The 223,700-nt window shown below is 34.3% G+C and carries 212 protein-coding genes; 82 read left to right on the top strand and 130 right to left on the bottom strand.

Translation table 11 applies throughout. From position 1 onward, the window contains the following. The 6 genes from ACFFLS_RS05185 to ACFFLS_RS05160 form a co-directional block, all read left to right on the top strand. Window positions 1-5,140 (top strand): T9SS type B sorting domain-containing protein (locus ACFFLS_RS05185; RefSeq protein WP_379689207.1); only part of this gene is annotated, 5,140 nt, incomplete at its 5' end. 42 nt (window positions 5,141-5,182) lie between these two features. Next, a complete protein-coding gene (locus ACFFLS_RS05180) occupies window positions 5,183-6,157 on the top strand; it encodes a PorP/SprF family type IX secretion system membrane protein (RefSeq protein WP_379684136.1) in 975 nt (324 codons plus the stop codon). Between the two features lie 158 nt (window positions 6,158-6,315). Continuing rightward, entirely contained in the window at window positions 6,316-7,503 is a 1,188-nt protein-coding gene (locus ACFFLS_RS05175) for a phosphoglycerate kinase (RefSeq protein WP_379684135.1), read from the top strand. A 119-nt stretch (window positions 7,504-7,622) separates the two neighbouring features. Further along, a complete protein-coding gene (locus tag ACFFLS_RS05170; RefSeq protein ID WP_379689205.1) occupies window positions 7,623-9,437 on the top strand; it encodes a lytic transglycosylase in 1,815 nt (604 codons plus the stop codon). A gap of 46 nt (window positions 9,438-9,483) precedes the next feature. Next, window positions 9,484-10,452: a DUF4837 family protein gene (locus tag ACFFLS_RS05165; protein ID WP_379684133.1), complete on the top strand. Its 969-nt coding sequence runs from the start codon at window positions 9,484-9,486 to the stop codon at window positions 10,450-10,452. A gap of 825 nt (window positions 10,453-11,277) precedes the next feature. Then, entirely contained in the window at window positions 11,278-11,916 is a 639-nt protein-coding gene (locus tag ACFFLS_RS05160) for a DUF1579 domain-containing protein (protein WP_379684132.1), read from the top strand. Window positions 11,917-12,153: 237 nt separating this feature from the next. On the opposite strand, the gene ACFFLS_RS05155 is transcribed toward ACFFLS_RS05160, so the two are convergent. Next, a complete protein-coding gene (locus ACFFLS_RS05155) occupies window positions 12,154-12,495 on the bottom strand; it encodes a helix-turn-helix domain-containing protein (protein WP_379684131.1) in 342 nt (113 codons plus the stop codon). A 166-nt stretch (window positions 12,496-12,661) separates the two neighbouring features. After that, window positions 12,662-14,209 (bottom strand): tail fiber domain-containing protein, encoded by a 1,548-nt coding sequence (locus ACFFLS_RS05150; protein ID WP_379684130.1) that lies wholly within the window; start codon window positions 14,207-14,209, stop codon window positions 12,662-12,664. Between the two features lie 334 nt (window positions 14,210-14,543). On the opposite strand from ACFFLS_RS05150, the gene ACFFLS_RS05145 reads away from it, so the two are divergent. Then, complete coding sequence (locus ACFFLS_RS05145) at window positions 14,544-14,909, top strand: hypothetical protein (protein ID WP_379684128.1); 366 nt, start codon at window positions 14,544-14,546, stop codon at window positions 14,907-14,909. A gap of 379 nt (window positions 14,910-15,288) precedes the next feature. Here ACFFLS_RS05145 and ACFFLS_RS05140 read toward each other — a convergent pair whose 3' ends face one another. From ACFFLS_RS05140 to rnpA, 4 genes are all read right to left on the bottom strand, one after another. Then, window positions 15,289-16,092 carry an OmpA family protein gene (locus ACFFLS_RS05140; RefSeq protein ID WP_379684127.1) on the bottom strand — a complete coding sequence of 268 codons (804 nt, stop codon included), beginning with the start codon at window positions 16,090-16,092 and terminating at the stop codon, window positions 15,289-15,291. Between the two features lie 3 nt (window positions 16,093-16,095). Next, window positions 16,096-17,733, bottom strand: a complete 1,638-nt coding sequence (locus ACFFLS_RS05135; RefSeq protein ID WP_379684126.1) for a S41 family peptidase — start codon at window positions 17,731-17,733, stop codon at window positions 16,096-16,098. Window positions 17,734-17,735: 2 nt separating this feature from the next. Continuing rightward, on the bottom strand, window positions 17,736-18,569 hold the full coding sequence (locus ACFFLS_RS05130) for a DUF4349 domain-containing protein (RefSeq protein WP_379684125.1): 834 nt from the start codon (window positions 18,567-18,569) through the stop codon (window positions 17,736-17,738). 70 nt (window positions 18,570-18,639) lie between these two features. After that, entirely contained in the window at window positions 18,640-19,044 is a 405-nt protein-coding gene (gene rnpA, locus ACFFLS_RS05125; protein WP_379684124.1) for a ribonuclease P protein component, read from the bottom strand. 2,097 nt (window positions 19,045-21,141) lie between these two features. Between rnpA and ACFFLS_RS05120 the strand changes: the two genes are divergently transcribed. From ACFFLS_RS05120 to ACFFLS_RS05110, 3 genes are all read left to right on the top strand, one after another. Beyond that, window positions 21,142-21,888 (top strand): lysophospholipid acyltransferase family protein, encoded by a 747-nt coding sequence (locus ACFFLS_RS05120; protein ID WP_379684123.1) that lies wholly within the window; start codon window positions 21,142-21,144, stop codon window positions 21,886-21,888. 45 nt (window positions 21,889-21,933) lie between these two features. Beyond that, window positions 21,934-22,926, top strand: coding sequence for an acyl-ACP desaturase (locus tag ACFFLS_RS05115; protein ID WP_379684122.1), 993 nt, complete (start codon window positions 21,934-21,936; stop codon window positions 22,924-22,926). A gap of 266 nt (window positions 22,927-23,192) precedes the next feature. Then, window positions 23,193-23,846 (top strand): HD domain-containing protein, encoded by a 654-nt coding sequence (locus ACFFLS_RS05110; RefSeq protein WP_379684121.1) that lies wholly within the window; start codon window positions 23,193-23,195, stop codon window positions 23,844-23,846. A 77-nt stretch (window positions 23,847-23,923) separates the two neighbouring features. On the opposite strand, the gene ACFFLS_RS05105 is transcribed toward ACFFLS_RS05110, so the two are convergent. From ACFFLS_RS05105 to ACFFLS_RS05080, 6 genes are all read right to left on the bottom strand, one after another. Next, window positions 23,924-24,805: a DUF4349 domain-containing protein gene (locus tag ACFFLS_RS05105; RefSeq protein WP_379684120.1), complete on the bottom strand. Its 882-nt coding sequence runs from the start codon at window positions 24,803-24,805 to the stop codon at window positions 23,924-23,926. 438 nt (window positions 24,806-25,243) lie between these two features. Then, a complete protein-coding gene (locus ACFFLS_RS05100; RefSeq protein WP_379684119.1) occupies window positions 25,244-25,369 on the bottom strand; it encodes a FeoB-associated Cys-rich membrane protein in 126 nt (41 codons plus the stop codon). 6 nt (window positions 25,370-25,375) lie between these two features. Beyond that, the gene (gene feoB / locus ACFFLS_RS05095; RefSeq protein ID WP_379684118.1) at window positions 25,376-27,475 is read right to left on the bottom strand and encodes a ferrous iron transport protein B; all 2,100 of its coding nucleotides are present in this window, start codon (window positions 27,473-27,475) and stop codon (window positions 25,376-25,378) included. Then, window positions 27,475-27,714, bottom strand: a complete 240-nt coding sequence (locus tag ACFFLS_RS05090; RefSeq protein ID WP_179003838.1) for a FeoA family protein — start codon at window positions 27,712-27,714, stop codon at window positions 27,475-27,477. Before ACFFLS_RS05090 ends, feoB begins: the two co-directional genes overlap by 1 nt. Before the next feature lie 214 nt (window positions 27,715-27,928). Next, window positions 27,929-28,471, bottom strand: a complete 543-nt coding sequence (locus ACFFLS_RS05085; protein ID WP_379684117.1) for a hypothetical protein — start codon at window positions 28,469-28,471, stop codon at window positions 27,929-27,931. Between the two features lies 1 nt (window position 28,472). Continuing rightward, window positions 28,473-29,393 carry a hypothetical protein gene (locus tag ACFFLS_RS05080; RefSeq protein ID WP_379684116.1) on the bottom strand — a complete coding sequence of 307 codons (921 nt, stop codon included), beginning with the start codon at window positions 29,391-29,393 and terminating at the stop codon, window positions 28,473-28,475. A gap of 163 nt (window positions 29,394-29,556) precedes the next feature. Here ACFFLS_RS05080 and ACFFLS_RS05075 point away from each other — a divergent pair, with 163 nt between their 5' ends. Beyond that, on the top strand, window positions 29,557-30,918 hold the full coding sequence (locus ACFFLS_RS05075) for a vWA domain-containing protein (RefSeq protein ID WP_379684115.1): 1,362 nt from the start codon (window positions 29,557-29,559) through the stop codon (window positions 30,916-30,918). A 78-nt stretch (window positions 30,919-30,996) separates the two neighbouring features. On the opposite strand, the gene ACFFLS_RS05070 is transcribed toward ACFFLS_RS05075, so the two are convergent. Then, a complete protein-coding gene (locus ACFFLS_RS05070) occupies window positions 30,997-31,674 on the bottom strand; it encodes an SCO family protein (RefSeq protein WP_379684114.1) in 678 nt (225 codons plus the stop codon). Window positions 31,675-31,950: 276 nt separating this feature from the next. Here ACFFLS_RS05070 and ACFFLS_RS05065 point away from each other — a divergent pair, with 276 nt between their 5' ends. Next, window positions 31,951-34,011 (top strand): M13 family metallopeptidase, encoded by a 2,061-nt coding sequence (locus tag ACFFLS_RS05065; RefSeq protein ID WP_379684113.1) that lies wholly within the window; start codon window positions 31,951-31,953, stop codon window positions 34,009-34,011. A gap of 278 nt (window positions 34,012-34,289) precedes the next feature. Here the strand turns inward: ACFFLS_RS05065 and ACFFLS_RS05060 are convergent, their stop codons facing one another. The 13 genes from ACFFLS_RS05060 to hemA form a co-directional block, all read right to left on the bottom strand. Continuing rightward, window positions 34,290-34,688: a c-type cytochrome gene (locus ACFFLS_RS05060; protein ID WP_379684112.1), complete on the bottom strand. Its 399-nt coding sequence runs from the start codon at window positions 34,686-34,688 to the stop codon at window positions 34,290-34,292. A 2-nt stretch (window positions 34,689-34,690) separates the two neighbouring features. Beyond that, entirely contained in the window at window positions 34,691-35,686 is a 996-nt protein-coding gene (gene hemB, locus ACFFLS_RS05055; RefSeq protein ID WP_379684111.1) for a porphobilinogen synthase, read from the bottom strand. Window positions 35,687-35,975: 289 nt separating this feature from the next. Continuing rightward, complete coding sequence (locus tag ACFFLS_RS05050; protein ID WP_379686341.1) at window positions 35,976-36,863, bottom strand: fructose bisphosphate aldolase; 888 nt, start codon at window positions 36,861-36,863, stop codon at window positions 35,976-35,978. A gap of 87 nt (window positions 36,864-36,950) precedes the next feature. Continuing rightward, on the bottom strand, window positions 36,951-37,889 hold the full coding sequence (locus ACFFLS_RS05045; RefSeq protein WP_379684110.1) for a DUF4421 family protein: 939 nt from the start codon (window positions 37,887-37,889) through the stop codon (window positions 36,951-36,953). Window positions 37,890-38,139: 250 nt separating this feature from the next. After that, a complete protein-coding gene (gene hemF, locus ACFFLS_RS05040) occupies window positions 38,140-39,042 on the bottom strand; it encodes an oxygen-dependent coproporphyrinogen oxidase (protein ID WP_379686339.1) in 903 nt (300 codons plus the stop codon). 4 nt (window positions 39,043-39,046) lie between these two features. Then, entirely contained in the window at window positions 39,047-39,472 is a 426-nt protein-coding gene (locus ACFFLS_RS05035) for a hypothetical protein (protein ID WP_379684109.1), read from the bottom strand. 19 nt (window positions 39,473-39,491) lie between these two features. Further along, window positions 39,492-40,043, bottom strand: a complete 552-nt coding sequence (locus ACFFLS_RS05030) for a GNAT family N-acetyltransferase (RefSeq protein ID WP_379684108.1) — start codon at window positions 40,041-40,043, stop codon at window positions 39,492-39,494. A gap of 2 nt (window positions 40,044-40,045) precedes the next feature. Further along, window positions 40,046-40,423 (bottom strand): hypothetical protein, encoded by a 378-nt coding sequence (locus ACFFLS_RS05025; RefSeq protein ID WP_379684107.1) that lies wholly within the window; start codon window positions 40,421-40,423, stop codon window positions 40,046-40,048. Window positions 40,424-40,910: 487 nt separating this feature from the next. Continuing rightward, window positions 40,911-41,273, bottom strand: coding sequence for a hypothetical protein (locus ACFFLS_RS05020; RefSeq protein ID WP_379684106.1), 363 nt, complete (start codon window positions 41,271-41,273; stop codon window positions 40,911-40,913). A gap of 71 nt (window positions 41,274-41,344) precedes the next feature. Beyond that, window positions 41,345-42,370 (bottom strand): uroporphyrinogen decarboxylase, encoded by a 1,026-nt coding sequence (gene hemE / locus ACFFLS_RS05015; RefSeq protein WP_308097297.1) that lies wholly within the window; start codon window positions 42,368-42,370, stop codon window positions 41,345-41,347. 50 nt (window positions 42,371-42,420) lie between these two features. After that, complete coding sequence (locus tag ACFFLS_RS05010; protein WP_379684105.1) at window positions 42,421-43,086, bottom strand: uroporphyrinogen-III synthase; 666 nt, start codon at window positions 43,084-43,086, stop codon at window positions 42,421-42,423. After that, complete coding sequence (gene hemC, locus ACFFLS_RS05005) at window positions 43,086-44,009, bottom strand: hydroxymethylbilane synthase (RefSeq protein WP_379686338.1); 924 nt, start codon at window positions 44,007-44,009, stop codon at window positions 43,086-43,088. The genes ACFFLS_RS05010 and hemC overlap by 1 nt, the downstream gene beginning before the upstream one ends. A 106-nt stretch (window positions 44,010-44,115) precedes the next feature. Beyond that, window positions 44,116-45,366 carry a glutamyl-tRNA reductase gene (gene hemA, locus ACFFLS_RS05000; protein WP_379684104.1) on the bottom strand — a complete coding sequence of 417 codons (1,251 nt, stop codon included), beginning with the start codon at window positions 45,364-45,366 and terminating at the stop codon, window positions 44,116-44,118. 227 nt (window positions 45,367-45,593) lie between these two features. Here hemA and ACFFLS_RS04995 point away from each other — a divergent pair, with 227 nt between their 5' ends. From ACFFLS_RS04995 to ACFFLS_RS04970, 6 genes are all read left to right on the top strand, one after another. Continuing rightward, window positions 45,594-46,469, top strand: a complete 876-nt coding sequence (locus tag ACFFLS_RS04995; RefSeq protein ID WP_379684103.1) for an AraC family transcriptional regulator — start codon at window positions 45,594-45,596, stop codon at window positions 46,467-46,469. A 205-nt stretch (window positions 46,470-46,674) separates the two neighbouring features. Then, entirely contained in the window at window positions 46,675-47,688 is a 1,014-nt protein-coding gene (gene hemH / locus ACFFLS_RS04990; RefSeq protein WP_379684102.1) for a ferrochelatase, read from the top strand. A gap of 82 nt (window positions 47,689-47,770) precedes the next feature. Then, window positions 47,771-48,313, top strand: a complete 543-nt coding sequence (locus ACFFLS_RS04985; protein WP_379684101.1) for a CopD family protein — start codon at window positions 47,771-47,773, stop codon at window positions 48,311-48,313. 317 nt (window positions 48,314-48,630) lie between these two features. Then, window positions 48,631-50,046: an ATP-binding protein gene (locus ACFFLS_RS04980; RefSeq protein WP_379686336.1), complete on the top strand. Its 1,416-nt coding sequence runs from the start codon at window positions 48,631-48,633 to the stop codon at window positions 50,044-50,046. Window positions 50,047-50,056: 10 nt separating this feature from the next. Beyond that, entirely contained in the window at window positions 50,057-50,839 is a 783-nt protein-coding gene (locus ACFFLS_RS04975; protein ID WP_379684100.1) for an enoyl-CoA hydratase/isomerase family protein, read from the top strand. A 219-nt stretch (window positions 50,840-51,058) separates the two neighbouring features. Next, window positions 51,059-51,457, top strand: a complete 399-nt coding sequence (locus tag ACFFLS_RS04970; protein WP_149205903.1) for a hypothetical protein — start codon at window positions 51,059-51,061, stop codon at window positions 51,455-51,457. Window positions 51,458-51,912: 455 nt separating this feature from the next. Here the strand turns inward: ACFFLS_RS04970 and ACFFLS_RS04965 are convergent, their stop codons facing one another. The 3 genes from ACFFLS_RS04965 to ACFFLS_RS04955 all read right to left on the bottom strand — a co-directional run bounded on the left by ACFFLS_RS04965 (window position 51,913) and on the right by ACFFLS_RS04955 (window position 54,985). Beyond that, complete coding sequence (locus ACFFLS_RS04965; protein ID WP_379684099.1) at window positions 51,913-52,566, bottom strand: metal-dependent transcriptional regulator; 654 nt, start codon at window positions 52,564-52,566, stop codon at window positions 51,913-51,915. An 83-nt stretch (window positions 52,567-52,649) separates the two neighbouring features. Then, entirely contained in the window at window positions 52,650-54,518 is a 1,869-nt protein-coding gene (locus ACFFLS_RS04960) for an Nramp family divalent metal transporter (RefSeq protein ID WP_379684098.1), read from the bottom strand. Window positions 54,519-54,592: 74 nt separating this feature from the next. Beyond that, a complete protein-coding gene (locus ACFFLS_RS04955) occupies window positions 54,593-54,985 on the bottom strand; it encodes a Fur family transcriptional regulator (RefSeq protein WP_379684097.1) in 393 nt (130 codons plus the stop codon). A gap of 92 nt (window positions 54,986-55,077) precedes the next feature. On the opposite strand from ACFFLS_RS04955, the gene ACFFLS_RS04950 reads away from it, so the two are divergent. The 12 genes from ACFFLS_RS04950 (at window position 55,078) to ACFFLS_RS04895 (ending at window position 67,391) form a co-directional block, all read left to right on the top strand. Further along, a complete protein-coding gene (locus tag ACFFLS_RS04950; protein WP_379684096.1) occupies window positions 55,078-55,431 on the top strand; it encodes a MerC domain-containing protein in 354 nt (117 codons plus the stop codon). 10 nt (window positions 55,432-55,441) lie between these two features. After that, complete coding sequence (locus tag ACFFLS_RS04945; RefSeq protein WP_379684095.1) at window positions 55,442-56,347, top strand: NAD(P)/FAD-dependent oxidoreductase; 906 nt, start codon at window positions 55,442-55,444, stop codon at window positions 56,345-56,347. A 315-nt stretch (window positions 56,348-56,662) separates the two neighbouring features. Then, window positions 56,663-58,915: a TonB-dependent receptor gene (locus ACFFLS_RS04940; protein WP_379684094.1), complete on the top strand. Its 2,253-nt coding sequence runs from the start codon at window positions 56,663-56,665 to the stop codon at window positions 58,913-58,915. Window positions 58,916-59,147: 232 nt separating this feature from the next. Next, the gene (locus tag ACFFLS_RS04935; RefSeq protein ID WP_379684093.1) at window positions 59,148-59,612 is read left to right on the top strand and encodes a thioredoxin family protein; all 465 of its coding nucleotides are present in this window, start codon (window positions 59,148-59,150) and stop codon (window positions 59,610-59,612) included. Window positions 59,613-59,629: 17 nt separating this feature from the next. Beyond that, window positions 59,630-60,796, top strand: a complete 1,167-nt coding sequence (locus ACFFLS_RS04930; RefSeq protein WP_379684092.1) for a lycopene cyclase family protein — start codon at window positions 59,630-59,632, stop codon at window positions 60,794-60,796. A 151-nt stretch (window positions 60,797-60,947) separates the two neighbouring features. Next, window positions 60,948-61,328: an ArsR/SmtB family transcription factor gene (locus ACFFLS_RS04925; protein WP_379689202.1), complete on the top strand. Its 381-nt coding sequence runs from the start codon at window positions 60,948-60,950 to the stop codon at window positions 61,326-61,328. Between the two features lie 231 nt (window positions 61,329-61,559). After that, the gene (locus ACFFLS_RS04920) at window positions 61,560-62,360 is read left to right on the top strand and encodes a tetratricopeptide repeat protein (protein ID WP_379684090.1); all 801 of its coding nucleotides are present in this window, start codon (window positions 61,560-61,562) and stop codon (window positions 62,358-62,360) included. A gap of 253 nt (window positions 62,361-62,613) precedes the next feature. Beyond that, complete coding sequence (locus ACFFLS_RS04915; RefSeq protein ID WP_379684089.1) at window positions 62,614-63,024, top strand: BrxA/BrxB family bacilliredoxin; 411 nt, start codon at window positions 62,614-62,616, stop codon at window positions 63,022-63,024. A 282-nt stretch (window positions 63,025-63,306) separates the two neighbouring features. Further along, entirely contained in the window at window positions 63,307-64,665 is a 1,359-nt protein-coding gene (gene trhO / locus ACFFLS_RS04910; protein ID WP_379684088.1) for an oxygen-dependent tRNA uridine(34) hydroxylase TrhO, read from the top strand. A gap of 25 nt (window positions 64,666-64,690) precedes the next feature. Further along, window positions 64,691-65,125: an IS200/IS605 family transposase gene (gene tnpA / locus ACFFLS_RS04905; RefSeq protein WP_379684087.1), complete on the top strand. Its 435-nt coding sequence runs from the start codon at window positions 64,691-64,693 to the stop codon at window positions 65,123-65,125. A gap of 794 nt (window positions 65,126-65,919) precedes the next feature. Further along, window positions 65,920-67,161 carry a peptidase U32 family protein gene (locus ACFFLS_RS04900; protein WP_379684086.1) on the top strand — a complete coding sequence of 414 codons (1,242 nt, stop codon included), beginning with the start codon at window positions 65,920-65,922 and terminating at the stop codon, window positions 67,159-67,161. Continuing rightward, complete coding sequence (locus ACFFLS_RS04895) at window positions 67,161-67,391, top strand: ferredoxin (protein WP_379684085.1); 231 nt, start codon at window positions 67,161-67,163, stop codon at window positions 67,389-67,391. Before ACFFLS_RS04900 ends, ACFFLS_RS04895 begins: the two co-directional genes overlap by 1 nt. Window positions 67,392-67,448: 57 nt before the next feature. On the opposite strand, the gene ACFFLS_RS04890 is transcribed toward ACFFLS_RS04895, so the two are convergent. The 52 genes from ACFFLS_RS04890 to ACFFLS_RS04635 form a co-directional block, all read right to left on the bottom strand. After that, a complete protein-coding gene (locus ACFFLS_RS04890; RefSeq protein ID WP_379684084.1) occupies window positions 67,449-68,498 on the bottom strand; it encodes an XAC2610-related protein in 1,050 nt (349 codons plus the stop codon). Window positions 68,499-68,511: 13 nt separating this feature from the next. Continuing rightward, the gene (locus ACFFLS_RS04885) at window positions 68,512-69,732 is read right to left on the bottom strand and encodes a hypothetical protein (RefSeq protein ID WP_379684083.1); all 1,221 of its coding nucleotides are present in this window, start codon (window positions 69,730-69,732) and stop codon (window positions 68,512-68,514) included. Between the two features lie 205 nt (window positions 69,733-69,937). Continuing rightward, window positions 69,938-70,519, bottom strand: a complete 582-nt coding sequence (locus tag ACFFLS_RS04880; protein ID WP_379684082.1) for a hypothetical protein — start codon at window positions 70,517-70,519, stop codon at window positions 69,938-69,940. A gap of 26 nt (window positions 70,520-70,545) precedes the next feature. Beyond that, entirely contained in the window at window positions 70,546-71,208 is a 663-nt protein-coding gene (locus tag ACFFLS_RS04875; protein WP_379684081.1) for a hypothetical protein, read from the bottom strand. A 133-nt stretch (window positions 71,209-71,341) separates the two neighbouring features. Continuing rightward, the gene (locus ACFFLS_RS04870) at window positions 71,342-71,941 is read right to left on the bottom strand and encodes a hypothetical protein (RefSeq protein WP_379684080.1); all 600 of its coding nucleotides are present in this window, start codon (window positions 71,939-71,941) and stop codon (window positions 71,342-71,344) included. A 143-nt stretch (window positions 71,942-72,084) separates the two neighbouring features. Beyond that, window positions 72,085-72,666 carry a hypothetical protein gene (locus ACFFLS_RS04865; RefSeq protein ID WP_379684079.1) on the bottom strand — a complete coding sequence of 194 codons (582 nt, stop codon included), beginning with the start codon at window positions 72,664-72,666 and terminating at the stop codon, window positions 72,085-72,087. A gap of 93 nt (window positions 72,667-72,759) precedes the next feature. Beyond that, window positions 72,760-73,200, bottom strand: a complete 441-nt coding sequence (locus ACFFLS_RS04860) for a hypothetical protein (protein WP_379684078.1) — start codon at window positions 73,198-73,200, stop codon at window positions 72,760-72,762. Further along, window positions 73,201-73,812 (bottom strand): SMI1/KNR4 family protein, encoded by a 612-nt coding sequence (locus tag ACFFLS_RS04855; protein WP_379684077.1) that lies wholly within the window; start codon window positions 73,810-73,812, stop codon window positions 73,201-73,203. Between the two features lie 88 nt (window positions 73,813-73,900). Next, complete coding sequence (locus tag ACFFLS_RS04850) at window positions 73,901-74,539, bottom strand: hypothetical protein (protein WP_379684076.1); 639 nt, start codon at window positions 74,537-74,539, stop codon at window positions 73,901-73,903. A gap of 113 nt (window positions 74,540-74,652) precedes the next feature. Further along, entirely contained in the window at window positions 74,653-75,381 is a 729-nt protein-coding gene (locus ACFFLS_RS04845; protein ID WP_379684075.1) for a hypothetical protein, read from the bottom strand. Window positions 75,382-75,507: 126 nt separating this feature from the next. Continuing rightward, the gene (locus ACFFLS_RS04840; protein WP_379684074.1) at window positions 75,508-75,897 is read right to left on the bottom strand and encodes a hypothetical protein; all 390 of its coding nucleotides are present in this window, start codon (window positions 75,895-75,897) and stop codon (window positions 75,508-75,510) included. Between the two features lie 375 nt (window positions 75,898-76,272). Further along, window positions 76,273-76,635, bottom strand: a complete 363-nt coding sequence (locus ACFFLS_RS04835) for a hypothetical protein (protein ID WP_379684073.1) — start codon at window positions 76,633-76,635, stop codon at window positions 76,273-76,275. Window positions 76,636-76,658: 23 nt separating this feature from the next. After that, window positions 76,659-77,165, bottom strand: coding sequence for a hypothetical protein (locus ACFFLS_RS04830; protein WP_379684072.1), 507 nt, complete (start codon window positions 77,163-77,165; stop codon window positions 76,659-76,661). A 232-nt stretch (window positions 77,166-77,397) separates the two neighbouring features. Beyond that, the gene (locus tag ACFFLS_RS04825) at window positions 77,398-78,012 is read right to left on the bottom strand and encodes a hypothetical protein (RefSeq protein WP_379684071.1); all 615 of its coding nucleotides are present in this window, start codon (window positions 78,010-78,012) and stop codon (window positions 77,398-77,400) included. 83 nt (window positions 78,013-78,095) lie between these two features. Beyond that, window positions 78,096-78,587, bottom strand: a complete 492-nt coding sequence (locus ACFFLS_RS04820; RefSeq protein WP_379684070.1) for an imm68 putative immunity domain-containing protein — start codon at window positions 78,585-78,587, stop codon at window positions 78,096-78,098. A 46-nt stretch (window positions 78,588-78,633) separates the two neighbouring features. Next, window positions 78,634-79,230: a leucine-rich repeat domain-containing protein gene (locus tag ACFFLS_RS04815; RefSeq protein WP_379684069.1), complete on the bottom strand. Its 597-nt coding sequence runs from the start codon at window positions 79,228-79,230 to the stop codon at window positions 78,634-78,636. Between the two features lie 199 nt (window positions 79,231-79,429). Then, window positions 79,430-80,086 (bottom strand): hypothetical protein, encoded by a 657-nt coding sequence (locus tag ACFFLS_RS04810; RefSeq protein WP_379684068.1) that lies wholly within the window; start codon window positions 80,084-80,086, stop codon window positions 79,430-79,432. 281 nt (window positions 80,087-80,367) lie between these two features. Next, entirely contained in the window at window positions 80,368-81,426 is a 1,059-nt protein-coding gene (locus tag ACFFLS_RS04805) for an energy transducer TonB (RefSeq protein WP_379684067.1), read from the bottom strand. A gap of 372 nt (window positions 81,427-81,798) precedes the next feature. Next, complete coding sequence (locus tag ACFFLS_RS04800) at window positions 81,799-82,125, bottom strand: hypothetical protein (protein ID WP_379684066.1); 327 nt, start codon at window positions 82,123-82,125, stop codon at window positions 81,799-81,801. Window positions 82,126-82,194: 69 nt separating this feature from the next. Continuing rightward, a complete protein-coding gene (locus ACFFLS_RS04795; RefSeq protein WP_379684065.1) occupies window positions 82,195-83,193 on the bottom strand; it encodes a hypothetical protein in 999 nt (332 codons plus the stop codon). A gap of 377 nt (window positions 83,194-83,570) precedes the next feature. Next, a complete protein-coding gene (locus tag ACFFLS_RS04790; protein ID WP_379684064.1) occupies window positions 83,571-84,695 on the bottom strand; it encodes a hypothetical protein in 1,125 nt (374 codons plus the stop codon). 104 nt (window positions 84,696-84,799) lie between these two features. Continuing rightward, window positions 84,800-85,384: a hypothetical protein gene (locus ACFFLS_RS04785; RefSeq protein ID WP_379684063.1), complete on the bottom strand. Its 585-nt coding sequence runs from the start codon at window positions 85,382-85,384 to the stop codon at window positions 84,800-84,802. Window positions 85,385-85,397: 13 nt separating this feature from the next. Continuing rightward, on the bottom strand, window positions 85,398-85,532 hold the full coding sequence (locus ACFFLS_RS04780) for a hypothetical protein (RefSeq protein ID WP_379684062.1): 135 nt from the start codon (window positions 85,530-85,532) through the stop codon (window positions 85,398-85,400). Window positions 85,533-85,568: 36 nt separating this feature from the next. After that, window positions 85,569-86,327, bottom strand: a complete 759-nt coding sequence (locus tag ACFFLS_RS04775) for a hypothetical protein (protein ID WP_379684061.1) — start codon at window positions 86,325-86,327, stop codon at window positions 85,569-85,571. Between the two features lie 96 nt (window positions 86,328-86,423). Further along, window positions 86,424-87,257 carry a hypothetical protein gene (locus tag ACFFLS_RS04770; RefSeq protein ID WP_379684060.1) on the bottom strand — a complete coding sequence of 278 codons (834 nt, stop codon included), beginning with the start codon at window positions 87,255-87,257 and terminating at the stop codon, window positions 86,424-86,426. Window positions 87,258-87,349: 92 nt separating this feature from the next. Then, on the bottom strand, window positions 87,350-88,156 hold the full coding sequence (locus tag ACFFLS_RS04765) for a hypothetical protein (RefSeq protein WP_379684059.1): 807 nt from the start codon (window positions 88,154-88,156) through the stop codon (window positions 87,350-87,352). A 258-nt stretch (window positions 88,157-88,414) separates the two neighbouring features. Continuing rightward, the gene (locus tag ACFFLS_RS04760; protein WP_379689200.1) at window positions 88,415-89,242 is read right to left on the bottom strand and encodes a hypothetical protein; all 828 of its coding nucleotides are present in this window, start codon (window positions 89,240-89,242) and stop codon (window positions 88,415-88,417) included. Window positions 89,243-89,388: 146 nt separating this feature from the next. Next, a complete protein-coding gene (locus ACFFLS_RS04755) occupies window positions 89,389-89,949 on the bottom strand; it encodes a hypothetical protein (RefSeq protein WP_379684057.1) in 561 nt (186 codons plus the stop codon). Window positions 89,950-90,139: 190 nt separating this feature from the next. After that, a complete protein-coding gene (locus ACFFLS_RS04750; RefSeq protein WP_379684056.1) occupies window positions 90,140-90,778 on the bottom strand; it encodes a hypothetical protein in 639 nt (212 codons plus the stop codon). 196 nt (window positions 90,779-90,974) lie between these two features. Then, complete coding sequence (locus tag ACFFLS_RS04745) at window positions 90,975-91,433, bottom strand: DUF4262 domain-containing protein (protein WP_379689198.1); 459 nt, start codon at window positions 91,431-91,433, stop codon at window positions 90,975-90,977. 233 nt (window positions 91,434-91,666) lie between these two features. Continuing rightward, window positions 91,667-91,963 carry an immunity 17 family protein gene (locus ACFFLS_RS04740; RefSeq protein ID WP_379684054.1) on the bottom strand — a complete coding sequence of 99 codons (297 nt, stop codon included), beginning with the start codon at window positions 91,961-91,963 and terminating at the stop codon, window positions 91,667-91,669. A 372-nt stretch (window positions 91,964-92,335) separates the two neighbouring features. Beyond that, the gene (locus tag ACFFLS_RS04735; RefSeq protein ID WP_379684053.1) at window positions 92,336-92,878 is read right to left on the bottom strand and encodes a hypothetical protein; all 543 of its coding nucleotides are present in this window, start codon (window positions 92,876-92,878) and stop codon (window positions 92,336-92,338) included. Between the two features lie 61 nt (window positions 92,879-92,939). After that, complete coding sequence (locus ACFFLS_RS04730) at window positions 92,940-93,380, bottom strand: hypothetical protein (RefSeq protein WP_379684052.1); 441 nt, start codon at window positions 93,378-93,380, stop codon at window positions 92,940-92,942. A 216-nt stretch (window positions 93,381-93,596) separates the two neighbouring features. Next, window positions 93,597-94,940: an ankyrin repeat domain-containing protein gene (locus ACFFLS_RS04725; protein ID WP_379684051.1), complete on the bottom strand. Its 1,344-nt coding sequence runs from the start codon at window positions 94,938-94,940 to the stop codon at window positions 93,597-93,599. Between the two features lie 543 nt (window positions 94,941-95,483). Then, window positions 95,484-96,665: an ankyrin repeat domain-containing protein gene (locus tag ACFFLS_RS04720; RefSeq protein WP_379684050.1), complete on the bottom strand. Its 1,182-nt coding sequence runs from the start codon at window positions 96,663-96,665 to the stop codon at window positions 95,484-95,486. Between the two features lie 219 nt (window positions 96,666-96,884). Further along, window positions 96,885-97,676 carry a hypothetical protein gene (locus ACFFLS_RS04715; protein WP_379684049.1) on the bottom strand — a complete coding sequence of 264 codons (792 nt, stop codon included), beginning with the start codon at window positions 97,674-97,676 and terminating at the stop codon, window positions 96,885-96,887. 434 nt (window positions 97,677-98,110) lie between these two features. Next, window positions 98,111-98,449: a DUF6678 family protein gene (locus ACFFLS_RS04710; protein ID WP_379684048.1), complete on the bottom strand. Its 339-nt coding sequence runs from the start codon at window positions 98,447-98,449 to the stop codon at window positions 98,111-98,113. A 242-nt stretch (window positions 98,450-98,691) separates the two neighbouring features. Beyond that, the gene (locus ACFFLS_RS04705) at window positions 98,692-99,336 is read right to left on the bottom strand and encodes a hypothetical protein (protein WP_379684047.1); all 645 of its coding nucleotides are present in this window, start codon (window positions 99,334-99,336) and stop codon (window positions 98,692-98,694) included. Between the two features lie 561 nt (window positions 99,337-99,897). Further along, window positions 99,898-100,353 carry a hypothetical protein gene (locus ACFFLS_RS04700; RefSeq protein WP_379684046.1) on the bottom strand — a complete coding sequence of 152 codons (456 nt, stop codon included), beginning with the start codon at window positions 100,351-100,353 and terminating at the stop codon, window positions 99,898-99,900. Window positions 100,354-100,550: 197 nt separating this feature from the next. Beyond that, window positions 100,551-100,778, bottom strand: a complete 228-nt coding sequence (locus tag ACFFLS_RS04695; RefSeq protein WP_379684045.1) for a hypothetical protein — start codon at window positions 100,776-100,778, stop codon at window positions 100,551-100,553. Window positions 100,779-100,802: 24 nt separating this feature from the next. After that, complete coding sequence (locus tag ACFFLS_RS04690) at window positions 100,803-101,321, bottom strand: DUF6678 family protein (protein ID WP_379684044.1); 519 nt, start codon at window positions 101,319-101,321, stop codon at window positions 100,803-100,805. Between the two features lie 74 nt (window positions 101,322-101,395). Further along, window positions 101,396-101,899 carry a DUF2004 domain-containing protein gene (locus ACFFLS_RS04685; protein ID WP_379684043.1) on the bottom strand — a complete coding sequence of 168 codons (504 nt, stop codon included), beginning with the start codon at window positions 101,897-101,899 and terminating at the stop codon, window positions 101,396-101,398. A 35-nt stretch (window positions 101,900-101,934) separates the two neighbouring features. Beyond that, window positions 101,935-102,648, bottom strand: coding sequence for a hypothetical protein (locus ACFFLS_RS04680; protein WP_379684042.1), 714 nt, complete (start codon window positions 102,646-102,648; stop codon window positions 101,935-101,937). A 33-nt stretch (window positions 102,649-102,681) separates the two neighbouring features. After that, a complete protein-coding gene (locus ACFFLS_RS04675; RefSeq protein WP_379684041.1) occupies window positions 102,682-102,831 on the bottom strand; it encodes a hypothetical protein in 150 nt (49 codons plus the stop codon). 154 nt (window positions 102,832-102,985) lie between these two features. Further along, a complete protein-coding gene (locus tag ACFFLS_RS04670; protein WP_379684040.1) occupies window positions 102,986-103,513 on the bottom strand; it encodes a hypothetical protein in 528 nt (175 codons plus the stop codon). A gap of 154 nt (window positions 103,514-103,667) precedes the next feature. Beyond that, the gene (locus tag ACFFLS_RS04665) at window positions 103,668-104,078 is read right to left on the bottom strand and encodes a DUF695 domain-containing protein (protein WP_379684039.1); all 411 of its coding nucleotides are present in this window, start codon (window positions 104,076-104,078) and stop codon (window positions 103,668-103,670) included. A gap of 135 nt (window positions 104,079-104,213) precedes the next feature. Further along, window positions 104,214-104,921 (bottom strand): leucine-rich repeat domain-containing protein, encoded by a 708-nt coding sequence (locus ACFFLS_RS04660; RefSeq protein WP_379684038.1) that lies wholly within the window; start codon window positions 104,919-104,921, stop codon window positions 104,214-104,216. A gap of 195 nt (window positions 104,922-105,116) precedes the next feature. Next, the gene (locus tag ACFFLS_RS04655; RefSeq protein WP_379684037.1) at window positions 105,117-105,341 is read right to left on the bottom strand and encodes a calponin homology domain-containing protein; all 225 of its coding nucleotides are present in this window, start codon (window positions 105,339-105,341) and stop codon (window positions 105,117-105,119) included. Window positions 105,342-105,637: 296 nt separating this feature from the next. Next, window positions 105,638-106,594 (bottom strand): hypothetical protein, encoded by a 957-nt coding sequence (locus ACFFLS_RS04650; RefSeq protein ID WP_379684036.1) that lies wholly within the window; start codon window positions 106,592-106,594, stop codon window positions 105,638-105,640. 18 nt (window positions 106,595-106,612) lie between these two features. Further along, a complete protein-coding gene (locus ACFFLS_RS04645) occupies window positions 106,613-107,557 on the bottom strand; it encodes a DUF6175 family protein (protein ID WP_379684035.1) in 945 nt (314 codons plus the stop codon). A gap of 26 nt (window positions 107,558-107,583) precedes the next feature. Continuing rightward, window positions 107,584-108,096 carry a hypothetical protein gene (locus tag ACFFLS_RS04640; protein WP_379684034.1) on the bottom strand — a complete coding sequence of 171 codons (513 nt, stop codon included), beginning with the start codon at window positions 108,094-108,096 and terminating at the stop codon, window positions 107,584-107,586. An 11-nt stretch (window positions 108,097-108,107) separates the two neighbouring features. Continuing rightward, entirely contained in the window at window positions 108,108-109,358 is a 1,251-nt protein-coding gene (locus tag ACFFLS_RS04635; protein ID WP_379684033.1) for a hypothetical protein, read from the bottom strand. A 376-nt stretch (window positions 109,359-109,734) separates the two neighbouring features. On the opposite strand from ACFFLS_RS04635, the gene ACFFLS_RS04630 reads away from it, so the two are divergent. The 7 genes from ACFFLS_RS04630 (at window position 109,735) to ACFFLS_RS04600 (ending at window position 117,059) form a co-directional block, all read left to right on the top strand. Then, entirely contained in the window at window positions 109,735-111,081 is a 1,347-nt protein-coding gene (locus ACFFLS_RS04630; RefSeq protein WP_379684032.1) for a PSP1 domain-containing protein, read from the top strand. Next, the gene (locus tag ACFFLS_RS04625) at window positions 111,065-111,544 is read left to right on the top strand and encodes a gliding motility lipoprotein GldH (RefSeq protein WP_379684031.1); all 480 of its coding nucleotides are present in this window, start codon (window positions 111,065-111,067) and stop codon (window positions 111,542-111,544) included. Before ACFFLS_RS04630 ends, ACFFLS_RS04625 begins: the two co-directional genes overlap by 17 nt. 9 nt (window positions 111,545-111,553) lie before the next feature. Beyond that, window positions 111,554-113,860 (top strand): penicillin-binding protein 1A, encoded by a 2,307-nt coding sequence (locus tag ACFFLS_RS04620; RefSeq protein WP_379684030.1) that lies wholly within the window; start codon window positions 111,554-111,556, stop codon window positions 113,858-113,860. 166 nt (window positions 113,861-114,026) lie between these two features. Then, complete coding sequence (locus tag ACFFLS_RS04615; protein WP_379684029.1) at window positions 114,027-114,728, top strand: CoA transferase subunit A; 702 nt, start codon at window positions 114,027-114,029, stop codon at window positions 114,726-114,728. Window positions 114,729-114,807: 79 nt separating this feature from the next. Then, window positions 114,808-115,704: a class A beta-lactamase, subclass A2 gene (bla, locus tag ACFFLS_RS04610; protein WP_379684028.1), complete on the top strand. Its 897-nt coding sequence runs from the start codon at window positions 114,808-114,810 to the stop codon at window positions 115,702-115,704. A gap of 87 nt (window positions 115,705-115,791) precedes the next feature. Continuing rightward, on the top strand, window positions 115,792-116,445 hold the full coding sequence (locus ACFFLS_RS04605) for a CoA transferase subunit B (RefSeq protein ID WP_379684027.1): 654 nt from the start codon (window positions 115,792-115,794) through the stop codon (window positions 116,443-116,445). 167 nt (window positions 116,446-116,612) lie between these two features. Beyond that, window positions 116,613-117,059: a hypothetical protein gene (locus tag ACFFLS_RS04600; protein ID WP_379684025.1), complete on the top strand. Its 447-nt coding sequence runs from the start codon at window positions 116,613-116,615 to the stop codon at window positions 117,057-117,059. A gap of 103 nt (window positions 117,060-117,162) precedes the next feature. Here ACFFLS_RS04600 and ACFFLS_RS04595 read toward each other — a convergent pair whose 3' ends face one another. Continuing rightward, window positions 117,163-117,687, bottom strand: a complete 525-nt coding sequence (locus ACFFLS_RS04595; protein ID WP_379684023.1) for a DUF6646 family protein — start codon at window positions 117,685-117,687, stop codon at window positions 117,163-117,165. Window positions 117,688-117,736: 49 nt separating this feature from the next. Then, on the bottom strand, window positions 117,737-118,471 hold the full coding sequence (locus tag ACFFLS_RS04590; protein WP_379684022.1) for a metallophosphoesterase family protein: 735 nt from the start codon (window positions 118,469-118,471) through the stop codon (window positions 117,737-117,739). Between the two features lie 139 nt (window positions 118,472-118,610). Here ACFFLS_RS04590 and dinB point away from each other — a divergent pair, with 139 nt between their 5' ends. Together dinB and ACFFLS_RS04580 are read left to right on the top strand one after the other, a co-directional pair. Continuing rightward, window positions 118,611-119,693 carry a DNA polymerase IV gene (gene dinB, locus ACFFLS_RS04585; RefSeq protein ID WP_379684021.1) on the top strand — a complete coding sequence of 361 codons (1,083 nt, stop codon included), beginning with the start codon at window positions 118,611-118,613 and terminating at the stop codon, window positions 119,691-119,693. A gap of 99 nt (window positions 119,694-119,792) precedes the next feature. Continuing rightward, complete coding sequence (locus ACFFLS_RS04580; RefSeq protein WP_379684020.1) at window positions 119,793-120,293, top strand: PAS domain-containing protein; 501 nt, start codon at window positions 119,793-119,795, stop codon at window positions 120,291-120,293. Window positions 120,294-120,411: 118 nt separating this feature from the next. On the opposite strand, the gene ACFFLS_RS04575 is transcribed toward ACFFLS_RS04580, so the two are convergent. The 12 genes from ACFFLS_RS04575 to ACFFLS_RS04520 form a co-directional block, all read right to left on the bottom strand. Then, window positions 120,412-122,016, bottom strand: coding sequence for a fumarate hydratase (locus tag ACFFLS_RS04575; RefSeq protein WP_379684019.1), 1,605 nt, complete (start codon window positions 122,014-122,016; stop codon window positions 120,412-120,414). 69 nt (window positions 122,017-122,085) lie between these two features. After that, window positions 122,086-122,817, bottom strand: coding sequence for a hypothetical protein (locus tag ACFFLS_RS04570; protein WP_379684018.1), 732 nt, complete (start codon window positions 122,815-122,817; stop codon window positions 122,086-122,088). 44 nt (window positions 122,818-122,861) lie between these two features. Continuing rightward, window positions 122,862-123,476 (bottom strand): hypothetical protein, encoded by a 615-nt coding sequence (locus ACFFLS_RS04565; RefSeq protein WP_379684017.1) that lies wholly within the window; start codon window positions 123,474-123,476, stop codon window positions 122,862-122,864. 43 nt (window positions 123,477-123,519) lie between these two features. Continuing rightward, window positions 123,520-124,959, bottom strand: a complete 1,440-nt coding sequence (locus ACFFLS_RS04560; RefSeq protein WP_379684016.1) for a spore maturation protein — start codon at window positions 124,957-124,959, stop codon at window positions 123,520-123,522. A 284-nt stretch (window positions 124,960-125,243) separates the two neighbouring features. Next, entirely contained in the window at window positions 125,244-126,314 is a 1,071-nt protein-coding gene (locus tag ACFFLS_RS04555; protein ID WP_379684015.1) for a winged helix DNA-binding domain-containing protein, read from the bottom strand. Window positions 126,315-126,483: 169 nt separating this feature from the next. Further along, entirely contained in the window at window positions 126,484-127,197 is a 714-nt protein-coding gene (locus ACFFLS_RS04550) for a 3'-5' exonuclease (protein ID WP_379684014.1), read from the bottom strand. A 133-nt stretch (window positions 127,198-127,330) separates the two neighbouring features. Further along, complete coding sequence (locus tag ACFFLS_RS04545; RefSeq protein WP_379684013.1) at window positions 127,331-127,807, bottom strand: methylated-DNA--[protein]-cysteine S-methyltransferase; 477 nt, start codon at window positions 127,805-127,807, stop codon at window positions 127,331-127,333. A 54-nt stretch (window positions 127,808-127,861) separates the two neighbouring features. Next, on the bottom strand, window positions 127,862-128,677 hold the full coding sequence (locus ACFFLS_RS04540) for an NAD-dependent epimerase/dehydratase family protein (protein WP_379684012.1): 816 nt from the start codon (window positions 128,675-128,677) through the stop codon (window positions 127,862-127,864). Window positions 128,678-128,894: 217 nt separating this feature from the next. Next, window positions 128,895-131,288 carry a M28 family peptidase gene (locus ACFFLS_RS04535; protein WP_379684011.1) on the bottom strand — a complete coding sequence of 798 codons (2,394 nt, stop codon included), beginning with the start codon at window positions 131,286-131,288 and terminating at the stop codon, window positions 128,895-128,897. A 13-nt stretch (window positions 131,289-131,301) separates the two neighbouring features. Continuing rightward, window positions 131,302-131,649 carry a hypothetical protein gene (locus ACFFLS_RS04530; RefSeq protein ID WP_379684010.1) on the bottom strand — a complete coding sequence of 116 codons (348 nt, stop codon included), beginning with the start codon at window positions 131,647-131,649 and terminating at the stop codon, window positions 131,302-131,304. Continuing rightward, a complete protein-coding gene (locus ACFFLS_RS04525; protein ID WP_379684009.1) occupies window positions 131,646-133,175 on the bottom strand; it encodes a GNAT family N-acetyltransferase in 1,530 nt (509 codons plus the stop codon). The genes ACFFLS_RS04530 and ACFFLS_RS04525 overlap by 4 nt, the downstream gene beginning before the upstream one ends. Before the next feature lie 80 nt (window positions 133,176-133,255). Continuing rightward, on the bottom strand, window positions 133,256-133,738 hold the full coding sequence (locus ACFFLS_RS04520; protein ID WP_379684008.1) for a hypothetical protein: 483 nt from the start codon (window positions 133,736-133,738) through the stop codon (window positions 133,256-133,258). A 185-nt stretch (window positions 133,739-133,923) separates the two neighbouring features. Here ACFFLS_RS04520 and ACFFLS_RS04515 point away from each other — a divergent pair, with 185 nt between their 5' ends. Further along, window positions 133,924-134,250 (top strand): single-stranded DNA-binding protein, encoded by a 327-nt coding sequence (locus tag ACFFLS_RS04515; protein ID WP_379684007.1) that lies wholly within the window; start codon window positions 133,924-133,926, stop codon window positions 134,248-134,250. Between the two features lie 83 nt (window positions 134,251-134,333). On the opposite strand, the gene ACFFLS_RS04510 is transcribed toward ACFFLS_RS04515, so the two are convergent. The 16 genes from ACFFLS_RS04510 to metG form a co-directional block, all read right to left on the bottom strand. Next, a complete protein-coding gene (locus tag ACFFLS_RS04510; RefSeq protein WP_379684006.1) occupies window positions 134,334-135,026 on the bottom strand; it encodes a DUF2461 domain-containing protein in 693 nt (230 codons plus the stop codon). 373 nt (window positions 135,027-135,399) lie between these two features. Continuing rightward, window positions 135,400-135,585, bottom strand: coding sequence for a hypothetical protein (locus ACFFLS_RS04505; protein WP_379684005.1), 186 nt, complete (start codon window positions 135,583-135,585; stop codon window positions 135,400-135,402). Window positions 135,586-135,666: 81 nt separating this feature from the next. Then, complete coding sequence (locus ACFFLS_RS04500) at window positions 135,667-136,185, bottom strand: ferritin (protein ID WP_179003006.1); 519 nt, start codon at window positions 136,183-136,185, stop codon at window positions 135,667-135,669. 94 nt (window positions 136,186-136,279) lie between these two features. Next, window positions 136,280-137,737 (bottom strand): hypothetical protein, encoded by a 1,458-nt coding sequence (locus tag ACFFLS_RS04495; RefSeq protein ID WP_379684004.1) that lies wholly within the window; start codon window positions 137,735-137,737, stop codon window positions 136,280-136,282. A 149-nt stretch (window positions 137,738-137,886) separates the two neighbouring features. Further along, on the bottom strand, window positions 137,887-139,023 hold the full coding sequence (locus ACFFLS_RS04490) for an OmpA family protein (protein ID WP_379684002.1): 1,137 nt from the start codon (window positions 139,021-139,023) through the stop codon (window positions 137,887-137,889). A 186-nt stretch (window positions 139,024-139,209) separates the two neighbouring features. Next, window positions 139,210-139,839 carry a CatA-like O-acetyltransferase gene (locus ACFFLS_RS04485; protein ID WP_379684001.1) on the bottom strand — a complete coding sequence of 210 codons (630 nt, stop codon included), beginning with the start codon at window positions 139,837-139,839 and terminating at the stop codon, window positions 139,210-139,212. Further along, window positions 139,839-140,546 (bottom strand): HAD family hydrolase, encoded by a 708-nt coding sequence (locus tag ACFFLS_RS04480; protein ID WP_379684000.1) that lies wholly within the window; start codon window positions 140,544-140,546, stop codon window positions 139,839-139,841. The genes ACFFLS_RS04485 and ACFFLS_RS04480 overlap by 1 nt, the downstream gene beginning before the upstream one ends. Before the next feature lie 462 nt (window positions 140,547-141,008). After that, the gene (locus tag ACFFLS_RS04475) at window positions 141,009-142,097 is read right to left on the bottom strand and encodes an acyltransferase family protein (RefSeq protein ID WP_379683999.1); all 1,089 of its coding nucleotides are present in this window, start codon (window positions 142,095-142,097) and stop codon (window positions 141,009-141,011) included. A gap of 4 nt (window positions 142,098-142,101) precedes the next feature. Next, window positions 142,102-142,992 (bottom strand): DMT family transporter, encoded by an 891-nt coding sequence (locus tag ACFFLS_RS04470; RefSeq protein WP_379683998.1) that lies wholly within the window; start codon window positions 142,990-142,992, stop codon window positions 142,102-142,104. 13 nt (window positions 142,993-143,005) lie between these two features. Then, window positions 143,006-143,695, bottom strand: coding sequence for an RloB family protein (locus tag ACFFLS_RS04465; protein WP_379683997.1), 690 nt, complete (start codon window positions 143,693-143,695; stop codon window positions 143,006-143,008). Next, on the bottom strand, window positions 143,696-145,054 hold the full coding sequence (locus ACFFLS_RS04460) for an AAA family ATPase (RefSeq protein ID WP_379683996.1): 1,359 nt from the start codon (window positions 145,052-145,054) through the stop codon (window positions 143,696-143,698). It abuts the gene before it with no gap. Between the two features lie 189 nt (window positions 145,055-145,243). Further along, window positions 145,244-146,764 carry a flotillin family protein gene (locus ACFFLS_RS04455; RefSeq protein WP_379683995.1) on the bottom strand — a complete coding sequence of 507 codons (1,521 nt, stop codon included), beginning with the start codon at window positions 146,762-146,764 and terminating at the stop codon, window positions 145,244-145,246. Between the two features lie 11 nt (window positions 146,765-146,775). Then, window positions 146,776-147,342, bottom strand: coding sequence for an NfeD family protein (locus ACFFLS_RS04450; RefSeq protein WP_379683994.1), 567 nt, complete (start codon window positions 147,340-147,342; stop codon window positions 146,776-146,778). 183 nt (window positions 147,343-147,525) lie between these two features. Further along, a complete protein-coding gene (locus ACFFLS_RS04445) occupies window positions 147,526-147,825 on the bottom strand; it encodes a type II toxin-antitoxin system RelE/ParE family toxin (protein WP_379683993.1) in 300 nt (99 codons plus the stop codon). Beyond that, the gene (locus ACFFLS_RS04440) at window positions 147,807-148,043 is read right to left on the bottom strand and encodes a hypothetical protein (RefSeq protein ID WP_091489723.1); all 237 of its coding nucleotides are present in this window, start codon (window positions 148,041-148,043) and stop codon (window positions 147,807-147,809) included. The genes ACFFLS_RS04445 and ACFFLS_RS04440 overlap by 19 nt, the downstream gene beginning before the upstream one ends. Window positions 148,044-148,197: 154 nt before the next feature. Further along, on the bottom strand, window positions 148,198-150,255 hold the full coding sequence (gene metG / locus ACFFLS_RS04435) for a methionine--tRNA ligase (RefSeq protein ID WP_379683992.1): 2,058 nt from the start codon (window positions 150,253-150,255) through the stop codon (window positions 148,198-148,200). 380 nt (window positions 150,256-150,635) lie between these two features. Between metG and ACFFLS_RS04430 the strand changes: the two genes are divergently transcribed. The 3 genes from ACFFLS_RS04430 (at window position 150,636) to ACFFLS_RS04420 (ending at window position 154,045) form a co-directional block, all read left to right on the top strand. After that, window positions 150,636-152,135: a family 43 glycosylhydrolase gene (locus ACFFLS_RS04430; protein WP_379683991.1), complete on the top strand. Its 1,500-nt coding sequence runs from the start codon at window positions 150,636-150,638 to the stop codon at window positions 152,133-152,135. Window positions 152,136-152,553: 418 nt separating this feature from the next. Then, a complete protein-coding gene (locus ACFFLS_RS04425) occupies window positions 152,554-152,781 on the top strand; it encodes a CDGSH iron-sulfur domain-containing protein (protein WP_012022943.1) in 228 nt (75 codons plus the stop codon). Between the two features lie 133 nt (window positions 152,782-152,914). Next, entirely contained in the window at window positions 152,915-154,045 is a 1,131-nt protein-coding gene (locus ACFFLS_RS04420) for a DinB family protein (RefSeq protein WP_379683990.1), read from the top strand. An 87-nt stretch (window positions 154,046-154,132) separates the two neighbouring features. On the opposite strand, the gene ACFFLS_RS04415 is transcribed toward ACFFLS_RS04420, so the two are convergent. Both ACFFLS_RS04415 and ACFFLS_RS04410 read right to left on the bottom strand, forming a co-directional pair. Then, window positions 154,133-154,576, bottom strand: coding sequence for a protease complex subunit PrcB family protein (locus ACFFLS_RS04415; RefSeq protein WP_379683989.1), 444 nt, complete (start codon window positions 154,574-154,576; stop codon window positions 154,133-154,135). Between the two features lie 200 nt (window positions 154,577-154,776). Further along, window positions 154,777-155,283 (bottom strand): hypothetical protein, encoded by a 507-nt coding sequence (locus ACFFLS_RS04410; RefSeq protein ID WP_379683988.1) that lies wholly within the window; start codon window positions 155,281-155,283, stop codon window positions 154,777-154,779. 317 nt (window positions 155,284-155,600) lie between these two features. Here ACFFLS_RS04410 and ACFFLS_RS04405 point away from each other — a divergent pair, with 317 nt between their 5' ends. Continuing rightward, window positions 155,601-156,140: a DMP19 family protein gene (locus ACFFLS_RS04405; RefSeq protein ID WP_379683987.1), complete on the top strand. Its 540-nt coding sequence runs from the start codon at window positions 155,601-155,603 to the stop codon at window positions 156,138-156,140. Window positions 156,141-156,201: 61 nt separating this feature from the next. Here ACFFLS_RS04405 and ACFFLS_RS04400 read toward each other — a convergent pair whose 3' ends face one another. Then, a complete protein-coding gene (locus tag ACFFLS_RS04400) occupies window positions 156,202-156,678 on the bottom strand; it encodes a hypothetical protein (RefSeq protein WP_379683986.1) in 477 nt (158 codons plus the stop codon). Window positions 156,679-157,065: 387 nt separating this feature from the next. Between ACFFLS_RS04400 and ACFFLS_RS04395 the strand changes: the two genes are divergently transcribed. The 8 genes from ACFFLS_RS04395 to proC all read left to right on the top strand — a co-directional run bounded on the left by ACFFLS_RS04395 (window position 157,066) and on the right by proC (window position 165,889). Continuing rightward, complete coding sequence (locus ACFFLS_RS04395) at window positions 157,066-157,974, top strand: hypothetical protein (RefSeq protein ID WP_379683985.1); 909 nt, start codon at window positions 157,066-157,068, stop codon at window positions 157,972-157,974. Window positions 157,975-158,131: 157 nt separating this feature from the next. Beyond that, on the top strand, window positions 158,132-159,403 hold the full coding sequence (gene serS, locus ACFFLS_RS04390; RefSeq protein ID WP_379683984.1) for a serine--tRNA ligase: 1,272 nt from the start codon (window positions 158,132-158,134) through the stop codon (window positions 159,401-159,403). A 69-nt stretch (window positions 159,404-159,472) separates the two neighbouring features. Next, on the top strand, window positions 159,473-160,426 hold the full coding sequence (locus ACFFLS_RS04385; protein WP_379683983.1) for a TonB family protein: 954 nt from the start codon (window positions 159,473-159,475) through the stop codon (window positions 160,424-160,426). Window positions 160,427-160,457: 31 nt separating this feature from the next. Further along, complete coding sequence (locus ACFFLS_RS04380) at window positions 160,458-162,239, top strand: tetratricopeptide repeat protein (protein ID WP_379683982.1); 1,782 nt, start codon at window positions 160,458-160,460, stop codon at window positions 162,237-162,239. A 123-nt stretch (window positions 162,240-162,362) separates the two neighbouring features. Continuing rightward, a complete protein-coding gene (locus tag ACFFLS_RS04375; protein WP_194140638.1) occupies window positions 162,363-162,674 on the top strand; it encodes a DUF4286 family protein in 312 nt (103 codons plus the stop codon). 124 nt (window positions 162,675-162,798) lie between these two features. Continuing rightward, window positions 162,799-163,584, top strand: a complete 786-nt coding sequence (gene rsmA, locus ACFFLS_RS04370; protein WP_379683981.1) for a 16S rRNA (adenine(1518)-N(6)/adenine(1519)-N(6))-dimethyltransferase RsmA — start codon at window positions 162,799-162,801, stop codon at window positions 163,582-163,584. Then, on the top strand, window positions 163,568-164,917 hold the full coding sequence (gene mgtE, locus ACFFLS_RS04365; protein ID WP_379683980.1) for a magnesium transporter: 1,350 nt from the start codon (window positions 163,568-163,570) through the stop codon (window positions 164,915-164,917). Before rsmA ends, mgtE begins: the two co-directional genes overlap by 17 nt. A 195-nt stretch (window positions 164,918-165,112) precedes the next feature. Continuing rightward, on the top strand, window positions 165,113-165,889 hold the full coding sequence (gene proC / locus ACFFLS_RS04360; RefSeq protein ID WP_379683979.1) for a pyrroline-5-carboxylate reductase: 777 nt from the start codon (window positions 165,113-165,115) through the stop codon (window positions 165,887-165,889). 72 nt (window positions 165,890-165,961) lie between these two features. Here the strand turns inward: proC and ACFFLS_RS04355 are convergent, their stop codons facing one another. Further along, window positions 165,962-166,387, bottom strand: a complete 426-nt coding sequence (locus ACFFLS_RS04355; protein ID WP_379683978.1) for a c-type cytochrome — start codon at window positions 166,385-166,387, stop codon at window positions 165,962-165,964. A 71-nt stretch (window positions 166,388-166,458) separates the two neighbouring features. Further along, window positions 166,459-167,607 (bottom strand): Na+/H+ antiporter NhaA, encoded by a 1,149-nt coding sequence (gene nhaA / locus ACFFLS_RS04350; protein WP_379683977.1) that lies wholly within the window; start codon window positions 167,605-167,607, stop codon window positions 166,459-166,461. A 257-nt stretch (window positions 167,608-167,864) separates the two neighbouring features. Here nhaA and ACFFLS_RS04345 point away from each other — a divergent pair, with 257 nt between their 5' ends. The 8 genes from ACFFLS_RS04345 to ACFFLS_RS04310 all read left to right on the top strand — a co-directional run bounded on the left by ACFFLS_RS04345 (window position 167,865) and on the right by ACFFLS_RS04310 (window position 174,080). Then, a complete protein-coding gene (locus ACFFLS_RS04345) occupies window positions 167,865-169,409 on the top strand; it encodes a hypothetical protein (RefSeq protein WP_379683976.1) in 1,545 nt (514 codons plus the stop codon). Between the two features lie 49 nt (window positions 169,410-169,458). After that, window positions 169,459-170,406 (top strand): 2-hydroxyacid dehydrogenase, encoded by a 948-nt coding sequence (locus tag ACFFLS_RS04340; RefSeq protein ID WP_379683975.1) that lies wholly within the window; start codon window positions 169,459-169,461, stop codon window positions 170,404-170,406. A gap of 204 nt (window positions 170,407-170,610) precedes the next feature. Next, window positions 170,611-171,036: a DUF805 domain-containing protein gene (locus tag ACFFLS_RS04335; protein ID WP_379683974.1), complete on the top strand. Its 426-nt coding sequence runs from the start codon at window positions 170,611-170,613 to the stop codon at window positions 171,034-171,036. Between the two features lie 18 nt (window positions 171,037-171,054). Then, complete coding sequence (locus ACFFLS_RS04330; protein ID WP_379683973.1) at window positions 171,055-171,330, top strand: TM2 domain-containing protein; 276 nt, start codon at window positions 171,055-171,057, stop codon at window positions 171,328-171,330. Between the two features lie 84 nt (window positions 171,331-171,414). Next, window positions 171,415-171,783 carry a DUF4234 domain-containing protein gene (locus ACFFLS_RS04325; RefSeq protein ID WP_379683972.1) on the top strand — a complete coding sequence of 123 codons (369 nt, stop codon included), beginning with the start codon at window positions 171,415-171,417 and terminating at the stop codon, window positions 171,781-171,783. After that, window positions 171,758-172,222 carry a DUF2752 domain-containing protein gene (locus tag ACFFLS_RS04320; protein WP_379683971.1) on the top strand — a complete coding sequence of 155 codons (465 nt, stop codon included), beginning with the start codon at window positions 171,758-171,760 and terminating at the stop codon, window positions 172,220-172,222. The genes ACFFLS_RS04325 and ACFFLS_RS04320 overlap by 26 nt, the downstream gene beginning before the upstream one ends. Before the next feature lie 220 nt (window positions 172,223-172,442). After that, complete coding sequence (locus tag ACFFLS_RS04315) at window positions 172,443-172,775, top strand: DUF805 domain-containing protein (protein WP_379683970.1); 333 nt, start codon at window positions 172,443-172,445, stop codon at window positions 172,773-172,775. Window positions 172,776-172,982: 207 nt separating this feature from the next. Further along, a complete protein-coding gene (locus ACFFLS_RS04310) occupies window positions 172,983-174,080 on the top strand; it encodes a suppressor of fused domain protein (RefSeq protein WP_379683969.1) in 1,098 nt (365 codons plus the stop codon). Window positions 174,081-174,147: 67 nt separating this feature from the next. Here ACFFLS_RS04310 and ACFFLS_RS04305 read toward each other — a convergent pair whose 3' ends face one another. After that, complete coding sequence (locus ACFFLS_RS04305) at window positions 174,148-175,950, bottom strand: lysophospholipid acyltransferase family protein (RefSeq protein ID WP_379683968.1); 1,803 nt, start codon at window positions 175,948-175,950, stop codon at window positions 174,148-174,150. Between the two features lie 118 nt (window positions 175,951-176,068). On the opposite strand from ACFFLS_RS04305, the gene ACFFLS_RS04300 reads away from it, so the two are divergent. The 5 genes from ACFFLS_RS04300 to ACFFLS_RS04280 all read left to right on the top strand — a co-directional run bounded on the left by ACFFLS_RS04300 (window position 176,069) and on the right by ACFFLS_RS04280 (window position 179,899). Then, entirely contained in the window at window positions 176,069-176,830 is a 762-nt protein-coding gene (locus tag ACFFLS_RS04300) for an exodeoxyribonuclease III (RefSeq protein ID WP_379683967.1), read from the top strand. A gap of 130 nt (window positions 176,831-176,960) precedes the next feature. After that, complete coding sequence (locus tag ACFFLS_RS04295) at window positions 176,961-177,905, top strand: OmpA family protein (RefSeq protein ID WP_379683966.1); 945 nt, start codon at window positions 176,961-176,963, stop codon at window positions 177,903-177,905. A gap of 169 nt (window positions 177,906-178,074) precedes the next feature. Then, window positions 178,075-178,326: a hypothetical protein gene (locus ACFFLS_RS04290; RefSeq protein ID WP_379683965.1), complete on the top strand. Its 252-nt coding sequence runs from the start codon at window positions 178,075-178,077 to the stop codon at window positions 178,324-178,326. Then, window positions 178,319-178,612 carry a type II toxin-antitoxin system RelE/ParE family toxin gene (locus ACFFLS_RS04285; RefSeq protein ID WP_379683964.1) on the top strand — a complete coding sequence of 98 codons (294 nt, stop codon included), beginning with the start codon at window positions 178,319-178,321 and terminating at the stop codon, window positions 178,610-178,612. Before ACFFLS_RS04290 ends, ACFFLS_RS04285 begins: the two co-directional genes overlap by 8 nt. A 249-nt stretch (window positions 178,613-178,861) precedes the next feature. Beyond that, entirely contained in the window at window positions 178,862-179,899 is a 1,038-nt protein-coding gene (locus ACFFLS_RS04280) for an aldo/keto reductase (protein WP_379683963.1), read from the top strand. A 108-nt stretch (window positions 179,900-180,007) separates the two neighbouring features. Here the strand turns inward: ACFFLS_RS04280 and ACFFLS_RS04275 are convergent, their stop codons facing one another. The 3 genes from ACFFLS_RS04275 to ACFFLS_RS04265 form a co-directional block, all read right to left on the bottom strand. Next, entirely contained in the window at window positions 180,008-181,633 is a 1,626-nt protein-coding gene (locus ACFFLS_RS04275; protein ID WP_379683962.1) for a DUF4139 domain-containing protein, read from the bottom strand. 38 nt (window positions 181,634-181,671) lie between these two features. Further along, window positions 181,672-182,295 (bottom strand): murein L,D-transpeptidase catalytic domain-containing protein, encoded by a 624-nt coding sequence (locus ACFFLS_RS04270; RefSeq protein ID WP_379683961.1) that lies wholly within the window; start codon window positions 182,293-182,295, stop codon window positions 181,672-181,674. Between the two features lie 109 nt (window positions 182,296-182,404). Further along, entirely contained in the window at window positions 182,405-183,568 is a 1,164-nt protein-coding gene (locus ACFFLS_RS04265) for a vWA domain-containing protein (RefSeq protein ID WP_379683960.1), read from the bottom strand. A gap of 275 nt (window positions 183,569-183,843) precedes the next feature. On the opposite strand from ACFFLS_RS04265, the gene ACFFLS_RS04260 reads away from it, so the two are divergent. Beyond that, entirely contained in the window at window positions 183,844-185,568 is a 1,725-nt protein-coding gene (locus ACFFLS_RS04260; RefSeq protein WP_379689196.1) for a tetratricopeptide repeat-containing sensor histidine kinase, read from the top strand. After that, window positions 185,565-186,311 carry a LytR/AlgR family response regulator transcription factor gene (locus tag ACFFLS_RS04255; protein WP_379683958.1) on the top strand — a complete coding sequence of 249 codons (747 nt, stop codon included), beginning with the start codon at window positions 185,565-185,567 and terminating at the stop codon, window positions 186,309-186,311. The genes ACFFLS_RS04260 and ACFFLS_RS04255 overlap by 4 nt, the downstream gene beginning before the upstream one ends. A gap of 268 nt (window positions 186,312-186,579) precedes the next feature. Here ACFFLS_RS04255 and ACFFLS_RS04250 read toward each other — a convergent pair whose 3' ends face one another. From ACFFLS_RS04250 to panC, 5 genes are all read right to left on the bottom strand, one after another. Then, window positions 186,580-188,544: a transglycosylase domain-containing protein gene (locus ACFFLS_RS04250; protein ID WP_379683957.1), complete on the bottom strand. Its 1,965-nt coding sequence runs from the start codon at window positions 188,542-188,544 to the stop codon at window positions 186,580-186,582. Window positions 188,545-188,641: 97 nt separating this feature from the next. Beyond that, on the bottom strand, window positions 188,642-190,003 hold the full coding sequence (radA, locus tag ACFFLS_RS04245) for a DNA repair protein RadA (RefSeq protein WP_379683956.1): 1,362 nt from the start codon (window positions 190,001-190,003) through the stop codon (window positions 188,642-188,644). Further along, a complete protein-coding gene (locus ACFFLS_RS04240; RefSeq protein ID WP_379683955.1) occupies window positions 190,003-191,157 on the bottom strand; it encodes an alpha/beta hydrolase in 1,155 nt (384 codons plus the stop codon). Before ACFFLS_RS04240 ends, radA begins: the two co-directional genes overlap by 1 nt. A 195-nt stretch (window positions 191,158-191,352) precedes the next feature. After that, the gene (gene panD, locus ACFFLS_RS04235) at window positions 191,353-191,703 is read right to left on the bottom strand and encodes an aspartate 1-decarboxylase (RefSeq protein WP_008465481.1); all 351 of its coding nucleotides are present in this window, start codon (window positions 191,701-191,703) and stop codon (window positions 191,353-191,355) included. A gap of 14 nt (window positions 191,704-191,717) precedes the next feature. Then, complete coding sequence (gene panC / locus ACFFLS_RS04230; RefSeq protein WP_379683954.1) at window positions 191,718-192,596, bottom strand: pantoate--beta-alanine ligase; 879 nt, start codon at window positions 192,594-192,596, stop codon at window positions 191,718-191,720. 78 nt (window positions 192,597-192,674) lie between these two features. Here panC and ACFFLS_RS04225 point away from each other — a divergent pair, with 78 nt between their 5' ends. The 7 genes from ACFFLS_RS04225 to ACFFLS_RS04195 all read left to right on the top strand — a co-directional run bounded on the left by ACFFLS_RS04225 (window position 192,675) and on the right by ACFFLS_RS04195 (window position 203,872). Further along, window positions 192,675-193,481: a glycogen/starch synthase gene (locus ACFFLS_RS04225; protein ID WP_379683953.1), complete on the top strand. Its 807-nt coding sequence runs from the start codon at window positions 192,675-192,677 to the stop codon at window positions 193,479-193,481. A 21-nt stretch (window positions 193,482-193,502) separates the two neighbouring features. Next, the gene (gene bamH / locus ACFFLS_RS04220) at window positions 193,503-195,167 is read left to right on the top strand and encodes a BamH family beta-barrel-assembly machinery protein (protein ID WP_379683952.1); all 1,665 of its coding nucleotides are present in this window, start codon (window positions 193,503-193,505) and stop codon (window positions 195,165-195,167) included. A gap of 9 nt (window positions 195,168-195,176) precedes the next feature. Then, window positions 195,177-197,027, top strand: a complete 1,851-nt coding sequence (glmS, locus tag ACFFLS_RS04215) for a glutamine--fructose-6-phosphate transaminase (isomerizing) (protein WP_379683951.1) — start codon at window positions 195,177-195,179, stop codon at window positions 197,025-197,027. A gap of 305 nt (window positions 197,028-197,332) precedes the next feature. Continuing rightward, window positions 197,333-200,125, top strand: a complete 2,793-nt coding sequence (locus ACFFLS_RS04210; protein ID WP_379683950.1) for a TonB-dependent receptor domain-containing protein — start codon at window positions 197,333-197,335, stop codon at window positions 200,123-200,125. A 50-nt stretch (window positions 200,126-200,175) separates the two neighbouring features. After that, complete coding sequence (locus ACFFLS_RS04205; RefSeq protein ID WP_379683949.1) at window positions 200,176-201,750, top strand: SGNH/GDSL hydrolase family protein; 1,575 nt, start codon at window positions 200,176-200,178, stop codon at window positions 201,748-201,750. A gap of 236 nt (window positions 201,751-201,986) precedes the next feature. Beyond that, window positions 201,987-203,498 (top strand): F0F1 ATP synthase subunit beta, encoded by a 1,512-nt coding sequence (gene atpD / locus ACFFLS_RS04200; protein ID WP_379683948.1) that lies wholly within the window; start codon window positions 201,987-201,989, stop codon window positions 203,496-203,498. Window positions 203,499-203,590: 92 nt separating this feature from the next. Further along, complete coding sequence (locus tag ACFFLS_RS04195; protein ID WP_379683947.1) at window positions 203,591-203,872, top strand: F0F1 ATP synthase subunit delta/epsilon; 282 nt, start codon at window positions 203,591-203,593, stop codon at window positions 203,870-203,872. Window positions 203,873-203,941: 69 nt separating this feature from the next. On the opposite strand, the gene ACFFLS_RS04190 is transcribed toward ACFFLS_RS04195, so the two are convergent. After that, window positions 203,942-204,148, bottom strand: a complete 207-nt coding sequence (locus tag ACFFLS_RS04190) for a helix-turn-helix domain-containing protein (protein WP_135222187.1) — start codon at window positions 204,146-204,148, stop codon at window positions 203,942-203,944. A 3-nt stretch (window positions 204,149-204,151) separates the two neighbouring features. After that, window positions 204,152-205,024: a hypothetical protein gene (locus ACFFLS_RS04185; protein WP_379683946.1), complete on the bottom strand. Its 873-nt coding sequence runs from the start codon at window positions 205,022-205,024 to the stop codon at window positions 204,152-204,154. A gap of 189 nt (window positions 205,025-205,213) precedes the next feature. On the opposite strand from ACFFLS_RS04185, the gene ACFFLS_RS04180 reads away from it, so the two are divergent. The 7 genes from ACFFLS_RS04180 to ACFFLS_RS04150 all read left to right on the top strand — a co-directional run bounded on the left by ACFFLS_RS04180 (window position 205,214) and on the right by ACFFLS_RS04150 (window position 212,127). Next, on the top strand, window positions 205,214-206,350 hold the full coding sequence (locus tag ACFFLS_RS04180) for an aminotransferase class I/II-fold pyridoxal phosphate-dependent enzyme (protein ID WP_379689194.1): 1,137 nt from the start codon (window positions 205,214-205,216) through the stop codon (window positions 206,348-206,350). 442 nt (window positions 206,351-206,792) lie between these two features. Beyond that, window positions 206,793-207,656, top strand: a complete 864-nt coding sequence (locus tag ACFFLS_RS04175) for a TraB/GumN family protein (RefSeq protein WP_379683945.1) — start codon at window positions 206,793-206,795, stop codon at window positions 207,654-207,656. Window positions 207,657-207,663: 7 nt separating this feature from the next. Continuing rightward, the gene (locus tag ACFFLS_RS04170) at window positions 207,664-208,167 is read left to right on the top strand and encodes an RNA polymerase sigma factor (protein ID WP_379683944.1); all 504 of its coding nucleotides are present in this window, start codon (window positions 207,664-207,666) and stop codon (window positions 208,165-208,167) included. Next, on the top strand, window positions 208,157-208,771 hold the full coding sequence (locus ACFFLS_RS04165) for a hypothetical protein (RefSeq protein WP_379683943.1): 615 nt from the start codon (window positions 208,157-208,159) through the stop codon (window positions 208,769-208,771). Before ACFFLS_RS04170 ends, ACFFLS_RS04165 begins: the two co-directional genes overlap by 11 nt. A gap of 172 nt (window positions 208,772-208,943) precedes the next feature. Further along, on the top strand, window positions 208,944-209,576 hold the full coding sequence (gene bioD / locus ACFFLS_RS04160; protein WP_379683942.1) for a dethiobiotin synthase: 633 nt from the start codon (window positions 208,944-208,946) through the stop codon (window positions 209,574-209,576). A gap of 22 nt (window positions 209,577-209,598) precedes the next feature. Further along, window positions 209,599-210,870 (top strand): adenosylmethionine--8-amino-7-oxononanoate transaminase, encoded by a 1,272-nt coding sequence (gene bioA, locus ACFFLS_RS04155; protein WP_379683941.1) that lies wholly within the window; start codon window positions 209,599-209,601, stop codon window positions 210,868-210,870. A gap of 90 nt (window positions 210,871-210,960) precedes the next feature. Continuing rightward, on the top strand, window positions 210,961-212,127 hold the full coding sequence (locus tag ACFFLS_RS04150) for a beta-ketoacyl synthase N-terminal-like domain-containing protein (protein WP_379683940.1): 1,167 nt from the start codon (window positions 210,961-210,963) through the stop codon (window positions 212,125-212,127). A 73-nt stretch (window positions 212,128-212,200) separates the two neighbouring features. Here ACFFLS_RS04150 and ACFFLS_RS04145 read toward each other — a convergent pair whose 3' ends face one another. The 3 genes from ACFFLS_RS04145 to ACFFLS_RS04135 form a co-directional block, all read right to left on the bottom strand. Next, the gene (locus ACFFLS_RS04145) at window positions 212,201-215,272 is read right to left on the bottom strand and encodes a RemA C-terminal-like gliding motility protein (protein ID WP_379683939.1); all 3,072 of its coding nucleotides are present in this window, start codon (window positions 215,270-215,272) and stop codon (window positions 212,201-212,203) included. Between the two features lie 145 nt (window positions 215,273-215,417). Further along, window positions 215,418-219,950 carry a RemA C-terminal-like gliding motility protein gene (locus tag ACFFLS_RS04140; RefSeq protein ID WP_379683938.1) on the bottom strand — a complete coding sequence of 1,511 codons (4,533 nt, stop codon included), beginning with the start codon at window positions 219,948-219,950 and terminating at the stop codon, window positions 215,418-215,420. A gap of 404 nt (window positions 219,951-220,354) precedes the next feature. Then, window positions 220,355-220,831, bottom strand: a complete 477-nt coding sequence (locus ACFFLS_RS04135) for a regulatory protein RecX (RefSeq protein ID WP_379683937.1) — start codon at window positions 220,829-220,831, stop codon at window positions 220,355-220,357. A 268-nt stretch (window positions 220,832-221,099) separates the two neighbouring features. Between ACFFLS_RS04135 and ACFFLS_RS04130 the strand changes: the two genes are divergently transcribed. Next, on the top strand, window positions 221,100-223,700 hold a 2,601-nt coding region (locus ACFFLS_RS04130), incomplete at its 3' end, for a PKD-like domain-containing protein (protein ID WP_379689191.1).

Here is a 223,700-nt window from a genome sequence, read left to right as displayed (position 1 = left end):
CAGCCAGGGATGCCAGGCGGTTTCTATTCCGGTTGTGGTTACGCCGACAACGACTCCAACAGCTACGTTTGCTCAGACAAATGTTAGATGTATAGGAGGAAACGACGGAAGCATCATCGTTACTGCCTCAAACGGCATTCTGCCTTATGAGTACAGCAACGACGGAGGAGCGACGTTCCATCAGTCTAACATCTTTGCAGGATTGACGGCAGGAACTTACAATATGGTTGTAAGAGATGCTAAGAACTGTGATTTTACAACAGGAACGGTTACGATCACCGAGCCATCTGCTCTTGCCGCTACAGCGGTATTGACTCAGGGCTTGACATGCGGAGCAGGAAATGCTTCTCAGGCTGCAGTTGTAACAGTAAACGTTACGGCAGGTACAGGAACATTCCCTTACTATTACAGCTTCAACGGAGGAACGGATTACACTTCGACAAATACGTACACGACTTTGACAGCAGGAACAGTTACTGCTTATGTTAGAGATTCGAACGGATGTGTGATTGCAGTACCGGTGTCTGTAACGATACCAGCATTAGATGCACCAGTAATCGATACCATCACAGGTACTCCAATTTACTGTGCACCTTCAGCAAGCACAACAAGTACAGTAACAGTAGCAGTTTCTCATGGAGTTGGAACATTGAATTATGAAATCCTTTCTCCTTCTACTGCAACAGGAAATGTTACAGGTGCTTCTAATGGAATATTCACAGGCCTTACAGCAGGCACTTACATATTCCAAGTGACAGATGCGAACGGATGTAAAGACGAAGCATCATATACAGTTGAACCATTAGTAAATATTACTATCGCTGGTCAGTTGGTAAATGATGTAAGTTGTAACGGAGGTTCTAACGGATCTGTGAAATTTGATGTGGACAACTTTGGTACTACTTATACAGCAACACTAATAGGAGGACCAACAACAGGAACACTTACTCAGACAGGAAAAGTAGTTACTTTAACTAATTTACCTATAGGAAATTATACAATAGAAGTTGTTGACAATACAACTCAATGTAGAGCTTCGGCTTCAGTAGCTGTAACCCAGCCAACGGTATTAACATTAACGCAAACAACAAATGTTAATGCAAATTGCAACTCTGGTGCAAAAGTTACTGTTACAGCTGCAGGCGGAACACCAAATTACCAATATGCATTTGTTGCAGGTACAGGTACTCCGGCAACTGGAAGTTATACAAACAGTAATAATGCAGTTTTAGATCCTGCGGTAAGTACAACATGGAGAGCTTATGTGATAGATTCTAAAGGTTGTGAAACTTTTATACCTATTACAATTGCAACAGATCCAGTACCAACTGCGGTAACTGCAAACGTAGCGAGCCAATGTCCATCAGCAACAGGTGAATATACATTTACTGTAAGCGTTGGTTCAGGTGTAGCACCTTACGAATACAGCATCGGAAATGGTTTCCAAACTAGTCCGACATTTACTGTAAACGCTTCGGGAACTTACGATGTAACAGTTAGAGATGCTAATGCATGTACGGTAACAGTACCAGCTTTAGTAAACATTTCTCCTGCATTACAAGTACAAACAGTGATTACTGCTTTACCAAGCTGTACACTTAATAACGGTGTTATTACTGCAACGGCAAGCGGAGGTTCTGGAACGGCTAATTACAGATATACATTAGACGGTGGTGTTATTGTAACAACAACTCCTGCGGTATTCAACAATGTAACACCGGGAACACATGTTATCCGTGTACGTGATGTGGCTACTAATTGTATTGTTAATGTTACTATCGAAGTAGCTCCAGCAACAGTTATTACAGGATTTGCTTTACAACCAACACACGTATCTTGTAGAGGCGGTTCAGACGGATCAATCACAGCTTCTTTAGCAGCTAATGCTCCTGGAGTAAATGATAATCCAGTTTACACTTACACATTAACAGGAACGTCAGTTTCTGGTGCAGCTGTAAGCAGACCAGCTCAAACAAACAATGTGTTTACTAACCTTGAAGCTGGAGATTATACTGTAACAGTTACATCAGGAAGAGGATGTGTTGACTCTGAAGATGTCAGAATTACGCAACCAGCAGTAATTACAATTGCTGCTCCAGTAATTGCTCAGTACGGATGTACTTCAGGTTCTAACACTTCTAGTTATGCAACAATTACTGTTAATACAGTAACAGGTGGTTCTGGAAACTATACTATTTACGAATTCTTCAAAAATGGTGTATCAGTACAGAGAGGTGCTCAAAATGTTTATACAGAATCTGACTATACAGGAGGAAATTATACTGTAAACGTTTATGACGATAAAGGTTGTATGGGATCAAGTACAGGAATTATTAGAGTGAACCCATTCATCAGTTTAGATGCTGTGAATGTTACTGTAAATGCACCGGTTACTTGTTTATCTAATGAAGATATTACAGTAACTGTGACAAGTACAGGTGGTACACCAGTTCTTTTAAACTATAACGTTTCTGGAACTGATGGTAATACATACAGCCAATCAAATACAAATGGAGTATTTACTGGATTAACAATTGGAAATTATTTAATTACAGTTACAAATCCAGCTACAGGATGTTCTATTCAAAAAGTACATTATGTAAACAATGCTAATACTTTTGAAATTAGAGCTGTTGCAACAAATGGTAAAATCTGTTACGGAACATCAGTTGGTTCTGTTGAGCTTACTTTTGTTGATACTCAATTAGATTCAACAGATGATGCAGGTATATTTAACTATGTCATTACAGGTCCAGTTCCAAGTTCAGGAACTTCAACAAATGCTGGTCCAGTTACAATTTCAAATTTAACTGCAGGTCAGTACACGGTACAGGCAACATTAGTAGGAAGACCATATTGTACAGTAACAACTGTGTTCTCTATCGAACAACCTAATGCACCGTTAAACGTAACGCTTAACAAATCTGATATCACTTGCGTATCTGGAAACAGTGACGGTGAGATTTTAGCTTCTGCAACAGGTGGATGGGATACAGCTTACCAGTATCAATTATTGAATGGCTCTACTATAGTGGTAGATTACTCTACTCAGTCTGCATTTACAGGTTTACCAGCAGGTAATTACACAGTAAATGTTAAAGATAGTCAAGGTTGTATTGCAAGCGCGACAGAAATTCTTGTAGTTCCTGCTCCAATTGCCTTTACTGCTGCTGCAAATGTTACGGTATTGCCTTGTTACGGAGATGACAGCGGTGTAATTACTGTTGCACAACCTACAGGTGGACAAGGAAGCAACTACTTATATACTTTAAGTGTAGTTTCTGATGACCCAGTTAGTATTGTAGGACCACAGATTGATCCAGTATTCAGCGGATTAACAGCTGGAAGATACGTAGTGACTGTTACAGACGGATTTAATTGTCAGGCTGCTTATGCTGAAATAACAATCAGCAACCCGACAAGAGTTGAAGGAGCGATTGTATTATCAAGAACTCAAACATGTTTAACATTGTCTCAACTTACATTGAGCGCTGTTGGAGGAACGGGTTCTTATACTTACAGTTTAGACGGAACTACATCTCTAGGTTCGTTTACATCTGCAGCTCCAATTACATTTGATGTACCAGTAGGTATCTACAAATATTATATTACAGATACAAACGGATGTACGTCATTCGTGACAAATGAAATTGAAATTAATCCATTAACGCCTCTAAACCTTAACATTAACACTTCTAGTGCGGTTATCAAATGTAAAGGTGAAGCAACTGCATCTATTCTTGCAGATGCGATTGGTGGAGTTGGTAACTATGTTTACTCATTACTTGATACAGCTGGCGCTATCGTTAGACCAGATCAAGCTGATGGAAGATTTGACGACTTGTTAGTAGGAAGCTACAGAGTACGTGTTGTAAGTGGTGATTGTAATTACACTAGTGATGTGGTTACTATTGCTGAACCTGCAACGCCAATACAAGCAGAGTTTAATACACGCAACGTAACTTGTTTCGGTGCAAACAACGGTAGTATAGAAATTATTGCTACTGGAGGAACTGGAAAAATTCAGTACGCAATTTCTCCTGATCTTGACAAATTTGATTCAATCCATGTGTTCACGAAATTAGAACCAGGTGACTATCAAATTGTTGTAAAAGACGATAACGGATGTAGTATTGTTGAAACAATTACAATTACGCAACCTCAATTATTAAGAGCTTCTGAAATTGCAGGTTCTATTGTTCCTGAAATTTGCTCTGGTGAAAGAAATGGTGCATTTGCAATTGAGATTAGAGGTGGAACTGCTCCTTACAGTGTAAGTCTTGATAATTCAAATGGTCCGTTTACGGCTGGTACAGCAACTCAAACAGAATTTGATTTCACAGGATTAACAGGAGGTAAACATACAGTGTACTTTAGAGATGCTGCAGGTTGTGAAAACTTGATTGATGTTACCCTTCCAGATTCTGTAACGTTAGATCCTTCTAACGAAGTAAGCTATGACTGTGTTAACAATCTAGCATCTAACAGAGTTGAAGTTGATCCAGGTTATGCAGATCATAATGAAATTGACTACAGCCTTGACGGTGTAGGTGCATACCAACAAAGTAACATCTTTATAGATGTAGCTCCAGGTCAGCATTTCATTAGAGTGAGACATACAAATGGATGTACTGCAGATACAGCGTTTGAAATCAAAGCGGTAGCTCCATTGCAATTATCAGTAATTGAAGAGCCAGGTGTTTGGAATACGCTTATAGCGAAAGCTGTTGGCGGAGGCGGAGATTATCAGTACAGTATTGATGGTGTAAACTTTAGTTCAGACAACAAGTTTATAATCTACAAAACTGGAACGTACACAATCACAGTTAGAGATAAAAATGGCTGTACAGCTAGTGTACAACATTATATCGAATATGTGGATGTCTGCATACCAAACTATTTCACGCCGAATGGAGCAAATAGTACATGGGCTCCAGGTTGTACAAATATTTACACTCAGTTGATCTTCTCTATCTTTGACAGATACGGTCGTGAAGTTGCGAAGTATCGTTACGGTCAAAGTTGGGATGGACGTTATAAAGGTGAAGAATTACCATCAGGTGATTACTGGTATGTTCTGAAACTAAATGACACGAAAGATGCAAGAGAATTTGTTGGACATTTCACTTTATACAGATAACATCATATTGCCCCTATTATGTTGTCTAAAAAAATTATTACAATGAAAAAGTTTATTTTATCCTTAGTACTCATGGCTGTAACATCAGGTTACAGCCAAGAGTTAAACCTACCAGTGTTTACCCAATATTTGGCAGACAACCCTTTTATTCTTTCTCCTGCCTATGCCGGTATTGGTGATAACCTTAGAATTAGAGCTAACGGTCTTACACAGTGGGTCGGAATAAAGGATGCGCCAGACAACCAATCGGTATATGCTGATTTTAGAGTTTTGGATCGTTCCGGAGTCGGAATTTCCTTGTACAATGATAAGAATGGTTATACAAGACAAACCGGTGCTAAAGTTTCTTTTGCACACCACTTGATTTTAGATTATTATTCTAAGCAATATTTGTCATTTGGTATTTCGTATAACTTCAATAGTTTTAGAATTGATATCGATGAATTCAACAATACAATCGAACGTCCTATTCTAGATCCTTCGGTGACGGATAATCGTTATACAAGCAACAACAACTTTGATATTAGTGCGCTTTATCGTAATAAGGGGTTTTATGTAAGTTTTAATGCCAATAACGTATTGAAGAAAAACACCAATAGATACCGTGGTATAGAACCAGACTTGCTTTCAAATTATCAAGTGTATACTGGTTTTACTTTTAGAGACGGAGAAAACAGCCGTATCGAATACGAGCCATCTGTATTCTATCAGTACTTTGCGAGTGATAAGCGTTCTACTACCGATTTTAACTTTAAGTACAGACGTTACAACCGTTACGAAGATTATTACTGGATTGGGGTTTCATACCGTTTCTTAAACGACCAGTTTCCTAAGCCTTTATCACTTGGGCCAATGGCTGGTTTTATGAAATCTAAATTCTATTTTGCTTACTCGTATCAGCTAATGTTTAACGGGCTTGCCGGATATAATACGGGTACGCATTCTATCACAATTGGTTTCGATTTCCTTCAGGCTATCAGTAACTGTCCTTGTACACAAAGTCCGGTTCGCGATTAAGCAGGTAATTTTGTCATTTTTAAAACTTAATTTGTTTATTTTCACAAATTACAACGTTTTCGCTTTTATTGATTGATTTTTTTTGCTTTTTTGAAATTTAGACTACTTTAAAAGTTCTATATTTGTTATTCTTTCAAAAAATTATAAAAAAATAACAGATGAAAACTTTAAACGATTTCGATTTTAAAAATAAAAAAGCAATTATTCGTGTTGATTTCAACGTTCCGTTGGATGAAAATTTCAAGGTAACCGATACAACACGTATTGAAGCAGCAAAGCCAACGATTGATGCTATTTTAGCGCAAGGCGGAAGCGTAATCTTAATGTCGCATTTAGGAAGACCAAAAGGGGCTGAAGAAAAGTACTCTTTAAAACATATTTTAAAAACAGCTTCTGATATTTTAGGAGTTCAGGTAAAATTTGCTGAGAACTGTGTTGGAGAACCAGCTCAGAGCGCAGCAAAGGATTTAAAACCTGGAGAAGTTTTATTATTAGAAAACCTTCGTTTTCATGCTGAAGAAGAGGCTGGAGATGTAGCTTTTGCTAAAGAATTAGCTTCTCTTGGAGACATCTACGTAAACGATGCATTCGGAACAGCTCACAGAGCACACGCATCGACGACTATTATTGCACAATTCTTTCCAAACGATAAAAGTTTTGGAACTTTATTGGCAAAAGAAATTGACAGTTTAAACAAAGTTCTTAATAACAGCGAAAAACCTGTTACAGCAGTTCTTGGAGGTTCTAAAGTTTCGTCAAAAATCACGGTTATAGAAAATATCCTTGATAAAGTAGACCACATGATTATTGGAGGTGGAATGACGTTTACTTTTATTAAAGCACAAGGCGGAAAAATCGGAGAATCTATCTGTGAAGATGATAAATTGGATTTAGCTCTTGAAATTTTAAGATTGGCAAAAGAGAAAAACGTTCAGGTTCACATTCCAGTTGATGTTGTGGCTGCAGACGATTTTTCTAACACAGCAAATACACAAGTAGTAGATGTTACTGCAATTCCTGACGGATGGCAAGGATTAGACGCAGGACCAAAATCTTTAGAGAACTTCAAAAAGGTAATTTTAGAATCAAAAACGATTCTTTGGAATGGTCCATTGGGAGTTTTTGAAATGGAAACTTTCTCTAAAGGAACGATTGCATTAGGAGATTATATTGCTGAAGCTACTGCAAATGGAGCATTCTCTTTAGTAGGAGGAGGCGATTCTGTAGCAGCTGTTAAACAATTCGGTTTTGAAGAAAAAATGAGCTATGTTTCTACCGGAGGTGGCGCAATGCTTGAAATGTTAGAAGGAAAAGTTTTACCTGGAATCGCTGCGATTTTAGACTAAAATATCACAATTAACATTTTTTTGCATAGTTTTTTTCAACAAACGCCTTATGTTTGCAAAAATAACAATTCTATAATGGTTTGATTTATAGAATTTTAAATAAAAGTTATATGATTGTAATGAAAAGATTATCATTAGTGGTTTCGGCTTTATTTTCAATAACGATGTTTGCGCAGGAAACTGCAAAGGCGGAATTTGAAAGTAAGCCAGTTGTTAAACTTTCTTATCTTGATTCTATTAAAAGTACATTCAAAAAAGACGATTTAGCTACTAAAGTTGACAGTCTTTGGATGAACGAATTAGTAAGTCTGGATATTTACGACGACCTGACAAAAGACATCCAAACTATAAATAAGGATGTAACTGTTGATCAGGAACTGCCGACAGAATTGCTGAAACAGCGTCTGGCAGCGATGAACGGGAAATCACCTTTCGAAATCGAATACAATCAAGGTTTAGAAAATGTAATTAAGTCATTTCTCAAGAATCGTAAAAAATCGTTCTCTCGATTAATGGCCTTATCAGAATATTATTTCCCAATCTTCGAGGAAACTTTTGCAAGACAAAACATTCCTTTGGAAATAAAATATTTAGCCGTTGTAGAATCTGCTTTAAATCCTAAAGCAGTTTCTAAAATGGGCGCCACAGGACTGTGGCAGTTTATGTACGGAACGGGTAAACAGTACGCTCTAAAAATCGATTCTTACATCGACGAAAGAAGCGATCCTCTTAAAGCTACAGCTGCGTGTTCGGACTACATGAACAAAATGTTCAATATTTTTGGCGACTGGGAACTAGTTTTAGCCTCTTATAATTCTGGTCCAGGAAACGTAACCAAAGCAATTCGTCGTTCTGGCGGAAAAACCAGCTACTGGGACATCAGAAATTATCTTCCAAAAGAAACTCAAGGATATGTTCCTGCTTTCTTAGCAACAATGTATCTTTTTGAATACCATAAAGAACACGGAATTAATCCGCAGAGAGCTGTAGTTAAGAATTTTGAAACCGATACTGTTTGTGTCAAAAATCAAATCTCTTTTAAACAGTTGGCAGATTTGCTAGATATGCCACAATCTCAGATTCAGCTTTTAAATCCTTCTTATAAAATGAATGTTGTTCCGTTTTATCAGAATGAACAACATTTTATCCGTCTTCCAAAAGACAAAATTGCCACTTTTGTTTCCAACGAAAGTCAGATTTATGCTTATGCGAAGTATGATTCGGAAATGAAATCGACTAGCTCTAGACTGGCTGTAAAATATGCACCAAAAGCTAAACCAGCTGCAATAAAACCAGCTAATACAGATGCAGGAGATTTTGAGTTCTATAAAGTTAGAAAAGGAGATAATCTGGGAGCCATTGCAGATAAGTACAATGTTTCGGTTTCCGAGATCAAGAAATGGAATAATTTAAAAACAAATGCAGTTGCTGTTGGAAGAAGTTTGAAAATTAAACCAGAAGATGAAACTCCTGCTAAAACGACTCCAATTGCTGATAAGAGAGAAGAAGCCATTGCTTCTGCTGACGATAAAAATAAGCCGACAGCTGTAGATATGGATTATGTTGTGGTAGCTGGCGACAATTTAGGCAGTATTGCTAAGAAGTTCGGTACGACTATTGCGGAGTTAAAAGAACTTAACAATTTAACTTCAAATAATATTGGTTTAGGAAAAACGCTTATTATTTCGAAAGCGACTATAGTTATAGAAGAGCCTGCGGCTCCAACAACAGCAATAGCGGCAAACTCGATTGATGCATTCAAGAAAAAAGCGACTTCTAAGAATGTTAGCGAAGATTATTACGTTAAGAAAGGAGATTCTTTATACAGCATTTCTAAAAAATATCCTGGGGTAACAATCTCAGATATTAAAAAATGGAATGGTATTAAAGATGAAGATATTAAACCGGGAATGAAACTTAAAATAAACGGATAATTCAAAATCTTATTTAAATTTGGGTTTTGTTTCATAAATTAAAAAAATGAATAAAACCCATTTTTTATTTCTACTACTTTCGTTTCTGCTAGTTTCTTGTTTTAAAAGTGAGAAGCAGAATCAGCACGTTTCTGGAAAAACAAACACTATTTCTATCATTATAGACGACCAGCTTTGGTATGGTGAAGTAGGAGACAGCATTAGAAATAAATTTGCCTCGCCGGCTCTCGGCCTTACACAGGAAGAACCTCTTTTTACCATCAATCAATATCCTGCCAGATTACTGGAAGGTTTCGTAACCGATAGTAGAAGCATAATTGTTGTTAAAAAAACGGCAACCGAAAAGTTCGAAGTCATCCGAAGCAAAAATTTACCTCACAACACGTTTAGGATTTACGCCAAATCTGTAGATGATCTTATCTGTAGCATCGAATTAAATTCGGCAGAAATCATCAGGATGATTCGCAATGAAGAAATCCGCAAGATTCAAGACGACAACAGGAAATCGCTTTTGAACCAAGCTGTTATTAAGAATAAATTCCATATAGGTCTCGAAATTCCGACAGGTTACGAATACATGTTGCACAAAAAGAACTTTATTTGGCTCAAGAAAGACATCATCAGCGGTAATACCAGTCTGCTTATTTATCAGATTCCGCTTCGGAATTTTAAGACGAAAAACAATGTTGTAAACAGTGTAATCCGTATGAGGGATTCTATTGGCCGTAATATCAAAGGCCGTGAACCCAATACCAGAATGATTACAGGAGAGGCCTACGCACCTTATTTTTCTACTACAATCCTTGACGGTAAAAAAGCTTTTGAAACCAAAGGTACATGGGAATTAAAAAACGATTTTATGACCGGTCCATTTATCAATTATGCGATTGTTGATCCTGTTTATAACCGTATTTTGGTCATAGAGGGATTTTGTTACTCGCCTTCAAACCAAGAACGCGATCTTATGCTCGACTTAGAAGCAATCATAAAATCGGTTACGATTGATAAAAGATAAAAATTTTTTGTTTTAGGTTTCAAGTTTCAGGTTTCAGGTTTGCTATGCGAACGTATTAGTTGGAAATATCTACGATTCTATTCACATTTATTAAAACATAGCCCAAGGTTTCAACCTTGGAAAACGCATTGTATTTAACACGATGTAAAACATTGCGTGCCAATGGTTGAAACCATTGGCTATATTTTGAAAAATGCTTTTCATAAATGGAATTTTTAACCGCAGCTTATCTATAATCTTCCCAATTCTATTCATCTGTAATTTTAAACATAGCCCAAGGTTTCAACCTTGGGAAACGCATTGTATTTAAAGCGATGTAAAGACATTGCGTACCAATGGTTGAAACCATTGGCTATATTTTGAAAATGCTTTCCATAAATGGAATTTTTAACCGCAGCTTATCTACAATCTTCCCAATTCTATTCATCTGTAATTTTAAACATAGCCCAAGGTTTCAACCTTGGGAAACGCATTATATTCAACACGATGTAAAACATTGCGTACCAATGGTTTCAACCTTGGGAAACGCATTGTATTTAACGCGATGTAAAGACATTGCGTACCAATGGTTGAAACCATTGGCTATATTTTGAAAAATGCTTTTCATAAATGGAATTTTTTAACCGCAGCTTATCTATAATCTTCCCAATTCTATTCATCTGTAATTTTAAACATAGCCCAAGGTTTCAACCTTGGGGAACGTTAGATATTTCCAACTAATGCGTTCGCATAGCAAACCTGAAACTTGAAACCTAAAACTTGAAACCAGAAACAAAATCTTTTTTTTCGTAATTTTATTTGCAACAAACATAAAAACAAAATATTATGAAAAAAATAACCACAACCTTAGCATTCGTAATGCTCTGTTTTATTTCATGCAAAAAAGACGTAAAAACTGAAGACACAGCAGCAGAAACAGACAGCATAAAAACCGAAGAGCCAGTAGTTGAAGAACCAGTTGATTCGGCTGCACAGGCAAAAGCATGGCAAGAATATGCAACACCTGGAAACGAGCACAAGCTTATGGCTGCCGAAACCGGAACATGGAATTGCGATATGACTTTTTGGTACGAACCCAATGCAAAACCAGAAAAAGCATCCTCAGTAGCTAATGTCAAAATGATTCTGGGAGGACGTTATCAAGAAGCAAACTATTCTGGAACAATTATGGGAGCGCCGTTTGAAGGCAAAAGCACTCTGGGCTATAACAATGCCAGCAAAGAATTTACCACTACTTTTATCGATAATATGGGAACTGGAATAATGGTGGCTATCGGAAAATATGATGAAAATGCCAAAAAGATAGAATTCAAAGGAGAAGCCGTAAATCCGGTAAATGGTAAAAAAACGCCTTATAGAGAAATCTATACAATCGTTGACGATAACACCCGTAAAGCAGAAATGTTTGACGTAAAAAACGGTACAGAATACAAAAGCATGGAAATTGTAATGAAACGTAAGTAATACAATTGTAAATAAGAAAACCGATTGCAAAAGCAATCGGTTTTTTCATTTTAAGAACCGTCGCGCAGCAACTTAATTCCTTGAAATAAGCTACTGTGTTATCGGCAAAACTTTTAAGGTTTAGAATTACTTAGGAGAAGCATAATATGTATAGAAAAACCGCACTCAAAATACAATTAAGCTCCAGCGGAGGAATCTATTTTATTTTGTCCCGCCGGAATTTTACCATGGAAATAATTACGGATTCACATTTTGATTCTTAAACTGTTTGAGCTTTTCCTTCAAGATTTTGTTTTCTTTTTTCAATAGTTCGATATGCTCCAGTACAAAGTTGGGAATGCTAAATTGAAGCATTTTTACAGCTGTGAGTTTCGGTGTTGTTTCTTCATCGGGTTCGTAGATTGTATCTTTTTCAACGCCCAGTTCTTTGGCAATTCTAACCCATTCGACTTCGGAAATTTTTTTATGACCGTTTTCTCTTCTGCTGTAGTTCGATTGCGTCATGCCAATTAAATCTGCCAGTTCTTCTTGCGAAATGCCTTTTGCCTGTCTCGTTTGGGTTAGTTTTACTTTACTCATCGTTCTTTCTTTTAATACATTAGAGTTTAAAGTTTAAGCAGTAAAACGTGCAACAGTTTAGTGCTTCAAAGGATAACAGAACTAGAAAAAAGCAGCGCAGATTCTTAAAGAAGTGTAATTTAAGTGGCATCTTTAAGAATGAGCGCCTGCGCTGCACAGAAAAAAATTACATTTTTGATATTTTAGCCATTGCCTTTTCTAGAATAGCAACTCTGTCGTTTAAGTTTTTAATGTCGTTATCTTTTGCTGCAAGTTCGTTTTGCTGTTTCTCTATTTGTGCTTGCTGTTCCTGAACCGCTTTTACCAACGGCACTACAAACTCAGCATAGCGAAGACTGTAGTAATCGTTTTCTGCATTGGTTTGTGGTTTTACAACGGCGTTAAAATCATAGTTTAAAGAGTTGGTCGCTTTTTCTACTTCTTGAGCAATAAAACCAGTTTGCAAATCTGTGGTGCCCGTTTTCATATGATAAACTACAGGACGTAGCTTGGTAATAAAGTTTAAACCAAATGGACTATCCTGAATGTCTTTCTTCAAACGAACGTCTGACGGAAAAGACCATCCAACCTGACCTCCAATACTGGTCATGGTTGAATTCCCAATTTGTACGGTATTGGAACCTCGGCCTACACTATTATAACCTATAACTATTTGGTTCGTTTGCGCATTAGCTTGAGGATTTGCGACATAGCCAATAAATACTGAAGTATCGGCGGTTGTTAAGTTATTAGTTGTTCCAGTTCCATAAAAAGCTCCAGATCTTGATCCTAGAGCTACATTGTTTATCCCACCAGTCAAATATCCCAGTGATCTACTCCCTAATGCTACATTATACGTAGCTCCCGTACCACCTGCATATGCATTTAGAGCATTAGAACCAACAGCCGTATTAAACGAACTAGAAATGTTGCTTACCATAGAATTTGAACCAACTGCTACGTTTTCAGCGCTATCAATATTATTTGAAAGTGCTACATATCCAATTGCAGTATTAAAATTGGCTGTCGTATTTGCGTTAAGAGAATTGTATCCTATTGCTGTATTACTCGTACCAGTAGTATTTTTTGCAAGCGCTCCCCTAGCAATACCAGTATTAGTATAACCTGATGTGTTATCGCTTAACGCTGCATATCCAATTGCGGTATTACTGGATCCTGTAGAATTCATCAAAGTTTGATTGCCTATTGCAACAGAATAGTTACCTGTTGCATTTTTCATTGCATTTGCCCCTATAGCAACAGCATTTGAAATAGTTGCATTTGAAAAAGTATTTGCACCAAATGTGGTGTTGTTAATTCCTAATCTACCGGATGGAATAGTATTTCTTTTAAAAACCAAATCGACATCATCTGTAGTTCCTAAAAAATTGGTTGCAGCATCTGTATTTCCGTTTCCTGTTATGAACCACATTGGCAAAGCAGCAGCTTTAATGTTTTTTACAATACCATCATCATCTGTTAGTATTAGATTGTCAGTTGCTTGTCCGGTGTCCAGTCCTTTTATAGAAAGCGTATTGTTAGCCGAAGCCGTTATTGTGGTATTCGGCTCTGTAAGCGTTCCGCCCAGCTGTATATTGCCATTGTTTGGTGTTAAACCATTATTGGCATTAGGATGTATCGTTATTTTTTCACCATAAGGTGAAACTACGGTTTTGGTTTGTGCCATTAATAATCCGCTTTGGATTAAAATCAGCCATAATGTAATTTTTCTCATTGTTAATCATTTTTTCTTAAACATTATAATAGCTTGCAAAACTATATCAATAGTAAGTTTTTTCTCATGCAATATTATGCGAATATAGATTGCATAAGACCTTATGACTTTTTGAGATTAATCTTTGCTTTTGAAATAAATTACCGAAGTAGTGGTGACTTAGTTGTGATAAAAAAATATTCTTTTTTCTAAAGGAATATTATTAGTACATCTGTATAGTTAGTTTAAAACAGTACCTTTGTTTGTTTTGTAGGTAAAATTTTATACAAACATATTGATTTATTTCTATAATAGAAATAAAATATGTAGCTTTTTTTCAATACCATGTCAATTTATGAATAAATCAACAACAGAAAGACTAGCAGAATTCATGTCTTTGATGGAGATTAATAATAATATGCTTACGGTGGCGGCAGGGCTTTCGGTTGGGCAGATTGGAAAAGCAATAGCTAATAATTCTGGTATAAACAGTACTTCAATTGAAAAAATTCTATTTGCTTATCCCAACATTAACCCTGAGTGGTTGCTTACTGGAAAAGGAGAAATGCTCAAAACGGCGACTGTAGTGAAAATTGAGGATGACAATTCAACTTCGGTTCAAGAACCAGATTATAAGATTTTGTACGAAGAGGCAAAATATACTATTGCGCTTCAGAAAAAATATATCGAAAATCTTGAAGCAAGATTAGATGATCAATAAGTTTAAATTGTTTTCAAGAAATAAGATTTTAAAAATGTCTTATTCTGATACTTTTTAAACTTTTAGTGGATATAAAATAGTTGGTTTTTTTGTTGTTTTGGGATAGTAATTGATTTCATGATAATTTTGTTTACTAACCAACCATTCTTTTTTTAAAACCGTCTGGATTTTTTCAGGCGGTTTTTATTTTGCAGTAAAAAAGAATAAATTGCAATGACAATAGTATTGCAACTTTGTTTCATTAATGATTTAGCTCTTCCTTTTTGAAATGTGTTTTTTAAAGTATAAATGCTTAATAAATAACCAACTACCTACATTCTTTTGAAGAAAAACTTAAGGCTATTTTTTTCGAATAAGAATCATAAATACACATTTGCCTCTAGACTTTTGTTATGATAAACTCAACTCGGCGGTCAAAATTATCGCCGCGACCAAGCGGGTATTTATTGCCGCATCCTTGATAAGTCATTCTGTTTTTAGAAACTTTTTTAGAGCTCAAATAATTAAAAACCATTTTTGCTCTGTTCCAAGAAAGCCTTCTGTCTTTTGTTTCTTTGTCAATTCCGTCGCTGTACATTTCGGGAGTGCAGCAAACATGACCTCTAATTTCAAATCGAATGTTTTTGTTTTTTAAAAGAATTACCGCCATTTTGTCGAGTTCTTTTTTTGCGTTCAGCGTTAGTTTGGCGCTTCCAAGATCAAAAAGAATACTTTCTATACAGATTTTGTCGCCAACCTTGAGTTTGTCTTTAAAAGAAGAATAAACCTCTTTTCCGAAACTGTTTTTCTTTACGACAATCAAATCAACCCGCCGGTTTTTAAGACGGGTTTCACGTAAATTCTCTACAGTATCGCGTCTAATGATAACACGTCCTTTTCCTTCGAGAATAACAATTTTGCTGTGGTTAAAACCATTTTCGATCAGGAGATCCTGAATCGTTGTCGCCCGGTTGTTAGACAGCCGTAAGTTATAGTCGTCATTACCGCGGTCGTCGCAGTAACCGTATATCTGAATAGATTCTACTTTGGCAGTATCTATATTTTTTATAAAATCAACAACAGCTTTTTTCTGTGAACTTGTCAAATCAAATCTATCAAACTCAAAATAAAGAGTCTGAACAGGTTTTTGCTGTGCCGATACTGTACAAAAAAATAAAGAAAGTAAGGCCAAAGTTATCTTCATTCACTACATTTTTAAAATCGTTTTATATTCTGTCTGATTATTTAATACACTCACTGCTCTCTTAATTTCTGAATTGTTTTTGATCAAGTACTGATACAAACCTTCTTGGTATTGGTATCTTTTGATCAACTCTTCCAAAATCATGTTTTTGATCTCTTTTTGGTTTTTATCCAGTAAAGTCGTTTCGCTTTTTTCCAAAGCGTTTAAAAGTTGTTGGTATTCGGCAGTAATCGTCTCGTCTATCTTTTCTTTTTTAGCAGCAGCTAAAGTGTTTTTCAGAGCCACTTCAGTTTCTGTGTCAAAAGTGATTTTATTGGTTTTTAAGTATTGTTTGAAAGCCGTATAATCGGCATCAGTCAAGGTTGGAATTTTATCTCCTAAATTCGGGTTTTTATAAAAGTAGGTTGTTGCATAATCAAAAACACCATCATTTTTAATCAAGGCATTTGCAATTGCGCTTGTTTTAGCTTCTTCCAATTCGATATCTGGCAAAACACCGCCGCCATCGTAAACTGTTCTTCCTTTTCTGGTCTTAAAAGCGTTGTAGTTTTTAGAATCGGTTTTGAGTGCAACACCGTTTTTGTCTTTATGTGCATAATCTAAAGCCTGGATACATCTTCCCGAAGGCGTATAATATCTCGAAATAGTAACTTTTAGCTGTGTTCCGTAGGTCAAATCAACAGAACGCTGTACGAGACCTTTTCCGAAACTTCTGCTTCCAAGAACAACCGCACGATCCAGATCCTGCAAAGCTCCCGAAACAATCTCAGAGGCAGAGGCACTTCGCCCGTTAACTAAAATAGCAAGCGGAATTTCGGTGTCAATTGGTTCTTTCTGCGTTTTATAAGTGTTGTTGTGTTTTTCGATTCTAGATTTTGTCGTTACGATCACTTCATTTTTTGGAACAAACAAGTTGCAGATATCAATCGCTTCGTTTAGTAAACCTCCCGGATTTCCTCTTAAATCTAAAACGATTTGTTTAGCGCCGTCTGCTTTCAGTTTTTCCAAAGCTTCTTTTACTTCTGCGGAAGCTTTTCTGCTAAAATGCGCCAAAACGATATAGCCTGTTTTATCGTCGATTTTTCCGTAAAAAGGCACCGATTTGATATCAACTTCATCCAATGTCAAAACAGTAGTATTCGGTTTTCCTTGGCGTAAGTATTTGATAGTGATTTTGGTGTTTTTGGTTCCTTTCAATAATTGAGACGCATCGTCTTTAAAATCGGCAATCAATACATCTCCAATCTGAATGATTTCGTCACCAGCTTTTAGTCCCGCTTTATCAGCAGGATAATTTTTATAAGGTTCGCGAACAATCAGACGGTCTTTTTTTCTAGAAATCAAAGCGCCAATTCCGGTATATTCTCCCGTATTATTGATTTTGAAATTAACAACGTCCTGTTCGTTAAAATAAACCGTGTAAGGATCTAGGCTTCCCAACATGCTTTTGATGGCTTTGTCCATCAAATCTCCGGGATTCGTTTCGTCTACATAATTGGTGTTTACAGCTTTGAACAAGGTTGTGAAAATCTCGATCTGTTTGGCAATTTCAAAGAAATCTTCTTTAAAACTGGTTCCAACAAACAACATTCCCGCCGCAGCGACTGGTATAATAAATTTCTTTTTGAAATACGGATACATGATTATTCTTTTTTTCTTCTTTTAAATCTTTTTCTAATAAAATAGGCTAATACAAAAAATATAACGACAAACGGCCAAATGCTGATCAATGAAATTAAAAAATCAGACAAACTGAAAAATCCCGACTTAACGGCATTCCAAAGTTTAGAACCATATGATATTTTAATGCCTTCTTTTTCGGCAACTGTTTTATAAAATTCTATTGTGATTGTACTTTCAGAAACGCGGCTTTCCAAATATTTAAGCTGTCCTTCTTTTGCTTCTATTTCTTCGCGAATGGCTGAAATCTGTTTTTCAATTTCTAAAATCTCGCTGACTTTGTTTGCTTTCTTTAAAATTTCAAGATAACGTTCTTCGAGTTTTTTCTTTGTTTTTAGTCTTGACGTCAGATCAATAAATTGTTCTGTAACGTCTTCAGCAGAAATGTTTTTTACTTCAAAATAAGAAACACCTTTGGAAATATCATTGATAAAACGGTCAAAATTCTGACTTGGTATTTTTACAGTAAGGTTTCTGTAAATAGTACCATAATCTTTTCCTTCAGAATCGTTTATGATTCTTGCTTTGTTGTTTGAAACTGCATTTTGAATTTGAGTGAAAGTGTTTTCAAGATCATCAGTTTCGAATCTTAAGGTCGCTTCTTTAATAATTTTCTGCTCCACTTGTTCATTGGCCTCTGGAGGAGGAGGTGGCGCATCTTTTTTATCATAAACTTCCGACTTACTTTTTGGAGGAAGTTTAACCGTGGCGATAGCCATGTCTGATACCGATTCTGGAGATTGATTGCAACCCGAAAGAATTAAAAGAAAAAGAAATAAAGAAAAAATAGACCTCATAAAATTTCGATTTAGAGCTAAAACTACGATTTTTTTGTCTAATCTGATTAAATATCTTACGTTTTGAAATTTATGCTTCGGTTTTCTGTTCAGAATTTGGTGTTTTGTTTATCTGAGCTGCAAATTTCTCAAACAATTGAATCGTTTTGGTATTGATTTCTTCGTAAGACAAACGGTCTTTGCTTTGGTAAAAAAGCATAATCGAATACGGCTGATCCAGATTGTCCCAAAGCAGTTGTTTGTTCAAACGATACGTTTCTCTTAAAACTCTTTTAAAGTAATTGCGGTCAACGGCTTTTTTGAAATATTTCTTCGAAACCGAAACACCAATTTTGGTCTGTTCTTCTGAATTCGCTTCCACTTGACGGTAAACCAAACGAAGCGGATATTTTGATACCGATTTTCCTTCAGAAAACAGTAATCCAATCTCCGTTCTGCTTTTTAAGCGCTCGTTTTTAGGGTATGTAAAGTTCATTTCGTTCAGAAAAGATTTGCAAATTGAGGGACAAAGGTACAATTGAGATTTTAAAACAAAATGATTTAAAACATATTCTTTTTGAACCAATCCAGAAAATTTCATTTAAGTATAAATCTATTCAGCTGTTTTTGCCGATATAATTTGAAAAATATTTTTAGCTTTTAGGAAGTTGTTGACCGCAAATTACACAAATTAGCGCAAATTATGTTGTAGCTATATATTCTCTCTAGACAGCAATACTTCAATTATCAGAACGTAGTGTTAAAGTACATTCTTATAGATCATTAGGATTAAAAGCATTTTAATAATTTGTGAAAATTTGTGCAATTTGTGGTTAAAATTTTTCTAGAGAAAATCAAGATATCATAAAAAAACATAGCCAATGTTTTCAACCATTGGAACGCAATGATTGTCGTCAATCTTTGTCTCCCGAGGTTAAAACCTCGGTTTAATTTGCGAAAATTTGTGCAATTTGTGGTTAAAATTTTTCTAGAGATAATTCAGAATCTCATAAAAAAAACATAGCCAATGGTTTCAACCATTGGAACGCAATGATTGTCGTCAATCTGTGTCTCCCGAGGTTGAAACCTCTGGTTATGTTTTAATAAATGCGATTATTGTTGAATCAGATCTGATTTCTTCAAAAAATAGTTTGCGAAAATTTGTGCAATTTGCGGTTAAAATTTTTCTAGAGAAAATCAAGATCTGATAAAAAAACATAGCCAATGGTTACAACCATTGGAACGCAATCATTGTTGTCAATCTGTGCCTCCCGAGGTTGAAACCTCGGGTTATGTTTAATAAAATGCGATTATTGTAGAATCAGATTTGATTTCTTCAAAAAATAGTTTGCGAAAATTTGTGCAATTTGCGGTTAAAATTTTTCTAGCGAAAATCAAGATCTCATAAAAAAAACATAGCCAATGGTTTCAACCATTGGAACGCAATGATTGTCGACAATCTGTGTCTCCAAAGATTGAAACTTCGGGTTAATTTGTGCTAATTTGTGCAATTTGCGGTTAAAATTTTTCTAGAGATAATTCAGAATTTCATAAAAAAACATAGCCAATGGTTTCAACCATTGGAACGCAATTATTGTCGTCAATCTTTGTCTCCCGAGGTTGAAACCTCGGGTTATGTTTTAATAAATGCGATTATTGTAGAATCAGATCTGATTTCTTCAAAAAATAATTTGCGAAAATTTGTGCAATTTGCGGTTAAAATTTTTCTAGAGAAAATCAAGATCTGATAAAAAAACATAGCCAATGGTTTCAACCATTGGAACGCAATCATTGTCGACAATCTTTGTCTCCCGAGGTTGAAACCTCGGGTTATGTTTGATAAAATGCGATTATTGTAGAATCAGATTTGATTTCTTCGAAAAATAGTTTGCGAAAATTTGTGCAATTTGCGGTTAAAATTTTTCTAGCGAAAATCAAGATTCCATAAAAAAACATAGCCAATGGTTTCAACCATTGGAACGCAATGATTGTCGTCAATCTGTGTCTCCCGAGGTTGAAACCTCGGGTTATGTTTAATAAAATGCGATTATTGTTGAATCAGATCTGATTTCTTCAAAAAATAATTTGTGCTAATTTGTGCAATTTGCGGTTAAAATTTTTCTAGAGATAATTCAGAATCTCATAAAAAAAACATAGCCAATGGTTTCGACCATTGGAACGCAATGATTGTCGACAATCTGTGCCTCCAAAGATTGAAACCTCGGTTTAGTTTGCGAAAATTTGTGCAATTTGCGGTTAAAATTTTTCTAGCGAAAATCAAGATCTCATAAAAAAACATAGCCAATGTTTTCAACCATTGGAACGCAATCATTGTCGACAATCTGTGTCTCCCGAATTTAAAACCTCGGGTTATGTTTTAATAAATGCGATTATTGTAGAATCAGATCTGATTTCTTCAAAAAATAATTTGCGAAAATTTCATTCTCTGCAGAAGTAGTTAAGCCGATTTAACTCAGAAAAGATTTGCAATTTCTGATGCAAAGGAACAATTAAACCATAAAAACAGTGTTTGTTCCCAATTTTAATAAGTCTAAAAATATATTTACTACTTTTGCGCATTAATTTTTTAAGCATGGAAAAAATAATTTCGTATCCAATATCCGTAATTTATTATTTGTTATTTGGTTTGTGTCTGGCGGTTTTTCATCCGATACAATGGATATGCTTAAATTTGTTTGGTTATCAAGCACACAAGAAGAGTGTTGACTATCTAAATTTCTGTCTTTTGAAATGCACCAACCTTATTGGAACCACTTATAAAGTTAGCGGTGTTGACGGAATTCCGAAAGGCGCTCCCATCATTTTTGTTGCCAATCACCAAAGTATGTACGATATCGTGGCAATGATTTGGTATTTTAGACGTTTTCATTGTAAATTTGTAAGTAAGAAGGAATTAGGCAAAGGTATACCGAGTGTTTCGTTTAATTTACGCCACGGTGGCTCTGTGCTAATTGACCGAAAAGACCCTAAACAAGCGATTCCAGTAATCAAAGGCTTGTCTGAATATATAGAAAAAAATACTAGATCTGCAGTAATTTTTCCGGAAGGAACCCGAAGCAAAACAGGTAAACCAAAAGAGTTCGCACAAAGCGGCTTGAAAATCTTATGCAAATATGCGCCTTCAGCGTATGTTGTGCCGGTAAGCATCAATAATTCATGGAAGATTGTGCGTTTTGGAATGTTTCCGGTTGGTTTAGGAAACAGCTTAACTTTTACCGCCCACAAAGCGTTGGCTGTAAAAGATTATAAGTTTGAAGAACTGATGGAAATTACAGAAAAAACAGTGAAAGAAGGAATAAATGAGTATAAACAGGTTTAAGTTTTAGTCCGAGCTGAAACGTAAGACCCAAATTTAAAATAAGTAATGTCTATAAAAAACATTAGATTAGAAGTAATGCAGTTTTTGGAAAAAAACGTGGATAGCTTCGTTGAACAGTATTTAATCCCGGTGGAAAAGATTTGGCAGCCGTCTGATTTTTTACCAAATTCTGAAGGAGAGAATTTCTTTGAAGAGGTAAAAGAATTGCGCGAAATAGCTAAAGAATTGCCATATGATTTCTGGGTTACGCTTGTGGGCGATACCATTACAGAAGAAGCTTTGCCGACATATGAGTCTTGGTTGATGGATGTTGAAGGAGTAAATCAGGTTGATAATGGTGGTAACGGTTGGTCAAAATGGATCCGCCAATGGACTGGTGAAGAAAACCGACATGGAGATCTTTTGAATAAATACTTGTATTTGTCTGGTCGTGTGAATATGCGTGAAATCGAAATGACTACACAGCATTTGATCAACGACGGTTTTGATATTGGAACTGGAAGTGACCCATACAAAAACTTTGTATATACTAGTTTTCAGGAATTAGCAACTTATGTTTCTCACAATAGAGTATCGCAGATTGCAAAGAAATTTGGCGATAACAAGTTGTCTAAAATGTGTAAAATGATTGCAGGTGACGAAATGCGTCATCACCATGCATACAGCGAATTCGTTACAAGAATTTTCCAAGTTGATCCAAGCGAAATGATGTTGGCTTTTCAATACATGATGAAGCAGAAAATCGTTATGCCGGCTCACTTTTTAAGAGAATCGGGTCAAAAAATAAGTACGGCGTTTGAGCAGTTCTCAGATTCTGCACAACGTATCGGAGTGTATACCGCAACGGATTATGTCGATATCATGCAGAAATTAATAAACAAATGGGAGATTGACAAAGTCTCTAATTTGACCGATGAAGCAGAAAAGGCACGTGATTATTTAATGAAATTGCCAGCAAGAATGGCTAAAATCTCCGAGAGAATTGTAATTCCAAAAGAATCGCATATCTTTAAATGGGTAGAACCAGCTAGATTGTAAAATTTTAGAATTTAGATCTTAGATTTTGGAATTTGGATTTTGGAATTTGAATCTTGGAATTTGAATCTTGGAATTTGAATCTTGGAATTTAGATTTTGGAATTTAGATTTTGGAATTTGGAATTTGGGATTTGGGATTTTAGATTTTTTAGAATTTACCACACAGCAACAATGTTGCATTAATAAAAATAAAAATACACCTGTTGATTGTTGAAGATTTTGAAATCTTTGACAATCAACTTTTTTTTAAATTGTAAAAACTTCTGTATGAGTGCTTCAGAACTGATTATTAAAACTATTGCTTTTGTAAAAGAAAAGCTAAATGATGCCGAAGGCGGACATGATTGGTTTCATATTGAACGTGTTTACAAAAACGCATTGCTGATTGCAGACGGAACAGAATGTGATCTTACAGTTGTACAATTGGGAGCTTTATTGCACGACATTGCAGACAGTAAATTTCATAATGGCGATGAAACTATCGGTCCAAAGACAGCTCGCTTGTTTTTAGAGGCTGAAAACGTTTCTGAGGAGATTATCCTTCATGTTGTCAATATCATTGAAAATATCTCTTATAAAGGCGGAAATTTTGAGAAGAAGTTTTCATCTGTCGAATTGGATATTGTTCAGGATGCTGACCGCTTGGATGCAATTGGTGCGATTGGTGTTGCAAGAGCTTTCAATTATGGCGGATTTAAGAACCGAGCGCTTTACAATCCAGAGATTGCTCCGGTAACCAATATGACAAAAGAGGAGTATAAAAAGAACAATGCTCCGACCATCAATCATTTCTACGAAAAGCTGTTGCTTCTAAAAGATAAAATGAACACTGAAAAAGGAAAAGAAATTGCGGCTCAAAGACATCAGTTTATGGAATTATTTCTGTCTCAGTTTTATGCTGAATGGGATGGATTGAAGTAACGTCACGTAAAAATCTTTCTAAGAATAAAAAACGACTCAAATTTGAGTCGTTTTTTGTTTTAAGAATAGTTAAAATTTTAGTTGTTTAATTTTTTAGCAATTGCGTTGATGATTTGTAATTTGTCTACAATTAAAAGCAATATAAACAATGTCAACGACAAGAAGAGAGAAGTAATTACGATTATAGCGAAATATTTTATGCTCCACTCCAATGCAACTTTAGTTCTGTGGATAAAGCTGATGCTTTTTTCTGTTGCTCCTTCATACATTGAAAATCGTATGGTACAGAATTCATTTTCAGTGTTGAAATTACCTAATTCAACTCCCAATCCTTGTAATTGTTCTTCGACTTCTAAGATTTTATTGTTTAAAGAAATGAAGTCTTCAATCTGACCGCCTTTCGATTTCAGTTCATTTAATGACGCGAGCATCTTTTCAATCGAAATCTTTTTTGCATTCAATTGACGATATTCGTTTGTTTTATCGACTTTGGTAACTTCTGTGGCTTTTAGAACCCCAATTTTTTGCAGTTCTAGATAAAATTGGTCAAATTTTGCAGGATTTATTCCAATAAGTAAATGAATTTGCCTGTTGCCTTTTTGTCCAAGATTTTGTTCATACTGAATAATGGCATTATAAGATTTTGTCTTCTGTTTGATTATATTTTCATCCTTTTCAAATTCAGAAGTTTTGGATTTTATAGAGGCTGTTTTTTCAAATTTTTGACTAGACGCTATATTGGATGCCGCTTGGACATCGCCTTTCATCACAACTTTTTCTGAGGCGTAATTTTTTCGTAGGTTATCTATGCTTCCAAAAAAATTGTCGCTGTAGTCGTTGCTAGAAGTTGAATCTTGTGCAACGTAGCCGTATAAAAGTCTAAAAGCAAAAAGCAGTATAAAAATACCCAAAGACCATTTGCCTAGTTTCCAAAATCTTGTTTTAAAATTACTTGCCATAAATTCAGTTTGTTTTATTATTAAGAGAGAAATTTGAAGTGAAAATAGAAAAATTTTAATACAGATTTAAAAAAATACGTATTAAAATTTGTTTCTTTCCTTATTGCTTTCATTGCAATTAATAATGACTGTTTATGAGCTTAGTCTATTTCTTCATCATAAAATAAACCACAACTACAGCAGACAAGAAGCCAATTGTAAACCACAAAAGGCGCGTTACTCTATTATCTCTGACAATCTCCATTTTTTTTAAGTCTGACATGATTACAATTTTTAAAATTTGTCAAAAATAGGAGGGGTTTAAGTAAAAAAAAGCCACTAAAAATTTTTTAAGTATCAACATAAGATTTTTTGTTTCCGCGAAAGCGAAAAGAAAATGCTTCTTAGAAATTTCAAATTTCCAAGAAGCATTTGTAGCTATAACTGTTTCAGAACAAATTAACTGCATCCGCAATCAGTACCGCCACCGCAGTCTTTTTTCTTTTTAGATTTCCAAAAGAATTTTTTGACTAAAAAAGCGACTGCAAATCCTAATATGGCAAAAGCTATAATCTGCTGAAACATAATTTATTATTTTAAAAGTTGATAGGCAATTAATGCGGTAAAATAAGCCAATGCACTCATTAGGCCCAATTGCATTGCTGGCCATTTCCAAGTATTGGTTTCTTTTTTGGTAATCGCCAATGTACTGGCGCACTGCATGGCAAAAGCATAAAATAGCAGTAATGAAATTCCTGTCGGAAAATCAAATACTTTTCCACCTGTATCTGAACGAACTTCTGCTTGCATTTTGCTTTTTATGGTCGATTCGTTATCAGTGTCTCCAACGCTGTAAATGGTGGCTAATGTTCCAACGAAAACTTCACGGGCAGCAAACGAACTGATCAAAGCGATTCCGATTTTCCAATCATAACCCAAAGGTCGAATTGCTGGTTCGATGGCTCTTCCCATTAAACCAATATAGGAGTTTTCCAGTTTTTGAGAGTTCACTTCGTTTTCAAACTGAGTTTCATCCAAAGTAGTATTGGCAAATCTTTCTTTTACGATGTTTTCGGCATCGTTAAATTCTTTGCCAGGTCCGTAAGAAGCTAAGAACCATAAGATAACCGATATTGCTAAGATAATTTTTCCCGCACCAACAATAAATGCTTTTGTCTTTTCAACAACATTGATTCCAACGTTTTTGAAAAGAGGCATTTTATAACTTGGCATTTCCACAACGAAGTACGTTTTTGATTCCAGTTTTAAAACTTTATTCAAAATATAAGCAGAAAGAATTGCGGCAAAGAATCCTAAAACATAAAGTGACATTAAGGTTAATCCTTGAAGATTTAAAACGCCGAAAACACGTTTACTCGGAATTACGAGCGAAATGATAATGGCATAAACCGGTAATCTTGCAGAACAAGTTGTGAATGGTGTTACCAAAATTGTAATAAGGCGTTCTTTCCAGTTTTCGATATTTCGAGTTGCCATAATTGCCGGAATCGCACATGCAGTTCCCGAAATCAGAGGCACAACGCTTTTTCCAGAAAGTCCGAAACGGCGCATGATTTTATCCATCAAGAAAACAACACGGCTCATATAACCGCTTTCTTCCAGAATGGAAATGAAAAGGAACAAAAAGGCAATCTGCGGAATGAAAATAATTACCCCGCCAATTCCCGGAATAATTCCTTGCGAAAGTAAATCGGTAAGAATTCCGCTTGGAAGTTTTTCTGCTGCCCAACTGCTTAACGAAGCAAAAGTGCTATCGATAAAATCCATCGGAATGGCAGACCAGCTGAAAATTGACTGGAATATCAGAAATAAAATAGCAAAGAAAATAGCGTAACCCCAGATTTTGTGCGTCAAGATACGGTCTAGTTTGGCACGCATATCTTTTGCCATCGAAGCATCCACTTTTAATCCTTCTTTCAAAACATCATTGATAAACTGATATCTTTTGATGGTTTCTTTTTGCTGCAGACGTTTTAATTCTGAATTTGATTTGGTAAAAGTGTTTCTGATTTCATTTCGGTCCAAATTTGAAAAATTGACATCCTGCGTGATAACCAACCACAATTTGTACATTAATTGGTTTGGAAAAGCGTGCTGTAACTTTTCAAAATATTCAGGATCAATTACAGAAGCATTCAGACAAGGCTCATGCGTTATGGTTTTATAAGAAACAATAAGCTCTTTCAACTCTTCGATTCCATGACCTTTGCGAGAACTGACCAATGCAATTTTGGTTTTCAGCTTTTCTTCCAAATAAGGAATATCTAAACTAATTCCTTTTCTTTCCATTTGGTCAGACATGTTGATGACCAATATGGTTGGAATTTCAAGATCTTTGATTTGAGTGTAAATCAGTAAATTTCTTTTCAGGTTTTCAACATCAGTTACCACAACGGCAACATCTGGATATAGTTTGTCGTTTTTGTTCAGCAAAAGTTCAATAACCACACTTTCGTCCATCGAACTGGCATTTAAACTGTATGTTCCAGGTAAGTCTAGAATATTAGCTTTGATATTTTGGGGCAGTTTGCAAAACCCCATTTTTTTCTCCACCGTTATTCCGGGATAATTTCCAACTTGTTGATTTAAACCTGTAAGCTGATTGAAGACAGAAGTTTTTCCGGTATTCGGATTTCCGATAAGGGCGACATTTATATTTTGAACACTCATTATAAATTGTTTTGAATAAGTTCAACTTCAATTTCGCGAGCCGTTTCAATACGTATCGCAACATGCGAACCGTTTATGTCCAAATACAATGGATCTCCGAAAGGAGCAATCTGCAGTAATTCAACTACGCTGCCAGGGAGACAACCCATTTCTAATAATTTCAGTGGAATAAGATCGATATCAAAATCTTTGATAATGGCTTTCTCGCCTTTTTTCAGAGTGTGGATTGTATTTTGCAAGCTTATTTAGATTGAATTTAGATTGCAAAAATACTATATATAATTAATAATACGAGTAAGAATAGCTGTTTTTGTACTTACTTTAACGAAAATGAAGTGAATATAAAACTTTAATGTGGGAACCGTTTTTACTAATGATTTTTAGTTAAAAACGTGATTAATAATTGATTTGGATTCAAGCCGTTTAGAGTAAATCGCATTCGCTAACAATATTTCATTCCATTTCGCCCAAATGCGTTTCATAAACGAATTTGTTATTTGAGCCGAAATTTTTATTCTTTTCATCAAAATAAACCTTTTGAATAACTTTTTGTCGTGCTGTAGTTCCGGCTTTGGTTATGGAAATTGTATAGTTTGTTTTCCAAAAGTTGTATGCAACAGAATTGTATTGGGCTTCATCTGAAACTTTAAAAAAGATAGAATGAGAATTCGATAGTTTTTGGATGAATTGTTTTAAAGGGATTTTTTCAAAATTATTGGAAGTAAAATCTATAACCAGTTCATTTTCATTTTTATATAGTGAATAAATATTTTTAGCAATTTGAGATTTTAATTGATTGTCTAGATTTACGTCAGTCAGCATTTGAAAATAAGAAAACAAATCTTCAATTTTTGATTTTGAATTTTCCTGATAAGCATTCAAAACGTCAATAGAAAATTGTTTGTCAAGAGTTACTCTTCTTTCACCCATAGAACTTTGAGCCTCAATTGTGAAGCTAAAAAAAAGTAGACCAAAACATAAGAGTTGCTTAATCATTTTATTCCTGTTTAATTCTGATAAATTGAATTTTATCATCATCACTTTTTTTAATTTCAATAATTTTCATTTTCTTGATGGATGCCGTTGGAATAATCAACTTCTGCGAAAATTCCTCTTTATCAAAATATTCAGCACCCAAATCATTTTTTAACATTACAATGACTTCCAAATTATCAGATAAGATACTATTCAATTGTTCTTTTCGGGTTTGCCAGTCTTTAATATCCGAAAGCATAAACGCTTTAAGCATCATAGCGTAATCATCTGGTTTTAATTCTATTTTTTTAGTTTGAGTTGAGGTGGCTTCTTGAGAATTTAAATCAATTGTTTTGGATTTGTAAAATGGACTTTGAATAATCAGTTTTGATTTTTTTTTGGAATCATTATCAATTTCAATGTTGCCTTCTTTTACAGGAAGTTCTTCTTTTACATCATTTTTTACCTGAAAAACTTTGACTTCATCGCTTTTGACTTTTTCATTTGTAAATTCATTTTTCAATTCTATTGTTTTGGTAGTCTCATGATTTTTGTAAAACACAAACAATGCAATCAAGAGCAAAACAAATAAGGCGATTGATAATAATTTATATTTTTTGAATTTATTCGGTTTTTCAATCTCATTTGAGTCAGTATTTTTTCTTATAAAAACAAACTCATCCCAACTCGAAAATCCCACAAATTCACATAGAATATTTAGCATATCCCGTCGCGGAATTTTAGTATTTGTTTCGGGTTTTAAATGCGTGTAAACCCATTTTTCGCTAATGCTTTGTTTGCAGTTTTTTTCGATTAAATCAATCAGATTTAAGATATCCTGAGAACTAAAACTCTTCCAATTTCCATTAAAAAAAGGATAATGCTCTTGATATTTCAAAAGCACTTTCTCTTTCAATCGAAGGAAATGTTCTAATTCTGTCATTTATGATTTTTCGTTTCAAAATTAGTTTTTCAAGTCATTTTCTGTACTGAAAAACGACTGTAAATGTACTAAAAAACTTTGCAGTAAGTAGAAAGCTGCTTTGCCAGACCTATTTTAAGCGTCGATTGTAGTATTGCACCATTAATTTTAAAAATATAAGGCCATGAAAAAAACAATTAAAATCAGTTTAGTTAGTATCGCGCTTTCTTGTCAATTCATTTATGCTCAAGTGGGTGTTTCCTCAGGTTCGGTTTCTTTAGTAAGAAGTAATGGTTTTGGCTCTACCAATGAAAAAGGAAATTTGAATGAAAGAAGTGTTATCGTTGAAGATTTTATGAATTTTCACAAACATAATATCTTAATTCCAACCCAAGCTGATGTTGCATTAAGTGTTGATTATGATAATAAAATAGCTGCTAATTCTAAAGAATTTATACTTCAAATAGGTTTAGCGACTAAAAATGCTAAAATTCAAGACCGACAAAATCAAGTCAATGTTTCTCTAGTTTTGGATTGCAGCGGTTCGATGGATGGATTTAAAATCGAGAAAGTAAAAAGCGCTATGAAGAAATTTGTAGAAGGATTGGATGATAATGATATTTTGTCCATAATTTCTTTTGACGATAGAGCAAAAGTTGTTTTAGGAGCAAAAAAAATTGGAAACGACAAAACGCAGCTATACAAAATGATTGACGGAATTTACGGTGGTGGCAGCACAAACATTAACGACGGAATGATGTTTGGTTATCAAGAAGCGTTAAAAAATCACAGTAAAAACATAAACTCAAGGGTGATTTTGCTAACAGATGGAATGACTAATTCGGGCGAAACAAATCCTGAAAAAATCATTTTAAATTCAAAAACATACAATGATAAAGGAATTGAAATCTCGACTATTGGAGTTGGCGACCAACTTGATTTTGATTTATTAAGACAACTTTCGGATGCAGGAAATGGTTCCAATTATTTTATTGGCGAAAATGAAGAAGATATTCAGAAAACATTTGTTGATGAATTGCAAAGTTTATTGTTTCAAATAGGAAAGCGACCAAAAGTAATCATCGAACTTCCTAAAAATTTCAAAATAAAAGAGTTTTATGGATATCAGCCACAATTTCTAAGCGACAATAAAGTGAGCGTGAACATTGAAAACCTAAACTCGGGCGTAACCCAGATTTTTCTTTTGAAAGTAGAAAAAGTATCTGATGCAAATACCGAAATTAAGGTGCAATTGAGTTATTCTAAAAATGATAAAAATATAATTATTGAAGAAAATAAAAGATATAACCCAAAGATAGAATCTACAAATAACGAGTTGAAAAAGAATTATCAAATTGCTTTGATGGCTAGTAATTTAAAGAAAGCTTCTGCAGAATATTCGAAAAATAATCTAGGAAACGCTGATTCGTTAATTAAAGAAACGATTGATTATATACAGCTTAATTCTGATTTAAAAGATAAAGACATTAATCGGTTGTTTTCTATTCTAAAAAGATTGGATACAAAAAGACCAGTGAATTACTGAAAATTAAGACCTCAATAAGTAGTTTGAAATCCTAATCCCAGGAGGTTTTAAAAATCTCTTGGGATTTCTAGTTATCGATTATTTTTCAGAATCTTCCTGAGACAAGAATTCTATATCTTCTAAAAGACGTTTGATGTCTTCTTTATTCGTTCCGTCATAAAATCCGCGAACACGTCTTTTCTGGTCTACTAAAACAAAATTCTCCGTATGCACCATATCATAAAGCTGATCCGGTCTTCCGAGTTTTACCGCCAGATATGATTTTCGGGCCATTTTGTAAATTTCTTTTTTATCGCCAGTTACCAAATTCCATTTGCTGTCTACAACGCCATATTTTATGGCATATGCTTTTAAAACTGAAACGCTGTCAACCTCTGGGAAAACAGTATGCGAAAGCAACATCACTTTCGGATTGTTTAAAACTGCTTTTTGAACTTCAGAAAGGTTGGTTGACATTTTTGGACATATTGATCCGCAAGTTGTAAAGAAAAAATCGGCTACATAAATTTTTCCTTCGTAATTTTTTTGAGTGATAGTATCTCCGTTTTGGTTTACAAACGAAAAATCTCCAATAGTGTGGTATTTGCTTTTGTACTGAATCGTGCTGTCTACCAATTCTGGATTGACATCTGCTGGACTGTAAATCGGAAGCGTTTTTTTAGGTTTTAAAGCAGTATAAAAAAGAGATATCGTAACAACCGAAAAGACAATCAAAACAATAAAGAATTTGCGGTATTTGTAAAGAAGCGATTTCATAAAGATAATTTGGCGCAAAAATACAAAAACAGCATTTTAAAGTCTTAATTATAACGGCTTTTTAACAGAATGAAAAACGTAATGGAATTCTATTTTTTCGGCTCGAATTATTTATGAAATTTTTTTGTAACAAAATGACAGTTATATAGACAAATGTTTAACTGAAGGCATTCAAAAGATATCTTCAAAAAGAATCTGTTATTTATTAATGAATTTTAACATAACATTCAAAATAATAACAATATGTTTGTATATATACTAAAACATTAAATAAAAATGATTAAACAGCTTACCAAACCAATGTTTTGTGTTGTATCTGCAATGTTTACCTTAACTGCAGTTCAAGCTCAAACGACAAAAGCAAAGGAGCCGGGTATCAATATTTCGAATATGGATACCAAGGTGAGTCCAAGCCAGGATTTTTTCCGTTACGTAAATGGAGCATGGCTTGACAAAACTGAAATCCCAAGCGATAGAAATTCATGGGGAAGTTTCAATGAACTTCGTCAGAAAACAGATGAAAATTCACTTGCTATCTTAAAAGAAGCTTCTAAAGATCCAAAGTATAAATCAAACACCGATCAAGGAAAAGCGATTGCTTTGTTTAATACGATTCTGGATACAGTTGGAAGAAACAAAAAAGGCGTTACTCCATTACAGCCTTATCTGAAAAAAATCGACGCCATTAAAAGTGTTGCCGATTTGCAGAACTTCTTAACCGAAATGCAGCTTCAAGGCGGAATTGGTTTTTTTGGTGTGTACGTAAGTGCAGATGCAAAAAACAGTAACAAAAATACCGTAACCTTAACTCCTGGAGGTTTAGGTTTGTCTGATAAAGATTACTACAACTCTGACGATAAAGATTCTAAGGAAAAACGTGAGAAATATGAAGTTCACGTAGCAAGAATGCTTCAGTTTATCGGAGAGTCTCCTGCGAAAGCTAAAGAAAGCGCAAAACAAATTCTGGCTTTGGAGGTTGAAATGTCTGCTCCAAGATTGGACCGCGTTGAAAGAAGAGACAGAAGAAAACAATACAATCCAACAGCTGTTGCCGATTTAAAGAAAAACACGCCTTCTATTCAGTGGGAAAAATATTTCGCTGGAATCGGAATGACAAAAGTGGATACTGTAAATGTTGCTCAGCCACGTTACATGATTGCTCTTGAAAAAATCTTTACTGAGAAAAAAGTAGAAGCTTGGAAAGAGTATTTAAAATGGTCTGCATTAAACAGAACAGCATCAGCTTTAAGTACGGATGTAGAAAATGCGAATTTTGATTTCTACGGAAAAACATTAACAGGAGCTTTAAAACAGCGTCCGCGCGAAGAGGTTGCTTTACAAGTTATCAATACATCAACAGGTGAAGCTTTAGGAAAATTATATGTAGAGAAATTATTCCCTGCTGAAGCAAAAGCAAAAGCAAAAGACATGATTGCGAATGTAATGTTGGCTTACGAAAACAGAATCAACGCATTGCCTTGGATGTCTCCTGAAACTAAAGTTAAAGCAGTTGAAAAATTGAAAAAGCTAACGGTGAAAATCGGTTATCCTGATAAATGGAAAGACTATTCTAAACTAGAACTTAAAAATGTTTCTGAAGGCGGAACTTATTTTGGTAACTCTGTTAACCTTGCTAAATGGGCTTATGCTGAAAACTTAGCGAAGTTAGCAAAACCAGTTGACAAAACAGAGTGGGGAATGTCGCCTCAGACTGTTAACGCTTATTTTAATCCTTCTTATAACGAAATTGTATTCCCTGCAGCAATCTTACAACCACCTTTCTACAATTACCAAGCTGATGAAGCTGTAAATTATGGTGGAATCGGAGCGGTAATCGGACACGAAATCTCTCACGGATTTGATGATTCTGGTGCTCGTTACAATGCAGACGGAAACTTAGTTGACTGGTGGACTCCAGAAGATTTAAAACAATTTACTGCTCTTGGAGGTGAACTTGCTGCTCAATACAGTGCTTTGGAACCGCTTCCTGGAATTTTTGTAGACGGTAAATTTACTTTAGGTGAAAACATCGGAGATTTAGGAGGTACTAACGCAGCTTACGACGGATTACAGTTATACTTGAAGAAACACGGAAATCCAGGTTTAATCGACGGATTTACTCCAGAACAAAGATTCTTTATTTCTTGGGCTACGGTTTGGAGAACAAAATCTCGTGACGAAGCAATCAAAAGTCAGGTGAAAACAGACCCGCATTCTCCTGGAATGTACAGAGCTGTTGTGCCAATTAAAAACTTAGATTCTTTCTATGAGGCATTCGGAATTAAAAAAGGAGATGCTATGTATTTAGAACCTGAAAAAAGGGTTAAAATCTGGTAATCTTAATTTATAGGATATAAAAAGGGCTGTCTCGATTTTCGTGACGGCCCTTTTACTTATTATAGTATTGTTTTCAAAAACTTGACAGTTATCATTCCGTAGGAATGTCTTATCGGTAGAAATAATGTTATTCATCCATTTATTCACGTTCCGTAGGAACGTTTCATGTTTTGGATTGTTAAAAAATGATACAAATTAAACGTTCCTACGGAACGAAAACAATGATTGAACATAAATTTTTCTACCGATGAAATGTTCCTATGGAACATAATTTGTAATTATTTCACATGACTGTTTATGTATGTTTCGATTGCTTTTAATTCTTCATCAGACATCTCTTTGGTTATCGCAAAATTGGTTTCCATAACCGAGAACTGGCTCGGATCTACAATTGGTTTTGCATTTCCTTTCAAAAAAGAAACCATATCGCCGTTTTTGTCTTTGTAGATTTTGGCAATTTCTTTAATGCTTGGCCCGATTATCTTTTGATCCGCCTGATGGCACGCCGTGCAGTTTCCTCTTCCTTCAAAAATTTCCTTTCCTAAATCTTCAGGAGTTTTAGCTTTTGCCGATTCTCCCTCCGAATAATTTTCGGTTGAGGTTACATTATTTTCGGCAGTTTCTTTTTTGCAGGCTGTAAAAGCCAAAACCGCAGCTAAGAACAATACTTTTTTCATTGTTATTTATTTAAAAGAATTGCAGCTTCTTTTGCAAAATAAGTAGAAATCAGACTTGCACCTGCACGTTTTATGCACATTAGCTGTTCCATCATAATCTTATCATTGTCCAGCCATCCTCTTTCTGCTGCTGCCTTAATCATGGCGTATTCTCCAGAAACATGATAAACCGTTACCGGAACGTTTACCGCATTTTTGACTTCGCGAACAATATCCAAATAAGCGATTCCGGGTTTAACCATAACCATATCTGCGCCTTCTTCTACATCGTACAAAGCTTCTTTAATAGCTTCTATACGATTGGCATAATCCATTTGATAGGTTTTTTTGTCTTTCGGCACCACAACATCAGCTTCTCTTGGAGCCGAATCTAAAGCATCTCTAAACGGACCATAAAATGCCGAGGCATATTTGGCAGCATAACTCATAATGCCAACATTCTGAAATCCGGCAGCATCCAAACCTTCGCGAAGGCGTAAAACTCTTCCGTCCATCATATCGCTTGGCGCTACAAAATCGGCACCCGCTTCTGCGTGTGAAACGGCCATTTTTACCAAAGCTTCAACTGTGCTGTCATTTTCGACATCGCCATTTTTGATGATTCCGTCATGACCGTAAATAGAATATGGATCTAATGCAACATCTGGCATTACAATCATTTCTGGACAAGCTTGTTTAATGGCGCGAATAGCCTGCTGCATTAAACCATCTTTGTTCCAAGCTTCTTTTCCAGTATTGTCTTTTAGGTTTTCACTAACTTTTACGTAAATATTTACGGCACGTATTCCCAAAGCGAAGATTTCTTTTACCTCTTCTACCGTTAAGTCAATCGATCTGCGGAATATTCCTGGCATCGATGGGATTTCTGCCTTATAATTTTCGCCTTCTGCAATAAACATTGGGAACATAAAATCGGACGGACTTAAAGTGGTTTCGCGAACTAATGAACGGATTGATTCGTTTACTCTTAATCTTCTGCCTCTGTGTAGTGGGAACATATCATTTTAGATTTTAGATTTTAGAATGTAGATTATTTCAAAACAGATTCATAATCCTTTTCTAAAACCGTTGTTGTTTTTTTATTTTTTTTGAAGTTGCGTTGCTTTTTTGAGCGTTGCAAAGTTAAAGAAAAATCAACAGAATAAGGCTTTTAGCACGAACTGGAATCCGTTAATATTATCTAAAATTTTGAGTATTTAAATTTAAATATTTTCAAGTAAAAGCTTTTTAAAACACAAATCCCCGAAACATTGGTTTCAGGGATTTTATTTGTTTTTAATTCTAGGTTTATGTAATCGAAGCTTCATAAATTTCTTTAATTGAATTCCCTAACTGATTATTAAATTGAGCATCAGATTGGCCTGCTGTAAGTCCTTCAGATAATGCTCTTGAGAAACTGGCAATCAAACCGTGATTTTGCGCTAGTTTAGTATTGGCTTCTTCTCGAGAATAACCTCCGGACAACGCCACAACCCGAACTACGTGCGGATCTGTTATCAATTCGCCGTAGAAATTATTTACTGTCGGAATAGATAATTTCAACATCACTTTCACATTTTTATCAAGGGCATTCAGCTGTTTTATGATTTCATCTTTAAGAATCTGCTCTGATTTTTCTTTGTCAGGACTGTAAATGTCAATTTCAGGTTCAATAATCGGAATCAGTCCTTTTTCGAAAATTTGTAAACCGACTCTGAACTGCTGTTCTATTACATCACGAATTCCTTCAGGATTTGCTTCTTTAATTACAGAACGCATTTTGGTGCCAAAAATATTTCGTTCTACAGCTCTTGTCAATAATTCATCCAAATTCGGAATAGGTTTCATAAGTTGTACGCCACTTGCAAGATCAGTAAGTCCTTTATCAACCTTTAAAAAGGGAACGATTTTTTTCTTATCCCATAAATAATCTGCAGTCCATAAACCGTCAATTTTACGATCCATGGTGTTTTCGAACAAAATGGCACCAAGAATATATTCGCTATCAAAAGACTGACTTTTGATGATTCTGGTTCTCATTTCATGTACAAGAGTGTACATTTCTTCGTCGTTAGAATAGCTGTTTTCTTCAACGCCATATTGCGATAATGCCTTTGGTGTGCTTCCGCCGCTTTGATCTAATGCTGCGATAAATCCTTTTCCAGTGTGCATGAGATTCAACTGTTCGGTATTTATACTTTTCATAACTGTAAATTTATATCTATAATTCCAGTTAATTTACGCAATTTTTTTATTACTACTTATAAATCAGTGATTAACATTCTAAAGTCCGATTTTCTCATTTACTTTGTCATAGACTTCTTTTACTTTTTTTGGAGGATCAAATCGATAACCCGCAGAAAGTTTTAAGGTTATGATATTATCATTTAATCTTGGGTCGACTTTTTCATCTTGAGCAAAACTGATGGTGTTTAGAGTTGCAAAAGCAAAGAAACGATCTTTATTGTAGGCAAGTTTTAAATTGAAATCGGCTTGATATAAAGCTGAGGTATCTTTATCAATCACATTTAGTCCAGCGCCCAAAGCAAGTCCCGCGCCAATTAAAACTCGATCGCTGATCACAAAATTGTAGAAATAGGAGGGAGCCAGCGTAACTACATAAATGTCTCCAGGTGATGAATCGGGAGTGTTTAAATCTAAATTGGTGTAATAAAAAGAGAAGGTTGGAATAAAACTTCCGGAACTTTTGGTCTGCCATTCGTTTTGACTTACCAATGTTTTAAACGAAAATTTATCATTGAAAACATAAGCCGTTGTTCCGCCTATTTTTGTTGTGCGCATATCCGGCAATTGCGCCGTAATGTTGCCGTCTTTGAAGTAAAACCCTTTTTGATTGATGAAGGTGAAAGACTGCATCCATTTTTTTAAATAAAAACGGGTATTGAAATTAAAATGTTTGGAATGTGAATCGCCTTTATTCTGACTCAGAAATTTAGGAGCAAAACCAAAACCAACATCAATAATTTTATAGTTTAAGTTAAAACCAATCTGTTCTCTTCGATTCGGAATAAGATTGACATACATTTTGGTTTCCGGATTATCAGATGCAATCTGAAAACTATTGGAAGTATCTAGATAATAAACACTGGCTGTAATTTTATCGTTGTAGGATTTGAAATAGGGATTTCGTAGGGAATCGTTTTGGGCGAAACATCCAAAAATGCTGGTAAAGAATGTGGTGTAAATGAATTTTAAACACATAGAAACATAGTTTTTGGATGGTTTTAAAAAAGACATTTCATTCAAAATAAATCACATAGCGTTATGTGAAAAAATGCAATTTTCTAAAATTACCTCTAAGATAGATCTTTAAATCTATGTTTCTATGGGTTAGATGAATTTAAAATTTAAAAAAAAGAGCTTCGGAGAAGCTCAATATTTATAGCAAAATTTTATAGAGATGTTTGAAAAGCTCCAGCGGAGCGACATATTTATTTTCGTAAATAATAATTTAAACCCAATCAACCGGATTTTGCAACACATTAATCAATTTCTCCTCTTCGCTTCCCGCTTCTGGATGATGGTCGTAAACCCATTGCACATGCGGAGGCAAACTCATCAAAATACTCTCGATTCTTCCGTTGGTTTTTAGTCCGAATAAAGTTCCTTTGTCATGAACTAAATTAAATTCAACATAACGGCCTCGACGGATTTCCTGCCAAGTTCTATTCGTTTCGTTATAAGGAAGATTCTTTCTTCTTTCCGCAATCGGAACGTATGCTTCAAGAAAACTGTTTCCGACTTCGGTTACAAAATTGTACCAGTTTTCCATTGACATTTGTTCATTTGCTTTGCAATAATCAAAGAATAAACCGCCAAGACCGCGAGCTTCGTTTCTATGTGTATTCCAGAAATATTCGTCACATTTCTTTTTATAAAGCGGATAAAATTCTGGATTGTGTTTATCACAAGCCATTTTACAAGTTTGATGAAAGTGTTTTGCATCTTCTTCAAACAAATAATAAGGCGTTAAATCCTGTCCGCCACCAAACCATTGATTGATTACTTTTCCAGATTCATCATACATTTCGAAATATCGCCAATTGGCGTGCACCGTAGGAACCATCGGGTTTTTCGGGTGAATTACTAAACTTAATCCGCAGGCAAAGAAATCGGCTTCGCCAACGCCAAACATTTTTTGCATGGTATCAGGAAGTTTTCCGTGAACAGCAGAAATGTTGACACCACCTTTTTCGAAAACCGCGCCGTTTTCAATAACGCGTGTTCTTCCGCCACCGCCTTCGGGACGTTTCCATAAGTCTTCACGGAATTTTGCAGTTCCCTCAACAGTTTCTAATCCAGCACAGATTTGGTCTTGTAAATTTTGTATGTAGGCGTAAAATTGGTCTTTCATGTTTTTATTTTTCATTTTCTGGAAAAGTATCATGATATTTAAATGCGGTATTCATATCAATTACTAGTGTTGTATCTTTTTTTAAAATCTTAACAAATCTTGAATTCGCTTTTTTTATTAATGAATCTCCTGTCTTAGCTTTTTCCCAAAGAATAGCGTAACCATATACTTCACTTGAATTGTTTAGCTGAAACATGGGAGACATACGGTTATCTTTATCTAAATATTTTTTTACAATTAATCCGGAAAAACTCTTATCAAACATTTGTATATATGCATCTCTGCTAATTTTTGCATCGTTTGAATAATAAGAGCATGTACTAACAAATATTGCAAAAAATAACATCGCAAAAAAACCTTGATATATTGGATTCAACTTCATAAAATCAAAATCTAAGATTTCTGTTAAAGTTTTTTCGAAAGAAGGCATGTTTTGACGTTTGCTAAATTTATCTTTTCAATTGATTGTATTCTGATTTAAGAAGTCCGAAATAAACAGAATTTTCCAATTCGCCATCGCCATTTCTAAATTCGTCTCGTAATATTCCTTCTTGTTTAAAATTATGTTTTAATGCAATTCGTTGGCTTGCCAAATTTACTTCTGATGTACAAATGAAAACTTTATTAAGGTTTAATTCTTTAAATGAAAATTCAAGTGCATCAGAAACCATTTTTGAAGTGATTCCTTTTCCTTGGAAATCTTCATCTATAAAATAACCTAGTTCACATTTTGAAATACGAAAATCAATGCTTTTGATACATAAATAGCCAATTAAAACATTGGTTTTAATGTCTCGAGCATAAAAATAATATCCTTCGTTATTTTTTTCTCTGGCTTTATTTACCGCTATAAAATTTTCTGCTTTTTCTGGTGAATCAGAATTAGCAAGTGTTACCGGAAAAGTATGTCCAATGTGGTTTCTATTCTTATCAATTAGTTCATAAAACTCTTTGGAAAGAATGTTTTCAATTCGATCTATTTTCAAATCTGTAAAACTCATTTTTATTTGTTTTTTAACGAAGTGATTTTAGCATTTATTCCAAAAGAAAATACTTTGCTTTCCTGATGAATGTATTGGTAAAGTGACAAAGCTTTATTTATAAAGTTATAATTTTCGTCTTTTGAAAATTCTACCAATAAATCTCCAAATTGCTCTAATTGCTCCCAATCAAAATGAAGATGATTTAGTAACGTTATTAAATCTTCATTCGAATAATTGACTAAACTTTCAATGTTTAAACCAAATTCTTTTAATTGAATTTCAATTTCTGTTTCTTCTAAATGGTCTAAAGGATAGGGCACAAAAATAAGAGTCCGCAACGTTTTCAGCACATTGTCGATCCTGATTTTTTCTTCATCTCTTAAACCTTTGTTGAGCATAATTTACCTTTTATTTGATTTGAATGTTGTTTGGCTGAAAACTAACCTACCTTTTTGAGAAGTTTCTTCTTTGCCAAAGTTCTTAATTATTCGGTAAACAAAACACAAAACAGGCAGCTAATAATAAATAAATCCCATACAAATTGGCACAAAAGGCTTTTCTATAAATAAACCGCTCGACTTAACCATTTGGAAATAATGTGATTTTTCTAAAAATTTTGCTGTTAATCCAAAAGGTGAAATTATTGCATTTCCGAGACAAACCGCTACAAATAAGAAAAAACAGAAAATGGCTTTTGACACCGATTTTCCAATTTCTATTCCTCCTTATTTCTGGAGAAACATTCGAAAAAGCAAATCGCATTCTGTTTAAAACTGTAAACATAATAAGCTTGAAAGCCATATTCTAAAAAAGAAAATGGTGAGTTTCTATGTAAATTTATATTTGCGAACATAGGAGCATTTTATTGAAAATGGTCAATAGAATTTATTCAAAATAAACCTGATTATCCAATGTCATTAAGTTGTATCCTATAATCAAAAAAAGAATTATCGATGGGAGCCATGCAATTCCGATAAGTCTAAAATACAAAGACTGTTTTTTGATTTTAGTAGCTTGAATATGAGCCAAAATATAAATAGTATATAGTAAAGGCAGAAAAAAAGAACCAATGTTGTAAACAACGATTTCAAACAGCTGCTTTTCGCCCGAAAGGGAATAATTACCAAAAACAAAAGTGCTGATTACATTATACCACCAAATTATAAAAACAAAAAGAACAATCATATTGAATGAAATAAAATTGACACTCGTTTTTTCTGTTTGTGAAATAACCTCTCTTTGTTCCATATTTTATTTTTTAACAACTTTTAGTGCTCAGTCTAGATTGAAACGGAACACTAAAAACTGAAAACTGAACACTAATTCCCGTATTCCTTCACAGCGTCAATAAATGCCTTTGCGTGATCTACAGGGATATTTGGTAAAATTCCGTGACCTAAATTTACGATATATTTGTCTTTTCCGAACTCGTCGATCATTTCATGAACCATTTTCTTGATAGTCGGAATTGGAGAAAGCAATCTTGACGGATCAAAATTTCCTTGTAACGTAATGTTTCCACCAGATAAATAACGAGCATTTCTTGCAGAACAAGTCCAGTCTACTCCAAGAGCAGAAGCTTTACTTTTACCCATTTCGCCAAGAGCAAACCAGCATCCTTTTCCGAAAACAATAACCGGAGTAATATCCGCTAAAGCGTCAACAATCTGGTTGATGTATTTCCATGAAAATTCTTGATAATCAACCGGAGAAAGCATTCCTCCCCAAGAATCAAAAATCTGAACAGCATTTACACCCGATTTTACTTTTTCTTTTAAATATAAAATAGTCGTATCTGTGATTTTTTGCAATAAAGTGTGCGCTGCGGCTGGATTAGAAAAACAGAATCCTTTTGCAGTATCAAAACTTTTAGAACCTTTTCCTTCAACAGCGTAGCAGAAAATTGTCCAAGGAGAACCTGCAAAACCAATTAAAGGTACTTCGTCGTTCAGCATTTCTTTAGTCAATTTCACAGCATCAAAAACGTAACCTAAAGTTTCATTTACATCTGGAACAAAAACTTTATGAACATCGGCCAAAGAACGAATTGGATTTGGAATAATCGGACCTAAATTGTCTTTCAATTCTACGTGAATTCCCATTGCACGAGGTACTACCAAAATATCTGAGAATAAAATAGCAGCATCTGGAGCGATTCTTCGGATAGGCTGCACTGTGATTTCAGCAGCTAATTCAGGAGTTTCACAACGTGTAAAGAAATCATATTTATCACGCAGTTCTCTAAATTCTGGTAAATATCTTCCTGCCTGACGCATCATCCATACCGGTGGTCGTTGCACAGTTTCTCCTTTTAAAGCTCTTAAGAATAAGTCGTTTTTTAACATGTTTTTTATTTTAGGTGCAAAGTCACAAAGTGACAAAGTTGCAAAGGTTTTTATTTATATTCTTGAATTACATCTTCAATCACATTTTCAATTGTAGGCTGATCTGCGATGATGATGTTTTTCGTGATTTTTGACAAAGCTTCTGCAGTAGTGTCGCCAATGCAGAAACAGATTTGTTTGTTTATGGTATTGTGTTTCAGATAACTTTTAACTCCAGACGGACTAAAAAACAAAATTGCTTCTGGATTTGCTTTTATTTTCTGAGGCTGTAGCGTAGTTTCGTAAACCTGAATTTCATTGAATTTAATTCCGTTTTCTTTCAAAGCTTCCGGCAAAGTATCTCTTCTAAGGTTTCCGCTGAAAAAAGTATAACTTTCATTTCCATAAATCAAGGTGATGATTTCTGCTAAATCGGATGCGTAACCTGTGTAAGCCACAACATTAAATCCGTTTTCCTCAAGAAGAGTTTTGGTTTTAAGTCCAACGCAATACACGTTTTTCTTTTTTAATTCTTCTGATTTTGAATCAGATAAAACACTGCGAACAGCATTTTGACTCGTAAAGATTAAACTTTCGTTGAGGTTTTTTAATTCGAAAGGTTTGTTTTCGGTTTTGATAAAATCGGCTTCGATTAATTCAACGCCATATTTCATCAGCTCTTGTTTATGAAGTGGAGATAATATTTTAGTAGATACTATTTGAACAGAGTTTGCCATTATTTTTTCAGGGATTCTTTAATCTGCTTCATTAATTCCGTTCCACCATTATTCAAGATTTCCTGAGCTGCGTTGAAACCTAGTTTTTTCCACTCCGAAATATCAACCGTTTTATTGATTTCCAGTTTTTGTTTTCCATCAATAGAAAGTAAAACACCTTGAAAATGTAAAGTGTCTTCATCTTCGTTATACGTAACTAAAGATCCAATTGGTGCTGTACAGCCGCCTTCAAGCGTTCTCAAAAACTGACGTTCAATATGCGTACAGATTTCGGTTTCGATATCATTTAACTGTGAAAGTGCATCCAATGTATAATTGTCATTTTCCATTGCCACCACAAGCATTGCGCCTTGCGCCGGTGCCGGAATCATCCAATCTAAATTGATGTAGTTTTCAGGCTTTAAGTTGATGCGCTCCAAACCTGCGGCTGCAAAAACAGCTCCATCCCAATTATTGTCTTGGAGTTTTTGCATGCGAGTATTTACGTTTCCGCGTAAATCTACTACAGTATGATTCGGGTATTTATTAAACCATTGTGCCTGACGACGAAGGCTTCCCGTTGCAATCGTACTTGGATTTGTAAAATCAGGGTTTCCTTTATGAACTAAAATATCCAAAACATTTGCTCTTTCTAAAACTGCAGCTTGAACAATTCCTTTTGGCAAGGCAGTCGGAACATCTTTCATAGAATGCACAGCGATATCGCAATCACCATTGATCATCGCTATGTCAAGCGTTTTGGTAAAAATTCCGGTAATTCCTAATTCGTAAAGTGGCTTATCCAGAATAATATCACCTTGAGATTTAACAGCAACAATCGAGGTTTTGTAACCTAAATCGTTTAGTTTTTTCTCTACAGTGTGTGCTTGCCAAAGTGCTAATTCGCTGTCACGCGTTCCTATTCTGATTGTCTTTTCTGCCATTTTGTTGAATTTCACCATATAAGTCATATAAGTAAATTTAAGCAGTTTGTGTAAAACAGCAGTTTATTAAATGAACTTATATGACTTATATGGTTTAAAAATTTATTTAAGATGCTTTTATTTTGAAGACCTTTTCAATCCATTCGATGCTTTCATCGACCATGGTGTTGTCGTCTTTTAAATGATTTGCAAAATGAGTAGTGATTTTCTGGATAATTCTGTTACTGATGATTTCAGCTTGTTCTTCGTTGAAATCAGCAATTTTTTTGCTTTGAAAATCCAATTCTGAAGCTTTAATGGCATTCAGTTTTTCTTTTAAGGCATTAATCGTCGGAGCGAACTTTCGTCCTTTCATCCAAGTAACAAATTCTTCTTTGATTTCTTCGATAATAGCTTCAGCAGCCGGAATGTGTAATTTTCTGTTTTCCAAAGTTTCATCTGTCAATTGAGACAAATAATCCATGTGAATTAAAGTTACACCTTCTAAATCTTCGACATTTTCGTTAACGTTTTTTGGAATCGATAAATCCAGAATCAACAACGGTTTTTTAAGATTTAGAATTGCTTTGTCAACCGTCGGGTTCTGCGCGCCGGTTGCTACAACGACAACATCGGCTTTTTGTAGTTCTAAATGTAATTCAGAATAATCTTTAACAATCAGATTTAACTTTCCAGCCAATTTCTCGGCTTTGTCTTTAGTTCGGTTGATTAAAGTGATGTGCTCATTTTTAGTATGTTTTACTAAATTCTCGCAAGTATTTCTTCCTATTTTTCCAGTTCCGAAAAGTAAAATGTTTTTGTTGCTGATATCCTCAACGTTTTTAAGGATGTATTGTACAGAAGCAAAAGAAACCGAAGTAGCACCAGAACTGATTTCAGTTTCAGTCTTGATTCTTTTGCTCGCCTGAATAACAGCGTTTACCAGTCTTTCCATAAAAGCATTCGCTAAACCTAAAGATTTTGAATGAATGAAACTGGTTTTAATTTGAGATATAATTTCGAAGTCGCCCAAAATCTGACTGTCTAAGCCAGTTCCGACGCGAAATAAGTGATTGATTGCTTCTTGATTTTTGTAAACGAAACCCACTTTTTGAAAAGCATCGACAGAACCGTTGCTGTTGTCACAAATCAATTTGATTAATTGAAAAGGGTGCTCTGCAAAACCATAAATTTCGGTTCTGTTGCAGGTTGAAGTAACTATTAAACTTTCTATTCCTTCGTTTTTAGCTTGTTCCAGCAAACGCGTTTTCGCAACTGCATCCAAACTAAATTGACCTCTTACCTCGGCATCCGCTTTTTTATAACTCAGACCAACTGAGTAAAAATAAAGATGTTTCGGTACGTTATTGTTTTCCATAAATTCACTTTCATAAAAGTGCAACAAAATTATTACTATAGCATTGATAAAAATAACGCTAAAAGTACTTTTTGTGTCGCTGTATGTTTTTTTGAACCTAAATGGGTGTTTTTGAGTAAAAAGGACTACTTTTGTAGCAAAATCAACTCATTAGAAAGGATTAGTTTAGAGTCGTTCTAAATAAGATTCGAACTTTGTTTTGATTTTCGTTTCAAAAAAATATCGCTATGGGTTCTCAAGAAATTATAAAAATTGAAGACGACTTTACGCTGATCCGTTTTCAAAACGACGGTGCCGAACCATTTTTTGCACAGCATGAAATCGTAGGTACAGGCTTGATACAGTTTCACTTCGGGATAAAAGGCAATGCCAAATTTTTGTTCAATCAGGGCACTTATGCTTTAGAACTAAAAGAAGAAAAATCATTGCTTTTGTATAATCCGCAAAAAGAATTACCGCTTCATTTAGAATTGGCTCCAAACTCGTGGGCAATTTCGGTTATTGTTTCAATAAAGAAATTTCACGCACTATTTTCTGCCGAAGCCGACTATATTACTTTCTTGAGTGCAGATAATAAGGATAAGAAGTATTATAACGAAGGAAACATCAGTCCGTCAATGGCAATTGTTTTGAGTCAGTTGTTTCATTACAATCTTCATCCATCGATAAAAAATCTTTATTATAAAGGAAAAGGATACGAATTATTGAGTCTGTATTTTAACAGAACCGAAGATCCAAATGCAGAACAATGTCCGTTTTTGATTGACGAAGACAATGTTTTGAAAATCAGAAAAGCCAAAGAAATTGTAATCGCGAATATGGCCGAACCGCCAGGATTGCAAGAACTGGCAGACGAAATTGGTCTGAATTTGAAAAAACTCAAAATGGGTTTCAAACAAATTTATGGCGATACTGTTTACGGTTTCCTTTTCGATTATAAAATGGATTTCGCCCGAAAACTTTTAGACAGTGGTTCTTATAATGTAAATGAGGTTGGATTGAAAATTGGTTACAGTACAGGAAGTCATTTCATAGCCGCATTCAAGAAGAAATTCGGAACAACACCAAAAAAATATTTGATGTCGATTAATGCGAATGTTTAATTTTTTTCGCCACTCCCGATAGTTATCGGAATCACGAATTAGTACAAAATAAAAATCTGCTAAATCTGCAGAATCTGCGAGAGAAATTGATTTTCTATATTCAACAATAATTAAAAAGTAATAAATATCATATTTCGATAAAGTAGCATGAAATACTTTTGCCGAAATTTAAAAAACAAATAAAAGCTTAAAGCAAAAGAACATAATGAAAGGCGTATTATTAGTAAACTTAGGATCACCAGAAAGTCCAACTCCAAAAGATGTAAAACCCTATTTAGATGAATTTTTAATGGATAAATACGTAATCGACGTTCCGTATTTATTGAGAGCATTATTAGTTCGCGGTATTATTTTAAGAAAAAGACCAGAAGAATCAGCGCACGCTTATGCAAAAATTTGGTGGGAAGAAGGTTCGCCATTAGTCGTTCTTTCAGAAAGAATGCAGAAAAAAGTGCAGCCACTTGTAAATGTTCCTGTTGCGCTCGCAATGCGTTACGGAAGCATGACAATCGAAAAAGGACTTCAGGAATTGAGCGACAAAGGAGTTACAGATGTAATGCTTTTTCCTTTATATCCACAATATGCAATGGCTTCGACTTTGACTATTTTAGTAAAAGCAGAAGAAATTCGCAAAAAGAAATTTCCTCACATGAAATTTACCGATGTTCCGGCATTTTACAACAAACCGGATTACATCAAGAATTTAGCAGATTCAATTCAAAAACACTTAGTTGGATTTGACTACGATCATTTGTTGTTTTCGTATCACGGAATTCCGGAGCGTCATATCCGCAAAACAGACGTAACAAAATCGCATTGTAAAATTGACGGTTCATGCTGTAATACGCCATCTCCGGCACATGAATTCTGTTACCGTCACCAATGTTACGAAACAACAAAACAAGTTATTAAATTATTAGGCCTTCCAGAAGACAAATACAGTTTGACATTTCAATCTCGTTTAGCGGGTGATAAATGGTTAGAGCCTTATACAGATGTTGAAATTGACAATATGCCTGCAAAAGGAATCAAAAAATTAGCGGTTGTAACACCGGCTTTCGTTTCCGATTGTTTAGAAACTTTAGAGGAAATCGCCATGCGCGCCAAAGAAGATTTCGAAGCAAATGGAGGAGAAGAGTTCTTGGCAATTCCTTGCTTGAATGATGATGATGAATGGTGCCAAACGGTTTCTAATTGGATTAATGATTGGGCGAAATAAATTTTAGTCTCAAGTTTCAGGTTTCAAGTTTTTCTCAAAGTTGATTAACCTGAAACCTGAAACAAATACTAAATGGAATACTATGTATGACTACTTAAAATCACTACACCTTATTTTTGTAATTACCTGGTTTGCGGGTTTGTTTTATATTGTGCGTTTGTTTGTGTATCAAATTGAAGCCAATGAAAAACCTTCACCCGAAAAAGAGATTCTTCAGGCACAATACAAAATTATGGCCTACCGTTTGTGGTATATTATCACATGGCCGTCAGCGGTTTTAGCAAGTATTTTTGCTTTTTGGATGTTGTTTTTTACAGAGGCGGGACATATCTGGATTCAGATGCCGTGGATGCATGTGAAATTATGTTTCGTTTTCCTTTTGTATTTATACCACGGAAAGTGCCATCAGATTTTTAAACAATTACAAAACGATGAGGTAAAATATTCCAATAATTTTATGCGTTTATGGAATGAAGGCGCAACGATTATTTTGTTTGCCGTGGTATTTTTAGTAGTTTTAAAAAGTGCCATCAACTGGATTTTCGGCGTAATCGGAATTGTTTTATTCTCGGTTTTGATTATGCTGGGTTTCCGATTTTACAAGCGAATTCGAGAAAAAAAATAAAAAAGGTTGCCACAAATTTCACGAATTAGCACGAATTTATTTTTATAGTTTTTGCCACAGATTAAAAGAATTTAAATGATTTTTTTAATCCAAATAATCCTTTTAATCTGTGGCAAAAAAAAATTAGTGTAAATTGGTGGAATTGCTTCGCCTGTTCGCTATCGCTCGGGTTGTGGAAAGAAAGTTTTTTAGTTTCAGGTTTCAAGTTGCAAAACGCAACCTAACCTGAAACTTGAAACCTGAAACAAATAAAACAAAAAAACATGCTAAACTTCAAAATGACAATGCTTTCCCTTCGTACCAGGATTTTCCTGTCGATGATTGTATTGATTGTTGTGGCATCTTTTTTATTGGCTTCGATTTCGATTATTCAGTTTAAAACCGAGGCCAAAGAATACCATCAGGAACGTTTAGAACGAAAAGAAAATGCGGTTAAAGAACATATTAATTACGTTCTGGCAACTACAACGTATCCGCTGAAGACAGGAAATTTAGATTTAATTTTTAAAGATAAAATTCACGAATTAGCGCAGATTCATAAAATCGAAATTAATATTTACAGTTTAGATGGAAAACTTTTAAAATCATCCAAAGAATCTTTCGCAGTTGATAAAATTGCCCCGCCAATTCCAGAATATATTTTGAAACTGGTTCGTTCCTCAATCGAAAAGCGATTTGTTGATATTAAAACCATTGACGGAGTAAAGAACCGTTCATCTTACAGTTTAATAAAAGACGAAAAATTCAAACCGCTCGGAATTTTAAATCTTCCTTATTTAGAAGACGATGGTTATTATGATAATGAGTTGAATACCTTCCTGATTCGTCTGAGTCAGGTTTATTCATTTATGCTGATTGTGGCTTTTGCCTTGGCGTATTTCCTTTCGACTTATATCACAAAATCATTAAAAACCATTTCCGATCGTTTGGAAGAAACCAATCTGGATCAGAAAAATGAGAAAATTGTTTTGGAAGCCAACAGTAAAGAAGTCAACTTCCTGATCAAAGCGTATAACGGAATGGTCGACAAACTCGAAACGAGTGCAATCAAATTAGCGCAAAGCGAACGTGAAGAAGCTTGGCGCGAAATGGCAAAACAAGTGGCACACGAAATTAAAAATCCGCTTACGCCGATGCGTTTGACAGTTCAGAGTTTTCAAAGAAAGTTTGACCCTTCTGCTCCTGATGTTAAGCAAAAGATGAACGATTATTCCGAAACCTTAATTCAGCAGATTGATACCATGACGTCTGTTGCTTCGGCATTTTCAAATTTCGCTTCAATGCCGGCGCAGCAAAATGAAACGTTGAATGTTGTTGAGGTTGTAGAATTGGCTTTGGATATTTTCAACGAAGATTATATTGTTTTCGAAAAAGAAGAAGAAGAAATCATTTCAAAAATGGACCGTACGCAGTTAATCCGTGTCATTACCAATTTGGTTAAAAATGCAACTCAAGCCATTTCGGAAAGTCAGTATCAGAAATCAATTGCGGTTTCTGTTAAACGAAGAAACAACAATGTTGAAATTGCCGTAAAAGACAATGGAATCGGAATCCAAAAACAAGATATCGGACGAATCTTCGAACCAAAATTTACAACCAAAACCAGCGGTATGGGACTCGGGCTCGGAATTATAAAAAACATCATCGAAAATTACAAAGGAACAATTACCTTTGATTCAACTTACGGAAAAGGAACTACTTTTACGGTTACGCTTCCTATCACTAACTCATAAAGCCAATGCTATGACTTACGAAAATATTTTAGTTTCTATAGAAGAAAAAATCGCAACCATTACCATAAACAGACCAACCAAACTGAATGCTTTAAATAAAGCAACAATTGGCGATTTGAGCAAAGCCATCAGTGCTTTGGGAGGTGATGACAATGTTCGTGTTATTGTTTTAACCGGAAGCGGAGAAAAAGCTTTTGTAGCTGGAGCTGATATTTCTGAGTTTGCAAATTATACCACTGTTGAGGGGGCGCAACTGGCAGCAGAAGGTCAGGAATCACTTTTTGATTTTATCGAAAACCTTAAAAAACCAGTTATTGCAGCCGTGAACGGTTTTGCTCTTGGTGGCGGATTAGAACTGGCTATGGCTTGTCATTTCAGAATAGCTTCGGACAATGCCAAAATGGGACTTCCAGAAGTAACTTTAGGATTGATTCCAGGTTACGGAGGAACACAGCGTTTGCCACAATTAATTGGAAAAGGCCGTGCCATGGAAATGATTATGACCGCTGCGATGATTACTGCCGAACAAGGAAAAGATTATGGTTTAGTAAATCATGTCGTGCCTCAGGAAGAATTGCTGTCATTTACAAACGTAATCGCTCAGAAAATCATTAAAAATGCACCTTTTGCAATCGGAAAAGCTATAAAAGCCATCAATGCCAATTTTAAAGATGGTAAAAATGGTTTCGATACCGAAATAAAATCATTCGGAGAATGTTTCGGAACCCAGGATTTTAAAGAAGGAACAACAGCCTTTTTAGAAAAACGTAAAGCTGAATTTACAGGGAAATAATTTTTCTTAACCGCAAAAAATATTAATTTTTAGCCACAGATTATTTGGATTAAAAGGATTTACTGTAATCTGTGTTAATCTCTATAATCTGTGGCTGATTTTTTTGCTCAATTCTTGTGTTCTTTGCGTAAATCTTTGCGACCTTTGCGGTTAAATAATAGACAAAGATTCTAAAAACTTAGAATCTCAGCATCTCAGAACCTTAGCAACTTTAAAAAAATGTACGAACCAATATTTGCCCTTTTTTGTGAACGAGTTAAAGAAAGCATCCAAAACGGAACTTTCGCAAAACTTACTTTGGCCAAAACCATGGGCGATACCGAAATTAAAAACATCTATTTCCGTTTGGTTCTCAACGAAGACAATACTTTTTCGATTTCCCTAACTTCTCGTTACAAAACAGAAGAAATTGAAAGCATTCATACTTTAGACGAGGCGCTATTGGTTTTAGGAACTTATATTAAAAAGCCTTTTTTAACCGCGCTTTTATTTACGACAGATAACGACGTTACTTTCAAAGTAAATAAAAAGAATGCAGGAAGTATTATCGAACAACCACCCACGTTTAAAAATGCATCGCCAGTTATGCTGGAAATGATTGAGAAAGGGATAGTTTAAATTTTTAGGAGCTAATCCCGCTATCCGTTTCAATCTTTTGTGTCGAACCCCGCCACAAAAGGATTTTCACTTCTATCGGGGCTAAGACACTCGGTTTCAAAATAACATTTTTGTTTTTCTGAATGTTTTTAGAGCATTAAATGTAATTAATATTTTGCGTTCCTATGGAACTCAATTCTAAATGAAATGCTTCTTTCAACGGATTAAAATCCGTTGCTACAATATATTTCGTTGCTTCGGAACTTTTTGCATGATAATTTATCCTAACAGGTTTTTAAAACCTGTTAGGTATCTGGATATTATTATTTGACTTGCAGATTATAATAGGAAAGAGCCATAGGCTCGTTAAATTTTGTAGCGACGGATTTCAATCCGTCGTAATTGTCGATAAGAAAAATAGAGAGCCGTAGGTTCGATCCATATAATTCTCAATGTATCTTCGTGAAAACAACCCGTTAAACCAGCTTTACAAACAAATTAGAAGCAATTTTATTCGAAATAGACAACTCATTACCATTCACCTTAATTCGAACCGATAAATCGAAAGATTCTTTAGAAATAAATTCAATTTTAGAACCCAAAGCAATTCCTTGTTTATCCAGATATTTCAAGAACTCCGAAGAAGTATCTTTTACACCCACACAAACGCCAGTTTGATTATCTGATAATTCAGAAAGCAGTTGTTTTTCAATTTTAATAATTCGGCCGTTCGCATCTGGAATTGGATCTCCATGTGGATCTTCGGTTGGATTTCCCAGAAAATCATCCAAACGGTTAATCAATTGCTCCGATTTGATATGTTCTAATTGTTCTGCAATATCATGAACTTCATCCCAGCTAAAATTTAGTTTCTCCACCAAAAACACTTCCCATAAACGGTGTTTCCTCACAATCATTTTGGCTGCTAGTTTTCCGTTTTCTGTCAAAGAAACACCTTGGTATTTTTTATAATTCACTAAATCTTTTTCCGCCAGCTTTTTAAGCATATCTGTAACCGAGGAAGCTTTTGTTTCCATGATTTCGGCAATAGCATTCGTGCTCACTTCCGTTTCCAAAGCAGCAGTTAAGTGATAAATCGATTTAAGGTAGTTTTCTTCTGAAAAAGTCATTTCTTTTAAGGTTCAAAGTTGCAAAGTTACAAAGGTTCATAGGGAAATCTTTGTCCCTTTGTTCCTCTGAGCCTTTGCGTCTTTTATTTAACAATCAACAAAGGTATCGAAATTTTATGTCTTAGTTTGTCTACCGTTGTGCCGAAAAGAATATCTTTTAATCCAGTGTGGCCGTGGGTTCCCATTACCAGAATATCAAAAGTGCCGCCGTTTATGATTTCTGAAATTGTCTTGTTGGGTTTTCCAAAACCAAGTTCTGTTTCGATGTTGAAACCCTTCTGCGAAAGCATTTCTTTATATTCTAATAATAGTTTTTCATCGATTGTGGTTTCGTGATCGTGAGTATGAATACCATACATTAACGCGCCGACAGTTTCGACAATATGAATAAGTGTGTATTTGGCATCCATTCCGCCCAATTCGAAGGCGTGGTTCAATGCAGCTTCATCAGCATTAGAGAAATCTACAGAAATCGCTATGTTTTTTACTTCCTGAGTTTTCTTTGGAGAAAAATGCAGTTTCAGGTTGTGTGGCGAATGATTGATGTTTTTTGATTTGGCTCTGGCAATAAAAGGTTTAAAAACGATGTAGAGCAGTAAGGCTAAAAAACCAAACGCAAGCGGCACTACTGTAAACCATATAACCGTCGGATGATTCGATTCTGCTAGCCACGAAGTGATTTCGTCATAAACCAATTTAGCATTCAAGGAAACAATAGTCGTAGCGATAATCCAGGAAACAACCTGCGTTGTTTTAGAAATATGAAAACCATTCATTTTTGATTTATCACTCACAAAATGAATCAGCGGAATAATAGCAAATCCCAATTGCAAACTTAGAATAACCTGGCTTAAGATAAGAAGTTTACCCGTTACACTTTCGCCATAAATCCAAATCACGATTAAGGCAGGAACAATCGCAATCAAACGTGTTATGATTCGACGAACCCAAGGCTGGATTCTTAAATGGAGATAACCTTCCATTACAATCTGTCCGGCAAGAGTTCCAGTCACCGTTGAGCTTTGTCCCGCTGCAATTAAGGCAACCGCAAATAAGATTGGCGCCCATTTGGTTCCCAATAAAGGTTCTAGAAACTGATGCGCATCTTGAATTTCGGCAACTTCAAACATTCCGTTTTTATGAAAAGTGGCCGCGGCAAGAATTAAAATCGCAGCATTTACGAAAAAGGCAAGATTCAAAGCAATCGTAGAATCGATGAAGTTGTATTTTAAAGCCTGTTTGATTCCGGCTGGCGTTCTGTCAAATTTTCTGGTCTGTACCAAAGAAGAGTGTAGATACAGATTATGAGGCATAACCGTTGCACCAATAATTCCGATTGCGATATACAATGCGGCCGAATTTGGAATAGAAGGAACCAAACCTTCAATGATTTTATGAATTTCTGGTTCGGCAAAAATCATTTCGAAAATAAAAGAAAAACCTATGATGGCGACTAAAACAATAATAAAAGCTTCCATTTTTCGGATTCCTTTATTGATCAAGAAAAGAAGAAGAAAAGTATCGAGAACGGTAATCAAAACGCCTTCAAAAAGCGGAATGCCAAATAGCAGATTGATTCCGATCGCCATTCCGAGAACTTCGGCCAAATCACAGGCAGCAATGGCAATTTCGGCCAAAAAGTATAAAATGTAATTGATGTATTTTGAGTAGGTTTCTCTAGAAGCCTGCGCCAAGTCGCGTTGTGTTACAATTCCGAGACGAGCGCTGAGACTCTGCAGCAGCAAAGCCATAAGATTGCTCATCAATAAAACCCATACAAGGGTGTAACCAAACTGGCTTCCGCCGGCAATGTCGGTTGCCCAGTTTCCGGGATCCATATAGCCGACACTTACTAGATAAGCGGGGCCGAGAAAAGCCAGTATTTTTCTAAAACCTTTTTTCTTGTTTTCAGTAGAGACTGATTCGTGTACTTCTTCTAAAGATTTACCCATTGTAAAAGTATTGTTTTCACAAATATATATAAAAATGATATTCGCGGAACAATATTTTTAGGCGAGTCTAAAATTTATATGTTAGAATTCAAACATTTTGGGCATAAACCTGATAAAGTAAAGTTGATTTCTTTTACTTTATAATTATGCGGCATGATATAACTTGGCTTTACACTTTCGAGACAAGTTATTTCGTGACAGTTCTCACAGCTAAAATGGGCATGATTGTGAATATGTACTCGCTGATGCGAATGATTGCATTTGGCATATTTTACCGTTCCGTCAAGATTTGAAATTTTATGAATAATATCTTCATTAACCAAGCGGTCCAAAATTCTATAAATGGTCACGCGGTCACAAACATCGTTTAATTGCTTTTGGATTTCGGTATGAGACAATGCCGTTTTAGAGTTTTCAAAAACTTCCAAAACAGCTGTTTTTGCGGTAGTATTACGTGTCGTTTTCATTAAAAATACGGTAAAAAAATAACGCAACATTGTTGCAATTAAAATAAAAATGTATATTTGCAACAAAATTGCATTAAGCAAATATACTAGAAATGAAGAAATTAACCGCGTCTTTTTACGATATTTTAGGAGTTTCAAGTGCAGCCATCTGTTTGGTGCATTGCTTGATTTTTCCTCTTCTGACTATTCTGCCTTTAGGCTTAAGTCATAATCCTTTTGTCGATTTGATCTTTGCTTCAGTAGGTTTATTTGCTATTTTCAAAATTACAAAAAAATCAACTGCGTTGGTTTCTTCTCTATTGATTGTTTCCATAACGTTGGTTATGATCAGTATTTTGAGTGAAATCTTTTTCGATGCTCATAACGACTTAATCTATATTGGAGGAATCGGAATGATAGCAGGACATTTAATAAATTACAAATTGCACAGAGTAAATCATCGTTAAAGCATAAGTTATGGATCTTAATAGTTTTGAAGTCATCATTATCGGAGGAAGCTACAGCGGTCTTTCGGCAGCAATGAGCCTTGGGCGTTCTTTACGCCGTACCTTAATAATTGACAGTGGCAAACCTTGTAACAGACAGACGCCACATTCTCATAATTTTATTACGCATGACGGAGAAAAGCCGGCAGTAATTTCGGCCAAAGCCAAATTGCAGGTTGAACTTTACAAATCGGTTCAATTTTACAACGGACTTGCTGTAAAAGCATTAAAAACAGATAAAGGTTTTGAAATCATAACCGAATCTGGAGCTATATTTACTTCTAGAAAAGTGTTGTTTGCAACTGGGGTTAAGGATTTATTCCCTGAAATTGATGGTTTTGCAGCCTGTTGGGGAATATCAGTTTTGCATTGTCCTTATTGTCATGGTTATGAAGTCAAAAACGAAAAGACAGCGATTATTGCCAATGGCGAAATGGGCTTTGAATATGCCAAACTGATTTCGAATTGGACAAAAGATCTTCGGTTATGCACAAACGGAAAATCAGCCTTGACTTTAGAACAAACCGAAATTTTGAAAAATCACGAAGTTCAGATTTTTGAAGAAGAAATAGATTCTTTGGAACATAATGAAGGTTATGTTTCAAATATCGTTTTCAAAAACGGTAATAAGGTTGAAGTAAAAGCCATTTATGCCAAAGTACCTTTTGAGCAACATTGTCCAATTCCTGAAGCTCTAGGCTGTGAACTCAACGAACAAAGTTTGGTAAAAGTTGATGCTATGCAAAAAACAAATGTGACAGGAGTTTTTGCAAGCGGAGACTGTACAACTCCAATGCGATCTGTTGCGATTGCGGTTTCTACAGGTTCTTTCGCCGGAGCGGTTATAAATAAAGATCTCATTGATGAAGATTTCTAGAAATGCACTGAAAATCTCTCGCAAAGTCGCGAAGACGCAAAGTGAATTAAACCATATAAGTCATATAAGATAATTTAGGTTTGGCTTGAAATGAACTTACATGACTTATATCGTTTAGAAAAAAAAACTTCGCGACTTCGCGACTTTGCGAGATTAAATAATTCAAGCATTTAATAAAACAACTTTTCGACTTTGTTTTGTGCGATAAAAATAAATGTCTAACATATTGAATTCAATCCGTTTGAAAATTTTGTTTTCAGAATCATTATTTGTCAAATTTAATTTTTAGTTTTGTCTAAATTTAATTTTAAAACAATGAAATATTTATTTTTGACAATATTAATAATTTCAACTAAAAGTATTTACTCCCAAAATATATCAGGTAAAATAACTACGGATAGTCCTGTTGTACAAGAAATTGATGTTCGTTTGTTAAATACAAACTTTAAAACACAAACAGATTCTTTAGGGCATTATCAATTAGAAAACATTCCAGTAGGAACTTATAAAATTGCAGTAACCTCGATAGGATTCAAAACGTTGACCCAAAAAATTAACTTATCAGAAAATCAAAATCTGAACTTGGATTTTGAATTGAAAGAAGATCAGAATGAGCTAAACGAAGTGGTTGTTTCTGGAACCTTAAAACCTGTAAGACGCATGGAAAGTGCCGTTCCGGTTGAGGTTTATTCACCTGTTTTCTTCAAGAAAAACCCAACTCCTAGTATTTATGATGCACTTCAAAACATAAACGGTGTTCGGCCTCAGCTCAATTGCGGGGTCTGCAATACGGGAGATATTCATATCAATGGCTTAGAAGGTCCGTACACTTTGGTAATGATTGACGGAATGCCGATTGTAAGCAGCCTTTCGACGGTTTATGGCTTATCGGGAATTCCGAATTCTCTAGTAGAACGGATAGAAATTGTAAAAGGGCCAGCTTCGTCTCTTTATGGAAGTGAAGCTGTTGGCGGTTTGATCAACATCATCACTAAAAATCCAACTAATGCACCGACTTTTTCAGCAGATTATTTTACGACTTCTTATTTTGAAAGCAATCTCGATTTGGGAATGAAATTTAATGTTGGAAAAAAAGCAACTTCGCTTATCGGAATCAATTATTTCAACTACGATCAGGTTATCGATAAAGACAAAGATAATTTTACTGATGTCACGCTTTCTGAACGAATTTCGCTTTTTAATAAATGGAGTTTTAAGCGAAATCATAATCGCCTTTTTACGATTGCGGCACGCGGAATGTACGAAGATCGCTGGGGCGGAGACATTCGCTGGGAAAAGAAATTTCGCGGTGGCGATGAAATCTATGGAGAAAGCATTTACACAAAAAGAGCCGAATTAATTGGAAGTTATCAATTGCCGTTTGAAGAAAAACTGATGCTTTCGTTCTCGGGAAATGTGCATTATCAGGACAGTCGATACGGAACAACATCTTATATCGCCAATCAGAAAATTGGATTTCTGCAATTGACTTGGGATAAAAAAATCGGACGAAACGATTTGCTTGCAGGAATTGCCAGCCGATATACTTATTATGACGATAATACTCCAGCCACAAAAGATGCTGAAAATACTTGGCTTCCTGGAATTTTTGTTCAAGATGAAATAACCCTTTCTCCAAAAAGTCAGGTTTTGTTGGGAATGCGTTATGACTATAATTCGATTCACGGTTCTATTTTAACGCCTAGATTTGCGTATCGATTCAAAGCCAACGAAAACACGATTTTCAGATTAAATGCTGGAACTGGATTTCGCGTTGTGAATTTGTTTACAGAAGATCACGCCGCGCTTACGGGATCGCGAGATGTGGTAATTGAAAACAATTTGAATCCAGAGAAATCTGTAAATGTGAATTTGAATTATATTCAGAAAATCAATTTCGGAAATGGAACTTTTATGGGAATAGAAACGACGGCTTTTTATACCAGATTTAGCAATAAGATTGTGACAGATTACGAGAGCGATCCAAATAAAATTATTTATAACAATATTGATGGTTATGCGATAAGCCAAGGAATCAGTACAAATGTTGATCTAAATTTGCCTTCGGGACTAAAATTTATTGTGGGCGCAACGGTTTTAGACAACAAAAATGTCGAAGACGGAATTTCGGAAAGACCTTATCTCACAGAAAACTTTACGGGAACTTGGAGTGTTTCCTATAAAATCCAGCCATGGAATTTGTCAATGGATTATACCGGAAACATTTACAGTCCGATGAAATTGCCATTGTTGAGCGAGTACGATCCAAGAAGTCCAAAATCGCCTTGGTACAGCATTCAGAACATTCAATTTACCTATTCGGGATGGAAAGATTTTGAAGTATATGGCGGCGTAAAAAATCTGCTGAATTTTAGACCTAAACAAAACAATCCGTTTTTGATTTCAAGAACCAATGATCCTTTTGATAAAAATGTGCAGTACGATTCGGCTGGAAAAGTATTAGTAACACCAGATAATCCGTACGGTTTGACTTTTGATACCACTTATGTTTACGGACAAAACCAAACGATTCGCGGATTCTTGGGATTGCGATATACTTTGCGGTAAGATTTTATTCGCCACAGATTAGCGCAGATTAAAAAGATTATTGGTTTTGGAGATGTTTTTTTTCGCCACGAATTTCACAAATTAACACTAATTTTAAATGAAATGTAAGGCTAATAATTTATGCTAATTTGTGAAATTTGTGGTTAAACTTTTTCAAACAGATTCATCTGTCAGGCTGAGCGAAGTAAAAAATCCTTTTTAATCCTTTAATCAGTGGCAAAAAACAAAAACAATGAAAAAGCTTCTTCTATTTATTCTTTTCTCTGGAATAACTTCAACGGGATTCTGCCAGTTAAAAAGCAGGACTTTTGAAGAAGTAGATAGCTTGCAACAAATTCAGAAACGAAAAATCGTTGTTTTTATCCATACCGATTGGTGTCAGTTCTGCCAGCGAATGAAAGCTACAACTTTCAAAAATCAGGAAATCAATCAAAAGCTAAATTCCGATTTCTATTTTATTGATTTGAATGCAGAAGAAAAGCGGGATATTCAATTTCAAAATCAGATATTTAAATACCAGCCTTCGGGAAATAATGTCGGAGTTCATGAATTGGCTTTACAGCTTGGGACACAGAATAATCAGATTGTATATCCCGTCTTGTGTGTTTTGAATGAGAACAACGAAATCATTTTTCAGTATTCCAATTATTTACCACCAAAGGATTTTAAAATGCTTTTGGAAAAACTAAAAGAATAAAATTCTTATTTTTGAGAATGAATTCCTCACAAATCAAACATTTCGATTTTATTTTTACTGGAGCAGGCCTTTCGGCTTTGATGACTGTTTATAAGATGATTTTGTCCGAGAAATTCTCTGATAAATCCATTTTGCTATTGGATCAGGATTCCAAAAGAAACAACGACAGGACTTGGTGTTTTTGGGAAAAAGAAGAAAATATCTGGAATCCGGTTATTTCAAAAAAATGGGATTTTGCTTTATTTGCTAATAAAGAGTTTCATCGCGATTTGGCGTTGAAGCCTTATCAATACAACCAAATTCGTGGATTGGATTTCTACAGTTTTGTTTTTGAAGCCATTTCGAAACATCAAAATATTACTTTTCAAAACGAAAAAGTAACTGATATCAACGAACTTGAAACACATGTTTTTGTTGGTACAGAAGAAAACCGTTATACCTGCAATTATCTTTTTAACAGTATTTACACCAAAGCTTTTGCTGAAAATCAGAACCAATATCCAGTTTTAAAACAGCATTTTGTTGGCTGGTTTGTAAAAACGGAAACTGAGGTTTTCAATCCTGAAAAAGTTACTTTTATGGACTTTTCGGTAGAACAAAAAGGAAATACAAGATTTATGTATGTTTTGCCGACTTCTAAAAACGAAGCTTTGGTTGAATATACTTTGTTCTCGGAGGATCTTCTCCCAAAAGAAGAATATGAAAATGAGATTGAGATTTATCTAAAAAAACTTGGCGCTGTAGAATACCAAATTATTGAAAAAGAGGAGGGAAGCATTCCGATGACTTGTTTTCCTTTTTGGAAAAAGAATACCAAACGTGTTTTGAATATTGGAACTGCCGGCGGATGGACAAAAGCCAGCACGGGCTATACCTTTAAAAATTCGGATAAAAAATCTACTGCATTAATTGAGTTCCTGCAGAAAAATGATTCCAGTTTGCTCAATATGAAGTTGTTTTACAAAAAGAGCCGTTTCTGGTTTTACGATTTACTGCTTTTAGATATTCTCCACCGAACGAATGAATTGGGAAGTCAGATTTTTTCTTCTTTGTTCAAAAAAGGAAATTCTGTTTTGATTTTTAAGTTTTTGGATGAAGAAACCAACTTGAGTGAAGATTTAAAGGTGATTTTAAAATGTCCTAAAATGGCTTTTATAAAGGCATTATTCCGTGTATCTTTTTAGCAAAATACCTTATTGTTTTGTTTTAATGACTTTTGTGGGTGTTTAGGAAATTCAAGTTGAGTTAGATTTGTTATTCAAAATAACATCGCTTTTATGCGATAATGAAAGAATTGACAGATTTATGGGGGGTTCAAAACAGGTAGAGTTTGATATGGAAACAAAAATAATAGGAAGAACCTGCAAGGCGCTTGGGCATCCTATACGAATTCAGATTATGACACTTTTATGGAGAAGAGACAACAGAACTTGTGGTGAAATTGTCAATTTAATTCCATTAGCACAATCCACCATCTCAAAACATTTGCTAGAGTTGAAAAAAGCAAATCTGGTAAATATAAAAAATGAAGGAAAGAAGACAATTTATTCTGTTGAAAAAGATAATATTCAAATCCTTAAAAAATATTTTAGTAACTATCTTTCTACGATTGAGGTTGAAGAAAAGAATAAATCAACGGTTTTGACAACTCATAATGTAAGAGGTAAAAAGCATCATTTGAAACAATATAATTATCAATTTCCTCATAAGAAATAATATAGATTTATTGCTTTTGGGTATTCTGGTTCGTCATAATGAACAGGGAAACCCTATTTTTTCTTCGTTACTCAAGAAAGGAAATCCAAAGTTGATTTTTAAGTTTTTAGATATCGAAACTTGCTTTATTGGAGATGTTAAAGTTGTTTTAAAGTGTCCTAAAATTCCGTTTTTAAAAGCGTTCTTTAGAATGATTTTTCGCTCAAATAAGTTAAACTAAAACAATAACCTTTGAAAAATATTACTTTAGGAATTACTTTCTTTTTTACTCTTTTATCTTTCGGACAAGTTTCTACAAATAAAGCCCATGATGCTATAATAGAGGAATTTCTAACCAACTGCGCCGAAAAACATAATTATGTTTTTGAAATGACCGAATGGCAAAATTGTTTGGATCAAGGTTTAAAGAAAGATAGTACAGTTGCTTATTTATGGCAACAAAAAGCAATGCCATATTTTAAATGTAAAAAATATGAAGTTGGAATGTTTTATTTGGATAAAGCAGTTTTTTACAACAAGGAACGTTGGTTATCTTATAGGGCTTTTATGAAATGCATTTTTTCGCATCAATACAAAGATGCCTTTATTGACTTTGATGAAGCTATAAAATTGTATGGAAATAGTTATGTTATGGATCATAGTTTCAATTTTTATAAAGGACTTTGTTATCTTCAGTTAAACGAATACGAAAAGGCAGAGAAGCTCTTGGGTGACTATGTAAGTGACATTTATAAAAACCGACAACAATTAGAGCATCCTACCGCTTACTTTTATCAGGGAATTGCAAAATACGAACTAAAAAAATGGGATGAAGCCATTGCAATTTTTGACAAGGCGCTGAAAATTTACCCTGAATTTTCAGATGCTAAGTATTACAAAGCAATTTGCTGGCTGAAACAAGGAAAACCAAGAGAAGAAGTTGTTGCTTTGGTTGGCATTGCAAGAGAAGATGCAGCCAAAGGTTTTTCTATTAATGAAGATAATGCGATTTATGAAATGTATCCTTACCAAAAGAAATTCAGTAAACAATAATTATTTGAGAGACTTTTTTTGGTAGTTTTCCAGATATTTTAAGTATTTGTAGTATCATTTATTAGTTTATTACGAGTATTATTTAATAATGGATAGGTCTTTTTAAACTTTGATTCGGGCTTTCGACTTTATGACTTTCCAACTTTCGACTTTTTCAATCGAACTATAACAAAACTTTATACTTCAAATTAAGTAGTTGCGAGTAAACTTTGTAACTTTGCAATTCAAAAGTAAAATTTAAAAAATAAGAAATATGTATCCACAAGAAATGGTAAAACCAATGGAAGCTGAATTAACTTCTGCTGGTTTTCAAGATTTACATAGTGCTGAAGCTGTTGAGAATGCTATCAAAGCTGAAGGTACCACTTTAGTTGTTGTAAACTCTGTTTGCGGTTGTGCTGCTAGAAATGCACGTCCGGGAGCCAAAATGAGTTTAGAAGGTGCTAAAAAACCAGATAACCTTGTAACAGTTTTCGCTGGTGTTGACAAAGAAGCGGTTGATGCTGCAAGACAACATATGTTTCCTTTTCCTCCATCATCGCCATCTATGGCTTTGTTCAAAAACGGAGAATTGGTACACATGTTAGAGCGTCACCACATCGAAGGCCGTCCAGCAGAATTAATTGCTGAGAATTTGCAAGATGCGTTTAACGAGTTTTGCTAATTTTTTGAAGATGCAAAGATTCTGAGAAGCTGAGTTTCTAAGTTTAGCGACAAAGGTTCAAAGTTTAGGGGCAGAGGTTCAAAGTGACAAAGTAACAAAGATTTTAAAAAGCACCAATTGGTGCTTTTTTTATGAGTAAAAAACTAAAAAAACTTAGAATCTTAGCCACTCAGCACCTTAGAACCTTGCAGAAAAACCTTTGTCACTTTGTTACTTTGCAACTTTGAACCTTTTTGCCTACTTTTGCAAAAAATTAATTTCTCACTTAAAACTGTTTATAGCATGCAACTGTACAACACTTTGAGCGCAGAAGAAAGAGCCATCATGATTGATGATGCCGGTAAACAACGACTAACGTTGTCTTTCTATGCGTATGCCAAAATTCAAGATCCACAAAAATTTCGTAACGATTTATTTCTTGCCTGGAATGCACTCGATGCATTAGGAAGAATTTATGTTGCCCATGAAGGAATTAATGCTCAAATGAGTGTTCCTGCCGAAAATTTTGAAGCTTTTAGAGAAACTCTTGAAGTTTATGATTTCATGAAAGACATACGATTGAATGTTGCCGTAGAACAAGACGATCATTCCTTTTTAAAATTGACCATCAAAGTGCGTCATAAAATCGTTGCTGATGGTTTAAACGATGATACTTTTGATGTTACTAATATTGGCGTTCACTTAAAAGCCAAAGAATTCAACGAAATCCTTGATGATCCAAACACTATTGTAGTAGATTTTAGAAATCACTACGAAAGTGAAGTAGGACATTTTAAAGGCGCTATTACTCCAGATGTAGAGACTTTCAGAGAGAGTTTGCCTATTATCAATGAACAGCTTAAAGATCATAAAGACGATAAAAATCTGGTCATGTATTGTACTGGAGGAATTCGTTGCGAAAAAGCGAGTGCTTATTTCAAACATCAAGGTTTCAAAAACGTTTATCAGTTGGAAGGTGGTATTATTAATTACGCTAAACAATTGAAAGAAGAAGGTTTAGAAAGCAAATTCATTGGTAAAAACTTCGTATTTGATAATCGTCTAGGCGAAAGAATCACTGATGATATCATTTCACAATGCCACCAATGCGGAAAACCTTGTGATAATCACACCAACTGCGAAAATGACGGCTGTCATTTATTGTTTATTCAATGTGACGATTGCAAAGCGGCAATGGAAAACTGCTGTTCTACAGAGTGTCTTGAAATAATCCACATGCCTTTGGTAGATCAGGTTCGTTTAAGAACTGGAAAACAAGTTGGAAACAAAGTATTCAGAAAAGGAAAGTCTGAAAACCTAAAATTCAAACATTCAGGTGAACTGCCAGAAACTGCTTTGGCAACTGCTCAAAAACAGGCTGATATTCGTCAGAAAATAAAAGTAAAGAAAGTACTTCTTGGAAAAGCAGAACATTATTATGTAAAAGCGCAAGTTGGACAATTTACTATCGAAAACCAAGAGTTAAACATCGGTGATAAAATCTTAATTTCGGGTCCAACTACAGGAGATCAGGAAATGGTTTTAGAAAAATTGATTGTTGAGGGAGCAGCAACTTCAACTGCTAAGATTGGTGATAAGGTGACTTTTGAGGTTCCGTTTCGCATTCGTTTGTCAGATAAATTGTATAAAATTGTAAATTAGCATAAATTTTTATGCTAATTTATTTATGTCACAATCGTTTACCAAATTATGGGTTCATGTCATTTGGGCAACAAAAAATCGTCAGGAATTAATTGACTTTTCAATTGAGAAACAACTGTACGATTTTATTTGGCTAGAGTTAACTGAACTTGGATGTCCCGTTAGAATCATAAACGGAATGCCTGACCATGTACATATTTTATTTTTACAAAATCCACAAAAAACAATCTCAGACATTGTAAAGCAAATTAAAGGAAGTTCTTCTCATTTTATGAATAGAGGAGAATTTATCCTTGAAAAATTTGCTTGGCAAACTGGCTTTGCAGCCTTTTCTGTCAGCGAATCTCAGTTAGATGTTGTTTACAATTACATTAAAAATCAAAAGGACCATCATCTTACGAAAAATACGCAAGATGAATTTGATGGATTTGTAAAACTACATGGGCTGGGGGATAAATGATTGCTTGGCTTAACGATACGTTCCCCGTGGTTGAAACCACGGGCTATATTTGAAAGACATACACAAATAAAACATAGCCTGCGGTTTCAACCGCAGGAACGCAAAGTATATCCGCAACGATTATGCATTTTGCAGGATTAAATTGAAAAGCTCAACGATACGTTTCCCGTGGTTTCAACCACGGGCTATATTTGCCAAAGCATACGCAAAGAAAACATAGCCTGCGGTTTCAACCGCAGGAACGCAACGAATATTATAGCGATTATGCATTTTTAAGATTGAATACAAAACGTTCCCCGTGGTTGAAACCACGGGCTATATTTGAAAAACATACGCAAAGAAAAACATAGCCTGTGGTTTCAACCACAGGAACACGACGTATATCGACAACGATTGTGTATTTTGTAGGATTGAATACAAAACGTTCCCCGTGGTTGAAACCACGGGTTATATTTGAAAAACATACGCAAAGAAAACATAGCCTGCGGTTTCAACCGCATGGACACAAAGAATTTCCTCAACGATTATGCATTTTGCACGATTGAATCCGCTACGTTTCCCGTGGTTGAAACCACGGACTATATTTGCCAAAGCATACGAAAAGAAAACATAGCCTGCGGTTTCAACCGCGGGACGCAACGGATATCGACAACAATAATTAATACCACTACGAATAATTTTTAAAACATAAACTATGATATAAATCATAGGAATCTAGTCTATCCCCACATTATTTTTGTCAATTGTTAGATGATTGATTGAAAAATCATTTCATTGAAATAATAGAATCAAAAATGACAATTAACAATACAATCGAACTCATGGCTCCAGCGGGAGACTTTGAATCGCTTCAGGCTGCCTTAGATAATGGCTGTAATTCTGTATATTTTGGAGTTGAACAGCTGAATATGCGCGCACGTTCGACAGTAAATTTTACGATTGACGATTTAAAAGAAATTGCCAATCGATGCGAAGCCAAAAACGTTCGAAGCTATCTTACATTAAATACCATTATTTACGATCATGATTTGTCAGTCGTAAAAACATTATTAACCAAAGCCAAAGAAGCTAATATTACAGCTGTAATTGCTTCTGATCAAGCTGTAATCGCTATGGCAAGATCGATTGGAATGGAAGTTCATATTTCGACACAGTTGAATGTGACAAATATCGAAACCATTAAATTCTACAGCTTGTTTGCGGATACAATGGTTTTAAGCCGTGAACTAAGTTTGCGTCAAGTAAAAAGCATTACCGATCAAATCGAGAAACAGCAGATAAAAGGTCCAAACGGAAATTTAGTCGAAATCGAGATTTTTGGTCATGGCGCTTTGTGCATGGCGGTTTCAGGGAAATGTTATTTGAGTCTTCACTCGAATAATTCATCTGCGAATCGTGGTGCCTGTAAGCAAAACTGCCGAAAAAAATATACCGTAATCGACCAGGAAACAGGTTTTGAAATCGAATTGGATAACGAGTACATGATGTCGCCAAAAGACCTTTGTACTTTGGATTTCTTAGATCAGGTTATTGATTCTGGAATTAAGGTTTTAAAAATTGAAGGACGAGGGCGTGCACCAGAGTACGTTGCAACAGTAACCAAAACCTATCGTGAAGCGATTGACGCATATTATGAAGGCACTTTCTCAAAAGAAAAAACTGTAGAATGGATGAAAGCTTTGGAAACGGTTTACAATCGCGGTTTCTGGTCAGGATATTATCTAGGTCAGGAATTGGGAGAATGGAGCGATATTCCAGGATCTGCAGCGACTCAGAAAAAGGTTTATGTGGGTAAAGGAATACATTATTTTCCGAAAGCTGAGGTTGGGCAGTTTAAGATTGAAGCTTATGATATTAAAATCGGAGATAAAATTTTAGTTACCGGACCAAGTACAGGCGCTCAGGAAATGATTATTGATGAAATGTTTGTAAATGATGCTTCGGGAGAAAAAGCAACAAAAGGCGATGACTGCAGTTTTAAATTGCCATTCCGAATCAGAATGTCTGATAAACTGTATAAAATAGTTGAAACATAATGGTTATCGTAACGCTACAAAGAGATAAATGCATTGGCTGTAATTATTGTGTAGAAATGGATCCGATTCATTTTCAAATGTCAAAAAAAGACGGGAAATCGGTTTTGATTCATTCACAAAATGCAAAAGGTTTTTTTACGCTGAAATCACCCAATCATACTATTGTGGAAAGTTGCGAATTGGCAGCAAAAGCTTGTCCAGTGAAGATTATTACGGTGAAAGAGACTTAGAGATACGATTTATATACAAAAAGAGCCATTTTAAATGGCTCTTTTTGCGTTTTATAATTAATCATTTGTAACGTTAACAAACTTGTTTTTAACCAATGTCTCTAAGCTTCCTTCTTTAGTCATTCCTTGCCAGTCGGATATTTTTCCATTGACATTAATTTTAATGCCAACTCCAGTTGACGTTTCATAAACAAGATACTTTATACTACCACTATTAAATTCAAGTTCATAACCTGCATTTTGTTTTCTGAATTTGAAAGTGGCTTTACCTGCTTTTTCAGGACTGGACGGATGCGCAAAAGAAATAAAGTTGTATTCATCATTTTGTTTAAAAGCATAATACAAGATATTGTCGGAATTAAATAGCAATATACGCCCTTTGCCATTTTTTGTATCAAAGGCAAGCACTTTGTCTGGATCTAAATTTGGCTCGTAAATAGATAAAGAATTGAAAGAAATCCATTTGCTGTTTTCTAATTTCTTACCTGTTATTTTAGAAAAGGGCCCTTGGGCAAATCCATCTTCTTCAAAACTGGAAATCATTTTAGCTTCTTTGCCCAAAACACTATAATGTTCACAACTATGATTTGCGGCACCACCAGAACTACAAGTAATTAGCCTTTTGTATTTTGCATCAATTTCAAACGAGCCACCACGCAGACAATAAGCGCTATTATAAACATTACTTATACTTTGGCTTTCTGTAAATGTGGCTGGGCTATTAATAAAAATATGAGCTATTTTAGTTGGATTATAACAGCCTTCATCATCAATTATTTCGGGATTATTAACAACAATATCTTCTCTTTCATCGAAATTTACATCGCCAAGAACCTGAATATTACTGTTTGAAAGGCTTTTAAATGCAATAGTTTGAGCGGTTTTGATTATTTGTGGTTTTGCTAGTTCCTTCGCACCAAACTCCAAAACCGTTTTTTTGCTCTTATCATCAGCAAGCTTATAATATTCTTTTGTTTCCGAACCAATTTTTTGCTGAATAAAGTACAAAGTATAACCTTTCATGAAATCATGAATAAGATACGCTTTCTGAGCACTCGCATTTGCTATTGAAAACAGCAGGAAGAACGAAATAATTTTTAATTTCATATATTTTATAGTATTACTGATTTCCTAAAGTCCTTGGTTTAGAGGATTTTTTATAGGTTAAAGTCTTTTCGGTACTCCATGAAATTACAAGTACATCGTCTTTCGTTTTTTTCATTATTCCGATGTGTACTTTTTCTGGAGTATAGACCAAAATGGTGTCGCTTTGGTATTCGCAATCAAATACATCGCCTGTTTTATCATTGCTGAAATATTTCGAATTAAATTCTATTTTACTGAAAGTTCCCGTAGTTTTAGACTCCCATTTTCCATAACAATCAGACAGCACAAAAGGTTTTTTGACTTCTCCAAAGGTTAAATCTAATTGGTCATCTCGCGAAAACTCATTTAATTTTACAGACGAGTTTTGGTTTATTTTTTCGAAAAAGGCTTTTTTGTTATACGTTTTAATGATTTTTTTGGTGGTGTCAAGCACTGAAATTTTGAAATTTTCAGGAAAACCAACCAAACTGTCAAATTGCCATAATGGTATTGCAACCGATTTTGATTCATGTACATTAAGAACTAATGGATTGATAAGGCTTATTTTTTTTCGGTTGCTCCAATTTTCATTTATCATTTTTACAATTTCAATAGAATCGGAAGGTTGGAAACCAGGAGATGTTTTTCTTTCATGCCTTTCTTCTAAAATTTTCCGAACATTATTTATCCGCTGTAATATCTGTTGTTTCTTATAAAATGCGATCTCTTTTTCAGAATATGTAAAATCAATTTGAACAATTATTTTTTGGTTGGTTTCGTTGCTTAGACTCAAAGTTGAAAATTCGCATTCAATACTTGTGCAAGGTTCCCTTTTTTGTGTAGTTGCAATAAAAGAGAAACAGGAAAGCAATACAATCAACTGTAAAAAAAAGGGATGTAGTTTTAAAACATAAGATTCTTTTTTTAATATTTGAAATGAAATGAAAATACTGATGAGCGCCATATTATCTGAGAAATCGACTATTCTTGATGCTCCAATAAAATGTACAAATGTTTCTGATAAAGGGCTTTTCCAAAAGATAAAAAATAGGAGAGTACCCAAATGAATTTCTTTAATCCTCTTCGGAAAAAGGACACTCCAAAAGAAAGGAAAAGCAAATAAACCTGTAAAATCAGACAGTTTTCCTGTAATGAAATTATGAAAAATGCTTTTAAGCAACCAATCGTTAAGAACAAGAATGATTAGAGAGAAAATAAAAACGGGTTGTCCTAGTCGGGATAAGTTTCTAGTCATTTAATTCTGATCTTTAAGGTTAAATATTCGCTTTTATCTGCCTTTCAATTTTAATGCCTTATTTGCAGATTTTATAAAACAAAACATACTTTTTATCCAAAATACTTTCTTTCATCACATTCTTTTATTGCAAACTTTTCGTTTTTGTAATCAAAAGTTATTGTTCTTGTTGGTAATGATTAATGCAAAATCCTTGTCTGTAAAGTTATTTTTTCATCATTTTGATTTTCTTATACTTATAGAACAAATCAGAACACCTGTCGGCATAGTTAAAATAGGTTTCGTCTGAGAAATCTTCTAAATGGATACTTTTAAATTTCATTTTGGTCTTAATGGTTGGTATTTTTATCAAATCACTTTTATCCTCATCATAATAGTTCCAATTTCCAATATAGTCGTCGGTCAATAAGTTTACGCTTGATTCACCAGCTCCGTCATGTGCAGCGTTTCCAAACTCGTATCTGCTCATTCCAATTAATTGAATTTTCTTTGTTTTGGGGTTATATCTAAATTGATTTTCGTAGCCTGCACGCATCCAGTCATTGTAAAATTTAAATCCATTTTTTGAATTTCTAATGCCACAAGTTTCATTTAAAATTTCAATTGGTTTACATGATATCGATTTATAATTCAATGTCGATAATTTACAGACGATTGTCGATTTTACCGAGTCAATAAAAACGGTATCCTCTTTACCATCAAAATCTATATCTTTAATTAACTTTTTTTGTCCGAATGAATAATTCACTAGGATTATTAAGGCAAAAATGGTTGTGATTTTTTTCATATTTTGTTTGTTAAGTGTAGTCTTTTTTAATCTTTATAAATGTCAAAGTCTTGAAATTTTACACGTCCAAAGTCTTTTGCGGTTTTAATTTCGGTTTTTACATTTTCTGTGTCTGAGATTTGAAAACTTTCTAAACCATCTTTATACAGAAACCATTCTTTCTCAGTTTTGGAATATTTATAGGTAATTATACTTTTCCAGCGCCAGTTGCTTCCGCCATAATGTTCAACAGAAAAATATCCGTTTTTTATTGTTATTCCCATAAAAGGGTCGCCCAGCATTCCTCCGCAGTCAATACAATAAACCGTATTGTCATTTCTTCTTGCAAGTTTTAGTTTATTCTCTTTATCGCTTAGTAAAATTAACAACGGTCTTCTTTCCGGATTATCAACCACATCAGACAAAGTATCTTCTCGATTTTTTTTAAGTACAACTATATAGTCCTTGATTTTATCAAGATTTAAGTCACCAGAAGCCGTGTCCAGAACAGAATAGTTTGTTGGAATAAAGGCTGATAATTCGTTCGGTAAATTACGAACTCCAGGTTTAAACGATTCTCTTTTTGGAATATTCTCGTCTGCTGTCTTGTCATTACTTATAATTATTGTCTTTTCTGGTTTTGGATTTTGATTACAAGAAATTAAGGTCAATATAAGACAGAGAAGTGTGTTTGTTGTGAGTTTTTTCATGTGGTTACAATAAGTTTCGGGACATTTTGTTTGGGTGGAAAGACAGAGAACAAAAGCCCAATTTATTACTAAAATTCAATTGAAAAACTGCCGTTGAATTTTGCACTTTCGCCTGCGTGATGCAAAAACCTTTTTAGTGATTGCTTTTTTCGCATTTCAGATTTATTCCTTTCTCATCACATTCATCAAAAATAATGTAGTTATTCATAGCGTTACCAAAATTTTGGAAATTTAAAGTTTTTGATTCTACGTCGAATAACATACCTACTTCTTGTGGTTTTTCGCCAGTGTATTTTTCATAGGTATCTTGAGTCATATCCCCTTGATAATCGTCCCATTCAATTGGGAAAATTATATATATAAATCCGTCTTCAACTATTTTGATTTTTGCTATTCCACTAATTTTTCGCTTTTCTGTTTTTATATGATATTTTAGCTTTCCATCTCGATTATTAAAACGGAGGTTAAATTTACAATGAAAGGTTCCTTCATCGTCATTTATATAATTTCCTACTATTAAATTTAGAATTTCTTTTTCTGTATATCTTTTAATAATTTTGTTATCGTCAACTGCAGTACTACCGTTAGTGCTTTGTGGTGTTTTACTGTTTTTGTCAGTTTCCGTTTGTATAGTACTTACTTTTTGTTCAGTCTTTTTTTCGGTTGAAGACGAACAATTGACAAAAAGTCCAAAAAACGAAATGAAGAATAATGTATTGTAGAGTCGTTTCATAAAGTAACCGTTAACGTTTGAAGCTTTGCGTTCTGACGGCAATCGAAGCACAAAAGCCAAAATTATTACTAAAATTCAATTGAAAAACTGCCGTTGAATTTTTTAATTCGATTTGCGTGATGCAAACTATTTTTTGATGGTAATTATTTTTTCATCATTTTGATTTTCTTGTATTTATTGAATAATTCGGCACACTTTTCATCATAACTAAAATAAGTGTCTTCGGAGAAATCTTCTAAATTGATATTTTCAAATTTCATTTTTGTCTTAATGGTTGGTACTGTGATTAATTCCCCTTTCTTCATATCATAATAGTTCCAATTTCCAATATAATCGTCAGTCAATAAGTTTACACTCGATTCTCCGCTCCCGTCATGAAAAGCATTTCCAAGCACATATCTGCTCATCCCAATTAATTGAATTTTCTTTGTTTTGGGGTTATATCTAAATTGATTTTCATAGCCTGCACGCATCCAGTCATTGTAAAATTTAAATCCATTTTTTGAATTTCTAATGCCGCAAGTTTCGTTTAAAATTTCAATTGGTTTACTTGATATTGATTTAAAATTTAATGTCGATAATTTACAAACAATTGTCGATTTTGCCGAGTCAATAAAAACAGTGTCGTCTATACCATCATTATCGATATCTTTTTTTAACTTTTTTTGTCCGTATGAATAATTTGTAAAGATTATTAAGGTAAAAATTGTAATGATTTTTTTCATGTCTTTTGTTTGTTACGTGCTACTTGTATAAGTACTTTTAATCTTCGTTTTTTGCGTTTGGGTCTATCCATTTTACATCCTTAAGTGCAATTTCTATTTATCAGTTTGTATTTTTTTGATTCTTTTCCTAAATAATAAAAATTCTATTGTTGTAAGGAATAGATAAATTAATGAAAAAATAGCCAGCTTTATCAAAATAGTCGAATTGTCTAAAACAATGTCATTCAGAAGGTTAATGATGATAAAAATAACACCAAATGAAGGTATCCCTAAAAATGTTAAAAGTGACAAATAGAAATTATTTCTGATTTTTTCTATCAAATTTAGCAGAAGTGCAAAAGAAGAGATAAGCATCACAATTAAATATATAACTGTAAAACCTATATTTAATACAAGATCTAAAATCTGGATTAATTTTTCAAAGAAATTTCCATCAACCATCTCGCTTGTTGCAATAACAATTCTATAAATAAAAAATAATGCAATACTTATCAAAAAATTAATTATCCAAAATCTAAATACAATTTTTTTCATTTATTCTTCTAAAGTATCTTCATTAATAAAATCGTATTCATGGTCTATTAACATTTTCAGATAGTCTTCAAAACTATCGGCAATTACGGCAAACTCGTCTGGGTCGTGCAAGAACCGAACTACCTGACCTTTTTTTCCTTTTTCTGAAGGACTAAAATCTATAAACAATTGGGAAGTTCCGCCATTATTCATACAATCAGAAAAATGAAGCCATTTGACTGTAGCTGACTTATCGGTAATTTTTTCATCCATTTTTACTGCATCAGCACCATACTTTCTTTCTATATAATCTGAGTAGTATGTGGTAGCAATGTCTTTATTTTCGACCATTTCTTTAGTAGATAAAAGATAATATGGATATTCTTCAACATCTGAGCCTAAAAAATAAAGTGTGATTTCTTCTCCTGCATATTCTCGCCAATAAGTCCCGTCTACATATTCAAGCAGGTTTATCAATGCTTCAGGGATGTCTGGATATAGTTCTTTAATTTTTACGATTTCCTCTTTATTTGCACCATGCTTAATTTTTTCAAAATGCTTCCAGGTTTCTTCTCCATTATTGTCAAAGTACGCTTTACTGAGTCCAGTTATATATTTTTCTGCTGTATTCATTTTATATGTTTTTTAATTTATGGCTTCTTTTATTGGTTTGTATGCCACGACTAACGGACAAATCTTTTGTTGGCGGTAATTTATTTATTTATTCTACTTTCTGGCTTTTAGTTGTATTACAGTTGTTGATTATCGTGTCTGTTTTGGTAATTTCATCATTTTTGTAATAAGTAAGAATTCCAATATAATTTACGGTGTCGTTTTCACAAAAACGAACATAGAAATCAGCAATTTTGTATTCTCTATAATGGTCTAGTTCTTCGCTCGAAAAACCACCTGGATCTTCCTTGTTTTCTATAAAATGCGCAGTTCCTGCTTCTCCAAACGGATTTGTTCCCCAACCGACAAAATAAGTATAGAAATCAAGAGAATAATATAAATCTGTTCTTGAAGGGGAATCAGATGTATATTGATATTTTGACTTGAATTTTTCTTCTTTTCCAATAAATTCACTATTCATTTTTTTAATGACCATTTGTTTGATTAGTCTATTTAAAGAATCGCGGTCATTTATTTCATTTTCAATAAGGTATAAATCCGGGTAGACTTTTGATTGGATAAATTTCATACTATGGTCTACAAAGAATATATTGTAAACCAATACTAAAAATCCAATAGAACCCGCAATAATTAGTGTTGTTTTTCTCCTTTTCGGATTTTTTAAAATCCAAATAATAACAAAGATTAAAAAAGCAAGGAGCATGAAAATTAATATTAGTATTCCCATATTTATAATATGTTCTTTTTTATGGTTGAGGTTGATAAAACTTTGAATAATGCAAAAAGTAATTCTTGCATTATATGCACGAAGTCAAGTTACGAGAAATAGTTTGTTCGTCGTTATTTGAATTTCTGATAGTTTTTGTTCCAATATTCTTCAATGAAATTCCATTTGTCTGGATTAGAATCTAAGACTGAATAGGGGAGTTTCTGTATCAATTTTAAATTATCTTCATCATTCTTAACTACTTTTGAAATTTGGATGCTCTGCGGTTCTTCTTCATCGTCACAACCTTGCCCATAGATATAGCCAACTTCAATGGTTTCAAAATTTTTGAATGTAAACAGCTTGCTTGTCCAATTCATATCAGCACAACCTGCACGGGAATAGCTATACCAATAATTGGGATTGGATTTTAGCTGAATGGGTTCGCGAATGCGTTCAAAACCTATGGATTTCACAAAAGTATTATGTATTGAATCATATAAATAAAGTTCATTTTCGCCTCTCTGTTCTCCACGAGAAAACAAGATGTCAAAATAACCATCCTTATTAAAATCTATAAATTCTTGATTACTAAGTCCGCCTTTGTCAATATAGGTTTTGAAAATTATCAAAGAATCTCTCTTAGCCAAGACCAAAAGTGTATCGCTTTTTTGCAAATTAGGGTCAATAGTTGCAATGTTGAACGAATGTCCCTTAGCAAATAAAGTGGTATCGGAATTGAAATAACTTTCTGTCTTTGTAGTGTCAGTTGGAACTTTTACTGCAACAACAGTATTATTTCTTTTGTTACACGAATTTAATATGACTATTACTGTAAGTATAAAAATGAGTTTTGTTTTCATGTTTCGAATCTTTTGTGAACTGTTGTGCATTGTGCTATAATTTTTACTGTCAGTATCTAGAGAAAAGAAAATTTCGAGCAGAACGTATGCTTAGAAAATAGATACGTTTTAGGCCTAGCAGGTTTTCTAATTAATTAAAAGACTGCTTAGATAAATTAATTCTTGTTTGTTTTCATTTGTTTTACCCTCAATTTCAAAATGAAGAGGAACATTATTGCTAAAATCAACAATGCCAATTTTCTGAAACCATGTGTGCATTTTGTTTTCACAATTTTTATCACAAGGAATCAAAGTATATTTTTTTTGACTTTTGATTTCTGTAAAAACCATAATACTGTCTTTACTTATTTCTACAGTTCCTTTTAGGTTTTGTAGTTTTCCGTCTTCCAATTCGTCACATTCTTTGCATTGTTTTTTTGTTTGCCATTCTTCGGGCGAATTTATTATATTACAGTAAACGAGGTAAGTAAAAACCGATAGTAAAGTTGCCAATATTCCTATTTTTGTATATTTCATTTGGTTTATTGATTTTGATTCCTTTTATAACAACACGTCGATCATTCACAGTTATAAAACGGCTTATTTACTTATTTGTATATCTGCTACATAACATATGATTCATAGATGCTCTATTTTTGAAAAAAATCATAATTTAAATACATCTTCTGCATAGTAAGCATTTCGGTGTGTTTTTATGATCAATTTTTGTCTTATATTTCTTTAGATAAGGAATCTTTTTGTTTTAGTAAAAGCCATCAAACTGTACATAAATAGCATTACCCTTTAAATCATTTTGAGCATTACTAGCAGTAAGTATTAATAATGCGATACAAATATATAGGAGTGTTGTCCCAACTATTGTACAAATCCTTTTGTGTGGTAAGAGCTTCATTATTTATGCTGACTATGTTTTGCAATCCAGCCATCGTCAGAATAGGCTTCTCCGTGTATTCCGTCGCTAAGTTCTACTACATTTTGTTCATCAACTAAAATTTGAATTTCGTTGTCAAAGTCTGCTTGTTCCTGCAAGGCAAACAAAAAATCATGCATGGCTCTATCTATGGTTTCTGTAATGGTTTTTATAACGGCATCTTTCTGTACTTCGGTTAAGGTCGATAACACATTTTGGAGCTCTTGTAAGTCTGGTGCTTTAGATTGTTGTGCTAAAAGTCCTTTGGCAAAATGTATTCCTTTGTCTCTAAAGTTTTGCATCATAAATTTTCCAAACTTATCTAGCGGGGATAGTTTTTTCATATTTTATTTTTTAAAGGTTGTGGTTAAAAATAATTATCTGGGTCTTTTCGATATTCATTTAAAATTTGCTGATAACTGGTTATAGATTTTTCTGCGATTTTTATATCAGGCTCTTCAGTTTCTAATGTCTCTAAACTCACATGCCATTCAAGTAATCTCAACAGTAGCCATATCATATGAACTCCTGCTTGATAATCTTCAAGTGTCATATCTGGGTAGGTATTCTTAATTAAATCCGGAATAGTTGTTTCATCATCTGTTATAAGAGAAAACAAATCAGAGAACAGTAATTCTTGCTTTTTCAATCCTAGTCCCTGCTTTTCTGTTCCACGATTTTCATCATCGACTATATTGTGCTTTGTGAGCCATCCGCATTTCTCCACATATTCAAACATAAATTGTGGTGTAGAGCCATGTAGTAATAGCCCTGCTTTCAGCCGGTCAGACACTTCTTCAATGACATCTTTGTCTTGAAACTTTTGAGAATATTCTGTTAGTAAGTGTAATAATATTTGTTTTCCACTTTTCATTTTTAATGATGTTTAGTATAAGAATGATTTACCTGATACTGCAGATTTGCAATCGGCTTCCGTTCCAATTATTAAATCTTATTTATTCTCACAGGTTTTATTTTTTATCTCGTTTTGTTGGTATACTTTACGGATACGGATTACAAATCTGCGCTATCGTTGCCTAGAGAAATCTGCGCTATCGGGTAATTCGTCCGAATTTTTATAAGCGGTGAAAAGCCCACTGTTTTCATTATTGTTCTAATACGAATTGCTCGATTATTTCTATGGCACGAAGTATTGCTTCATGTAACTGGTAAACGCCTTTTTGTGTTTGTGCTACCGGAGTTTCCCAATTTTGATTTTTAATAATTAAAATACGAAATCCTTTACTGGAACCATACCAACCAACATCTAACAAATAATTTTTAGGATAACTAACCTGTAACATATCTTCTCGTAAGCTTTCTCTCGAAAAATCATTTTCGATATGGGTTACAGTTCCGTTTTTAAAATCAATATTTTCAAAAGGGTTTTTTAGTGCTTTCTGTTTGATAGGCTTTATGTCCTCGTTTTGTGTATCGTGCCAATTTAATATTGCACCAATATGATGTGCCGAAATTGTCTCGTCTGCAAGTGGAGGCGAAAAAAAATACGTTCCTTTTTGCATTTTATCACTTTTCAAAACACTGATTTTAGGATAACTAAAATCATCACTAATTTGATTTGCCAGATAGTTTAAATACAGTTTTTTGTCTTCTGAAATAATGGTCAAATAAGGTTCGCCATAGTATTCATCTAATTTCACAAACCAGTAATACAGTTTATCTTTATAAACAAGTTTGCGTTTCCTTTTCGCACTTATCATAATGCAATATCATTTGTTTTCAATTCTGTTTATATTTTCCAACTCCAACATGAATCTTTTTGTGTGGTAGTGGTGGTTTTGCTTCATGATTTTTGGTTGATACAATTTTTTAGCTGTTCAATTATTTCAGCAATGTCCAAAAGTGTTTCTTCTCGTTCTTCATCGCCACACATCTCAAACAAAACAAACTTTTCGGGGTTATTATGAATATGACTTAACGCATTATTTAAGGTTGTTAATTCTGATAGGTTAATATCGAATGTGAGTGTTTTTGAACCGTATGCATTGGTAAGATTTGCACTGCCGTTTAATTCACATTCAGCGACAATTGCAGTTAAGGCAATAACGGCTTCTTCATAATGTACGTACTGATCGAAATTGGGATTGTCAAGATTTACATTATTGTCTGTTTGCTGATTTAATAATTCAGGCTCATCAAAAAACTTTTTCAGGTCGCAGTGTTTATAAATCTCTGTCAACGTAAGTTTATCTACGTTTATTCCTTCTAAAAAGTCTTTAAAATCTCCGCCAAAATCACTTCCAAATGCGGTGTCTTTCCATTTTTCTATAAACATGATATTTAGATTTTATTGTTTTTGTATAAACGACTGTTCAAAAAAATCATCCATATTGTATATTGTACTTTGCCAATAAAGCATGAAATTCTTCATCAATTTTTTTTCCGCCAAAAGCGCCCGACATATATTTTATGGTGGGTAATTGCATTATGAATTCAAGATTTCCGGGGTTTTGTGGTGTCACTACTATGCCGAATTTTTCCAAATTAGGAATATGCGCAACATTTTGTATGTCTTCCAAATTTTTACAATTAAACAATTGAAGCCTTTTAAGGTTTGTACTGTTTGATAAATCAGGAAATGAATTAAAATGTAGTGCATAGCCGATGCTTAATTCCTGTAAATGAATAAGCTGTTTTAAAAATGAAAAATTATCATTCTCTTTTTTTACACCGTTAATAAATAGGTCTTTCATTTTTTTTAAATCCTGAAGTGCGGTCCAGTCTTTAATTGTACAACCATACAATTTTAGGTTTTCCAGATTTGTTAGTGGTATTAGGAATTCCAGGTTATCAAGCTTCAGCCTTGTTAAACTTACTGTTTTTGCCCGTTTGTGTTTTTGCAATTGTTGTATGTCTTCTGCATTTATCCTGTCTTCTATAAATAGTATGTTTTTGTGCTTGCTAAATCCTGGTTCCATTTTTTGTTTTTTAAATATCTGAACAACAAAGCGGATTTTATATTTTGTTCTCTACCACTCTCTATTTTCTTCAATTATTTCAATTGCTTCCTTCTCTGGTAGTCCCTTTTCTACAGAAAGATGTATTAGTTTGTCATAAATATCTTCAGCTTCTATTGTGGCTATAAAACTACATTTTTTATCGAGTGTATTGATGGTTTTATTTAAATAATCTTTCAGTTGCCATAAAAACGACCTCTTTAAAACTGGTATTAAAAACCTCTGCTTTATATCCTCTGGCAATACATTCAAACATCTCATCATGAAAGGTAAAAGCATAATGTTTCAGTTTTTTCCAATAATCAGGAGCATAACAGGAATGTACGGCGTTTATTTTTTCCAGTTTGCTTATTTGAGATGAGTGTATTATTTCATGTGCAGTATGTGCTTCTAAACCATGTTCGTACAAAGGATGCCCGTTGATAACTTCATCATTTGGCGCACCAAAGGCATGATGAACAACATGTTCGAATGTTATAAGAGCAATAGAATGAGAAGCTGAGGAATTGATGTCTATAACATTTACATAAGTCCCGTCCCATTTGGGGTCATTTTGAGCAAGATAATAAATCAGAAACAACTCATATCCGTTTGAGAACACATGTGGTATAGGCGCTCCTACATCCCACATATATTGCCAGTCTTCCAGCAGAACTGCTGTTTCCTGTTGTCTTAACAAAGACAATTCCCGTTTTAGTATAGGTATCTGCTCTGTTAGATTCCATAATTCTGTACAGATGCCTTTTTTTTCATAAACTTCTTTTACCTGTCTTTCTATTTCCTCGATTTGCTGTAAAATATTGTTTATCTGTTTCATATAACTTTCAATTTTAAAAAAGGCAAACTACAAGCCCAATAACGTTGTGTTATTGCTTTTTCTTTTTAGTCTTTTTGTGCCACACGAAAGGATTGACTTCGCCGAATTTCATTTCGTGCGGGAGCGGTGGAATTTTAATTTTATCTTTCCTTGTTGTAATGATTACTTCTTTCATTAAGTTGTGTTTCTCAGTTATTGCTAATTTTTGCAATTTGCTTATTATATCTTCGAAAGATATTATATTTAGAATTAACACGAATTTTGTCAATTAAAAAACATTTCTAACCTTGAATTCCAAATTTTATTTTTACGATAATTTCTACTGGTATGGGCTTGGATGACAATTCTCCGGAGGTCCAGAGTCTCATTTTACTAAGCACTCTGTTTACTTCTTTATCCATACGTTCGTCTATGCCTTTGAGTATGTTTATCTTGCTAACAGTACCATCTTTTTCAATGGTAAAACTAGCTGTTACTTCTCCTTGAATGTTATCCTCTAATACATCGTTGGAATAATGAAAATTTCTTGCAAAATACCTTGCAAATGGTGTAGAGGATTCAGGATATTTATATTTTAAATGCTTATTGATTAATTGGCTTTCGGGAATGCCATTGAAAATATAGGTAAGGCTTGAATCGACTTCTATCAAACCTAATAAATATCTTTTTTGTGGAGGATAATGGGTAATGACTTCTTTAGTTCTTATTTTGGTAACTTGTTTGTTGAAACCTATAAAATAAGTATTAAAAAAATCTATTTTTGATTTAGGGTGGCTTTCAGCTGCATCGCTAGTACTCGGTTTATGAGCAGTAATTAAATAGCCATCTTCTACTTTTTTATACCATGCGTTTTCGTATGGCGCAAAATAGACTGGATTCGATAAAGGGGTGTTAAAGAATAAGTACAAATAAGCATCAAACTCATTGTCAAGATTACCTAAAAAACGGCCAAGTTGTTTTGAATTTTGGATGATGATTGTTTTTCTTTTCTTTTTCGCAGACATATACCAACGGGAAATTGTAGGAGCGCTTATCCTATAAAAACCATTGAATGATTTAATATTAGCGGGCTTTGCTAAAACAAGTGTATCGGAAATATTTTCAACAGAAGGAAACCTATCGACAACTTTGGGAGAAGAATCTCTTATTATATCTATTTCCCATTGTGTAAAACCTTTTTTTGGATGTATGGAGTGCAGTAATTTTCCCGATTCAAACGGCTTAAAATTTAGCGTGTCAATTTTGTATTTGTTTACAATTATTGAATCTTTATCTGACTGTGCCTGAGCAGTAAATGCAAAAAGAAATGTGGTTAATGTCAATAAAAAATAGCTATTCATAATTTTCTGCAGTAATTTGAATGTCATCATCATCATTTAAAAAATATTCATGCGTTTACTTGTGATATGTATCGAAAAAATCTTTATAAATATTCATCACAGTTAGTTTAATTTATACTTCTGTATTTAGCTGTGTTGTATAAGCCAGCTAATTTGGTCTTGTATCATTTTCTATATCTTGCAAATAATTAATCCCGATAATGCTGATTTACAATTCCTGTCCGTTCCAATTATTAAATCTTATTTACCATTTTTATTTTTTCTCTCACTTTGTTGATATAATTTGCTAGTGCAGAGTGTAAATCTATACTATCGAGCATGGTTGTGTCTGAAAATATTACACTCCAATTCATTTAATTGTCCGATTTTACATTATTCTTTTGAGTTTCTAAATCTATCTAAAAGTAATTTCTTCCATTCAGGGCTATTACATTTTAAAATCAATTCTTCATATTCGAATTTATTAATCTGTTTAAAAAGGGACTCTATCAAATGCAACAATGTCCATTCTAAACCATAGCAACTTTCTTTTGGAAAAATCAGTATTAACATTTCTCCTTCATCTTTGTTTATTGTAGGTCCCAAAGAGCCTAGTAAATTTTCAAATTTTTCGATAACAATATCTTCAACGCTATCGTCATCATGATTAGGTATAACTCCTAGTTTCTTTAATTCTAAAATTTCACTTCGTATTTCCATTATTTACAATCACTTAATTTTAAAATTCGAATTTATTTACTATCCAAATGAGATAGACTAGAAAACAAGCTATTGTTTCAAAAAATACCGGCTATCATTTTTTACATACCAAAGAGGAGGCCTTTCAGAGTGAGGCCATCGTGTACCTGCAAATCCACATTCATATAATTCGTATTTTGTATTAAAGTACACCTTTAGTGTTTCGTTTGAACATTGCTCTGGTAAAACAAAGTCAAAACAGCAGTAAATACCATCACTATCTTCGTTGATAGAAACTCCTACAAATTCCAGCAAATCGATTATCATTTTTATAGTAATCTTGATTCCTTTGTCGAAAAATGCTGACAAATCTATCGCCTCAATATGATAGGCGCAAAAATCCACAATCCATTCATGACGTTCTTTGTTATCGTGAATAAACTTAATGGCTTCAGGATACATTTGTGGGATTCTGTCAATTAGATTACCCACTATATTAACGTCGCTATTATTCTTAAATTCGTCTATAATTTCAAATTGTATCTCCATTTCTTCATTGTCAATAACAATATTAAAATACTCATGATACCAATTACGTTCTATAATTTCAAGTTCACCAAGTAATGCGCTATTTATCTTGTAAACTTCTTTTGGTCTGAACCATGCTGTAACCTGTAAAATAGTATCCGGCTCTGAATCTTCATCCATATTTACATCTATTGTTTTGCCAGTAAGTTCTATTAGCAATTTATCTCCATCGACTTCTAAAACTTCTACAACATTCTCTAGTGTATCCTTGAGTCTGTCATAAGAAAAAGCTACTGGTTCATTTGCAATTTCTACTTTTAGTCCTTTTATTACATGTTCCTCTTTTAGAGGTGTTTCTAAGTGCCATGACGGCTTTTCATCTAGCATGGCGGTATCATCGCATAATACAGTTCCTTTTTCAAACTGTATATTTAAATATAATGGATATGTGTTATCAGCACTTTTCTCTGTGTTTATTTCCCACAATGCTTTTTCAACGGGGTAATATTCAACTCCACAACTTCTTGTTATTTTTAGTTGATTTAATACTTTAGTTTCCATTTTTTCTCTCTCACTTTGTTGATATACTTTATTAGGTATGGATTGCGAATCTGCAATATCGGGTTTACTTTTTATTCTATTTACGCCACACGAAAGGATTGGCTTCGCTGAATTTCATTTCGTGCGGTAACGGAGAATTTGATAAACGTATGAAATGCAAAATACAAAAAGAACCATTGAAGGTTCTATTTGTATTAGAATAGGTTTTTGATTTATCACCCATGATTAAACCAATAGTCCTAAAAACAGTTTGGTTTGTTGTGTAAACAGATGCATAAGATAGCAGGAAATGTAACTGCATATCACTAAAACGAATAACGTCATTGATTTCAATAACATGTATGAATTGGAATGACTTCCTGAATTTAAAAATGCTATTATTTTATTTTTTTGATAATGTATAAATTCTTGTTCTCGTCATCTATAAGCAGTGTAAACTTTAAATTAGGATTTGAATAAAAATTATATTCTTTATTCAACGAATTCTCCATTTCTTTCTTGCTATTTTCAGGACTATATATAGTTTGTTCTTCGGTGCTATAACCCTGAAGAGAAATATCTTCTCTTTTAAATTTTAGGGTATCATTTTCAAAAGGGATATTAATATAGGCAACGCCGTTCCAATAGTAGTAAGTGTAAACATCGCTTGATTGCGTTCTGCCCATCATGTTGGAGCGATATTCTACTTTTTGAAAGTATTTAACGGTGATTTTATCAATAGGAATATCTCTTAATACGTTTTCATTAGTAAGTTCTTTATGCTCATTCAGGCTTTTACGTTGAGCATCATCAGATATATCTGAATCAATACCATAAAGTATATACCATTGCTTATTTGCAAAATAAATCAGGGAACTTCTATTATTGGTAGGTATTGACTTGTCTCGCCAAGCATAAAAAGGCTCTAAATAAATACAGTTAGGAACTATAGTATCATAATAGTATTGTGATACTTTTTCGGCTGTCCATTTTAAGTTTTTATTTATTGCAATGAAATCTTTTTTGGCTTTATTTCCATCTGTCGGCCAGGTTTGATAATAGAGTAGTGCCTTGTTTACTATTTGTTTATTTAGCAAAACAGTTTCGCCAAATTCGGATTGATTTGAAGTAGAGGTTTTAAAATTCATTGTATCTAAAACCTTCCCAAAGGCATCAATTTTAAATAAGGTATTCCAATAGTTATAACCAGAATTTCCACCCACATGATTGTAGGATTCTGTTTTAGTAATTACTTTAACCATAATTTCTTCATCAGAAATTGGAACTATCTGGAAAGTATAACAATATTTTTCGCCTTTCTGTAATAGCTTGATATCATGATTGCCAAAGGTTCGCACTTCAGATAAATTTTTATAGTTCACAAATTCGGAGGGTAACTTTTTGTTGGGTAATAGATTAACCACAAAAGTATCCAGTCCTAAAGCAAAATAGACATTGATTCTGTAGATTACAAACAAAATGAATATTGTTATGGAAATGAATAGTATTGTTTTTGTTTTCATGTACTTATCTATTTATACGTTTCATTATTATATTGAATACTGTCTAAGTTTATTGTTTCTCCCTGTTAGTGCGAACGTCTGGCTCGTGTTCTAATTTGTTCTTTTTACTGTACAATGTCGCCGGTGCTTTTATTGAATGTAAAGGCTTTTTGGTTTCCTGGATACCGTAAGGTAAGTGTAATTGTACTGTTGGTTTCACTATTAAAAACAATACCAGTTGCAGTGTTTATTTTTACATTCATGTTGTCATTTAGCAGTTGCCTGCTGGTATTTTTAAACAATCGTCGTTCTACAATTCCGTATGTTTTTATTACTTCGAGACTAGGTGGTGCCATTGGGCTATATTCTACAATTTGTGCCCGGTATTTTGGACTTATCTCTCTGGTCGTCCTTAGTCCTAATGGTGTGGTGGCATTTAATAAGGCATAAAAAGGAATCATCATGGCTATAATACTCATTGCCAATGTAAGCAGGAGGCTCGCCAAAAGCAGTTTTGCCAGTATGTTTTTCCAATATACTATAATCACTATAAAACTTGTTGTCAGCCAAAACCAAAATAAAACAACATCGCTGTAATAACCTCGCAGACTTATGGATGCAAAATAATACAGCAGGCAATTTGTTGCGAACAACAGACTGATCAGTACATATATTTTTATAAATGTTGTTGGTTTTTTATTTGGGTTCATGTTTTCTAATAATTCATTCAAAATTTATTTCTTCATTGATGCTGTTTTTTGTAAAATCACTAATTATATATCCTTGTTCGGTAATTTTTCTTTCATGAAAGAATGCTTCTAATTCTTCAAAGAAATACTGCTTAAACGCATCTTCCATTTAGCCAAATATTCAAAATCATTTTTATAGCCGTTTTTAACCCTCAATTGTTGGTTCAGGATTTATTTTAAACTTGTTTGTTTTCGGATTATATTTTACAGTTATATAACCGCCTATTCGTCCAATATTATTAGAGATAATTAACATTTTTGTTTTTATGTCAGCGTTGATTACATTGTCATAAATAACGGTCATTAGATTTCCTGTTTCTGTCTCAATTTTTGAAAAATCTAAAATTTGAAAAATAGAATTGTCGCTTTTTCTTATAATTTTTAATTTATTCATAACTGCACTATCCGTTTCTGTTTTTTTTGAGTAAATACCAACAAAGTAATAATCGGTTAATGAATTAAATTGCAATATTTCAGTTGCTTCAAATGCAGTTTCTTTTGAAGTGTCAAATAGTTTTGAAACTAAATTTAGATGTAGTGGAAAAACCTTTTTATTAGTTAAGCTTGTCCAAGTTCCATTGCAATTGTTTTCAGAGAAATTAAATTCAAATACCGCAGTGTTTTTATTATTTTGAACTTCATATAAGAATGCTTTATTATTTTTAAAATCTATTTTTCCTTCAAGTTTTATTGGGTTGTTGTGTTTATCGTATTTGTATACGCCATTTACATTAAATTCTTTTTTTGTTTTTTCGCCAAAATAGCCTTCAGTAATTTGAATCGAAAATGAAATTGGATATTTGTCAATTGTTCCTTTATAATTGTAACATTTATACCAGCCAGCATAGGAACTTGCCACATTGAACATCAAGAGTATTATAATTTTTAGTATCGTATTTTTCATCTGTATTTTTAGTAAATGGTTGCTCTTATAACTTAAATTTGAAATGGGGTTTATAAATATAGCTGTTTGAGTATCTGTAAAAATATTGATACCAGCTTAATTTGCATCAAACCAATCAATGTCATCTATGTTTCTATATTCCTTTGGGAGTTTTGAAACGATTTTGCTTTTTACAATTGGCGGTCTGTTATAGTCACTTTTTTTTGTGATGTAATATTGGCTGTTATTAGCCGTGTCTTTAATGATAAATTCAAGCGTATCTACACTGTGTTTATTCCATTTATATTTGTAAAGGCTTGCCATATAGCCGTAGTTTACGCCTCTGATAATTTTTTCTTTAGGATAAAAAGTAGGATTGATAAATTCAAAATCTTTTGTAAAAGTTCCGTCTTCTTCCTTAAATAGATATACGTTGTAAACATTTCTTAAGCAACATCCTGCTAAAGGATACCAATGTACCAGAAAATCTTTTTTGTTATCTCCGTTTACATCTCTCAAAGTATCATTCATATATGCACTGCCATCATTTCGGTAGAATAGAAATTTAAAATCGTTATTTTTAAGTTTATATACATTAATAGATGTACCGTTTTCAGTCCCTAAATGTACAATCAGATGTTTGTATTTTTTAGAAAATAAACTGCCAAATTCCATATTAACGGTAACTTGATAGGTTCTTTTTTTCGATAGGGTATGATACTCTTTTTTAAAATAGTTTTTATGAATATTGGCTTTTGCTGTTTTTAAAGCTCCAATTAAAACTTCATTTAATTCTAAACTATCAGCATCAATAGTGTTAGTTACTTTAATATTTTTCTGCTCAATTGCTTTTGTACTTTTTGAATCGGTTTTTTTTACAGAAGATTTCCTCGTAGTGTCTTTACACGAAAAACAGAGTAACAGGATTAAAAATAATATTGTTTTTTTCATGATTCTAACGTTTTGAGACTTTGTGTTTGTGCAGGTAATTGAAAAACTGCTATTGAATTTTACCCTTTCGCCCTCCTGATGTAAAATTCTTCTTAGCGATACCCTTTTTTAATCTCATTTATACTTCTATTGAATTTGTCAAAAACAATTTGTTCAGCCTCATGATTACTTGGTTTCCGTTTTTCAATGGTTGTGGTTTTATTCTTGTTTTGGCAGGTTTCACTTGAAATTAAGATGCCTTTTATTGGGTCTTTAAAATTAATTTCTACTTTTGAATTTAGATATTTCTCTACAATTTTTGGTATTTCTAAAAAGTATTTTGTCTTATTGTCAATGTCAATTATTTTGCTTTGAGAGTCTTTTGGAAATAATTTATTTAGCCACCATTGTTTCTCGTATTTTGTATAAATAGGAATTGTATTCAGATACAGTTTGTAACCCTCATAATGTTCTGTAAAATCACTGCTGACAATATAATTGTAATAAATAATGGCCTCAATAGATTGCCAGCTTATCAAACAATCTTTGTCAAATAATGGCATTTCAATTGTAATTCCTTTATCATCAAAAAGTATTTTATTTTGTCTTTCTTCTAATCGTTTTTGTTGTTTTTCGGAAATTGAAAACCCGAATATAAAACCATAAATTAGATATAAAGGAAAAAAAGCAAATGCAGAAATTGTTATCCAGCCTAATAAATCAACATTCCATTTTAATGTAATGGCAAAAATTAGCACCAAAAATCCTATCAGTGAAAATATAGAAAGGGGTACAATAAAAAAAATTAAATGAGAATGTTTCGCTATCCATTTCCTTAGATTTATCGTTTTTTCATCATCATACCATTTTGAAATTCTTTCTTTAAAAATGCCTAATAATGCAATGATTACAAAAATCATTGGAAGTAAATATATACCGAATGATTTATAACCACTTTTGATATCAAAAAATAGTATTGATAAACCAAAGATTAGCATAAAAATACATACGGACTTCGTAATTGCTTTTTCGTTTAAATTCATGCTATTTTTTCATGATAAGTACTTTCTTTGAAACTTAATTTGTTGTTTTAATTTCGATTTCTACGTCGTGAAACGAGAACATAGTTTTACTAAAAAAGTTGCAATCTCGCCAAACCGCTGCTGGCAGCAATTTTTTTATATTTTTTTAATTCTGTTACTACTAATATCAATTACTGATGGGGTATAAATTTTAGGTATTTTTATAATGTCTTTTGTATGCCGATTGATTATTCTATAAAAATCTCTTTCTAAAATGAATTTCAATATTAAATTGTTGGGTAATTCTTTTAATGGATAATAGAAAATTGCTTCGCCTTCTTTTCCACGACTTTCATAATAAGTATTTTTTATTTTGACATTATTTTCCTTTTCAAAATAATCTATAAATTCTTCCCGAGTTGGTTTATTGTCCCATTGTAGGTCTTTTGGACAACAAGAAGAACCATAACTTTCAGTATAAAATATTTCAATTTCAGTATTACTCAGAGTGGTGCGTTTTGCCATTTTCATTTCTGGAAAACCTCCCATTATTACTAGACTATCCTTTTGTAATTTTCCGTTTTCGCTATTAAACTCATAAATAATTGAACTTGCCATTGGTTCGGCACAACCTCCTTTTGGTTGGTTCTGAGAAACTTCGTCGTAATAGGTCCAATTTGGTACAACAACTATTAATTTAGAGAATTCGGGATAAATTGTTGGTAAAAGTTTTAAAGGCACTCTTTCTGAAATAAATAAAATTGGGGTTTTAATATTTTTAGAAATAGAGACATTAAAAAGATAATCTATGCCATTACTTTCAATATTTCTTCCCGTAATTTCAATTACATTTTCAAAAATGGAATCCTTTATCTTTTCTGAATGATATAGTTTTTCTGATTTTAATTTATCTGTTTTTTGAGCACAACTTTGTAAACTTAAAAAAATCAATAAAATTGTTAATGCCTTTAGTCTAGAATTCATTTACAGTCTGTTTTTAAAATTGTACCTAAGGTTTTCGGGCTTTGCGTTCGGGCGGGTTTCGGAGTATAAAGCTTTCTGCTGCCACTGTATTTGATACGAAGCACAAAACTTCAAGTTTGAGCTTTTTCTATCTTTTGTGTTGGTTCTCATTTGGTATATGTCACAAAATTAATAGATAAATAGTCATTTACAGTTGGGTCAACAGCAAATGTTTGTCCTGTTTTTTTGTTTTCAATTGTTACAAAATCATGGTCTTTAAAAAACGGTGTATTGTAGTATTTGTGAATGTTTGTTCCGAGAAAATAGAGTTGTCCTATTTGCGGTTTTGCAGTCCAAGTGTCGGCAAGGTTATACTTTTTTAAAAGTTCGTTGCAAGTTGTCGCGAAGAATGAGGCGTAACCAACGCAATGAGCTGTCTTGGAAGTTATGAGTTTGTTTGGGTCTGTGTTGTTTTTGTCGACAGTAAAGTTTAATTGTTTTGAGGTTATTGACAGCCCAAGTTCAATAATTTGCTCAATGTCTAAATCGGTCTGCTTGCCAGCACTTGAGTTAATGAGGTCAACAAGTTTGTCATTTGTTGCCGAATAGTTAATTCGCAGTCCAACCGATTTATATGTTACTAAGTGCCTGTAAAACCACCCACGAAACACAAGTCCAACTGCTGTCAGAATTAAAATTGCGAGGGCTATTCGTTTAATAATTTTCATTGGTTGCACGGTCGTTGGTTAAAGTTAACGTTACATTACTACAGTGGGTTTGGAAGTAAATTAAGCCCATTCTTCAGATTTGCCACCCGAGCGATAGCGAATAGGCGGGGCAAATCATCTAAATACAAAACCATCTTTCTATTAAGCCTATTGCTCAAATCCGTTGTAGTAGCTGTTGTGCGTCGCTTTTTTACTTTCCACCAATCAGGACTTTCCCTTTTGGTACATAATAAAGATAATCTTCTCCATATTCATTTTCAGTCTTGACTTTGGTGTAATTTTTCTTTTGCAATTTTTTTAATAGTTTTTTGCAATAATTGTAATCTTCTACGATATGATAATAGCTTTCTGGGGTTAGTAATTCCTGTTCACTATATATATCATCGTCAGAATGGGTTTTCCATTTAAAATCAGCGCTTAATATTTTTTGAAAATTAGAGTCATTTTTATAATATGCAGGGCGAAAAAATTTTTCGTAATATTCAATTTTTTCTTTTCCAATAGCGCAGATTACTTGTGATTTTGAGATTCTTGGCTCAAATAGATAAATTTTTAAAAAATAGGGTTGATTAAATTTATCAAGTTCAATTCTCCAATTATTATATATTTCCTGCAAACCTAATATAATGTGCTTTCTGGTTTTTGCTGTTGGTTCTGCAATACTGTTATTATTTATTGAAATATTACAATAAGGGGCAAAAGAAACATGGGCATAGCAATATTTATTAGCTAAAAAGTCGCTAATATTTATAGTCCCATTTTGCTCAATCCAATTCTGAATTCTCTTTTGAATTTTTCTGTGACCTCTTATTTTCTTAATTCTATTCATGTGCTTTGTTCTGCTAAAATGCTGCCTAATGTCCCACTACTAAAGTGGGTTTTGGATTAAATTAAGCTTATTCTTCGGATTTGCCACCCTAGTGATAGCGAACAGGCGAAGTAAATCATCCATATACAAAACCAACTTTCTAGTAAGCCTAAAACGCCAATCTCGCCAAACGGTTGTTAGAAGTTGTTTCTTTATTTTAAGCATCAAATTTTCCAATTATTTTTTGGTCATAATCATAGTTAGTTTCATTCGGGAAATTTCCATTTAAGTCTGGAAAAATGAGTTGCAAATATTCATAATTACGTTTTTCATAAAATTTAATTGAAGATAAAGCATATTCGGTCAAGTCTTCATTGTTAACTTTTATTAAATAAACAGGAAACATTTCGCTTAAATCATTAAGTTTTTGATTTAAAGGAACTTTTCTGAATTTGAATTTTTCTGCATAGTTTTTAATTAGTTGTCCAGATAGATTTGGTCCAAGTCCTGAAATGAATAATTCAGGTATTTTAAAGTTTTCAAATATTCCCGTTGAGTACGCAAAAGGAGTGAAGTTTTCTTCTTCCATTATTGCAGTTGTATGATAACCAATATTTTTGATATTGTCATAAACTCGTTTAAAATATATTTCCTTTTTATCTTCGTTGTCCTCCATTGTCTTACTTCTCAAATATATGTTTTTTCTTATTGTATTTTTAACTTGATATAGAATAATTGTTTTTTAGAAGAAAACAAATCTAAAGAATACTTCGAAAAGCAGGATTGGCTCAAAAACTGAAAAATAATGGATTACTTTTTATTTCCCGATAGAGCACATTTGAAGTCTGTGCCCGTTTCAATTAGTAAATCTTATTTATTCTCACAGGTTTTTATTTTTTTTAATGCCTGTTACTTCCCATATTTAGAATAAAACAAAAATGAAATGAAAAGCATTGTAAGAATGTTTATTATGCTCAAAACGATTCTATATGTTTTTCGGTTGTAGTTTTCAAAAATGAAATTCATCCAAAAACCTTGTTTTAGTGTTGGCGACGGCACTGTCCAATTCCAGTCGCGTATTAATCCGTATTGGTAGAACAATAATACACTCATGGCGAGTATGTATAAGCGAAGCGGATGTCCGTCAAAAACTTCAGAAAAAAGGAGTTTTAATTTGTCTGTAAACTCTAAAAAGGTTTCTCTCATCGTGCTGTTTTTTCAAACGATACTATTGTTTCTTTGCCAAACCAAATAGGCTTCTCTTCTTACCCTGATAGCGGGAGCTCCGCTCATGAACTTAACGAATGATAAATGGATAGCAACAGTTTCATTATCAGGTAAAAATATCAAGACCAAAAAATGAAAACAGCTTCTAAAGGGCATTACTTTATCAAAATAAGTTTTAATAAGCAGGAAATTTTAGATAGAAAATTCCTCTCTTTGATGTCAAAGAAAATTACGTGATGAACATTTGTGATCAACAGCATAAAAAAAGGAATACTATCAGAACAATGAAAGTCCGATAGTATTCCTTTTTTACTATTCTCTCGAAAAGCAGAATTTGCTTTTCAAAAAACTTTAAACACCAATTTTGGCATTGATATTATGTTTTTCAACATAAGCTTTTGCGGCATTCATTAGTTTTGCAAACTTAGCATCAATATCGTTTTGAGTTGAAGCATCAAAATCTGCAATTGCTTTTTCTATTTGTTCTGCTGAAGCTTTTTCATCTTTCAGTTTCGCAATGGGTAAATAACCTTCTTTTTGTTTTGCTATAGCATATTTGAAAAGATTTTTTGATGCCTGAAGAAGTTCTTTGTTGTCATCATCTTCCGTTATTTCTTCGATACTTTTTAGTCGAATTTCTAAGTTAGAAATGTCATATTTAAAATAATCGTAATAGGAAGAAGGAATCATCTTTTTCTGGGTTTCATCATAAACTTGCGGTTCCGACTTCAGTTTCTCACTTATTTCTTTACTTCCAAAACGCGATAGTAAATTGGAGTTTAAGGCCGCTATTTCAAAAGTTTTTTCTGGCGAAAGGTTCGTACAAGAGGTAGAAACCAAACTTCCAATGGTTACTACTAAAAATAGGATTGTGGTATTTAAGATTTTTTTCATTTTATTATTTATCCTTTTAAGATTTTATTTTTTATTTTAAAATTTAGCCATTTTCTTCCATCTATTCAAAATAGGTCAAACTATCTTTTGCATTATCAATAATATTTTGCGGATATGCTGTATTTAAAGAAATACTCTTCATTACGGCCAGATATTTTTTATGTTCAGAATTGTTTTTGTCGTTTATCAGACGATGCAATAAGCCCAAAGTATATTCTGTTGGTTTACGTTCAATAGATTGTAAAAGCAATTCTTCGTATCCGTTTTTATAATATTTTTCCATAAAACTTGCTAATGGACCTGGCCCGCCATAATCTATATCTGGACTGCGTTCGATAAGTTCAAAAATGGGTTTTATTGCATCGAAATTATCTTCCATTGCTTCCAATTCGTCACAGATTTCATAAGCAGGATCTATAAATTCATATTTATCTCCCGTTTCATATGCTTTTTGAATGTATTGTTCCAGATTGGTAATGATTGTTTTAATTTGGGTTGTCATATTTTATTGTTTTTAACCCGTTGGGTGTAATTCATGTTTTTTTTATTCAACACATAGAAACATAGATTTTATTTTAAAAAAAGGGATTAAAAAGAAACCAGTTTCTAACACATAGCCAACTATGTTTGTTTTAATAAAGTGAAACGCCTTTGGCGGTATCCTAATTCTATGTTTCTATGTGTTTGAATTGATTGCACCAACGGGTTGTTTTTATTTTTATCCTTTTAAGATTTTACTTTTTTCTGCATCAAATTCTTCCGAAGTCAAAATTCCGGCATCTAAAAGTTCTTTCAAATCCAGTAAAGCTTTCTTTTTGGCTTCCATCGAATTTCCAGCGTCCGATTTTTCAGGTTCTTCCGTTTTGGTTTGAATTGGTGTTACAACCGTTCCAGAAGGCGCATATTTAAGAATGAGTTCTGTGATTTCGTTAAAGCCTTTTACATTCGAATAATCAATTGCTTTTTGCTCTTTAACGTTTACAATTGAAGCGTCGGCTTTGTTATCAAGAAGATATTTGACTACATCTTTCTTTCCGTTTGCAGCGCTGTAATGCAAAGGTGTATTTCCAGACTCGTCTTGAATATTGATATTCGCTCCAGCTTCAATTAATAGTTTTACCATGCTGAGGTTTCCCTTTTTGGTGGCAACATGAAGCAGACTTTCTCCACCATAATTGTAACTGCTGTTTAATGTGAAACTCGAATCGTTGGAAATGTTTGAAGCACTTACAACCCAATCCAGATAATCGTTCATAGACGAAGTATCGCCAGCGACTGGTTTGCTGTAATTGACATCAACACCATTTTCTAAAAACAAGGCCACGATTTCCTTTTGATTATTCGCACAAGCGTACCAAATTGGAGAATAACCATTGTTGTTTGAGGTAAATACATCGGCGCCTCTTTCTACTAATAATTTTGCCAGCATTCTGTTGGTTTCGTAGCAGGCAATCAAAAGTGCATTTTCGCCCGAATGATTGGCATGATTAACATCGGCACCATTGTCCAAAAGCAACGTTACCATTGGCAGTGATTTGGTATAACAAGCATAAAGCAATGGCGTGTTGCCTTGTTTGTCGGTCACATTGATGTCGGCACCTTTGTCTAAAAGCAATTGAATAATTTCTCTGTTTAATCTTGCCGAAGCCAATAGAAGCGGTGTTTCTCCATTGTTATTCAGTAAATTAACATCGACTCCTGCTTCAAGCAACTTTGTTGCAATTTCAATTTGAGCTGTCTGTACAGTTAAGTGTAACAGGCTGTTACCGTTTTTATCGTTGATTTCGATTTTGGCACCGTTTTCCAAAAGATATAAAGCGGTCTGTTTTTGCTTTTGAAGGCAGGCAAAGAATAAAGGCGTTTCACCAGCATGGTCTTCATAATTGATATCGGCACCATCTTCGGTTAGGATTTTTACGATATCGAGATAACCTCTGTGAGCGGCATAATGAAGAGCCGTTCTTCCTAGTTCGTCTGTATATTTTACATCTACTTCTTTGTTTTGAAGCAGTAATTCAGCTATTTTTCGGTTGCCGTTTTCGCAGGCAATTATAAATGACATTGACATAAGATCTTTGTTTTATATAAATTAAATCAGTTGGGTATAATGTTTAAACACATAGAAACATTAGTTCATTGGAAACTTAAAAAAAGGCGTTTCACTTACATAAATTCACATTCCCGATAGCTATCGGGACTATGTGTTAGAAACTAGTTTCTTTCTAGCTTCTTTTATTCACAAACAAAAATCTATGTTTCTATGTGTTTATTTTTTTTCTCGCAGATTTGCTTCGCCTGTTCGCTATCGCTCGGGTTGCAGATTTCGCAGATTTTTAATTTTAATTTTTTAATCTGTGGCTTAAACTTTTTAAACACATAGAAACATAGTTCTTTGGTAACTTAAAAAAAGGCGTTTCACTTGCATAAATTCACATTCCCGATAGCTATTGGGACTATGTGTTAGAAACTAGTTTCTTTCTAACTTCTTTTATTCACAAACAAAAATCTATGTTTCTATGTGTTTATTTTTTTTCTCGCAGATTTTTAATTTTAATCTTTTTAATCCTTTAATCTGTGGCTTAAACTTTTTTAACAATGTATAAGTTTAAGCTTTCATTAAAAGCTCAACGGTTTTTATTTTCAGATTGTCTGTAGAAGCAAGCGTAAGAGCTGTTTCGTCTTTATCGTTTGTAATCTCTTTATCAGCTCCATTCTCCAAAAGTAATTTTACTTTTCGGTAGATTTCTTTCGCTGCTTCAGCATCATAATTGACATTGAAAGCGCAGACTTTGTGTAAAATGGTATTTCCCTGATTGTCTTGTTCGTTAACATCAATGGCTCCACTGTCTAATGCCGATTTTAAAATACCCGATTTCTTCTCAGCAATATAGTCAATACCGGATTTTGGATTTCCGTAGTATGTAGCGCAGTGGTTTAAGTCGGCGCCATCTGATAACAATCTTTGTAAGGAGTTCAAATCGTAATCAGAATCAGACATCATTCGGATAAATTCGGTCAGTAAGGTTCTTCCGTCTTTATTGATGCTGTTGAAATCGGCTGACGAAGATTCGGCCAGAAGTTCGTACATCGGAATCGAAAATTGTTCGCCGACTGCATAATAAAATGAACTGTTTTCCTGATTGTCTTTTTCGTTTGGATCAGCTCCATTTTCTAACAATGTCGGAATATATTCTTTTTTATGTCTTTTAATGGCGTACATCAATGGCGTTGTGCCTACTACATTTTTCTCATTAATGTCAACTCCGTTTTCAAGAAGTATTTTGATGTATTCTGTGCCTTTTTCAGCATTCAAAGAATAATTATTGACGATTTTATGGATTAGGTTTTCTTGTGAATTGCTTTTGTAATTGGCATTGCAACCGAAATCTTCTATTAAGCTTTTGATGACTTCCGGAACGGCTTCTTTTTCGATACAGTATCCCAATAAAGTCTGATCGCTGATTTCGTCATTCACATTGTCGACTTTTGATAGTATGTTTTTGAAGAAAGAAAGAGACTCGTCATCATTTTTTATATTTCGAGAAAGAGGATTGAATATCGATTTATCAAAACTATCCAGTTCGTAGATATCTGTTTCGATAAAACCGGCTTTTATGAATCTTTCGATAAAATCAATTTCTTTTGCTTCGATTATTTTGGCGGCGATTTGAGAAAAGTTATTTTTAAGATATTGTTCGTTAAAATTTTCTCCGTTATTTAGGCATTCTCTGGCCTCGTCAAATTTTCCCTGAAAAAGGAAATTTTCAATTTGGTTTTGTGTTTGCATTTGAAATATATTTAGAATTGAATGATAAACTTTAAGTACAGTTTGATTTTAATCAAAACGGTATCGTAAGATAAAACATAAAAATCGTAAATATATTTCAGGATAAAAACTAAAAGCGACCATTTATGTCAGGAAACAGACAGAATAGGGTTTTTCAGGAAAAAAATCGAATAGAAAGGACAGGATTGCAAGCTCTCTTTTGAGAAACAAAACTTCTTTTTATTCCCCATAATTTTCAGCTTCAATTTTATTTAAGTCTTCCATCATGGTTTGGTAATTTTCATGATTTTGAACCTGATTTAGAAAACGAAGTGAAGACAATGTTTTTTCTTTCACATCTTGCATAATAAATCCGTTTACTTTTAGGTTTGTAAAACCAATTGCAACAATTGCATTGTGGTCATGAACTAAAAAATGCAGATTTTCATTGTCTCTCTTTTCATCATAGTCATAACTTTCGATATTAATTTCCTCAATGAGCTGAATCAGATAAAAATTGTTAGCATCATCATTTTTCAAAAACGACTCAGCTTCCATCATGGCATCAAAACCAGCATCATTCCCAAAAGGCGAATAAAATTCACTAATACTATAATAAAAATCAGATTTAAAGTAATAATTAAAGGAGGGATGTACAGTTTCTTGATTTAGACCAACTTCGGTTTTATAATAATGCTGTTTTACATATTTTGTAATATCTTCCCATTGATTTAAATCGGGCAAATGGCCTTCAAAATAGTTTCTGAAAATTTCTAAGCAACTTGATTTTGAAGCTTCTTCAATGCCATATTGCGAAAAATCATTTTCATATTCCAGTCGTATTTCAAGTGTAAATTTGTTTTTGCCCGTGAGTATTGCCTGCAAATAAATAGCGTTATCAATAGCAGGAGTGTTATTGATGATGATAAAATCGTCTGTTTTTTTGCAATTATGTAACTCATTTTCAATATTGTCAAAATTTTTAACGTTGGTTTCTTTTTCGTTACGGTTTGTGATTATTGAAAATTTCATGTTTTGAATTTAGGGTTGCAAATCGTTTCTAAAGTTAAATCGATTCTGATTTCTTTCAAAACGAAACTTGAAATAGTTGACTTTTATAGAATGTTTTATAGAATGAAGGATGAAAAATAAGAATCGTTTTGGACGAAAAAAAGAAATTTTTTTATTTTTCTCTGCTTGTTGAGATGCATTACGGGATTGCAAATCCGCGTTATCGGGTTTTTGGCAAAATCGCGTTTGCCTTTTGCAATAAGTTCCTGTGCTGTTGCTATTATTTGGTTTGCATTCATTGGTCTTTGATTTTGATGCTGGTTCTTTATAATGTTAAAAGTCTTTTATAAAACTAAAATTGTATTTAGCGGTTTGATGCTGTAAGAAGTCTGGAAACATTGGCAGAATGATTTGAATACTAGTGTAGCTTTTTTTATTTCTCTCTTTTATAATAATTATTTTTCAGCATATAGCTCAATCTTAATCGTGTTTTCACATTGCTCAAAGTTTATATTTCTGTTTTCAATAATCTTAATAATTTCCAAGGTATGATTTATCATTCTTTTAGGAACTAATTTCCCTATGTCTTTTTCTTCTATGGGATTTATTTCAATATATTCAATTTTGTCTATAGTATTAGGGCCCGTATGTCCAGTTTCGATATAAGTTCCGGTAGTATTAATAATCCAATCTTCCCAAGTCAGATTTTTATCTTTATTTCTTAATTTTAATCTGAATTTTATCGGTTGAGCGTTTAATTCTTTTATTAATTCAAGTAAATTATCAGTTTTCATCAATTTCATTTTTAAAGTGGCTTGTTACGTTTCAGGACACGATGAAGAGAGCAATAGAAGTACTGCTGTTGAATCTCGATAGAAGACGGGTTTAGAGCGCTTTGATGCTCGCGCCAGCCGGGGTATGTTTTTATTGTAATTGTTTACATCATTTTGTTTAATTCTTCTCTAGTATACTCCGCTACCGCACGAATCCTTTCGTGTAGTGCGTTTCAAATTAGCCCATTAGGATTATAATTTCGCTACTCATCAAAATGAACCTCAATTTTCGAAATCTTCCATTTATCATTCTCTTTAACCATAGAAACATGTGGTCTGGAATAAAAACCGCCTTCCGGTGAGTTTGACAATTTAATTATAACCAATGCTGTATTATCTTTAATGGAATATTTTTCTATTTCGGCTGTGTCCAGATTTTCGCCTTGTCCGTTTGTCCAAATCATGTAATGGGTAAAGGCACATTCGTTTCCTTCTACATATTCAGCAGGATTTACAGCTCCAGATTCTTCAACTTTTTTCCAGCTTACAGATCTTAGTTTATTCTCGCAATTCCTGAAAGAAACGACTTCGTTTTCATAAAATTTGGGAGAGAAATAACCGCTGGTTTCAAGAAATTTTTTATGTTCTGATGTGTCCAAAACATAGATACTGTCTTTTGACAATACTACATCAGGAGATTCTACAAACTTTTTTAAATAAATATCTTTCAGATACCATTTGTAAAACGCAAGAGCAACGTTTTGCGGTTCGTTTTTAGATTCTGATTTTTTGTCGTCTTTCTTTTCCGTTTCAATCAAATTGTTTGGTTGTGTTTTAGAATCCTCTTTTTTGCAGGAAATAATAACGACAAAAAGCAACAGAGAGGAGATTATAAATTTTTGTTTCATTTCTTAATATGTGTTTTTTAATAGTGGTTATGTTTAATACATAATTACTTTTTAGCAAAAGTGATGATAGGGAAGTCTGTCGGAAGCAATTACTTTATCCTTTTGAAAAAATACAGTCAATGTCCAGTCATTTGAAAACCAGTATTCTATTCTACTTTTTCAGGACGAGACAAGATGCTCGCGCCAACTGGAGGGAATGTAATAACTAGCGAAGGTTTTATAATTTTGATCATTTATACGTTTTATTTCTTTTGATGTAACTTTTTAAATACTATAATTACCAAATCTTCCACCACGGCTTCGTTTTTTGACTTCTCATTATCAACTATCCCTATAATTGCTAATTTTTCCTTATATGTCCTTAAAGCAAATGCTAAAGGCTCATTTTTGTTAATTCCAAAATTTTGATGTGGCTGCACTAGTAAAGTTGCTACTCCACTATAGTTTGTAATATTATATTTTTCGACACGTCCCCAAACTAATTCAGGATTGTGATAATCCCCCAGCTGGTGCGAGCACAGAAAGAATTTCTGCGCGATCGGATTGTAGCAATAATTGGTATTAAACCTGAGTAAATATTAATTGATATGTTTTTATGGGTTGTGATTTAGCTAACTGATAACCGTGAGTATTCTTAATATTTTCAATCCATTCCTCTATGTTTTTAAAATCAGAACTCCATGAATTATAACTATCCAATTCTTTGAAATGAGTTGGTTCAAAAACTAATGTTAATGAGAGTTGGAACATATCAAAATTCTTTTTTGAAAACTGTCGTGTAATATCAAAGCTGAAATGCTCGCCAAGTTCTCCGCCCCAGTTGTATGTTCCGTATTGAAAGAGCAACATGTCGTTATCGCTATCTTCTGCAGAAATACCTCTTACTTTTATGTCAGAATACAATATTTTAGATAATTCAACAATATCATCAGGACTTAAAGCAACACCTTTACTTACTAATTGTTCAATAGCTTTTTGATACTCTTTCTCAACGTTTTTTAGATAAACTGTTTTCATAATATTTTACTCTATATTTTTGTTTCGTAAACCATCGCCAGCTGGGAATTGCAAATCCGCGTTACCGGCAATCTATTTTCCATTTCTCTTTATTTTATAATGATTTTGATTTTTTACAAAAGTCTCCTGCTGGAGCGAGAATTTTGCTCGTGCAATCTTTCATGCGTTTTATCTGATTACTAAGTCCTAAAAACTCATTACTTCTTTCTTAAATGATTTAAACGTACAAAACCTTGTCTCATTTTACCTTCAGGATCACATACATCATAATAATGGTGTTCGATATGAAACAATTTGTCGCCCACTTGCATAGTGGTGTGGTCGGGAATATCCATTTGCGCAATATCCATTTCAAATTCATTTCCATTTGTATCTATAAATTGCATAGCTATTTCTGTTATGGCGGTAATGGTTAGTTGTCTCATTGGTTGCATTTTGTTTTTCAGTCGTTATTTATACCCATATAGTTTTATACCTGTATGATCAAATTCATATTCAAATTTCCCCAGCGCATCAAGCAATTCTTTTATCTTTTCTGTGTCATTCAATATTTGTGGTGAAGCCAGTTTTTCTGTTCTGTTGAAACGTTTTATTTCATACACAGCCGGAACAAAAATCCATTCTATTTCTGATAGTTTAACGGGACCTTGTGTGCCGTTATCAGCGGTATATTGTCTGTTCTCATGAATACCGGGGTGTAAAGTAAAAGGATATTCTTTATTGTCGGTCAGGCATTTCAGGCTTACATTTCCGACGTGTACATTTTCTGTTTCTATGGCATTAAAAAATTTAATCCATTTTGTATTACTCATGCAAGAGGTTTTCGTTTCTCGTGCTTTTTGAATTTGTTTTTCTATGCGATTGTTAGTCATGATTATATACTTTTTTAATCCAAAAAAATCATCCATTTCCAGATAATAATTTATTGCTTCAATAAATGTAGTGGTATCTCCTGCTGGCCCGAGCATCTTGCTCGTGCAATCTTTGGTGACTCAAACCTATTTAATTACCTATCACTATTTTTGAAAATAAAAAAAACAATTTAGCTTTCCCATGCTAAATGATCCAGATTACCGTTTTCATCTGTTTTTACTGCAATTATTTGGTCTGTCAAATCTTTATTAACGGTATAATCAAACACAGCATAATAAGATGAATTATACTTTTTATCTGGATACAGTCCTACTCTTGTCAAATGGAGCATAGCCATAAACTGTTTTTCTTTGTCTCCCTCTAAGTCTATATGGAGTTCTTCCAGAAATTCATCTCCATAATCCTCAACATGTTCTGTTACAAACTGTTTTACGGTGTCTCCATTTTCATCATCATAATCATGTTTTATAAACACCATGTTTTGTTTATCATAATTTTCGATGTTTTCCAGAAAATTTTTAATGACATCCATTCCGTTTCTCTCAATAGCTGTCTTGCCAAAGTTGATGTCAATTCCAATTTCTTTACCTTTTAATTCAATAGAAATTCGATAATCTTCTTCTAAATTATCTGGATTTATCAATCCAAAATAAGGTAATAAATAATCTGTCATTTGTTTTGTGTTTTTAAGGTTGTGGTTTTGATACATTAAGAGTAAAAATTTGCACACAGTATCTTGTCTGTATTGTTGTAAAATAAAACGGTATCGTTTCCATCTGTAAAAAACTCGAAACCTATTATTTTGCCAATCACTTCAAACTTTTCAATTTCTTCAATTTTTGGTTTGTCATAATGATGCAAAGTTCCTTTTAATTCGTCTGTTGTTTCATCGTATATAATCGGACTTTGCTTGTCTGGTTTTGACCAATATTTTTCCATTTTAGACCTAAATAAACCAAATCCATTATTTAATTCATAGTTGAGTTTGTTAATAGAAAATTCGTAAAAGGTTTGTATATAATAATCGGCATCAAATTCATCATCAGTTTGTATGTTCAGATTTTGTTTTTGGGTTTCAATATAATCTTCTGTTTTAGTTTTATTTTCTAAGTAAACTTTTCCATTATTTTCGAAGTCTATTTGTAATTCTCCAAATATATTTTTCGCTTTTTCGGAACCTTTGTAAAGTTTTATATTACCATTGAATTTGTATTTATTTTCTTCAATATCAAATAAAGTATAATTGAATCTGTTTTCTTTTGTTTCGTAGTCTTCGTCTATCCAAAGTCCATTTGACGAGATGAAATGAAATATTTTATTTGGATATTTTTCAAGTGTCAAACTACATAAAGGATAAAATATTCCTTTCAATGTTTCATCTGTAAAAACGTCATTGAATTCTGGGTATAGTTTAATTTTCATTTTTCAATTTTTTAGGATTATTGTTCAGTTTAATCAGCGGTATCGGGATTCAACAAGTTCAGTTGATAATCCTATTTCTTCAAAAAACACTATTGATTTGTCTGTTACTTTAAATGTTGAACTTTTGTAATCAAAGTCTATATTCTCAAGAGCTTTGATAAATAATTCTTTGCCTAAATTCATAATTTTTTATTTTTAAATATTTCAATTTTTCCGCTCTGCAAATTATTCTATAAAACTAAAATTGTATTGAGCCTTTTGATGCTGTAAGAAGTCTGAAAACATTGGCACAGTGATTTTGAATGTTTTGTGGAGCGTTTTTTATTGGTTATTTTAATTAACAAAAGTTGCCATTGTTCCAAAGAATTTCTACTGTTTCATCAATCGAATATTCGAAATAGTTACCATTTTTATCTTTGTTTCTTTGAAATAGTTTATAGTTGAATGTTTTGAAATTTAATTTTAAAAATTTATAAAAATAACCATTCCCAAAAACGGTATTCATACCAAACATTATAATAAATTCCGGAGAATTTTTATCAGGTTCTTCAAAAGTTGTTAAACGTCTCACGATTTCATACAGTTCTTCCTGGGTTATATTTTCAACTTTCTCAGGGTCGGGTAAAGAAACATTAAAAGCGAGATTTTCGGCTCCATCTTCTTCCCACCATTCCCAAAGATTAAACTGCGACATATCTTTTCCTGTCATTAGGTGCAGTTTTTCTTCCAGTTTTTTGTATTCAACAAATTCTTCATCGCCGTTTTCGTCACAATAATCAGTATATTCTAAAATGAGTTTCAAAACTTCGGGATAAAATTTTTCGGCAATATCAAATTGAGGTTCTATTTCTTTTCGTAATTCCATTTTTATTTAGTTTATCTTTATATATTAAAGATTTTTGATTCACTTATTTCTGCAAAATCGCCTATAAAACTAAAATTGTATTTAGCGGTTTAATGTTTTGCAAAGTCTGGAAACATTTGCACAGCGATTATGAATGTTTTGTGGAGCGGGGATTTTAACCTAAAACATTTTCTGCCGTTTCCCATTCTGAATCTTCATTAATATCAATCGCAATCTCTCTTTCTGCTTCAATACTGTCACAATAAGCTCCAATTGCTTCTCCGTCCAGGTCTTCGCTTCCTACATAACAAAGAATATCCCTAAATCCTTTTCGTGTAATATGCCCTACATAATGAACTTGTTGTGTTGATTTAAATATGTTCAATAAATTTTCTTCAATTTCAATTAATCGTGCATTTTCTTTTTCTGTTGGCAAATCGTTTTCGGTTTCAAGCAATGATAATTCAACGCTCAATAAAAACGGAAATTTATCTTTGTCCTGAAACTCTAAATAACCTTTATTGACTGTGGCTGTTGCTGTAAAACCCTCAACTTCTATTAATCGTATTGCCCAATTGTTTTTCATTTTAATTTTGTTTTTATATCCTTTTTCGGATGGTTTATAATTTCTTTTACTATTTAAACTTATTAAGCCCATAATACAGCTTCTCAATGCTTTCTATAAAACTGAAAGTTTATTCACGATACACAAATAAAATTGCTAAGCAACAGTATTATTATAGAGGTTGCTATCGCCGTTTATGGTAATTCTGATGGTTTTTATGTTTGTTAAATCAGCTATAATTTTCATTAATTCTGCTTTTGCATCTGTTTTTATTTTTCGGTTGATGTAAAACTGATGAATGTTCAAGGTTTCCAATTGCGGAATGGTTTTTAATTCCTGAAAGTTTTTCAGATGAAACATATTGGTAAGATGCAAGACTTCTAATTTCTTTAGTTTGGTAAAGCCGAATAACACTTTTGACTGCTGTTCAAAAAGAAATAGTTTTTCCAGATTTGTAAACTCTGACAAGAACGACAAGTCGGCAATTGCAGAAACAGATGAAATACTCAGCGATTCAATCGTTTCTAAATTTGGAATAATAAACGGTTTTGCTTTTGTTCTAAAACACTCTAACTCCAAAGTTTTGATAGAAAGAGGTTTTATGAAATCTAAATTATCAATAGCACCGCTGGTTGAAATATGCAACGTTTCTAAAGTTGTACAGCCTGAAACGGGCGAATAATCTTTTATACTTCCAGCAATTAAAAGTCTTTTAAGGTTCTTGAAATTTTTTAAAAACCGAAGTGAAACTGGTGTATAAATCAATAACGATAAATCTTCAATGTCGTCAAGGTTACTGTTTTTTAAAAAAGCAATGTCTTTTGCGCCGTTTATTTCGATTTCTAATTTTGATTTGTCTTCCATGTTGTAGTTGTCTAATTAATAGTGTTTTAATGTTTTTACTGCAATCAAGATGCTCGTACTGGCTGGAGGATAATTTTTTTTATCTAAAAAGAAAATCTGACAAAAGCATAAAGAGAAAAACACAATTGTAGCTTTTAAAAGCTATAATTGTGTCGAAATAAGTTTTAATCCGCGCTATGAGTTGCCATCAAAAAATTATACATCTTCATGCCATATTTGTTTTAAGAATATTCCTTTCTTAAAAGTCTCTTTTGTGTCGTCTTCAAAAGAAACTTCAACCATAATATCTTCCTCATCATCTGACTGTTGAATCCAATCAACCCATTCAATCATTGGTGATAAATCTCCGTTTTCTCTAACTATTCTATATCCTTCTCCAAGATTTTCAGAAAGTACATTTTCAATTTTTTCTAAACTCATTTTTACTTTTTTTTTGTATTTCTAATATTTTTCTAAACAATCGATATCCTGATTGCTGGTACGCATCTTCTTCATACAATATATGCCATCAAAGATTAATATGTTCATTAATGGTCATTTTTGATAAAATTTTTGACACCAATAAACCCGATATCGCGGATTTGTGTGGGAGCGATACATTTTATCCTTCCTCATTTTCTTTCGTATATTTTTTTATTCTAAAAACCACAAATCCCACAAGAAAACCTGTGGGATTGTAAGATTAATACATTTTATTGATAGTGAATTAAAAAATTTTACCACCAGCCGGTAACAATGTAACTAACAGATGTTGATTTGGCATAAGCCATCGCAATATCTCTTTCTGCTTTCAAAGCAGCTCTGTCGGCTGTAACTTCATCCTGATATACTTTCATGTCAAAATTCCAGGCTTTATTATGATCTGACATAATTTTGGCACCCATTTTATCTGTAAATGCTTTTGCCTCGCCGTAACAGCTTGCATTTGGACTAATTTCTGTCAGATATTCTCCTGCTGCATAAGCTCCTGATTCATCCTGACTGGTATTCCAAATGTTTTTTGCCTGATTTAGTTTTACTTTACAATCATTATCAATGTATTGTTTGTAAATCACTTTTGTAACCGGAAGACTTTTGTCGTAGCAAGCCTTGCAGGCATCAGGAATTGTGGCTAATTTATATAAAGCAGCTTCATACTGGCCCTGGCTGGCTTGAGCCTTCGCATCTTTGATAATAAAGTCGCATTTACGATTATAATAATCTACAATTTTCACTTTTGCCTTAGCGATGAAATCCTGATATTTAGGATCCTCTACTTTTAAGTTTTTTAGAGCCGACATATATGCTTTTGTTTCATTTTCGCCAACGCCTTTCAGTGTTACAGAACAACTCGAAAACTTAATACCTTCCATTCCGTCTCCAATATAAAGATTCACTCCTAAAGTATACGCCTGCATTGGCGGCGCTGTTGGCGTAATGTCTTTTGTTAAAACCACAACATTTGCAGTAATAATAAATCTAGAATTTTCAGAACTTACTCCTAAACCACTTGATGTAATAATCTGCGATAATTTATTCTCAAGATTATTTCTTGCAATATCAGTCAGACCTTCTACTTGATCGGGAACGTATGCTGTTATGTCAATTTGTGAACTGGCATCAGACGAATTCTTCGTTTGGGCTTTTACTCCAAACATTAAAAGAAGACATAGTATTGAAATTATTTTTTTCATCTTTTTTAGGTATTAAGATTATTTTTCTCCAACCACAATAGAAGCCTGACCTAGTCCTTTTGTCATTAATTTTGAATCTATTTTATAAGTATCTTTCAGATATTTTTGAAGTCCTTTTGCCCATCCTTTTGCATCGATTGCTTTTCCATTTGCATCAGCAAGCGGAATTCGTACTTGTTCAAAAAGCATCATGTTTTCTGTAGCGTCTGTAGCACTAAAACGTCCTTTTACTGTGTTGTTTTTTACCCAGTTATCAATCTGATTTCCTAGTTCGTCTCCACCATAATCAGTTTCAAAATCACCTTTAAATGAATCGAATTTTTTCAGTCTTAAGGTAATTTCTCTTCCATTAGCAAACATGTCATCAAAATGACTCATTAATTGTGTGTTGAAATTATCAATATGTGATAAAACAGCTGTTTCTAACATTACAGGCAAATTGGAGCCAATCAATTCGTTTCCGGTTCCAGATGCTCCTGCAATTTGTTTGTCTGTATAAGCATCTAAACCTTGAAGGTTGAAAGTAACGGAATGTTTTGGTCCCATTGTATTTACATTCCAAGTCAACTGCATGATGATATCAGCTTTAGCTGTTTTTTTCAACTTGTCAATTGGGCTTTCAGCAACCGATGCACCGCTTGTTTTACTGGTTAGCATCGCATCTTCTGCAGCTTCACTCTCAAGTGATTTTAAAGCCGATTCTAAATTTTTTAAAGGAAATCCTCTCGCAGCCATCAATTCGTTAATCTTACTGATAGCAATTAAAAGATTTGAATTTTCCTGAAGGGCTGTTTTATAATCTGGAACTTTTACAATTGTTCCCTGATTATTGTATTCAAGCATATAACCACGCTGATTGCACCAAACATCACTAGGAACAACCATAATAGTTGGTTTTTTTGCCTGAGCATTTGTAGTTAAAACACTTAAAAAAAGTGCTACGATTAGAATTACTTTTTTCATTTTTAGCTATTTTTTATTTTTAAAATTTAGAATCCGCTTGAAAGTGATTTAATAATTCCTGCATTTTCCAACTCTTTTCTCAGTTCGGCAACATTTACAGAAACGATTACTCCAATTTTATATTCTTTGCCAATTTTCATACGGTCTTCAGCAGCAACTGCTCCATCATTTGATAAAGAAACGTACTTCATGTATTTTCCTCCATCACTAAAAAAGCTTTTAAAAAAGTCTGCTTTTTCTTCTTCTAAGTTAGAGTTGTTCGTTAACGGACTTTGACCTGGAACGCCAGATTTTCCTGCAAATCCTTTGAAGATAACACCGTGAATAGCATTCTTTTTAGATTGTTCTGTGGCCACTTCTGGTTTTTTAGAATACGACCAGACTTTTATTAAATAAGTTCCCTGAGTTCCTGTTTGAACAGCTTCAATTTCATATCGCCACGCTTCAGTATCTTTGTTTGCTTTTCTTTGCTGAGCATTACTTATTGTTGAAACAGCTATAAAAAGTAACAATGTGATAGTATATTTTAGATTTTTCATTTTTTTGATAATTAGTTAACTTGTCTAATCAACATTCCTGGATAGTATTTACTGCCACCTTCAAATGTAGTTGACTCGATGGTTTGTTTGATTTCGTTACCTTCATCATCCAAAAGAGGCATTCCTCCTGTATAGCGGTTATCCCAGATTTTGTTTTTCTCCACTTTGATGGTTCCTTTCTTTTTGTACTCGATAATTCCAGTTTTAGGATCCATATTAGCTTCTAAAACGTCAAATTTATCTCCTGCTTCAAGACCTTCTTTAATACCAATTTTTGCAGTTATAGGATTTCCTGTAAACAATGGCACTTTGGTTTTGAACATATCATATTTCTTCTGAAGCTTCGCATAAACATTATCAATATTTCTTGTTACAGCAAGATTGATGATTTCATTTTCTGTTCTTTTTCCGTTAAGCGAAAAAGTTACCAAACTTGTTGAACTCTCTGAACCAATAAGTTCTAATTGAAACAAATCTGATTTATCAAACTTTGCTTTTTTCTCTGCTACATTTCCAGTTGTAGAGTTGTCAATCCAATAATCCTGATAAAAAGTGTTGCTAGTGTCATCATCCCATTTTAATTTGTATAGGTATGATGTAGTCCATACAGAATAACCTTCTTTTGCTCTTTCATACCCTTTGTCAGCAACATCTATTGCTTTGTTTCTAAGCATAGAAACACTTATTTTATTTGCAGCTACATAAGCTGCTTCTCTGGCTGCTCTTGCAACAGGTTCGTTTTCGATGAATTTCATTTTTGAAACCACAACAAATGTGTTTCCAATTAGTTCTAATCCTGCTGATTGCAGTAATGCTTTTCCTTCTGAAGAAGCTTCGGCAGTTTTGATGTCAGTAAAAGAAGCATTTATTAATCCTCTCTCACTTACTAAACTAATATCGAATGTTCCGTTAGTTTTTCGGTTAAACCATTTGGCAACTAACTTGTTGGCTATTTTGTTGTCTGTAAAGTATTTGTTTATAACCGGAATCATTTTCTCATCTGATGTATCATCGGTTAAACCATATTTTTTAGGATCAAAGGACTTTTCTCCAATTGTATGGTCATCATATTTATCTGGGAAAGGCGAATTATAGTAAGCTTTAATGACCTGGTCTTTTTTTGGAAAATTTTCAGATTCTATTAAAACAGTATGCAGAGAACTTCTGCGGTATTTGACATCATTTACATCTTTGTTAGATTGAGCGAAGCTGGTCGAACTTGCAATCAGTATAATTGCTAGTATTACTTTTTTTAGTTTCATAAAATTTAGTTTTGTGTTCAATGGAAAGTGCTGCTTTCTGTTAAGTTTATTTTAATAAGAAAAGGACGTAAAAGTAAAAGATAGCTCAAAATGAAAAAATGCCCAATAAGTTTTAAAAATGAAAGAATAAGCTTTATTTCTAAACAACGACACTTACAGGTGTAAGTAATAGACAAGGATTTTTTACCATTTTTATTCTTACATATTATATAACAAATTGCTTTTAATCATTTCATTTTGAAGCAATAAATGACATTTTTTTATTTAACAACCCTTTAGAAGGAATCTATAAAAAGCCAAATAAAAAAAATACTATCTTTACCGATCAAACGTTTATGAACTTAAGCTGCATTGTGGCAGCACTACATATATAATTATGGCATGTACAAGTTGTTCAACCTCAGATGGTGGTGCACCAAAAGGTTGTAAAAATAATGGCACTTGCGGCACCGACAGCTGCAATAAATTGACAGTTTTTGACTGGCTTTCCAATATGAGTCCGTCTAATGGAGAGGCGATTTTTGATTGTGTTGAGGTTCGTTTTAAAAACGGACGCAAAGAATTCTTCAGAAATTCAGAAAAATTAACTTTAAGTATCGGCGATATCGTAGCAACTGTTGCTTCGCCGGGTCATGATATCGGAATTGTAACGCTTACAGGCGAATTGGTAAAAATTCAGATGAAGAAAAAAGGAGCGAATTACGAAAGTAACGACATTCCGAAAATTTACAGAAAAGCTTCTCAGAAAGATATCGATATTTGGTCTGTAGCGCGCGATCGTGAAGAACCAATGAAGGTTCGTGCACGTGAGCTGGCAATTCATCATAAACTCGAAATGAAAATTTCGGATATCGAATTTCAAGGAGATGGATCAAAAGCAACGTTTTATTATACTGCAAATGACCGTGTTGACTTTAGAATGCTGATTAAAGACTTTGCGAAGGAATTTAGCACTAGAGTAGAAATGAAACAAGTTGGTTTCCGCCAGGAGGCTGCGCGTTTGGGAGGAGTAGGCTCCTGCGGGCGCGAACTCTGCTGTTCTACTTGGCTGACCGATTTTAGAAGCGTAAATACTTCAGCGGCACGTTACCAGCAATTGTCTTTAAATCCTCAGAAGTTAGCAGGACAATGCGGTAAATTAAAATGCTGTCTAAACTATGAGTTAGATACTTACATGGACGCTTTAAAAGATTTTCCGGATTACGATACCAAGCTGATTACCGAAAAAGGAGATGCTGTATGCCAGAAACAAGATATTTTTAAAGGGTTGATGTGGTATGCTTACACTAACAATTTCGCCAATTGGCACGTTTTGAAAATTGATCAGGTAAAAGAAATTATTGCCGAAAATAAACAGAAAAACAAAGTTTCTTCTTTGGAGGATTTTGCAATTGAAGTAACTTCAGAACCTGAAAAAGATTTCAATAACGCGATGGGTCAGGAAAGTTTAACCCGTTTTGATCAGCCGAAAAGAAAGAAAAAACCAAACCGTAAGCGTAAACAAAGTGCCGAAAGTGCTGTTGTAGCTGCTCCTGCAAAAACAGAACAGAATCAGAACCAAGGTGGAAACAATAACGGTGGGAAACAGGGCGGAAGAAATTCAAATAAAAACAAGAATAATCATAACAAAAATCATTCGAACAAATCAAACAAACCGAATGATTCCAAATCAAACGAGCCGAAAAAACCTATAACGAATACAAAAAATGAGAATAAGAAATAGTGGTATTCTTCTTTTGGCAGCCATTCTTCTTTTTTCCTGCGATAAAAAAAGAGTGTTTGATGAATACAAATCTGTAGGAAGTGCTTGGCATAAAGACAGTATTGTAACGTTTGACCTGCCGGTTTTAGATTCAACCAAAAGATACAATTTGTTTGTAAATCTAAGAGATAACAATAATTATCCGTTCAATAACATATTTTTAATTGTTGCTCTCGAAATGCCAAACGGTTTCACCAGAGTCGATACTTTAGAATACGATATGGCAGCGCCAGACGGAACATTGCTCGGAAACGGTTTCAGCGATATAAAAGAAAGCAAGCTTTTTTACAAAGACAATGTAAAGTTTAGAGGCAAATACAAAGTAAATATTAAACAAGCATTGAGAGAGTCTGGTAAAGTTCCGGGCGTTAACGAACTTGAAGGAATTACAGACGTTGGTTTTAGAATAGAACAAAAAGATTAGAGAATAATTATGGCTACTAAAAAAAACAATCAATCAAACACCGTAAAAGACATTAAATACTACCAAAAGAAATTTTGGAGACTTTTTGCCTATTCACTATTGGGAATGCTGGCATTTTTTCTCTTTGCTTCATGGGGGTTATTTGGCTCAATGCCTTCTTTTGAAGATTTAGAAAATCCGGATTCTAATCTGGCTACAGAAATTATTTCTTCGGATGGAGTAGTGCTGGGTAAATATTTCAAAACCAACAGATCACAGCTTAAATATTCAGATTTGCCAAAAAGTCTTGTAGAAGCTTTAGTAGCAACAGAAGACGCACGTTTTTATGAGCATTCTGGAATTGACGGAAGAGGAACTTTAAGAGCTGTATCTTCTTTTGGAACAAACGGAGGAGCTAGTACGCTAACGCAACAGCTTGCGAAACAGTTGTTTCATGGCGAGGGTTCTAAATTTCTGCCTTTCAGGATTGTACAAAAAATCAAAGAATGGATTATCGCCATTCGTCTGGAAAGACAATATACAAAAAATGAGATTTTGGCAATGTATTGCAACGTTTACGACTTCGGAAATTATTCTGTTGGAGTAAGTTCTGCAGCACAGACCTATTTTTCAAAAGACCCAAAAAACCTGACATTAGACGAATCGGCTATTTTGGTGGGTATGTTCAAGAATTCAGGTTTATATAATCCGGTTAGAAATCCACAAGGTGTTAAAAACCGTCGAAATGTGGTTTTATCTCAGATGGCAAAAGCAAAGATGATTTCTGAATCTGAAAAAGTAAGACTTCAGGCGCTTCCGATTTCTTTAAAATTCAAACTGGAAAGCCATCGTGAAGGAATGGCAACTTATTTTAGAGAATACCTTCGTGACTACATGAAGAAATGGACAGCTGAAAATAAAAAGCCAGACGGATCAGATTATGATGTTTATAAAGATGGTCTGAAAATTTATACTACAATCGATTCGAGAATGCAGCGATATGCAGAAGAAGCGGTTTCGGCACATATGAAAAATCTGCAACAGCAATTTTTTATTGATATGAAAAACAATAAAAATGCACCTTTTGTTAATATTACAAAAGCCGAAACAGATCGTATCATGATGCAGGCGATGAAGAACTCCGTTCGTTGGGCTACTTTAAAAGATATGGGCAAAAGCGAAGAAGAAATCATTAAATCGTTTGACGTAAAAGCAAAAATGACTGTATTTACCTGGAAAGGAGAACGTGATACAATCATGACACCAACGGATTCTATTCGTTATTACAAACATTTCCTTCAATCTGGTTTAATGTCGATGGAGCCTCAGACTGGAGCAATTAAAGCTTGGGTTGGTGGTATCAACTACAAATACTTTCAGTATGATCACGTAGGTCAGGGTGCAAGACAAGTAGGTTCTACTTTTAAACCTTTTGTTTACGCAACAGCTATCGAGCAGTTAAACATGTCTCCTTGTGATTCTATCCTAGATGGTCCTTTTATGATTCATAAAGGACGCCATCACGTTACAGCTGACTGGGAGCCAAGAAACTCGGATTACAGATACCGCGGAATGGTTACTTTAAAACAAGCTTTAGCAGCTTCGATTAATACAGTATCTGCCAAATTAATTGATAGAACAAGTCCAGAAGCAGTGGTTGAACTGACTAAGAAGTTAGGAGTAAAGACGGAAATTCCCGTACAGCCTTCAATTGCATTAGGAGCTGTTGATATTACAGTAGAAGATATGGTTGCGGCATACAGTACTTTTGCGAACCAAGGAGTTTATGTAAAACCTCAGTTTTTAAGCAGAATCGAAAATAAAAGTGGAGAGGTTATCTACGAACCAATTCCTGAGTCTCATGACGTTTTAAATAAAGATATTGCTTTTGCTGTAATCAAATTACTTCAAGGGGTAACAGAAAGTGGTTCTGGTGTGCGTTTACGTACGCAAGGAGGCGGAAGCGGAGACAACCGTTGGACAGGTTATCCATACATGTTTACAAATCCTATTGCAGGTAAAACAGGAACGACACAAAATCAATCTGATGGTTGGTTTATGGGAATGGTTCCGAACTTAGTAACTGGAGTTTGGGTTGGATGTGAAGACCGTTCGGCTCGTTTTAAAAGTTTGACTTACGGACAAGGAGCAACTGCGGCTTTACCTGTTTGGGGTTATTTCATGAAAAAGTGCTACGCCGATAAAGATCTTCAGATTTCTAAAGGAGAATTTGAGCGTCCGAAAAATCTTTCTATCAAAGTAGACTGTTATCAAAGACCAGTAATTGTAAAAGATACTACAGATACAGAACAAAATACAGATGAATTCCAGTTGTAACAATGTTGCAATAAAAAGCATCTAGCTATATATCATCCCTTTACTGCTCTTTTAAGAAGAATCAGTAAAGGGATTTTTATTTGGGTTTTATTTTTGCGAAATCGTTATAATTAAATCTGAAAATCTTATTTTTATAAAAAATATACAGTAATAAAGACAGTTTGTTATGATAACAAAAAAAGTAAATAATGTTCAGGATGCTATTAACGGAATTGAAAGTGGCATGACCATTATGTTTGGAGGTTTCGGTCTTTGCGGAATTCCTGAAAATACAATCGCAGCTTTAGTAAACACCACGATTTCAGATTTGACTTGTATTTCAAACAACGCAGGTGTAGACGATTTTGGGTTGGGACTTCTTTTGCAGAAGAAACAGATTAAAAAGATGATTTCTTCTTATGTGGGAGAAAATGCTGAGTTCGAACGCCAGATGCTTTCAGGAGAATTAGAGGTCGAATTGACTCCTCAGGGAACTTTGGCAGAACGTTGCCGTGCAGCTCAAGCCGGTATTCCTGCTTTTTTTACTCCGGCCGGTTATGGAACTGAGGTTGCAGCAGGAAAGGAAGTTCGCGAATTTAACGGAAAAATGCACATCATGGAAGAAGCTTTCAAAGCCGATTTTGCTATTGTGAAAGCATGGAAAGGAGATGAAGCAGGAAATCTTATTTTTAAAGGAACGGCGAGAAACTTTAACGCTCCAATGGCGGGTGCTGCAAAAATTACGATTGCCGAAGTAGAAGAATTGGTTCCGGTTGGTTCATTAGATCCAAACCAGATTCATATTCCAGGAATTATGGTACAACGAATTTTTCAGGGAGAGAAATTTGAGAAACGAATTGAACAACGTACTGTAAGACAGAGGGCTTAAATTAGTCAATTAGAAAATGCTTTATGCAATCTAAAAGAATTATCTTATTATCAAATTGACTAATTGATACATTAAAAATATGAGCAAACTTTCTATACTTCTTATTTCGTTTTTGACTTTTCAGGCTTTTTCTCAGACAACATCTGATCTTAGAAAAGAACTAAATCAAATTATTGGAACTAAGAATGCAACAATTGGAATTTCTATTAAAAGTATTGAAGATAAGGACACTTTAAGCATTAATGGGCATTTAAAAATGCCGATGATGAGCGTGTTTAAATTTCATATTGCTCTGGCAGTTTTGCATAAAGTGGATGAAGGAAAACTTAATCTTACTCAAGAAATCTTTATAAAAAAGAAAGATTTAAAGGAAGATACGTGGAGTCCGATGAAAGTAGATTATCCAGAGGGAAATGTAAATTTGACTTTAGATAAAATACTTCGCTACACAGTTTCTCATAGCGACAATAATGGATGCGACATTTTGATCAATTTAGTTGGAGGTACAAAGTACATTCAAAAGTTTATAAATGATCAAAGTATCAAGGATTTCGTTATTAAAATGAACGAAGACCAAATGAGGACGTGGAAAAATCTTTATGTCAATACCACAACTCCGCTAGCAACAACAGAATTGCTTGAGAAGTTTTTTAAAGGAGAAGTTTTAAAAGAAGAAACAACAAAGTATTTGTATCAAATAATGGTTGAAACGTCAAGAGGACTTACTTGGATGAAAGCCGGACTTCCCGAAAATACCGAATTAGCACATAGAACTGGAATTTCAGGAACAAATGATAATAATCTGAGAGTTGCAATGAACGACATTGGAATTGTAAAGTTTCCAAATGGAAAACACTTTATTCTTTCTGTTTATTTAAAAGAGATTACTGAAACCAAAGAAAATACTGAAAAAATAATTGCAGATATAGCCAAGGCAACTTGGAATTATTTTACCAAAAGAGAATTAGATAATTAAGATAATGTGATAATTAGATAACTGATAGATTGTGCAAAATGAGGCATTATCTAATGATCTAATTTCCAAATTGACAAATTAGAAAATATGTTAACAAAAGAAGATATAGCAAAAAGAATTGCAAAGGAAGTAAAAGACCGTTATTTCGTAAACTTGGGTATTGGAATTCCGACCTTGGTTGCAAATTATGTTAGAGAAGATATAGCAGTTGAATTTCAAAGTGAAAACGGAGTTCTCGGAATGGGACCTTTTCCGTTTGAAGGCGAAGAAGATGCAGATATTATTAATGCAGGGAAACAAACCATTACAACACTTCCAGGAGCGAGTTTCTTTGATTCTGCTTTTAGCTTTGGAATGATTCGAAGCCAAAAAGTAGATTTGACTATTCTAGGCGCAATGGAAGTTTCTGAAAATGGAGATATTGCCAACTGGAAAATTCCGGGTAAAATGGTAAAAGGAATGGGAGGAGCAATGGACTTAGTCGCTTCTGCCGAAAATATCATCGTAGCCATGATGCATGTGAATAAGGCGGGCGAATCAAAAATCTTAAAAAAATGTACTTTGCCGCTTACGGGCGTAGGATGCGTTAAAAAGGTAGTAACGGAGCTTGCGGTTCTAGAAGTGACAGAAAAAGGTTTTAAGCTCTTAGAACGAGCGCCAGGCGTCTCAGTCGAGCACATTGTCGCATCAACTGAAGCAGATTTGATAATTGAAGGCGAAATTCCTGAAATGGTGATTTAGTCTTTTTAGGTTCAAAGACACAAAGGTACAGAGGTTCAAAGTTGAAATGCTTAAGAGTGATTTAGATAAAGAGAACTTTCTTTATGAAGGTTCTCTTTTATTTTGATAAATCTTGAACAGTTTAAATAGTCTTTTATTTACATTTGCCTTGACTAAAATATACACATTTGGAAAAGTTTGAAATCGATATTAAATGGGCAAGTTATTTCTTAATAACAAACATAGTTACTACAATTTTTATAATTGCTTTAATTTGTTTAATTGATTTTTACAGCTTAAGGTATTTGCCAGACATTCTTGCGCCAGTTTTTATAATGCAGCTGTTTTATTTTACTATTAAAGCAATAAGGGAAAATGATGAAAACGGTTTGAGCAAGGGCTTTCGTAAGTTCTTTGTTTTTTTTAGACTTTTGACGTTTTATCTTATGCTAGCTCCATTTTTGAGTGGAGGTAATAACGGAAGCTTTTGGTGTTTTTCTCTATTGTTTCCTTACAGAAAGAGAGATGTTTCAGAGCTCTCAAAAGAAATCGATTTTATAGAAGAGGAAGGAATGTCATCAAGTGATTTGCTTGCCATATTTAAAAAAAGAAAGCCTGTCAGAAGATATTATTAAACATAAAAAAACCGCCCAATTAGGCGGTTTTTTATTTTGATGTTCTAAGAAAATTAGAATCTAAGCGTCTTAATAGCTCAGAATCTTAGCAACTTCTTTAGAACTATAAATTAAATGAAGCTCCTAAGCTAAAAGTAACTTGATTGTTTAAATGATAAAATGGGTCATTGTTTGAGCCATATTTTGCAATTGGAAAGCCAACTTCTGTGAAAACACCAAATCCGTCAGTAAAGAAATAACGTCCGCCAACATGGCCTCCAAAATTATGCAAGCCTAAGCTTAATCCAGGATAAACGTCTAATTGTTCAACACCGATTACGCTTGATAAGTTAGCATTGATTCTCGCTTTTGCATCAAAACGGTCTATAAAGTCTGGTTTGTCATTGTATGGAGTTAGGCTTGTGCCATATAGACCAGTGTAGTTATCTACGCCTAATAAATAAGTTGTTACAAAACCAACAGAGAAATTTTCTCCTAAACCAAAATCAACTGATCCCTGAATTCCAGAGCCACCATCTTGTAGATTAGCACCAACATTTACTTTTACGTCTCCTTTGCCATTGAAAGCTTTTTGAGCATTAATAAATCCGAATGATACTAAAAACAAAAGTGTAAAAACCTTTTTCATAAATTTAAATATTAATTATTTTGCGGGGCAAATGTAAATTTTTAATGCTTTAATTCCTACCTTTTTCGTTAAAATACAATTCATTTAACGGTTCGCTTTGCCAGTATTCTTTGGTTTCGATATCCATAATTGTAAGAGGTCCTCTAAAGGCGGCGCCTGTATCAACATTCCAAACACAGGCTTTGTTTACGGGTACTGTCTGCCCAATTCGTGTAACAGGAGTGTGTCCGATGTAAACTTCTTTATAAACGGTAAATCTTTTAGGATAGTATAAATCATCTTCCTTTAATTTTGGGTCTAATGAGAGTGCCGTTTCCCAAAGTGTTCTGTCCCAGTAAAATAGTTTAGAAAAATATTCCCATTTTACGCCGTTTAGATTTGTAAATCCGGCATGGACAAATAAGCGGTTCTGATCATCGAGATAATAATCCTGAAGATTTTCAAGAAATTCGATATGAGATTTTTTTTTCTGTTCAGAGATTTTGGCGTATCCTTCAACAGTGGCTTTTCCACCATGTTTGTACCACATTTCTTCATCAAAATCATCATGTCTGTTTTCGAGCCAATCTAATGCCAGTTGATCATGATTTCCTCTTATGCAGATGCAGTTTTGTTTGCTTTTTAAATCTATCAAATAGTCGATTACTTCAACAGACTGACTCCAGCCGTCAACATAATCGCCTAAAAATATGAGAGTATCTTCTGTGGTAACTTCGGCTTTTTTCATCACTTGTTCAAGTGCAAGTAATCCGCCATGAATGTCGCCTATAACAAATGTACGCATTATTTAATTTTTCGTGTAGAAGAGCAAAAATAGAAAGAATTATTGGTTTGATCTCATTCAATTCTTATTCTTTAGAAATTGATACTATTTATAACTATTTGCATCGCTTTTTTATTGCTATACTGTTTAAATTTGCAATATGTCAGAAACGCCGTTATATCGCAAAATCATTCATATCGATATGGATGCTTTTTATGCTTCGGTAGAGCAGATGGATAATCCGGCTTTGCGCGGAAAAGCTGTTGCGGTAGGCGGTTCAGAAAACCGGGGAGTCGTTTCGGCGGCGAGTTACGAGGCACGTAAATTTGGCGTAAGAAGTGCCATAAGCGGTGTATTGGCCAAAAAATACTGTCCCGAAATCATTTTTGTCCGACCGAGATTTGATCGGTACAAAGAAATTTCATCCAAAATTCATAAAATTTTTCACGATTATACCGATTTGGTTGAGCCACTTTCGCTTGACGAAGCTTATCTCGATGTAACGCAGAATAAAAAAGGAAATCCAAGCGCGAGCCTTCTTGCTCAGGAAATTAGATCAAGAATTTTGAATGAAGTAGGATTAACAGCTTCTGCAGGTATTTCAATCAATAAGTTCGTTGCAAAAATTGCGAGCGATTACAATAAGCCCAACGGTCAGAAAACGGTAAATCCGGATGAAGTCGAAGCTTTTTTAGAAGAATTGCCGATTCGGAAATTTTACGGTGTCGGAAAAGTAACTACTGAGAAAATGTATCAGTTGGGTATTTTTACTGGAATCGATTTAAAAAACAAATCGTTGGAGTTTTTAGAAAAACATTTTGGCAAATCGGGCGCTTTTTATTACCACGTTGTTCGAGGAATCCATAATTCAGAAGTAAAGCCTTCACGGATTACCAAATCGGTTGCAGCAGAACACACTTTTGATGTTAATCTTTCGTCAGAGATTTTTATGCTCGAAAAATTAGAATCTATAGCGGTTTCTTTAGAAAAACGTCTTCAAAGACATAAAATATCAGGAAAAACAATCACGTTGAAAATAAAATACAGCGATTTCACACAACAGACCAGAAGCAAAACGATGCCCTATTTTATTTCTGATAAAAACCTGATTATGGAAACGGTAGAAGAACTGCTTTATCAGGAAAAAATGAAAGATTCTGTGCGTTTGCTCGGAATTTCGCTCAGCAATCTGAATACCGAAGAGAAAAAAGCAGTTGTTGTTCAGTTAAAGTTTACGTTTTAATAAAGATTTAAACATGTTAAAATGAGAAATTCCATGAACAACGCAGCGATTTTCAGACTATCTTTGAGTAATAGATTGTAGAATAATTAAAAAAAATATATGAAGAGTGTTAATGCTGAAGACGTTACATGGCGAAATTCTGTTCCAATCATGGCTTGGGATTTTCATTATGAATATGTAAAAGAACTGAAAGCACTTACAGTTGATTTAGAAAAAGTAAATCAGATTTCGAATAGATTTACTTGGGATGAAAAAGAGTTAAACATCAAGGAAAGGATTAAAAACGAAGTGGTGGTGGTGACTGATTTAAGCCTTAGGATAGTTTTCGCTTCAAGCGGCATCAAGAAAATGACGGGTTACAGAGAAGAAGAGATTCTTGGGAAAACACCAAAAATGTTTCAGGGGCCGGAAACTTCAGAAAAAGATTTAGATGAAATTCGTGAAGCGCTAAAACTCAGAATCCCTTTTGAAAAAACGCTCGACAATTACAGAAAAAACGGAAAAACATATAAATGCAAAATCAATGCATTTCCTGTTTACAATCAAAAAGGGAAAATCAGTCATTTTATAGCTTTTGAAAAACAGGATTTAAGCGCTTGATTTTTTTGCCGCGAAGACGCTAAGGCACAAAGATTTTTTAAAAGGATACAAAAGTAAAAGCCACATAAAGTGGCTTTTTTATATTAAAACTTTGTGACAGTGCCTTTGTGGCAAAATCTTACAGATTCTCAAAAAAATCATTTCCTTTGTCATCAGTAATAATGAATGCAGGGAAATCTTTAACGGTGATTTTGCGAACAGCTTCCATTCCTAATTCTTCAAAATCAACCACTTCAACTTTAAGAATGTTGTCTTGCGCCAAAATTGCGGCTGGACCTCCTATAGAACCAAGGTAGAATCCGCCGTATTTATTGCAGGCATCTGTAACTTGTTTGGTGCGGTTTCCTTTAGCCAGCATAACCATGCTTCCGCCGTTTTTCTGAAATTCATCAACATAAACATCCATACGTCCTGCTGTAGTTGGCCCGAAACTACCTGAAGCCATTCCTTCTGGAGTTTTTGCAGGTCCAGCGTAATAAACCGGGTGGTTTTTGAAATATTCCGGCATCGGTTTTCCAGCGTCTAACAATTCTTTGATTTTTGCGTGAGCAATATCTCGAGCTACAATAACAGTTCCGTTTAGTTTTAGACGCGTTTTGATTGGATATTGAGATAGTTTTGCCAAAATATCCGCCATTGGCTGATCTAAGTCAATTTCAACTGGAGCTTCTAAATGAGGTGCTGTTTCGGGTAAAAACTGTTTAGGATTTACTTCTAACTGCTCAACAAAGATTCCGTCTTTTGTAATTTTTCCTTTGATGTTTCTGTCGGCAGAGCAGGAAACTCCTAATCCAACTGGACAAGAAGCGGCGTGACGCGGTAAACGAATTACACGAACATCATGTGTGAAATATTTCCCCCCAAACTGAGCTCCAATTTCGCTTTCCTGACAGATTTTCTGAACACGTTCTTCCCATTCTAAATCACGGAAAGCCTGACCAGCCATATTTCCAGAAGTTGGAAGATGGTCATAATATCCAGCAGAGGCTTTTTTTACAGCGCTTAAGTTCGCTTCTGCAGAAGTACCGCCAATAACCAAAGCGAGATGGTAAGGAGGACAAGCCGAAGTTCCTAAGTCTTTAATTTTTGCACGGATAAAAGCATCCATCGATTTGTCGTTCAATAACGACTTTGTTTGTTGGTATAAATAAGTTTTATTTGCAGAACCTCCTCCTTTAGCCATAAATAAAAACTCATACGAAGCTCCTTTTTTAGCATAAATATCAATTTGTGCCGGAAGATTCGAACCTGAGTTTTTCTCTTCGAACATTGAAATCGGAACGATTTGCGAATAACGTAAATTGCGTTTTTGGTATGTATTGAAGATTCCTTTGCTCAGCCATTCAGCATCATCAACACCAGTGAAAATGCTTTCTCCTTTTTTTGCCATTACAATTGCAGTTCCCGTATCCTGACAGCTTGGTAATTGTCCTTCTGCAGCTACAGTTGCATTTTGCAGTAAATTGTAAGCTACGAATCGGTCATTGTCTGTCGCTTCTGGATCGTCAAGAATGTTTCTTAGTTTTTGTAGATGTGTCGTTCTAAGCATAAACGAAACATCTGTCAAGGCTTCTTCAGCCAATAATTCCAAACCTTTTGGGTCAACGGTTAAAACTTCGCGTCCAGCAAACTCTTCTACTTTTACAAAATCTGAAGTAATTTTGCGGTACTGCGTATCATCCTTCAAAATCGGATAAGGATCCTGGTATATAAAATCAATCATTACTTTGTTTTTTTACAAAGTTAGAAATTATTTATTTTAGAAAGATTTTGAATAAGGTCTACCGGCAAGTTATTTCGCATTGTGAAACTCGTCAAAAGTCATTGTTTTCTCAAAATAATTTTTGTCTTTGGCAGAAAGCAGTTTCTTGTTCCAATGCTTGTTTTTGTATTCAAAAAAAGTTGAATCTGAATAACTTACAACTCCCATATTTTCATCTTCACCATCTGCTGGGCTAAATGCAACATTTTTGCAATAAAATGTTTTGGCTTCATAATCAGAACTCTGACTCTGAAACTCAACCCAATTTCCCCAACCGCTGTCTGAAATTGTGAGCCATGAATAAACAAGCTCGGCTTCGTTGTTTTTTAAATAGAAAAGAAAATGATCGTGTGCATAACCGCAGGCAGGATAACCATATGACACCTGAAGGAAAGGAGAATTTTTGGATGGCGCATCATTCAACCCAAAATAAGCGTTCCATTCGGATCCTTTTTCATTTCCTTTAATAGCTACTTTAGAAGATGCTGTTTTGGTCTTGTTTTCGTAAAAATCCAATTGATAATGTGAAGTCACAATACTGTCCTTATCGATATTTTCTTTTATGAGATTGGCAAGGATGTAATTTTTAGAAAAGGAATCTTCGCCATCTGAAATCGCTATCGTATCTGTTTTTAAGAACTTCTCTTTTAGAACAGTGTCTTCAGTTTTCTTTGAGTTAGAAATAGTGTCAACCGTAACTGCAGGTTTTGGTTTCTGACAGCTAAATAAAATCAATAGAGAAAAAAGTGTGTAAAATTTCATGTGGCGTATATTTTTGAACAAACAATGAATGGGTCTTATATATTCTAAAAGTCGGATATAATGAATTTTAATTGATTCGGCGGATTCATAACTCTTCTGCTTATTTTGTATAGGATAATAGTGGTAACTATTCCTCCAGCCAACAATACACCGTTTGCTCCTAAAATATGAACCAAAATATTAAAAATCTGTTCTTTGCCAGTTGAAGCCTTTACGATTTTCCCGTCCGTTTGGTTTATGGCGTCAAAATAACCAAAAGCAGTTATTGCAAACGTTACTGCTAACGCAAATAATTGACCATATATTGCTTGAAAAGGGCTTAATCTATCTTCTGTTTTTAACAAACCAAGGTCATTTTCGAGACAGTCAAAAAAGAGTTGATAATCTTTGTCATCTCTAAAGGAAATTGTACAGCTACTCGGGATACTGAAGGTCGATTTGTATCGGATTACTATACTCCGATTATTTTCTTCCTTTTTGATTGATATAATACGGCCATAGCGTATCTCTAGTTTCGTGGCCATTGACATGGTTTTGTCATAGGATTCTATAAAATCTTCAGCATCAGTAAATTTTTTGCTTGAAAAATTAAAAGATTCATCGTCAAGATATAATGAAGAGATTTTATATCCATTGGCAGAGAAAAGCTTATTTATCATAAAACTGTTGTTTAGGATGATTTGGTGTTTAATAAATGTCAGATTAAAAAAACCACGTCGCCACAAAAATAGCCGTAATCACACAAATGATATCGACCAAAAGCATTGTGCCTAAAGCATAGCGGGTGTTTTTAATGTTAACCGAACCAAAATAAACTGCAATCACATAAAATGTGCTTTCGGCACTGCACTGGAAAATACTGCTCAATCGGGCTGTTAAGGAATCAGCACCAAAAGTGCTCATCGAGTCTATAAGGAATCCTCTTGAACCTGCAGAACTAAACGGACGCAACATGGCAACCGGAAGTGCATTTGTAATTTCTTTGCTAACGCCGATGTTTAAAAACAAGAATCCGATTCCGTCGCTGATAATTTCGAAAAGTCCGCTATTTCTAAAAAGTGAAATGGCAACCAACATTCCTAAAACATATGGAAAAATTGTAACTCCGGTTTTTACACCGTTATTGGCTCCAACTACAAAACTTTCATAAACAGTAGTGTTGGCTTCGCTGAATTTTTTTTCATGAATGAAAGAAAAAATCAAAGTAAAAGCGATAATAGCAATCAAGATTAAAGCGGATAAATTAGAAGTAAAAAGGTTTTTCCCAACCAAATCCAAATGATTTACATACATCAATAAACCAATGATAGCAGCAATAAGCACCATTAAAGCAATCACTAACGAAGCACTTTTGAAATTGATTTTCTGTTTGATTCCCACAATCAAAAACGCAGCAATAGTTCCGATAAACGAAGTGATAATGCATGGAAGCATAACGTCTGCCGGATTACTGGCGCCTGCAGCAGCGCGATAACCAATAATTGAAGTTGCTATCAATGTTAAACCTGAAGCGTGAAGACACATAAACATAATCTGGGCGTCGCTGGCTTTGTCTTTGTCGGGATTTATTTCCTGAAGACTTTCCATTGCTTTTAATCCGAATGGCGTTGCAGCAGAATCAAGACCCAAGAAATTGGCAGCAAAATTAAGCGTCATATACGAAATCGAAGGATGGTTTTTGGGAATACTCGGAAAAACTTTCACAAAAACGGGACTCAAAATTTTAGCCAATTTTCCGGATGCTCCCGAAATAATCAAAAGCTCCATCAAACCACAGAAAAAAGCCAGATAAGCGATAAGCGGTAGAATCAAGTCTACTAAAGTTGTTTTACAAGTCGGCAGCAAACCATCTGATTTTTGAACACCGCTGAAAATTTTTACGGTTTGATTGCTGTAAACGTAAGTTGTATCAGGATTCAGCGTGTCTCGGTCAACAATCATGACCTGTTTTGGCGCTTTTTTTATGCTGTCTTTGATAAAAGCAGGAAGCTCTTCCGCATATTTTTCAGAAATTAAGATTGGGTCGTCTTTTTTTCCATTCAAGACATAATCAATCGTATAACTATTTCCTGTAAAAAGGCTTACCACTACAAAAACAATCGAAGAAATAAAAATCGCTAGCCAAAATCTGCTTAATACCATAATTGTAATTTTTTGTAAATGTAATTATTTAGATAATATGCCTAAACATTTATTTAATGAGGTGTGAATTTGAAGATTTAAGGTTTGAATAATTGATTGATACAATTTTATTTATATTTAACTCCGCTGGAATTTCTCTGCCATTTTCTTTATACCTCTTCCAAAACTAGTAGACTTTAAAATTGTATTCGTTGAAATCTACAAACGTAAAATAGCTCTGGAAGAGCGATATGTTTATAGAAATTAATAGGGTATGTAAAAAAAAGCTCCAGCGGAGCGAAACATTATTCAATCACAATTTTGTTTTCCATATAATTTCCAAATGAATTGATTCCTTTGAATAAATCCTGTTTTTTATTCCCATCTATGGAATTGAAAAACTCCGTTTCGATTTTAACATAGTCCTTTTTCGAAGTTCTTTTCCAGGTTCCAATCACTTTTCCGTTTTCTAAAATTACCGGTTTAAAAATACCGTTTTTGGTAAAAACTTTGGATTGATGTTCTAATGAAATAGAAGATTCACGATTTTTATACGAAATCAGAAATTCATCAAAAGCGGGAAGAAAATGTACGCTTTCGCGGAAATTATCCAAACCTGAATGATTTTTTCCGAACCAATATTCCTGATTATCAATAGTAATACGGCTTAATTGCAACTTAATTGTGTTAATGGCTGATTTGCAATTTGTCACTGAAAACCCAGACCAGTGAGAAAAATCAGCTGCAGTTGCTGGACCATGGCTTTCAAAATAACGTTGCGCAAGTTTTGCCAAAGCTTCTTCTTTGGTTAATTGCGTTTTTGGTTTTGAAACCCGTTCTTCAAGCAAGGCATAAGTGATTTGTTTCCCTTTCATTTTTCCGTTACAGACCAAACCGTCCAATTCTGCATTCATCATAACAATAACAGGTGACAAATCGCCCGCATTTTTTTGGATGTTAAGTTCCTGCATGATTTCGTCTCGGGTTAAATGATTGTTTCCGCTTAGAAGTTTTTCAATAGCCGAATTGACTTGGTCTAGTTTTTTCTCATCATAACCATGCTCTTTGGCAAGTGAAGCGAAAAGTCGTTTTACTTGCGGTCCCGAAAGATCAAGCATCCAGTAAATATCTTCTGCAGCAACCAAGTGCCAAGTTGGACGCAAAATATGCGTTCGGATTATTTTTCCCGAATTAATGGCTTCTTCAATTTCTCTTTCCGAGGCATCGCAACGCGAACCAACTGCCCATTTTGACATCGCATAATCCTGAGCCTGCATCGCGCCAAAATGTTTTACAATTTCTTCTGGAGAACATTGGCTTGTTTTATAAAGCTTTTGAGAAACCAAACGTTGATGTGAAATTTCCTGATGTGTCATCTTTGCTATTTTTTCGAACCATATAAGTTATATAAGTTCATTTTACTTTGTAGCTCTATTACTTTGCTTCGAGAAAATTTGAGCCCATATAAGTCAATAAATCTTCAATCATGAATTTAAAAAACTCAGCACCTTAGTACCTTAGCATCTTAGCAACTTAAAAAAAAAGCTATACATGAATAATCTCGTCTTCAATCAACAAATCTTCTCTGCGTAAGCGTAAAAAAATCTGTGCTACAGCAATTGTATCTTTTTCGCAATAGGTGATGATGCGATCAATATCTTTTTCGACATAAAAGACATGTGCGACCTGACTTCCATCAATATCGCCTTTTGGCGATGGGATTCCGAGAATCTTAGTCAATAGTTTTAAAGAAGTGAAGTGTTTATAATCGCCAAACTTCCATAACTCTAAAGTATCCAAATGTGGAATTTCCCAAGGCTTTTTGCCAAATAAGTTCAGTTTGTCGGGAATGACCAACTGATTAATGATCATACGACGTGCAATAAACGGAATGTCAAATTCTTTGGCATTATGACCACACAAGAGATGTTGAGGCTGATTAAAGTGATTATTCAGCAAATTCGAAAAGTCTTTTAATATTTTCTTTTCGTCTCCAAAAAAAGAAGTTACCCGAAAATTGCGCACATCTCCTTTGATTGTAAAATATCCGACAGAAATACAGATTATTTTTCCAAATTCTGCCCAGATTCCGGCGCGTTCGTAAAACTCTTCAGGTGTAAATTCATCTTTACGCTGATATTGTGTTTTCAAATCCCAAAGCGACTGCATTTCTGAGTCAAGCAAATTGAAGTTTTCTTCTTCAGGAACAGTTTCTATATCAAGAAAGAGAATGTTATTGAGGTTTATTTTTTCAATCATAGTTTTTATATAACACAGATTACACGAATTAGCACAAATTTGATATGAACTAAAAAAATCTTTTGAATTTTAGGTTTTGTAAATATAAGACTATAATTTTTATTTGTGTGAATCTGCGAAATTCGTGTTGAATTTAAAATAAACTTTGTTGCGCAGAAGGACTTTCGTGTTCCAAAAGCCATTTTTTGCGAGATAGCCCGCCGGCGTATCCAGTTAGAGATCCATTGGTGCCTATAACACGATGACATGGAACGACGATCCAAAGTGGATTTTTACCGTTTGCAGAAGCGACAGCGCGAATTGCTTTGACATCGCCTAGTTTTTTGGTCTGATCCATATAGCTGACGGTTTTTCCATACGGAATTTCCAATAATGATTTCCAGACTTTTTGTTGAAATTCGGTTCCTTTCGGATTTAGTTTTAGATTGAAATCGGTTCTTTTGCCTTCAAAATATTCGTTTAATTGCAGAACAGCGTCTTGTAGTAAATCTGGAATGTTCAAGGAAATTTCATTCGAACCAACATCAGAAACAGAAATTATTGCAATGCCATTTTCGTCCCCAATAATTTTGGTGATTCCTAAAGGTGAATTGATGAAGACTGTTTCCATATTTTTTAACCGAAAAGACGTTAAGTTTACTGTAAAGTTCGCAAAGTTTTTGGTTTAATAATGACCTAATTCAAATTTATAATTTAAAACATTCTGAATTTTTTCACTTGAAATAGTCTTTTCAATAGTTGATTTTTCAGTGCTGAATTTCGGTAAATCCAATTTTAAATCTTTTGCTTTTTGTGTGTAATATTCTTTCCTTGTTGGGTGAAAAGGAGCAACGGCATTAAAAAAATCATTCCACTTAGACTTTTTAACGATTTCTTCAATGATTGCGATACAATCTTTTTGATGAATTAAATTCACGGGAGCATCTGGATTTTCTAGGTTTTCTTTTCCAGCTAAAAACTTTACAGGATGACGATCTTCGCCTATTAATCCGCCAAAACGGAGTATTGTGGTTTCAAACTTTTGATTTTGTTGAAGAGCTTTTTCAGCTAAAATCAATTGTTTCCCGCTTTCGGTATCTGGATTTGGAGTAGTTTCTTCCGTAATCAATTTGTTGTCATTGCCATAAACCGAAGTTGAACTCACAAAAAGTACTTTTTGAACTGTCGATTTTTCTATAAACGGAATCAGATTTTTGATTTTCTCAACAAAAACTTTCTTTTCGGAATCGGTATTTTCACTTCGCAGTTTAGGCGGTATGTCAATAATCAAGATTTCGGTTTCTGCTAAAAAATCAGTGATACCGTCTGAGACACTTTCGCTTTCAAGCGCAACCAAATAAGGTTTTATACCCTTGGTTTCAAATATTGAAAGTTTGTTTTCGGATGTAGTTGATCCTTTAACCGAATTTCCATCAGTGATTAATCTTTCTGCCAGAGGAAATCCGAGCCAGCCACATCCTAATATGCTTATTTTGGTCATTTTTTTAGAGGTACAAAGATTCAAAGATACAAAGTTTCAGAGCTTTTTGTTTCACGCTGATTTAAATGATTTTAGCAAATCGGGTGGGATATGCATAATTAAATATAAGTCTACAGAATCTGCTGAAAAATTTTATGATATAGCAATGCGCTTGCTAAAAAATAAAAGCAAACTTTAAAAATTTAAAGCCTGCTTTTATTATTTCTAAAACTTATTTTTATTCAGGTTTTACAACTGATTGTATTAAACTGTCTTTAGTAATTATAGTGCTATCATTTGCCTTCACGGGCTCAATAATTTTTACTGGCGCGACATATTTTTTTATTTTCTGCTGTACAAGTACGGCATCATTCAGTACAAAAGGCGTAGGCATCATCCAGTCGAGTCTTGGTTTTACATTAAGCAATGGATTTGTCATTAAATCAAACGAACTTTCGATAAGATCCATATCAAAAACAGACGATTTGTTGATGTAGAATTCCATTAGAAGTGGTTCGTTTGCTGTTACATAGTAACAAAGGATTTTGCTGTCTTCGCGTTCCAGACGATTTCCTTTCTGTCCAGAAGTTGAAACTCCGTTGGCCTTGAAATTGTAAAAAGTCATTTTTGGATTAGCGTAAATATCATAACGATTTACCTTTCGGTTCGGACTGATTTTAATTTTCAAATATCTATTGTTTCCGACCACGCTGTCTTTGATAAACGAAATGGTTGGTTTTTCAACATTGACAGTTGGAGCAATTGAGCTGTAAGTAAACTTAGAATTGTATTTGCTGGCAATCGGAAGTCCGTTCAAACCAACTGCTTTTTGGTTTTTTTCTCCCAAGTAAGCTTTTGTCCATTCATCCAAATTGGTGTCATATGTTGTCCAAACAGCCGAATTGGTATTGGCATTGTAAACGTATAAAAGACTGTTCGATTTTGCTTTTCCAGCTTCATAGCCTGAGTTGTAACCTGCATAAATGAAAAATCCGATTGAGGTCAGGAAGAATACAATTATCCAGACTCCTTTTTTAGAGAAAGCTCCAAATATCGGCAGTAATAATCCGAAGAGCAAAACGGTTAATATCGCACTTCCAAAAAGAATCTTAAGACCAAGGCCAATTGGAAACATGACAATAAACGGAGCAATAATTGCCAATGCAGGAATACTGAACAATAAATTTAAACCCAGGCTGTAATGTTGGGTAAAGATAAATATGGCGAAAAGAAGAATTCCGAAATAAACAGGAATGATTAAAAATCCTGCGCCGGCCAAGCTGTTTGCCAAAACGCCATTTAAGATAATCCAAAACAGTAAAGGTGCCACAAAATGATTCATGGTTATTTTGGCTTCAGAAAAATGATGATAGAAAGCAAAACAGATTGCGATGCTCAAGGTAACAAATGCACCGATGTACGCGTGGCCGTTGTATGTAAATCCGTTTAAGAAATCTGAATACTGCGGATATATCTCAAGCATTATCTTCCATCCTAAAAAAGTAACCAGACCCGCAACGATTAATGAACCAAGAAGCGGTACAAATCCTCTGAAAATTTCGCGGATTGAAATGATTCTTTTGGCTTTTCCAATAAAAAGCAAAAGAACCAAAACGCCAAATGCAATCAAAGTCATCGGAAATACCCATGAAAAAGGATAGGTTATAAATGCAAACGGAACGTTGAAATAAACATTATCTTCTGTTGATATTGTTTTGTTCAGGTCGACGTTTGAAAAGTATTTTAATAAAGGCATTAAATAAGTGCCCTGATGCGCCAAAGTTGTCGGACTTAAATGACTGGCATCGTCTTGCTCTGTGTGATAATTGTAGTGTCCGTCTATAAAAGCAAAATTAAAACCCTGAATATTGCCTTGTTCTCTAAAAACGGTCAAATCAGTATCGTTGGGAAGCATTTTGTAAATGCTGTACATTAAAGAATTTGAAACTGGGTGAGAAGCTTTGGCACTTTTGAATTCTTTAATCAGCGCTTGATTTCCGCCATTGGTTTCCATCAACATATAGCTTGGACCAGAACTTCCTCTTGCTTCAAAATTTAAAACCAAACCAACATCTTTTGCCCAAGGATGCTGATTCACAAACAGAGCAGCTCCGTTTAGGCCAAGTTCTTCGGCATCAGAAAAAAGAATAATGATATCATTTTTCTGCGGATGTTTAGAATATAAAAAAGCACGAATTCCCTCTAATATGGTCGCTACTCCCGAAGCATCGTCGCTTGCTCCTTTAGAAAAAGAATGCGGCGCGCTGTCATAATGAGAAAGAAGCAATAAAGCTTTTGAATTATTGGTTCCTTTTATTCTAGCCAGAATATTTTTGGATTTTACCAAAAGACCTCTGTCATTTAGCGTAAAACCTTCTTGAATGCTCGTTTCTAATCCAATTCTATTGAGTTCGAGTTTTAGATAATTTGCAACCAATTCATGATTTGTCGAACCCACATAATGCGGTTTTTGAGCAATAATTTCTACTTGATTCATGGCTCTTTCAGTCGAAAATTCTGCTAGAGCTTCATCATCTTTTGAAATTCCTTGCGGCATCATTGTTGCGTAGATTACGGCGAGAATAATTAGAATACCAATTATGGCTAGAATTGAGGTTTGGTTTTTTCTCATGATGAATTAGTTACTAAATTTCTTTTTTAACAAGCATAAAATAATCATTGTCCAGAGAACGATAGCCCTGGTCGTACAGAAAATAGTATGTATTTCCTGTTTTGGTTTGTAAAATGTTGGTAAAATATTCAAAATCAAATCCTTTTGAAAGCAGTTTGTCTCGAGTTGCTTTTGATTTACCATCTGTATTTAACTCTGCCAAAATACGATAATTTTTGCGTAACTTGTTGTTTACATTACGCATGAAATTTGTGCTGTCTTTATTTATTTTATTGTTGTAGGCATTGCGGCAATTATCTGAGCAGAATTTCTTGTCTTCCCGGCCTACAATTTTTTCCGAACATTCAAGACAGGTTCTCATGGATTCATTTTTTGAATTTGATATAAATCGGTTCTTCGGTCTTTTAAAATTCGTACACTTCCATGCTCATGAAGCTGTTTCAGCAGGTTCAGGTCTACGTCTACAATTAGGGTCATTTCAGTATTTGGAGTGGCTTCGGCCTTAATTCCGTTACTTGGAAAAGCAAAATCAGAAGGTGTAAAAACAGATGCCTGCGCATACTGAATATCCATATTATTTACTTTTGGAAGATTTCCGACACAACCCGCAATCGCTACATAACATTCGTTTTCTATGGCGCGTGCCTGCGAGCAATGTTTTACGCGTGTATAACCGTTTTGAGTATCGGTTAAAAATGGCACAAACAGAATGTTCATTCCTTCATCGGCCAATAGTCTGGAAAGTTCCGGAAACTCAACGTCGTAACAAATCAAAATTCCGATTTTGCCACAGTCGGTATCGAAAGTCTTAAATTGCGAACCGCCTTTCATTCCCCAATGCACAACTTCGTTTGGTGTAATATGAATTTTGGTGTACATTTCTGATGTTCCGTCGCGTTTACATAAAAAACCGACATTGTAAAGATTCCCGCCCTCTAGATAAGGCATACTTCCGGTAATGATGTTGATGTTGTATGAAATGGCAAATTCTTGAAAGCGTTTTCGAATTGGTTCTGAATGTCGCGCTAGTTCACGAATAGCTTCTGCCTCAGAAAGATGATTGTAATCGGCCATCAACGGCGCGATAAAAAGTTCTGGAAAAAGAGCAAAATCACTTCCGTAGCCCGAAACGACATCAATAAAAAATTCAGCTTGCTCAAACAAAGCTTCAACATTATTGAGCTGGCGCATCTGCCATTGGATCAATCCTAAACGGATAATGTTTTTTTGTGTGTTAATGAGTTTCGGACTTTCATCATAATAAATGTTGTTCCATTCGAGTAAAACAGCAAATTCTTTGGATTCTTCGTCTCCTTCAAGATAATTTTTCATGATTTTTAAAACGTGAAAATCATTGCTGAGCTGAAATGAAAGCACCGGATCGTACAATTCTTTGCTTTTTACTTTTTCGATATACGCTTTTGGCGACATTTTAGACGAATATTGTCTGTAATTTGGAATTCTTCCTGCAAAGACAATGGCTTTTAGGTTCAATTGTTCGCAGAGTTCCTTTCTGGCATCATATAAACGCCTTCCTAAACGAAGTCCTCTATAACTTGGATGAATAAAAACATCGATTCCGTATAAAATTTCAGCATTTTTATTATGGGTCGAAAACGTATAATTACCACTGATTTGCTGGTAATTGTGTTTCTTGTCTACTAATTTTTCATCGATAATCAGCGAAAGCGCCGATCCAACTACTTTTCCGTCAACTAAAATGACAAGTTGCCCTTCCGGAAAAATAGAAAGCAGTCTTTCGATATCATCCGATTTCCAATACGAATCAGCCATTTCTGGATAAGACTGAATCATTGATTTTTTTAATTGTTTGTAGTCTTCTATTTCTAAATTTCGTAGTTCTACTTTATTGATTTTAGTCTGCATATATTTTAAGTTCGTTTTGAATCTGAGTTCGAACTAATCCGAAGCACAAAAACTAATTGATTATTAATTTAATGAGGGAATTACGAGTGATATTTTACTTCTCCTTCTCGGTAAATAAAATAGAAAAGAAGCACGGCATTGAGCAAGCAAAGAATCATACCATACCTTATTTGTGTTAAACCTGGCAATGATAAGCCAAAAGCCACAATAGAGGTTATGATGATGAATAGATTTATGAAACTAAAGAATAGCAGTTTGTAATGTCTGCGAAAAACGCAGACCGCAATTGTTATATTGAGAAACATAATGGCAGTGAAGCCTAAAAATGTGGGTTCAAAAGACATTGCAAGTTCATAACCGCTTATCGAAAAATCCTTTTTTGCTTTCTGAAAAGCTATTTCTTTCTCTTTTTCTGTTTTTGTTATCGAATGGGTTTTTATAAATCCCGATTCCCTTTTTAGATTTTCATCTGAGCACATTTGGAAAAAAGGCATAAAGAAAATCAGCAAACTCATAATTGCTAGAAAACGTATGATTGATTTTCTCTTAGTTCCTAATTTCATTAGTGCTCAATTGAGTGATTACTCTCAAATATACAAAAAAAATATCCATTTACAAACGCTTACAAATAGTTACAGTCGAAAGTAAACAGTTAATAACCGACTATATTTTTGCCATCGACTCATCTTTGCAATGTTGAATTTGAAAGACGAATTCATTTTACAAACATTTAAAATAAGTATACGCCATGAATGCAATGAAAAACAGAGTACAACTAATCGGAAATATAGGAAATGATCCTGAAATTAAAACATTAGAAAGTGGTAAAAAACTAGCGCACTTAACAATCGCAACACACGATGTTTACAGAAATGAAAAAGGAGATAAGGTAGAACAAACCGAATGGCATCGTGTAACTGCCTGGGGAAAAGTGGCCGAAATTATCGAAAAGTTTGTCACAAAAGGAAAAGAAGTAGTTATTGACGGGAAATTAACTCATAGAAGTTACGACGACAAAAACGGAGAAAAGAAATATGTAACCGAAGTGGTTGTAAACGAGATTTTATTGCTGTAAATAATCCTTGATTATACACCACGGAAAACAAACAACCCGACAGGTTTCAACTTGTCGGGTTTGATTTTTATAATGAAATACAATTAAAGAATTGAAGCTCCATTGCTGTCAGTGGTCAATACTTCGCTCATATAATCAAAAAACGGTCTCATTTTTTTGAAAGTGTCTAAGGCTTGTTCTAAAAACATTGGGCTCAATACTTCCTCATCGGTAAAACGCTTTATGATTAAGAATTGTTTGTAGCGCAGTAAATCAATAGCTTCATGATCTGCGTCAAAACCTTTTGGAGCTGTTTTCAATTGTTCGCCTTGTAGTGTTCCAAAAGTATCTTTAAAAGATTTTGAGTTCAGGATTTCTCGGAAAGCTTCAGAATTAAATCCAAATTCAGTTCTGATACGTTTTAAATCGGATGCATTTGGGCCCCAAAATCCGCCGGCGAAAAAACTGTTTCCTTTTTCCAAATGAAAATAATAACCACCACGTCTTGCAGCTGTTGCACGCGTATAACTTCCTCCCCAATAATGTTTGAACGGAGTTTTGTCTTTAGAAAAACGAATATCGCGATAAATTCTGTAAACGCTTTTTTTGCCTGAAGTATTTTCCAGCACATCCGTTTTTGAAAGTTCTTTTAATAAAGCATCAGCAAAGTTTTGAATATGTTCTAATTCGATTAAATAGTCAGATTTATGTTCGTCAAACCAAGGTTTGTTATTGTTTTCTTTAAGCTGAACCAGAAAGTCAAGGCTTGATTGAGGTATAGTGATGTGATTTTCCATAGTTAAGTTGAAATCAGAAAATGAAATTTATTGGTATCAAAAATAGTTTAAAACTATATACTTCAATACATTTTGCTTTCAGGCTCTAACAAAGTTTTCTAACCACAAATTACGCAAATTACCACAAATTGACTAGGGTTTGACAAAGATTTGCTAACACAAAAAAGAGTTAAGTAGAATTAATTTGCGAAAATTTACTTCGTCAGTTCGCTATCGCTCGGGTGTGCAATTTGTGGTTTGGAATTAAGTTTACCAATATTTTGGACTTTCAGTCTGTCAAGAAAACGATGAACTTAAAGTACAAAAATACATAAGTGGTTTACTGAACAATAAAAAACCCATCAGAGTTTCCGATGGGTTTTTGTATATGTTGTTAAGCCGTTTTTTTGAATAAATCAAACATAGGACAGCGAGAACAGCGTTTCTTTTCGCTCTTTTTATATTTTTCACAGCAAGAAGATTTACAATTTTCAATCTTCTTAATCTTATCAAGGATTTCAGAATTTTTCTTTTTCTTTTTATCCTTTTTCTTGTCCTTGTCTTTTTCTTTCTTGCCCAATTTTCCTCTGTATTATAAAAACAGAGACAAATATAAAGGAAAAAAGTAATTTTTAAATATTCTAAATAAACTTTAACTTTTTTATTTTGGATTGATTGCAATTGAACTTGTGACTGTTAACTGCTGAATATCACGGTCAAACAAGTAAAGCCCGCCTTTATCTTCACCAATCAAGTTGATTTTGTCCAAAATAGATTTAGCTGTAGCTTCTTCTTCGATTTGTTCAGAAACATACCATTGTAAGAAATTATGTGTTGCATAATCTTTTTCTTCAAAAGTAATGTGTACCAATTCGTTGATTGATTTCGAAACAAAAAGTTCATGATTGTAAAGCTCCTCAAACATTTCTTTAAAAGTAGAATACGTTATTTTAGGGGCTTTTAAATCTGTTACCTGAGCGTGGCCTCCGCGTTCGTTTACATACTTAACCAGTTTCAGCATGTGTGCACGCTCTTCATCAGACTGTGTGTACATAAATTGAGCAATTCCCTCTAATCCTTGTACTTCTGCCCAACAAGCCATAGAAAGATACGTTTGCGAAGATTCTGCTTCTATGCGGATTTGCTTGTTTAAAGCCGATTCAATATTTTTTGATAGCATAATATGATTCTTTTTGGTAAAATTACTAAAAATTATTCATTCCGTTTTTTGGAAACCGCCAAAACATTACACATTTGAATTAATCGTCAATAACCTAATTTGGTTTAATATTTCCAAAAGAGAAAGGTTTTGAAAATATCGATTTATTCATAATAGGATTGCCCATGGCTTCATTGATAAAACCATCTATAAATTTTCGCATCACAAGTTGTTTCAAAGTCGGGTCATAATAGCATAAAACCTGGTAATCATCCAATTTTAAGGCATCGTACCAAATGATGTTTTTATTGAGGCTTAGAAAATAAAACAAATTATCAATTGCCGTTGGTTCAATATGTTTGTCTTTTATAAAATCTAAATTCTCGTTTAGAGCCGAATCAAAATAAACGACTTTGCTCAATATGTAAGGTGTAGGCTCATAAAAATCATCAAAACCAGTAGGGCTGTTATAAAAGTTATAATCGGCATATTCGCCAAGGCCTCCGACAGTAATATAACTGATTTCCTTGTTTTTTAGGACAGAAATTCCGGCATTTAAACCAGATAAATTTTTCAGGAATTTTGCTGTGGTTTTTAATTGCTGAGGTTTGCTGTAGCTGGTTTGAAGAAGAAAAGGCGAGGTCTTAAAAGGGATACTGTCATTTTTTGAGAAAGAAAAACTCTTCAGACTGTTACCTGAATCAAAATCTTTTACATCTAATGAAAGTTCATCTTTATTTGCAGCAACTTGATATAATTTATTGCTATTGTAAAATGAATTCGCCGTTTGAGCTGGATTTTTAGATACTGGCTGATTGAAGAATTTTTCTTTAATCTGTAATGTTTCAATGTTAATATCAAAAACCTGTGTCTTTTTCAAATTATAATCAAATGTCAAAATTATACGATCGCCTGCAATATATATTTTATTGAACGTTGCGGCATTATCGATAGGATTAAAGGTGTATTCTTCCATTTTTTTGACAGAATTGCGCAGCATATAAGTGAAAGTAAAGCTTCTGCCCGAGGCATTTTGAAATAGGAAAGATGTAAAGTTTAACATTTTTATTTCGCAATTTCCATTTTCAAATTTGTAAAGAAGAAGATGCTGTTCTTTGTTTTCTTTTCCCAAAACATAAAAAACATTGTCTTTTTGAAAGGTGGTTATTACATATTCAAGATTTTCAGGAAAATTGAAATACAGCGATTTTGATGTCTGATTAGTAAGATTATACTTGACTAGCTGTACATTGCGAAACGTACTTGAAAACCAGTATAAAATTGGGTTTTTATCTTCACCCAGACTATAGCCTAGCAAAACTCTATTGACTGCGGTTTTTATAGAATCGTTAAACTGACTTTTAAGAAACAGCGACTGATTGTATTTTAGAATACTCAGATCTTTATTGTCTGATGCAAAAACATAAATATCATCACTTTTAGCATCCTTAATGCTTAACACCTGCCCTTTTTGTGTTCGTGCTTCGAAATTTAAGGGTAATGAGTTTAAGATTGTCTGGCCGAACAATAATGGCTTTGAAGCCAATAGAAAGAATAGTAGTAGTTTTTTCATAAGTTTTTACGGTCAAGAACCATTCCAAATTTACTAAATTTTCCAGCGCGTGAGAAGAGGAGTATAGAAAAGCTTTGTAAATAGAATAAAAAAGCCCGAAAGAAATTTTCTTTCGGGCCGAAACTCAATTATTAATAAAATAGAAAAGCTTATCTAACTTTAAAAGTAACTCTTCTAGCTAATCTTCTAGCTTCGTCAGAGTCTTTTTGAATAGTAGTATCTGCACCGCCAGCAACTACATTTAATCTTGAAGAAGCAATTCCTGCTTTTTCGAGAATAGTTTTTACTGAATTTGCTCTTGCATTAGACAGTTTATCATTGTAATCAGAAGTACCCACTTGATCAGCATAACCAATAATATCAATTGATGCTGAAGGATTTTTTCTTAAATAGGTTAAAATCACATCAATTGCAGCAGTAGAATTTTCTATAGGAGTCGATTTGTTGAAATCAAAATAAACGCTGTAATATTTAGCGTTGATCATTTCTTTCATTAAGTCTTTTTCGCTTACTACTGTGCTATTGATTGGTTTTTCTACAATTACTTGTTTCTCTGGAACTTTTTTAATCTGTTCTTCAAGTGAGGCAACCTTGTTTTCTAATGCTGCAACCGCCGCATTGTCAGAAACGACAGTCCAGTCGGCGTGTTTTTCATTTTTTCCTAGATAGATATTTAAACCAACAGTTCCATTAAACAGAAGTCCGCTGAATGCTCTTGAATTTGTTTTGCTGAAACCATCAAAAGTATGATCCTGATAAGCATTTAGTATTGTAGAGATATCAGCTGTTAAGGCAACTCTGTTCGATAATCTAATCTGTCCAGTAAGACCTGCTATGAAGTTGCCAACATAGTCTTTTACTTTTAAGTCTTTATTATCAAGTCTTCCAACCCCAAATCCAGCGTGGGTTAATAAACCAAAAGTATTCGTCCAGGTTTCAAAATTCATGATTCGTCCTAAATTGGCCACTCCCTGAAAATCTGCTCTGTAATATTTAGAGTCAAAATCTTTAGAACTTCCTTCGTTTGTAAGACTGTTGTATCCAAAATCAGCTTTTAGTCCAAATTTATTGTTTAGCATATAGCGCACACCTAAATCTACAGTATAAGGACTTGGCGTTGTAGTGTAATAACCTCCAGTTAGCGGACGCTGTGGCTTGTTTACACCTCCAGCTAATTCGACAGACCATTTATTATAATGATCGGAAGCGTTATTCTCATTTTTTTCTTGTGCATGTAAATTTGTTAAAGCAAGCAACGAAGCCAGAATAACCACATTTTTTTTCATTTTAGTTGAGATTTAAATTTTGCCCAAACTAAGATGTTTTTGCAGGAATATTCTTTCTTTAAAAGTTTTAAGTATAATAGAATAAGGTAAAGAATTTAATTCCAACTTCAATTAAAGCCGTCTGCAAATTTGCGTAGCATATATGTTTTGGTCTTAAGCTTGAATATTTGTCTGCTTTTTAAGTTGCTAAGCATTCATCAATTCCTGAAAATAATCAACAAACTGCCCGAGATGCAAACCGTCCATCAATCCATGATGCACATAAACTGCCATTGAAATAGTTCTTTTTCCGGTTTCTGAAACCATCATTTTGCCAAAAGAAACTTTAGGGCAGCTGTCTGGATATGTAAAACTTCGTGCATGGGTAAGCGATGTAAAATTCAACCACGGAATTGCCGAGAAATGAATCAAATTATCATTATTAAATTCTCTAGTAAAAAGTCCGGTTGTATTTTGAATTCGTTCGATTTCTGCCAATGCATTTTTCTCGAATATTTTATAATTTGAATTGTATTCGATTAATGAAAATCCGAAAGTACCGTCTTCACGGCCAATCGTAGCCGATGCATCCACGCGGTCGTTTATGTAGATTTGACCTTCTGAGATACGATACTTAAAATTTTCAACTGCATTTACTGCGGCCAGCGTTTTATGCAAATAGAAAATGAAAAAAGAAGTATTTATATCTTTGGCTGTCTGGTAAGCTTTCGTGCAATCAATCTCTACGGTAGCACCAAAAAAAGGTTCTTCCATTTGGCTGAAATGAGCAAAATGTTCTTTTCTATTCCAGTTTTCTAAGTCTAAAAGTGTTTTCATTAGAGTAAATTGTGGACTACTTCTGTAATCTTTTCAAATGAGCTGAAATGTTCATGCTCAACTTTATGATTTATTTTTTCGTGTTCCCAAGTCGTATGAAACGGAATATGAACTGCATAACCACCGATTCCTAAAACAGGAAGTACATCTGATTTTAAAGAATTTCCAATCATCAGAAATTCGTTTGGCTGTATTTCCAGACGACCCAATAGTTTTTTATAATCGATTTCTTGTTTGTCTGACATTACTTCGATGTGATGAAAATAATGTCCAAGACCAGAACGGTGCAGTTTGCTGTGCTGATCTTTTAAATCACCTTTTGTTGCTACGACCAATTTGTATTTTCCATGAAGAGATTGTAATGTTTCTTCTATTCCGTCTAGAAGTTCGATTGGTTTTTCCAGAAGTTCTTTTCCATACTGAATGATTTTCTCAATCACTTCGACCGGAATGGTGTTGTTGGAAATATTCATCGCCGCTTCGATCATCGAAAGTATATAACCTTTGATTCCGTAACCGTATAAAGGCAGATTGGCAATTTCAATCTTGAATAATTCTTGTGAAATACCTTGATGCGAAAGATAATCTTCCATCAAAGCGCAGAATTTATGTTCGGTTTCCTGAAAATAAGGTTCGTTTACAAACAAGGTATCATCGGCATCAAATGCGATTACTTTCAGGTTTGGGATTTTGCTTTTATGTAACATAAGTTTTTTGTTTCAAGTGTTTTTTTGTTTCAGGTTTCAGGTTTTTTTGCCACAAATTATGGAGATTAAAATGATTTTTAAAAATCTGCTGAATCTGCGTGAAAATATTTTGCCACGAATTACACGAATTTTTTTGTCACAGATTATTAAGATTTAAAAAAAAATATCTGCTTAATCTGCCAAATCTGCGAGAGACTTTTTTGCCACCAATTTCACGGATTACACAAATTTTTTTGCTACAGATTATTAAGATTAAAATGATTTTTAAAAATCTGCTCAAATCTGCTCAATCTGCGTGAAACCTTTTTAATCTTAATCCTTAAAAAAAAGCCTTTTCAAAGAAATTGTTTTATCGTAAAACGTAATTCTAATTCCGAAAAGCAAAACCATGCCGCCGAAAACCATTTGTAAAGTTATTTTTTCTTTCAAAAATAACCAATAAATAATCGTTTATAATAACAATCAGATTTTGGTTGTCAAGTCTGAATTATATTTTACTTTTCCTAAGTTTATAAAATACAGTTCAATGTATTTGTATGTCAAATGAGAGATTAAGAGTGAAAAAATAACACCTCCAAATAGAACAGATATAGAATATAATGTATCTGAACCGATATCTAATTTTTGTAAAACATTGATTAAAACTATTAGAACAATCATATGTATGCAATAAAGTGAATAGGATATTTTCCCTATAAACTGAATGATTCTGCCTCCAAAAATGGTGTCAAAAAAGATGTTTTTATTTCTTTGAAAGTATAAAGTAATTGCCCAAATCAGTATCAAACAGCTGATCATCCAATTTTTGAAATAATATAGTAAACCTATAATGCCTAAGAATATAAAGATGTTCTTATTGTTTGAAGATTCAAATTTTTTAAAGAGTGGTACCGAAAAATAACCTATTAAAAAAAAGGCAATCATATTTGGCAGAAAAGAAGGTTGAGTTATGTAATTTCTTGAAAACAAGGCAACCAGTACAAACAACGCTATTATTATACCATTTTGAACAACGTTTTTTTTATTTAGGAAATAATATAAAAACGGAATTAAAATATAAAATTGCCATTCTAATGTCAAACTCCATGATTGCCCCATAATTGTATAAGTAAAAGGAAATCTATTTTCGGGGAATATGCCATGTGATAAAGTCAAATGACTAAAAATATTTAATGTTTTATTAGAATTGTAGTAGGTTTCAATTAGTTTGATACGACCATATATCTTAGAACTTTCAAATGGAATCTGCTCTAAAGTATTCAATGAAAATTTTAATAGCAGCAATGAAATAATTAAACAAACTAAATAGATAGGAAATAGTCTTAAAGCTCTTCTTTTTAAAAAGACAAAATAACTTTCGTTTTTTTGAAGAAGTAAATGTGTTACAAAGCCACTAAGAATAATAAAAACAATTACAGGAAGTGAGGCATCTGAAAAAAAGCTTAAGAATTTATTTTGTGTTTTTGTTTGAGGAAGAAAACCAGAAGCATGGTAAAAAAACACCCATAATGCCATATATCCTCTTAAACCTTCCAAATAATTATATCTCATTATTTTATTGATTTTTAGAAAAAAGCCTTTTCAAAGAAATCGTTTTATCGTAAAAAGTAATTCGGATTCCGAAAAGCAATATAATTCCACCGAAAACCATCTGTAAAGTTATTTTTTCTTCCAAAAACAACCAAGCTAAAATAGAAGTAATTACCGCTTGACTTAACAAACTCAAAGAAACTCGAGTCGCACGCATATGTTGTGTTGCATAACTGATTGAAAGCCACGCACACAATTGGCAGATAACTGCTTGAAGCACCAACACAATCCAACCTGTATTAGAAAATCCAGTGAAAGGTTCGTTTAATGAATAACATAAAATACCTAAATAAATACTTGAGGCCATAAGGCTGATGGTCATAAAGGAAAGAACATCAACAACAGAAAGTACATTTTTGCTGACCAAAAGATAAATGGAGTATAAGATTCCTGATAGAACTGCAAACAAAAAAGCTTGATCGAAATTCAAATCAATAAAAAAACCAAAACCGACTAATGTTATCATTCCGAATAAAGCAACGATGGTTCCGATCCAAAAATTAGTTGCAGGTTTGGTTTTCAAAAAGAAAAAAGAACCAACGCCCACCCAAACCGGAGATAAATTGGTCAATAATGAAGCCTGAGTCGCACTTGATTCCTGAATGGCGATATTCCAAACGGCAACATCAGAAGCAAATAAAATACCGCAAAGTGCCGCTAAAAATGTGAATTTTAATGTTGGCAGTTTAAAGTTTTTGGTCAAAAGGACATAAGGCAAAAGTAAAATCACCGCAAAAAACATTCGGTAAAAAGCCGAAATTAAGCCAGGCGTCAAACGCAATTTAACCAATATTGGAAAAATCGAGATGCAGAGTATACCGCAGATTAAGGCTAATCTTGGTTTGGTGAGTTTCATTGGGTGGATTTTATTATTCTATTATTTTTGCATCAATAATTTTATGCGAAAGAATTGAATGTTTAAGCAATTCTTTCATTAAAAGATAAACTTTAGTAGATTTCTCTACAGGAAAATAATCTTTGGGATTTAAATCTGCCTTTTCAGCTCTTTCAATTGCTTTAAAAATATATTCTGGAGTCAAGTAACCTTTTGGATAATTTTTTATTTTTAGTTCAGTATGTTTTAATCCAAGTTCTGTTTTTGATTCTTTGCTAGTTTTACAGACAATATTTTCGTGTTCATCCAAATGGAATAATAACCAAATTTCGAAACAATAATTACTTATAAATAAATCTGCATCAATTAAGCTTTCACAATACTCTTTTAGTTCTGGATATTCTTCTTTTGGATGTTGGTCTACATCAAGTACGAATCTAAATTTATCTTCTGCTGTTGGAGTTACAGGTAAATCTTTAGGAGGGTTTTCAATAAATGATTTTGCTCTCTCTATTAATTTTTTTGGTTGAGAACCAACAACATTAGTGTCTTTTTCAAAAACATGTAAAATACTTGCTTTCTTAGGTTCAAAAAATAGATTGTTAAAAGTTCCGAAATATTTAGGTTCTTTGTCTTCCCCTTCGTAAATTATGAAGAATTTAGTTGCATCTTTAAATGATTCTTTTTTATTGTAATCATCTAATGTATATCTTTTACGCTCCATTTATAAAGGATTTTCTTCTATAATTAATTTCGAAAAATCTCCTAAAAACGGAATTCCTCCGTATCTTCCTTCTAAATAACCTCTTTCTAAAACTTTGTCGCCTCTAGGATTGAAGTTGCTTAATGGATAAAATTCAGTACTTCCATCAGATTTTTTTTCTGTAAACCAAATTTCATCTCTTCGTAATATCTCATCATCCAATAAATGGCTTTCATGAGTTGTGAAAATTAGTTGACTGTTGCTTTTAGATTTTTTGGTAAAAAATCTAAGTATTTCCTTTGCTAATATTGGATGCATGCTTCTTTCTAATTCATCTATTAGATAAACAGAATTATCACATGCATTCATTTCTTCAAAAGCAGGTATTAGCTCAAATAAACGATTAGTCCCATCGGATTCTTCATTAAAATCAAATAAATTATCTGAAAAAAAATGTTTTGTTTTTAGAATAGTTACCAAATATTTCTTTTTGTCTTTTCTAATTGTATGGAAGTTTTTACCGTTGTAGAAAGAAATTTTACTTTTTGGATCCTTTTCTAAAGCACTTTCTAAATCATCTATAAGTTCATTTTTTTCATCTCTGTTTTCATAACTAAAAAAAGAATCAGCGTCGATTTCTTTAATAACGATATTTTCAATTCCAGTATTGGTTTTGCTTAAAATCTCTTCTGCAAATTTTTTGGATTCTAAATCATCTGTTAGAGATTCCATATAATGAGAGCTCCTACTTGTGGGTGTGACAATTTTCATCCACAAGAAAGAGTCGTAAATTTCATCAAAAATATTAGTTCCATCAACCCTAGAATATAGTAAATGTAAAACAGAATAATCCTCCTTTAATTCTTTTTTTAAGAAAGTTTCGATATAATCTAGGTTGACTTTTTTTGTTTTAAAATAATCTCCAAATTTTATTTTATTTTCTTTTCTTTCATATAATAAATGATCTTTTCCCGTTTTTACAGAATCAATTATGTATAACCATTCTTGACTAATTTTACCCTTTTTTATTTCGACACCATAGTCGAAATGTAATTTGTTATAATAACATTCAATTCTAAAAGTTGAAGGTTTTAGTTTATAGGCATTATCTAATCTGAATCTTTTACTCTGAGGGATTAAATGCTCATCCGGTTTAAAAACTACTAACTCTTTTAAAAATTCAATTGCTTTAATTAAATTGCTTTTTCCTGAAGCATTGGCTCCATAAATGGCTGCAGTTTTTAAAACTTCAATGCCAGATTTAGTTTTTTTTATGTGATTTGTGAGTTGCCTTGAACCATTTCCTTTTGCAGGAAGCATATTGAATTCCGTCTCATCTTTAAAAGACATAAAATTACTGACAACAAAACGGATTAGCATGATTTATCGATTTTTTCGTTAAAAACTATATTTTGAAGTAAAATAACGAATATAATTGTGTTTGTAAAAACTATTTTACGATTTTTTCGTAAAAATTAACAGCTATTCAGAAGTGTACAAAACAAAAAGCACGAATCAATTAAAAATTATAATCGGTTCGTGCTTTTTTATTTTTAAAAAGAAGAATTTTTATTCTTTTGTCTCTTCAACTTCAAGGGTTGGGGGAGCTTCTGGCGAAGCTACGTCTTCACCTTTTAAATAACTCGGCAAATTTAATCCGGCCATGTTGAATAAATCATTTAAAGGCGGAACAGTTTTCATCATTCCAGAAACAAAATTGGCCGTTGAACCATTTTCGCCCTGACCATTTCCAGAATCCCAAACTGTGATTTTGTCAATCTTGATATTTTTAACAGCTTCAACCTGAGTTTTAACCAATTCAGGAAGTTTCTCTAATAATAAAAGCTGGAATGCTTTGCTTGGATCTCCGCCTGCAGCAGCCACAACGTCTTTGTAACCTTCTGCTTGTTTCGTTAAGATTTCAAACAAACCTTTTGCTTCTGCTTCCATTTTAGCAAAGATTGCATCAGCTTCTCCTTTTGCATTCTCTCTGATCGTTTCTGCGGCAGCTTGTGCTTCAATGATTGCTCTTTGTTTTGCAATTTCGGCAGGAACTACAATGTTGGCAATTTGTGTAGAACGTTCTCTTTCAGAACGCGCCAACTCGGCTTTTTGCTCTGCAAGATACGATTCTTCCAATGCTTTTGCCTGTTGTACTTTTTCTGCAGCAATAGCGATACGCAAAGATTCCGCTTCTTTTTCTCTACGAATAGCTTCAGAATTGGCGATGGCAATTTTAGCCTCATTTTCTCCTTGAATGGCAATCGCGTTAGCCTCAGAAGTTTTTACCCTTGTATCTCTTGCTGCTTCTGCTTTACCAATAGTTTCGTCTTTAGCCGCTGTTGCAATACTAATTTCACGGTCTTTTTGAGTAATCGCAATTTTTACGTCACGATCTCTGTGTGTTTCTGCGATTTGAGTGTCTTTTTCTCTATCGGCAAGAGCTTTACCAGTTTCTCCGATTTTTTCCTGCTCAGCCACGCTGATTTTAGCTTCGTTAATCGCTTTTGCAGCAGCTTCTTTTCCTAAAGCTTCGATATAACCAGATTCGTCACGAATATCCGTAACGTTTACGTTGATTAATTTTAAACCGATTTTCTTTAATTCACTGTCAACGTTTTTAGAAATATTGTCCAAGAATTTATCACGATCAGAGTTGATTTCTTCAATCGTCATGGTTGCAATAACCAAACGCAACTGACCAAATAAAATATCTTTTGCCAATTCTTGAACTTGTTCTGATGATAAACCTAATAATCTTTCGGCAGCCGTATTCATACTATCTGTTTCCGTAGAAATGGCAATGGTAAATCGACACGGAACATCGACTCTAATGTTCTGACGGCTTAATGCATTTGTCAAATTGGCTTCGATAGAAAGCGGTTTTAAATCCAGAAAAGAGTAATCCTGAATTACCGGCCAGATAAAAGCACCTCCACCATGTACACAACGTGCTGAGGTTCCGCCAGTGCGTCCGTAGATTACTAAAATTTTATCTGAAGGACATCGTTTGTACCTCGAGATTAATGCTGAAATGGTTACGAATAGAACGATTGCTGCAACTGCAATCAAAATAATTGGGTTGATCATTATAATTTATGTTATATGGTTTCTACGATTAAGAGGTTGTTGTTTTCTATTTTGACAACTTTTACGGCACTTCCCGATGGAATTCGGTCATTTTCGGTCATGGCTTCTAGTTCATGAAATGCACCATTTACGCTGATCATGATTTTGCCTTTTCCGCTTTTCTTTTCTGGAATGGTCAAATAAACTTCGGCAGTTTTATCGAGTGTATTGGTTATTTTAAAAGAATTGTCTTCGGCTAATTTTTGCACTTGTTTGATTACGAAGAAAAATAAAAGCAGAAATAAAACGCCAACAACAAACGAAGTAATAATTAGAAATACGGGGTTTTCGCCAAGAGCGGCATAAAAACAAATTCCAGTCCAGCTGAAACCCAGTAAAAAGTTGATTAAGTTTCTTAAAGAAAAAAGCTGAAAATCGCCGCCATCATGTAAGTGAGCATCAAAATCGGTATCAAAGCCGTCTGCAACATCAAGACCTGAAAAAGTAATAACAGTTTGAATAAGAAAAATTAAACTTGTTGGAATCGCAATGTACCAAAAAGATTTAAGCAACGTAGGTAAACTTTCTAATAGCTCCATAATTTTCAGTTTTTCGAATAACTTTTGGTGCTAATATCTCATTTTTTTTTATAAGAAAGCTAATTTTAAAGGAAAATGTACTTTGGAGTATTTCAATAATAAAAAATGCCTGAAAATCAATTTAGGATTTCAGGCATTTTATGTTTCTAAAAAGCTAATAAAATTTGTTAAGGTTTTTTCTGTTTATTTTACTTTCCTATTTTTAATATTCTGACGATTATCCCAAAATGATACAATTTCAATTTGATTTTCTTTTACTTCATAGAAGATTAGATAGACTTTCATCGAAATCACACGAGTGATTTTGTTTGAAGTAAGTCTGCCAATTAATTCTGAATTTGAAAGAGTGTTTAATAAATCTTCAACTTCATCCAGTAGTTTTAAGCTATAAGTTGGACTTTCATTTCTAATGAAATAATATTTGAGAACATTTTCAAGTTGAAGTTTGGCAAAAGAAGACCAGACTATTTCTTTTTTAGCCATTCTCGCATTTCTGAAATTACTTCTTCATTTTTATGAAAATTTCCATTTTCAATCTCCATGCGACTAGTTGCAATTGCTGATTTTTGCTCATTTGATAACTGATAAAGTTCTTGTTCAGATGAATCAAAAATAGTCTGAAGTGCATTCAGGAAATTTAAATCATTAGAATCTTTGATTCTAGATATTAAATTCTTTTTTATTTGTGCAGTCAAGTCCATATTCTTCCTTTATAATACTCAAAATTAAAAATTTATTCTTAGATAGAATAATTGATTCAAATTATTTATCGAAAGGCATTTAAATAAAGAAAGTTATCTGTCAGATGTTTTATAGACAGATAACTTTCCTTTTTATTATTTGAAATAAGCTTTTTTAATTTACCGTAGCACCATTTGGCGCATCAGCATCTGGATTTACGAAAACCAGTTTTCCTTCAGCATTTGTTGTCATCAAAATCATTCCTTGGCTTTCAACACCACGTAAAGCTCTTGGCGCAAGGTTTGCTAATACAGAAACACGTTTTCCGATGATTTCCTCTGGAGAAAAACTTTCAGCAATTCCCGAAACTATCTTACGAACATCAATTCCTGTATCTACTTTAAGCACTAAAAGTTTGTTTGCTTTTGGCATTTTTTCAGCTTCCAAAATAGTTCCGATACGAATATCCATTTTCGCGAAATCCTCAAACTGAATTAAATCTTTTTGTGGTTCTGCTTGTTTGTTTTCGGCAAGATTAGCTGTTTTTGTTGCTTCCAATTTATCTATTTGTTTTTGTATTTCTTCGTCTTCGATTTTAGCGAAAAGCAATTCTGCTTCGCCAATTTTGTGACCAGATGCAATTAATTCTGAATTTTCAGTGACATCAGACCATTTCAGATTTCCTTCGTTTTTAAGTATTCTTGAAAGCTTGCTTGCTGTAAAAGGTAAAAACGGTTCAGCCAAAACGCTCAACGCAGCAGCAATTTGCAACGCCACATACATTTGAGTTTTTACACGCTCCGGATTGTCTTTCATCACTTTCCAAGGCTCTTCGTCTGCCAAATATTTGTTTCCTAAACGAGCCACATTCATCAGCTCGCCTAAAGCTTCACGGAATCTGTAACGCTCCACTGAACTTGAAATAACAGCTGGATACGCTTTTAATTCGTTTAAAGTAGCTTCGTCAATTTCTGTAAATTCATTTGGAGTAGGGATTATACCATCATAATATTTGTTGGTTAAAACTACAACACGATTCACGAAGTTTCCGAAAACGGCAACTAATTCGTTGTTATTTCTAGCTTGGAAATCTTTCCAAGTAAAATCATTATCTTTTGTTTCTGGAGCATTAGCTGTCAATGCATAACGCAAAACATCTTGCTTATCTGCGAATTCCTCTAAATATTCGTGCAACCAAACTGCCCAGTTTTTAGAAGTCGAAAGTTTGTTTCCTTCCAAGTTCAAAAACTCATTTGCCGGAACGTTGTCTGGTAAAATATAACTTCCTTCGGCTTTTAACATCGCTGGGAAAATAATACAGTGAAAAACAATATTGTCTTTCCCGATAAAGTGAACCAGTTTAGTATCCTGATCTTTCCAATATGGTTCCCAGTCTTTTCCTTCGCGGGCTGCCCATTCTTTAGTAGAAGAAATATATCCGATAGGCGCATCAAACCAAACATAAAGTTTTTTTCCTTCGGCACCTTCAACCGGAACATCAATTCCCCAATCCAAGTCACGCGTTACTGCACGAGGTTCTAATCCGGCATCAATCCAAGATTTTACTTGACCGTAAACGTTCGTTTTCCAATCGTTTTTGTGACCTTCTAAAATCCATTCACGTAAAAAAGCATCGTAACGATCCAAAGGTAAAAACCAGTGTTTCGTTGATTTTAAAACCGGAGTTTCGCCTGTAATTGTCGATTTCGGATTGATCAAATCGGTTGCGTTCAAAGTAGATCCGCAATTTTCGCATTGGTCACCATAAGCGCCGTCATTTCCACATTTTGGACAAGTCCCAACCACAAAACGGTCTGCTAAAAACTGATTGGCTTTTGCATCGTACAATTGTTCTGTAACTTCTTCAATAAAATCACCTTTATCATACAAAGTCCTAAAGAATTCAGATGCCGTATCATGATGAATTTTCGCCGAAGTTCTAGAATAATTGTTGAATGAAATTCCGAAATCAGCAAACGATTTACGGATGATTCCGTCATATTTATCAATAACTTCCTGCGGTGTAATTCCTTCTTTTTTGGCTTTCATAGAAATTGCAACGCCGTGTTCATCGCTTCCGCAAATAAATGCAACATCTTTCCCTTGCAATCTTAAATATCTAGAATATATATCTGCAGGCACATAAACTCCCGCCAAATGCCCAATATGAATAGGCCCGTTGGTGTAAGGTAATGCCGCCGTGATTGTATATCTCTTCGGATCTTGTATCATAATTCAATTTTATTGAGTGCAAAAATAAGCAATAGAATTGAGATTTTAATATTACACAGAGATTCGCTGAGTTTTTCGCTGAGAATCGCTAAAATTTTTATTTTTTGAATCTCGCAAAGGCGCAAAGTTTTTTATTTTTTAGCCACAGATTAGGAAGATTTAAATGATTTTTACTTAAAATCTGCTCAATCTGCGTGAAACATAACTTTGCGTCTCTGCGACTTTGCGAGATTATTTCATTACAATAAATAAGATTTTTTGTGAGGATTTTGATTTAGCTCGGTCATACATAATGCTGCAAAAATCTTTCTAATCCTTTTAATCTGTGGCTAAACTTATCTTATAGTCTTTTTGACTATATTTGGAAAAAATATCATAACATGAATAAAATATATCTAATCATTTCAATATTGTTTGTGTATTGTAGTTACTCTCAATCACAATCAGAAAAGAGTTTAAAACAAGGACAATATACCAACCCGATTTTTGCAGGCGATTATCCCGATCCGAGTTTATTGAGAGACGGAAAAGATTATTATGTCGTACATTCTTCTTTTGATTATTATCCTGGACTTTTAATTTGGCATTCTACCGATTTAATGAATTGGGAGCCGGTTACGAATGCGCTTCACAAATACGTTGGAGCCGTTTGGGCACCCGATTTAATTAAGTACAACAACAAATACTATATTTATTTTCCTGCAAATAACACCAATTTTGTCGTGACAGCCGATTCTATCAACGGACCTTGGAGCGAGCCAATTGATTTGAAAATCGGCAACATCGATCCTGGACATATTACAGATGATAATGGAAATCGATTCTTATATTTCAGTAATGGAGGCTATGTTGAACTTTCAAAAGACGGACTTTCAGTAAAAAGCGAACTGAAGCATGTTTATGATGGCTGGCAAATTCCGCGCGAATGGAGCATTGAATGTTTTTGTATGGAAGGACCAAAATTGTTCAAACGTGGTGAATATTATTATTTAACGGTTGCGGAAGGCGGAACGGCAGGTCCAGCGACAAGTCATATGGTGATTTCGGCACGATCTAAATCGCCTTTGGGACCTTGGGAAAATTCGCCGTTTAATCCAATCGTTCGTACCAAAAGCACTTCTGAAACTTGGTGGTCAAAAGGACACAGCACTATTTTTGAAGATACTAACGGAAAATGGTGGATGATTTTTCATGGTTACGAAAAAGATTATTACAATTTAGGCCGTCAGACTTTGTTGCAACCTGTGGAATGGACAAAAGAGGGTTGGTATAAAATTTCTGACAACACTAAAACGGATAAACCGATTACAAAACCTCAAGGAAAGACACTTCCTGAATTTTCTTTAAGCGATAATTTTGAAGGTTCGGCTTTAAAACCACAATGGAAATTTTATAGTGGAGTCGAAAATTCGAGATTCAAAGTTGCTAATAATACTTTGACTATTGAAGGAAAAGGAGATGGTGTAGGCAATAGTTCTCCGTTAGTAATTGTTCCAGGCGGACATTCTTATACTGCAGAAGTTGAAATGGAAATTGAAGGCGATGCTATAGGCGGATTAACGCTTTTTTACGATAATAGATATTACTCAGGAATATTAGCCGATCAAAATACTATTTTGGCCAATTTGAGAGGATGGCAGTTTCCGACAGAAAAAAATACACATAACCGAAAAGTTTTTCTTCGTTTAAAGAACATCAAAAACACAGTAGATATGTTTTACAGCCTTGATGGAAAAGACTGGAAAAAAATCGAAAACTCTGTAGAAGTCTCAGGTTACCATCATAATGTTTTAAGCGGTTTTCTCGGACTCAGAATTGGTCTTTGTTCTATTGGAAAGGGAAGTGTGAAATTTAAGAATTTCGTTTACAAGACGCTTTAGGTTTTTTTGTCTGCCGTAAAGGCGCTAAGACGCAAAGTTTTTTTATTGCCACTCCCGATAGCTATCGGGATAAAGGATTAAAAAGATTTTTAAATATGAATTGCCTCCAGCTTTAGCTGGAGGTTTTGTAATGTAATGTTGCAGGGCTTTAGCCAAACAGGCTCATTTTTGGCTAAAGCCATTTTGTAGAATCATTATAATGACATTCAGCTAAATCTGGACGCAATTCAAAAATTATTTGCGTCTCGATTCGTGATAACTATCGGGTTTTTGAGATTATTTCAACTTAATAAATAAACTTTGGACCTTAGTGTCTTCGTGGCAAATCCAACACAAAATAGAACCAGTTTAAACTACGTTTCCCGCTTATAAATGAGAATATATTTCGCAATCTTTGCATTCGAAAAAAACAAAATTTATGAGCAAGACTAAATTAATCATCAATAAAAACGGTTCAATCAAAATTGAAGGTGATTTTGAAATCATGGATCCAGAAGGAGCGCTTTACGGTTTACAAGGAAGATCTGCACTTGGACTTTGCCGTTGCGGATTATCTGCAAACAAACCATTCTGCGATGGAGGACACAGAAATAACTTTGAACATGATTCTGTTGCGTTTGATCTTCCGCCAATGAAAACAAACTAAAGATCTGAATTAATGGAATTTAAAATAAACTGCATCCGATAAAGATGCAGTTTTTTTGTGACAATTTTTATTAAAAAGTAGGGTATTACTTAGGAAACAATAATTACATTTACACAACTTTAATTTTCCAAAAATGAAAAAACTAATAATGCCACTGTTGTTTTTGTTTTTTAGTATAAGTTATGCTCAGACACAAAAAGTAATTTCCAGCGATTGGACTTCTTTCAATCAAACCATTGACATTCAAACCAAAGTCAAAAAAAAGTTTAAAGTAATCGCTTCGGTTAAAGCCGAAACTACAGAACCAATATCTTGGGCTGGAGTATGGGCTAGAGTCGACACAAAAAATGATGAAGAAGGTTTTTTTGACAATATGCAAGACAGACCAGTAAAATCTAAAGAATGGAACTCTTACACAATTGAAGGAACTATTGATGCAAACACGAAATCATTAAGTTTTGGCGGTTTGTGTGTTAATAACGGAAAATTCTATTTTGATAAATTTGAAGTATTAATAGAAAATGATAAAGGTGTTTTTGAGCCTTTTACTGTTTTAAATGCAAGTTTTGAAACTCCTGTAAAAAATGGAGACATTCCAAAATGGAATTTTGGAACCTCTAAAGATGTTATAGTAAAAGTACAAGAATATAAAATTTCTTCAGATAAATCGGCTGTTGACGGTAAAAGCAGTCTTTTGCTAGAAGGAAACGGAATTAAACCCCGTCCAGAAGCAAAAATAGGAGGTGTCGAAGGCGCTTCTCCAAAAATTGGTGATATGATTTCGATGCTTGAAGACCTTAAAGCCCGAGTTGAAAGAACAGTCAAAAACATGAGCCAATATGAAATCGATTATCTTCATGATGAAGAAGCCAATCGAATTGGAGCTTTGGTCATGCATTTGGCTGCAGCCGAAAAATACTATCAGGTTTTTACTTTTGAAAACAGGGATTTCAATGAAGAAGAAAAAAAGAAATGGAACACAGCCCTAAATCTGGATCAAGGCGGACGAGACGAATTTAAAGGACACAGTATTCAATATTATTTGGACATTTATAATGAAGTGCGAGCTAAAACAATCGAAGAATTAAAGAAAAGAGACGATGCGTGGTTTGCCGAAGTCCAATTAAAATATGACATGACAAATCAGTACTGCTGGTTTCATGTTATGGAACATCAATCAAGCCATCTCGGACAGATTTTGTTTTTAAAGAAACGTATTCCGCCACAGCAAAAACAGATATTAGAAAAAGAACTTAAGAAATAAAAAAAACCGCATTTAGCGGCTTTTTTTTATAAGTTTCCGAGAAGTGCAATATTCATAACAAACAAATAAAGCTCCACCGCAGCTTTTTTATTGCTGAAAAACAACTGTTTTGGCCGATCGGGATACTTTTATAATCTGAAAAGGCTGTGTAATTATAGAACTCAATCCTCCAGGATTAAAATTTTCAATTTGTACAAATCGGTTGTGTTCGTTTTCAGCTACTTTTGTAACTTCTATAGAATAACCGCTGCTCATTCTGATTTCGTCAAAAACAGCTATAATCTGGTATTTGGTAAAATCAATTTCTGTTTCTTTTAAGGTTGAAACGCTGTAAGAGCTCATTTTTTCTTTTAATGTATTCCATTCAGCCTCATTATTGATTACCAGATTTATTTTAGGATTGTTGTAATCGCCGTTAAATTGGTCATCCTGCGCAATAACAGAAAATGTTACCGCAGTCTCTTCTTGTTCGTCATTGCTGCAGCTTGTCAGCAATAACAATATACTTAAAATAGTAATAATCTGTTTCATGTTTGGCGGTTTTGGTTTTTCAGAAACTTAAAAGTTCTTTTATTAAACAGATATGGTTTTTATAAAATGGTTGCGCCACTATTAATGACTAAAACTTTTTTAGTTGGTTTCTTAATCAACTATAAACGCAGATTTTAAGAAAATATTTTAGACGATTGTAAAAAAAAATAATGCCTTGAAACGTTTAGAATTTATGAACTCTAATCTTCAAGGATTTTTTTCTTATCCAATTTTGAAACCGCTAAAATATCTTCAGATAATGTAACGAAATCTTCCAAGCCTCTTTTTTTTGTTTCCGAATTTGGAGACCAGAAATGGTAGCTTTTGTTTTTACCTTTTGCGCCGTATTCGATTTTCCAGGTGCTACCGTCTATGCCTGAGAGGTCGGCTTTTTCAATATTTATTTTGTCGAATGATTCTGTTGTTGTGGCAAATTTTTCAAATGTTGCAACATCGATTTTAAGCATTGTATCAATTTTAGTATCGCGCCATTCTGGGGTTTCAAACAAAGGCCTACTTTGAACAATAACTCTTGCACTGTCTGTATATTCCTTTCTAATGTATACAGTAACGGTATTGTAGGGAATCCTGAGTCCGCCGAGGTATGAAAAAGTTATTTCATCAATTTGAAATTTTTCTGGTGCTTTATTTTGACAGCTTAAAAACAATGAAGTCACAAAAACAATTGAAAGAAGTCTTTTCATCATAACAAAAATTAAGAGTTATTATAAACCTATTTTGGAAAACAGTTTCATACAACAAATAAAATCTAATTTAATCTGCCGAAATCTCTTAAAATCTGCGTGAAATACCTTTGGGCATCGATTTTTTGATTCAGATTTATACGGATTAAAGCAGATTTAAAAAAGATTTTGAATCTAAACTGTTAAGTAAAATTCAAAAACAATAATTTCACCAACGGATTTATTATAAAGTTAAAGATATCATTTAATACATCAACCTGATATAATACTCGATTATTTCTCCGAAATTTGCAATGTAAAATCCTTTAAAAAGAACTCAAATGGAATTTGGCAGAATCATTATTTCAGAAACGGCAGCAAAAAGTGAAAATCCACAGGATGTTGTAAATTCGAATATTTCGGTAATCAACCTGATGCGCGAAGAGAAAATCGATGACGACTTAATCCATGAAGATGCTTTGATGAGTTACTATTTAGATTATTATACATCTAAATATACTGAAGGTAATTTTGCTAGATTTGTTTACGATTCAGGATGGAATAAAGAACTCAATGAATTGATAGAAGAAGGACTGGCGTTGATTGGCGCCGAAAAACATTTGGATTTTTTTCAGGAGCAGAGCAAAAAGTTGCGTTTGCAGAGCAATATCAAATTGGGAAAATTTTTGAAAGCAAAATTCGATGGGCCGAATCCGTTTCGAGACAGTTTAAACAATAATGCATTTTTTGATTTAGATGAAAATCTAGTAGCTCTAAATGCCAGTTTTCTAAAATCGCATCCCGATACAGAAGTACTTTCGGTTGAGGAAATGTTTGCTGCTTTGGAAGAATTTACTGGACAAGAGATAAAAAGAGAATAGCGTAATAAAAACCATTACGATTCTCATTACGCTATAAATTTATTCGTTTGTGTTTTGGATATTATCTCAATTCACCCTTGTTATCATATGCGTATTGTACCTGAAGTTCTTTAATGAGCGTATCAAGTTCAATAAGTCTGTCATATTCTCCTTTAAATAAAATCATTGCTTTTTCCAGATCAGAACCAGTAACCACATCTGCATTTGCAGCAAAACTATCCATTGATTGTTCGCTACTGGTGTACATTTCTAGCATTGTATCTCTTAATCCGTGGTCTTTAAAAGGAGTCAGAGCATCAACTGGCTTTCTTCCTTCAACTAATTTCGCTTTTGTTTCCTTGATAAGCTTTAACAAGTCTTTTTTAGATTCCGGTTTTCCTATATAATTTTCACATTTCTCATAGAAATTATTGGTCGCGTCAAACAAAGTACTGTGAGAAGCCACTATAGTATTATTGTAACTTTCTAGAGTCTGCTGGTTGCAGCTTGAAAAAATCACAGAAACGAATAATAAAATTAATAGAGTAGTTTTTTTCATAGGTATAAACTTTATAAAAAATGTTAAAGGGCAAATATATACAAACCAAATGAACATTTGTATTTACATCAGACTAAAAGCGAAAAAAACATTTTTTAGTGAAATTATTTATAAGATGTTGATTTTATATGTTTTACTTTTTTGATTAAAACCAATTTCAGAGTAAGTGCTGTATAGGATTTTATATTTGTTTTTGGATAGATTTAAAAACACAAAAGCGTATTTGTGATTATTGATGACAATTTGGTTGTTATTTTAAGAAAAACAATCTTAAAAAAATCAAATTTTTAGTATTTTTTTTGTAAGAAAATTATATATTTGAAAAACTTTCAGGATAAGGTAATTAGGATTTTGAAAGATTAAAATTCTAAAAACAAATTGGTGCTAATGAAAAAACAAATTCTTCTGGGCGGATTTTTTATGTTTTTAATTTCTTGCGGCAAAATCGAAAGTAATTTAAGCGAATCGCAAAATCGGAATCAGGAACTGCTGAGTCAAAACGAATTGGATACAGGTCATGATAAAAATGCCCAAAAACTGCTTTTTAAAAACACCGACGAAATTCAAAAATCTGAAGAATTGAATGTAAAGTTGCTGTCTAAAGTGGCAGACAATCTTAAAATCAAGTATTCTGACATCAAGATAAACGAATCGAGTTCTATTAATTACAATGAAAAAATTACCTTTTTTGTCGTAACTATTACAGAACACGGAAATGTTAAAAACGAAGAAGGTGCACTCGGAGATTACTTTCAGCGTAAATACTTATTTGTAGACAAAGAAGACGGAACCATAATTGCCGAAGAGTTTGATGATAATCTCGGATATTATGATAATGAAGGCATCCGGGTTTCTAAAACTAATATTCTAAAAAAACTGGTTTCGCTCAATGAAAATCTGAAAGGCATAGCTTTTTATACAGAGGTCAGTGCAAACAGCCGTATCGTTTTGTATGCTGAACAAAAATTTACCATTTTGACTTTGACCGATAACGAGATAAAGAAAATTTTATACGAATATCCGATACGTCTTACCAACGGCGATTCTAACGGAAGTGGTACTTACCAATTGGAAACCTTAGAAACAGGCATTAGCCTTTCTCAACAAAAAACAAACGGCTTTTTTGATTTGCTGGTAACCAAGCAGTTTTCATATGAAGAAGCTGTAGAAGCCGATTTAGAAAACGGAATAGAAGAAAAAAGCGATCTTAAAACCAAAAAAGAGTTCGAAAAACTGCGTTTCAATGGCAGAGAATATGTGTATGCCCGAGATGACAGGCATCGTTTTTTAGAATAAAAGATAAATTTGAAACAATAGTAAAAGGCACTTTTAGAGTGCTTTTGCTGTTTATAAGAGATTTCAGTTTTACTGCAAAACTTTGACCTATTGTTAACAAACATTTCCTTAAATTTGCTTCCGTTATAAAAAATACAATAGTTATAAAAATCAAGCTATGTTACAAATTGCATTTATTAGAGAAAATCAAGAGAAAGTAATCCAAGCTTTAGCAAAACGAAATATCGATGCTAAAAGCGTTGTGGAAGAAGTGGTTCAATTAGACGAAAATCGTCGTGCTGCACAAGTGGAATTAGACAATACTTTATCAGAATCTAATAAATTGTCCAAAGATATTGGTGAATTGATGAAAGCTGGTGAGAAAGCTAAAGCAGCAATCTTAAAAGAAAAAACAGTTTCACTAAAAGAAAAAAGTAAAGAACTGAGCGAAAAAGCAGAAGCTTTGGCTGTTGAGTTAACCAATAAATTATACACTTTGCCAAACCTTCCAGCAGATATTGTTCCTGAAGGAAAAACGCCGGACGATAATTTGAATGTTTTCCAAGAAGGAGATATTCCAGTTTTGCATGAAGGTGCACAACCACACTGGGAATTGGTGAAGAAATACGATATTATCGATTTTGAATTGGGTGTAAAAATTACTGGAGCAGGATTTCCGGTTTATAAAGGAAAAGGAGCTCGTTTACAACGTGCTTTAATCAACTACTTTTTAGACAAAAATACTGCTGCAGGATATAATGAAGTTCAAGTGCCGCATTTGGTAAACGAAGCTTCTGGTTTTGGAACTGGACAATTGCCGGATAAAGAAGGACAAATGTATCATTCTACAATTGATGATTTATATTTGATTCCAACGGCTGAGGTTCCAGTTACGAATTTGTTCCGCGATGTACTTTTAACTGAAACTGAATTACCGGTTTTGTATACGGCTTACACGCCATGTTTCCGTCGTGAAGCGGGTTCTTATGGAGCACACGTTCGCGGGTTAAACCGTTTGCACCAATTTGATAAAGTAGAAATCGTTCGTGTGGAGCATCCAGATAATTCTTACGCAGCATTAGACGGAATGGTAGAGCACGTAAAAGAGATTTTAAAAGAACTAAAATTACCATACAGAGTTTTACGTCTTTGCGGAGGCGATATGGGATTCACATCTGCTTTAACTTATGATTTTGAAGTGTTTTCTACAGCACAAGATCGTTGGTTAGAAATCAGTTCGGTTTCTAACTTTGAAACTTTCCAGGCTAACCGCTTGAAATTACGTTTCAAAGACAAAGACGGAAAAAATCAATTGGCACATACACTTAACGGAAGTTCATTGGCACTTCCAAGAGTTTTGGCCGGAATTATAGAAAATTACCAAACTCCGGAAGGAATCGTAATCCCTGAAGTTTTACGTCCTTACTGCGGATTTGATATTATAAACTAGTTTATTACTTCTAACCTCGATTTTAATCTAAATCGAGGTTACATTTTATTTCCAAATCGAAAGTTAAATATGAAAAGACTTTTACTCTGTGTTTTATCGTTGATTTATGGTTTTATGTCTGCTCAAAACGAGTCGCCTGCTATCTCTTCAAACGATAAATTGATTTACTTGGATTCGGTTTGTAATCCAGCATCCAAAGAAAATCATAAATATTACAGGATTGTAAAAGATTATTATCTCGATAAAGAAGAATATCGTTTTGAAGATTATTACAAATCGGGCAAAATGGTAATGGAAGGCAATTCGACTTTAAAAGATAATTTGTCTAAAAAAGGAGAGTTTATTTGTTATTACGAGAACGGAAATAAGGAGTCGGTTTGTTCTTATGAAAAAGGGCGTCCGAAAGGAAGTAAAACCGAATGGTACAAAGACGGTCGTAAAAAACTTGAAGGAGAATATGTCTTGGTAGACGGTGGCTATATTTCAGAATTTAGACCACTTCAATATTGGAATTCCGAAGGAGTCCAGACTGTTGTTGATGGTAATGGAGATTATGAAGAGATTGAAGACAATCATAAAGGTTCTGGAAAAGTAAAAAACGGCTTCAAAGACGGAGTGTGGACCGGATCAGATAAAAAACTGAAATACAGTTATACCGAAATTTATAAAAATGGAAAACTAGCAAAAGGCACAAGTATTGATTCTCTTTCAGTAGAGCATAAATACGATAAAGCTTTTTTAATGGCCAGACCCGCAAATGGACTGGAACATTTTTATAAATACATCGGAAAGAATTTCAGAATTCCCAAAAGCGCAGAAGGCATTAGCGGGAAAATTTATCTAGAATTTGTGGTGACAAGAACCGGAGGAGTAGAAAAAATCAGAGTCCTTAGAAGTGCAGGATATGGTTTAGATGAAGAAGCCATTCGACTGATTGAAGAATATCCAGAATGGAGTTCGGGTGAAATAAGGGGAATAAAAGTCAAAATATTGTATTCAATACCAATTACTATAAAGACATGATGCTTTATTAAGTTTGAAAAACCGATTTAAAATGAAAAACATCTTTATCTATATCGTTCTGTTGTGGTCAGGTTTTATGTGCGCCCAAAACGAGCAGTTAGCACAATATTATTATGATAAAGGTGATTTTGAGAAAGCGAAAATCAGTTACGAAGAACTTTTAAAAAGCGCTCCTTCCAATACACAGTATTTTTTAAGAACGGTTGATTGCTATCAGCAATTGCAGCAGTTTGCAAATGCCGAAAAAGCAATTCAAGACCGTTACAACAGATACAAACAAGGTGTCTTTTTGGTAGAATTAGGATATAATTTCCAGCTTCAGAAAGACGAATCAAAAGCGAAAAAATACTACGAAGAAGCAATTGCCAAAATAAAGGTAAATCCGAATGATGTTTATGGAATTGCGAGTTCTTTTGAGAAAAAAGTCTTGCTGGAATATGCTTTAAAAGCCTATCAAGCAGCAATGGAAATACAGCCAAACTACAATTTCAATTTCCAGATTGGAATGCTTTACGGTCAATTAGGTAAAACCGATTTGATGATTGATTTATTGCTGGCAGAATCGTTTAAAAATCCGCAGAACACCAATCTCATTCAGACGCAGTTGTCGCGTTTTATGAATGGTGAAACCGATAATACAGCTTTTAAAGATGCGATGCGAAAAGCATTGATTCTAAAAACTCAAAAAGATCAGGATGTATACTGGAATCACTATCTAAGCTGGTTTTATGTACAGCAGAAGGAATTCGGAAAAGCGTTTATACAAGAAAAAGCCATTTACAAACGTGAGCCGGAATCATTGATGAGCATCGTCAATTTGAGTCAATTTGCGATGAATGACGATGATGACGAAACGGCTGCCGAGATTCTGAATTTCATTCTTCAAAATACCAAAGATTTAGATTTGCTGATTCAATCGAATGCCTATTTGATGGAAATCAAAATCGATAACGCGGCAGAAAAAGACTATCCAGTAATCAGCCAAGAATTACAACAATTGCTTGTTACTTACGAAATTAGTCCTTTTACCTTATCTTTGCAGTTGATTCAGGCACATTTTCTGGCTTTTAATCTGAAAAAAACAGAAGAAGGAAAAGCAGTTGTCAAAAAAGCTTTAGAGTTAAATCTAAACGAATATCAAAAAGCAGATGCTAAAATGGAGTTGGCCGATATTTTGCTTTTAGAAGAAAAATTCAACCAAGCATTGATTTATTATTCGCAGATTCAACTCGATTTAAAGAATGATGTCATGTCGCATGAAGCGAGTCTTAAAGCGGCAAAGACAAGTTATTACAAAGGCGATTTTGAATGGGCGAATAAACAATTCAAAGAATTGAAAGCGGCAAACACGCAATTGATTGCTAACGATGCCTTAGAATATTTTCTTTTGATTAATGATAATACAGCAGCAGATTCAACCCAGACGGCTTTGAAACAGTTTGCAAAAGGAGATTTCCTGATTTATCAAAACAAAAAAGCCGAAGCGATTACACAGTTTCAAAATATTCTAAAAAGCTTTAAAGGGCAGGAAATAGAAGCAGTAACGTTATTGCGTTTAGGAAAAGTTTACGAAAGTCAGAAGGATTTTGCTTCGGCTTTAAGCCAATACCAGCAAATTATCGATAATCACAGTGACGGGATTTATGTTGATGAGGCATTGTTTTTCTCAGCAGAAATTTACAACGACGAATTAAAAGATACAGAAAAGGCAAAACCTTTATATGAAAAGGTAATTTTTAATCATCAGGACAGTATTTACTTTGTCGATGCCAGAAAAAAATACCGCGAGTTAAGAGGGGATAAGAATTTATAAAATTCCAATTTTTAAATTCCAAACTCATAAAAAGAATTAATAATATGATGATTTGTGGAGAAATTTAAGAGCAGTAGAAAAACTTAGCATCTTAGAATCTCACAATCTCAGAATCTTTAAGAAATGATTATTTACAACGTTACCACCAATATACACGAAAGCGTTCACGACCAATGGTTAAAATGGATGCAGGAAAAACACATACCTGAAATTCTGGCGACTCAGAAATTTTCTTCAGCACGAATAGTAAAAGTTTTGGTTGAAGAAGAAATGGGAGGCATTACTTATTCTACTCAGTATGTGACAGACAGTAAAGAAACTTTAGAGAAGTTCTACATCGAAGACGAACCAGAATTTCATAGAGAAGCATTAGGTTTGTTTGCTGATAAAATGCTTTCTTTTAGAACAGAATTGGAGGTTATTTCAGAGCATTAATCTTAATTATTGTTCAGTTTTCAGTAATTAGTATTCAGTCAAGAGAAATTAAATCTTTGTGTCTTTGAGCCTTTGTGGCAAAAAAAACAATACTTTTGCAGCCTCGTGGCAAACAAGAAATGAAATGGAAAAAGTAAAAGCCAAAAAACATTTAGGACAGCACTTCCTTAAAGACGAAAGCGTTGCAAAAGCTATTGCAGATACTTTAACTCTTAAAGGATACGATGAGGTTTTAGAAATAGGACCAGGGATGGGTGTGCTTACTAAATATTTACTTGAAAAGCCAATTAATACACACGTTATTGAAATCGATACAGAGTCTGTAGCGTATTTGGATGCACATTATCCAAAATTAAAAAATAAAATTATCTCTCAGGATTTCCTGAAGTATAATATAAATGAAGTTTACGAAAACAAACAGTTTGCCATAATTGGTAACTTTCCGTATAATATTTCTTCTCAGATTGTTTTTAGAACATTAGATCTGAAACATCAGATTCCTGAATTTTCGGGAATGTTCCAGAAAGAAGTTGCTGAACGCATCTGTGAGAAAAAAGGTTCAAAAACCTACGGAATTTTATCAGTTCTAGCACAAGCTTTCTATGATACTGAGTATCTGTTTACGGTAGATGAAAACGTTTTTATTCCTCCGCCCAAGGTCAAGTCGGGTGTGATGAGAATGACCCGAAAGGAAGACTACAGTCTTCCTTGCAAAGAAAAGTTGTTTTTTACAGTGGTAAAAACTGCTTTTCAGCAAAGACGAAAAACATTACGTAACAGTTTGAAAACATTAAATTTATCTGACAATCTGCGTGAAGACACTATCTTTGATAAACGTCCGGAACAGCTTAGCGTTGATGAATTTATTGAACTAACTCTAAAAATAGAAGCCGATGGAGTTCAAAGTTAGTAAAGAATTTATACACCAGTTAGAAGAATTAATCAATAAGAAAAACGACAACGAGCTTGAAGTTTTGCTTAATGATCTTCACCATGCTGATATCGCCGAAATCTTAGAAGAATTAGATTTTGACGAAGCAACTTACATTTTCAAGGTTTTAGATAGTGATAAAACCGCAGAAATTCTTTTGGAATTAGAAGAAGATTTGCGTGAGAATATCTTAAGCCGACTTTCACCTAAAGAAATCGCCGAAGAGCTTGATGAGCTAGAAACCAACGATGCTGCAGATATTATCGCAGAACTTTCGCAGGAAATAAAAGCCGAAGTAATCTCCGAATTAGTAGACGTTGAGCACGCCAAAGACATTGTTGATCTTTTGCGTTACGACGAAAACACTGCAGGTGGTTTGATGGGTAAAGAGCTTGTAAAAGTGAATGAAAACTGGAATGTATTGACTTGTGTAAAAGAAATGCGTATTCAAGCAGAAAACGTGTCTCGAGTGCATTCTATTTATGTTGTTGATGATGAAAATCGTTTAAAAGGGAGACTTTCGCTTAAAGACCTACTCACTTCTTCTACCAAAACACAGATTGGTGAAGTTTACATCAGAAAATTAAATTTTGTTAACGTTGACACCGAAGATGTTGAGGTAGCCCGTATCATGCAAAAGTACGATTTGGAGGCAATTCCGGTTGTTGATGAATTAGGAAGATTGGTTGGAAGAATTACAATTGACGACATCGTTGACGTAATCAAGGAAGAAGCAGATAAGGATTACCAGTTGGCTGCGGGTATTACACAGGATGTTGAATCTAATGACAGTGTTTACGAATTGACTAAAGCACGTCTGCCATGGCTTTTGATTGGAATGGTAATCGAAATTGTAGCGTCTTTTGTGCTAAAAGGAAACGAAGGCACTTTTCAAAAATATTCAACTTTAATCATTTTTGTACCGTTGCTTTCTGCAACTGCAGGAAATATTGGCGTTCAAGCTTCGGCAATTGTAGTGCAAGGTTTGGCAAACGGAACATTGAAAGATTTCAGTCGTGCTTACTTTACTAAAGAAATTACCGTTTCTATGATTTCGGGAAGCATCATTTCATTGCTTTTATTGGGATATCATTCCATTATGTATCAACAATATTTGGTTGGATTTGCTATTTCAATTTCGATGATTGTAGTGATTTTGTTTGCTGCAACTTTAGGAACTTTAGTACCGCTTTTCTTAAACAAAAACAAAATTGATCCCGCAATAGCTACGGGGCCATTTATTACAACAACCAACGATGTATTTGGAATTATGCTCTACTTCGGAGTAGCAAACTTAATTCTCGGATTTTAGATTTTTGCCACAAATTGATGAATTACAGTGATTTTAAATCTGTAAAATCTACGTAATTTGTGAACGAAAAAAAACTATTGTCAGCTCGTAATCTGCATGCTGTAAAAACATATTTAAGAATAGAAATTTAGCGGAAACACTTTCTGCCATCTGCGGGTTACGATTAATCAGTTTAAACAATTAAAGCCAGCCAAAATGAAAGTACACATTATTGGAGGAGGAAACCTAGGGGTTTCTATTGCCTTGGGAATTGCGAAATTTTCTAAACAGAATCAGGTAACTGTCACAAGAAGAAATACAGCTGCTATTCAATATTTGACCGAATACGGAATTACGGTTTCTTCAGACAATAAACATAATATTCAGGAAGCCGATGTGGTGATTTTAACCATAAAACCGTATCAGGTAGATACGGTTCTAAACGAGATTTTACCAGTAATTTCAGGAAAAACGATTGCTTCTGCAGTCAGCGGATTATCTCTAGAAATGCTTCAGGCAAAAACAAGTGATGCGCATCCAGTTATTCGAATTATGCCCAATATAGCGGCACAGTTCGGAGAATCTGCCACTTGTATTTCTTTCCCAGAAAAACACAAAGAAAATGCATCGCCAATTGTCGACCTGTTTCAGGATTTAGGAACAGCTCCGGTTATAGACGAAAAATTGATGGATGCCGCGACTGTTCTCGGTGCGTGCGGTACAGCATACGCTTTGCGTTACGTAAGAGCTTCTATGCAAGCCGGAATCGAAATAGGTTTCGATTCTCAAACCGCTCTTGCTATCGCGGCCCAAACTGTAAAAGGTGCGGCTCAAATGTTGTTGGAAGAGAAAGTGCATCCCGAACAGCTAATCGATCGTGTAACTACGCCACAAGGCTGTACAATTGTTGGTCTAAATGAAATGGAGCACAATGGTTTCAGTTCGTCTCTAATAAAAGGAATCAAGACTTCTTTAAAGCAAATCAAAGGATAAATTACTTAAATCTCAATATTTAAATTCCAAATTCCAATTTTTAACTGGGGTTTGGAATTTTTTGTTTAATCACTAATGACGTTCAGAAGAGCAATAATCGATTATCAATTCTAAATCTGCTTCTTTTATGTATTCTGTAAACTTTGTTCTGTGATAATCTATTCCTAATTCTTTAATTTTTGTAGTATCAATTTTGTGATTTTTGGCGATAATCCATTTTGTGAAAATTAAGGAATCCACACCGCGAAGTGCCGGTCCTGTACTTTTGGCGTCTAATTTGTGGCAAGCAGCGCAGTTTGAATTGAATATTTGTTTTCCTTTTACTTGGTTTTCAGATAAAATTGGAGTTCCGCAAAAAGGCACGGGAATTTTACAATAAAAATCAGCAGCTGGAGTCTCATATGTTGCAATTTGATATATGATAATTCCAGCCAGAGCGGTTATAAGCACTATTGAGAAAGTTATTATTTTTCGAATTCTATTCATTATAGTAGACATCAATTATTGAGATTTGGAATTTGGAATTTGGAGTTTGGAATTTGGAGTTTGGAATTTGGAGTTTAAAATTTTCATATCAAGCCTTTTTTCTCCGATAGTGTAAACTTCAAATAAGAAAATCCGAGCATTCCTGAAAGTACAGAAGCGATAAGTATGGATATTTTTGAATAAAGAATCGCTTCAGGGTCTTTAAAAGCCAGAAGTGTTATAAAAATAGACATCGTAAAACCAATTCCGGCCAGCATTCCAGCGCCTAATATATGAGCCCATTTTAGGTTTTTGGGCAAAGCACACAATCCGGCACTTACTCCAATTGATGAGAACAATAAAATGCCAAGCGGTTTCCCGATAGTCAGTCCCAAAACAATTCCGAAAGCATTCGGATTATTTAGGCCTTCATGCCAATTTGGTGCAATCGCAATACAGGTATTTGCCATTGCAAACAAAGGAAGAATAATAAACGCAACAGGTGCATGCAAAAAATGCTGAAGTTTATACGAAGATGATTTTTCGCTTCCATCTCCAAACGGAATCACAAATGCCAATATAACGCCTGTTATGGTAGCGTGAATTCCAGAATTCAGCATAAGATACCACATCACGGCACCTCCAATCAAATACGGAATCAAATTGTAAATCTTCATTCGATTTAAAATAAATAAGAATCCCCAAATGGCTAGGACAATTCCGATATTCAAAAATGAAATGGAACTGGTGTAAAAAACAGCAATCACGATGATGGCGCCTAAATCGTCGATTACAGCGAGTGCAGTCAAAAAAACTTTGAGTGAGGCCGGCACTTTATTCCCTAATAGCGATAATATCCCTATTGCAAAAGCAATATCGGTAGCCATCGGAATTCCAGCGCCTTTTTGAGACGGAAGACCAAAATTAAAGGCTAGGTAAGTTGCGGCAGGAATCAGCATTCCTCCAAAAGCGGCCATTATTGGGAGCGATGCATTTTTGATATTCGATAATTCGCCATGATATATTTCACGTTCCAGTTCGAGACCAATCATTAAAAAGAAAATAGTCATCAAGCCATCGTTAATCCAATGTGTAATGGGGTGTCCGCCAAAATCTTTTTCCCAAAATGAAATGTATTGAGTTGCATGAGATGAATTCGCGACATACAAAGAAACGATTGTTACAAATAACAATAACAGTCCTCCGGATTTCTCGTTTTCAAAAAAAGCTTTAAAAGTCTTGGTTAATTTCATTCTGGAAGATTTACTGAAGATTTAGAATAGAATCTTGGAAGTCCTATCTTCAAAGTTAGAAAAAAATCCAATCAATAAAAAGTTTAGCACAAATACAAGAAGACACAAAGCCCCTTGATTAAGTGAAAGCTAAAAAGTCGGGTCATAATTAAGAAAATAACGAGAAGAATTAAATTTAAGAAAAAACTTAAAATTAAATGTATTTTTGCTTTGTAGCAATATCCAAAATTTCGCAATAAAATTAGCTTATCACCTAAATGAACAAAAAAAAATTACTTAGAACTTTACTTCTTTCTTTTATTGTAATCCAACTCTCTTGTAAAAAAGAAAACGATCAAAATCTGATACCATCTTCTAATGATAAACCTGACTTAGTTACCATCAATGAAGGTTATCAAAAAAATGAAAAACAAAATGGAAATGAAAATCTTGAAGTCAATTCAATTATTCATTTTTCAAAAAAATACAATTCACCGCAAACTTGGGATTATTCATTGAATTTGACTGAAGCTAGTCTTCGTGGTTTTCACAAGTTAAGTAATGGAAATACGATGTCCATAGTGGAGAATGATAACCGTAGCGATAACTCAACTGTCTTTGTTTTGATATTGGATAAAGAAGGAAAAGAAATTGCCAAAAAGAAACTGCCGACTAATTCAAAATCAAAGTTTAATTTATATAATATTTTAGTAAAGACTGATAATGCGGGGGGATTCACGATTTATATGAAAAAACAAATTAGATCTTTAAGCGAATCAAACGAAGATTCGGATGAGGCAAAATTAAAGAGAAAGCTTAGAGAGTATCAAATTGATAAAATCAAATTCAATAATACATACGCTGATCCTCAAATAGAAAGTAAATCTATGGAAACGGTATTTCTTAAATCGTTTCAGGATAAAGGTTTGTCAAAAATCGTATCCGCTGATTTTTCTATGAAATATCTAAAAGACAAAATAGTGGTATACGGAACAACTGGCGAACCTTCTCTTAGCGATACTCCTTTTGTTGCTGTTCTGGATCAGAATATGAAACTTTTAAGGATAAATTCTTTTAGTAATTATCTTGAAACTGCAATTGATAATATTACATTAAATAAAGAAAACAATTTATTTGTTGAAGGTCTTGAACATAGCGGAGCCGATGGAACGTGTTACAGAACCAAAAAAAGATTTGTGCTAGATGATAATTTAAAACTAATTGCCGACAAATCAGACAAAGAACCTTACGAGTCGTTTTATTGTGGGCCAGCTTTCCCTGAAAGTGATGAAGAAAGTAGTGAAGAGGCTGAATCTGAACCTCAAGAAGAAGAAACGACTGTAAAGCCTGAAAAAAAAGAAGTTTGGGATACTTATACTTTTCATAAAGACGAAAAAGAAGAAATGCTGTATAATTTCAAACAGAAAGGAATGTTTTCGAATAAAATCATACTTGAAAAAACAAAATTAGACAGTACAGCCCTATGGCAGATAAAGTTTATGTTCCCTGATAATTACGAAGTTTCTTATAGTAGTAGTTTGCGAGGATTTAAGCGCTCTAACGGAGATTTTGTGTTTTGTGTTTATCTAAGAGAAAAAGTAAATGAAAAAGAAAAATTAAGCATGGCAATTTTTGTGTTTAATAAAGAAGGCCATTTGATTCGTCAATTTGAAACTCCAAGTTATTACGGATTAACTAATTTTGAAATCGAAGAAATAGATGGAAACCTAATTGTAGCTTATATGTCTTATGATTCAAAGTATATAAATGGCGAATGGAAGTATGATTATGCTTTTCGCGCAAATTCGTATTCTTTAGAGTAAGTGACTAGGGAATTACTTGTATTTTTGTATGATATTAAATTCAATAAAAATGAGCATAAAAATTCTTCATATCGACAGCAATAATCCAATTCTTTGGAATCAATTAGAGGAAGCTGGTTTCGAAAATCACGCCGATTTCAAATCTTCTAAAGAAGAAATCGAATCAAAAATTCAGGACTATAACGGAATTGTAATCCGCAGTCGTTTCAAGATTGACAAGGGATTTTTAGATAAAGCAACAAAGTTGCAATTTGTTGCGAGAGTTGGCGCAGGTTTGGAAAGTATTGATTGTGAGTATGCAGAGTCTAAGGGAGTTCACCTAATTGCTGCTCCCGAAGGTAATCGCAACGCTGTTGCAGAACATTCGCTTGGCGTAATTTTGTCGCTTTTTAATAACCTTAATCAGGCCGATGCCGAAGTGAAAGCAGGTCAGTGGAATCGCGAGAGTAATCGCGGACACGAGCTCGATGGAAAGACAGTCGGAATCATCGGTTATGGAAATATGGGAAAAGCTTTTGCCAAAAAACTCCGCGGTTTTGAAACGGAGGTTTTGTGTTATGATATTTTGGAGAATGTTGGAGACCAAAATGCCAAACAAGTTTCTTTGGAAGAATTACGTGAAAAAATAGACGTTTTAAGCCTTCACCTTCCTTGGACACCAGAAACAGATAAAATGGTCAACAGTGAGTTTATAAATGCGTTTAAAAAGCCTTTTTGGATCATAAACACTTCTCGCGGTAAAAACATTGTTACAGCTGACTTGGTTGAAGCGATGAAACAGAAGAAAGTTTTAGGCGCAGGTTTGGATGTATTGGAGTACGAGAAACTTTCGTTTGAAACGCTTTTTCAAGATAAAAATACACCAGAAGCTTTTCAGTATCTTCTCGAAGCCAAAAATGTCTTGCTGACTCCTCATATTGCAGGCTGGACGTTTGAAAGCCATGAGCGTCTTGCTCAGGTTATAGTTGATAAAATCAAAAAGCTTTATTTAGATTGAATTGATGATTTTTGAATTAAGTTCTGTTTTTTTGGATGAAGTTTAATTTAGGTCGAAATAACAAGCATTTTCTTCAAAAATTAATTAGGCATCTAGCTTTTCATTTAATTTTTTTTTAATATTGTTCACGAATTTTAACAAAATTTTAAAAAAAGGAGAAGCCGAAAATCCCAAAAGAGTAGGCATAATTTAACTAATTTAATTATGATCGAATATTACAAAAAGGTTGTTTTTGAAAACTATGCAAATTTTAAAGGCCGTGCACGCAGAAGCGAATACTGGTATTATACACTTGCGCAGTTTGTGATAATGATTTCAATTTTTATTGTTGCTTCAATAATCGGAGCTGTTTTTGCCGATGCGTTCACTGGATTGTTTGTGGGATATTTTGTATTTGTACTTTATTCTCTGGCGACCATCCTGCCAACATTAGGTGTTGTTGTGCGAAGACTGCATGATGTAGGTAAAAGCGGCTGGTTTTATTTTGTTTCTCTAATTCCTCTTGTTGGCGGAATTTGGCTTTTAGTTCTCTTGGTTACAGACGGCGATTACGGATCAAATCAATACGGTCATGATCCCAAAAATATAGCTGATGAAATTAAGGAAATCGGAAACGTCGAACTGCATTAATTTTAACAAATAATCATCATGGAAAATACTAAAACAGAACACTGGAATACACCTCAGAACCATCGTGAGGAAAATAAAAAAGTTGTAGCTGGAATTTTAGCTATTCTTTTAGGATATCTTGGCATTCATAAATTTTATCTCGGTTACACCAAAGAAGGCGTGATTCAGATTCTTTTGAATGTGTTTTTTGGTATTGGAGGTGTTATTGGAATAATAGAAGGCATCATTTACCTGACCAAATCAGACGAAGATTTTTATAACACATATCAGAGAAATCAAAGAGGCTGGTTTTAATAACGTTTCTGATTTCAGAATTTAAGGAGAGACCGAAAATCCTGAAAAGAGTAGGTAAATAACATAATCATCGAAATAATAAAAATGGAATTAAAAGAAACATCTAATAATCCGATACCAGAATTTAAGGTTGATCCAGTTATGGTTTTGCTTTATAGTTTTTTAACTTGTGGATTGTATTTAATTTACTGGAACATTAAAGTTTCAGAAGTTTTTAATGCAGTAGCAGGAAGAGAAGTAATCTCACAGCCAATTGCAATTTTTGCAGGATGTTGTATGCCTGTAAATATTTACTTCTACTATTTGGCAGGAAAAGAAGCTTTGCCTGAAGTTTACAAAAGAACAGGAGAACTTCAAAAGGACCAGTCAGTTTTATTAATCGTTTTGGGTTTCTTTTTCCCAATGGCAGCCGCTATGATCGTTCAGGGTGATATCAACAGACTTTACAAATAATAAACGAACAATACGTAAAATTTACGGAATTATCGGTGCGTTAATCACACTGATAGTTCCGTTTTTTTTAATGCTCGATAATCATGACCATCATTTAGAAACCGATCAGTCTTTCTGTCCTTTCAAAATGGTGACAGGTTTTCCGTGTCCGGGTTGTGGTATTACCAAGTCGCTGGTTTATTTTTACGAAGGCGACATTTACAAATCTTTAAGCTATCATATTTTAGGCCCTTTCGTAATCCTATTTTGCGCAACAACAATTGTGGTGCTTGTCGCCGAATTAATCACCAAAAGAGAATATTTTACTAGGCTGATGTTTAACAAAAAACTGGCTTATAAACTAGCTTATTTTCTCGCTTTTTACCATATTATCCGACTGGTTCTTTTTGTAAAGAATAATTCGTTTGATGATGTACTGCATCAATCGATTTGGTTTTAGATAATAAAAAATCCTGTTCGTTTGAGCAGGTTTTTTTTTGACTGCTGTTTGATAATAAAACAACGATTATATTAAAATGTCTTTTTCTGTTATAAAAACGTCCTTAAGGGAGTTTTTTTAGTTTTTGAACTGCGTAATGTTGCCTTTTTAAGATAAATTTTAAAAAAGGAGTAACTGAAAATCCTTAAGAGTAGGAATCAAATTAAAAGACTAAATTATTATGATTGAAATGTACAAAAAAGTGGTTTTTGAAAACTATTTGAATTTTAAAGGTAGAGCAAGAAGAAAAGAGTTTTGGATGTTTTTCTTGGTGAACTTGATTCTTGCCGTGGGATTAGGTTTTATAGTAGCCCTGATTTCTCCAAAATTAGCCATAATAGGAAATATTTATTCTCTTGCGACGTTGCTTCCGGGACTTGGTGTTGCGGTTAGAAGAATGCACGATATCAATAAAGAATGGTGGTTTATCTTAATTCCGCTTTACAATATTTATTTGTTGACAATCGAAGGAGACAAAGGTCCTAATCAATATGGAGCAGACCCTAAAAAATAATCTAAGATAAAACTAAAACCAACCGACTAGTTTTAAATAAAAATTGTTAATTGAAAAAGTCTCATTCGCATTTGCAAATGAGACTTTTACTTTTTTGATAATGATTTTTGGGTTTAAAAACTTTATTTGTGTGAAAATAAATAGTGTTTTCTAAATAAAAGTCGTTATTTGAGTAAAGTTTAAATCTAAAAATAATAGCAATAAAGTATGGGATTGTTTAGCAGAAAGAATAAGATTGAAAAACCAAAGGTAGTTCTTGAATTAAGAAGTCCGAGTTGTCCAATAACTGCAATTGTAGAGCAAGATAATAGAACGGCTTATTTTTATTTGTTCGGAGACAATGAGGACTTTGGTGTAAAAAGCTGCTGGATCAGAAATTTAGTTAAAGCTCCAGAAAAAATAGAGATAGAATTGATGGAGAAAGGCGTTCCTCCAATGTTGACTAAAGAGTTTTGCAAATTTCCAGAAGGGCAGGATGCTCTTAAGGAAAAGGAGCTCGAAATTGTCTGGCTAGAAGAAGGCGATGGAGCGGCATTATTGGAGAATGGAGAAATTGTATGTGTGATTCCAAGTTGGGGAGGCGAAGAAGGATTCTTTGGATATGCTCGCGATTGTTCTGGAGAAGGCAATTTTGCTTGGGAACTTTCTCAAGATAACGTGATGAGAGAACGCGTAAAAAATGCAATGTCTTTTGTTAAGGAATGGGACGAAGAAGTGAATCCTTTTCAGTCGTTACAGCCGAAAATTTTAGATTATTATGAAAGCGTATTTGGAGAAAGCGAGAAGTATTATGCAATCGATAATTCTGAGTGGCCTCCAAAAGGTCTTTATGTACACGAAGGGCAAGAAAAGATTGTTTTTGCAACTGTAGCGGTATCATTGCGATCGCAACCAAAAATCGAAATGTATTATGAAAATCCGGAAAAAGTAAATAGAATAGAACTCGGAATCATTTTGAAATCAAGGTTAACAAATGATCAAATAAACAATGTGGCAAGCCTGATAAGCGGATTTACGGCAATACCTTGGGATTATGTCACTTTTTTGGCGGAAGGGCATACGGTAGAATTTCAGACTATTGTTAGTGAAAAATATAAGTATGCGGTTCTAACGAATAAATTAAAACTTCTGCCTCAAATGGATGTGCCAGCTTTTGGAAATTCGGAGACTAATTTTTTATGGATTGTTCCTATTTCAAGTGCGGAATGGGATGTGATGAAGGAATCCGGTTCACAAGTTGTATTGGATAAATTGGACAACATCGGCGAAGAAATATTCAATTTGGAACGAGAAGAAGTGGTTTAAAAATGCTATAAAAAAAGAAAACTCATAAAGTTAAATTTATGAGTTTTCTTTTTTTATAATTGATTCTCTAGTCTTCTTTCTCAGATAATTTCTTTTCCAGCTCAATCTGAAATTCTTCAATAACAGGTTTCATAGTGCTTTCTGGAATGTCGGCGATCCTGATATACATTAAGCCGTCTACAGCATTATTAAACAACGGGTCGACGTTAAATGCAACCACACGAGCATTTTGTTTGATGTATTTTTTGATAAGAACTGGTAAACGTAAATTTCCTGGTTCCAATTCGTCAATGATTTTGTCGAATTTATTCAAATCAGATTCGGCTTCATCGAAGATAAAATCTTTATCAGCGTCTTTCAGCTTAACTTTATATGCTTTTTTCGGATGAATGTATTGCGCAATATACGGATCGTAATAGTTAGATTTCATAAACTCAATCATCAATGATTTAGAGAAATCAGAAAACTGATTGCTGATACTTACGCCGCCAACCAAATATTTATGTTCAGGATGACGTAATGTTGTGTGAATGATCCCTTTCCACAATAAGAACAAAGGCATCGGTTTTTGCTGATATTCACGAGTTATAAAAGCACGTCCCATTTCGATAGACTTGTGCATCATGTCATGAAGTTCTGGTTCAAATCTAAAAAGATCCGTTAAATAAAAACCTTCGATTCCGTATTTAGGATAAATCTCAGAACCTAATCCCATACGGTAAGCACCTGCAATTTTTTTGGTATCATCATCCCATAAAAACATATGATGGTAATATTGGTCGTACTCGTCAAGGTCAATAGATTCGTTGGTTCCTTCGCCAACTTCACGAAAAGTGATTTCGCGCAGACGACCAATTTCATGTATAATGTTCGGGATTTCTTTTGCACTGGCAAAGAAAACCTCATAGTTTTTGCTTTGCAAGAAACGAGAATCATTATCTCTTAAGGCCTGAACTTCATCAATCATTTTGGATTCGTTGGCAGGCGTTACGATTTTTTTTGGCGCTTTTGGTATTTTAAGGCTGGCTGTGTCAATCAGTTTGGTGTCTTTCTCAAACGGATTTGCCAACATATAGGTTTTCTTTCTTAAGAATTCTGAATATTCTTCAAAAGATTCTATCTCATTTTGCTCGTTTACAGAAATTGGTTTTCCAATACGAACTTTAATCACGCGGTCTTTTTGTGTCAAAAGTTCAGAAGGAAGTTTGGCCGTACGCAGTGTATCGTCTATTTTAGAAAGCCAATAGAATAATTTGCTGTTTTTAGCATGAAAATAAATTGGAACAACTGGAACTTTTGCTTTTCGAATCAGCTTAATTGCGCCTTCTTCCCAAGGTCTGTCTACGACCAGTTTTCCGTCTTTATACGTTGAAACTTCTCCGGCAGGAAAAATACCAAGTGGTTTTCCGTCGCTTAAATGGCGTAAAGTTTCCTTAATGCCAATTACGCTAGATTTTGCATCCTTATGATTTTCAAAAGGATTTACCGGCATGATGTATTTTTTCATTGGTACAATTCTATGCAATAAGAAGTTGGCAATGATTTTGAAATTAGGCTCTCTTTCAAGCATCAATTTCAATAATAAAATTCCATCAATTCCTCCAAGCGGATGATTGGAAATGGTAATATAGGCACCGTCTTTTGGCAAGCGTTTCAAATCTTCTTCCGGGATTTCAAACTTAATTTCCATTTCGTCCAAAATTCCGTTCAAAAATGCAAGATCTTCAAGGTGTTTATTACGGTCGTAAATTTTATTAAGGGTAGAGATCTTAAGAACCTTCATAAGAATCCAGCCAGAAAAGGTACCGAAAACTCCGTACTTTTCAACATTTATTGCCTTTGCAACTTCTTTCGCGGTAACTAAACCCATGTACTATTTTTATTTATTCGAACAGCGAACAAAGATAACAAAAAAGTCTACTTTTCATTGTTTCCAAGATAAACTTTGCACTTTTTTATTACATTTGGAATCCTAAAAAAAATCTCAGATGAAAATTATTTCTTATAATGTTAACGGAATTCGTGCAGCCATAAACAAAGGTTTTATCGAATGGCTGCAGCAAGCAAATCCTGATGTAATATGTCTTCAGGAAATAAAAGCAACTCAGGACCAAATTCCGGTAGACGATATTACGGCGGCGGGCTATCCGTTTCAATATTACTATCCTGCGACAAAAAAAGGATATAGCGGCGTAGCCATTTTGTCTAAAACGAAGCCAAACAATATTGTGTACGGAACAGGAATTCATCATATGGATTTTGAAGGACGAAACCTGCGTGCCGATTTTGATGATTTCTCAGTAATGAGTTTGTATCTGCCGTCTGGAACCAACATTGAAAGACTGGATCATAAATTTATGTTTATGGATGATTTTCAAACGTATATTAATGAATTAAAAATTACGATTCCAAATCTGATTATCTGTGGCGATTACAACATTTGCCACGAAGCAATTGATATTCACGATCCTGTGCGCAACAAAACCGTTTCTGGATTTCTTCCTGCAGAACGCGCTTGGATTGATGCTTTTATGAAATCTGGGTTTATAGACAGTTTCCGTCATTTTAACAAAGAGCCTCATCATTATTCTTGGTGGAGTTATCGTGCAGGAGCAAGAGGAAATAACAAAGGCTGGCGTATTGATTACAATCTGGTAAGTAATTCTTTAGAAAAGAGATTAAAACGTGCGGTAATTCTTCCAGAAGCGATGCATTCTGATCATTGTCCGATTTTAGTTGAGATTGATTAAACTTTGGTATTGTTCTTGTAAAGTAAAATGTGATTTAAAAAAATCAAGTTTTGAATAAAAGTTTCCGAACTTGGAATTTAAATCAACGATTTAGAATTAATAAATGCCCCAAAATAAAACCAAGTAAAAAATGATTAAAAAAGCCTCCATCGGATTGGTAGTTTTAGCTTTGTCTGCAACTTCCTGCGTATCCAAAAAGATTTACAATGATCTTGAAAACAAATATTCGGATCTAAAAAAAGAAAACCGTTCTATTACTGACGAAAATGCTGATTTGAAAAAAACTAAAAATCAGTTAGAATTAGATCGTGATAAATTGACAAAAGACCTTGCAAGCACAAAAGACGATTTAGCAAAACAAAAAGCTGATCTTGCTGCAGAGCAGAAAAAATACAAAGTGTTGCAGGATTCTTATAATGCATTAGAGAAAAACAGCAACGATGCATTGGAGAAAAATTTGGCTAAAAACCGCGAATTGTTAGCGCAGTTAGAAGCAAAAGGAAAAGCTCTTGCAGAGGAACAAGCTCGTTTGGACAAAACAGCAAGCCGTTTGAAAGAACTGGAAGATATGATTGCCGCTAAAGAAGAGGCAATGCGTAAACTGAAAGAAACATTATCGAAAGCATTGACTGGTTTTGAAGGTAAAGGTCTAACAGTGGAACACAAAAACGGAAAAGTTTATGTTTCTATGGAAAACAAATTACTTTTCAATTCAGGAAGCTGGGCTGTAGGGTCAGAAGGAAGAAGAGCTGTTGTAGAACTTGGAAAAGTTTTGGGCGATAATCCAGATCTTTCTGTTTTAATTGAAGGACATACAGATGATGATCCATATGCAGGTTCAGGACCAATTGCAAACAACTGGGATTTATCAACTAAAAGAGCAACTGCAATCGTAGCAATTTTAAGCGAAAACCCAAAAATCAATAAACAAAAACTAACAGCAGCAGGAAGAAGCGAATTTTCTCCTTTGGCAAGCAACGCTACTCCAGAAGGAAAAGCGAAAAACCGAAGAATCGAAATTATCTTGACTCCAAGATTAGACGAGATTGCTGAGATGTTGAATAGCATTAACTAAAGTTCCAAAGGGACAAAGTGACAAAGGCTCAAAGGTTTTTACTTTTGAGCCTTTTTTTTAAATCCCAATCTTTAAATTCCAAATTCCAATTTTTCAAAGCGTATGGAATTTGGGATTTAAAGATTGGAATTTAAAATTTTGTAACTTTGGTTTCTATAAATTAAAAATCATGGGACTTCCAGAATTAAAAGAGAAAATAAAGAATCAATTAGATTTGGCTGATGAAAGAGTTCTGCGAATTGTTTCTTCAGTATTTGATAATTATTTGAATGAAGTGGTTTCGTATGATGCCAAAGGATATCCTGTGACATTAAGTGATTACCATAATAAAGTTGAAGAAGGCTTAGAGGATATTAAATACAATCGAATAATTTCAAGTGAAGATTTATCAAAAGAAATGAAAGATTGGGATAATGAATAAGCCAACAGTTTTTTGGACAGAAAATGCAAAATTAGATTTGAAGGAAATTTATTTTGAACTTAAAAATAAGTATTCAAAAGAAACCGCATTAAAAGTTAGAAACGAATTATTTGTTAGTGCGAATAATATTCTTTTCGCTGAGCAATTTCAATTTGATGAGTATAGAATTGATTGCCATCGAATTGTGGTCAGAAATTTTAAAATTTTATATCAAGTCAAAGATGATTCTATTTTCATTGTTAGGATTTTCAATACATTTCAAAATCCATTAAAAAGTTTAAAATAAAATTAAGGGACAGAGTCTCTAAGGTGCAAAGGCTCAAAGGTTTTTACTTTTGAGCCTTTTTGCTTTCCTGCAAGGTTTCCAAAACCTTGTAGGTATAAGTTCGTTTGTAACAAAAGAAACACCTACAAGGTTTTGGAAACCTTGCAGGAAGGCGTAAAAATCTTGTACTTTTTTTAACCTTTTTCAAATCTAGATTTGAAAAATCCCTTTGTACCTTTGCCTCTTTGCAACTTTGAACCTAAGAAAAAAATGAAATACACCACCTTACCCAACACCGATATAAAAATTAGTAAAATATGCCTTGGAACGATGACTTTCGGGCAACAAAATACCGAAGCCGAAGGCCACGCGCAAATGGATTACGCTCTTGAAAGAGGTGTAAACTTTTTTGATACAGCCGAAATGTATTCGGTTCCGGCGAGTGAAGCGACTTACGGAAGTACAGAAAAAATTATAGGAACCTGGTTTAAGAAATCAGGAAACAGAGATAAAGTTATTTTAGCATCTAAAATCGCAGGTCCGAATCCGAATTTTGGATATATGCGTGAGAAACTCGACTTTTCTCCTGCAAGTATTAAATACGCAGTTGAAAACAGTTTAAAAAGATTGCAGACCGATTATATCGATTTGTATCAAATGCATTGGCCAGAAAGAAAAACCAATAATTTCGGACAGCGCGCTTTTCACGGACACGATGATGTTTGGGAAGATAACTTCAGAGAAATCTTGGAAACTTTTGACGGATTAATCAAAGAAGGTAAAATCAAACAGATCGGAGTTTCAAATGAAAACGCTTGGGGAATGATGCGTCTTCTAGAAGAAAGCAAATACAACAATCTGCCAAGAATAAAAACCGTTCAAAATCCGTATTCACTATTGAACCGTTTGTTTGAAGTAAATTCGGCAGAAGTTTCAAAATACGAAAATGTTGGTTTGCTAGGATATTCACCTTTAGCTTTTGGAGTTTTGACTGGAAAATTCCTAACAGGTGAAAGTCACCCAAAAGCAAGAATTAACCTTTTTCCGCAATACAAACGTTACAATAGCGAACAATGCACACAAGCGACTAAATTGTATCAGGAAATCGCAAAAAAACATGGTTTAACGTTGACCGAGCTTGCAATGGGATTCGTGCTTCAGCAACCGTTTTTGACAAGCGCTATTATTGGTGCGACGACTTTAGAACAATTAAAAGAAAACATTGATACAATTGATGTGATTCTTTCTAAAGAAATCTTAGCAGAAATTGATGCAGTTCAGGCTATAATTCCTGATCCGGCACCTTGATTTTTTTTGCCACGAAGGCACTAAGGCGCGAAGTTTTATGTTTTTTGACTTGAAAGTAAAAATCCCGATAGCTTTATTGAACTATCGGGATTTTGTTTTTTGAAAGAGTTATAAATTCAAAATCTGATCTTTTGGATATTTTACTCGGTAGCTTATCCTAATTTTCTTGGTTTCATTTGGTTTCAGCTGTAACTGCCAAGTCAGGATTCCAGTTTCGGTATTCACTTTGGCACTGTCGCTTTGTAATAATTCAACCTCGATTTCTTTATTAGTGGTTAGCGGATATTGGTCTTTCAATAAAAGTTCGACCAATTCTTTTTTGTTGTTTCGAATGGTAATATCATAGGTAAAAGTCTGTTCTTTTCTAGAAGATAAAAACTTAGTTCCCGATTTATCCGCCACTTTTTCACGTTTGATAGAGACTTTTTTATCGCGACCCATACTTAAATTCAAAGTATCGCTGGTTTGGTTCGGTTCTATGAACGTTTTTCCAACATACATGCCCTCAAAAATAATATTGGCTTCGCCTTGCAATAAATTGTATTTGCTGTAATCGGCAATTTCGGCAAGAAGGAAAGCCTCATTTTCTATTTTCGGAACAGCATAATATTTATACGTTGCCGGAAGTTTGATTTCTTTTAATGAAACACTGTGTACTTTTCCGTTAGAAAGAATATCGTACGGAATGTCAATATCAAAAGCAATATTAAGTTGGTTTTCTGCAACAGTTGTAAAGTCAGAAATTGTAGATTCTGTCATAACAGGCGCCGCAAGTGCATCACCCGTTTTTTTCTCTTTCATTACTCCAAAAGCAGTACTTTGTATTTGGTTTGCAACCGCTCTTTGGTTGTAACCGTAATTGGCATTGTTTCTCAAAAACCAAGAACTTAATATCGGAGCTTGATTGTTTTGATTTGGATAACCGCTTGACAAAGTCAGTTTTACTTTTTTCCAGTCAACACCACTGTTTTGAAGAACTTGAGCTTTATAAACCATATTGATTGGCGCGTTTACACTTTCGGTTCTCAAATCATAAAAAGGTGTCCAAGAAGCGCTTTGTGTTAAATATGAAATCTCAAGCGGCACAATTCCAGCTGTGCTGTTCATTACCTGAACAATTAATTTTCCAGACGAAGTTTTTTCTTCTTTGCTTGTGTCAACTTCAAGTTTGTTCTTTAGTCTTTGAAGCGTTTCGTTCAGTTTTTTCTGTTTATCGGTCAATGCATTCATATTATTGGCAATTTCGATTTGCTTGCTTTTATAATAATCAACCATTTTCATTAGCTCTGCAACACTCAATCCCGAATTTGTTCCCGAAACCTGCTGGTTTCTATCAAGCAATTGCATCGTTTTGCTTTCTGAATTAATGCTATTGACTACTTTTTGAATTTCCTTCTGAACCAAAACAATACTATCATTCACTTTTTTGATTAAAGGCGATTTTGAATCTGCTTCGTATTCCGAAATGTAATTATTGGTAAACTGAACCGAAAGCACAGTGACATTTGCTGGAGCGCCAATTTGAACTGAATTTTCATTTAATTGGGAAGCCACATTTTTAATGACAATTTCGCTTGTACCAGCAGGAAGAGTTGTGCTTGCGGTTTGCGAAATTTCGGCGGCATTAAAATATACAGTTGCCGCTTTTACTTTTGCTGTTGTAAAGATTGGTTTTTGTGCATTCGCGAAAGCGCAAACCAATAATACGATGAATAGAATTGCTTTTTTATTCATAAATTCTGAATTTAAATTGTTAAGGAAGATACCGATTATTAATAGTACAGAACCAAAATTATTTTCTTTTTAGAATTGTCGATTGCTTTTTCAAGTGTTCCAAAGAATTTCTCGTTTACCATTGGACATCCCAGACTGTAGCAAATAGGATAAGGTTGTTCGTCAAAAGGTACTTTAGAATATTTGTGCAATACAATATTGCGGTCAAAAGCATTACTGTTTGTTTTGTCTAGGCCATATAATTTATAAGCTTTTCCATAACTTCCAGAATAAGAACTGCCAATGACGTATTTACCAAGCGAACTGGATTTAGAATCTTTTACGTTGCTGAATTTTAATTGTCCTTCTACTTCCGTTTCAGAGCCTATGCCGTGTGCAACCAAGCCTTTATTTGCTATTTTGTCGTTTTTAAGATCGTAAACAAAAAAACGGTTTTTTCCAGATTCGACTTTCATGTCAATAAAAAAAGCAATTTCCGAATTGTATTTAGGTTCTTTTCTTAAAAAACCTTTCATTTCTGTAACGTTGCCTTTTAGGTGTTCTTCATAAGAATAAATCGCTTTCGGATTTTCATTGGTTTTCTTTTTTCCTTTTTTATCCATACAACTAAAACTCGTAAAGATTATAAGGCTTAAGAGCAAAAAGTGGATTGCGTTTTTCATGTTCTGCAAAAGTATATTTTGATTTGATAAAGAAACACAAAGAAACATAGATTTAAAACTAAAACTATGCTTCGATGTGTAAGAAATAATGCTCCCCAATGCATTATTTCTAATTATTTTCGACAGTATAGCCTTTAACTTTTGCAAATGCTACTACAGAAGTATTTATGGCGTTGCCCAAATCGTCTTGTTTTTTGGTTTTTTTGGCTTCATTGTCAATATATTCCTGACGTTTTTTTGCCAAAACACTCATTTCTTTTTTAATCGTTTCTCTTTCTTTAGATTTTGCTTCAACGATTGTTTTTATTTCGGCCTCCGATTTATTCTGAAGTTCAGTTGGCAGTTCTTCTTTTCTGATTTTCGAAATAGCATTGGCGTCATCCTTTGTTTTATCAACCAAATCCCAGCTTTCGTTTTTATAAGCAGCTTTAGATTTGCTTACTGCGCGGGCTGTGTAATTGGCGCTTGAAAGTTTTTTGGCATTTTGATCCTGAACTTCCTGATTCATTTTTTTCTCGTTTCCTTTTACACCGTAACCAATGTAGGTTTTATTCATTTTTTCATCGCATTTAGTGATTTCATCGTCGTATGGCGTTACGATATATTGTACCGATTTATCAGAATCAATGTTGAAATATTTTCCTTTTCCATAATCAGCGCCGTCTTTCCAAAGTATTCTTATGCCTTCGCTTTTGTTGCCACAGAAAATAGTATTTACAAAAATGTCATTTTTTAAAGCACTGCTAATGGCTTCTTTATAATTGATTTTTCCCTGATTGAATTCTTCATTTCCGGCAATGTAAATCAGTTTCATGCTGTTGTTTTCTCCAGCCCATTTCAAATCTTTTACCGCATCTCGAATTACTGTGCCACAATATTCTTCACCACCGTTGGTACGAAGGGCAAAAAGTTGTTCTGAAATCAAATCTAAATCGGTAGAAAGCGGCGTAATCTGTCTGATGTAATTTGATTTTTCGCTCAAACCACTGTTTCCGTATTCGTATAATGCAATTTCGATTTCAGGAGTTTTTCCTTCGTATTTCAAAGTGGTCAATGTGTTTACAATATCCCATAATCTGGCTTTTGCTTGATCGATCAATCCGTCCATGCTGCTTGAGGTGTCCAATAAAAGTGCAACCTGAATTTTGGTTGTCACGACCGAATCAGATTTTCCAGTTTCTGTTTTCTTTTTTGGTTTTGCACTAGATGAATTACAAGCGGCAAATGATAATGCCATTGCTAAAAATGCTGTTATAAAAAGATTTGATTTCATAAATTTTAGTTTTTAATTGGATGATTACAGATCAAACTTAAAAACAAAAAAGGCCTGTTTTTTGGATAAAGGGTGAAACGGTCTTTTGACTTGGTGAAACAGTTTGTACGATGATTATAAAATACTTTACTTTACAATATTGTTTTTGAAGATTCAAGGAATCTAACCTGCTCTATATTATGACTCATTTATTGTCTAAGTTTACTTATTTTTTTTTCTTGCTGTTATTTCCTTTTGTAATAACGGCACAGGATTCTGTTTCCAAGAAAAAGGCAATGCCAGTAACCAAAATGAAATCGGTAACCAAAGATTTGAAAAAAGCACTGGAAGTAAATGACGAAAACCAGATTGCTCAGAATTATGAAAAACTGGCAAATGAATTTCTAAACAAAGGAGATAATGCGAAAGCCGAAGAATATTATAAAAGAGCTTTAAATAGTTACACCAAATTAAAACTCACAGAAGATAAAACCCGAGTAACTCGAAGTTTGGCTAAAGTACAGGAAAATCAGAAAAACTTTGGCTCGGCGATAAAAAACTATGAAAAAGCGGGGTCATTGACCAATGATGCAGTTGAAGAAAAAATCAACATTAACGATGCCAACCGTTTAAAAAACCAGTCCAATCCAGCAAGTCAGACCGACTATGTAAATTCGAATATTGATTTACTGAAAAAAGAAAATAAAACAGCAGAAGTTACCGAAGCCTATGTACAAAAGGCGCAGAATTCGCTTCAATTAAAAGACAAAGATGTTGCAATTGAAAGCTACAACAAAGCCTTAGATTACGCCAAAGATAAACCCGAAGAGGTTATAAAAATCAAAAACGAAATCGCCAAAGTTTATGCTGCGGACAATCAGTTTGATAAAGCGCTTTTGATAAACGAAAAGATATTGGCTGAAGCCAGAAAAAACAAAGATTATACAACTGAAATAAAACAACTTCAATCGCTTTCCTCTATTTATTTTGAAAAAAAAGAACCTGAAAAGGCGATTTCATCATTAAAAGAAGCATATGACTTATCTTTTCAGAAAGGTAATTCGGCCGAAGCCAAAAAAAGTTTGTCGTCTTTGGTGAAATACTATAAAACCAAAGGTCAGGATAAAGAAAGTATGGTTTTGTACGAACAGTTTTTTGAAAATTTCGATAAACTGATTCATTCTGATACGACATTGATTGATGCGAAGACTTTTCAGATTACGGAAGAAAAAATCCGTCAGCTGGAAAAGGAAAAAATATTGAAAGACGAATTGATTTCGAAGAAAAACACCTTCAATTATTTTCTAATCGGTTCGGTTGGTTTGTTACTGCTTTTGTTTTTGTTTATCGTAAAAGCGCTGTATTCTATTAAAATTAAAAATAAAGAAATCGCTCTACAGTCTTTACGCCGAGAGATGAATCCGCATTTTATTTTTAATAGTTTGAATAGCGTTAATCAGTTTATTTCGGAAAATAAAGAATTGGAAGCCAATAAATATCTAACGTCTTATTCCAATCTGATGCGGAATATGATGGAGAATTCCAACAAAGATTTTATTTCGCTGGATAAAGAAGTAGAACAATTGAAGAAATATCTGGATTTAGAACATCTGCGTTTTGAAGATAAATTTGAATTTGAAATTACTGTTGATGATTCGCTGGATCCGGAAAGAGTTTTTGTTCCGAATATGATTTTACAGCCTCATCTCGAAAATGCCATTTGGCACGGATTGCGTTATCTCGATAAAAAAGGATTTTTGTCTTTGCGATTTGATGTGAAAAACGGAAAAATCATTGTAACCATTGAAGACAACGGAATTGGTTTAACCAAAAGCCGTGAACTCAAAACCACAAACCAAAAAATATACGAATCCCGAGGTTTGAACAATACCAAAGAACGAATCGCACTTTTGAACGAATTGTATAAAAAGGAAATTACATTTAGAATTGTAGAAAAGGAAGGACTGGAATCTGGCGTGATCGTTCAGATTGTTTTTCCATTAATTGATAAAATAGGATGATGCTTCAAAAGATAAAAAGTGTAATTGTAGAAGACGAACTCGCCGCGCGAGAAGTGCTCAAAAATTATTTGAGTAAGTATTGTCCGCAGGTTGAGGTTATTGGCGAAGCGCAGAACATCAAAGAAGCTGTTCCGTTGCTTCACGAACTGAAACCGCAATTGGTTTTTCTGGATGTCGAAATGCCTTTCGGAAATGCTTTTGATGTTTTGGAAGCCTGTAAAGATTTGCATTTTGAAACCATATTTGTCACCGCTTTTTCAGAATATTCGCTTCGTGCTTTGAATCAGAGTGCGGCCTATTATCTTTTAAAACCAATCAGTATTGAAGAGTTGATTGTAGCAGTGAATAAAGTGCAGCATCAAATTATGAATCATGAAATCTTCAATAGAAATAAAATTATTGTCGAAAATTTTCATGAACAAAAGCTCGAGAAACAACAAGTCATTCTGCCAACACTTGAAGGTTTTGAAGTCGTAAAAATGGAAGAAATTGTACGCCTTCGCGGAAACGGAAATTTTACAGACTTATATCTCAACAACGGAAACAAGAAAATGGTCTGCCGTTTCCTGAAACATTTTTCAGAGATTCTGCCATTGCCTTTTATTCGGGTTCATAAATCGCATATCATCAATGTCAATTGCGTGAAATCGTATAACAAAGGCGGAATTGTGACATTGAATGATGGTGCTGAAATCGAAGTTTCGCCAACTTATAAAGAAGAATTTTTGAAGAACTTTAAATAATGGGTTTTGCCACGAAGGCGCTAAGACACAAAGTTTTTTTAAGCTTGTGGAATTTGCTCGCAAAGTCGCAGAGTCGCAAAGTTTTATTTACTAAAAGCAAAAAAAGTTTCACGCAGATTTAGCAGATTTGGGCAGATTTTTTTTGAAATCATCTGCAGAATCTGCTTAAATCTGCTAAATCTGCGAGAAATAAAAACTTTGCGACTCTGCGACTTTGCGAGATTAAAAAAATACTTCGCGTCTTAGCGCCTTCGTTGCAAAACTCCTCTTATAAATCAAATTCATCATCAATAACCAAAGAATCATTTTTAACTGCAGTAGAGTCCGGAACTTTGATTTTAATAAAAGAACGCGCATTTCCTGAAATATAAACCGGCAATATTCCAGTTGTATCTTCTGGAATTAAAAGCCCCCTTCTGAACATTAAATTCTTCAAGAACTTTTGGTTTTTTACAGCGTAATCTTTCAAATTACCTTCATCATTAAATTGATACATGAATTTTCTCGGCTTCGGAATAATTGTTGCGAGATACAAACATTCATCCACATTTAAATCGGCCGGTTTTTTTTGGAAATAAAAATGACTTGCTTCGCCAATTCCGTACACATTTGGTCCCCATTCGATAATGTTGAAATACACTTCCAGCATTCTTTCCTTGCTAACAATTCGGTTATTTTCTAAAATGTAAACTAACAAGATTTCTTCCAGCTTTCGTGAAAGCGTTTTTTCTCTGGTCAAGAAAACATTTTTAATCAACTGCATGCTGATCGTGCTGGCGCCACGAGAGAATTTTTTGGTTCTAATGTTTTTCAGAATCGATTGTTTGAAAGCTTCATTGATGAATCCGCGATGCGAGAAGAAAGACGGATCTTCGGTCGTTAAAACAGATTTTCTCAAATAAGGAGAAATTTGGTCTAGAGGCGTATAATTCGGATTCGCATTTCCAATTAAAACGGGTCTTTGCAATACATTTTGAATAATGGCACGATAAACAAATTCGCCGTTTAGTTTATTTAAATCGGCTTCGCCATATTTGGTGATTCGTAAATCTTCTTTGTTTAGTTTACTGTCAAAAACAAGTGTATTCGGTTTGTTTTTATTGAATTTGAAATCGAGTTTATAATCAAAATTTCCAGTCGCCTGCATACCTTGAAAATGGGTAAATAAACCATCCGGAAGCGAAACGATAAAATCTTGCGCTTTCATCTTCGGAATATCTACTTTCAAAGTATAAACGGTATCTTTTTCGGTATCATAAGAGATATACGGACGGACTTTAATTTTATTCAATTGCATAGTCGAAGTACTGTCGATTGAAATGAAATTGTCTCCCAGTAAAAAGCGATAATCAAAACGGGCATTTTTAATGACAACGTCTTTGCTTGCAATTTTCGGATGATTGATTTTCAGGTTTACGATAGAAGTAAAGCCGTCAAGATGAAATTCACTACCGCTTTTATCAATGTTTTCGACATTTAAGCGAATCGAATCAAAACTTGCTTTTAAATTGTAGCGTTCATCCAGATACGGAACGCGAATCGCGCCAGTGTCAAGATTGAAAAACCGAATATCTGCCTTTTGGTTTCTTGGGTCGGCAAAACCTTTAAGGTTCCATCGCTGGTCAAAATCTTTTGCGACAACATGAATGTTTGTTTCGAGTTGTTTGTCGCTTAAAACCAATTTATTTAGTGCGATATTCGTTTTTTTTCCGTTATCGTCAATTTTGAATTGAAAGTTTTCAAGGTTCATATCTGTCGGAACCAGATTGAGCAACTGCGAAATAATGCGATAAGCAAATGCGCCGTATTTTCGCTTTTCGCTTTTTTCAGAATCGTCGCGATTTCTTTTTAGGAAAGCATCAAAATTTCTAATTTTCCCTTTTTTGACCAGTTGGATATAACCATTCTTGATTTTTAAAGTTCCAACCTGTACATCTCCGATTAATAGATTGCTTAAACTTACGCTGGTTTCTAATTCTTTGATTCTTAAAAGTGTATCGGCATTTTTTGGAACCAACGTCACTTCAGTAAGTTTTATGCTTGATAATCCGTTAAAAGAAGCTTCTTGTATAGAAAAGTCACTGTTGTAACTCACAGCCATTTTGTGTGTCACTTTTGCAATGGCTTGTTTTAAAAGCGAATTGCGAAAGTAATAAAGGCCAATACAGAGCAAAATCAGTATAACTGCCAGTACTTTTAGAGCTTTGAATATTTTTTGTTTTGGAAATTTCATAAAGTTATTTCATAATATTTTTGAAACTGTTTGCTTGCGAAATATATTTTTTAGCCACGAATTCACGAATTATATTCAAATCTTTAGGGCAAAAAAATCAACCAAAGAGAATACTGGCGACATCTTCAATTTTAGCTACAAGTTCAATCTTAATTCCGGTATTTTTTAAAGTTATTTTGTTGTATTTTGAAACAAATATGGTGTCGAAACCTAGTTTTTCGGCTTCCTGAATACGTTGATCGACTCGGTTCACTGGACGAATTTCACCCGAAAGGCCAACCTCTCCGGCAAAACAGAAACCTTTGGTGACTGGAATGTCTTCATTGGAAGATAAAATTGCGGCTACGACAGCAAGATCAATTGCTGGATCATCAACAGAAATTCCGCCCGTAACATTCAGGAAAACGTCTTTGGCTCCCAAACGGAATCCAGCTCTTTTTTCTAGAACTGCCAGAATCATATTCAGCCTTTTGGCATTGTAACCAGTAGTGCTTCTTTGCGGAGTTCCATACACTGCCGTACTTACAAGAGCTTGTATTTCGATCATCAACGGTCGCATGCCTTCGAGTGTTGTGGCAATCGCGGTTCCTGATAATTCTTCGTCTTTGTGTGAAATTAATATTTCTGACGGATTGCTAACTTCTCGCAGTCCGCTTCCGAGCATTTCGTAAATACCAAGTTCAGAGGTAGAGCCAAAACGGTTTTTAAGCGAACGTAAAATTCGGTAGATATGATTTCTATCGCCTTCAAACTGAAGAACGGTGTCCACCATATGTTCGAGGATTTTGGGTCCGGCAATATTTCCGTCTTTAGTAATATGGCCAATTAAGATAACAGGAGTGCCGGTTTCTTTGGCAAACTTAATCAGCTCGGCTGTGGTTTCGCGAATCTGCGAAATACTTCCGGCTGTAGATTCAATATAATCGGTATGCAGTGTCTGAATCGAATCGATGATTACGATTTCGGGTTGCATCGTTTCAATCTGTTTAAAGATATTCTGCGTTTTGGTTTCCGTTAGAATATAACAGTTGTCGCTGTTTGGCGTTATTCTTTCGGCGCGCATTTTTATCTGTTTCTGACTTTCCTCGCCAGAAACATACAGTGTTTTATAAGGTAATTTTAATGAAATTTGAAGTAAAAGCGTACTTTTTCCAATTCCAGGTTCGCCTCCTAAAAGCGTTAAAGATCCAGGAACAATACCGCCTCCTAAAACGCGGTTCAATTCGCCGTCGGTAGTATCCATGCGTACTTCCTGAGCCGAATCAATTTCGGTTATTTTTAATGGTCGCGGCGCTTTGCTGGATGGAGTTGGTTCGCTTTTCCATGCCACTTTTTCCTGCTTTTGAATAATTTCTTCAGCAATTGTATTCCATTCCTTGCATGCATTGCATTGTCCCTGCCATTTAGCATATTGAGTGCCGCAATTCTGGCAGAAAAAAGAAGTTTTAACTTTTGACATTATTTACTTTTTTTGGCAAGTGTATTCATTTCGTCAATTTTCTCATACATGAAATCTTTATTCAAATCACCAATCGGTTCCATTTGAGACGCATTTTGATATTTTTTTGATGCGTGTTTCGCATCTCCCATTTTTTCGTACATCAAACCTAATTCATATTCGCCTAACATGGCTTTCGGATAATTCACATTTCCAATTTCGGCCATTTTCCCCAATTCATCGTAAGCATTCTTTTTGAGAATCAGGTTTTCTACTACTTTAAAATCGCTCATTCTCACCGGAATCTGAACACCTAAAACTTCAGACATTGTGGCGTATTTTTTTTCAAGATATTCGGCATAACCAGTTTCAAGAACAGCAATTTTTTCGTTGTATTCAGCAGAATTTATTGGTCGGTAAACCTCAAAAATCTGGTACAATGCGTTTGGAATTGAATGCAGCACTTCAGTATAATGAGTCGCGCCTTTAAAAACATCATATTTATAATTCACTAACGGATTATTTGCAATTTTAATATTTCCGTTCAGTTTTTCAATTGGTTCTTTTATTTTTTTGATATCGCCTTCTCCAGCAGAAAGGTAATAGAAAAACGGTTTTTGAACTTTAGCAAATTTCTCAGCAATACGAACTTCCATTTTTGGAGCAAGTTCTGGGCTTAAGCAAATGTAAGCGCTAAAAAGCGGTTCTTCTTTATACAAGAAAAAGTTTGCAAAACTCGCTGTTACATCATGACCTGCAATAATCCTGAAAGGAGAAGTACGGTATTTTTTTTCGATGTACGGAATTAATTCGGCACCAATAAATTCAAAGAATTTTGCTCCTTTTTCAAACGGCAATCCTTCGTTTTGGTCGATTGTTGTATCGTCATAACGCTCACCGTCTTTGTTTTGGTGAATTCCGATTATAATCATTTCCGGAATATCGTCCCAATAGGATCCATAAGTAACAGCTCCAGCAAAAGGATCAAACAGATAATCTCCATCTAAAAGATATAAAACAGGATATTTTTTATCTGATTTTGCATCGTAAGAAGGAGGTAACCCTATGGTGATTCTCCTTTCTTCGCCGAGCTTTTGTGATTGAATGTTGTCAAATTTTTTCTGCGAAAAGACAGAAGCTGAAATTAATACTAACAGCAGGTAAACTTTTTTCATGATTTGTGGCATTTCAGTGAATTAAAAAGTATTGAAAATAGTACGGCAATATAATACTTTATTTGCTTTTTGATATTTTGGGAATAAAAAAAAGAAATGATTTCTTACGAAGATTTTTTTAATTCAGGCAAAAGAAAATCTGTTTGTGCAAAAAAACATTTTGACAAACGAAGATGAGGATTAAAAGTAAAAAGATTAGGTTAACGAATTATCGTTTTCATTCGGGAAAATAATCCATGGTTTGAAGGTTTTGGCTTCTTCAAAATCCAGGGTTGCATACGAAATGATGATGATGATATCGTCTTTTTGAACTTTTCTTGCCGCAGGACCATTCAGGGTGATTTCGCCTGAATTTTTTTCTCCTTTAATGGCATAAGTTTCAAAACGCTCTCCATTATTAATGTTAACAATAGATACTTTTTCGCCTTCAATAATATTTGAAGCTTCTAGTAGTGTTTCATCAATAGTAATGCTACCAATATAATTTAAATCGGCTCCGGTTACTTTAACTCGATGAATTTTTGATTTTATAACTTGAATTTGCATGATGCAAAGTTAGATTAATTTAATGAAATGGTGTCAATCAGTCTTATAGAATTAACAAATACCGCTATAAAGGCACGGTAATTTTTGGCATTCTCTTTATGATCAATAGGCAAAAGTGTAGATTCGTCAGCAATAACAAAATATTCTAAGTCAAATCTTTCGTTGTTTTTAAAAGCATTTTCTACAAATTCGATTGTTTCTTTCGGATTTGTATTTTGAAAAAGCTCCTTTGCTTCGGTCAAAACTTTGTAAATAATAGCGGCTTCTTTGCGTTCTTCGGGTGTAAGTCTTTCGTTGCGCGAACTCATCGCCAGAAGGTTTTCTTCCCTAAAAATCGGACAACCGACAATGTTTACAGGTAAATTGTTTTTTTCGACCATTTTTTTGACAATTTGCAACTGCTGAAAATCTTTTTCCCCAAAATAAGCATTAGTTGGTGTTACAATTTCAAAAAGACGTTTTACAATTGTGCCGACTCCGTTAAAATGTCCAGGACGAAATTTTCCTTCCATCTGATTTTCGAGTCCATCAAAGTCAAATTCCTGCGAAATAGTATTTCCTTCATAAATATCATCGACAGAAGGCGCATATAAAATGATTTTATCACTTAATGTACGCATTTTCTTAACATCTTCTTCAAGAGTACGTGGATATTTTGCTAGGTCTTCGGGATTGTTGAACTGTGTAGGATTGACAAAAATGCTTACAACGGTATCGTCGTTTTCTTTAAGAGATCGTTGCATTAAAGCAAGATGCCCTTGGTGTAAAGCCCCCATAGTTGGTACAAATCCAATGGTTGAATTTGCAGTTTTGATAGTCTTAATATAAGCTATCAAAGCGGCTTTACTGTAAAAAATATGCATTGAAGTATTATTAAAATTTAGTGCAAACATAATATATTAGTTATAAACTGCATAAAATTTTGTAATTTTGCGACGTTTTTATTACCAAAAATTAAGTAAAATACTATTATGAAAGATAAGAGGATATTATACGTATCATCTGAAGTCGTGCCTTATCTGGCTGAAAATGAGGTTTCTTTAATGTCTTATGACGTTCCGAAAATGATTAACGATCAAGGAGGTCAGATAAGAATTTTCATGCCAAGATATGGGAATATAAATGAAAGAAGACACCAGCTGCATGAAGTAATCAGACTTTCAGGAATGAATTTGGTAGTGAATGATTTGGATATGCCATTGATTATCAAGGTAGCTTCAATTCCGAAAGAAAGAATTCAGGTTTATTTTATCGATAACGATGAATATTTCAAACGCAAAGCTACTTTTGCTGATGAAGAGGGAGTTTTATATCCTGATAACGACGAAAGAGCTATCTTTTTTGCAAAAGGCGTGGTTGAAACTGTAAAGAAATTAAACTGGGTTCCTGATATTATTCATGTTCACGGTTGGCTTGCAGCTATGCTTCCAATTTATATGAAGCACTTCTACAAACACGAAGCCATGTTTTCTGATACTAAAATCGTGACTTCGGTTTATGGTCAGTCTTTCGATGAGAATTTAGATTTGGAGATGATCAACAAAGTTAAATTTGACGGTGTGCCACACGAGTCTGTTGCTGATCTGGAAACTCCGAATTACGAAAATATCTTAAAAGCCAGTATATTACATTCTGATGCCGTAATTATAGCCTCAGAAAATGTTTCCCCAAGTTTAACAAAATTTATAGAATCTTCAGGAAAACCTTTTTTACCTTTCGCTCCGAAAAATGCATTCGCAGAAGCGTATACAAATTTCTATAAAACGATGGGTCTTTAAAATTTAACTATATTATTTAAAATGTATAATACTTCTTTTATTAAGAAAATTCTAGTAGTTGCAATTGTTGTTTTTTCATATTCCTGCGATAAAGATTTTAATGCGATTGGTGATGATTTGATTAGTGACGATCATTTTGGACTTGAGTCGGAAAAGTACGATGTACTAGCCTTTAATCAGGAAGTTACTCCGATACAATCTAATGCTTTAGCAGATAATGCTCTTGGTATTTATGAAAATCCTGTTTTCGGAACCACGACAGCTAATTTTGTTACACAGGTAACTTTGGCTAATTATTCACCAAGTATTGGTGCGGATCCTGTTATTGAGAGTGTAGTTCTAAAGATTCCTTATCACAGCCATACAACAGAGACTCTTACTGAAGGAGGTTTTAAATATGAATTGGATTCTATTTATGGGCCTTCAACCGGAAAAATTAAATTAAGTATTTACGAATCGGGTTATCAAATGCGTAATTCATATTTTGATAACGGAAGCCAGTATGCGCAATTGTATTATACAGATCAGAATGCTCTTTTTGATTCTTATAAAGTCCCTACTGTCTTAAATGACGCAGCTGATGTTAAACAGAATAGCGAATTTGTTTTTGATGCAGCTCAAATGGTTGATGTAATTGTAGACGAAACTACAAAAGCAGAGACTAAGAATTATTCAAAACCAGAAATGCGTTTGAGCTTGAATAAAGATGCTTTTAAGAGAATAATAGAGGCTCCAGCTTCGAAACTTTCTGCAGCAGATGTTTTTCAGGAATATTTTAAAGGATTATATTTTAAGGTAGAGAAATCAGGAAGCAGTGCGAGCAATATGGCGTTGATGGATTTTTCAAAAGGGACAATCACAATAACGTATAAATGCAAAACCGACAGCACAACAGACGCTCCAGAAACAACCGAAACGCGTACTTTGGGTCTTAATCTTACCGGCAGTACAGCAAGTCTTCTTCAGGAAGAAAAAAGCCAGGCTTTTAAAAATGCTATAACAGAAGGAAACATTAATCGAACTTCTGGTGATGAAAGATTGTATTTAAAAGGTGGCCAAGGGTCTTTGGCAGTTTTAAAGCTTTTTGACCAAACAGATGTGAGCAGTTATGACAGCAGCAATAATCTGGTAAATGTGCCGAATGGTGTTTCTGATCAGTTGGATGAAATCAGACATAATTTTAAAGTTAAAAACTGGAGAATCAACGAAGCCAATATGGTGTTTTATATTGATGCTGATCAATTAACAACCCTTGGAAATGAAGAACAGGTAAAAAGGGTTTATTTGTATAATCTTACAAACAATGTTGTTCTTGCTGACTATTCTTCAGACGGGACTTCAGCTATTAATTCAGATCCTAAAAATTCAAGATACATTTTTGGCGGGATGATTAATCTTGACAACAATAAAAGAGGAAAAACGTATAAAATTAGAATTACAGATCATTTGCGTAGTCTTATAAAAGATGAAACAGTTAAGAATGTAGATCTCGGATTGGTTGTAACACAAAGCATTGGAATTGTAACTTCTAATATTTTAAAAGAGAAAAATACATATATTTCTCAGGCACCGAGAGCATCAGTTATGAATCCGCTGGGCACGATTTTGTACGGAGGAAGAGTTTCTCCTAATGTTCCAGAGGATAAAAGACTAAGACTTGAGGTTTACTACACGAAACCAAATTAATAAATATATATGTGTGGAATTGTTGGATATATCGGTCACAGAGAGGCCTATCCTATTGTAATAAAAGGATTAAAGCGGCTCGAGTACAGAGGATATGATAGTGCCGGCGTTATGTTGTTTGACGACGCGTCGGGAGTAAAACTTTGTAAAACAAAAGGTAAAGTTTCAGATCTTGAAACTAAAGCGCAGGCAGAACTTACTGCTACTGGTAATATTGGAATCGGACATACACGCTGGGCAACACATGGTGTGCCAAATGATGTAAACTCGCATCCTCATCTTTCTAATTCAGGTGATTTAGTGATTATTCACAACGGAATTATTGAGAATTATGCACCGCTTAAAGAAGAATTAATCAAAAGAGGATACACTTTTAAATCGGATACAGATACAGAAGTTTTGATTAATCTGATTGAAGAAGTTCAGAAAAAAGAAAACATTAAGCTTGGAAAAGCTGTTCAGGTTGCCTTAAACCAAGTAGTTGGAGCTTATGCAATTGCTGTTTTCGACAAAAAAAATCCAAACGAAATCGTTGCGGCGAGATTAGGAAGTCCGCTTGCGATTGGTGTTGGAGAAGGCGAGTTTTTTATTGCTTCTGATGCCTCTCCGTTTATTGAATATACTTCTAATGCAGTGTATTTAGAGGACGGTGAAATGGCAAACATCAGATTGCACAAACCTCTTAAAGTCAGAAAAATTAAAGATGACTCTTTAGTAGATCCTTATATTCAGGAGCTTCAAATGAATTTGGAACAGATTGAAAAAGGCGGTTATGACCATTTCATGCTGAAAGAAATCTACGAACAGCCAAGTGTTATCAAAGATACTTACAGAGGACGTCTTCATGCAAATGAAGGTATTGTTCAGATGGCAGGAGTTGAAGACAATCTAGAAAAATTCTTAAACGCAAAAAGAATTCTAATCGTTGCTTGCGGAACTTCTTGGCACGCAGGTCTGGTTGCAGAATATATTTTTGAAGAGTTTACCCGTATTCCGGTTGAAGTAGAATATGCTTCAGAGTTTAGATATAGAAACCCGATTATCAATAAAGACGATGTAGTGATTGCAATTTCTCAATCTGGAGAAACGGCTGATACTATGGCGGCAATTAAGTTGGCAAAAGAAAACGGAGCATTTGTTTTCGGCGTTTGTAATGTTGTAGGTTCGTCTATTTCTAGAGAAAGTCATGCAGGTGCTTATACACATGCAGGTCCAGAGATTGGAGTAGCTTCAACAAAGGCATTTACAACTCAGATTACGGTTTTAACGATGATTGCGCTTCGATTAGGAAAAGCAAAAGGAACGTTGTCAAATCCAGATTTCCATGCCTACTTACAAGAGCTTGAATTGATTCCAGAAAAGGTTGCAGAAGCTTTAGAAACGAATGACAGAGCAAAAGAAATCGCAACAGCTTTTAAAGACGCGCCAAACTGTCTTTATTTAGGTAGAGGTTATAATTTCCCAGTAGCTTTAGAAGGTGCTTTAAAATTAAAAGAGATTTCGTATATACATGCTGAAGGTTATCCTGCGGCAGAAATGAAACACGGTCCGATTGCGTTGATTGATGAATTTATGCCTGTTATCGTAATTGCGCCTAAACAAGGACATTATGATAAGATTGTAAGTAACATTCAGGAAATTAAATCAAGAAGCGGTAAAATTATTGCTGTGGTTACCAAAGGAGATATTCAGGTTCGCGAACTGGCAGATTATGTAATTGAGATTCCAGAAACTTCAGATGCTTTATCACCATTGGTTACAACTATTCCATTACAATTGCTTTCTTATTATATTGCTGTAATGAGAGGCTGTAATGTCGATCAACCTCGTAACCTAGCAAAATCGGTTACAGTAGAATAGATTTCTAAAAACATAAATATGTTAAAAAAGCGAGATTTTAGGTCTCGCTTTTTTTATTGTCATATTTTTTTTCTTCTACATGTATTTTTATTAAATCCTCAAAAAAAATCTTAAAAATTATATGTATGCATAGTATCTGGGTTTGTATTGAATTATTATTTGATTTAAATCTAACATTTTGGTGTTACGGAATAGTTAAAATTTGATACTTTTTTGTGTTGAATATTAATTTTTTTTAACGTTTTTTTATTAATACTAAAAATAGTTGTATTTTGGCTATATGAACTAACTAAAAAACAAACCAAATGAGAATCTATTTGCTAATTATGTTGTTTTTCAGCGGAGTATCCTTTGCGCAGAATACAATAACAGGTTCTGTTACGGATAGTAACAAACAATCTATTCCTGGTGCTAATGTCGTTGTTGTTGGCGACAGTGGCGGTACTTCCACGGATTTTGATGGCACATTCAAATTATCTACAAGTGTTAAGCTTCCGTTTTCTATAAAAGTAACGGCGATAGGATTTGAGTCGACCACAATCAGTATTACTTCTGCAAACCAAAAAGTAAATGTTGTACTGAAGGATGAAGAAACGAAACTGGATGAAATCGTAGTTTCTGCTTCAAGAACACCAGAAAGAGTAATTGAATCGCCTGTTACAATTGAAAGAATGGGAATTCAGGAAATAAAAAATACTACTGCTGCAACTTTTTATGATGGTTTAGAAAACTTAAAAGAAGTGAATTTTAATACCAGCAGTATTTCTTTTAAATCTGTAAATACGCGTGGTTTTGCCACTGTAGCCAACACACGTTTTATGCAGCTAGTTGATGGAATGGATAATTCTTCTCCTGCATTAAACTTTGTATTAGGAAACCTTATTGGGGTTTCTGATATAGATGTTGCAAGTGTGGAGCTGCTTCCGGGAGCATCTTCTGCGCTTTATGGCGCAAATGCTTTCAATGGTATTATGTTCATGACTAGTAAAAGTCCGTTTACAAATGAAGGAATAAGCGTTTATTATAAATACGGACAGACAACTCAGAAAGTTGCCGGAACTAATGATTATAATGATTTCGGAATCAGAGCTGCAAAAGCATTCACAAAACATTTTGCGTTAAAAGCTAACTTTACTTATATGGAAGCATCTGAATGGATTGCGGCCGATACTAGAAGTATGACTGGCGGTACTGTCGGACATGCAACAAATCAGAATTATGATGGATTGAATATTTATGGTGACGAGGTAACTACTTTTATTCCAAATGTTGGACAGGTAAGTAGAACAGGTTATCGTGAGCAGGATGTGACAGATAATAAAGTTAAAAGCATGAAAGCCGACTTCAGCGCTCATGTTAGACCTTGGGCGAATGATACAGAGTTTATACTTCAATATAAAATTGGTACAGGAAGCACAATTTACCAAGGAGCAAATAGATATGCTTTGAAGGATTTCTTAATGCAACAGGGTAAATTTGAAGTAAAAGGGAAAAACTTTTTCGGACGTGTTTATTTTACAAGTGAAGATGCCGGAAACTCCTACGACATGAGATTTGCGGCATGGAACGTTAACAGAGCAGCGAAATCAGATCAAGAGTGGTTTACCAATTATGCGACTGCTTACCAATATGCGGGAGCAGTAATGGGAACAAATGCAAATGAGTCTGCTGCAATTGCTAGAAATTTTGCAGATTATAATGTATTGCCTGCACAAATTTCTTTTATTCCGCAACCAACAGGTTCTCCAAGATTTGAGCCAGGAAGTGCACAATTTAACCAAGCACTTAAAACCGTGGTGGCAAATCCGGATTTAACAAAAGGAGCTAAATTTATCGATCATTCAAAATTATATCATTCAGATGTAAATTATAATTTCAAGGATATCATCAAATGGGCAGAATTGCAAGTAGGAGGTTCATGGAGAAAATATGTTATGAATTCTGAAGGAACAATCTTTACAGATTATGATGGTCCGCTTGAGTATAAAGAATATGGTGCATATGCGCAAATTCAGAAAAAATTCTTAGACGACAGATTAAAATTTACAGGTTCGCTTCGTTACGACAAAAGCCAGAATTTTGACGGAAATGTTTCTCCAAGAGTATCTTTTGTGTATTCAGCAGGAGAAAATAAAAACCATAATTTCAGATTGTCTTATCAGACAGGTTTCCGTAACCCAACAACACAAGACCAGTATATTGGTTTAGATTTAGGACCTTTTGCTTTAATTGGTTCGGCGGCAGAAAACTTAGACCGTTTTCAAGAAACTGTAAATGTAAGTGCGGCGGGACAGGCGATTGCAGGTCAGCCAGCAACTATTAATATGTCAGGGCAAAATGCTTATCACAATGCTTACACCGTAGCATCTGTTCAGGCCTTTGCGGCATCTTCAAATCCTGGAGATTTGCAAGTAGCAGATATCGGATTGGTAAAACCAGAACAGGTTCAGGCTTTTGAAGCAGGATATCGTACAGTGGTTCAGAATGACTTATCTGTAGATTTGAATGCTTATTACAATATCTACAATGATTTCATGAATACTGCGAGAGTCATTTCTCCTTATTACGGAACAGTGGGTACAGATGCAGCAAATCCTGCGGTACAACAGACTTATCAGGCTTTGGCATTTGGAGATAGAAGAGTTTATCAAGTTTATACAAATACGACAGCACAAATCTCTTCATTTGGTTTTGGAGTTGGATTGGCTAAGAAAGTTTATAAAGATTTTGAATTAGGCGTAAATTATAATTATGCTCAATTTAATTTCAATCAGTCAGATGATCCTGATTTCGTGGCTGGATTCAATACTCCTAAACACAGAATCAAAGCATCTTTAGGAAATGCGAAATTGATCAAAAATTTAGGTTTCAATGTGAATGTTAGATGGAATTCTGAGTACTTATGGGAGTCTTCTTTCGGTGACGGAATGATTCCAGAGAATACTGTTTTGGATGCCCAAGTTAATTACTCGCTTCCAAAATTGAAATCGGTTATCAAAGTTGGTGCTACAAACCTTTTTGGGTCAGATTATCTTCAGGTAATTGGTGCTGGAGCAATTGGGCAGATGTGGTTTGCTTCATGGACAATCAATCCGTAATGATTGTCTGCTGAAAATGAAAGAGATAATAATTTTTAAAAAGTACTAAAATGAAAAAAAATATAAAATGGCTGTTATTGGTTTCTCTAACTGTTATGGCTGCGTGTAATAATGATGACAATAATGATACTCCTGCGGAAGTTCCTGTAACACCTGGTTCTGCGGTCTTTACAAAATATATAGCTCTTGGAGATTCTTTTGCGGCAGGTTACAGTGACAACGCCTTGTTTAAAAAGGGTCAGGAGAATTCATATCCAAATATTTTGTCTCAGCAATTCGCTGCTGCGGGTGGTGGGGCTTTTACACAACCTCTTATGAATGATAATGTCGGAGGTTTGCTTTTGGGGGGCAATGTAATTGCTGGTACGCGTTTGTCTTTTGACGGCGCAACGCAAACTCCGATAAGTGTAGTTGGAAAACCAAGTACCGAAGTTACGGCACATTTAACTGGCTCATTTAATAATTTAGGTGTTCCCGGAGCCAAAAGTTATCATTTGGTGGCAGCGAATTATGGAAATGTTGCTGGTGTGGCTACAGGTGCGGCGAATCCTTATTTTGCAAGGTTTTCAAGTGCTTCTTCAGCAACAGTTATTGCTGATGCCGTAGTGCAGGATCCTACTTTCTTCTCTTTATTTATTGGAGGAAATGATGTCTTGGCATATGCACTTTCTGGAGGTACAGGAAAAGATCAGACTGGAAATGCAAATCCTGCGACTTACGGATCAAACGATATTACGGATCCAACGGTTTTTGCAAGTATATATGCCAATCTGGTTACTGCTTTGACGGCGAAAGGAGCAAAGGGTGTAGTGGCAAATCTGCCGTATATTACAGCTTTGCCTCATTTTACAACTGTTCCTTACAGCCCGCTTACTCCTAAATTGATTGGGAAAAATAATGAAGCTGTAGGAGTGGCTACAATCAAAGCATTAAATACACAATTATACGGTCCGTTAAAGCAAGCATTGACCGCCTTTAGTGCAGGAGACAGAATCAATCTTCTTTCTGAAACCGGGGCAAGTCCTTTGCTGATAAAAGATGAAACGCTGACTAATCTATCTGCTCAGTTAACAGCGGCATTTACGCCTACATTAGGAGCGCAGACAGCGGCTTTTTACGGAAATGTTTTTGGACAGGTAAGACAGGCTAAAGCGACTGATTTAATTGTGCTAACAACTAGAGCTGATATTGGTACTGCACCAACCGCGTCTAATTCCGGAATCGGAATTGCACCGCCGTCTCCATTAAATGCGTTTGGAATATCGTATCCTCTACAAGATAAACATGTATTGATTCCGACAGAAACTGCGGAAGTTAAAAAAGCCACTGATGCATACAATGCAACAATTGAAGCAGTTGCTAAAGAAAAAGGTCTTGCATTTGTAGATACAAAAGCAACTTTGACACAATTAGCAAGTGGTGGAATTAGATTTGGAAATTTCACAATGAGTTCTTCTTTTGCGACAGGTGGAGCGTTTTCGCTAGATGGTGTTCATCCAAGTGCGAGAGGGTATGGTTTAATTGCAAATATTTTTGTTGATGCCATAAACGCTAAATACGGTGCAACTTTGCGTCATGTAGATTTAGGAGTGTATCCTATTCAGTATCCTGCGACACTTCCTTAAAAATATAGTTTAAAATGCATAAAAAAACCGCTGATTTCTTAGAATAAAGCGGTTTTTTGTTTTGTAAAAAAAATGAAGTTTTTATGATTTTAAAGCAGACTTTTATGAATCAAACAAAATCGTTCTATTTTTTATGAAAAAAAAATTGATTTTATATTTTAAAAAATTATCTTTGCGCTCTGAAAAAAGAGGTATTTTCGATAAACCTAAATAGCTATTTAATAAATACATAAGTAATGTCAAAAGTAATAGGAAAAGTTGCTCAAATCATTGGACCAGTAGTTGACGTAGTTTTCAACGGTAAAGATGTTGAACTTCCAAAAATTTATGATTCATTAGAAATCACAAAAAAAGACGGAACTATTTTAGTTCTAGAAGTACAATCTCACATTGGTGAAAACACTGTTCGTACCATTTCTATGGACTCTACAGACGGTTTGTCTAGAGGATATGAAGTAGTTGGAACTGGTAATCCAATCCAAATGCCAATCGGTCCAGACGTATATGGAAGATTATTCAATGTTATTGGAGATGCAATTGATGGTTTAGGAAACTTGCCAAAAACAGGAGAAAACGGTTTGTCAATTCACAGACCAGCTCCAAGATTCGAAGATTTATCAACTTCATCTGAAGTTTTATTTACAGGTATCAAAGTAATCGATTTGATTGAGCCTTACGCAAAAGGAGGTAAAATTGGATTGTTTGGTGGTGCTGGTGTTGGTAAAACAGTATTGATTCAGGAGTTGATTAACAATATCGCTAAAGGTCACGGTGGACTTTCAGTATTCGCTGGAGTAGGAGAAAGAACACGTGAAGGAAATGACTTGCTTCGTGAGATGTTAGAGTCAGGAATTATTAAATACGGTGATGATTTCATGCACTCTATGGAAAATGGAGGATGGGATTTATCTAAAGTTGATATGCCAGGAATGAGAGAGTCTAAAGCTACTTTCGTTTTCGGACAAATGAATGAGCCACCTGGAGCTCGTGCACGTGTGGCACTTTCAGGATTATCTATCGCCGAGTACTTCCGTGATGGAGCTGGATCAGACCAAGGAAAAGACGTATTGTTCTTCGTTGATAACATCTTCCGTTTTACACAAGCAGGTTCAGAGGTATCAGCACTTTTAGGACGTATGCCATCTGCGGTAGGTTACCAACCAACATTGGCAACTGAGATGGGTGCAATGCAAGAGCGTATTACATCTACAAACAAAGGATCTATTACATCTGTACAAGCGGTTTACGTTCCTGCGGATGACTTAACTGACCCGGCGCCGGCTACAACTTTTGCGCACTTAGATGCAACAACAGTATTGTCTCGTAAAATTGCTGAGTTAGGTATCTATCCTGCAGTTGACCCGTTAGATTCTACTTCAAGAATCTTGACTCCACACATCTTAGGTGATGAGCACTACAACTGTGCACAAAGAGTTAAAGAAATTCTTCAAAAATACAAACAATTACAAGATATCATCGCTATCTTAGGTATGGAAGAGTTATCTGAAGAAGATAAACTTTCTGTATCAAGAGCTCGTCGTGTACAGCGTTTCTTGTCTCAGCCATTCCACGTAGCGGAGCAATTTACAGGTATCCCAGGAGTATTGGTTGATATTAAAGATACTATCAAAGGTTTCAACATGATCATCGACGGTGAATTAGATCACCTTCCAGAAGCAGCTTTCAACTTGAAAGGTTCTATTCAGGATGCAATCGAAGCTGGAGAGAAAATGTTAGCTGAAGCATAATCAAGCATAGCTTGATAAATATCAAAAAATAAAAATTCCAAATTCCAAAATTGGGATTTGGAATTTTATAATTTGGAACTTAAAAAAAAGTTATGATTTTAGAAATAGTATCACCAGAAGCAAAATTATTTTCAGGAGAAGTTACTGCGGTTACTTTACCAGGAGTTGATGGAAGCTTTCAGATTTTAAATCATCACGCACCAATTGTTTCTATTTTAGAAAAAGGAACAATTAAGATTGCGGCTCCAAGCTTTAATTTTTCTAAAGAGGCGGCAGATAAATTCACGAAAGTAAATGACCAGACTTACACTTTGGAAATCAATTCGGGAACTATCGAGATGAAAGACAATAAAATTATTGTCTTAGCAGACTAAGACAATTTATAATACATAAAAAAGCCAGACTAATTGAAATTGTCTGGCTTTTTTTGTTGAATACTGTTTTTATTCTTTTACATATTCCATAATATCTCCCGGCTGGCATTCTAATATTTCGCATATGGTTTCTAAGGTCGAAATACGAATTGCTTTTGCTTTTCCCGTTTTTAATATAGAAAGATTAGCCGTTGTAATTCCGATTTTTTCTGCCAGCTCGTTTGAGCGCATTTTGCGTTTAGCGAGCATTACGTCTAAGTTGATGATAATTGGCATAGTTTAAATAGTTAATTCGTTTTCTTCTTCTAAAGATCTTCCTCTTTCAATCAATTTGGTAAGCAATACCAAAATACTTCCCAAAAGTACTGCGTAAAACTGTACGTCTATCGTTGGATTAAATGAAACTTTAATATTTTCGAAGGAAGTTCTCTGTAAAGATGCTAAAACTTGTGTTTCGACCCCTATGTGTTCAAATAAATTAATGTCGAGAAAGCAGTAAATGATAGGGATTAATTGGGAGAACAGAAACACGTATCCTAATCTTTTGATATAAGTTGAAAGAGATTTTGAAAAATATATTTCTTTAGCCAATTCACGTAAAATAAGTGCTAGAAAAATCATTTTTAAAATCAGAACAATGCTGTTCAGTTGTTCTCTTATGGCTAGTATAGTGTTGGTAGAAGGTTCGTTAGTCAATATTTTTAAATAAACTGAATCTCCTTGTGGGGCATATTTTATAAATTTAAACCTATTGGCCTGTTTATACGTATAATTTCCATTCCCATCGGCACCTAGTGAAGCGTAATTGCCTTTGGAGCTGACATTGTAAATGTTTATAGCTTTTGCTATTTTGTTATCCTCTAGATATGTTCTGGTTGTTTGTGGATAGGAGTCTGTTGCGTATACTCCAAAACCTCCTTGGGTTTTTCTTATAGAATCGGGAATTTGTAAAGTGAGTGCGACAGGAACATAATATCCTTCAGATGTTTTGTTTCCCATTGTAATGGTCGAATTGCCATTCTTTATAATAAATTGCCCGTCGTTTCCAAAAAATTTTCCCAAAACGACTGTGAGAAAAAAGAATGAATAACTTATAATACCAAAGAGTACAGCAAAGTAGAGAAACGATGCGAAATGTTTTACTGGATTCATGATGATTTAGGTTTTTGGTTCATTGCAAATATATAAAAATTATCGAAAAACGATAATTAATTATTAAAAAACGATTTTAATTTTTTCCACTCCTTTTATCAAGCAACCTAAAATTGAATAAGCGAAGGACAGGTTAGCCTATGTGCTGCCGTTTATTTAATTCATATCAAATTTCATAACTTTGTTTTTATGAAACTAGCCCAAAACCTCATACAAAAGCTCGAAACAAGAAAACAGAATAATTCATTTCGACGACTGCCAAGTTTTAATAATCTGGTCGATTTTTCATCAAATGATTATATTGGGTTTTCAAAGTCAGAATCGATTTTCAAACAGGCACACCATTACCTGATCGAAAATGACATTATCCAGAACGGTGCGACAGGTTCGAGGCTCATTTCTGGAAATCATTCCCTATATCAAAATGCAGAATTGTTTATCGCGGCATTTCATGATTCAGAATCGGCTTTAATTTTTAATTCGGGTTATGATGCCAATGTTGGTTTTTTTGGCGCTGTACCGCAGCGTAATGATGTTATTTTGTATGATGAATTGAGCCATGCTTCGATTCGGGACGGAATTTCGATGTCTAATGCCAAATCGTTTAAGTTTTTGCATAATGATTTTGAAGATTTGGAACGACTGATTCTAAAATTTCCAGATACGAATCTTTACATTGTAACCGAAACTGTTTTTTCTATGGATGGCGATAGTCCGAATTTGGAAGAGCTGGTGCAACTGTCTGAAAAATACAACTGTTTTTTGGTTGTTGATGAAGCGCATACATTGGGAGTTTTTGGTGAAAAAGGAGAAGGAGTAACACAATACCGACAATTGCATAACCGAATTTTTGCCCGAATCATGACATTCGGAAAAGGACTTGGTTGCCATGGCGCCGCTATTTTGGGAAGTATTGAATTGAGAGAATATCTCGTGAATTTTGCCAGAAGTTTTATTTACACTACCGGATTGTCCCCACATTCTGTCTCTACAATTTTGACAGCTTATCAGCATTTGGAAATTGAGAAAGATACCATCGAAAAACTTCGTCAGAATATTGTGTTTTTTAATCAACAGAAAAATTTGTTGGGATTAAAACCCATTTTTGTCCGAAGTAAATCGGCAATACAATCTGCCGTTATTCCAGGAAATCAGAACGCAAAAAATCTTGCACAGGAATTGCAAGACAAAGGTTTTGATATCAAAGCCATTTTGTCACCAACTGTTCCCGAAGGACAGGAGCGTCTTCGCTTTTGTATTCATAGTTATAACACTGAGGATGAAATAACTCAAGTTTTAGAGGCTTTAAGAAGTTTTCTGTTTTAGTTTTTTCACAGATACACACACAAAAACTCAAAGAAGCACAAAGAAAACTTTGTGTAACTCTGTGTTTTCTTTTGCGAATCTTTTTGAAATAAAAAAATATCAGTCGCTATAGCCTGTATTTACTCACTTTTTAAAAAAAAATGAAACTTTTTTTGTAACGTTTTGATTGTTTAGTCACTTACGAGTCGTAATCAAAAAAATTAGAACGTTATGAAATCAAAATCAACTTCGTCAAAAGATATTTTTTCTAAAATTTTCTTTTATACTTCAATAGGATTTTTATTAGGCTTAGTAAGCTACTTTTTAATGAAAGTTATCGCTGTCTGTTTAGTTATCGGAGTTATAGCTTCGTGGCAGAGAAATAAAAATACTAAATACTAGAAGGAGTTTCAATCATCAATCAAATTTCAATCAATCATTCATCAACTAATCAATCAACAAAATGAAAAATTTAATCAAATCAGCAGTATTATTTTTATTGGCAATCTGTTGTTTCGCAGCAAAAGCTCAAGAAACGGCACCAAAATTAGAAAACTCACTTTTGTGGGAGGTTTCTGGAAACGGTCTGAAAAAGCCTTCTTACTTGTATGGAACGATTCACATGATCTGTTCACCAGATTATTTCTTAAGCGAAAAAGCAAAAAAAGCCTTCGAGGTTTCAGACAAACTTTTTTTAGAAATCAATTTTGCAGATCCTAACGAAACTTTAGAAATGCAAAAAATGGCAATGGGAAAAGAACCTTTGAGCAAAAAACTAAGTCCGGAACAATTATCTAATTTAGATGCGATTCTAAAAAAGAAAACCGGAATGTCTGTACAGCAAGTAGATAATTTTAGTTTATTTACTGTAATGAGCCTGATTTCGATGAAATCTTTTGGCTGTGCAGACATGAAATTTTATGAATTGGAATTTATAGAGATGGCTAAAAAGAAAAACATACAAGTTGGCGGACTTGAAACGGTTAAATTTCAATTTGCGATGTTTGAAAATGCTTATACAAACGAGGAAATGATTACGGCACTTGGAGAATCTAACGGAAACGAAACAACAAAACTTGTTGAGCAGTACAAAACTGAAAATATAATTGGTTTGTATGATATTATTACAGATAAAAAAACAACAAGCGAAAAAACCAAGAAACAGATTTTGGATAATAGAAATCTTAATTGGGTAAAAATAATGCCGGAACTAATGAAAAAAGAAAGCGTGTTTTTTGCTTTTGGTTCAGGACATTTGGGCGGGGAGTATGGCGTAATCAATTTATTAAGAAAAGCAGGATATAGTGTAAAACCAATACTGAATTAAATTTATTTTGAAACAGAAAGAACAGGAATTTTTAAACCGAATCGAAAGTCATAAAGGGATTTTGTACAAAGTTTCGAAAATGTACATGGACAACCATGATGACCAGCAGGATTTATTTCAAGAAATTGTCTGCCAACTTTGGAAATCGTACGAGACGTTTAGAAACGAAAGTCAATTTTCGACCTGGATGTATCGAGTAGCAGTAAATACGGCAATTGTTTTCCTTAGAAAAGAAAAACGAAAAGTAGACAAATACGAAATTGCTTCGGAAAATATTAAAGATGATGAAGGCGATTCGCATATAAAAGAAAGTCAGCTAGACCATTTTTATAAAGCGGTGCAAAAACTCGAAAAGATTGATAAAGCCATTATTTTTTATCAGTTAGAAGGTTTTTCTCATAAGGAAATTGGCGAAAATCTTGGAATTTCTGAAGGAAATGCCAGAGTAAAATTAAATAGAGCAAAAGAAAAATTAAAAGAAATAATTAAAAATCAAGGATATGGATTTTAACGATATACAAAACGCATGGAATAACGAAAAGACAGAGAATGTCGTTCTTCCAGATAATTTAGAAAAAATAAATTCGGCTAACACGCCTTTGGATAAGATTAGAAAGAATCTGAGAAATGAACTTATTGGACAGACAATTGCTTTATTGATAATTGGGTTATCGCCTTATATATTTCATTTTCCTGAAAAATGGATTTTGCCTTTTTACTTGTTTTACAGTATAGCTTTTGCTGTGTCGGTTTATTATTTGCTTAAACTTTATTTTTTTTATAAGAGACTTAGTAAGATTGCTTTGAAAACAAAAGACAGTTTATATGAAACGTACTTTGACATAAGGCTTAACATGGAGTTGTCTAAAACTTTCGGATTTGCTTTAACTCCATTTATGGTGCTGTTTATAATTGGTATTTGGTACAATAAAATTTCGCAACATCCAGGTTTTGATGTCGCTAATTTTACTAACAGGCAGCTCATAAGTGTTTTTACAGGTATTGCAACTTCTATCTTGTTTATGGGGTTGGCAATGGAATGGACGGTTCACTATTCTTATGGAAGATATGCAAAAGAAATCAAGAAAGTAATCGACGAATTAAAAGAAGAATAAACAACAAGCCCATCAATTACGATGGGCTTGTTGTTTTTATTGGTATTTTTGCATGATGACACATAGATAAAACAAATAGAACGGATTATCACAGATTGTTATTTAGATTAGTAGAATGTAAAAAAATCCGCGGTTAATCTGTTTAATCAGTATAATCCGTGGTCTATTTATTATGAAGATATTCATAACAGGAATTTCAACAGATGTTGGTAAAACAATAACTTCGGCAATTGTGGTCGAATCTTTAGAAGCTGATTATTGGAAACCGGTTCAAGCTGGAGATTTGGATAATTCGGACAGTCATAAGATTAAAGCCAGAATTTCAAATTCAAAAACTAAAATCTTTGAAAACAGCTATAAATTGAATACACCGGCAAGTCCGCATCTCGCAGCTGAAATTGATAATGTTTTGATTGAATTAGATAAAATTATCGAACCCGAAACAGAGAATCATTTGGTAATTGAAGGTGCAGGCGGTTTGTTTGTGCCCTTGAATCAGGAGAAAATGGTAATCGATTTGATTAAAGCAGATTATAAAGTAATTGTCGTTTCGAGGCATTATTTAGGAAGCATCAATCATACCTTATTGACGATTGAATCTTTGAAAAACAGAAAACTGGATATCGCAGGAATCATCTTCAGCGGAAGCGAAAATAAATCAACAGAAGATTTTATTCTCAATTATACCGGAATAAAATGCATTGGAAGAATTGATGAAGAACCATTTTTTGACCAAAATGTAATTAGAGAATATGCTGATTTGTTTCGTGAAAATTTATTAGCATTAGAAAAATCTAAAACCTAAAATCTTCAATCTGAAATCAAATATGAATTTAGTAGAAAAAGACAACCAATATCTCTGGCATCCGTACACACAGCACAAAACCGCTTCGGCTCCTATTGCAATAACAAAAGCGGAAGGTGCATTGTTTTGGGACGAAAACAATAAAGAATATATTGATGCAATTGCTTCCTGGTGGGTAAATCCGTTTGGACATAGTAATAAAATTATCGCCGATGCAATTTACAAACAGCTCACTACCTTAGAGCATGTTTTGTTTGGAGGTTTTACACACGAACCTGCTGTAAAAGTGGCGGAAAGATTGATGGAAATATTGCCAGATAATCAGAAAAAAATATTCTTTTCTGATAATGGATCGACTGCAGTAGAAGTGGCAATAAAAGTGGCCTTGCAATATTTTTTTAATAAAGGTGAAAAAAGAACTATTATCATAGCTTTTGAAAATGCTTTTCATGGAGATACTTTTGCGGCAATGGCTGCAAGCGGTATTTCATTTTATACCATGGCATTTCAGGGAATGTTTATTGATGTAGTTCGAATTCCAGTTCCGGTAAAAGGGAAGGAGCGGGAAAGTTTTGATGCTTTGGAAGAAACCATTAAAAAGCATAATTGTGCCGGATTTATTTTTGAGCCTCTAGTTCAAGGCGCTGCCGGAATGGTGATGTACGAGCCCGAAGCTTTAGACAAACTCATTGAGATTTGCAAAAAGAATAACGTTTTGACTATTGCAGACGAAGTAATGACTGGTTTTGGAAAAACCGGAAAAAACTTCGCCATGGATTATGCAACCGAACAGCCCGACATGATTTGTTTGTCAAAAGCACTAACAGGCGGAACTATTCCGATGGCAATTACGACTTTTACAGCAGATATATTTGAGGCTTTTTATGATGATGATATCAATAAAGCATTATTTCACGGACATACTTTTACGGCAAATCCAACAGGATGTGCTGCGGCTTTGGCGAGTATTGATTTGCTACAGACTTCTGAAATGCAGGAAAATATCAAAAGAATAAATAAGAGTCATCTTTTGTTTCAGAAAAAGATTGAAAAACATCCGAAAGTAATAACTGCAAGAACTTTGGGAGTTATTTTTGCAGTCGAAATAAAATCGGATGCTGAAGAAAGTTATTACGGTTCTATGCGCACTAAATTGTACAATTTTTTTATCGAAAAAGGAGTTGTCTTAAGACCTGTAGGTAATATTGTTTACGTACTTCCGCCTTATATTATGACAGACGAACAACTTCAGAAAATATATAAAACAATTGAAGAAGCAATCGAGATGGTATAAGTATTTGCAATATCACATTGTATAAAAAACTTAAATATACTTATATCACTTATATTGTTTGTTTGCTAAAAACATTTAAAAGTCAATACATTGAATAATAAAATCTCTATAATGGCCTTTTCGTCAATTTCTCCACTGGGCAATACTTCGGCTGAAGTTTGGGAAAACTATCTTGATCCGAAACATTGTTTTACGAAGCAATTTTTAGATGGGCAGGAAACACCCGTTGCGGCCTTGAGTACGGCATCAAAAGAAATTGTTGAAGAAATAAAGGAATCAGATATAAAATATAAATTTTTAGATAATTCTGTTTTGTTTGCTTTGGCAGCTTCTCGCATTGCAGTTGAAAATGCTGGATGGACAAAAGACGATGTTTTTGGAATCAACATTGGTTCGTCTAGAGGAGCAACCGATTTGTTCGAGAAACATTATAAGGAATATTTAGAGAATGGAAAAGCACAGACATTAGCCTCGCCAACGACTACTTTAGGAAATATTTCGTCTTGGATTGCTCATGATCTTCAGAATAATGGTCCAGAAATTTCACATTCAATTACCTGCTCAACTGCTTTGCACGCGGTTTTGAATGGAATTGCTTGGTTGAATTCTGGAATGGCAGATAAATTTTTAACAGGAGGAAGCGAAGCTCCTTTAACCGATTTTACAATTGCACAAATGCGTGCACTCAAAATTTACTCTAGAATCAATCTTGACGAAGAATCTTGGCCAAATCTTGCATTTGATTTTGATAAAACACTAAATACGATGGTTTTGGGCGAAGGGGCTGCGGTTTGCTGTCTAGAAACTGGAGAAAAAGAAAATGCAATGGCTTACATCAGCGGTTTTGGTTATGCAACAGAAATTCTCGAACATAATATTTCAATTTCTGCAGAAGCAGACTGTTTTCAGAAATCCATGAAAATGGCTTTGAAAAATGAAAATCTAGATGGCATTGACGTTATTGTCATGCATGCTCCAGGAACCATAAAAGGCGATTTGACAGAACTACGCGCAATCGAAAAAGTATTTGGTTCGAACTTGCCGCTGCTAACCACTAATAAATGGAAAATTGGACATACTTTTGGAGCTTCTGGACTCTTAAGCCTTGAGCTGGCTTTGTTGATGATACAACACGATACTTTTATCGGAGTGCCTTTTGCAAAAATGGATTTCAAAAAAAGGCCAATCAAAAAAGTTTTAATAAATGCAGTGGGTTTTGGCGGAAATGCAGTCAGTATTTTGATTGAAAAGGCTTAAATTCTTTACTTTAAATAAAAAATCCATTCCGGAATTTCTGGAATGGATTTTTTTATTGAAAATCAGTTTTCAATTAATTGAAAATAATTTTCTTATTGATGGTATGATCGTTTTCTAAAGTTATTTTAACTAATAAAACCTGTTCACCCATTTGTAGATTATTGATTTTTAGTTCAGAAGTATTTACTTTATTTTTATTGAACACCAACTGTCCGGCGATGTTGTAAATAGATACCTCTTTGATATTTTCTTTAGAAGAAGTTATGGTGATCGTTTTAGCTTTCACGGCAGTGAAAACACCATTTTCAACATTTTCAAAATCATCGTTTCCTAATGTTTTAGAAGTGTAGCGCAATACAAAACGATCAGTAAAAGTTCCAACGGTAGATGTAAAAGTATAATCAGCACTTTTTAAATCGTGGATGGTACCTGCTTTTTTGTCTTCTAGATAAACAGCCTGATTTGCAAACAAACCTTCTCCTTGATCTATAGCAATAGTAAAATCTCCCGCAAAAGTGGTTTTGTATCCAAGCGGAATTATCTCTGCATCATCAAAAGGAAGCGCACGTGCCTGAATGGTTAGATTATCTGTATCGTTGATAGTGTAAAAGTCTACGTAACTATTTGCTCCCATGGTTACCGCATCGTAGTTGGCATCCATTTTATTAGTTGCATTTTCTATATATCCTATCAAAGCTTGTTTAAACGCGCCTTCATTATTGCTGAAATTTAACCAAAGACGATTTTTTTCGGTTCCGCTTGTTTTGAAAAACTGTGTATTGTGTCCAGCTTCACGCATAGCATTGTTAAAAACAACAGAAGTTCCCGTTGGTTGAATAAAAAACGACTGGCCAGAAGCAATGTAACCATCTACATGCGCGGCTCCGTTGCTGGTTTTAACTCCACCCAAAAGGCTGAATGCTGCATAATCGCTACTGGTATAATTATTAGTCTTGTCTCCCGGAATTCCTGCGTTTGGAGATGTGTTATGTGTCCAGAAGTACAACGCGCCAACATTTGTACCCGCAAGGCTGTTGATTCTGATGAAATCTTCTGCATCTACAGCTGAAGGATACGGATTTCCGATTAAATTCCAATGTCCAGAAACCGTTGTTAATGGTATATTTCCATTATTAGGTACACCTACGAAAGAGGCCAAATAAGTCGCTGGAACAGTAGTGCTATACGATTGTGGTGCACGAACAATATAGCCTATACCTGGCATCATGGTCAAAGTTCCGTAATTATTGATTACCCATTTTTCAGTACTGGCATTATAACTGTAATATTTATCTAACAAAGTGTTTGAAGATAAAGTACTAAGCTTATATGAAGAGCTGTATGTTGGGGCAGACCAGTAAGTAAAATCAAAACGACGTACTGGTTGTGTAATTCTTCTGTAAACGATATTTCCTGAATTGGAAACATTATTTATCTGGACAAGGCTTGAATTGTTTTCGAAAGTTAATGAACCCGACGCAGAAACAGTAACAGCATTTGTTATGTTTAATGTAACACCTGATGGAACTACTAGATTTACACCTGAATTAACAGTTAAAGAGCAAGCAGTTAAATCTGATGTTATGGTATAGGCTCCAGAGAAAGTTAATCCTTTTGAGCTGTCAGGTGTTCCATTCGACCAAGCTGTACCATTCCATGTAGTAGAAGATTGGTTGGTTATGTTAAATGTTGTTGTTGACGGTGATTTGCAACCTGTGCTGTTTGTTACTCTAAATGAATACGATGTACCAACAGGTATATTAGTAATGGTTGCAGTTGTTCCGGAACCATTGGTTATAACGCCTCCAGGAGTTCTTTCAAGTGTCCAGTTTCCTGATGGAAGATTATTTACAACTACGGTTCCTAATGAAGAACAAGTTGTATTGGTAACTGTTCCGATAGTTGGCGGTGCCAGTAAATCGATTACAGTTGCGATGTTGTCGGTATAAGTTTGTCCCGAAATATCTTCTACCACGTTTAAGGATGGATCTGTTCCTGAAACTTTTGCCGTATTAGTTATTCTTCCGGCAGCAACGTCTGCAGCGGTAATAGTATAAGTTCCAGTAAGTGTTGTAGAGGCACCAGCAGCTAAACTCGGAATAGAATTACCAGTAATTGTTAAACCTGGCATAAGATCGGTAACCGAAATATTGGTAACGGGTACTTCTCCCGTGTTTTTGATATCAAAGGTATAAGTAACAGTATCTCCTAATTTTCCACAGGAAGCAATTGATGCCCTTTTAATCATGCTTAATTCTGCTATTTTTAATGAACTAGTATTAAAAGCGATAAAAGCACAATCTGAGTTTCCTGAAAATGTTACGATAAAACGGTCAACTTGTGCTGCATTTGCAGGTGTAATTCCAAATGACTTGGTTTCTATTCCAACTATTCGGATATCTCTGGTCGCAGCAGCTGTAAAGGCCATTGTGCCATTATCGGCTCTAAATAAATCTAGGCTGTAAGTTCCGATTGCAGTTACAGATCCAAAGGAAACAGATAAGGAGTTTCCAACTGTTGCTCCAGAAGCATCCACAAATCTAAACGAGTCTGGCGTACCTCCTGGTTCAGCAACCTGAGTTACAATCAAATCTGGGATATTATCTTCAATACCAGAAATGGTAAGATTGTTAGTTCCGATTTTAAATTCGGCTGTTCCTGCTTTGATGTTTGCAATACCGGTTCCAAGCGTAAGTCCGTTTACACCATCAGTAAGTCGTGAAGCAAGTTCAGGGCCTGTTGAAGTAGTGCCCATTAGAGGCGGAGTTAAGGTCGCGGTTGAATTGGATCCGTCGATCATAGAACCTTGAAGGAAAAATGTACTTCCAGGTTCTTGTCCTAGGGTTTGAATTTTTAAGGCTCTGTACTTTTGAGCATTAAAAGTAACTCCTCTTGTCGTAAGAGTGGCATCATTTACTCCAGTAGAATAGGTAGTGCCATTCCATAAAAAAGCAAGAAGATTATTTTCTGTATTCGGACGATTACCTGAAGCGGTTGTAGAGTTAGACGTCCAATATCCGTTCCAGTCTGTATGAATTCTAGTAACGGTTGTCTGGCTTATAGTTTTAAAAGAAATTAAGAAAAAAAGGATTCCTAAGCTTTTAAAAAATAAATTATGAAGATTCAAAATTGGTTTTGATAACATGGGGTTTGGGTTCGATTAAAGTTTCGTAATATTTCTTTTTCGTATTTTGAATGTTAGTCAGTTATTTAATTTTTAGAATGTCTCTATATGAATGCACAAAAATCCGACAACGTTGATTGTCGGATTTTTGATGCTTTATTATTATTTATCGGAAAATGATTTTCTTCGTAACAACATGGTCATTTTCTAAAGTTACTTTTACTAGTAAAACCTGTTCACCAGCCTGCAAGTTTGTAATTTGCAGTTCTGTTGCCGTGACTTTTTTCTTACTGTATAATTCCTGCCCTCCGATATTATAAATCAGGACATCCTTGATATTTTCTTTGGTCGAAGTGATGTTTACAGTTTTGTCTTTCACTGCAATCAGTACACTATCTTCTACGTTTTCAAAATCTCCAGTTCCAAGCGTTTTAGAAGTATAACGAAGCACGAAACGATCAGCAAAAGTACCTACAGCTGTAGCAAAGGTATAATCGGCAGTTCTTAGGTCATGGATTACGCCTGTTGTCTTGTCTTCAAGATAGACTGCCTGCTCTGCAAATAATCCGTCTGTATGATCTATTCCGATTGTGAAATTACCAGCAACAGTAGTCTTATATCCAAGAGGAACAATGTCGGCTTTGTCAAAAGGAAGCGCTCTCGCCTGAATAGTCAAAAGATCTTTATCGTTGATACTGTAGAAATCAACATAACTGTTGCTTCCCATTGTTAAGGCATCATAATTTGTATCCATTTTGTTGGTCGCATTTTCAACATATCCAATAAGTGCCTGTTTGAATGCACCTTGGGTGTTGGTGAAATTCAACCATACACGGTTTTTCTCGGTTTTAGCCGATGCAGAAGTCTTAAAGAACTGAGTATTGTTTCCACTTACGCGCATGCTGTTGTTGAACAAGATTGAACTTCCAGAAGGCTGCACAAAGAAACCTTGTCCAGCTGCTATGTAACCGCTCGGGCTGGCCGCACCGCTTGTTGTAACTATGCTTCCAGCAAGACTGTATACCGCATAATCATTGCTGGTGTAATTTTTTGTTGCGTTTCCACTATTAGCACTACTTGGAGGCGAATTATGCGTCCAGAAATACAAAGCCCCTATGTCTGTTCCCGCGAGGTGGTTTACATCAATCAGTTCTTCAGCATCAAGAGCAGAAGGATACGGATTACCGATAAGGTTCCATTTTCCTGAAATCGGGTGTATGGTGTAAGGCCCATTGTTTGGCGTACCGACGAATGATCCAGTATAAACAGCAGGAACAGTCGTGCTGTAAGATTGAGGAGCTCTCACGATATAGCCAATTCCGTAAGCCATATTGATTGTTCCATAATTGTTGATTGCCCATTTATCTCCAGCTGCATCGTAACTGTAATATTTGTCAAACAATGTATTTGGCGACAAGTTGTGAAGAGTGTTGTCGGCACCAATCACCGGTGTTGACCAGTAAGTAAAATCAAAACGTTTTACCAGCTGAGTGCTTCTCTTGTAGGTGATATATCCGCTGTTTGTCGCATTAGTAGTCTGAATCAAACTTGAGTTGTTTTCGAAGATTAATTGTCCATTTCCTAAAACTGTTACAGCATTTGTAACCTGGATTGTATTGTTAGAGCCAACCGTCAACGATGCTTGATTGTTAATGGTTAATGAATAAGCATAATATGTTCCAGTACTTGCAGCAAGAATAGGTTTAACCGCTACGTTAGGAATCTCAACACAGTCTGTTGTTGTTGGCACACCAGATGGAGTCCAGTTTGAAGGAGTATTCCATGAAGTGTTTGTACTTCCGTTCCATACTTTTCCTGCAGCTGGGTTTATGGCGATAACAGTTGCAGGAGAGATACATCCTGTGCTTGTGTTTTTAACTGTAACATTGTATGAACCAGCTGTTAATCCTGTAAATACACCAGTAGTATTAGTATAACTCGTTCCATCAATGCTGTATGTGAATCCAGTGCTAGAAGCAGGATTTGTAACAGTAATTGTACCAGTGTTGTCTGCACAACTTGGCTGTTTTGTGGCAGAAGCAGTTGGTGCATTTGCAGCATCGCCAGGTGTAGTCGACGGTATAAAGTTAACATTCATAAGAGCATCTCCTGCATCTTCTTGTAAACGCACCTCTATTTCAGAATCAGCACCAAGATCGTAAGTTGTATTGTTTACTGCTGCAGTATTATTGTTGATGTTTCCTCCGGCTGTGTAAATTAAAGTTCCGTTACGGTAAATTCGCAGATTATCGTCACAGTTTGCTACAACGATTCTATATCTTCCGCAAGGGAAGCCTTTTCTTTTATAGCTAATAGTAAAATTATCTACAGGAACCGGTGCTCCGCTCCATCCAGTTGTTGAAGATGGTGAAGCAGCTCTATTCCAAAAAGCGGTAGTAGCGATATTAAGATTATTGTCTACATAACTTCCCGCATAACTGTAAGCAGGAATGTCAAGATTTGCTAGTGTATAACCGTAAACATTCCATTTGTCAGTACCAGGAGGATTACTAGCGCCTAAAACAGTACTAATAATTCCGTAAGAGAATGAAACTCTTGCAGAACCTCCCATTTCAAAATATTCTAAAACAAAATCGTGTGCTCGTGCATCTAATGTTACCTGTGCAGCATAAGAGTTATAGCCATGACCAGTATATGAATTCGTTGGTGCTACATTCACTAGAACACCATCAATATATAAACGCACCCCATCATCGGCACCAATCGTAAAGTTATAAATACCAGCAGCAGTTGTAGTTCTCATTTTATAACGAACAAAGAAGTTATCAGTTGGAGGCGTCTCACAATTGATATTTCTAGTCACACCATTTACAGCACCAGTTCCAACATTTCTATCAAACAATGCATTTTCGGTTACAGTTCCGATATAAGTTGAAGTGGCAGATATTGGAAGCGTATTTGGCGTAGCCGGATTCGGATATGTTCCAGTCCATTTATAAACATATCCAGTCCATGAATTTGCTCCAAAGGTAGTCTGGTCGCCTGCCGGAGTACATGGAGGCGGAGTGCCATTTACAAATACTGTTGCAGAAGAATAGTCAGATGGACTATTTGAGTTACGGATAGTGTAAGTAAATGAAGTAGATCCTGTAAAACTTGATGATGGAGTAAATACAACTTGGTTAGAAGCGTTTAGTGCTACTGTCCCGTTTACAGGTTGTGTTAGAGATATTGATTGTATAGGATATCCTCCCACAACATCATTTTGTAATATTGAAATAGTTGCAGCTTGATTCGTTGGAGTAGAAACATAATCGTCATTAGCTGTCAAAGTAAAAACATCTTCAACAGTTCCTGTGATTGTTGGACCCTGAAGATTTCCATTTCCGTTTTTAATTTCAAAAGTGTTGTTACTGCTGTATACATAAAATCTAATATATAATGTTTCACCTGGTAATACAGGACTTACACTTGCAGAAATATTATTAGTTAAAGTTGTCCAATCAGAAGCGGTATTAGTTTCTGGAATTAAAACTTGTGCGCCAGTTGAAAAGTCTGTACTTTTTGAATATTTTACCAAGAATTTTTGATTCTGCCCACGATAAGTAAAATTAAATTGTTTTATATTTAATTTGTGTTTACTATCAGGACTTATTTTGAATTCAACATATTTAGTAGGGCTTTCTTTTCCTCCATTTTCCTGTGGATTTGGCCATCCACTAGTTTGAAAAAATGCATTATCTGTATTGTAAAACGTATAATTTAAATTAACTCCTGTTGCAGTTACAGGAGCATTATCATTTACATAGATGTTAGTTTTTGGAGATAAACTATTCCCCGCTCCATCCCAAATTGATAAATTGCTGTCTATGCTATTTGAGACAGTAACTTTTATTGTTGCAGTAGATGTTTCAGTTCCGTTAGAAATAGAATAGCTGAAAGTTGATGTTCCAACAAAGTCTTTTGCAGGGTTAAAAGTTAAGGTTCGATCAGGATTTACAATAACTGTTCCTTCCGTAGCAGCTGGTGGTGTTGATACAACAAGAGAAGTTACATTTTCCTTTTTCACATCATTTTTTAAGGGGTAAATGTTTATCGCTGTATTTGTTTTCGTATCTACAAAATCTTTTATTGCCATGATTTTTGTGGCATCAAAAGTTGTTACAGTACCATTCATTACTGGTACGATATTGGTGTTTAAAGTTCCGGTTTTTATTTCGAAAGTATTATTTGTGCTGTAAGAATATATTCGAATATATACTTTTTCATTGTCTAATACGGGATTTAGATCATTAGATAATGTTCTAGTAAAAGTGGTCCAATCACTAGGATTATCTGTCTCTGTTATTAAATCAAAAACTCCTGTAGTAAATGTTGCATCTTTTGAATACCTAACTTTAAATTTTCCTGATCCAGATCTACATTGAAAAGTAAAGGTTGTTACGTCAGCTTTATAACCCGCTTTAGGTTGGATGCTAAACTGAACATATTTATTAGCATCATATGCTGTTCCATTTTGTTGTGGAACAGGCCAGTTTCCTGTTTGAAAAAAAGTTGCTTCACTATTATAAGAAATATAACCAATATTAACGCCTCCGTTAGTTGTAATATCTAATGGAGTTAGATTCGTGTTAACAACGGGTGTAAAATGTGAAGCTGTAGAAGCATTCCATTTAGAAATTTCTTGAGCAAATCCCAAAATGGGTAACAATAAAAATAAAAGTAAAGTTTTCTTCATGTTAAATGTTTTCTATCAGGTTGTTATGCTGGCATAAGATTTTGCATGCGTCGCAAAGATAGATACATCTACGTGCGGGAAGTAGTTAGGGTTTTGAGAACACCCAAAAAATCGATGAAATGTTAAAAAAATCGACAAAATACACGCCAAAAAATAGCTTTTGGCGTTATTTCTTATAAAATGTTAAAATTTCTTATAAGAATAATCTCAAATAATTGGGTTTTTTGAGTTGTATTTTTGAACTTTTAGTCATAAAAACGCGAGTTTGAGTATAAAATCCTCAAATTTGGAATAAATTATAACCAAAAGTAGTATTGCGTTTCGTCAGTAATTTAATACGGTATTGAGTTTGAGTCGTTAAATTTGTTAAAAAATGAAAATTTTGTAAAAAGTTCAACAAAAAATCAACCCTCTTTTTCTTCAAATTCTTTCATTTTTTCATAAATCAGATTACTTTCGTATCCTCGTCGAAGCAGATAGTCGCAAAATTTTTTTCGTTTTTTCAGAAGATTTTTTTCTGACAAATTGTCCCAACAGCGCTCGGCTAGATTTTCGAAAGTTTCAAAATATTCTTCGGTAGAAATTTCTTTCAAGGCCAAATTAATATTTGCAGCTGAAATTTTTCGAGCTTTAAGTTCGTTCATAATTCTCAGCTTTCCCCAGTGTTTTATGCGGTTTTTGCCTCTTGCGAAGCTACAGGCAAAGCGCGTTTCGTTAAGAAAATTACCCTCAATTAGCTTTACAATGATTACATCGATTTCGTCAGAATTCATTTTCAAGCTGTATAATTTTGCTACCACTTCTTCATGACAACGCTCTTGATAAGCACAAAAATTTTCCAATTTTTGTAAAGCTTCTTTTGGTGTTATAATGTCTTTCATCGGCTTTTTCTTTCTTTTTAACGATTAAATGTGATTTATTGCATTTGGTAGCAAAATTATTCTAAAATTTGTTAATATTTGTAAAAAAGAAAGAAGACTAAAAATTCGGCTAACCACCGAACAGAGATTTTTTGACATCTAAAATTTTAACAAATGTTCAATAAATTTCAAAACAAGATTTGAACATTAAAATTAGATAAAAAACGCTCGAATTCTTATTTTCTTTTTTACGCCCAAAAACAAATTTATCACATAATACCACATGCCTATGAAACGAAAATTACTTTTGTTCGTCATTTTTATCGTTTTTCCTTGTTTAACTTTTGCACAGTCTATTTGGACAAACCCAATAACAGGAAATAACATTACAGCAAATCCTTACACAACAGGTCAAATTGTTGATGCGAATATTACGGCTTTGGGTATTGGAAGAGGGACTGGCATATCTAGTTCTGGTGCAAATAATGTTTATCGAGCAAGTGGATGGACAAATAGCTCCAATATTGATTTAACTGACTTTTTTACATTTACAATAACTCCAAATGGAGGAAGTTCAATTAATTTTGTAAATCTTATTTATACAAGTTCAACTAATAATAATGGACCTACAAGATTTGTTTTGAGATCCAGTTTAGATGGATACTCGGCAAATATTGATGGGGTAAAAACAGACACAAATGGAAATACCTTTTTATTAGGTACTTCTTTTCAAAATATTACAACAACTATTACTTTTCGTTTATATGGGTATAACTCAGGAGACTCAAATGGCAGTACTTTTAGTATAAATGATTTTACTTTTAATGGCACAATTTGTCTTGCTCCACCAACAACGACACCTACTACCATTTGCCAAGGAGATGCTGCCAGTATAAGCGCGACATCAAGTACAGCAGTTACTGGAAATACGTTTTCAGGTTCTTGGAACGCGGCTACTGATCCAACAGCTAGAATTATCAGAGCGAGCATGCAGAATGATCCTGTTTGTGAGTTTAGAAATACGACAAGAAACTACACCGCTACTACATTTACTGTAAGCGTCAATGGATCTTATACATTTAAAATGACTGATACAGGTAGTTTTGACGGAATGGCTTATATTTATAGGGATGGAATGACGCCTGGTACATGTGGATCAGGATGGGTTGTAGGAGATGACGACGCTGATGGTATTGGTCTTGAGCCGAGATTGACTGCAAATTTAACAGCAGGAGTAGTCTACACATTAATTTCTACTACTTACAATGGTTCAAATGGTACTTATTCAGGTAATTACACATGGAATGTAACGCCTCCAACAGGAGGACAAGTAACATTATCGCCAATACAGTGGTTTACTGGTTTGACAGGTGGAACTGCTATAGGAGGTGGATCTCCGTTTAATCCTGTTGGAAGTTCTACTTTACCTAACACAAATACTCCTGGCGGACCATATAATTTTTATGCACAAGCGGAAGGCTCATGCACAAGAACACTTGCAACAGTTACCATAAATCCGAAAGCTACGATTAATGCCATGACTGCTTCCATTTGTTCTGATGGAAATTTTTCGGTGACACCAGTAAACGGTACTAATGGAACTGTACCTGCAAACACAACATACAGCTGGCCTATACCAACGATGCCCGCTGGGGTCAAAGGCGGTGCGGCAGGAAGTGGCGCTTCATCTATTTCTGGTACTTTGACGAATTTCAGTACAACTGCGCAAAACGTAGTATATACTGTAACGCCTTTAACTGGAAGCTGTCCAGGAGCACCATTTAATGTTACAGTAACTGTAAATCCTAGTGATATTAATAACAAAATAACTCTTGCTGGTTCAACCGAAATTTGTAATCAGGCTCAAGAATATAATAATCTTACTTTAACTGCTCCGACAGGAACTTATTTTAACAATGTAAGTTTTGCAAGTTATGGTTTGCCAAACGGAAGCTGCGGTTCATTTACTGTAAATACTGCATGTCATTCTACTTTCAGTCAGTCAGTTGCAGAGACTTATTTTTTAGGGAATTCAAATGCAGTTACTATAGCAGCTTCAAATAGTGTTTTTGATGATGGATGTGTTGGTCTAGAAAAGAGATTGTATATTGCTGCTAATTATTCACAACCAATATGTTCAGGAACTGTTCCAGGAGTAATTTCAGGAAGCCTTCCTACAGGAACAGTGACATCCTATTTATGGGAAACAAGTACAAGTGCTTCAGGTGTTTTTGGAAACGCGCCGGGAACAAACAATGCTCGAAATTATACTCCAACAGTTGCCATAACTCAGGATACTTGGTTTAGAAGAAAAGTTACGATTAATGGTTGTACAAATATTTCCGGATTAGTATTAGTAAAAGTTGCTCCACTGCCAACAATTACACACTCTTCTACTGCCACAGCTATATGTGCAGGAGCAACAAGCACAACCTTGAATTATTCAGCCGTAACAGGAGCACCAACATCTTACAGCATTGTTTGGAATTCAACTCCAACAAATTCATTTTTGCCGGTTTCGAATGCTTCATTAGCAAGCGGCTCTATCAATATTACAATTCCGGCTGCAGCAAATGCAGGAACTTATACAGGAACTCTTACTGTAAGAAATGCAAATGGATGTACAAGTACTGGAACAACTTTTACTGTGACAGTAAACCCAAATTTGCCAGCTAGTGTAAGCATTGCAGCTTCGCCAGCAGGAGCAATTTGTGCGGGTACTTCAGTAACATTCACAGCTACTCCAACAAACGGAGGAGGAGTGCCAACATACCAGTGGTACAATGGAGCAACTTTAATTGCGAGTGCTACAAATTCAACTTATACAACTACCGGTTTAGCAAATGGAAATGCTATTACTGTTCGTATGACATCCAATGCTTCGCCTTGC

Source organism: Flavobacterium procerum (assembly GCF_042431625.1).
GTDB classification, from domain to species: domain Bacteria; phylum Bacteroidota; class Bacteroidia; order Flavobacteriales; family Flavobacteriaceae; genus Flavobacterium; species Flavobacterium procerum.
The sequence above is the reverse complement of the archived record's forward strand: the minus strand, read 5'-3'. Positions and strand labels throughout refer to the sequence as shown.

Bases quoted from the DNA above. Each gene is read 5' to 3' on its own strand.
- ACFFLS_RS05180 (WP_379684136.1), top strand. From the start codon at position 5,183: ATGAAAAAGTTTATTTTATCCTTAGTACTCATGGCTGTAACATCAGGT.
- ACFFLS_RS05175 (WP_379684135.1), top strand. From the start codon at position 6,316: ATGAAAACTTTAAACGATTTCGATTTTAAAAATAAAAAAGCAATTATT.
- ACFFLS_RS05170 (WP_379689205.1), top strand. From the start codon at position 7,623: ATGAAAAGATTATCATTAGTGGTTTCGGCTTTATTTTCAATAACGATG.
- ACFFLS_RS05165 (WP_379684133.1), top strand. From the start codon at position 9,484: ATGAATAAAACCCATTTTTTATTTCTACTACTTTCGTTTCTGCTAGTT.
- ACFFLS_RS05160 (WP_379684132.1), top strand. From the start codon at position 11,278: ATGAAAAAAATAACCACAACCTTAGCATTCGTAATGCTCTGTTTTATT.
- ACFFLS_RS05155 (WP_379684131.1), bottom strand. From the start codon at position 12,495: ATGAGTAAAGTAAAACTAACCCAAACGAGACAGGCAAAAGGCATTTCG.
- ACFFLS_RS05150 (WP_379684130.1), bottom strand. From the start codon at position 14,209: ATGAGAAAAATTACATTATGGCTGATTTTAATCCAAAGCGGATTATTA.
- ACFFLS_RS05145 (WP_379684128.1), top strand. From the start codon at position 14,544: ATGAATAAATCAACAACAGAAAGACTAGCAGAATTCATGTCTTTGATG.
- ACFFLS_RS05140 (WP_379684127.1), bottom strand. From the start codon at position 16,092: ATGAAGATAACTTTGGCCTTACTTTCTTTATTTTTTTGTACAGTATCG.
- ACFFLS_RS05135 (WP_379684126.1), bottom strand. From the start codon at position 17,733: ATGTATCCGTATTTCAAAAAGAAATTTATTATACCAGTCGCTGCGGCG.
- ACFFLS_RS05130 (WP_379684125.1), bottom strand. From the start codon at position 18,569: ATGAGGTCTATTTTTTCTTTATTTCTTTTTCTTTTAATTCTTTCGGGT.
- rnpA (WP_379684124.1), bottom strand. From the start codon at position 19,044: ATGAACTTTACATACCCTAAAAACGAGCGCTTAAAAAGCAGAACGGAG.
- ACFFLS_RS05120 (WP_379684123.1), top strand. From the start codon at position 21,142: ATGGAAAAAATAATTTCGTATCCAATATCCGTAATTTATTATTTGTTA.
- ACFFLS_RS05115 (WP_379684122.1), top strand. From the start codon at position 21,934: ATGTCTATAAAAAACATTAGATTAGAAGTAATGCAGTTTTTGGAAAAA.
- ACFFLS_RS05110 (WP_379684121.1), top strand. From the start codon at position 23,193: ATGAGTGCTTCAGAACTGATTATTAAAACTATTGCTTTTGTAAAAGAA.
- ACFFLS_RS05105 (WP_379684120.1), bottom strand. From the start codon at position 24,805: ATGGCAAGTAATTTTAAAACAAGATTTTGGAAACTAGGCAAATGGTCT.
- ACFFLS_RS05100 (WP_379684119.1), bottom strand. From the start codon at position 25,369: ATGTTTCAGCAGATTATAGCTTTTGCCATATTAGGATTTGCAGTCGCT.
- feoB (WP_379684118.1), bottom strand. From the start codon at position 27,475: ATGAGTGTTCAAAATATAAATGTCGCCCTTATCGGAAATCCGAATACC.
- ACFFLS_RS05085 (WP_379684117.1), bottom strand. From the start codon at position 28,471: ATGATTAAGCAACTCTTATGTTTTGGTCTACTTTTTTTTAGCTTCACA.
- ACFFLS_RS05080 (WP_379684116.1), bottom strand. From the start codon at position 29,393: ATGACAGAATTAGAACATTTCCTTCGATTGAAAGAGAAAGTGCTTTTG.
- ACFFLS_RS05075 (WP_379684115.1), top strand. From the start codon at position 29,557: ATGAAAAAAACAATTAAAATCAGTTTAGTTAGTATCGCGCTTTCTTGT.
- ACFFLS_RS05070 (WP_379684114.1), bottom strand. From the start codon at position 31,674: ATGAAATCGCTTCTTTACAAATACCGCAAATTCTTTATTGTTTTGATT.
- ACFFLS_RS05065 (WP_379684113.1), top strand. From the start codon at position 31,951: ATGATTAAACAGCTTACCAAACCAATGTTTTGTGTTGTATCTGCAATG.
- ACFFLS_RS05060 (WP_379684112.1), bottom strand. From the start codon at position 34,688: ATGAAAAAAGTATTGTTCTTAGCTGCGGTTTTGGCTTTTACAGCCTGC.
- hemB (WP_379684111.1), bottom strand. From the start codon at position 35,686: ATGTTCCCACTACACAGAGGCAGAAGATTAAGAGTAAACGAATCAATC.
- ACFFLS_RS05045 (WP_379684110.1), bottom strand. From the start codon at position 37,889: ATGTGTTTAAAATTCATTTACACCACATTCTTTACCAGCATTTTTGGA.
- hemF (WP_379686339.1), bottom strand. From the start codon at position 39,042: ATGAAAGACCAATTTTACGCCTACATACAAAATTTACAAGACCAAATC.
- ACFFLS_RS05035 (WP_379684109.1), bottom strand. From the start codon at position 39,472: ATGCCTTCTTTCGAAAAAACTTTAACAGAAATCTTAGATTTTGATTTT.
- ACFFLS_RS05030 (WP_379684108.1), bottom strand. From the start codon at position 40,043: ATGAGTTTTACAGATTTGAAAATAGATCGAATTGAAAACATTCTTTCC.
- ACFFLS_RS05025 (WP_379684107.1), bottom strand. From the start codon at position 40,423: ATGCTCAACAAAGGTTTAAGAGATGAAGAAAAAATCAGGATCGACAAT.
- ACFFLS_RS05020 (WP_379684106.1), bottom strand. From the start codon at position 41,273: ATGGAACAAAGAGAGGTTATTTCACAAACAGAAAAAACGAGTGTCAAT.
- hemE (WP_308097297.1), bottom strand. From the start codon at position 42,370: ATGTTAAAAAACGACTTATTCTTAAGAGCTTTAAAAGGAGAAACTGTG.
- ACFFLS_RS05010 (WP_379684105.1), bottom strand. From the start codon at position 43,086: ATGGCAAACTCTGTTCAAATAGTATCTACTAAAATATTATCTCCACTT.
- hemC (WP_379686338.1), bottom strand. From the start codon at position 44,009: ATGGCAGAAAAGACAATCAGAATAGGAACGCGTGACAGCGAATTAGCA.
- hemA (WP_379684104.1), bottom strand. From the start codon at position 45,366: ATGGAAAACAATAACGTACCGAAACATCTTTATTTTTACTCAGTTGGT.
- ACFFLS_RS04995 (WP_379684103.1), top strand. From the start codon at position 45,594: ATGGGTTCTCAAGAAATTATAAAAATTGAAGACGACTTTACGCTGATC.
- hemH (WP_379684102.1), top strand. From the start codon at position 46,675: ATGAAAGGCGTATTATTAGTAAACTTAGGATCACCAGAAAGTCCAACT.
- ACFFLS_RS04985 (WP_379684101.1), top strand. From the start codon at position 47,771: ATGTATGACTACTTAAAATCACTACACCTTATTTTTGTAATTACCTGG.
- ACFFLS_RS04980 (WP_379686336.1), top strand. From the start codon at position 48,631: ATGATTGTATTGATTGTTGTGGCATCTTTTTTATTGGCTTCGATTTCG.
- ACFFLS_RS04975 (WP_379684100.1), top strand. From the start codon at position 50,057: ATGACTTACGAAAATATTTTAGTTTCTATAGAAGAAAAAATCGCAACC.
- ACFFLS_RS04970 (WP_149205903.1), top strand. From the start codon at position 51,059: ATGTACGAACCAATATTTGCCCTTTTTTGTGAACGAGTTAAAGAAAGC.
- ACFFLS_RS04965 (WP_379684099.1), bottom strand. From the start codon at position 52,566: ATGACTTTTTCAGAAGAAAACTACCTTAAATCGATTTATCACTTAACT.
- ACFFLS_RS04960 (WP_379684098.1), bottom strand. From the start codon at position 54,518: ATGGGTAAATCTTTAGAAGAAGTACACGAATCAGTCTCTACTGAAAAC.
- ACFFLS_RS04955 (WP_379684097.1), bottom strand. From the start codon at position 54,985: ATGAAAACGACACGTAATACTACCGCAAAAACAGCTGTTTTGGAAGTT.
- ACFFLS_RS04950 (WP_379684096.1), top strand. From the start codon at position 55,078: ATGAAGAAATTAACCGCGTCTTTTTACGATATTTTAGGAGTTTCAAGT.
- ACFFLS_RS04945 (WP_379684095.1), top strand. From the start codon at position 55,442: ATGGATCTTAATAGTTTTGAAGTCATCATTATCGGAGGAAGCTACAGC.
- ACFFLS_RS04940 (WP_379684094.1), top strand. From the start codon at position 56,663: ATGAAATATTTATTTTTGACAATATTAATAATTTCAACTAAAAGTATT.
- ACFFLS_RS04935 (WP_379684093.1), top strand. From the start codon at position 59,148: ATGAAAAAGCTTCTTCTATTTATTCTTTTCTCTGGAATAACTTCAACG.
- ACFFLS_RS04930 (WP_379684092.1), top strand. From the start codon at position 59,630: ATGAATTCCTCACAAATCAAACATTTCGATTTTATTTTTACTGGAGCA.
- ACFFLS_RS04925 (WP_379689202.1), top strand. From the start codon at position 60,948: ATGGAAACAAAAATAATAGGAAGAACCTGCAAGGCGCTTGGGCATCCT.
- ACFFLS_RS04915 (WP_379684089.1), top strand. From the start codon at position 62,614: ATGTATCCACAAGAAATGGTAAAACCAATGGAAGCTGAATTAACTTCT.
- trhO (WP_379684088.1), top strand. From the start codon at position 63,307: ATGCAACTGTACAACACTTTGAGCGCAGAAGAAAGAGCCATCATGATT.
- tnpA (WP_379684087.1), top strand. From the start codon at position 64,691: ATGTCACAATCGTTTACCAAATTATGGGTTCATGTCATTTGGGCAACA.
- ACFFLS_RS04900 (WP_379684086.1), top strand. From the start codon at position 65,920: ATGACAATTAACAATACAATCGAACTCATGGCTCCAGCGGGAGACTTT.
- ACFFLS_RS04895 (WP_379684085.1), top strand. From the start codon at position 67,161: ATGGTTATCGTAACGCTACAAAGAGATAAATGCATTGGCTGTAATTAT.
- ACFFLS_RS04890 (WP_379684084.1), bottom strand. From the start codon at position 68,498: ATGAAATTAAAAATTATTTCGTTCTTCCTGCTGTTTTCAATAGCAAAT.
- ACFFLS_RS04885 (WP_379684083.1), bottom strand. From the start codon at position 69,732: ATGACTAGAAACTTATCCCGACTAGGACAACCCGTTTTTATTTTCTCT.
- ACFFLS_RS04880 (WP_379684082.1), bottom strand. From the start codon at position 70,519: ATGAAAAAAATCACAACCATTTTTGCCTTAATAATCCTAGTGAATTAT.
- ACFFLS_RS04875 (WP_379684081.1), bottom strand. From the start codon at position 71,208: ATGAAAAAACTCACAACAAACACACTTCTCTGTCTTATATTGACCTTA.
- ACFFLS_RS04870 (WP_379684080.1), bottom strand. From the start codon at position 71,941: ATGAAACGACTCTACAATACATTATTCTTCATTTCGTTTTTTGGACTT.
- ACFFLS_RS04865 (WP_379684079.1), bottom strand. From the start codon at position 72,666: ATGAAAAAAATCATTACAATTTTTACCTTAATAATCTTTACAAATTAT.
- ACFFLS_RS04860 (WP_379684078.1), bottom strand. From the start codon at position 73,200: ATGAAAAAAATTGTATTTAGATTTTGGATAATTAATTTTTTGATAAGT.
- ACFFLS_RS04855 (WP_379684077.1), bottom strand. From the start codon at position 73,812: ATGAATACAGCAGAAAAATATATAACTGGACTCAGTAAAGCGTACTTT.
- ACFFLS_RS04850 (WP_379684076.1), bottom strand. From the start codon at position 74,539: ATGGGAATACTAATATTAATTTTCATGCTCCTTGCTTTTTTAATCTTT.
- ACFFLS_RS04845 (WP_379684075.1), bottom strand. From the start codon at position 75,381: ATGAAAACAAAACTCATTTTTATACTTACAGTAATAGTCATATTAAAT.
- ACFFLS_RS04840 (WP_379684074.1), bottom strand. From the start codon at position 75,897: ATGAAATATACAAAAATAGGAATATTGGCAACTTTACTATCGGTTTTT.
- ACFFLS_RS04835 (WP_379684073.1), bottom strand. From the start codon at position 76,635: ATGAAAAAACTATCCCCGCTAGATAAGTTTGGAAAATTTATGATGCAA.
- ACFFLS_RS04830 (WP_379684072.1), bottom strand. From the start codon at position 77,165: ATGAAAAGTGGAAAACAAATATTATTACACTTACTAACAGAATATTCT.
- ACFFLS_RS04825 (WP_379684071.1), bottom strand. From the start codon at position 78,012: ATGATAAGTGCGAAAAGGAAACGCAAACTTGTTTATAAAGATAAACTG.
- ACFFLS_RS04820 (WP_379684070.1), bottom strand. From the start codon at position 78,587: ATGTTTATAGAAAAATGGAAAGACACCGCATTTGGAAGTGATTTTGGC.
- ACFFLS_RS04815 (WP_379684069.1), bottom strand. From the start codon at position 79,230: ATGGAACCAGGATTTAGCAAGCACAAAAACATACTATTTATAGAAGAC.
- ACFFLS_RS04810 (WP_379684068.1), bottom strand. From the start codon at position 80,086: ATGAAACAGATAAACAATATTTTACAGCAAATCGAGGAAATAGAAAGA.
- ACFFLS_RS04805 (WP_379684067.1), bottom strand. From the start codon at position 81,426: ATGAATAGCTATTTTTTATTGACATTAACCACATTTCTTTTTGCATTT.
- ACFFLS_RS04800 (WP_379684066.1), bottom strand. From the start codon at position 82,125: ATGGAAATACGAAGTGAAATTTTAGAATTAAAGAAACTAGGAGTTATA.
- ACFFLS_RS04795 (WP_379684065.1), bottom strand. From the start codon at position 83,193: ATGGAAACTAAAGTATTAAATCAACTAAAAATAACAAGAAGTTGTGGA.
- ACFFLS_RS04790 (WP_379684064.1), bottom strand. From the start codon at position 84,695: ATGAAAACAAAAACAATACTATTCATTTCCATAACAATATTCATTTTG.
- ACFFLS_RS04785 (WP_379684063.1), bottom strand. From the start codon at position 85,384: ATGAACCCAAATAAAAAACCAACAACATTTATAAAAATATATGTACTG.
- ACFFLS_RS04780 (WP_379684062.1), bottom strand. From the start codon at position 85,532: ATGGAAGATGCGTTTAAGCAGTATTTCTTTGAAGAATTAGAAGCATTC.
- ACFFLS_RS04775 (WP_379684061.1), bottom strand. From the start codon at position 86,327: ATGAAAAATACGATACTAAAAATTATAATACTCTTGATGTTCAATGTG.
- ACFFLS_RS04770 (WP_379684060.1), bottom strand. From the start codon at position 87,257: ATGAAAAAAACAATATTATTTTTAATCCTGTTACTCTGTTTTTCGTGT.
- ACFFLS_RS04765 (WP_379684059.1), bottom strand. From the start codon at position 88,156: ATGATTTTTGTAATCATTGCATTATTAGGCATTTTTAAAGAAAGAATT.
- ACFFLS_RS04760 (WP_379689200.1), bottom strand. From the start codon at position 89,242: ATGAATTCTAGACTAAAGGCATTAACAATTTTATTGATTTTTTTAAGT.
- ACFFLS_RS04755 (WP_379684057.1), bottom strand. From the start codon at position 89,949: ATGAAAATTATTAAACGAATAGCCCTCGCAATTTTAATTCTGACAGCA.
- ACFFLS_RS04750 (WP_379684056.1), bottom strand. From the start codon at position 90,778: ATGAATAGAATTAAGAAAATAAGAGGTCACAGAAAAATTCAAAAGAGA.
- ACFFLS_RS04745 (WP_379689198.1), bottom strand. From the start codon at position 91,433: ATGGAGGACAACGAAGATAAAAAGGAAATATATTTTAAACGAGTTTAT.
- ACFFLS_RS04740 (WP_379684054.1), bottom strand. From the start codon at position 91,963: ATGAGAGAAACCTTTTTAGAGTTTACAGACAAATTAAAACTCCTTTTT.
- ACFFLS_RS04735 (WP_379684053.1), bottom strand. From the start codon at position 92,878: ATGAAAAAAATCTTAAATACCACAATCCTATTTTTAGTAGTAACCATT.
- ACFFLS_RS04730 (WP_379684052.1), bottom strand. From the start codon at position 93,380: ATGACAACCCAAATTAAAACAATCATTACCAATCTGGAACAATACATT.
- ACFFLS_RS04725 (WP_379684051.1), bottom strand. From the start codon at position 94,940: ATGTCATTTATAATTGCCTGCGAAAACGGCAACCGAAAAATAGCTGAA.
- ACFFLS_RS04720 (WP_379684050.1), bottom strand. From the start codon at position 96,665: ATGCAAACACAAAACCAAATTGAAAATTTCCTTTTTCAGGGAAAATTT.
- ACFFLS_RS04715 (WP_379684049.1), bottom strand. From the start codon at position 97,676: ATGAAATTTTCAATAATCACAAACCGTAACGAAAAAGAAACCAACGTT.
- ACFFLS_RS04710 (WP_379684048.1), bottom strand. From the start codon at position 98,449: ATGAAAACTGATAATTTACTTGAATTAATAAAAGAATTAAACGCTCAA.
- ACFFLS_RS04705 (WP_379684047.1), bottom strand. From the start codon at position 99,336: ATGAAACAAAAATTTATAATCTCCTCTCTGTTGCTTTTTGTCGTTATT.
- ACFFLS_RS04700 (WP_379684046.1), bottom strand. From the start codon at position 100,353: ATGAAAACAGTTTATCTAAAAAACGTTGAGAAAGAGTATCAAAAAGCT.
- ACFFLS_RS04695 (WP_379684045.1), bottom strand. From the start codon at position 100,778: ATGAGACAACTAACCATTACCGCCATAACAGAAATAGCTATGCAATTT.
- ACFFLS_RS04690 (WP_379684044.1), bottom strand. From the start codon at position 101,321: ATGCTCGGGCCAGCAGGAGATACCACTACATTTATTGAAGCAATAAAT.
- ACFFLS_RS04685 (WP_379684043.1), bottom strand. From the start codon at position 101,899: ATGACAGATTATTTATTACCTTATTTTGGATTGATAAATCCAGATAAT.
- ACFFLS_RS04680 (WP_379684042.1), bottom strand. From the start codon at position 102,648: ATGAAAATTAAACTATACCCAGAATTCAATGACGTTTTTACAGATGAA.
- ACFFLS_RS04675 (WP_379684041.1), bottom strand. From the start codon at position 102,831: ATGAATTTAGGCAAAGAATTATTTATCAAAGCTCTTGAGAATATAGAC.
- ACFFLS_RS04670 (WP_379684040.1), bottom strand. From the start codon at position 103,513: ATGGAATTACGAAAAGAAATAGAACCTCAATTTGATATTGCCGAAAAA.
- ACFFLS_RS04665 (WP_379684039.1), bottom strand. From the start codon at position 104,078: ATGAAAAACAATTGGGCAATACGATTAATAGAAGTTGAGGGTTTTACA.
- ACFFLS_RS04660 (WP_379684038.1), bottom strand. From the start codon at position 104,921: ATGGAAGACAAATCAAAATTAGAAATCGAAATAAACGGCGCAAAAGAC.
- ACFFLS_RS04655 (WP_379684037.1), bottom strand. From the start codon at position 105,341: ATGAGTTTAGAAAAAATTGAAAATGTACTTTCTGAAAATCTTGGAGAA.
- ACFFLS_RS04650 (WP_379684036.1), bottom strand. From the start codon at position 106,594: ATGAAAAAAATAATTTCAATACTATGTCTTCTTTTAATGTTTGGAGTA.
- ACFFLS_RS04645 (WP_379684035.1), bottom strand. From the start codon at position 107,557: ATGAAAAAAGTAATTCTAATCGTAGCACTTTTTTTAAGTGTTTTAACT.
- ACFFLS_RS04640 (WP_379684034.1), bottom strand. From the start codon at position 108,096: ATGAAAAATCTAAAATATACTATCACATTGTTACTTTTTATAGCTGTT.
- ACFFLS_RS04635 (WP_379684033.1), bottom strand. From the start codon at position 109,358: ATGAAACTAAAAAAAGTAATACTAGCAATTATACTGATTGCAAGTTCG.
- ACFFLS_RS04630 (WP_379684032.1), top strand. From the start codon at position 109,735: ATGGCATGTACAAGTTGTTCAACCTCAGATGGTGGTGCACCAAAAGGT.
- ACFFLS_RS04625 (WP_379684031.1), top strand. From the start codon at position 111,065: ATGAGAATAAGAAATAGTGGTATTCTTCTTTTGGCAGCCATTCTTCTT.
- ACFFLS_RS04620 (WP_379684030.1), top strand. From the start codon at position 111,554: ATGGCTACTAAAAAAAACAATCAATCAAACACCGTAAAAGACATTAAA.
- ACFFLS_RS04615 (WP_379684029.1), top strand. From the start codon at position 114,027: ATGATAACAAAAAAAGTAAATAATGTTCAGGATGCTATTAACGGAATT.
- bla (WP_379684028.1), top strand. From the start codon at position 114,808: ATGAGCAAACTTTCTATACTTCTTATTTCGTTTTTGACTTTTCAGGCT.
- ACFFLS_RS04605 (WP_379684027.1), top strand. From the start codon at position 115,792: ATGTTAACAAAAGAAGATATAGCAAAAAGAATTGCAAAGGAAGTAAAA.
- ACFFLS_RS04595 (WP_379684023.1), bottom strand. From the start codon at position 117,687: ATGAAAAAGGTTTTTACACTTTTGTTTTTAGTATCATTCGGATTTATT.
- ACFFLS_RS04590 (WP_379684022.1), bottom strand. From the start codon at position 118,471: ATGCGTACATTTGTTATAGGCGACATTCATGGCGGATTACTTGCACTT.
- dinB (WP_379684021.1), top strand. From the start codon at position 118,611: ATGTCAGAAACGCCGTTATATCGCAAAATCATTCATATCGATATGGAT.
- ACFFLS_RS04580 (WP_379684020.1), top strand. From the start codon at position 119,793: ATGAAGAGTGTTAATGCTGAAGACGTTACATGGCGAAATTCTGTTCCA.
- ACFFLS_RS04575 (WP_379684019.1), bottom strand. From the start codon at position 122,016: ATGATTGATTTTATATACCAGGATCCTTATCCGATTTTGAAGGATGAT.
- ACFFLS_RS04570 (WP_379684018.1), bottom strand. From the start codon at position 122,817: ATGAAATTTTACACACTTTTTTCTCTATTGATTTTATTTAGCTGTCAG.
- ACFFLS_RS04565 (WP_379684017.1), bottom strand. From the start codon at position 123,476: ATGATAAATAAGCTTTTCTCTGCCAATGGATATAAAATCTCTTCATTA.
- ACFFLS_RS04560 (WP_379684016.1), bottom strand. From the start codon at position 124,959: ATGGTATTAAGCAGATTTTGGCTAGCGATTTTTATTTCTTCGATTGTT.
- ACFFLS_RS04555 (WP_379684015.1), bottom strand. From the start codon at position 126,314: ATGACACATCAGGAAATTTCACATCAACGTTTGGTTTCTCAAAAGCTT.
- ACFFLS_RS04550 (WP_379684014.1), bottom strand. From the start codon at position 127,197: ATGATTGAAAAAATAAACCTCAATAACATTCTCTTTCTTGATATAGAA.
- ACFFLS_RS04545 (WP_379684013.1), bottom strand. From the start codon at position 127,807: ATGGAAACAGTCTTCATCAATTCACCTTTAGGAATCACCAAAATTATT.
- ACFFLS_RS04540 (WP_379684012.1), bottom strand. From the start codon at position 128,677: ATGACCAAAATAAGCATATTAGGATGTGGCTGGCTCGGATTTCCTCTG.
- ACFFLS_RS04535 (WP_379684011.1), bottom strand. From the start codon at position 131,288: ATGAGAAAAAACCAAACCTCAATTCTAGCCATAATTGGTATTCTAATT.
- ACFFLS_RS04530 (WP_379684010.1), bottom strand. From the start codon at position 131,649: ATGAGAACCTGTCTTGAATGTTCGGAAAAAATTGTAGGCCGGGAAGAC.
- ACFFLS_RS04525 (WP_379684009.1), bottom strand. From the start codon at position 133,175: ATGCAGACTAAAATCAATAAAGTAGAACTACGAAATTTAGAAATAGAA.
- ACFFLS_RS04520 (WP_379684008.1), bottom strand. From the start codon at position 133,738: ATGAAATTAGGAACTAAGAGAAAATCAATCATACGTTTTCTAGCAATT.
- ACFFLS_RS04515 (WP_379684007.1), top strand. From the start codon at position 133,924: ATGAATGCAATGAAAAACAGAGTACAACTAATCGGAAATATAGGAAAT.
- ACFFLS_RS04510 (WP_379684006.1), bottom strand. From the start codon at position 135,026: ATGGAAAATCACATCACTATACCTCAATCAAGCCTTGACTTTCTGGTT.
- ACFFLS_RS04500 (WP_179003006.1), bottom strand. From the start codon at position 136,185: ATGCTATCAAAAAATATTGAATCGGCTTTAAACAAGCAAATCCGCATA.
- ACFFLS_RS04495 (WP_379684004.1), bottom strand. From the start codon at position 137,737: ATGAAAAAACTACTACTATTCTTTCTATTGGCTTCAAAGCCATTATTG.
- ACFFLS_RS04490 (WP_379684002.1), bottom strand. From the start codon at position 139,023: ATGAAAAAAAATGTGGTTATTCTGGCTTCGTTGCTTGCTTTAACAAAT.
- ACFFLS_RS04485 (WP_379684001.1), bottom strand. From the start codon at position 139,839: ATGAAAACACTTTTAGACTTAGAAAACTGGAATAGAAAAGAACATTTT.
- ACFFLS_RS04480 (WP_379684000.1), bottom strand. From the start codon at position 140,546: ATGTTACATAAAAGCAAAATCCCAAACCTGAAAGTAATCGCATTTGAT.
- ACFFLS_RS04475 (WP_379683999.1), bottom strand. From the start codon at position 142,097: ATGAGATATAATTATTTGGAAGGTTTAAGAGGATATATGGCATTATGG.
- ACFFLS_RS04470 (WP_379683998.1), bottom strand. From the start codon at position 142,992: ATGAAACTCACCAAACCAAGATTAGCCTTAATCTGCGGTATACTCTGC.
- ACFFLS_RS04465 (WP_379683997.1), bottom strand. From the start codon at position 143,695: ATGGAGCGTAAAAGATATACATTAGATGATTACAATAAAAAAGAATCA.
- ACFFLS_RS04460 (WP_379683996.1), bottom strand. From the start codon at position 145,054: ATGCTAATCCGTTTTGTTGTCAGTAATTTTATGTCTTTTAAAGATGAG.
- ACFFLS_RS04455 (WP_379683995.1), bottom strand. From the start codon at position 146,764: ATGATCAACCCAATTATTTTGATTGCAGTTGCAGCAATCGTTCTATTC.
- ACFFLS_RS04450 (WP_379683994.1), bottom strand. From the start codon at position 147,342: ATGGAGCTATTAGAAAGTTTACCTACGTTGCTTAAATCTTTTTGGTAC.
- ACFFLS_RS04445 (WP_379683993.1), bottom strand. From the start codon at position 147,825: ATGGCTAAAAAAGAAATAGTCTGGTCTTCTTTTGCCAAACTTCAACTT.
- ACFFLS_RS04440 (WP_091489723.1), bottom strand. From the start codon at position 148,043: ATGGACTTGACTGCACAAATAAAAAAGAATTTAATATCTAGAATCAAA.
- metG (WP_379683992.1), bottom strand. From the start codon at position 150,255: ATGATACAAGATCCGAAGAGATATACAATCACGGCGGCATTACCTTAC.
- ACFFLS_RS04430 (WP_379683991.1), top strand. From the start codon at position 150,636: ATGAATAAAATATATCTAATCATTTCAATATTGTTTGTGTATTGTAGT.
- ACFFLS_RS04425 (WP_012022943.1), top strand. From the start codon at position 152,554: ATGAGCAAGACTAAATTAATCATCAATAAAAACGGTTCAATCAAAATT.
- ACFFLS_RS04420 (WP_379683990.1), top strand. From the start codon at position 152,915: ATGAAAAAACTAATAATGCCACTGTTGTTTTTGTTTTTTAGTATAAGT.
- ACFFLS_RS04415 (WP_379683989.1), bottom strand. From the start codon at position 154,576: ATGAAACAGATTATTACTATTTTAAGTATATTGTTATTGCTGACAAGC.
- ACFFLS_RS04410 (WP_379683988.1), bottom strand. From the start codon at position 155,283: ATGATGAAAAGACTTCTTTCAATTGTTTTTGTGACTTCATTGTTTTTA.
- ACFFLS_RS04405 (WP_379683987.1), top strand. From the start codon at position 155,601: ATGGAATTTGGCAGAATCATTATTTCAGAAACGGCAGCAAAAAGTGAA.
- ACFFLS_RS04400 (WP_379683986.1), bottom strand. From the start codon at position 156,678: ATGAAAAAAACTACTCTATTAATTTTATTATTCGTTTCTGTGATTTTT.
- ACFFLS_RS04395 (WP_379683985.1), top strand. From the start codon at position 157,066: ATGAAAAAACAAATTCTTCTGGGCGGATTTTTTATGTTTTTAATTTCT.
- serS (WP_379683984.1), top strand. From the start codon at position 158,132: ATGTTACAAATTGCATTTATTAGAGAAAATCAAGAGAAAGTAATCCAA.
- ACFFLS_RS04385 (WP_379683983.1), top strand. From the start codon at position 159,473: ATGAAAAGACTTTTACTCTGTGTTTTATCGTTGATTTATGGTTTTATG.
- ACFFLS_RS04380 (WP_379683982.1), top strand. From the start codon at position 160,458: ATGAAAAACATCTTTATCTATATCGTTCTGTTGTGGTCAGGTTTTATG.
- ACFFLS_RS04375 (WP_194140638.1), top strand. From the start codon at position 162,363: ATGATTATTTACAACGTTACCACCAATATACACGAAAGCGTTCACGAC.
- rsmA (WP_379683981.1), top strand. From the start codon at position 162,799: ATGGAAAAAGTAAAAGCCAAAAAACATTTAGGACAGCACTTCCTTAAA.
- mgtE (WP_379683980.1), top strand. From the start codon at position 163,568: ATGGAGTTCAAAGTTAGTAAAGAATTTATACACCAGTTAGAAGAATTA.
- proC (WP_379683979.1), top strand. From the start codon at position 165,113: ATGAAAGTACACATTATTGGAGGAGGAAACCTAGGGGTTTCTATTGCC.
- ACFFLS_RS04355 (WP_379683978.1), bottom strand. From the start codon at position 166,387: ATGTCTACTATAATGAATAGAATTCGAAAAATAATAACTTTCTCAATA.
- nhaA (WP_379683977.1), bottom strand. From the start codon at position 167,607: ATGAAATTAACCAAGACTTTTAAAGCTTTTTTTGAAAACGAGAAATCC.
- ACFFLS_RS04345 (WP_379683976.1), top strand. From the start codon at position 167,865: ATGAACAAAAAAAAATTACTTAGAACTTTACTTCTTTCTTTTATTGTA.
- ACFFLS_RS04340 (WP_379683975.1), top strand. From the start codon at position 169,459: ATGAGCATAAAAATTCTTCATATCGACAGCAATAATCCAATTCTTTGG.
- ACFFLS_RS04335 (WP_379683974.1), top strand. From the start codon at position 170,611: ATGATCGAATATTACAAAAAGGTTGTTTTTGAAAACTATGCAAATTTT.
- ACFFLS_RS04330 (WP_379683973.1), top strand. From the start codon at position 171,055: ATGGAAAATACTAAAACAGAACACTGGAATACACCTCAGAACCATCGT.
- ACFFLS_RS04325 (WP_379683972.1), top strand. From the start codon at position 171,415: ATGGAATTAAAAGAAACATCTAATAATCCGATACCAGAATTTAAGGTT.
- ACFFLS_RS04315 (WP_379683970.1), top strand. From the start codon at position 172,443: ATGATTGAAATGTACAAAAAAGTGGTTTTTGAAAACTATTTGAATTTT.
- ACFFLS_RS04310 (WP_379683969.1), top strand. From the start codon at position 172,983: ATGGGATTGTTTAGCAGAAAGAATAAGATTGAAAAACCAAAGGTAGTT.
- ACFFLS_RS04305 (WP_379683968.1), bottom strand. From the start codon at position 175,950: ATGGGTTTAGTTACCGCGAAAGAAGTTGCAAAGGCAATAAATGTTGAA.
- ACFFLS_RS04300 (WP_379683967.1), top strand. From the start codon at position 176,069: ATGAAAATTATTTCTTATAATGTTAACGGAATTCGTGCAGCCATAAAC.
- ACFFLS_RS04295 (WP_379683966.1), top strand. From the start codon at position 176,961: ATGATTAAAAAAGCCTCCATCGGATTGGTAGTTTTAGCTTTGTCTGCA.
- ACFFLS_RS04290 (WP_379683965.1), top strand. From the start codon at position 178,075: ATGGGACTTCCAGAATTAAAAGAGAAAATAAAGAATCAATTAGATTTG.
- ACFFLS_RS04285 (WP_379683964.1), top strand. From the start codon at position 178,319: ATGAATAAGCCAACAGTTTTTTGGACAGAAAATGCAAAATTAGATTTG.
- ACFFLS_RS04280 (WP_379683963.1), top strand. From the start codon at position 178,862: ATGAAATACACCACCTTACCCAACACCGATATAAAAATTAGTAAAATA.
- ACFFLS_RS04275 (WP_379683962.1), bottom strand. From the start codon at position 181,633: ATGAATAAAAAAGCAATTCTATTCATCGTATTATTGGTTTGCGCTTTC.
- ACFFLS_RS04270 (WP_379683961.1), bottom strand. From the start codon at position 182,295: ATGAAAAACGCAATCCACTTTTTGCTCTTAAGCCTTATAATCTTTACG.
- ACFFLS_RS04265 (WP_379683960.1), bottom strand. From the start codon at position 183,568: ATGAAATCAAATCTTTTTATAACAGCATTTTTAGCAATGGCATTATCA.
- ACFFLS_RS04260 (WP_379689196.1), top strand. From the start codon at position 183,844: ATGCCAGTAACCAAAATGAAATCGGTAACCAAAGATTTGAAAAAAGCA.
- ACFFLS_RS04255 (WP_379683958.1), top strand. From the start codon at position 185,565: ATGATGCTTCAAAAGATAAAAAGTGTAATTGTAGAAGACGAACTCGCC.
- ACFFLS_RS04250 (WP_379683957.1), bottom strand. From the start codon at position 188,544: ATGAAATTTCCAAAACAAAAAATATTCAAAGCTCTAAAAGTACTGGCA.
- radA (WP_379683956.1), bottom strand. From the start codon at position 190,003: ATGTCAAAAGTTAAAACTTCTTTTTTCTGCCAGAATTGCGGCACTCAA.
- ACFFLS_RS04240 (WP_379683955.1), bottom strand. From the start codon at position 191,157: ATGAAAAAAGTTTACCTGCTGTTAGTATTAATTTCAGCTTCTGTCTTT.
- panD (WP_008465481.1), bottom strand. From the start codon at position 191,703: ATGCAAATTCAAGTTATAAAATCAAAAATTCATCGAGTTAAAGTAACC.
- panC (WP_379683954.1), bottom strand. From the start codon at position 192,596: ATGTTTGCACTAAATTTTAATAATACTTCAATGCATATTTTTTACAGT.
- ACFFLS_RS04225 (WP_379683953.1), top strand. From the start codon at position 192,675: ATGAAAGATAAGAGGATATTATACGTATCATCTGAAGTCGTGCCTTAT.
- bamH (WP_379683952.1), top strand. From the start codon at position 193,503: ATGTATAATACTTCTTTTATTAAGAAAATTCTAGTAGTTGCAATTGTT.
- glmS (WP_379683951.1), top strand. From the start codon at position 195,177: ATGTGTGGAATTGTTGGATATATCGGTCACAGAGAGGCCTATCCTATT.
- ACFFLS_RS04210 (WP_379683950.1), top strand. From the start codon at position 197,333: ATGAGAATCTATTTGCTAATTATGTTGTTTTTCAGCGGAGTATCCTTT.
- ACFFLS_RS04205 (WP_379683949.1), top strand. From the start codon at position 200,176: ATGAAAAAAAATATAAAATGGCTGTTATTGGTTTCTCTAACTGTTATG.
- atpD (WP_379683948.1), top strand. From the start codon at position 201,987: ATGTCAAAAGTAATAGGAAAAGTTGCTCAAATCATTGGACCAGTAGTT.
- ACFFLS_RS04195 (WP_379683947.1), top strand. From the start codon at position 203,591: ATGATTTTAGAAATAGTATCACCAGAAGCAAAATTATTTTCAGGAGAA.
- ACFFLS_RS04190 (WP_135222187.1), bottom strand. From the start codon at position 204,148: ATGCCAATTATCATCAACTTAGACGTAATGCTCGCTAAACGCAAAATG.
- ACFFLS_RS04185 (WP_379683946.1), bottom strand. From the start codon at position 205,024: ATGAATCCAGTAAAACATTTCGCATCGTTTCTCTACTTTGCTGTACTC.
- ACFFLS_RS04180 (WP_379689194.1), top strand. From the start codon at position 205,214: ATGAAACTAGCCCAAAACCTCATACAAAAGCTCGAAACAAGAAAACAG.
- ACFFLS_RS04175 (WP_379683945.1), top strand. From the start codon at position 206,793: ATGAAAAATTTAATCAAATCAGCAGTATTATTTTTATTGGCAATCTGT.
- ACFFLS_RS04165 (WP_379683943.1), top strand. From the start codon at position 208,157: ATGGATTTTAACGATATACAAAACGCATGGAATAACGAAAAGACAGAG.
- bioD (WP_379683942.1), top strand. From the start codon at position 208,944: ATGAAGATATTCATAACAGGAATTTCAACAGATGTTGGTAAAACAATA.
- bioA (WP_379683941.1), top strand. From the start codon at position 209,599: ATGAATTTAGTAGAAAAAGACAACCAATATCTCTGGCATCCGTACACA.
- ACFFLS_RS04145 (WP_379683939.1), bottom strand. From the start codon at position 215,272: ATGTTATCAAAACCAATTTTGAATCTTCATAATTTATTTTTTAAAAGC.
- ACFFLS_RS04140 (WP_379683938.1), bottom strand. From the start codon at position 219,950: ATGAAGAAAACTTTACTTTTATTTTTATTGTTACCCATTTTGGGATTT.
- ACFFLS_RS04135 (WP_379683937.1), bottom strand. From the start codon at position 220,831: ATGAAAGACATTATAACACCAAAAGAAGCTTTACAAAAATTGGAAAAT.